The sequence below is a fragment of the Oceaniglobus roseus genome (assembly GCF_002869745.1).
Classification (GTDB): Bacteria; Pseudomonadota; Alphaproteobacteria; order Rhodobacterales; family Rhodobacteraceae; genus Oceaniglobus; species Oceaniglobus roseus.
Genome location: NZ_PNOS01000001.1, coordinates 1 through 222,035 on the forward strand (window position 1 = coordinate 1; position 222,035 = coordinate 222,035).

Consider the following 222,035-nt stretch of genomic DNA (forward strand, 5'->3'; position numbering starts at 1 on the left):
GGTCACGTCCGTCAAGTTGGTGTAATTTCGCGGATGGCCTGAGTGCATGATCAGGCGGCTTCTGTTGTGATGCTGAGAATGGGGTCGATCTCTTCGGTGTCGATCTGGGCGAAGGCCTCGACCATCATGTAGCGGCTTGCGGTCTGCCATTCGTCGTTCTGTTCGAACAGCACCGCGCCGATCAGGCGCATGATGGAAGCCTCGTTCGGAAAGATGCCGACGACGTCTGCCCGGCGCTTCACCTCCTTGTTGAGGCGTTCGATCGGGTTGGTCGAATGCAGTTTCGTGCGATGCTGTCGGGGAAAGGACGTGTAAGCCAGCACGTCGTGTTCGCTTGCGTCCATCAGGTCGGCGAGCTTGGGCCAGCGTGGACGCAGCTGCTCGGAGACCTTGCGCCAGGTCTCGCCGGCATGGGCGCGGTCGGGCTGGTCGAAGACCTGCCGGATCGCGGCGGCGACGACGGTGTGCTGACCGCGGGAGACATGCGCGAGTGCGTGCCTCATCCAGTGAACGCGACATCTTTGCCGTTCGCAAGCTCACCCTCAAAGACCCGGGCAATGGCGGCCTTGAGACCGGTATGCGAATCGCTGATGACCAACCTGATACCGCCGAGGCCACGGGCCTTCAGCGAGCGCAGGAACTCGGTCCAGAAGGTCTCGGCCTCCGAAGGTCCGATCCCCAGACCGATGATCTCGCGCCGCCCCTCGGTGTTGGCGGCGACGGCGATTATGGCTGCGACCGGCACGATGCGCCCGCCCTGGCGGACCTTGAGATAGGTGGCATCCAGCCAGAGATAGGGCCACTCGCCGCTGAGCGGGCGGTTCAGGAACTCGCCGACGCGCTCGTCGATGGTGAGCCATGGGCCGCCATCGGTCCGAGGCCCCTGGCGAACGCAGAGCTTTGAAACCGTGCTCTTCGAAATGCCCGAGAGCCCCATCGCCTGGACCAGATCATCGACACGCCGGGTCGATACCCCGCCGATCCACGCCTCCTGAATGACCGCGACCAGCGCTTGCTCCGAGGTCTTGCGGGCCTCGAGGAAGCCGGGAAAGTAGCTGCCCTGCCGGAGCTTCGGCTGCTCTGCCCCCTGAAAACTGGACCGTTTGAGGCTGGAGTTTCCCGCTAAGCTTTCCTGGCTGGGAGAGGAGCGGAATCGCATGAAGGCATCGAAGTTCACGGAGGCGCAGAAGGCGTTCATCCTGAAGCAGGGCGAGGAAGGCACACCGGTCGCGGAGATCTGCCGCAAGGCGGGGATCAGCCAGGCGACTTACTTCAACTGGAAGAAGCGATACGGCGGGTTGCTGCCGGACGAGATGCGGCGGCTGAAGGCGCTCGAGGACGAGAACAGCCGGCTGAAGAAGATCGTCGCCGACCTGACGCTCGACCGGGAGATGTTGTGAGGCACGTCATCCGGCGAAAGCTCTGAGGCCTGGCCGTCTGCGAGAGATCGTGACCGGGATGTGCGTCGACTGGGGCGTGTCGATCCGGAAGGCTTGTGGGGCCATCTGCTTCGAGACGTCCAGCTACCACTACAAGTCCCGGCGGACGGACCAGGCTGCCGTCGCGAGGCGGATCAGGGAGATATGCGAGACGCGGGTGCGCTATGGTTATCGCCGCGTCCATGTCCTGCTGCGACGCGAGGGATGGGTGATCAACATGAAGAAGACCCGCAGGATTTACAATGAGTTGGGCCTTCAGCTGCGGAACAAGCACCCGAAGCGCAGGGTGAAGGCGAAGCTGCGAGAGGACCGCCAGGAAGCGATCGGGCCGAACGATGTATGGGCGATGGACTTCGTGCACGACCAGCTCGCCATGGGCAAGAAGCTCCGCATCCTGACCGTGATCGACACCCATTCCCGGCTCTGCCCGGCGGCCGATCCCCGCTTCGCCTACCGCGGCGAGGATGTCGTGCAGACGCTGGAAAGTGTCTGCGCCAGGGTCGGCTATCCGAAGACGATCAGGGTCGACAACGGCAGCGAGTTCATCTCCCGCGACCTCGATCTCTGGGCCTATGCCAACGACGTCACGCTGGACTTCTCACGGCCCGGGAAACCGACCGACAACGGCTTCATCGAGGCATTCAACTCGAAGCTCAGGGCGGAATGCCTGAACGCCCACTGGTTCATGAGCCTTGCCGACGCCCGCGAAAAGCTGGAGGATTGGCGCAGGCACTATAACGAGGACCGACCCCACAGCGCGATCGGATACAACGTCCCGATCGCCATGCATTATCCCGATGGCGTCACCAGCCCGTCATCGGAAAAGAGCCGGAAAAATCCAGCTTCCGGCGGTCGAAGGTTGGGGAGCAGTGCACATAAGCCGGCCGGCCATCGATGATGGCATCCTCGACGAGCTCCCACCCGTCAGCCCGCAGGTGACCATTGAACGCCCTGGCGAGCGCGTCCTGCTCCAAGTCGTTTTTGCGGACGATGGGATGAAGAACCTCGCAGATGAACGTCAGGAAGATATCCTGATCGGCAGCATAGAGACGGAAGCGCGGGTCACTGTAGACCCAGTCCTGTGGCCAGTCGAAGTTGTTGATGCAGTGCTGCCAGATGTCCTGCTCGGCGTTCTGGAACCGGCTGTCATGAGAAGGTAGGGAGGTCAGATCAAAGATGCGGCTGAGGAAAGCGATCTCATCCAAGGCACCGTGCCAGACAGTTTCCCTGGCACGCATTTCATCGAGGATGGCCGCGCGCGTCCGTTCGCTGATCTTCCCGTCCGGTAGGCGCCGACCCGGCGGCGGCGCACGCATCGGCGAGATCTCCGCGCTCACCCAGTATCCATTGTCCTTGCCCGTGACGATCTCGAGGTTCTTCGAGATGATCCCGGCGATCTCGTCCCGGCGGTCCTCGATCGATACGAAAACGCTGACCGGGACGCGAAGGAAGACAGTCCAGAGCTCGGTGCCACCGTTCCAGTTGTCGTAGCCAACTTCGTCGATCTCGATGTCCGCCTGGCTCACAGCACGGAGGGCATCGGGCTCGCCTTTCTGGCGAAGGAGCTCTGCCACAGTGGGCAGGCTGCCTTCGATCTCGCGTCTGATGCTCAGGTATCTCATAGGTTTCAGCCCTGCCCGCGCAGACCTTTAAGCAAATCGCGCAAACTTATGGGGATCGCGCACGATTACGCGCGCGCCTACATACCTTCAGAAGTCCAGGTTTTCCACGTTCAGCGCGTTGGAGCGGATGAAGTCGCGGCGGGGTTCGACGACGTCGCCCATCAGCTTGGTGAAGATGTCGTCGGCCTCGGCCACGTCCTCGACCCGGACCTGGAGCAGCGTGCGCGCCTCGGGGTCCAGCGTCGTTTCCCAGAGCTGGTCGGGGTTCATCTCTCCGAGGCCCTTGTAGCGCTGCAGGCTCAGGCCCTTCTCGCCTTCCTTAAGGATCGCGTCGAGCAGTTCGAGCGGTCCGTGGATCAGCATGTCGCGGTCCTTGCGCACCAGCTTGGCCGGGTCGCGGTAGACGTCGCGCAGGGCATCGGTATGGCTGCCGAGCCGCCGCGCCTCGCCCGAGCGCAGCACCTGGCCGTCGAGCGTCCTCACCTCCTCGACCCCGCGCAGGACGCGGGCCAGGCGGATGCCGTGGTCCTGGGTGATGCGGCCGCGCCAGCCCTTCTCGTACTCCGCGGCGATCAGGTCCAGCCGGTCGGCCACGCGGTCGGCGGTGCCTTGGAGGTCGGAATCCACCTGCCCCGGCACGAAGGCCCCGGCGATGGCCGACTGTTCGAGGATCCGCTGCGGGTAATGCGTCGGGAAGGCCGACAGGATGCGGCGCACCGTGCGCGCCTCCTCGACGATGCGGGCCAGGTCGGCGCCCACGATCTCTTCCCCTGTGCCAAGCCGCAGCATGGCGCCGTCGACACCCTGCTGGATCAGGTAGTCCTCCAGCGCGGCCTGGTCCTTCAGGTAGACCTCGGACTTGCCGCGGGCGACCTTGTAGAGCGGCGGCTGCGCGATGTAGAGGTACCCGCCCTCGATGATCTCTGGCATCTGGCGGAAGAAGAAGGTCAGCAGCAGCGTACGGATGTGGGCGCCGTCGACGTCGGCATCCGTCATGATGATGATCTTGTGATAGCGCAGCTTCGAGACGTCGAACTCGTCCCGGCCGATCCCGGTGCCGAGCGCGGTGATCAGCGTGCCGATCTCCTGGCTGCCCAGCATCCGGTCGAAGCGCGCCCGCTCGACGTTCAGGATCTTGCCCCTCAGCGGCAGGACCGCCTGGTTGAACCGGGCCCGTCCCTGTTTCGCCGACCCGCCGGCCGAGTCGCCCTCGACGAGGAAGATCTCGCGCTGGCCCGGATCCTTCACCTGGCAGTCGGCCAGCTTTCCGGGCAGCGAGGCGACGTCGAGCGCGGATTTCTTCCGCGTCATCTCGCGCGCCTTGCGGGCGGCCTCGCGGGCCAGGGCGGCCTCGATCACCTTGCCGATGATCTGCTTGGCCATGGCCGGGTTTTCCTCGAACCACTCGGCCAGCTTCTCGTTCACCAGACCCTCGACCGCCGGGCGCACTTCGGACGAGACCAGCTTGTCCTTGGTCTGGCTCGAGAACTTGGGGTCCGGCACCTTGACCGACAGCACGCAGGTCAGCCCCTCGCGGGCGTCGTCGCCGGTGAAGTTGACCTTCTCCTTCTTCGCCATCCCCGAGGAGCCCGCGTAAAGGTTCATCGTCCGCGTCAGCGCGCCGCGGAAGCCCGCAAGGTGCGTGCCGCCGTCCCGCTGGGGAATGTTGTTGGTGAAGGGGAGCACCATCTCGTTGTAGCTGTCGTTCCACCACATCGCGACCTCGACGGTGATCCCGTCCTTCTCGCCCATGATGTAGATCGGCTCCTCGATCATCGCGGTCTTCGAGCGGTCGAGGTACTTGACGAACTCGCGCACGCCGCCCTCGTAGAACATCTCGCTGCGCAGCGGCTCGGCCGGGCGCTCGTCCTCCAGGATGATGCGGACGCCGGAGTTGAGGAAGGCAAGCTCGCGCAGGCGGGCTTCCAGCGTCTTGAAGCTGTAGTCGAGGTTCGAGAAGGTGGTGGTGGAGGCGAGGAAGCGCACCTCGGTCCCCTTGCGGCCGTCGGCGGGGCCGACGACCTCCAGCGACTTCACCGTGTCGCCGCGTTCGAACCGGGCGTGATGCTCCTTGCCGTCGCGCCAGATGCGAAGCTCCAGCCAGTCCGAGAGCGCGTTCACGACCGAGACGCCGACGCCGTGCAGGCCGCCCGACACCTTGTAGGAGTTCTGGTCGAACTTCCCGCCCGCGTGCAGCTGGGTCATGATGACCTCGGCCGCCGAGACGCCTTCCTCCTCGTGGATGCCGACCGGGATGCCGCGGCCGTTGTCGCTGACCGAGACGGAGCTGTCGGCATGAATCCGGACCGTCACGGCGTCGGCATGGCCCGCCAGCGCCTCGTCGATGCCGTTGTCGACGACCTCGTAAACCATGTGGTGCAGGCCCGAGCCGTCGTCGGTGTCGCCGATGTACATCCCCGGACGTTTGCGCACGGCATCCAGGCCCTTGAGAACCTTGATGGAATCGGCGCCGTATTCTTCGGGGACGTGCGGTGTGTCGGACATGGATGCCTGCGCTTGTTGTTGTGCGCGACTTATAGGGGTTTCGCCACCCGATGTCACGCCGATGACCCAATATTTGGGGCCTCGGGCACCGCTTTTCACGGCATCTCGCGCGGAAAGGTTCAGGCTGTCACCGCGATCAGGATGCCGACGAGGATCAGCAGGACGCCCGCCGTCAGGTTGGTGCGCCGGAGGGCCTGCGGCGAGCTCAGCAGGCGGCGGGCGCGGTCGATGAACAGGGCGAAGCAGAGGTTGCCGAGCAGCGGCACGACGATGGAGATGGCGACCACCGCCGCGATGTCGGCGGCGGTGAAGCGGGTCAGGTCGAAGAAGCCCGGCAGCACGCCCATGTAGAACAGGATCGCCTTCGGATTGCCGAGGATCACGGCCACGCCGGCGGCGAAGCCTGCCCACATGCCGGGCCGGGTCAGGCGGCTGTCGCCCGCGATGCTGCGGTCGGCGTGGCGGATCAGCAGCACCCCCATGGCCACGAAGACCAGGACGGCGACCCACTTCAGCACCAGCATGAAGCCCGAGAAGACCGAGACCACCCAGGTGACGCCGAGGATCGCCAGGAGCGGCCAGAGCGCGTCGCCCACCACGACACCCAGGGCAAGCGGCCAGGCGGCGTGGAAGCCGCCCGAAAGCGCCCGGGCGGTCAGCGCCATCCAGACGGGGCCCGGCGTGAAGAACAGTACCACCAGCGCACCGGCGTAAAGGGCGAGATCGGCGGCGGAAACGGTCATGGCGCGGGCTCCGGGACTGGCCCGGCGCAGATTGACGCTGCGGCCCGTGGTGTCAATCCGGTGTCAGCCGTGCCGCGTCACCACGGATTCGCCGCCCCGCTCGGTGACCTCCAGCCGCTCGGCCCGGTCGCGCAGGTCGGTGAACAGGTCGGCCCCGGTGCCGGTCATCCAGGTCTGCGCCTTCAGCGCGCACAGCTCGTCGAACAGCGCCGCCCGCCGCCCCTCGTCGAGGTGCGCGGCGACCTCGTCCAGCAGCAGCACCGGCGCGGCGCCCGTGTCCTCGGCCAGCGCGCGCGCGTTGGCGAGGATCAGCGAGATCAGCAGCGCCTTCTGCTCGCCGGTCGAACACTGGGCCGCGGGCACCCCCTTGGCGGTAAAGACGGCGCCAAGGTCGGCGCGGTGCGGCCCACTCAGCGTGCGCCCCGCCGCCATGTCGCGCGCCCGCCCGCGTGCCAGCCGGTCAGCCAGGTCCTCGGACCTGTCCGCCGGGTCGTCCTCGGGCGAGAGGGCCGAAAGCGCGCTGATTGGGAAATCCGTCGGTGCCGCCTCCTGCGCCGCCATCACCCGCTGAAGCGCCGCCTGCCGCGCCGCGACGATCCGCGCGCCGCTGTCGGCCATCTGCGCCTCCAGAGCGCCATACCATGCTGGATCGCGCACCATGTCCTTCAGAAGCCGGTTCCGCTCGCGCATCGCCTTCTCGTAGGCCAGCACCGCCTCGCCATGGTCCGGATCGAAGCTCATGGTCATGCGGTCCCAGAACCGCCGCCGCCCGTCCGCGCCCTCGATCCAGAGCCGGTCCATGGAGGGCACCAGCCACAGCATCCGCACCACCCGCCCCAGCGCCACCTGCGGCATCGCCTTGCCGTCGATCCGCGTCTCGCGCGGACGGCCCGCCTCGGCCCGGGTGTCGATCTCGTGCAGCCCGCCCGGCCCCGTCACCGTGGCACCGATCCGCCAGCCCAGCGCCTCGGGCCGCCGCGACAGCTCGTCAGCCGAAGCGCGCCGCAGCCCGCGGCCCGGCGACAGGAGCGACACCGCCTCGATCAGGTTGGTCTTGCCCGCCCCGTTCGGCCCGTAGACGGCCACGGGTCGGCCGCCCAGCTCCAGCGACAGCCGCCGGTGCGAGCGGAAGTGCGACAGCTGCAACTGCGTCACCGCCAGGGTGGCCATTCACGCCCCTGGTTTCTTCTTTGCAGAAATACTCCCCGCGGAGCGTCCGCGGCCGGTCACACGCGCATCGGCATGACGACGTAGACGGCCGAGGGGTCGTTCCCCTCCTGCATCAGCGTCGGGTCGCCGGACGAGTTGAACATGAACACCGCGTTCTCGCGGTCCACCTGGTTGGCGATCTCCAGCAGGTAGCGGGCGTTGAAGCCGATCTCGAGCTTCTCGTCGTGATAGGCGACGACCAGCTCCTCTTCCGCGTTGCCGCTGTCCGGTGCGTTCACCGACAGCACCAGCCTGTCGTCGTCGAGCTGCATCTTCACGGCGCGCGAGCGTTCCGAGCTGACGGTCGCCACCCGGTCGACCGCCTTGGCGAAGTCGCCCGCGTCGACCTCCATCCGGCGCGTGTTGCCCTTGGGGATTACGCGGGAATAGTCGGGGAAGGTGCCGTCGATGACCTTCGAGGTCAGGGTGATCGTCGGCGTGGCGAAACGCACCTTGGTCTCGGACACCGACACGGCGATCTGCGCCTCGTCGTCGTCCAGCAGCTTGCGCAACTCGCCCACGGTCTTGCGCGGCACGATCACGCCCGGCATGCCTTCGGCGTTCACCGGCAGCGGCGCGTCGATCCGGGCCAGGCGGTGGCCGTCGGTCGCCACGCAGCGCAGGGTCATTTCGCCCCCCTCCTCGGCGACGTGCATGTAGACGCCGTTGAGGTAATACCGCGTCTCCTCGGTCGAGATCGCGAATTTCGACTTGTCGAACAGTCGCCGCAGCACCGGCGCGGGGCAGGAGAAGTTCGAGGTGTATTCCGACGAGGCCATGACCGGGAAATCCTCGCGCGGCAGCGTGGCGAGCGAGAAGTTGGACCGCCCCGCCTCGACCACCAGCCGCCCCGAGGCGCCGTCGTCGGACAGCGACACCAGCGCGCCGTCGGGCAGCTTGCGCACGATCTCGTGCAGGGTCACGGCACTGACGGTGGTGGCCCCGGCGCGTTCGACCTTGCAGGGGGCCTTGTCGACCACCTCGATGTCCAGGTCGGTGGCGCGGAAGCTGACGGTATCGCCCTCGGCCTCCATCAGCACGTTGGCGAGGATCGGGATGGTGTTGCGGCGCTCGACCACCGACTGGGCCTGCGCCACCGCCTTGAGCAGCACACCGCGTTCGATGCTGAGCTTCATGTCACACTCCATCAGGGGCCGGGGCGGAAAACCTATCCGCTTTCCGACAGGGCGCAAGAATTTTGTGGGACTGTCCGGATGTTTCGCAGGCCCGTCAAGGGCCTGCGCCGGTTCGTTTCCGGGTGTGGCCCGTTCTCACTGCTCGTCGAAGGACCGGCGCAGCAGTTCCAGATCCTCGGCGATCTGCGGGTCGCTGTCCTTCAGCGCCTCGATCCGCTTGATCCCGTGCATGATCGTGGTGTGGTCGCGCCCACCGAAGCGGCGCCCGATCTCGGGGAGGGAGCGCTGCGTCAGCTGCTTGCAGAGGTACATCGCCACCTGCCGCGGCCGCGCGAAGGTGCGCAGGCGCTTCGGGCCGACGAGGTCGGACAGGCGGATGTTGTAGTGGTCCGACACCTTGCGCTGGATCTCTTCCACCGTGGTCTTGCGGTCGCTCTGGCGCAGGATGTCGGTCAGGCATTCCTGCGTCAGCGCCAGGTCGATCTCGCGGCCGACCAGGCTGGCGAAGGCGAAGAGCCGGGTCAGCGCCCCCTCCAGCACCCGCACGTTGGTGGTGATGCGGTGGGCCAGGAACTCGAGCACGCCGCTGACCAGGACCACGCCCGAGAACTGCGCGTGGTACTGTTCGACCTTCTGCTGCAGGATCCCGAGCCGCAGCTCGTAGCTGGTCGGGTGCAGGTCGACGACGAGGCCGGACTGGAGGCGGCTGACGATGCGCCGCTCCAGCCCCTCGATCTCGCCCGGGGCACGGTCGGCCGAGATGATGATCTGCTTCCGCTGGTCCACCAGCGCGTTGAAGGTGTGGAAGAACTCCTCCTGGGTGCTGTCCTTGCCGGCGATGAACTGCACGTCGTCCACCATCAGCACGTCGACCGAGCGGAAGATCTGCTTGAAGTCCATCATCTGCCGGTCCCGGAGCGCCTGGATGAAGCGGTACATGAACTGCTCGGCCGAGAGATACAGGACGCGCACGTTCGGATCGCGGCGCTGGAGCTCCCAGGCGATGGCCTGCATCAGGTGCGTCTTGCCCAGGCCGACGCCCCCGTAGAGGAACAGCGGGTTGAAGGTGACCGGGCCGCCTTCGGCCACCCGGCGCGCGGCGGCATGGGCCAGCTCGTTCGGCTTGCCGACGACGAAGGTGTCGAAGGTGAACCGGCTGTCGAGCGCGGCGCCGCCCAGATCGGGCTCGACCCGCTCGGCGCGTTCCGCCCGGTCGGGAAGCGGCACGACCGTCGCACCGGACGGGCCGTCCGTCGGACGGGGCCGGGCGGCGGGGCGTTCTCCGGGCTTGCCGGTCACGCGGAACTCCAGCCGCTCCGCCTGGATGCCCGAGACGCCGATCTGGCGCAGGATCTGTTCGCCGAAGTTGCGGTCGACCCATGTGCCCAGGAAGGCGGAAGGCACGTTGAAACGGACGACCTTGTCGTCCAGCGCGTCGAACTCAAGCGGTTCGATCCAGTTGACGTAGTTGTTCTGTCCGACCGACTTGCGAAGTTCTTGCCGGATGATCCCCCAGGATTCGTTCGTCATTTTTCGCCTTACTCAATTAAGCGCCTGTCCCTAAGCCAGTAACCGCCTGGCTCGCTTGCCCGGCCCCCGGAGCAGGCAGTGTGCCCCGGACGCTGACGCTTCAATCGCTTGGCTGCCTCCACGCACGCCCGGAGCGGAACGCCACAAGGACGACCGAACCCGACGCGCTTCCCGTGGAAGCACGGCTTTGTTCCTGACCCGGCCCCCGGATCGCAGCAGAGGCTGCACCCACAGGCCGGACCCCGCAATCCTGCGGTTATTTTACCTTGGACATGCCCGGCTTACGCGTCCGGGTCAGACCGACCAGCATGTGATCGGCTCGAATTTCCGAGCAGCCTGATCTTCCCCAAGATCTTGGCAGTGGCGGCTGTCGGTCAGATTCGGTGCGTTCGGATCGCCGCGGATTTCCCGCAACCGACCCTGCCCACCGGACCTGGATTCAATCATGTCCCCCCAAGCGACGTGAATCGCATCGTCAACGTAGCAAGGGGTTTCGCGGCTGCGCAACTGAACTATCGCCTTGACTCAACCATTGCCGAGTCGAATCTGGCGGCCGTGTCGCGGCGGCCATTTTGCGCGCATTTCCGCGCATCGGGCAGCAAAAAAGCGCGCCCGGAAAGGGCACGCTCAGAATCCGTTTGGCATGTGGTCCGGCCGTGGCCGACCGGCTCAGCCCAGCGCTTTGACGCGGCTCGACAGGCGCGACATCTTCCGGGCGACGGTGTTCTTGTGCAGCACGCCCTTGGTGACGCCGCGCATCAGCTCGGGCTGGGCAGTCTGGAGCGCGGCCTTCGCGGCGGCGGAATCGCCCGAGGCGATCGCCTCTTCGACCTTGCGCAGGAAGGTGCGGATGCGCGACCGGCGCGCCTTGTTCACGGCGAAGCGGCGTTCGTTCTGGCGGGCGCGTTTCTTGGACTGGGGCGTGTTAGCCATCGGATCTCTCTCTCGTCGGTATTCTCAAAAACAGCGGTAACGCGCGGAGAGCTCCGACCCCGGGTTCATTACCGGGCGATTCCGGCCAGGGCGGGCCTCACACGCATTTCGACGCGCCCTATAGCGCGGGCCGCCGGCGATGTATAGCGGGAATCGCCGGTTCCCGTCTCAGCGGTCGCGGAACTGCGGCTGGCGCTTCTCCAGGAAGGCGGCCATCCCCTCCTTCTGGTCCTCGGTGGCGAACATCGCGTTGAACAGGCGGCGTTCGTGCAGGATGCCCTCGCGCAGCGTGGTCTCGTAGCTGCGGTTGACGGCCTCCTTCGCGGCCATCACCGCCAGCAGCGACTTCTCGGCGATCTTCTCGGCGCTCGCCATCGCCTCGTCCATCAGCTTCTTCGCGGGCACGACACGGCTGACGAGGCCCGAGCGCTCGGCCTCCTCGGCGTCCATGAAGCGGCCGGTCAGGTGCATCTCCATCGCCTTCGACTTGCCGACGAGCCGGGTCAGGCGCTGGGTGCCGCCGATTCCGGCGATCACGCCGAGGTTGATCTCGGGCTGGCCGAACTTCGCGGTATCGGCCGCGATGATGAAGTCGCAGAGCATCGCCAGCTCGCATCCCCCGCCCAGCGCATAGCCCGCGACCGCGGCGATGATGGGCTTGCGGCACTCCTCGATCGCCCGGGTCTGGGCGACGAACATCTCGCCCGCGTAGACGTCGGTGAAGCTCTTCTCGGACATCTCCTTGATGTCCGCCCCCGCCGCAAAGGCCTTTTCCGAGCCGGTCAGCACAAGGCAACGCACCTTGTCGTTCGCATCCGCCTCGCGCACCGCGTCGGCGAGTTCTTCCAGCAGGGCGGAGTTGAGGGCGTTCAGGGCATCCGGGCGGTTCAGCCTGATCAGGGCGATGTGGTCAGCAATCTCGACGACGATCGTCTTGTAGGCCATGGGCTGTCGGCTTTCGCTGTGGGCACTGGACCCGAAGCCTTATCAGGGATCGCGGGTGTTTCAAGCTATCTTTGGCAGACCGGACAATGGAAGGTCGACCGCCCCGATTGCACGATCCGCGCCACGGTGCCCGGGCAGTCCGGCGTGACACAGGGCTGCCCCTCGCGGTCGTAGACCCGGAAGCGGTGCTGGAAATATCCAAGTTCTCCATTGCTTTGCCGGTGATCGCGCAGGGAAGAGCCGCCCGCCTCGATCGCCTCCTCCAGCACCGCGCGGATCACCGGGACCAGGCTCGCGATGCGCCGGGGCGACAGATTCGCCGCCTTGCGCCGCGGCGATATTCCTGCCCGGTGCAGCGTTTCGCACACATATATGTTGCCGAGGCCCGCCACCAGCCGCTGGTCCAGCAGCGCCGCCTTGACCGGCGTGCGCCGCGCCTTCAGCGCCTGCGTCAGGTAGGACTCGTTGAAGGCGTTGCCGAAGGGTTCGGGACCGATGCGCGACAGCAGCCAGTGGTCCTCGGCCCTCTCCGTCGCCACAAGGTCCATGGCTCCGAACCGGCGGGGATCGTTGAAGGTGACGCGGGCGCCGCCCTCCATCTCCAGCACGACGTGGTCGTGCTTCTCGGGCGCCGGATGGTCGTGGTGGAACTGCCCCAGCGGATCGCCCGAGACCAGCATCCGCCCCGACATGCCGAGATGCACGATCAGCGTCTCGCCGCTGTCGAGATCGGCCATCAGGTACTTCGACCGCCGACCAAGCCGCAGCACGCGCCGCCCCGTCAGCCGCGCCGCCATGTCCGGCGGGAAGGGCCAGCGCAGGTCGGCGCGGTTCACCCGGGCCAGCGCGATCCGCCCGCCCTCCAGCACCGGCGCCAGCCCGCGACGAACCGTCTCGACTTCGGGCAATTCCGGCACGCTTCTCCCCCCTGCAATTGTAACACCCCGTGAGCGCCCTATAAGAGGGGGGAGTTTCAGAGGATCGCAAGCCCCGATGAGTGAGAACGACGACGCCCCCCGCACGACCCACTTCGGGTTCCAGGACATCCCCGAGGGCGAGAAGGCGGGCCGTGTCCACGGCATCTTCACCAATGTCGCCAGCAAGTACGACATCATGAACGACCTCATGTCGGGCGGCGTGCACCGGCTGTGGAAGGACGCGATGATGGACTGGCTGGCGCCACGGCCGGGCCAGCGCCTGCTGGACGTGGCGGGGGGCACCGGCGACGTCGCCTTCCGCTTCCTGAACCGCGCGCCCTCGGCCACCGCCGTGGTGTGCGACATGACCGAATCGATGCTCGAGGCGGGGCGCAAGCGGGCCGAGGCCGAGCAGATGGCGGGCAGCCTCGAATGGGTCGTGGGCGATGCCATGGCCCTGCCCTTCCCCGACGCCTCCTTCGACGTCTACACGATCTCCTTCGGGATCCGGAACGTCACCCGCCCCGAAGTCGCCCTGTCCGAGGCCTTCCGCGTGCTGAAGACCGGCGGGCGGCTGATGGTGCTGGAGTTCTCGCAGCTGCCGAACCCGGCGATGCAGTGGGCCTACGATCGCTATTCCTTCAACGTCATCCCCGCCATGGGGCAGGTCGTGGCCGGGGACCGCGCAAGCTACCAGTACCTCGTCGAATCGATCCGCAAGTTCCCCGACCAGGAGACCTTCGCCGCCATGATCCGCACGGCCGGTTTCGGGCAGGTGAAGTACCGCAACCTGACCATGGGGGTCGCCGCGCTGCATTCGGGGTGGAAGCTCTGACGTGAGGGGCCCCCACAACATCCTGCGGCTGATCCGCACCGGCGCCACGCTGGAGCGGACCGGCGCGATGAACCTCGTGCTCGAGGCGTTCGACGCGCCGCCCTCGCTGCGCTTCGCCGCGCGGTTCCTGGCCGTGCCGTTCCGCTGGCTCGGCTACAAGGGCGATCCGTCGCAGCCGCCCGCGACCCGCGCGCTCACCGCGCTCGGGCCCGCCTACATCAAGTTCGGACAGGTGCTGTCGACCCGCCCCGACGTGGTGGGCGAAGAGCTGGCGGCGCAGCTGCGCGTGCTCCAGGACAAGCTGCCGCCCTTCTCCGTCGCCGAGGCGCGCGAGACGATCGAGCACGAGCTGGAGATCGAGGTCGACACGCTGTTCTCCTCCTTCTCCGAACCCGTCGCCGCGGCCTCCATCGCCCAGGTGCACCACGCGCGGCTGCGCGACAGCGGCCAGGAGGTCGCCGTCAAGGTGCTGCGGCCCGGGATCGAGAAGGCGTTCCAGAAGGACGTCGACGCCTTCTACCTCGCCGCCCGGATGGTCGAGATCCTGGCCCCCGCCACACGCCGCCTGCGTCCCACCGACGTCATCACCCACTTCGAGGGCGTGGTGAAGGGCGAGCTGGACCTGAGGATGGAAACCTCCTCCTCGGCCGAGTTCGCCGCGAACACCGCGAAGGACGAGGGCTTCCGCGTCCCGAAGGTGGAATGGTTCCTCTCGGCCCGCCGGGTTATGACCTCGGAATGGGCCACCGGACTCGGCGCCGGCGACATCGCCGCGATCGAGGCTGCGGGCCACGACCGCAAGGCCCTCGGCGAACGGGTGCTGCGCCTGTTCCTGAACCACGCCCTGCGCGACGGGTTCTTCCACGCCGACATGCACCAGGGAAACCTGAAGATCGCGCCGAACGGCGACATCATCGCGCTCGACTTCGGGATCATGGGGCGGCTCGACGAATACACCCGCCGGGTCTATGCGGAGATCCTGTTCGGCTTCATCCGCAAGGATTACCGCCGCGTCGCCGAGGTGCATTTCGAGGCGGGATACGTCCCCCGCGACAAGGACATCGACGAATTCGCCCGCGCGCTGCGTGCCGTGGGCGAGCCGATCTTCGGCATGGACGCCACCCGCATCTCGATGGCGCGCCTGCTGACATACCTCTTCGAGGTGACGGAACGCTTCGGGATGGAGACGCGGACCGAGCTGATCCTGCTGCAACGCACCATGGTGGTGGTCGAGGGCGTGTCCCGCTCGCTCTATCCGCAGATCAACATCTGGCAGGTCGCCCAGCCCATCGTCGAGGACTACATCAAGACCAACATCGGCCCGAAGGCGCTGCTGCGCGACCTGACGCGCACGGTGCAGGTGCTGGGCCGTTTCGGCCCGCAGCTGCCGCACCTGGCGGAAGAGATCCTGATGCGCCGGAACGAGCCGCAGGTGATCGAGCGACGCCGCAGCCGCTGGGAATCGGTGGCGCTGGTCGCCACGGGCGCGGCGGCGGTGCTGGCCGGTCTATGGATCGGCGATCTGCTTCAGGTGTTCTAGCTCCGCGTCCAGCGCCGCGGCATAGTCGGCCTCGCCCCGCGCCAGACGCCAGGCACAATGCGCCGCCATGCGCCAGGTCAGCAGCGGTTCGAGCAGCGCGAAGCGCGCCGCCAGCGCCTCGCCCCCGAGACGGTGAAGGAACTGCCGACGTTCCGCCGCGTCCAGCGGCCGCCCCCGGCCCAGACGCTGCATCGCCGGAGACAGGAAGATCGCCGCGTCGTGCACCGGGTCGCCGATGGCCGGGCATTGCCAGTCGATCAGCACCGGGGCTCCGCCGCCGGGCGGGCACAGGATGTTGCCCGGCACTGGATCGCCATGGAGGAAGACGTCCGCCGCGTGCTCCGCGGCGCGGGGACGAGGACACAGGGCTGCAAGCCTCTCGCGCAGCCCGGGCGGCAATTGCGCGACCACGCGGGCGGCATCCTTCAGGATCTCGTCGGGCGCGGCGCGCACCCGACGCACCCGGGGCGGCGGCTTGCATCGGTGGACCCGCGCCAGGCTCTGCGCCACGCCCGCCACGTCGGTCTTCCAGGTGGCGCCGGGCTGGAACCGGTAGACCAGGCAGGCGACGTCACCTTCGCACAGGCTGCCCAGCGGCTCGGGCGCCAGGCCCGTGCCCGCAAGATGGACCAGCGCCGCCGCCTCGGCTGCGGGGTCGTTCGGGAACAGCGGCGTGTCGGTCCCGGCGCTGCCGATCTTGCACACCAGCGGGCCGCCATCGCCGCGCGGATCCAGCCGCCAGACCCGGTTCGTCCGCCCGCCCGAAAGCACCGTCCACTGCGCGTCGTCCGGAATCAGGCCATCCTGCTCCAGCCTGCGCCGCAGGTCCAATGGCGGCGGGGCCGCCTGGTCGACCGGGCGCTCCCGTTCCGGATCTCTCTGCACGTCATCGTCCCCCGCATCCGTCGCGGCCAAGGCTTGGGGAAGTCGGGCCGCCGACGCAAGGGGCGCAGGCAGGCGACGCGTCCTGTGCGGGACACGCAGCCGTGGCGGTCGGATTCCGACGCCCCCGCGTCTGCCGGAAGCGGGCCGTCGGCAGGGCGGTCCCGCCCGGTGGCACCGCGCGCTCAGACACCTGCGGAGGCGTCTCGGTCGCGCACGCCCGAAATGTCGCCCGACCGCCGCTCCACCCCGCCGTCGAAGACCAGCAGCAGGTCCCGCCCGTCGCGACGGACCTCGCGCACGGGGGCATAGGCCTCGACCGGCGCAGTCGAGACGAGCGAGTCGCCCTCGAAACTCTCGAGCGAGAAGATGTAGAGGCCCCGCGGCAGGGGCACGCCGTTGTCGTCCAGTCCGGGCCAGGCGGCTGTCCCCTCTTCCGGATCGACGGCGCCCCGGTAGACCTCGCTGCCGAACCGGTCGTAGGCCACCAACTCGTGGCGCTCTCCTGCCAGCGGCACGGGCAGGGCAAGGTCGATCGGCGAACCGGACAGCTCGGCCGGCATGTCGGCCCGCACCTCCAGACCGATCCATTGCACCATGTCGGTCAGGCTGCCCTGCCCGCTCTGCTGGCGGATCTGTTCGAGAAGATCGTTGGTGCGGACCTGCTGCTCGACCCCCGCGAAGGTCGCGAGCTGGACGGCGAAATCCTCGGGATTGGTCGGGTTCAGCGGGTCCTGGTTCCTGATCTGGGTCGTCAGCATCTTCAGAAACGTGTCGAAATCTGACGAGAGAGCGCCCGATGACGCGGTCGGGAACCCGGCAGAGACGGATGTGGCGGCGTTCGTTGGCTGGATGTCCATGGTCGCTCCTCAGAGGCGGATGTCGAGGCGGGCCGAAGTGGCCGCGGGGCGGCCTGGCGGCACGGCGGCGGGGGCGACCGCCGCATCGCTGGACCCGGAAGGCGCGTTTTCGCCCGGCCGGGCAAAGCCGCCCGCAGCGCCGTCGCCACTGGGTCCGAACCGGAAATCAAGGGTTCCGAAGCCGAGATCGCGCAGATCGGCGGCCAGCATGTCGACATGGCGGCGCAACAGCGCGAGCGTGTCGTCCCTGTCGGCCGCGAAGGTCAGTGTCATCGCGCCGTCCTGCGGATGCAGCGTCATGCGCAGCCGACCGAGTTCGTCGGGCGCCAGCGAAATCTCGATCGGCCCGTCCTTCAGACCGGGGCTGGCGAGGACGATCTGGTGCAGCACGGCTGCGGGTGTGCCCCGGAACGGTACGGCAGCCGTCTGCGGTGCAAGGGTGGCGGCACGAGGTTCAGCCTGTCCGGTCCCGGCCGGCGTCTCCAACCCGCCTGCCTCTTCCGGCTCCGCCACGTCGCCCGTGACGCCTGCGCGCGCTTGCGCAAGACCGGGCAGCGGTCCCGCCTCGGTCGCGGGTTTGCGCGTCGTCGATCCCGTGAACGGTGAGGCCGGTCCGGACGTCGAAACTTTCCGCGGCGCCGCCAACCCGAGACGGGTCGGATCCGGCGTCGCAGGGGATGGGTCGTCACGGCGCGCCGGATCCCCGGAGGATCGGAGAGACGTCGGCGGCACCGGCCGTTCCGCCATCGCGTTCCGGGTGTCCGGCCCCGCAGCGGAGAGCGTCCTGTCCACGTCGCGCGTCGCCCCGTCCCGACCGTCCCTCGTCGATTGCTCTACGGGACGAGCCGGGAAGATATCGGGGGCGGACCCGGGCGATCCGGCAGGGAGCGCGACCGGGTGCTGTGCCGTGGCCTGCGGCCCCAGGATCCTCTTCGCCCCGGTCGCATCCGGCAACGGCGAGGATGCAGCGGGTGCCGGGCGCGGAGTCGTGGTCACCCTCGGCCCGGGTTCCGGCCTGACCGCTCCGGCAGCGCCGGTCTGCCAGGCCGGCTTTGGATCCCTGCGCCCGGCATGGAGCGCTGGGTCGGGCGCCGGTGTCATGCGCAGCGGCGGCACCTCCGCCGCTCTTGACCGGTCGTCCGCGGTTGTCCCTGCCGCTTGCGGTGCGGCCGGCTTCGGCGCGATCTCCGTAGTCACGGCCGGACCTCGCCCGGCCGGTCCGGACGGGTCAGGCGACAAGGTCACGGACCGGGCATCAGGCGGACGGGTCGGGGACGTCGCCGGGACGGCCCGCCCCGGATCCGTTCGCGTCGCGTCGGCCGCGTCCGACGCATGTCCGCCGGACCGCGCCATCGGGCGTTCGGCCGATGCGTCCCCCTGTTCCCTGGGGTGTCCCGCAACCTGTGCGCCCGACCCGGCCACCGACGCGATCACACGGGCCTCAGCGGAAGCGGCGGACGCTCCCATCTGGCCCGGCACCGACCGGTCTGCGGCGCGCGTCGGATCGGCGGAGGGCGGGTCTTGCGACAGGGCCGCACGACCCTTTGCAGCTTCTGCACCACCCTCTGTCACCGCGACATGGCTGCGAACCACGGCCGCTGTCTCGGAAACCGCCCGGGGACGCCCCGTGACGCTTTCCGCATCGCCCCGCGGACCATCCGCCAGCAGCCCGTCCGCCCGATCCATCGCGGTCCGCATCGGCCGGTGCGTCGAGGCGACGACGTCGGGCATCGTCCGCGCCGCGCCCGCAGCCCCACGTTTCGGCCGCGATTCGGCGCCCGCCTGGCCCTCAGGGCCCACTTCAGACGCCGCCAGCGGCGTAAAGGGCCTTGATGATGGAAGGGCGTGCGGGACGTCATTCGGCGCTGTTCCGCCCCGGTCTCCGCCGGAGTGCACCAGAGTTCTGGCGACATCCGAAAGGGTCACCCGAGGCTGTTCCCGCATGGCCGGAGGCGAGGCGGGAATGCCGCCGGTCGCACCCCGCGCAAGGGACGGAGATCCGTGGCGCAACCAGGCCGAACCGACAGGATCTGCAGTGTCCGGCGTCGAAGCTGCGCCTTCCGAGGACGGGGAACGGTACGCAACCGGCACGGCGGCCTCGACAGGCCCCGCCCGCGAAGGCAGGCTCGAATCGGGTGGCGGAACGCCCGGAACGAAAGGGGCGGCGCCCGGCGCAGGAGGCAGGGAGAATCGCGAAGCCGACATCTCGCCCCCTGGTGATGGATCCACTCCTGCGATGGCGGGAATGGCCGTTCCGTCCCCGGGCAAAGGCGGCTCCGGCCGGTCCCGCATATCGGTTTCCGGCTCCGGTCCCGAAGGGCCTTCGCCCCCGCCAACCCCGTTCGCCGGACCTCCGTGATGCTCGTCCCCGGCGTGATCGGGGCCGGACCGCCGGCGGGCGGCGACCGCCGTGTCGCGCAGGGCGGATTCCGGCGTGCGCTCATAGCGATAAAGGAAGCGCGCAGCGCGTTCCGGCCGGGCGGCGGCTTCCCCCTGACTCGCCGGTATCGGCCTGGAAAGCGATGCCCGGGGCATGTCCGCAGAAACGAGACGGTCCATTCTGGTGCCTTACCTGATGGTTTCCACACCGTCATGACAGCCTTTGGTTACTCGATCTTTACCGCTCGGGCGTTTTCTTGGGTCAGCCAAGGAGGAGATTCCATGCCGCCCGTCATGTCCGTTCTGCACCCGGCACCCCCCGATCCCGCGCTGCGCGACCGCGCCCTGCACCGCGCCGCACAGCAGGTCGAGGTCGATTTTCTCACCGAGATGCTGAAGGCGGCAGGAGTCGCCGCGCCACGCAATCTTTTCGGTGGCGGTGCCGGGGAAGAGCAGTTTGCCTCGTTCCTGCGTCGCGCCCAGGCAGAGCGGATGGTCAGTGCCGGCGGGATCGGTCTGGCCGAACATCTCTTCAATGCCCTGAAGGTCCGCGACGATGGCCGCTGACCGCGCCGCGCGCCGGCTTGAATCGCTGCTCGAGGAAGAGCGGGCGGCCCTGGTCGCGGGTGCGCTCGACCGGCTTGAGGGGATCGCCCGGCGCAAGCCCGCGCTGCTGGATGCCGTCGGCAAGGCGCCGCCGGACAAGGCCCGGCTGGACCGACTCCTGACGCTCGGACGGCGCAACGAACACTTGCTGGTTGCGGCACGGCAGGGGCTTTCCGCGGTGCGGGACAGGCTGGAACAGGTGGCCCGCGGCAGCGCGACGAGGATCTATTCGGCCGACGGGGCGCGCCAGGATCTCGGGTGTCCGGTCGGCACCCTGCACCGACGCGCCTGAGCCGGTGGCATTTGAAGGAGTATCCGGGATCGGATTATCGAGTTGTTAGAGGTTCCGCGCGATTGTCTCCTTAGTCACCAGCAGGGTGATCGCGCAGATCCGGCCAGGTCCGCAACTGCGGTGTCCACGTCAGAATGACTCACTCCATGTCCGCGCCCGTAGAGGGGGGAGGGCATGACCACGGGTGCAAAAGCACCGGCTTGTCAAAGGAACAACAATGTCCAGTATTCTGACCAACACCGGCGCGATGGTCGCGCTGCAGAGCCTCAAGTCCATCAACTCGGGCCTGGAGAAGACGCAGTCCGAAATCTCGACCGGCAAGTCCATCGCGAATGCGAAGGACAACTCGGCCATCTGGTCGATCTCCAAGGTCATGGAGTCCGACGTCCGCGGCTTCAAGGGCATCTCCGACAGCCTCGCGCTCGGCGAATCGACGGTGGCCGTGGCGCGCAACGCCTCGGAAACCGTGACCGAGCTGCTGACGCAGATGAAGGAGAAGATCGTCGCGGCCCAGGAAGACAACGTCGATCGCACGAAGATCAACGACGACGTCACCCAGCTGCGCAACCAGATCAACTCGGTCGTCTCGGCGGCGCAGTTCAACGGCCTGAACCTGGTGGATGGCAGCGTCGCCAACTCGACCATCCTGGCCTCGCTCGACCGCGACTCCACAGGCGCCGTGACCGCGTCGCAGATCACCGTGACTGCGCAGGACCTGTCCTCGGGCGGCTATGTCGCCAACGACATCTTCTCGGGCAGCTCCAGCGGCAGCTCGGCGGCGGGCGACACCGTGGCCTTCCCGCTGGATGCCGGCGGCGGCAACGAGCAGATCGAGATCGCCGAGAACGGGGCGGCCTTCGCCGCGGGCGACCGCGTGTCGCTGCGGATCGGCGAAGAGGAGGTGTCCTACACCATCACCGCCGACGACGCGGCATCGACCACCACCGCCGACATCGTTGCGGTGGCCCTGAAGGCGAAGATCGACGAGCTCGGCATTGCCGGTCTGACCGTCGACTACGACAGCGGCACCCCCGGTACGCTGGACTTCACCAACGCCGGCACCACGGACATCGCCATCAGCGGGCAGTTCCAGAATGCCGGTTCGGGGGGTCTGGGCGGCCTGGCCACCATCGACGTGACGACCCAGGCCAATGCCACGGCCGCCCTCGGCACGATCGAGACCCTGATCGACACGGCGATCAGCGCCTCGGCGGCCTTCGGTTCGGTCCAGGGCCGGATCGAGACCCAGTCGAACTTCATCTCCAGCCTGACGGACTCGCTCAAGGCCGGGATCGGATCGCTGGTCGACGCCGACATGGAGGAGGCCTCGGCCCGGCTCCAGGCGCTCCAGGTGCAGCAACAGCTGGGTGTTCAGGCCCTGTCGATCGCCAACCAGGCGCCGCAGTCGATCCTGTCTCTGTTCCGCTGAGGTCGAGGGGCAAGGCCGTCGTCCTGACGGCCTTGCCCGCCAGCCAATGGGCCCCTGAACACGCTCTCGCGATGAAGGAAAAGACGTGAACGCTCTTCAACTCGCCAAAACGGCCTACTCGCCTGTCGCGGCGCCGCTTCGCACCGCCCAATGTACCGAGTACGAGGCTTTCGTGAAGGTCACGACGGCGCTCAGGTCCGCAAGGAACCCCGCCGAAATGGCGCGCGCGGTCTACGAGAACCGAAGGCTCTGGGGCCTCCTCGCGGCGGATGTCGCGGGCGACGGCAACCGCCTTCCCGGCGCCCTGCGCGCCCGCATCTTCTACCTGTCCGAATTCACCTCGCATCACAGCCGCAAGGTTCTTGCCGGCGATGCGACCGCGGATGTCCTGGTGGACATCAACAGCGCGGTGATGGCAGGACTACGCCAGCAGAGGTCCGCGGGATGAGCGGACTGGTCCTGAAACTCGCCCCGAACGAGCGGGTGCTGATAAACGGCGCCGTGATCGAGAACGGCAGCCGCCGGGGGCGGCTCAACATCGTCACCCCGGGCGCCAACATCCTGCGGCTGCGCGACGCGCTGCATCCCGACGAGATCAACACGCCGGTGCGCCGCGTCTGCTACATCGCGCAGCTCGTCCTGTCCGGAGAAGCCGATCCCGACGACGCCAATCCGCAACTGCTGAACGGGATCGCCCAGCTGTCGCAGGTCCTGCGCGACCGGGACAGCCAGGACTGGCTTTCCCGGGCCAGGGATGCCGTGCAGCAGAACCAGCACTATTACGTGCTGAAGCACCTCCGCATGCTTCTTCCTTTCGAGGAGGCCCTTTTCGCCATCGGCGCCAGGTGAAGACCGCGGCGGCGACGGCGACGGAGCAGGGTCTTCTCCGCCATCGGCGCGAGCGCCCGGGACGGCGGAGAACGGGGTTTACCGAGACAGTCCGTGCTTCGGGCCCCTGCGGATACGTGGAACGGCGCGAAGCCGCCGGGGTGCGAAACCGCGCGCGGACCCGAGCCAGGATGCAGGGATTGCCCTGTCCAAGTTCGAAACCCAGCCTGACGCTTGACGCAGGGCCGGGTTTCGAACGCGGCGACAGGAGCGCCCCGCGGTTCACCCGGCCGGAACGCCCACTGCCAAGGCGCCGCTACGCGTCGCGAAGCGGCGACTGGGAGCCGAGGAAGTTTCCGACGATCCGCAGGACCGGCACGTTGTCGCAGAGCACCTTGAAGGTGACCAGGAACGGCACCGCCATGAGCGCTCCGGGTACGCCCCAGAGCCAACCCCAGAGCACGACCGCCAGGAACACCGAGACGGTGTTGAGCTCCAGGCTGCGGCCCAGCAGCGTCGGCGTGACGAACTGCCCCTCGATCGACGTCAGCATGAGGTAGGAGAAGGGCGCCAGCAGCGCGTAGCCGGGGCTGTCGAAGGTCAAAAGCGCCACTCCGGCCACGAGGATTACGCCCACGACGGCGCCGACGAAGGGCAGGAAGTTCAGAAGGAAGGCCAGCAGACCCCAGATCAGCCAGTTCGGCATCCCGACCAGCCACATCGCGAAGCCGATGCAGACCCCGAGCCCCGCGTTGATGACGGTGATGCTGAGCAGATAGCGGGAGATCCGCCGCTCCACGTCCTTCACGACCATGAGCGCGGTCTTCTTGTCCTCGAACCGGGAGAAGGACTGCACCAGCTTCTCGTGAAACAGGGTTCCCGACGCCAGCAGGAAGGTCGCGAGCACCAGCGCCACCAGCAGGCTGGTCAACATGGTCATCGCACCGCTCGCCGCCATCGACAGGAATCCGGGCCGGTCGACGGCGACTTCCCGCACCGCTTCGTCCTTCCCGGGCGTCGCCATTTCCTCGACGTTCTTGGAGGCGTCCTTGATCTTCTCGACCGAATCGTTCAGCCCGGCGAGCTTGTACTGCAGTTCCTGTCCCATCGCGGGCAGGTCCTCGAGCCATTCGGAGATTGGTCCGCTGGCGAAATAGGCCGCGACGAAGCCGGTGGTCCCGAGGGTCAGCATGACCAGGACGGCCGTTGCCGGCGCCGGGATGCCGATGCGGCCCAGCCCGCGCACGACCGGGCTGAAGGTCAGCGCCAGCATCACGCCGAGGAAGACCGGGAACATCAGTTCGCGGGCGAAGTATATGACGGTGAAGGCGACGAAGACGAGAAGCCAGGACAGGGCGAGACGGATCTTTCTCAGTTCTTCGGTTTCGGGAGTGCTCGGTTCTGTGGGGGAGCTCACGACGCGGGGGTCTCCGGAGGCTGTGCAGGGTCGCACGACACGCAACGCGCGGCCCCCTCCAGGGTTCCGCCGCGCCGCGAACAAGGCCGCGAACAAGACGGGCCTTGCACCTTCGGCCCCGCAGACGTATATGCGGTGCCATAGCGGCGCGTCGGGGTCCAAACCCGAAGGCACCACCGGAGTTTGGTGACGGGCCGCGCGCCCGTTTTTTTGTGCCTGCACGCCAGGCGCGTCACCCAGACCGAAGGCTGATCGCATGTCCGACATGATTGCAAAGGCCAGCATCGACCGCCGCCTTGCGGAGGTCATCACCCCCGTTATCGAGGATCTCGGGTTCGAGCTTGTGCGCGTCCGCTACATGGGCGGCAAGACACCCACTGTGCAGATCATGGCCGACCGCCCCGGCGGCGGGATCGAGGTGGACGACTGCGCGCGCATCTCGACCGCGGTCTCGGCCCACCTCGACGTCGAGGATCCGATCGAGGATGCCTATACCCTCGAGGTGTCGAGCCCCGGCATCGACCGGCCGCTGACCCGGCTGAAGGATTTCGACGACTGGCAGGGCTACGAGGCCAAGCTCGAGACCTCGGAAATGATCGACGGCCGCCGCCGCTTCAAGGGCATCCTTGCCGGGATCGACGGCAGCGAGGTGCTGATCGAGATCGAGGAAGGCACGATCGGTCTCCAGTTCGACTGGCTTTCGGACGCCAAGCTGGTGCTGACCGAGGATCTGATCCGCGACGTCCTGCGCAGCCGCAAGGACGCTGGCCAGATCGACGAATCGCAGTTCGACGCGGTGGAAACCGTGCTGGACGATGAAGACGAAGACGATGACACGGCCGCCAAGGCCCCAAGGGAGAACTGAGCGATGGCGATTACCTCTGCCAACCAGCTTGAGCTTTTGCAGACCGCCGAGGCGGTGGCCCGCGAGAAGATGATCGACCCCGCCCTGGTGGTCGAGGCGATGGAAGAGTCGCTCGCCCGGGCCGCCAAGTCGCGCTACGGCAGCGAGATGGACATCCGCGTGTCGATCGACCGCAGGACCGGCCGCGCCACCTTCACCCGGGTGCGCACCGTGGTCGGCGAGGACATGCTCGAGAACTACCAGGCCGAAGTGACGCCGAAGCAGGCGGCCGACCTGATCAAGGGCGCGGCCCCCGCGCTGGTCGTGCTGTCGGGCATCGCCGAGATCCCGTCGGAAGAACCGGGCGGCAAGCCCGAGACCCGCAAGATCCGCCGCTTCGGCCTGCGCAAGCCCACCGATGCCGACCGCAAGCTGATGGAGGGCGTGGACCAGACCACCCCGCCCCAGGACGGCGACGAGATCTTCGACGAGGTGCCGCCGGTCGAAATGGGCCGGATCGCCGCCCAGTCGGCCAAGCAGGTGATCCTGCAGAAGGTCCGCGAGGCCGAGCGCGACCGCCAGTACGAAGAGTTCAAGGACCGCGCGGGCACGATCATCAACGGTGTCGTCAAGCGCGAGGAATACGGCAACGTCATCGTCGACATCGGCCGGGGCGAAGGCATCCTGCGACGCAACGACAAGATCGGCCGCGAAAGCTATCGCCCGAACGACCGCGTGCGCTGCTACATCAAGGACGTGCGCCGCGAGGTGCGCGGGCCGCAGATCTTCCTCAGCCGCACCGACCCGCAGTTCATGGCCGAACTGTTCAAGATGGAAGTGCCCGAGATCTACGACGGCATCATCGAGATCAAGGCCGTGGCCCGCGATCCCGGCTCCCGCGCGAAGATCGCCGTCATCTCCTATGACAGCAGCATCGACCCCGTCGGCGCGTGCGTCGGCATGAGGGGCTCCCGCGTGCAGGCGGTGGTGAACGAGCTTCAGGGCGAGAAGATCGACATCATCCCGTGGAACGAGGACATCCCGACCTTCCTCGTCAACGCGCTGCAGCCCGCCGAGGTCTCCAAGGTCGTGCTGGACGAGGAAGCCGAGCGGATCGAGGTCGTGGTCCCGGACGAGCAGCTGTCGCTGGCCATCGGGCGGCGCGGCCAGAACGTGCGCCTGGCCTCGCAGCTGACCGGCCTCGATATCGACATCATGACCGAAGAGCAGGAAAGCCAGCGCCGCCAGGCCGAGTTCGAGGAGCGCACGAAGCTCTTCATGGACACGCTGGACCTGGACGAGTTCTTCGCGCAGCTCCTCGTCTCGGAAGGCTTCACGAACCTCGAAGAGGTCGCCTATGTCGATGCCGACGAGCTTCTGGTGATCGACGGGGTCGATGACGACACCGCGGCGGAACTCCAGGCGCGGGCGAAGGATTACCTCGATGCGCAGAACAAGAAGGCGCTCGACCATGCCCGCGAGCTGGGGGTCGAGGACAGCCTGGTTGACTTCGAGGGCCTGACACCCCAGATGATCGAGGCACTGGCCATGGACGGCGTGAAGACGCTGGAAGATTTCGCGACATGTGCCGACTGGGAACTGGCCGGTGGCTGGACCACGGTCGATGGCCAGCGTGTCAAGGACGACGGCGTTCTCGAGAGGTTCGACGTCAGCCTGGAAGAAGCCCAGACGCTTGTCATGACGGCGCGTATCCAGCTGGGTTGGGTCGACCCTGCCGAGCTCGAGGCGGACGCCCCGGACGAAGACGAAGAAGCGGAGGCCTGAGCCAGGCATGTCCCGCGGAGGCCGAGAACCGGATTACACCGACCCCGAGCGCAAGTGCATTGCGACCGGGGAGGTCCACCCCAAGCGGGGGCTGATCCGCTTCATTGTGGGCCCCGACGACATGGTATATCCTGACTTGGCAGAAAAGCTGCCGGGTCGGGGTATCTGGGTCAGCGCCGAGCGTTCGGCGCTGGAGACCGCGGTCCGGAAGAACCTGTTCTCGCGCGGCGCGAAGCGCCAGGTGAGTGTGCCGCCCGATCTGATCGCGCTTGTCGACGCCGCGCTCCTGCGCCGGGTGACCGACAGGCTGGCCATGGCCCGCAAGGCGGGGCAGGCGATCGCCGGGTATGAAAAGGTGAAAGACTGGCTGTCGCAGGACAAGGCGGCCATCCTCGTCCAGGCCTCCGACGGGTCCGAACGGGGCAAATCCAAGCTTCGGCCCCCCGGCGGAAGGGGGTCGTTTTTCGAGATTCTGACCGCGCCAGAATTGGGTTTGGCATTCGGTCGGGAACATGTGATACATGCGGCGCTCGCCGCAGGGGGACTCGCTGATCGCTTCAGGGAGGACGCCGTGCGGCTTTCAGGCGTTCGCGATGATGTCGGTGGAAACGCCACCGGAAAGGTAAAGAAGACCACATGAGCGACAATGACGGCAAGAAAACTCTCGGCCTGCGGGGCCCCGGCTCCCGATCCGGACAGGTGAAGCAGAGCTTCAGCCATGGCCGGACCAAGAGTGTTGTGGTCGAGACCAAGCGCAAGCGCGTCGTGGTGCCGAAGCCTGCCGCGGGCAAGGCCGCGTCCTCCTCTTCCGGTGCGGCGGCTGGGGGTGATCCCTCGAAGCGTCCCGCCGGGATCTCGGACGCCGAACTCGAACGCCGGATGAAGGCACTGGCAGCGGCCCGTGCGCGGGAAGCCGAAGAGGCCGCCCAGCGTGAGGCCGAGGAGAAGGCGCGCGCCGAAGAGCGCGAGCGTCGCCGGGCCGAGATCGAGGCGAAGGAAGCCGAAGAGCGCGAGCGCGAGGAAAAGGCTCGTGCCAAGGCCGAGGAAGACGAACGCCGCCTGCGCGAAGAGGCCGAGGCGAAAGCCCGCGCCAACGCGCCCAAGGCCGCACCCGCCGCTGCGCCGACCCCGGCCGACCTGGAATCCGCAACCGCCGACGGCGGCCGCGGCAAGGGCGCCGTCACCGCGCGCAAGGCGGACGACCGCGACCAGGACCGCAGCAGCAAGCCCGGCAAGGGCCGCGACGACTCGCGCCGCTCGGGCAAGCTGACGCTGAACCAGGCGCTGACCGGCGGCGAAGGCGGGCGGCAGCGCTCGATGGCCGCGATGAAGCGCAAGCAGGAGCGGGCCCGCCAGAAGGCCATGGGCCAGAACGTCGAGCGCGAGAAGGTCGTGCGCGACGTGCAGCTGCCCGAGGCGATCACGGTCCAGGAACTGGCGAACCGGATGGCAGAACGTGTGGCGGACGTGGTCAAGATGCTGATGCGCGAAGGCGTGATGGCGACCCAGAACCAGACGATCGACGCAGACACCGCCGAACTCGTGATCGAGGAATTCGGCCACAAGGTGGTGCGCGTTTCGGACGCCGACGTCGAGCAGGTCATCGACCAGGTCGAGGACGCGCCGGAAGATCTGCAGCCGCGTGCGCCGATCATCACCGTCATGGGCCACGTCGACCACGGCAAGACCTCGCTTCTGGACGCTATCCGGAAGTCCAAGGTCGTCGCGGGCGAGGCCGGCGGGATCACGCAGCACATCGGCGCCTACCAGGTGACGACGGACAATGGCCAGCTTCTGACCTTCCTCGACACCCCGGGCCACGCCGCCTTCACCTCCATGCGCTCCCGCGGGGCGCAGGTGACGGACATCGTGATCCTCGTGGTCGCCGCCGACGACGCGGTGATGCCGCAGACGGTGGAAGCCATCAACCACGCAAAGGCCGCGAAGGTGCCGATGATCGTGGCGATCAACAAGATCGACCGCCCGGCCGCGAACCCGACCAAGGTGCGCACCGACCTGCTCCAGCACGAAGTCGTGGTGGAAGCCATGTCGGGCGATGTTCTGGACGTGGAAGTGTCCGCCGTGACCGGCCAGGGCCTCGACAACCTGCTGGAAAGCATCGCGCTCCAGGCCGAGATCCTGGACCTGAAGGCGAACCCGAACCGGGCCGCCCAGGGTGCCGTGATTGAGGCCCAGCTTGATGTCGGCCGCGGCCCCGTGGCGACGGTTCTGGTTCAGAACGGCACGCTGAAAAAGGGCGACATCTTCGTCGTGGGCGAGCAGTGGGGCAAGGTCCGCGCTCTGGTCAACGACAAGGGCGAGCGTGTGGACGAGGCCGGGCCGTCGGTTCCGGTCGAGGTTCTGGGCCTGAACGGCACGCCGGAAGCGGGCGACACGCTGAACGTGGTCGAGACCGAGGCACAGGCGCGCGAGATTGCGGAGTACCGCGAAAACGCCGCCAAGGAGAAGCGCGCCGCCGCCGGTGCCGCCACCACGCTCGAGCAGATGATGGCGAAGGCGAAGGCCGACGAGGACGTGGCGGAGCTGCCGATCCTCGTGAAGGCCGACGTTCAGGGCTCGGCCGAGGCCATCGTCCAGGCGATGGAGAAGATCGGGAACGAGGAAGTCCGCGTGCGCGTGCTGCACTACGGTGTGGGCGCGATCACCGAGACCGACGTCGGCCTGGCCGAGGCCAGCAAGGCGCCGATCATGGGCTTCAACGTCCGTGCCAACGCCTCGGCCCGCAACACGGCGAACCAGAAGGGTGTCGAGATCCGGTACTACTCGGTGATCTACGACTTGGTGGACGACGTGAAGGCGGCCGCATCCGGCCTGCTCTCGGCCGAGGTGCGCGAGAACTTCATCGGCTACGCCGAGATCAAGGAGGTCTTCAAGGTCTCCAACGTCGGCAAGGTCGCGGGCTGCCTGGTGACCGAGGGCGTCGCCCGCCGGTCCGCCGGGGTGCGCCTGCTGCGCGACAACGTGGTGATCCACGAAGGCACGCTGAAGACCCTTAAGCGCTTCAAGGACGAAGTGACCGAGGTTCAGTCCGGACAGGAATGCGGCATGGCGTTCGAGAACTACGACGACATCCGGCCGAAGGACGTGATCGAGATCTTCACCCGCGAGGAAGTCGAGCGGAACCTCGCCTGAGCGCGAACCGCCCACCGGCCGCCGAAAAGCAAAAGGACAGCCCGCGGGCTGTCCTTTTTTTGTCGCCTGGCGATCCGCTCAGTGCGTCAAGGGCGCGCGTACCGGCTTCCCGGCATAAAGAAGCTCCCCCACCTTCACGACGATGCGTCCATCGTCCAGCGATTTGACCAGCGTCCCCTGAACGGAAACGCAGCTTCCAATTGTGATCGTTTGCACCATTCGGTCCGCTCCCCAAGACAAGTGAGGTCGAGAATACCCCAAATCGGTTAACAGACTATGCTAATCATTGGCGTTACAGCACGAAAACCGCTTAATTTCTGTGCAAACGGAGCGGGACCGGCGACAATCCAAGAGACGTTAGAACGAGAGCCGCCCGATTCACAGCAGATCGCGAATCATCGGGATCAAGGGCTTGTCGGCCGGCGGCATGGGATAATCCCGCAACGCCGCGACGCTCACCCACTTCAGCACCTGGTTCTCGCGCGGGCGCGGCGTGCCCTTCCACTTCCGGCAGACGAAAAGCGGCATCAGAAGGTGAAAGTCGTCGTAACTGTGCGAGGCGAAGGTCAGCGGGGCGAGGCAGCTCTGCCAGGTGTCGATGCCCAGCTCCTCCTGAAGCTCGCGGATCAGCGCCGCCTCCGGCGTCTCTCCGGCCTCGACCTTGCCGCCGGGAAACTCCCAGAGCCCGGCCATCGACTTGCCCTCGGGCCGCTGCGCCAGCAGCACCCGCCCGTCGGGATCGACGAGCAGGACGGCAGACACGAGAACGGTCTTCACGAGCGGTAGTCGGCGTTGATCGTGATGTACTGGTGGGTCAGGTCGCAGGTCCAGACGGTCGCCGCGCCGGTGCCAAGCCCCAGGTCGACGCCGATCTCCAGCTCCTGCCGCTTCATGTAATCGGCGCCCACGGCCTCGGAATAGGACGGTGCGACCCAGCCCTTCTCGGCCACCAGGCTGTCACCGAACCAGATCGACAGCAGGTCGCGATCGGCCTTCGCGCCGGACTTGCCCACGGCCATGACGATGCGGCCCCAGTTCGGATCCTCTCCCGCCAGAGCGGTCTTGACGAGGGGCGAGTTGGCGATGGCCATGGCGACCTTGCGCGCATCCTGGGCGGTGTCGGCGCCCGTGACCTTGACCGCGACGAACTTCGTCGCCCCTTCGCCATCCTTCACCACCTGGTGGGCGAGGTCCAGCATCACGCCGTGCAGCGCCGCCTCGAAGGCCTTGGCCTCCTTCGTGTTCAGCCGGGACACCGGCGCATTGCCCGCCTTCCCCGTCGCCGCGACAAGCAGGGAGTCGGAGGTCGAGGTGTCGCTGTCCACGGTGATGCAGTTGAACGTGCTCTCGTTCGCCCGGCTGACCATCTTCTGCAGCGTGTCCTGCGAAATGGCGGCATCGGTGAAGATGTAGACCAGCATCGTCGCCATGTCGGGCGCGATCATGCCCGACCCCTTGGCGATCCCCGCGATCTTCACGGGTGTGCCGCCCAGGTCGACCGTGGCCATGGCGCCCTTCGGAAAGGTGTCCGTCGTCATGATCGCCGCGGCGGCGTCGGAGATTGCATCGGGCGACAGGGTGTCGCGCAGTTCCTCCAGCTTGGCGAGGACACGGTCGAATTTCAGCGGCTCGCCGATCACCCCGGTGGAGGAGGAAAAGACGCGTGCCGCGGGAATGCCCATCATCTCGGCCACGCCACCCGTGACCTTCGCCACGGCATCGCGGCCGTTCGAGCCGGTGAAGGCGTTGGAATTGCCGGAGTTGACGATGATCGCCGCCCCTTCCGTCGCGTCGCCGCCCAGCTTTTCCTGGCAGTCGAGCACGGGGGCCGCGCGGGTCGAGGAGCGGGTGAAGACCCCGGCAACCGCGGTGCCCGGCGCCAGTTCGGCCAGCATCACGTCGCGGCGGCCCTGGTAGCGGACCCCGGCGGCAACGGCGGCGAAGCGCACGCCGTCGATCACCGGCAGCGCCGGGAATCCGGCGGGCGGGGCCAGCGGCGACACCGGGTTCGCCGCCTTGACCTTGGCCGGGGCGGCAGCCGCCACGGCCTTCTTCGAGGATTTCGCGGTCTTGGCCTTGGTGTTCGACCCGGACTTCGCCTTTTCGGCGGATTTGCCCTTGGTCTTCTTCTTGTCGTCCTTGGCCATTCCCGCTCCGTCCGAGGTTACTTGTCCAGCAGCGACTCGTCCCGCATCATCGCGGGATCCACCGTGCCCGGCTCGGCCTGGGTGATCGTGGCCTCGCTGGTGATCTTCTCGACCATGGCGGTGATCTTGTTCTGGCGCACGGTGTCTGTCAATTCGTCGCGCACCTCGTCCAGGGTCGGCGCCTCCTTCTGGCGGGTCTCCTGCAGCTTCAGGACGTGCCAGCCGAACTGGGTCTGCACCGGGCCGGAAATCTCGCCCGGTTTCAGGGTCTTCACGGCGTCCTCGAATTCCTTGACCATCATGCCCTCGCTGAACCAGCCAAGGTCGCCGCCGTTCGGGCCGGTCGGGCCCGTCGACTTCTCCTTCGCCAGCTCGGCGAAGTCCTTGCCGCCTTCCAGCGCCGTCACCAGCTCCTTCGCCTCGTCCTCGGTCTTCACCAGGATATGGCTCGCGTGCCACTCGGTCTCGGGGGCGGCGTCGGCATAGGCGGCCTTGTAGGCCTCCTGCAGCTCCTCGTCCGTCACCGGCTCGTCGGCGGCCTGCTGGATCATCTCGCCGGCCAGCAGCGCGCGCCGCTCGTTCTCCAGCGTCAGCGTCGCCCGCTTGTCAGGCTCGCCCGCCGCCTGCTCGAGCGCGGTCTGCTGGATCAGCTGCTGGAGGATCCCGTCGTACAGCACCTGGTCGGGCAGCTGCTTGTACTGCTCGGGCAGGCGGTTCTGAAGCGCGATCATGTGGCCCAGCGTGATGTCCGTGCCGTTCACCGTGGCGACGACCGTATCGGCGTCCTGCGCGGCGAGAGGGGCGGCCAGACCGGCCAGGATGGTTCCCGCAAGGGCGAGTGTGCGAAGATTCGACATCGTTCAGTCCTTCCTGTCGGGTGCAAAGGGGCCCGACGTTGACACCAATCATGGTCCCCCTTACATCGCATCGTGGCCATGAGGGGCGCGTTTCGCAGCCGTGTCTACGGCGCGCTGTCCGGATGGGCAAGCAATCCCCTCACACGAAGCCGTCAGGAGTGAACATGCTGGGTATTGGAACCATCGCGAAAAAGGTCTTCGGCACGCCGAACGACCGCAAGGTCAAGGCCACCCGCCCCCTGGTCGAGCAGATCAACGCGCTGGAGCCGGAGTTCCAGAAACTCACCGACACCCAGATCAAGGAACGGACCGAGGCGCTGGCGCAGCGGGCCATGGGCGGCGAAAGCCTGGACGCGCTGCTGCCCGAAGCCTTCGCCAACTGCCGCGAGGCCGCGAAGCGGGCGCTTGGTCTGCGCGCCTTCGACGTGCAGCTGATGGGCGGCATCTTCCTGCACCAGGGCAACATCGCCGAGATGAAGACAGGCGAGGGCAAGACGCTCGTCGCCACCTTCCCCGCCTACCTGAACGCGCTGACGGGCAAGGGCGTGCATATCGTCACCGTCAACGACTACCTCGTGCGCCGCGATGCCGAGTGGATGGGCAAGGTCTTCGGCATGCTGGGCCTGACCACCGGCGCGGTCTATCCGCAGCAGCCCGAGGACGAGAAGCGCGCGGCCTACAAGGCCGACGTGACCTACGCGACAAACAACGAACTGGGCTTCGACTACCTGCGCGACAACATGAAGTCCGAGCTTTCGGACATGTACCAGCGCGCCCACAACTACGCGATCGTCGACGAGGTGGACTCGATCCTGATCGACGAGGCGCGGACGCCCCTCATCATCTCCGGCCCCTCGCAGGACCGCAGCGAGATGTACATGACCATCGACCGGGTGATCCCGCTGCTGAACGACAGCCACTTCAAGCTGGACGAGAAGACGCGCAACGTCACCTACACCGAGGACGGCAACGAGTTCCTCGAGAACCACCTTGCGGGCGCGGGCATCCTGCCCGAGGGGCAGACGCTCTACGATCCCGAAAGCACCACCATCGTCCACCACGTGAACCAGGGCCTTCGGGCGCACAAGCTGTTCCAGAAGGACAAGGACTATATCGTCCGGAACGGCGAGGTCGTGCTGATCGACGAGTTCACCGGCCGGATGATGGCCGGTCGCCGCCTGTCCGACGGCCTGCACCAGGCCATCGAGGCCAAGGAAGGCGTCAAGATCCAGCCCGAGAACGTGACGCTGGCCTCCGTCACCTTCCAGAACTACTTCCGCCTCTACGACAAGCTCTCGGGCATGACCGGCACGGCCACGACCGAGGCCGAGGAATTCCAGGAGATCTACGGCCTGGGCGTGGTCGAGGTGCCGACCAACCGCCCGATCGCCCGGATCGACGAGCATGACGCGGTCTATCGGACGGCGCGCGAGAAATACGCGGCCATCGTCGAGAACATCAAGGAAGCCAAGGCGAAGGGCCAGCCGGTCCTTGTCGGCACCACCTCGATCGAGAAGTCCGAGTTCCTGTCGAACCTCCTCCAGAAGGAAGGGATCGAGCACAACGTCCTGAACGCCCGCCAGCACGAGCAGGAAGCCCAGATCGTCGCCGACGCGGGCAAGTTCGGCGCCGTCACCATCGCCACCAACATGGCCGGGCGCGGCACCGACATCCAGCTGGGCGGCAACGTCGACATGAAGGTGATGCAGGCCCTCGAGGCCGATCCCGAGGCGCATCCCGACGAGGTGCGCCAGCGGATCGAGGCCGAGGTCGCGGACGAGAAGGCGCGCGTCAAGGAGGTGGGCGGCCTCTACGTCCTCGCCACCGAGCGTCACGAATCCCGCCGGATCGACAACCAGCTGCGCGGCCGGTCCGGCCGCCAGGGCGACCCCGGCAAGTCCTCGTTCTACCTCTCGCTCGAAGACGACCTGATGCGCATCTTCGGCTCCGAGCGGCTGGACAACGTGCTGGGCAAGCTCGGCATGAAGGACGGCGAGGCGATCGTGCACCCCTGGGTGAACAAGTCGCTGGAGAAGGCGCAGGCGAAGGTCGAGGGGCGCAACTTCGACATCCGCAAGCAGCTGCTGAAATACGACGACGTGATGAACGACCAGCGCAAGGTCATCTTCGGCCAGCGCCGCGAGATCATGGAGGCGCAGGACCTGGCCGAGATCGCCGAGGACATGCGCCACCAGGTGATCGACGACCTGGTCGACATCTACATCCCCGCGAAAAGCTATGCCGACCAGTGGGACGGCGAAGGGCTGTACGTCGCCTGTGTCGAGAAGCTGGGGATCGACGTGCCGGTGATGGCTTGGTGCGACGAGGACGGGGTGGACGACACCGTGATCCGCGAGCGGCTGATGAAGGCCAGCGACGAGATGATGGCGTCGAAGGCGGCCCAGTTCGGCCCCGAGAACATGCGCCAGATCGAGAAGCAGGTGCTGCTGCAGGCCATCGACCAGAAATGGCGCGAGCACCTGCTGACGCTGGAGCACCTGCGCTCGGTCGTCGGCTTCCGCGGCTATGCCCAGCGCGATCCGCTGAACGAGTACAAGACCGAAGCCTTCCAGCTGTTCGAAAGCATGCTCGACACGCTTCGCCAGGACGTGACCACGCGCCTCGCCCAGATCCGCCCGATGAGCGAGGAAGAGCAGCGCGCGATGCTCCAGCAGATGATGGCGCAGCGGCAGGCCGCACAGGCGAAGGTCGAGGCCGAGCAGGAGGCGCCGGCCGAGAACCCCGCCACCGGCTTCGTCGAGGAGGATCCCTCGACCTGGGGCAACCCCGGCCGCAACGATCCCTGCCCCTGCGGATCGGGCAAGAAGTTCAAGCACTGCCACGGCGAACTGGTCTGACACCGCCCAGACAAGACCGCGCGATCGCCGAAACAATGCCCTGAAACCGGCCCCATTGTCACCGATCCTGCCCTCCGACCGAAGGGCAGGAGACCGGGCACATGGCAGGGCTGATACGGCGGACGCTTCTGAAAGGGCTGTGCCTCGCGGCATTCGGTCTGATCCTGTCCGACTTCGGCAGCGACCTGATGCAGACCCGCGCCGCGGCCGATCTCGGCCCTGCGCCCACCTCGTCGCAAAGCCTCCTGCGGCCCGGTCCAGCGGGGCCCGTCCTGACCACGGGCGATCTGGCCGCCCCCCTGCGCACCGCCTCGCCACGCCCGAAGCCGCGGCTCGAAACGACCGCCTGCGCCGCAATCCTCACCGCCAGTCCCACGGCGGCGGCGCTGGTCCGTCTTGCGCTGCACGCTCCCTGCGCCCCCGACATGCCGGCAACGCTGCACCACGAAGGCCTGAGCTTCGATCTTCGGACCGACGCCGAGGGCCGCTGGTCGGCCGAGGTGCCCGCCCTGACCCCGGAAGCCGTGTTCGACGTCGCCCTGGCCGGGCGGACCCTGCGCGCCGCGGCCAGCGTGCCCGATGCGGTGGATTATGCCCGCGTGATCCTGCTGGCCGACGACTCGGCACCGCTTCATATCCACGCCCTCGAACTCGGGGCCGGGCGCGACAGCGCCGGTCACGTCTGGGCGGGGACGCCGGGCGCGCCGATGCGCGCGGTGCGCGGCCGCGGCGGCTTCCTGGTGCGGCTCGGAGACGGGGCGGGCGGGCGCAGCGCCGAGGTCTATACCTTCCCGGCCTTCGACACGCTGCGCCGTGGCGCCGTCCGTCTCAGCGTCGAGGCGGAGGTCGATCGGCGGTTCTGCGGACGGCAGGTGTCCGGGACGATCCTCCAGCCTGCGGCCGACGGCGTGCTCTCGGCCATGGCGCTTGCCGTCGACCTGCCGTCCTGCGCGTCGGGCGAACGTACATTGGTGTTGAAAAACCTGCTCCGAGACCTGAAGATCGCCGCAAACTGAAGACCGAGGTTGCAGGCAGCCCATGCAGATCCCCCGCGCGGCGGCCCTCGCCGCGCTATTCCTGTCCCTGGCGCCCGTCGCCGCCGGGGCCGAAGATGTCACCCTCACCGCCCGGGATGGATCGCTTGAACTCTCGGGCAACCTCCTGAGCTTCGACGGCGAGTTCTACCGGGTCGAGACCAAGTACGGCGTGCTGACCCTCGACGGCTCGGGGGTACTGTGCGAGGGGCCGGGATGCCCCGACCTGACCGACTATGTCGCCGAGGTCACGCTTTCTGGCGCGCCCTCCATGGGCGACGTGCTGCTCCCGGTGCTGCTGGAATCCTTCGCCGCGCGCAACGGCTTCACCGTCGCCCGGATCGCCCAGTCCGACATGCGCTTCCGCTACGAGCTGAGCGAGCGGGACGGCGGCCGCCTGGCCGGGCGCTTCACCTTCGACCTCACCAGTTCGTCCGAGGGCTTCGCCGACCTGATCGCGGGCGAGGCCGACATCGCCCTGTCGCTGCGCGAGGTGACGCCGCAGGAGGCCGCCCTTGGCCGCGAGGCGGGACTGGGCGACCTGAACGCCGCCGGACGCTCGCGCATCGCCGCGCTGGACGCGCTGGTGCCGCTGGTCTCGGCCTCCAGCACCCTCACCCGGATCCCCCTCGGCGATCTTGCCGCCGTCTTCCGCGGCGAAATCACCGACTGGAGCGCCTTCGGCGGCCCGGCCGAACCGATCGAGCTGCACCTGCGCAGCGAGAGCTCGGGACTGACCCAGGCCTTCGCCCAGCGCGTGACCCCGGCCGGCGCGCTGGCCCCGGACATCACCTTCCACGACAGCGACGCCGAACTGGCGGACGCGGTCGCCGACAGCCCCTTCGCCCTGGGAGTCGGCAGCTTTTCCGAGATCGGCAACGCCGTACCGCTGCCGATCAGCGGCCCCTGCGGGATCGAATCCGCCGCCACGATCACCGACATCAAGACCGAGGACTATCCGCTGACCGCGCCGCTGTTCCTCTACCTTCCCGGCTATCGCCTGCCGCGGCTGGTGCGCGAGTTCCTGACCTACATCGGCTCTCCGGCGGCCCAGCCGGTGATCCGCCGCGCCGGTTTCGTCGACCAGTTCCCGGGCGCGATCCCGTTCCAGCAACAGGGCGCGCGCTTCGCCAACGCGATCCTGAACGCCGGTGGCGAGGTCGGGCTGGCGGAACTGCAGAAGATGGTGCGGCGGCTGGACGGACACAGCCGCCTGACCGTCACCTTCCGCTTCGAGGGCGGGTCGAGCACGCTGGACGCCCAGTCCCGCTCGAACGTGGCGCTCCTGGCCGAGGCGCTGGAGCGCGGGGTGTTCGACGACCGCACCCTCCTGTTCGCCGGTTTCAGCGACGGGCAGGGTGACGCCACGGTGAACCGCCGCCTTGCGCTGAGCCGCGCCGACACGGTGCGCGATGCCGTGCGCATCGCCGCGCGCACCGTCGATCCGTCACGCATCACGCTCCAGACCGAAGCCTTCGGGGAAGCGTTGCCGATGGCCTGCGACGAGGTCGCCTGGGGCCGCGAGGTGAACCGACGGGTCGAGGTCTGGCTGAAGCAGGAGCGGTGACGGGCGCGGCCCGACCGACCCCCCTTTCGGCCCCGTCTCAGCCCCCGGCCGCGCCGTCCTGCCCACCGCCGACCAGCCGCTGCAACTCCGGGTGGGGGAAGGTACGGGGGGCCGTGACGGCATAGAAGCTTTCGACGATGTCCAGCGGGAAGGGCGCGCTGGCCAGCAGGCCCTGGGCCAGCTCGTCGGCCAGAACCACGGCGGGGGTGATCGCCCGGCCCACGTCGTCGCGCGCCAGAAGGCGCACCATGGCCATGTCGTCCACCACCGCCGCGATGCGCGGCGTCACCCCCAGCCGCGCCGTCAGGCTGTCGAACCCCGTGCGGATCGAGCTTTCCGCCGGCAGGATCATCGGCTCGGACGTCAGCAGATCGGACAGGCTGTCATGGGCAAGGCGCCGCGCGGTGCCGTGGATCGCCACCGGCTGCTCGGCCAGCCGGTGAGCGACGAGGCCCGGAAAGGCGTCGCGCGGCGGCGGTTCGGTCAGCAGGACCACGTCCAGCATCAGCGCCTCGAGCGCCCTCAGCAGCGACCTGCTGTTGCCCGAGGTCAGCACCAGCCCCGCCCCCGGATCCCGAAGCACCGGGCGCAGGAAGCGCAGCTGGAAGTTCCGCGACAGCGTCGACAGCGCCCCGACCCGCAGCGGGGCCGAACTGCGCCCGCCCCCCGCCAAGGTCGCCATCAGGTCGTCTCCCACGTCGAAGATCCGGTCGGCATGGTCCAGCGCGATGCGCCCCGCCTCGGTCAGGGTCAGGGTACGGCCGCTGCGGTCGAACAGCGCGTGGCCCAGGCGGTCCTCCAGCTGTCGGATCTGCGTCGAAAGGGCCGACTGCGACAGGTTCAGCTTCTGCGCCGCGCGAGTCAGGTTGCCCTCGTGGGCGACCTCCTGGAAGTACCGCAGATGGTGAAAGTTCAGCCGCATGACGTTCTATTAATCAGAACGTTTCGCTTCAAACAATGTATTTTTCGCCACTCCCCTCCCCATCTATGTAACGGCGCGTCCCTGTCCCGGAGATCCGCGATGAGCCTGCTTCTGTTCCTGGCCCCCCTTGCCCTCGCCGCCGCCGCCGTCCTGATGGCCCTGCGCCCGCCGCCGCGCGGCGACCGCAGCCTGTGGCTGCCCGAGAGCGCGGCGCTGATGGCGCTGACGGTCGGCATCGTGGCCGCCCTGGCGCTGGCGCTGGACGGTCCCGCGACCAGCCCGCTGATCGGGGTCGCCACGGCGGGCCTGTCGGCGCGGATCGACATCGTCAGCGTGGCGATGATCCTGACCGTCGGCTTCGTCGGCTGGGTCGTGCTGCGCTTCTCCCGCGTGGCGCTGGACGGCGAGGCGCGGCAGCCCGCCTTCATGGGCTGGATGTCGGCCACCATCGCCTGCGTCCTGCTGCTGGTGATCGCCGGGAACCTGCTGCAACTGGCATTCGGCTGGATCGCCACCGGCTGGGCGCTGCAACGGCTGCTGCTCTTCTATCCCGAGCGGCCCCGCGCGCAGCGGGCGGCGCGCAAGAAAGCGATCTGCGGCTTCGCGGCCAGCGCCGCCCTGGTCGCCGCCGCGGCGCTGCTGGCCGCGGGCTTCGGCACGCTCGACATCGCCGAGATCAACGCCGCCGCCCGGGCGGGCGAGGGGGGCGGACCGCTCTGGCTTGCCGCGCTGCTGCTGGCGGTGTCCGCCATCTTCAAGTCGGCCCTGATCCCGACCCACGGGTGGCTGACCGAAGTGATGGAAGCGCCCACCCCGGTCTCGGCCCTGCTGCACGCTGGGGTCGTCAACGGCGGCGGCTTCCTGCTGATCCGCTTCGCCGACGTGCTGCTGACCGCCCCGGGCGTGCTGGCGGTGCTGGCCCTCGTCGGCGGGTTCAGCGCCCTGCTCGCCGCCTCGATCGCGCTGACCCAGCCCGCGGTGAAGACGGCGCTGGCCTGGTCGACCTGCGCGCAGATGGGCTTCATGGTGCTGCAATGCGGGCTGGCCCTGTTCCCGCTCGCGCTGCTGCACATCGTCGCCCATTCCTTCTACAAGGCCCACGCCTTCCTCGTCTCCGGCAACGCGGTGCGCGAGGTGTCGTCGATCCGCCGCCCCGGTCCCGCGGCGGTGCCCGACCTGGCCGCCGTTGCGCGGGCCTTCGGGCTGGCGCTCGGGCTCTACCTCGCCATCGGGCTGGTGTTCGGGCTGGCGACGAAATCGCCCCAGGCCATCGGCCTTGGCGCGATCCTGATCTTCGGCGTCGTCTACCTGGTCGCCCAGGGCCTTGCCGACCGCGCCCCGCGGGCGCTGGCCCTGCGCACCGCGGCGCTGTCCGCCGTGGCGACGGCCGCCTACTTCGCGCTCCAGCACGCGGCAGTCGCCATGTCCGCCGCGACCCTTCCCGCGCCGCCGCCGCCCGACGGGCTGATCTGGGCGACCATCGTGCTGGCCGTCGTGACCTTCGGCATCGCGGCCCTGGCGCAGACCACCTTCCCGCTCTGGGCGGGCCACCCGGCGGCCACCGGGATCCGCGTCCACCTGATGAACGGCCTCTACATCGACACGATCTTCGCCCGGCTTGCCGGCCGCTGGACCCCGCAGAAGGAAGAACTGAGATGAACATGCCCAGAACCTGGTCTGGCCCCGCGCTCGAGACCTTCGCCGCCGCCGGGGCCGCCATCGGCCAGATTCCCCCGGCCTTCCCGCTGGAGGCGACGGCCGCCGTCAACCCCTGGCTGGGACAGACCGGCGAGTCGCGGCTGGCCGCCGCGGCCCGGCTGCGGCGGGTCGGCGGCGGGCGGGTGTTCCTGCCGCGCGCCGAGGCGGCCGCGATGCTCGACTCCGGTCTGCTCACCGACGCCGACCTTGCTGCCGGGGCCGCCGCGCACGGGCTGAGCCCCGAGGATCTGCGCCGCGCGGCCCGGACCGAGCCCGCGCCGGCAGCCCCCCTGCCCAGCATCGCCGACCTCGCCGCCGCGGACAGCGGTATCGACTGGCCGGGCCTGATCGAGGACCGGATCGGTCTCTGGGCGGCGGCGCATTTCGACCGGGGGCAGGCCTTCTGGCCGGCGCCCGAGCAGACCGCCTGGCCCTCGTGGCGCGCCTTCGCCAGCCGCGACCTCACGCCAGGGATCGCCGGTCTGCCGGGCTTCGCCGCGCGGCTGGCCGATGCCCCCGCCGCGTCGCGGCCCGCCCTCGCCGCCTATTGCGAGACGCTGGACCTGTCGGCCGAGGCCGCACCGGCGTACTTCCACCGCCTGCTCGTCACCCTGTCGGGCTGGGCGCAGTATGCCCGCCACCTCGGCTTCATCGCCGAGCGGGACGGGACCGAGGACACGACCGCCTTCGACCTGCTGACGGTGCGCCTGTCCTGGGAGGTGGCGCTGCTCGAGGCGGGGGGGGCGGCGCGGCGCGCGGCCTGGGCGCAGGCGCAGGCCGCTTTCGCCGAGCCCGCCGCGCCCGATGCCGACCTGATCCTCGACGCCGCGCTGCAACAGGCCGTGGACGCTGCGGCCGAACGGCAGCTGGCCGGCACCCTGTCCGAGCCCGCGGCGGAGGCTGGCGCCGGGGCCCCGCCGCTTCAGGCCGCCTTCTGCATCGACACCCGGTCCGAAGTGCTGCGCCGGGCGATCGAGGCGGCGGACGGCGGCGTGCAGACCATCGGCTTCGCGGGCTTCTTCGGTCTGCCGGTGCGCCACCACGGCTTTGCCTCGGACATCGAGGAGGCACGGGCGCCGGTGCTGCTGACGCCCTCCGTCGACACCCGCAGCGGCGGCGACGCGACCGAGGACACCGCCGCCCGGATCCGGCTGCGCACGGTTCGCGCCTGGGGCCGGTTCAAGCGCGCCGCCGTCTCAGGCTTCGCCTATGTCGAGGCGGCGGGGCCGCTCTATGTCTGGAAGCTGTTGCGCGACAGCTTCACCCACGGCGCCGGTCCGAAGGCCGAAGCCGCGCCGCAGCTGGACCTTCCGCTCGACGCCCGGATCGCCACGGCGGGCGCCATCCTTGGCGCGATGTCCCTGACCGAGGGCTTCGCCCGCTTGGTGCTGGTCTGCGGCCACGGTGCGACGGTGACGAACGCGCCCCACGCGAGCGCCCTGCAATGCGGCGCCTGCGGCGGCCACGCGGGCGACGTCAACGCCCGCCTCCTGGCCGGGCTGCTGAACGAGGCGCCCGTGCGCGAAGGGCTGCGGGCGAAGGGCATCCCGATCCCTGCCGAAACCGTCTTCGTCGCCGGGCTTCACGACACGGTGTCCGACGAGGTGCGGCTGTTCGCCGACGGGCTGCCCGCAAGCCACGCCGAAGACCTCGCCCGGCTGCGCCGCGCCCTGGCCGCCGCAGGTCCGGTCGCGCGGACCGAGCGGGCGGCCACCCTGCCCCGCGGCACGGCGGAAGGCCTGGCCGCGCGGGGTCGCACCTGGTCCGAAGTCCGGCCCGAATGGGGTCTGGCCGGGTGCCGGGCCTTCATCGCCGCCCCCCGCAACCGCACCCGCGGGCGCAATCTGGGCGGGCGGGTGTTCCTGCACGACTACAGCTGGCGGCGCGACGACGAGGACGCTGGAACGCTGGAACAGATCCTCGCCGCGCCGGTCGTCGTCGCCAGCTGGATCGCGCTCCAGTACCATGGATCCAGCGTCGCGCCCGAGGCGTTCGGCGCGGGCAACAAGCTGCTGCACAACGTCGTCGGCGGCATCGGCGTGCTGGAAGGCAACGGTGGCGGCCTGCGCACCGGCCTGCCCTGGCAATCGGTCCACGACGGCAGCGCGCTGCGCCACCTCCCCGCCCGGCTGATCGTCGCCGTGGACGCGCCGGAGCCGATGATCGCGAAGGTCCTCGCCCGGCGGCCCGACGTGGCGGCGCTGTTCGACAACGGCTGGCTGACGCTCTGTGCGCTGGACAAGGCGGGCGGGCTGGGGCGGCGGTGGGACCGGGGGCGCTGGCGCGCCCGCGACGCCGCAGCCTCGCCGCTGCCCGACGCCGCATGACCCTGCGCCCGTAACCGCACCGGTGCCCGCGCCGGGGCGCACAAAAAGGCGGCAGTCCCGGAAAACGGGGCTGTCGCGGCCGGATTGCACGACAATGCATTGACCGGGAGCCCCCTCCCGCGGCAGAGAAGGGGAAAGCGGCATCGGCCGCATGGCATTCGCGCCCCGTTTCCGCATCGCCCCGGCGATCGCGGTGCGGGGCGTTTTTCGTTGAGGGAGACCCGCCGCGTGAGAACGCCCGTCGATATCGGCCTGCTCTATTCCCAGGGTGGCAGCTATGGCCAGATGTCGCGCGCCTGCCGCGACGGGGCGCTGGCCGCCATCGCCGACGTCAACGCCGATCCCGGGTCTCGCCTGACCCTGACCCCGGTCGAGGCCGATCCGAAGGGCAACCTCGATCTTTACGAACCGCTCTGCGCCCGGATCCTCGCCGAAAGCGCCGCCCGCCATGTCGTCGGCTGCATCACCTCCTCCTCGCGGAAGGAGGTGATCCCGGCGCTGGAACGCGGCCGCGGCGTGCTGTGGTACGCCTGCCCGCACGAGGGGTTCGAGACCTCGGATCGCGTCGTCTATACCCATGCCTGCCCGAACCAGCACCTGCTGCCGCTGCTGCACTGGGCGGTGCCGCGCTTCGGGCGGCGCGCCTTCCTGACCGGCTCGAACTACATCTGGGGCTGGGAGATGAACCGCGTCGCCCGCGAGACGCTGACCGCGCAGGGCGGCGCCGTGCTGGGCGAGCGTTATCTCGCGGTGGGCGACACCGGCATCGCCCGGCTGGTGGCCGAGATCGCGGCGCTGCGCCCCGACTTCGTGCTGAACAACCTGATCGGCGACAGCTCCCATGCCTTCCTCGCCGCCATGGCCGAACTGCGGCAGGCCGATCCCGCCTTCGCCGGGGACGCCTGCCCGGTGCTGTCCTGCAACCTCACCGAATGCGAACTGCCGGTCCTGGGCCGGGCCGCCGAGGGGCTGATCGCGGTCGGGCCCCATTTCGCGGGCGAACGGGGCTGGCGCGCCGCGACCGATTCCGGCGCCGATTCCTCGTACGAGGCCGCGGCCTATGGCGCGGTCCGGATGCTGGCCCGCCTGATCGAGGAGACGGGGCCCGACGCCGACCTCGCCACCCTGCTGGCCAGCCCCGCCGCCCGCGACTTCGGGCTGGACGCCGAGACCCACCACATGCGCCTGCCGGTGCTGATCGCCCGCGTCACGAACGGACGGTTCGAGGTGATCGAGCGCGCGGGGCAGGTGGTGGCCGATCCCTACCTGACCCGGCGCGAACGCTGGCCCGCCGCGCCGCGTCCGGCGCTGAGGGCGGTGCCATGATCCGCCGCCTGCCGACGCCCGAACTCGGCGGCGCAACCGCGCTGATCCTGCACCGGCCCCACGCGACGGTGCAGGCGCTCACCCGCCAGCTCTCCGCCATCGGCCTGCGCCCCGCCCACGACTGGCCCGAGCCGGGAGCGGCCGCGCTGGCCGCCGACTTCGTCTTCTTCGATGCCGACCTCTGCCACGACGCGATGTTTCCCTGGCCCGCGGGACGCGCGCCGATGCCGCTGATCGCGCTGATCGGGTCAGAGGCGCCGGGGCGGATCGAATGGGCGCTGTCCGCCGGGGCCGATGCGCAGATGCTGAAGCCCGTGGGCGACGGCGGCGTCTATTCCGCCCTGCTGATCGCCCGCCAGTCCTTCGAGACGCGCCGCCGCCTGGCCGACGAGATCGCGGGACTGAAGGCGCGGCTGGCCGAGCGGCAGACGGTCGTGAAGGCCGTCCTGCTCCTGGCCGCGCGGGGCAAGACCGAGGCCGAGGCCTATGACCAGCTCCGCGCCTTGGCCATGGCCTGGCAGGTGACGATCGAGGAAGCCGCCCGCCGCATCGCCGAGCCCCCGGAAGCCCCGGAAGAGGGAGGCGCAGATGTCCGCCGCCGCTGATCCCGCCGCGCCCCGGCCCCGCTCGGCCCTCCGGCGCCTAGCGCGGCGCAAGCTGGCCGTCCTGGGTCTTGTGCTGATCGTCCTCACGGTGCTCGGCGCGATCTTCGCGCCCTGGCTCACCCCCTATGACCCGAACGAGCAGATGTTCGACGGCCTCACCATCACCGGCGCCCCCATGCCGCCGGGCGGGCAGTTTCCGCTGGGCACCGACCTTCTGGGCCGCGACCTGCTGACGCGAATCCTCTACGGCGCGCGCACGTCCCTCATCATCGGCATCGTCGCCAACGGCATCGCGCTGGTCATCGGCACCGTGGTGGGCGTCACCGCGGGCTATGTCCGCGGACTGACGGGCGCCGTGCTGATGCGGTTCACCGACCTGATGATGGCCTTCCCGGCGCTGCTGCTCGCCATCTGCCTTGCCGCGATCTTCTCGCCCTCGCTCTGGATCGTCGCCATGGTCATCGCCATCGTGAACTGGGTGCAGACGGCGCGGGTGCTCTATACCGAGACGACGTCGCTGGCGGAACGCGAGTTCATCGCGGCCGAAAGGACCCTCGGCGCCGGGCACATGCGGATCCTGCTGCGCCACATCCTGCCCCACCTCGTGCCGATGATCATCGTCTGGGGCACGCTCGGGATCTCGACCACCGTGCTGCTGGAGGCGACGCTGAGCTTCCTCGGCATCGGCGTGCAGCCCCCGACGGCAAGCTGGGGCAACATCATCTTCGAGAACCAGACCTATTTCCAGGCCGCCCCCTGGCTGGTCTTCTTCCCCGGCATGGCGATCCTGATCCTCGCCCTGTCCTTCAACCTCCTCGGCGACGCCCTGCGCGACGTGCTGGACCCGACACAGCGGGGACGCGACTGATGGCCGCCTACCTTGTCCGCCGCCTGCTGGTATCGCTCCTGATCCTCCTCGGCGTGTCCTTCATCACCTTCGTCCTGCTCTACGCCCTTCCGGCGGACCCGGTGCGCCAGATCGCGGGCCGCTCGGCCACCGCCCAGACGGTCGAGAACATCCGCGCCCAGCTTGGCCTCGACCAGCCGCTGATGGTCCAGTACTGGCGCTATCTCACCGGCCTCGTGCAGGGCGACCTCGGGCGCAGCTACCTGCAGCGCTCCGAGGTGTCCGAGCTGATCGCCGCCCGCCTCCCCGCCACCCTTCTGCTCATGGCAGGCGCCATCGGCTGCGAGCTGATCCTCGGCCTGACCATGGGCATCGTCGCGGCACTGAAGCGCGGCAGCGCCACCGACAACACCCTGATGATCGCCAGCTTCGTCGGCGTCTCGGCCCCGCAGTTCGTCGTCGGCCTGCTGCTGCTCTACGTCTTCGCGGTGCAGCTCAAGTGGTTCCCCATCGGCGGCTACGGCACCCTTGCCCACCTCGTCCTGCCCTCGGTGACACTCGGGATCATGGGCTCGGGGTGGTATTCGCGCATGATGCGCTCGTCCATGGTGGACGTGCTGCGCGCCGACTACATCCGCACCGCCCGCGCCAAGGGACTGACCCGTGCCCGCGTCATCCTGCGCCATGCCCTGCCGAACGCGATCCTGCCGATCATCGCCATGATCGGCATCGACATCGGCATCTTCATGGGCGGGATCGTGGTGGTGGAATCCGTCTTCGGCTGGCCCGGCATCGGCCAGCTGGCCTGGCAGGCGATCCAGCGCGTCGACATCCCGATTATCATGGGCGTCACGCTTGTCTCGGCCTGCGCCATCGTGCTCGGCAATCTCTTGGCCGATCTCGTCACCCCGTTCATCGACCCGCGCATCCGACTGCGCTGAACCCATAAACCAACAGGAGGAAGACAATGAGGAAACTGCTTGCCACCACCGCGCTTCTGGCCGCCATGGCCGGGGCGCCCGCGCTTGCCCAGGACTACACGCCCGATCCGAACGCCAAGGAAGGCGGGTCGATCACCATCACCTACAAGGACGACGTGGCCACCCTGGACCCCGCCATCGGCTACGACTGGCAGAACTGGTCGATGATCAAGTCGATCTTCGACGGCCTGATGGACTATGTCCCCGGCACCACCGACCTGCGCCCGGGCCTTGCCGAAAGCTACGAGATTTCGGACGACGGCATGACCTACACGTTCAAGCTGCGTCCCGGCGTCAAATTCCACAACGGCCGCGAGATGACGGCCGAGGACGTGAAATACTCGCTGAACCGCGTCACCAACCCGACGACGCAAAGCCCCGGCGCGGGCTTCTTCGGCGCGATCGAGGGCTATGACGCCATGGCCGACGGTTCGGCCACCGAACTGTCGGGCGTCTCGACCCCCGGCGAAAGCACGGTCGTCATCAAGCTTTCCCGCCCCGACGCGACCTTCCTGCACGTCATGGCGCTGAACTTCGCCTCGGTCGTGCCGCAGGAGGCCGTCGAGGCGGCCGGGGCCGACTTCGGCAAGCAGCCCGTGGGCACCGGCGCCTTCAAGCTGGCCGAGTGGACCATCGGCCAGCGGCTGGTGTTCGAGAAGAACGCCGACTACTGGCGCGAGGGCATCCCCTATCTCGACCAGATCACCTTCGAGGTCGGGCAGGAGCCCATCGTCGCCCTCCTCCGCCTCCAGAACGGCGAGGTCGACGTGCCGGGCGACGGCATCCCGCCCGCGAAGTTCGTCGAGGTGATGAACGACCCCGAGCAGGCGGCGCGCGTCGTCGAGGGCGGGCAGCTGCACACCGGCTATATCACCATGAACGTCACCATGCCGCCCTTCGACGACGTGAAGGTGAGGAAGGCGGTGAACATGGCGATCAACAAGGAGCGGATCATCCAGATCATCAACGGCCGTGCCGTGCCCGCCACCCAGCCGCTGCCGCCGTCGATGCCGGGCTATACGGAGGGCTACGAAGGCTACAAGTACGACGTCGAGGGCGCCAAGGCGCTGCTGGCCGAGGCCGGGCATCCCGACGGGTTCGAGACCGAGCTCTTCGTGATGAACACCGACCCGAACCCGCGGATCGCGCAGGCGATCCAGCAGGACCTGTCGCAGATCGGCATCAAGGCCTCGATCCAGTCCCTCGCCCAAGCCAACGTCATCGCGGCCGGAGGCGAGAAGGACCAGGCGCCGATGATCTGGTCGGGCGGCATGGCCTGGATCGCCGACTTCCCGGATGCCTCGAACTTCTACGGCCCGATCCTGGGCTGTGCGGGCGCGGTGCAGGGCGGCTGGAACTGGTCGTGGTACTGCAACGAGGAGCTGGACAAGGAGGCGGCCGAGGCCGACTCCATGGCCGACCCGGCACAGAAGGACGCGCGGCTGGCGAAGTGGTCCGACGTCTACATGAAGATCATGGAGGACGCGCCCTGGGTGCCGGTGTTCAACGAGCAGCGCTATACCATGAAGTCGGCCCGCATGGGCGGTGACGACGCGCTCTACGTCGATCCGGTGTCGATTCCGGTCAACTACGACTACGTCTACGTGACCGAGTAAGACCATGTGCAAGGCCTGCGACTACACCATCCACGGCGCGCAGCACCATTTCGGCTGGGACAATTCCATTGCCCCGGTCGAAAGGGTGGCGCCCGGATCCACGATCCTGTTCCACTGCAAGGATTCCTCGGCGGGCCAGCTTGGCCCGTCGTCCACCGTCGCCGACGTCTCGGCGCTGGACTTCGGCAAGATCAACCCGGTCTCGGGGCCGATCTTCGTCGAAGGGGCCGAGCCCGGCGATGCGCTGAAGGTCACCATCGAAAGCTTCGCCCCCCGCCGCGAGAACGGCAAGGGCTGGGGCTGGACGGCGAACATCCCGGGGTTCGGCCTGCTGGCCGACCAGTTCACCGACCCGGCGTTGCAGGTCTGGACCTATGACGCCGACACCCTCGCCCCCGCGCTTTACTGGGACGAGGGCGCGGTGCCGCTGAAGCCGTTCTGCGGCACCATCGGCAACGCGCTGGCCGAGCCGGGGCTGCACTCCATCGTCCCGCCGCGCCGGGTGGGCGGCAACATGGACATCCGCGACCTCGCCGCAGGGACCGAGCTGTACCTGCCGGTGGAAGTCGCGGGCGCGCTGTTCAGCGTCGGCGACACCCACGCGGCGCAAGGGGATGGCGAGGTCTGCGGCACCGCCATCGAAAGCCCGATGGACGCGGTGCTGACGCTCGACCTCGTGAAGGGTGCGAACCTGAAGATGCCGCGCTTCACCACGCCGGGACCGGTGACGCGCCACCTCGACTCCAAGGGCTACGAGGTGACGACGGGCATCGGGCCGGACCTGATGAGCGCGGCGAAGGACGCGGTCTCGGGCATGATCGACCTCCTCTGCGCCACCCGGCAGATGGCGGCGGTCGACGCCTACATGCTGGTCTCGACCTGCGGCGATCTCAGGATTTCCGAGATCGTCGACATGCCGAACTGGGTCGTCAGCTTCTACTTCCCGCGCTGCGTCTTCGAATGAGCGGCGATGCGAAAACCTCCGGGGCGCCCGTCGCCCCGGACACCGTCCTCTCGGTCGAGGGGCTGTCGGTCTCGGTCCGCACCGAGGCCGGGCCGAAGGTGCTGGTCGACAGTCTCTCCTTCACCCTGAACCGGGGCGAGACGCTGGCCATCGCGGGCGAATCAGGGTCGGGCAAGTCCCTGACCTCCCTCGCCGTGATGGGCCTGCTGCCGCCCCCGGCGGTCCACGTCTCGGCAGGGCGGATCCTGCTGAAGGGCACCGACCTGCTGTCCCTGCCCGAGGGAAAGATGCGGGCCATCCGCGGCGACCGCATCGCGATGATCTTCCAGGAGCCCATGACCTCGCTGAACCCGGTGCTGACCGTCGGGAAACAGCTGACCGAGGCCATCGAGGCCCACGAGACCCTGCCCCGCGGACAGGCCCGCGCCCGCGCGCTGGAGGCGCTGAAGGCCGTGCGCATGTCGCAGCCCGAACGGCGGCTGAAGCAATATCCCCACGAACTATCCGGCGGAATGCGCCAGCGGGTGATGATCGCCATGGCCGTCGCGCTGCGCCCCGACATCCTGATCGCCGACGAGCCGACGACGGCCCTCGACGTCACCGTGCAGCGCGAGGTGCTGGAGCTGCTCCGCGACCTGCAGCGCGACCTCGGCACCGCCATCATCCTCATCACCCACGACATGGGCGTGGTGGCCGAGATGGCCGACCGCGTGGTGGTGATGCAGGCCGGTCGCATGGTCGAGCAGGGGCCGGTGCGGCAACTGTTCGCCGCCCCGAAGCAGCCCTATACGCGCGCCCTCCTCGACGCCGTGCCGCGGATGGGCAACGGCGGCGCGCCTGTGAAGGCGCCGACGACCGAGCCGCTGGTACGGGTCCGCGACCTGAAGGTCCGCTTCGACATCCGGGGCGGCGTGCTGAACACCGTGCAGGCCCATGTCCATGCCGTCGCCGGGGTCAGCTTCGACATCCGGCCGGGCGAGACCTTCTCGCTCGTCGGCGAATCCGGCTGCGGCAAGTCCACCATCGCCAAGGCCATGGTCGGCCTCGTCCCCTTCACCGGCACGATCGAGGTGGCGGGCCGCGCCGTCGCGTCGGACCAGCGGCGCAGCGGCGCGGCCTTCCGGGACGTGCAGATGATCTTCCAGGATCCCATGGCCTCGCTCGACCCGAGGATGCGGGTGGGCGACCTCGTGGCCGAACCGCTGGTGATCCACGGCATCGGCTCTCCGGTCGAGCGGCGCGCGAAGACCGCCGAACTGTTCGAACGCGTCGGCCTGGAGCGCGACCAGATCGACCGCTACCCGCACGAGTTCTCGGGCGGCCAGCGCCAGCGCATCTGCATCGCCCGCGCGCTGGCGCTGCAACCGAAGCTCATCATCGCCGACGAATCCGTCTCGGCACTCGACGTCTCGGTGCAGGCCCGCGTGCTGGCCCTGCTGGAGGCGCTGAAGACCGAGTTCGGCATCGCCTACCTGTTCATCAGCCACGACATGGCGGTGGTCGAGAACATTTCCGACCGCGTCGCCGTCATGCACCTCGGCCAGATCGTCGAAACCGGCACCCGCGCGCAGATCTTCGGCGCGCCGAAGCACCCTTATACGAAGACCCTGATCGAGGCCGTGCCGGTGCCCGACCCCACGCACCAGCGCAAACCCTCGCAGCGTCCCGCGGGCGAGGTGCCGAGCCCGGTGCTGCCCCGCGGCGTCCTGCCCCAGCGGATCCTGCTGAAGGACACGGGCGACGGCCACCTCGCCGCGGTCTGACGCTCAGGGCTTTCCGCCGGGCCTTTTCCGGGTCATCCCGAAGGCGGGGTCGTAGCCGATCATCGAGCCCGCCATGAACACCACGAAGGACAGCGCGACCCAGAGCAGGGACATGCCGTTGAACGACTGGTAGAGCGCGAAGCGGATCAGCTCGACCGCATGGGTGAACGGATTGACCGCGCAGATATCGCGCAGAAGCTCCGAGCTTTCGGCCATCTTCCACAGCGGATAGAGCGCGGTGGACAGGAAGAACATCGGGAAGATGACGAAGTTCATCACCCCGGCGAAGTTCTCGAGCTGCTTGATCGTCGACGAGATCAGGAGCCCCAGCGCCCCCAGCATCAGCCCCGAGATGACGAGCGCGGGCAGCGCATAGAGATAGCCGAGCGGCGGCATGACGATCCCGAAGGCCGCGGCGATGGCGAGGAAGACGTAGACCTGCAGGATCGACACCGCGACCCCGGCCAGGAGCTTGCAGAACAGAAGCCACCACCGCGGCAGGCGCGAGGTAAGCAAAAGCCGCATCGACCCCATTTCCTGATCGTAGACCAGCGAAAGCGAGGACTGCATCCCGTTGAACAGCTGGATCATGCCGCAGAGGCCGGGGACGATGTAGACCTCGTAGGTGATGTAGGTGGCATAGGGCGGGATGATCGACAGGCCGAGGGCGGCGCGGAAGCCCGCGGCGAAGACGATCAGCCAGACCAGCGGGCGCACCAGCGCGGCAAGGAAGCGGCTGCGCTGGTTGATGAAGCGCAGGGATTCCCGCTTGGTGATGGCCCAGAGGGCGACGAGGTACGGTGTCACAGGGCCACCCTTTCCTCGGGCGCCTTGCCGGTCATGGCGATGAAGGCGTCGATCAGGCTCTTCTCGCCCGATATCGCAGCGGCGTCGTCATGGGCCAGAACGTGGCCCTGGTGCAGCACCACCACGTCGTCCCGCGGCCGGATCTCGTCCACCAGATGGGTTGCCCACAGCACCGAAAGCCCGCCGTCCGCCAGATCGTGAACATGCGCCGTGATCGACTGCCGCGACGCGGTGTCGAGGCCCACGGTCGGCTCGTCCAGCAGCAGCACCTCGGGATCGTGGATCAGGGCGCGGGCGATCTCCATCCGCCGCCGGTGGCCGCCGTTCAGCGCCCGCGCCTTTTCCCCCGCCCTCTCGCGCATCGCCAGCCGGTCGAGCGCGGCGTCGATGTTCCTCTGCGCCGCCGCGCCCGAAAGACCCTGCAGCGCAGCGAAATAGCGCAGGTTCTGCAGCACGGTCATGTCCAGATCCAGCGTCTGCTGCTGGAACACCACGCCGATCTTGCCAAGCGCCGCCCGCGGCTCCCGCGCCAGGTCGTGCCCGGCCACGGTGATCCTCCCCTCCCGCGTGACCAGCAGCCGCGTCAGGAGCGAGAAGAGGGTCGATTTCCCCGCCCCGTTCGGCCCCAGCAGCGCGCAGAACCGGCCCCGCTCCAGCGCGAAGGACACGTCGTCCAGCGCCACCTTGGGGCCGTAGCGATAGGTCACGTGGGAGACGTCGAGCGTGCTCATTGGATGGTGATGGTCACGCCCTGGTCGGGTCCCGTCGTGCCGGGCTGGCGCAACTCGTAGGTGCCGGGCTTGATGGCGATGAACTCGATCTCCATGGTGCCCGCCTTGTCGAATTCGACACTGTCGATGCCCAGCGGCCGGATCTCCAGCCCGTTGATGACGATCTCGTTGATCCAGATCGCGCGGAAGAAGCCCGCGCCGGACAGCCCCAGTTCGGCGGTGCCGTCGGCCTCGATCTCGATCTCGTAGGCCATGCCGGATTTCAGCGTCAGCGGCCCCTCGGCCACCGGCTTGCCCGAGGACAGGGTCAGCGGCGGCAGCTCTTCCTTGTTCGAGGCGGACAGCAGGCCGGCGAAGCCCAAGTCGTGGGCCTGCACGGGCAGGGCGAAGGCGAGGGCAGCGAGGGTCAGGGGCAGGCGCATCGGTGGTCCTTTCGGTCAGGGTTGCAGTGTGGCAGGCCGTCCGCCAAGCACAAGGTGCCGCGTCGCCAGGCGCGCGGCCTCGGGTTCGGCATGGGTGACGAAGATCGTGGCGGGACGGGTTTCAGCGATCAGCGCCTCGGCCAGTCCCAGCATCTCGTCCGCCATCGCGGCGTCGAGCGAGACGAAGGGCTCGTCCATGATCAGAAGCTCGGGCTTGCCCGCGAAGGCCCGCGCGAGCGAGAGGCGCCGCTGCTGGCCGAGCGAGAGTTGCGTCGGGAACTGCGTTTCCTTGCCCCGAAGCCCCACCTTGCCAAGCGTCGCCAGCGCCTCGTCCCGGGGCAGGCGCGGATGCACCAGCAGGATGTTGTCGAGCACACTGCGCCAGAGCAGGAGCGTCGGTTCCTGAAAGACGATCGCCATGGCCTCGGGGGCCTCGACATGACCCTCGAAATCGGTGTCGATCCCCGCGATCAGCCGCAACAGGGTCGATTTGCCGATCCCCGAGGGGCCAAGCAGCGCCACCGTCTCGCCCCGCGCGACGTCGAAGCGGACATCGCGCAGCACCGGCACGCCGTCATAATCCTTGGCGCGGACATCGACCCGGATCACGCCAGCCTCCAGCGCCGCACCCGCCGCTCCCAGGGCTGCAGGAACAGCCATTCGACCGCCAGCATCACCGCGATGAAGGACAGCGCGTAGACCAGCACGTGGGCCACGTCGAACAGCTGGAAATAGAGGTGGATCTGGAAGCCGATCCCGTTCGAGCGTCCCAGGAACTCGACCACCAGCACGATCTTCCAGATCACCGCGATGCCCGAGCGCGCCGCGCCGGTGGTATAGGGGGCAAGCTGGGGCAGGATGACGTGGCGCAGGTAGGTGCGGCGCGGCATCCGGAACACCTGCGCCATGGCGCGCAGCCCCGGGTCGAGCGCGCGGGCGCCCTCGCGGATGATGGTGGTGACGTTCGGGATCTTGTTCAGCGTCACCGCGGCGATGGCGGCCGTCTCGTTCAGGCCGATCCAGAGATAGCAGAGCACGATCAGCACCAGCGCGGGCAGGTTCAGGAACACCACCAGCCACGGGTCGAGCCAGCGGTCGAGCGCCGGGAACAGCCCCATGGCAAGGCCCAGCGCCATGCCGATGGACATGGCCAGCGCGAAGGCCCAGGCAACCCGCACCAGCGTGTGCAGCAAGTGATAGGGCAGCGCGCCCGAGCGGATCTCGGCCGCGAACGGGGTGAGCAGCGCGAAGGGGCCGGGCAGCACCTGCGGATCGTCCGTCAGCCGCGCGGCGACCATCCAGAGCAGGAGCAGGCCAAGCAGGGACAGCGCCCTTACCATCGCCGGCGTGTCCCCGCATGGCCGCTCATTCGACCCCGGCGAACAGGCCCGACGGCAGGCGCGTCGCGTCGCCGACCAGAGCCGCACCGCCGAGCTTCGCCATCAGTTGCAGGAAGGCGTCGGCCGAGGCCTCGTCCACCGGCTGGCGCTTGGGGATCCCGGCGCGGAAATCGGCGCGCAACTGCTCGAACTCGGCCTCGGATCCGGCGTTCATCTGGCCGCGGATCGCCTCCCACGCGCCGTCCTCCATCAAAAGCGCCTTGGCGTCGCGGGAAGCCTCGTAAAGCGCCTGGTCGATTCCCGGATGGGCCGCGATGAACTCCTCCTTCATCACGTAGCCCAGCAGCGGCACCTCGGGGTCGAGGCCCAGCGCCTTCGTCGCCGTCTCGACCGAGATCAGCTCGCGCATCCCCTGCGCCTTCATCTTGGCGAGGAAGTGCCAGAAGTTGATCGCCCCGTCCGTCTGGCCCGAAAGCGCGGTCTTGAACACCAGCGGCGGCGCGCCGAACACCTGCTCGGTCGCCGCTTCCAGGTCCATGCCGTATTCCTGCTCGGCAAAGGCGCGGAGGATCAGCCAGCTCTTGTCCAGCGGACCGCCCGCGATGCCGATCTTGCCGCCGTCCAGATCCTCGAGCGTCCGGGCCGGGCTGTCCCCGGGCACCACCAGCCCGCCGACCGCCTTGGAGTAGGGAATGAAGACGAAATCCTCGCCCGCCGCCCGCTGCCGCGCCACCCAGATCCAGTCGGCCACGAACATGTCCGCCGTGCCGCCCTCGACCGCCACGCGGGTCGCGCCGTTGTCGGCATAGGGCTGAAGCTCCAGCCGGAAGCCGTGCTTCTCGTCCAGCCCCTCGCGGCGGATCGTGTCGAGCTCCCAGTTGACGGTGCCGATCTGCAGGGTCGCCGCGCGGATCACCGGCAGCTCGGCCCGGGCCGGTCCCGCCAGCGCGAACACCGCCAGAACCAGCGCCTGAAACAGGCTCTTCATCGCATCCTCCCCTTCCGTTCGCAGTCCCCGGCGCCCTCCCGCGCCGGGGGACAGACCATCACTCGGGCGTGATGGCGACGCCCCAGGGCTGCATCCCGACCTGAACCGACTTGATCGCCTTCTGTGCCTCGACGTCGATCACCGTCACGTCGTTCGAGTTGCCGTTGGTCGTGACCAGGTACTTGTGGTCGGGCGTGAAATCCATCTGCCAGACCCGCTGGCCGACGAGGATGTAGTCCACCACCTCGTCCGTCTCGGCGTCGATCACGGCGACGCGGTTGGCCGGGCCGAGGGCGACGAACAGCCACTTGTTGTCCGGCGTCACCCGGACCCCCACGGGCTGGAGCCACTCGGGCTGCACGCCCGCCACCTCGAAGCCGATCTTGTCCAGAAGCTTCGGCCCGCCCTCGGCGTTCGGGTCGATCACGCTGACCGTGCCGCCGATCTCGGAGCTGACGTAGAGCTTCGAGCCGTCCATCGTGTAGATCGCCGAGCGCGGGCGCTGGTCGACCAGCACGTTGCCGGTGATCTTGTAGGTCTCGGTGTCGATGAAATGCGCCATGTTCGTCGTCTCGGACGTGTTGATGACGTATTTCGCATCGGGGCTGATCGCCATGCCCTCTGGCTCCACGCCCACCGGCACCTCGGCGACGACGGTGCGGCTTTCGGTGTCGACCACCGTCACCAGGTTGTCGTCCTCGTTCGCCACGTACAGCAGCTTGCCCGAGGGATGCTTGGTGAACTGTTCGGGGTCGGGGCCGGAGGGCAGGGAATAGAGCTCTTCGTAAGTCTCGGTGTCGAACACCTTGATCTGGTCGTCGTCCGAGGCGCAGACGTACAGCAGCTTGCCGTCCGGGCTGACGCCGACGCCGCGGGGGCGGTTGCCCGCGTCGAACTCGTCGATCACCTCCCAGGTCCCGCTGTCGATCACGGTCACGGTGTTGCCCCGCTCGTTGGTCACGAAGACCTTGGCGGCCAGGGCGGGGTGCGCGGCCAGAAGGGCGGCGGCGAGAATGCTGTACTTCATGGGGGCTCCCGTTGTCACTGGAAGGCTTCGCAGGCGCTTTCGGGCTGATCCAGCCCGAGCGTGTCGAGGGTGTTGCGCTGGTGCAGGTATCCGTCCTGCGGCGAGACGCTGATGGTCAGCTTGCTGTCGGTCAGGATCACGGGCTGGCGAAGCTGTCCGTTCCAGGACCGGAAGTTCACCGGCCGTCCCTTGAACGCCGCCAGCTCGAAGGCGTCGGACAGCATGTAGTCGCGCAGCGTCGGCACCTCGGCGGCACCGGTGCGGATCGCCGCCTCGCCGATCACGCGGATGGCGAGCCAGACGTCGTAATCCTCCTCGTGGATCAGCCGCCCGGTCAGTTCTTCGAAGCGGCGCTGGAACTGGGTGGCGCCCCAGGCCTCGTGATCGGGGTGGAAGGTCACGGGGCGTAGCCCGCCCGAGCCCATGACCGGCCGCGGCTCCCAGGTGTTGAAGGGCAGGTACAGCCCGAACACGTCCGAGGCGTCGGCGGCGATGACCACGTCATGCTCCTTCGCGCCCTGCGTGAACACCGGGATCTGCCGCTGCACAAGGACATGACCCGTGTCGGTGCGCCGCGATCCGCCCGTGTCCTCGTAGACGCGGGTTTCGACGATCTTCGCGCCGAACTTGGTCGCCGCCTTGCGGTAGGCATCGGCCAGCGCGGTATCGGCCGGGTTCGAGCCTTCGATCAGGAACAGCCGCGACCACTTCTTCCACATCGCGAACTGGATCACCGCGTCGGCCATCATGTTCTGGCTGGGCGAGATGTGTAGGACATTGGCGCGGCACTGGTCGTCCCTCAGCGACGTATCCCGCGCCTCGGCGTTCAGGATCAGGACGTCCGGCCCCGCCTTGTCGGCGATCGCCAGAAGATCGGGCGCGCGGGCCATGACGACGATCAGGCGGATGCCTTCGGACAGGATGGTGTCCAGCGCCTCCATCATCGTCTCCGGCGTCGCGGTGACGTTGGAAGTGGCGAAGGTGATGCCAAGGAAGCTGCCCGTGGTCTGGTTGTCCTCGTCGCCGAGAGCGGCACCGGCGAAGCCCAGGTCTTCGGGCCGGACGTCGGAGCGGGCGATGGGCAGGACGGTGGGATAGTCGACGCGCAGCACCGCCGCGCGCACGTCGAGCGCGCGGGCCGCGCCCGACCACCACGCAGCCAGACACAATGCCAGCACCAGCCGCAGCAACATGCGCATCAGAAAGCCTCCCTCTCCTGCACCCTGACCCGCGGCCTGGTGGGACTGAACCGATACTTATGGCTCATTGCGGGGGGGCATCCGACGACTAGCATGTTTTCGACGCCCCGGCGTGTCACACCTGCGTTGGCACCGGCCCCTGGCCCGCCACGCCGGTTCCGCCGCGGCATCGCGTAAGTTCCAAGCGTGAGGTTCCCGATGCGACCGACCCGGCTTCTAGCCATCCTCTTCGCCCTGCTGGTGCCGGGGCTTGCCCTTGCCCACGGGCCGACCCGCCAGAAGGTGACGCTGGAGGCCGAAGTCGCCGCCCCGGCGTCCGAGGTCTGGGCGGTGATCGGCAATTTCCAAGACATGAGCTGGCACCCCGCCGTCGCCGCGAGCGAGGGCGAAGGCGGCAATGCCATCGACGCGACGCGGGTGCTGCACCTCGGCGCGCCGGACGGGCCGACGATCTCGGAAATCCTCTACAAGTACGACGCCGACAAGATGAGCTATTCCTACCGCATCACCGACGTCGCGGTGGAGGTTCTGCCGGTCACCAACTATTCCTCGCACCTGACGGTCAAGCCGGTGGACGACACCCATTCCATCGTCGAATGGCGCGGCGCCTTCTACCGCGGCTATCCGAACAACGATCCGCCCCCGGAGCTGAACGACGAGGCGGCCATCGCCGCGGTCACCGGGGTCTACAAGGCCGGGCTTGACGCATTGGTGGCGCGATTTGCCAGCAATTGAACGCTTTCTCTCCCTGGCGTTCATACCTGCCCTTGCCGCCACGCCCGTGGCGGCAGGGGATTTTGCCTTCGTCACCAACCAGAACAGCAGCGACCTCAGCATCCTCGACCTCGACGCGCGCACCGAGGTGAAGCGCATCGAGGTGCCCGGGAAACCCGCGGGCATCTCGGTGGACGAGGCGCACGGCTGGTTCTTCACCGTCAGCCCCGACAGCAAGACGGTGCGCCGCTTCGACATCGCCACCGCGACCGAGCAGTCGGAGACCACGCTGGACGGCGGGCCAATCGGCGTTGCCGTGGACGGCGCGGGCGGGCGGATCTTCGTCTCCGACTGGTACAACGCCCGGATCTGGGTGCTGGACGCCGAGACGCTGGAACAGCGCGGCACGCTGGAAACCGGCAGCGCACCGGCGGGCATGGCGGTGGCGGCGGACGGCAGCTGGCTCGCCTCCGCCGACCGGGACGCCAACCGCGTGTCGGTGTTCGACCTGACCACGCTGGAGCTGCGCCACGCGATCACCGTGGGCGAACGCCCCTTCGGCATCTCGGCGGGGCCCGACGGGATGATCTATGCCGCCAATGTCGGCTCGAACTCGGTCACGGTCGCCGATCCCGCCACCGGGCAGGTCACGGGCACCGTGGAGGTGGGCGAACGCCCCTACGGCATCGCCTTCGCGCAGGGTGCGGGGTTCGTGACCAACCAGTACGGCGACACGGTCAGCGTCTTCGGGCTGGACGACCTGGCGGTCGAGGCCACGCTCGACGTCGGCGAATACCCCGAGGGTATTGACGTGACGGAAGACGGCCGCACCATTGTGGTGGCGAACTGGTTCTCGAACTCGGTCAGCCTGATCGACGCGGCCAGCCGGACCGTCACGGGAGAGATCGGAACGGGTGACGGACCGCGCGCCTTCGGCCATTTCATCGCACGGGATCACGGGGAGGGAAGACCATGACACGGATCACTCTGCTGGCGGGCGCCGCGCTGGTCGCCCTGGCACCGCAGGCCATGGCAGGCGAGGCCTGGGACGACGTCCGGCAGGCGCTGTTCGGCGACGACTACATGACCCCCGCCGCCGACCTGATCGCCATCGACGCGCCCTATCGCACCGACAGCGACGCGCGCACCCAGATTGCCGCCACGGTCAGCGCGCCGCCTGGTCGCCAGCTGGAAAGCGTGATGGTGATCCTCGACGAGAACCCGATGCCCGTCTCGGCCGTGTTCACCATGCGCCGCCCGCTCGAGCGGTTCTTCTTCGACGTCACCATGCGGATCAACGGCCCGACGCCGCTCCACATCGTCGCCCGCACGACCGAGGGGCAGATGCTGGTGGCCGAAGCCTTCGTGAAGACCTCGGGCCAGGGCGCCTGCTCGGCCCCTCCGGGCACCGACCCGAAGGAGGCGCTGGCCGATCTCGGCCAGATGACGCTGGACATCACCGATTTCGCCGAACCGGTGAGCCTGGCCTCGAAGCTGAACCCCTCGGCCCCGCACGACAAGAAGCTCGACCTCGGGATCCGGCATCCCAGCCACTCGGGCCTCCAGATGGACCAGATCTCGCTCCTCTTCATCCCGACCCGCTACGTCGATTCGCTGGACATCGACCTCGACGGGCAGGATTTCGTGGATGTCACCGGCAGCATCTCGCTCAGCGAGAACCCGCACCTGACGCTTGGCGTGCCGGGCGACACCCACGAGGTGGACGTGGAGCTGACCGACACCGGCGGCGCGGTGACCCATGCGCACAAGGCGGTGACGGGGTTCTAGAACCCCGGCTCGGGCTCCAGTTCGACGGTGGGATATTCCTCGAAGGTCCAGCCGTCGGTGCCTTCGGGGTACCAGAAGACGTGGGTGTATCCGTATTCCAGCGCGCGGCGGGCGGCGTTCCAGGACATCCAGCATTCGTTCAGGCAGAAGAACAGCACCGGCGCGTCGATGTCGCCGCCGGTGGCCTTCTCCAGCCCCGCACGGAAATAGGCGGCCGTCACGTCCGCCAGCCGCCCGTAGCCCACGTTCGGCAGCCAGATCGCCCCGGGGATCGAGTTGCGCGGCTTCTCGCGCCAGATCGTCCCCTCGGGCAGGCCCTTCGGCTTCGGCGCCCGGGGCAGCACGTCGACGAAGGCCACGCGATCGGTCTTCCAGAGCGCATAGGCCGCGTCGGAGTCCACCACCGTGCCCCCGGTGATCGAGACCGGAACCGGGCCGCGGTATTCGTCCTGTCGGTAGTCGTCGGGTTCGATCAGCGATTGCGCCAGGGCCGCCCCCGGCACCAGAAGTGCCAGAAGCAGCGCCCGGATCAATTCGTGCCCTCGAGCGGGGCGGTGCCCATGTCGTTGATCAGCGGCACCCCGGCGTCGGCCAGGATCGCGTTGATCTCGTCCTGATTGCGGCGGATCAGGGAGTTCAGCTTGCGCTGCCACACCTTCTCGCCCGGGCGCACGCCCATGGTGATGCGGAAGAACAGCCGTGGCGGAAGCTCCTCCTTCAGGAGCGGCGTGACCTGGAGGCCGGGGTGATCGGACTTGACCAGCGGCCCGGCGATCGGACCCCAGACGATCGCGGCGTCGATGTCGCCCTTGTCGAGATCGCCCAGCATGTCCAGCACCGGGGATTCGTACCGCCGGTCGACCACCAGATTGTACGCCTTGGCCTTCACCAGCAGCCGGTTGCGCGCCAGGTGCGTGGCGGGCGGAGAGCCCGCGACGATGCCGATGCGCGCGTCCGCCAGCGCCGGGTCGGACAGGGTATCGACCGCGGACAGGGGGCCGTCCTTCTTCACCACCAGGACGAAGGCCGAGGTCAGGTAATGGTTGGTGTTCAGCACCATCTCGTCGCCCTGGGCGAAACCGATCACCAGGTCGCACTTGTTGGCGCGCAGGGTCTGGCGGATGAAGCCGGTGGCCATCGGATACCATTCGTACTGGAGCGGCAACTCCAGCTTCTCGGCGATCAGCTCGGCCAGCTTGTTCTCGTAGCCTTCGCCGGCGGTGTTGGACATCGGCAGGTTCGCCGGATCCTCGCAGACCCGGAGCGCCGATTTCGAGACCAGATCCGAGGTCTGGGCCCCCGCCATGGGGGCCAGCAGACACAGGATCAGGCCAAGGATCGTCCTAGCCGAGGCAGGCATTTTCGTCTTCCCGGATCTGTTCGGTCTTCGGATCCTTCTTCGCGGGCCGTCCCCGCGGGATCGCATCCGTGCCGCGCGCCTTCAGGTAGACGTAGATGTCGTCGATGAAGCACATCACGTTGGCGTTGTCGCCGAAGGCGGGCATCACCTGGTTCTGCGCGTTGTTCACCTCCTGCTTGCCGCCCGCGACGATGCTGACGAAAGTGCCGTAATCGAGGTTCACCGCGGAATTCTTCAGGGCCGGGGCATAGGACGAGCCTTCGCCGTCCGGGCCGTGGCAGACGTGGCATTCCGAGTGGTAGCGGCGGTAGCCGTTGTAGACCGGGTAATCCACCGTCCCGTCCTCGGTCACGCGGAAGGTCGGGATGTCGTCGACGGTGAACCAGCGGCCGCCTTCTTCATGGTCGGCCTTGATGTTCTCGGCATCCTGGGCCAGGGCCAGCCCGGCGCTGGCGATCAGGGCCGCTGCGGCGATGCCTGCAATCTTACTCATGTTCTTCCCTACTCAGTGTTTTCATGGGCCACCGTGATGGCAGGACCGGCACAAGCGCGCCTGTGCCGGTCCCTGGTGTCGGGCCCCTCCGCGGGGGCCCGAAGCCGATCACTCGGGCAGAGCGAACACCGTCATCTGGCCGCCGAGCGCGGTATAGTCGCTGAGCGCGGCATAGCCGCCCACGGCGCCCAGACCGTCGTTCGGGTTGGTCAGACCGGCCGCAAGGCCGATGCCCGCCCAGCCGCCGATGCCCGACAGGACCGCGACGTACTGCTTGCCGTCACGCTCGTAGGTCATGACGTTGCCGATGATGCCCGAGGGGGTCTTGAACTTGTAGAGTTCGTCGCCCGTCTGCGCATCGACCGCCTTCAGGTAGCCTTCCAGCGTGCCGTAGAACACGACGCCGCCGGCCGTTGCGAGGGCGCCCGACCACACCGAGAACTGCTCGGGGATCGACCACTTGATCTCGCCCTTCACGTTGTCCCAGGCGATGAAGTTGCCCATGCCGCCGTGGCTGTTCGGCGCCGGGTACATCGCGAGGGTCGCGCCGACATAGGGCTGACCGGCGGTGTAGGACACGCGGAACGGCTCGTAGTCCATGCAGACGTGGTTGGTCGGGACATAGAACAGCTCGGTATCCGGCGAATAGGCCGCCGGCTGCTGGTCCTTGGACCCGAGCGCCGCCGGGCAGATGCCGGTCGAGTTCACGTCCTCGCCGTTCTGCTCGGTCGAGTACTGCGCCACCACCTGGGGACGGCCGTACTGGTCGCTCTCCTTGTCCATGACGACCTCGGTCGCCCAGTTGACGGCCGGATCGTATTTCTCGGCCACCAGCAGTTCGCCCGTCTCGCGGTCCAGCGTATAGCCGAAACCGTTGCGGTCGAAGTGGGTCAGGAGCTTGCGGGACTGCCCGTCGATCTCCTGTTCGGTCAGGATCATCTCGTTGATCCCGTCATAGTCCCACTCGTCGTGCGGGGTCATCTGGTAGACCCACTTGGCCATCCCGGTGTCCGCGTCGCGGGCCATGATGGTCATCGACCAGCGGTTGTCGCCCGGACGCTGCGCGGGGTTCCAGGTCGAGGGGTTGCCGGTCCCGTAGTAGATCAGGTTCAGATCGGGATCGTAGGAATACCAGCCCCAGGTGGTGCCGCCACCGATCTTCCACTGGTCGCCTTCCCAGGTGTTGGTGCCCGAATCCGCGCCAACCGGCTTGCCGAGGTGCGTGGTCTTCTCGGGATCCATCAGGATGTCGGAGTCGGGGCCCATGGAATAGGCGCGCCAGGCCTGGCTGCCGTCGGACATGTTGTAGGCCGTGACCGACCCGCGCACGCCGAACTCGCCGCCGGAGATGCCGACGATGACCTTGTCCTTCACCGGCAGCACGGTCGCCGTGTTGGTCTCGCCGATCGCCGGATCGCCGTTCTTCACGCTCCACTCGACGGCACCCGTGTCGGCGTTCAGCGCGACCAGCGTGGTGTCGGCCTGGTGGAGGAAGATCTTGCCGTCGGCATAGGCGACGCCGCGGTTGACGGTGTCGCAGCACATCACCGGGATGACGTCCGGATCCTGCTTCGGCTCGTACTTCCACTTGATCTTGCCCTCGTTGGCCAGATCGAGCGCGTAGACGATGTTCGGGAACGGCGTGTGGACGTACATCGTGTCGCCGACGACGAGGGGCGAGCCTTCGTGGCCGCGCAGCACGCCGGTCGAGAAGGTCCAGGCGACCTGGAGATCCTTGACGTTGTCCTTGTTGATCTTGTCCAGCTTGGAATAACGCTGGTTCTTGTAGTCGCCGGTCTGGATCACCCACTGGCTGGGATCGTCCATCTTCGACATCAGGTCGTCGTTCGCGGATGCGAGGCCGGTCGTCGCCAGCAGCATCGCGGTTGTGAGTGTAAGTGTCTTTCTCATCTTTACCTCCCTAAAGGTCTGATTTCGACAACTTGCCCGGAACCGGGCCTTACTTGGTCTTCGAATTTCCGTCCGCGGCCTCCTCCACCGGCGTCCGGAACACTGATTACGGTCGGGCCCTCCTATTCCGTGAACGTCGCGAGATAGGCGATGACGTCTGCACGCTCGCCATCCTTCTTGAGCCCCGGGAAGGCCATCTTGGTGCCGGGGACATAGTCCTTCGGGTTCGTCAGGAAGGCGTCGAGCGTCCCGGCATCCCAGACCAGTCCGCCCTCGCCCTTCTCCTGCATCGCCGGCGAATACTTGAAGTCCTCGACCGATGCCGCGGCGCGTCCCACCACGCCGTTCAACTCGGGGCCGACCTTGTTCTTCGCCCCCTCGCCGACGGCATGGCAGGCCATGCACTTGCGGAACACACGCTCGCCTTTCGCAGCGTCTCCCGATCCTCCGTGGGCTTCGGCAAGGGCCATCGTGCCGACCATTGTCAGTCCAAGGGCAAGGGTCAGGGCATAGTGCATGGGCGTCCTTTCGGTGTGTTGCAATGGCAGTCTTCAGTATTCGACGACGGCGCGGATCGACTTGCCCTCGTGCATCAGTTCGAAGCCGTGGTTGATGTCCTCCAGCTTCAGCTTGTGGGTGATCATCGGGTCGATCTCGATCTTCCCGTCCATGTACCAGTCGACGATCTTCGGCACGTCCGTCCGCCCCGAGGCGCCGCCGAAGGCGGTGCCGCGCCAGGACCGGCCGGTGACCAGCTGGAACGGCCGGGTGGAAATCTCGGCCCCCGCGGGCGCCACGCCGATGATGATGCTCTCGCCCCAGCCCTTGTGCGCGCATTCCAGAGCCTGCCGCATCACCTTCACGTTGCCGGTGGCATCGAAGGTGTAGTCGGCGCCGCCCTTGGTCAGCTGCACGAGGTGCTGCACGATGTCGCCGTCGACCTTCGAGGGGTTCACGAAGTCGGTCATCCCGAAGTGGCGGCCCATCTTCTCCTTGTCGTCGTTCAGGTCGACGCCGACGATCTGGTCCGCGCCCGCCAGCCGCAGGCCCTGGATCACGTTCAGGCCGATGCCGCCCAGGCCGAACACCACGGCGCGGCTGCCGATCTCGACCTTCGCGGTGTTGATCACCGCGCCGATGCCGGTGGTCACGCCGCAGCCGATGTAGCAGATCTTGTCGAAGGGCGCATCCTTCCTGACTTTCGCCAGCGCGATCTCGGGCACCACGGTGTGGTTCGCGAAGGTCGAGCAGCCCATGTAGTGATGGATCGGCGTGCCATCGAGCATCGAGAACCGCGTCGTGCCGTCCGGCAGAAGCCCCTGGCCCTGGGTCGAGCGAATCGCCTGGCACAAGTTCGTCTTGGGATTGAGGCAGTATTCGCACTGGCGGCATTCGGGGGTATAGAGCGGGATGACGTGGTCGCCCACCTCAAGGCTGGTCACGCCCTCGCCCACCTCGATCACGACGCCGGCGCCCTCGTGGCCCAGGATCGCCGGGAAAATGCCTTCGGGATCATCGCCGGACCGGGTGAACTCGTCGGTGTGGCAAAGGCCGGTGGCCTTGATCTCGACCAGAACCTCGCCCTTGCGGGGCCCTTCGAGGTTCACTTCCATCACTTCCAGAGGTTTTCCTGCTGCAACTGCAACTGCGGCGCGTGTGCGCATTGCACGTCCTTCCCGTATTTTGTCGTGGCCCTTGCGGCTGTTGAAGAAAAGGCTAGTGGCACGGGACCAAACCCGACAACTAAGACCTTGGTGTATGTCCACCGAGATGGACACGACGGGACACCCCCGTAAAGTGCCTTGTGTCATGCTCTGGGAGGAGAATTGATGCCGCGCCCGATGCAGTACGCCGCTGTCCTGCTGGCCCTGTCCCTTGCCGGACCGCTTCAGGCCGCCGACTATTCGGACCCCGAATGGCCCTGTCTCCAGCGCCGGGTGGACTCGCTTTCCCTCGGCGTGATGTGGCCGCGTCCGGTGCCCGAGCGCGACCTCGACCCCGCGCTTGCAGCGGCGGCCGGGGATCTGGTGGGGCGACTGGAGCTGCGCCGCATCCCGGTGGAGGAGACGCCGCAGCTGATCGCGGATTTCGTCGCGGCCCATCCCGACCTGACCGGCGACGACATGAGCCTGGTCTTCGCGGATCTGTTCACCCGGATGAACCGCGACCGCTCGAAGCTCATCAAGGGGATCACCCGCTACTCCCTGAGCCAGGCGAAGCTGGCGGAACGCATCGACGAGACCCGCGTCGCCATGGACGCGGCGATGGCCAAGGTCGGCAAGACCGACGCCGATTTCGACGCCATCGACAAGATGGAAGAGCAGATCGCCTGGGACGAACGCATCTACCAGGACCGCAAGCAGTCCCTGACCTACGTCTGCGAGACGCCGGTGCTGATCGAAAAGCGCCTGTTCGCCATCGCCCGCGAGATGGACGCGGCCATTCCGCCGGAATAGGGTCTATTCCCACTCGAGCTCGGTATAGGCGACGGTGGCGTTGCGGGCGTTGAACAGCTCGAACAGCTCCCAGCGGCCGGCCTCTTCCTGCCCCACGCTGCGGATCGCCTCGCCCAGCGTGTCGCCCCGCGCGATGGCCTCGCGCGTGTCCTTCGCCAGCACCGAGAGGTAGCGGTCGAGGTCCGTCGCGCCGCCGGGCCAGTCCAGCACCGGCCCGCCGTGTCCCGGCACGACCCGTTCGAACGGCTCGCCCTCCAGCTTTTCCATCACGCCCTGCCAGCCGCGCAGCGATCCGTCGAGCGCCGGGGTGTGTTCGTGAAACAGGAGGTCGCCCGCGATCAGCGTCCCGGTCTTCCGGTCGACCACCGTCAGGTCCGTCCCGGTATGGGCCGGGGGCCAGGGGCGCAGATCCAGGACCCGGCCGCCGAGGTCCAGCGTCATCAGCGCCTCCACCGCGATGTCGGGGGGCAGGATGGTGGTGCCGAGGAAGGCGGGCAGGCCGATCCGCTCGCCGAAGTTGGTCAGGTAGGTTTCCGCCCGGTCCGCGAGAGCGCGCGCCAGCCCGGCGTGACCGATAACCTCGGCCCCGGCATCGGCGAAGACCGAGGCACCGAGGACATGGTCGGGGTGCATGTGGGTCAGGATGACATGGCGCACCGGCAGGTCCGTCCTTGCCCGGATCGCGCGGAAGATCGCCTCGCCCACCTGCCGCGCGCCGCCGGTGTCGATCACCGCCACCGCTTCCTCCCCGATCACGAAGACGGCGTTCGACACGTCGCCACCGTTCGCCGCATCGGCGTCCGCGATGATCCCGCGATGGGCGAAGACGCCGTCGGCCACCTCCTCGAACGCCGCAACCTCGCCCTGGTCCCGGCACTCCGGTGTGCCGCCCGACAGACCGTCCGGCACCGCGGGTGACGGCGGGCTGGCGGCGAGCAGTGCGGCGCAGGCCTCTGCCGAAGCCGCCTCGTATCCGGGCAGCAGCACTCGGCGGCAGGCTGCGGGATCGGCCAGCAGGCACAGGGCGAACACGGCTTCGAACATCATTCCTTCCCGGACGGCACGGGGAAAGCATACCGCGCCGTCACGTTCCCGCGATGCATCCCAAAGGATCCGTACCGCCCGGGGCGCGGATGTGGTATGGGAAACCGGCACTGTTTGGGAGGACAGGATGAAACTGCTCGTCTCTGCGGCCCTCGCCGCGCTCGTGGCCCAGGCGGCCCTGGCCCAGGACAATCCCCTCACCGACCAGGGCAGCTGGGCCGACCTGAAGGACTCCATCGTGGGCGATGCGGCACTTCAGGACGGCAGCGCGCTGTTCAGCGTCGACGCGCCCTATCGCGCCAACGACGCCGCGACGGTGCCGATCGAGATCGTGCAGACCGACGACGCCCCGATGATCGACAGTGCCATGGTGGTGATCGACGAGAACCCGGCGCCCGTGGCTGCCGAGCTGACGTTCGGCCCCGCCATGCACCCCTTGAAGTTCGACCTGCGCGTGCGGGTCAACCAGTATTCGAACGTCCGCGTGATCGCAGAGACGGACCAGGGCAGCTTCATGAACGGCCGCTTCGTGAAGGCTTCGGGCGGCTGCTCGGCCCCTGCGTCCCGCGACCCGGAGCTGGCGCTGGCCTCCATGGGCGAGATGAAGCTCAGGAGCTTCGGCGAGACGCAGCCGCAGATGTCGACCCCCCGGCGCGAGGCGGCGATCATGATCCGCCACCCGAACTATTCCGGGCTCCAGCGGGACCAGGTGACGCAGCTCTTCATCGGCGCGCATTTCATCGACCACCTCGAGGTCTACCAGGGCGACGAGATGCTGTTCACCCTCGACGGCGGCATCTCGATCAGCGAGAACCCGGTGTTCCGCTTCACCTACACCGACAACGGCTCGCCCGACCTGCGCGTCCATGCCGAGGATACCGAGGGCAACGTGTTCGACCACACGCTGCCCAAGGACGCGGCAAGCTGACCGTCACTCGAAACAGATGATCTCGGCCTCGGCCTGCGCCCGGCGCAGGTCGGCGACGAACTTCTTCGCGGGCGCGGCGGTCTGGAAGATCGACATCCGCTCGCCCCCGACAAGGCGAAGCGACAGCACGGTTTCCGCCTCGACATAGGCGTCGTAGGGCAGGATCGACGCGATCCGGTCGATCGAGCAGGAGCACTTCAGCAGCACGTCCCGCCCCTGCCCGTTCGCCGCCATGCAGCCGAAGACGTAATCGGCCCGCGCCTCGGTCGGGTAATCGTTCAGCCGCTCGGCCACCGACTGCGCCAGCGCGGGCAGCGGCAGCAGGCAGAGCGCGAAGGCCAGGCCCCTCATTTCCCGTCCTCCCCCGGCACCAGCTCCAGGTCATAGGAATAGGCCGCGCCGCCCTTGCCGTCCGGCGCTTCGGCGGCCAGCGAGGCGTACCAGCCCGGCACGTCCTCGGACATGGTGAAGGTCAGCGCCAGGTCGCCGTAGGCACCCATCTTCTCGCGGTTCTTGTCGTTCTCGAACGGGCGCAGCACGATCCGCTTCGCCGCCACTTCCTTGCCGTCGTAGGGCACGGTCACGTCGGTGATCGGCACCGGCTGGACCAGCGCCTCCTTGATGCGGTTGCGGATGTAGAAGGGACTGCCGCCCGCCTCCTTCGCCACGTCACGCAGCACGGTCTCCACGAAATACATGATGACCGGGTTGCCGACCGTGGCCGGGAAGGCGCCGACGTTCGCGTGCTTGCCGTCCTTCAGGAAGGTCAGCCGCGCCATCTGCTCGGGCTCGAAGGTCAGGCGGATCTCGCCGGTGTTGCGGTCGGCATACTCGGCATCCTCGGGGATCGCGATGTCGCGGTCATAGGTCAGCACCTCGGTCTCGGGGATGCCGTCGAGCGTCCCGGTCTTGAAGATCAGGTCATAGGTCTCGACCGCCCAGAGCGGCGAAGCCGTGGCCATGAGCGCGGCCAGAACGGCCGGAAACGTCTTGCGGATCATCGCATCCTCCCTTTTGCGGTCGAGCCTATCGCCGCGACCGGCAGCGTCAGCGCCGACTTTGGTATCGCACCCTCACTCCGCCGCCCGGGCGCGGCGCGTCTTCCAGTCGATCAGCGGGCGCAGCCGCGCCAGATTCACCGGCTTCATCAGGACCGAGAAGTTGTGCCGCACCCGCGCCTCCTTCAGCGTGTCCTCGTGGTTGGCGGTGATCATGATCGCCGGAATGTCGATCCCCGTCCGCTCCCGCAGAGCCAGGATCGCGTCGATCCCCGTCTCGCCGTTGTCGAGCTGGTAGTCGGCCAGGATGATGTCGGGGGCCATGTCGATGTCGTCGAACAGCGCCAGCGCCTCGGCGGTCGAGGCGCAGGCCAGCACGCTCGCCCCCCAGCCCTCCAGCCGCTGGGTCATCGCGAACAGCACGCCGGGATCGTTTTCCACCAGCAGGACGATCAGGTCGAAATCCGTCTCGGCCGCCTCCGCCGCCTGCGCCTCGGGCCCCGCCTCGGACGGCGCGACGACCGGCAGCTCGATCGAGAACACGGACCCCACCCCGGGCTTGGAACGCACGCGCACCGGGTGGCCGAGATGCGCGCAGGCCCGCTGCACGATGGACAGCCCCAGCCCCATCCCGAATCCCGCCTTGGCCGAGGCGTTGACCCGCGTGAACTCCTGGAAGATCCGCGCCTGGTTGGCTTTCGAGATTCCGATGCCGGTGTCCCAGACCTCCAGCACCACGCGGTCGCCCCGGCGGCGGCAGCCGACCAGGATGCGCCCCGTCTCGGTGTACTGGATCGCGTTGTTGACGAGGTTCTGGACCGAGCGCACGAGGTAGCGCCGGTCACTCTTCACCCAGACCTTCGAGGGCACGACAGTCAGCCGCAACCCCTTCTCGGAGGCGAGCGGCCCCAGATCCTCGGCCACCGTCTGCAGCACGCCGTCCAGCGCGAAATCCGACGGCACCAGCTTGATGTCCGTCGATTCCAGCCGCGAGATGTCGAGAAGCGCGTGCAGGAGCGACTCCATCGAGTGGAACGAGCTGTCCAGCCGGGCTACCAGTCGCGCCATGTCTGTGTCCTGCGCCATCTCGCTCAGCGACGAGATCAGCAGCTTGGCCGCGTTCATCGGTTGCAGCAGATCATGGCTCGCCGCGGCGAAGAAGCGGGTCTTCGACGACATCGCCGCCTCGACCTCGGCCTTGGCGACGCGCAGGTCCTCCTCGACCCGCGCCTGCTGCTCGTGCTGGCGCAGAAGGGCCGAGTTCACCTCGGTCAGCTCCTGCGTCCGCAGCCGTACCCGGTTTTCCAGCTGCTCGGTCGTCTGCGACTCCACCGTGGCATCCATGACGTTGACGATGCAGCCGCCGTCGGGCAGCGGCCGGATGTCGATGTCCAGCACCGGCCCGTCGATGTGCCTTTCCCGCAACCGCAGGTTTCCCGCCCGGCGCAGGAACCGCATCAGCCCGTCGAAGCTCTCGTGCGGGAAGGCGCCGATCAGCACCCTCTCGTTCAGATGCTCGATGATCTGCCCGAAGGATGTGCCGACCTGGGTCAGCGTGAACGGCAGGCTCAGCAGGTTCTGGAACCGCGTGTTGCGGATCAGCAGCGTGCCGTCCTGCGAGAAGGTGCAGACGCCCTGCGGCATGTTGTCGAAGGCCGCCTTCAGGAAATGCTCCTGCGCGTCGATCAGGCGGTTCTTCTCCAGCCGGTTCGAGCGCACGATCGAGGTGATCTCGGTCTGGAGCACCACCGTGTTGTTGCTTCTGGTGCGCCGGTAGGAGATCACGAACCAGCGGTCGTTCCTCAGCGCGAAGACGAAGGGCGGCGGCGCGCTGCCCCCGGGACTCAGCAGCGCGCTGCTGAGCTTCTGCCGGTCGCCCTCGTTCTGGGGCACGATGTCGGGGCTGGCCGCGACGGCGCGGAAGTACTCGGCAAGGCTCAGCCCCGGCTGGATCAGCGGACCGACCCCGGGCACCAGCGACTTGAAGAAGTCGTTGAACACGCGAAGCTTCCCGGCCGTGAACAGGGCAAAACCGCCGTCCATCGACTCCAGCGCGTCGGTCAGGCTCTGCTGGCTCTGCGCCCGCTCGACCTCGGAGGTCTCCAGCCGGTAGGACGCGCGGCCCAGCGTCGTCAGCGCCCGCTCGAGATCGCGGGTCTTCTCCGAAACCTTGCCCTGCAGCGTGACCGCCGACTGGAACAGGGAATAGGCCGATCCGCCCAGTTCGTGGCGATGGTTGGCGCGCTCCATGAGCGCCTTGATGATCTTGGCCTGCTTCTCGACCTGCACGGTCAGGGGTTCGGAGGGGTCGATCATGCGAAAGCATCGCCCGGAGGCGGAAAGAAGGCGATGCCGACGAAGGTGTGGTTCATGTGCAGTCCGCCGTGCTGCTCGCCGTAGGTGTTGAAGCCGATCACCCGGCGGTCGCGCAGGATGCGTGAGGCCTCGCCCGCGCATCCGTTCTGCTCGATCTCGAGCCGCCGGAGCACGCAGTCGAAGCCCAGCACGATCTCGGGCGGCAGCCCGTACTGCCCCGTCACCGAAAGCTCGGCGTTCATGGTCTCGAGGATCTCCTTCCCCCGCCCCAGCGTCAGGATCAACCCGTTCTCGATCGCGGACAGGAAGGCCAGCCCGCCGCCCTCGGTCACCTGCTGGATCGCGCGGACGTGGTAGGAATCGAAGTTGCGCACCAGAAGCGGGTTCTCGGCGAAGACCCGCGGCGACAGGTCCTCCGGCGCCACGCCGATCAGCCGCGCGTATTCGGACGCCGCGGGCGAGCCGTTGATCTCGTGCACCAGCCGGTCCTCGGGGCTGGCATCGGTGACGACGATCTGCTGTTCGGTCGGCATGAAATGGTCGAACTTCAGGCCCCGGAACTCCAGGTCCGTCTCGACGATCAGCAACAGCGCCGCGTTCTGGTGACACCCGCCGCCGTGCAGGACATGGGTGACGTCAAAGGACAGCCCGTGTCCCGCCGAGCCGCCGAACAGCGGCACGCCGTCCAGCCCGGCCTCGAGCGCGGCGATCAGGATGTCCTCCTGCTTCGACAGCCCGTCGGCGAAGACCAGCCCGAACCGCCGCCAGCCGTGCGTGGCCTTGAAGCCCTCTGACAGGTTGCGCGCGCGAAGCGCGGTCGCCTCGATCGACACCGGCTTCAGCGGGTCGAGCAGCATCGAGGCATAGCGGAAGTGCCGCCGCGGGAAGGCCGCGACGACGAGGGCGGTGTCGGAATATCCCTCCGGCGTGATCTGCCCCGCGCTGGTGCAGCCGAAGGCGGGAACCCCCGGCGCCACGGCGGCAAGCGCACGCGCGACTTCGCCGCAGATCAGCCGTTCGGGCACGAAGACCAGCAGGAAGCCGGTCGCCGACAGGTCGATGCCCGCCAGCGCCGCAGCCACGGCAACCCGCGCCGAGGGATCGGCCGAAACGCCGACGCGCACCGTCCGGGACACCCCCATGTCTGGCGGGGAAACCAGGTTCATTCGGCGCTCACCCCGTCAGGGCGCGCGGCTCGGCCTCGGGCATCCGGATGTTGCGCTCCAGGCTGGCGCTGTTCACCAGGACCGCCGCCTGGGTCCGGTTCCGCACCCCGAGCCGCCGCAGCAGCGCGGTGATGTGGGCCTTCACCGTGGCCTCGGCCAGCGACAATTCGTAGGCGATCAGCTTGTTCGGCATCCCGGCGCAGATCAGCCCCATGATGCGGGCCTGCTGCGGCGTCAGCTCGCCGATGCGCCGCGCGATCTCGTCGGCGTCCACCCCGTCCTTCGGCGCCGCACGCTTCTGCGGACAGTATCCCGCCGGCAGGAACTTGTCGCCGTTCTGCACCCGTTGCAGCGCCGTTGCGATCACGCTGCGCGAGGCGTCCTTGGGGATGAACCCGGCCGCCCCGGCCTCCATCAGCGTCTGGATCGTGGAGTCGCAGACATCGGCCGAGATCACCAGGAACGGCACGTCCGAAAGCCTTTCCTTCAGGTTGTAGAACCCGGTCAGCCCCACGACGTCGGGCAGCTTCAGGTCCAGCAGCACCAGATCGGGCTGAAGCCCCGCGTCGAGCGCCGCCATGGCCTCGCGCAGCGACAGCACCGAGCGCACGGCCGACGTGTGAAACAGCGCGCTCAGGGTCGACGACAGCGCGTCGCAATAGAGCGGATGGTCGTCGATGACCAGGATCGACCTGATCTTGAGCGGCCCGTCCCTTTTCGGCATGTCCAGCATTTTTGTTCCTCCCTGAAAGGAGGTTAGCAAACCGCCCGCGCGCTAGGCAAGCGCGCTGGACGGCACGGGCGGGGTGCCGCCAAAGACGGCGGTCCCGGTCTCTCATGGCCGCAGCGCAGCGACGAAGCGGCGGCGGAAAACCCCCAGATCCGGAGCCTCCGGGGCCTTGCCGAACAGGCTTCGGTCGAGTTCATGCAGCACCGCAGCACGACCTGCGTTCGCGGGTGCCGCACGGTCGAGCTGCCGCGCCAGCGCCCGGACCGCCGCCGCATCACCCCGACGCGCGGCCCTTAACAGGCGGACGCGCAACCGATATTGCCGCAACTTCTCAATCGCAGGTTGCGCGCTTGCCTGGTGCGACCAGAGCGCCATGGCTACCCCCGCCAGCAGCGCGAGCGCCGCGATGGCCAGCAGACCGCGCGCCTGCAGCGCGACATAGGCGTGCGAACGGTCCTGCACCGCGGCGGGCGGCGGCGTCCCCTCCTCGAAGGCCACCCTTTGGGGCGAGATCACGACCTCGTGCTGCTGCCGGTCGCGGGTGTCGAAATAGCCGACGCGAATCGGCTCGAGAATCGCCGAGCGCGCGTTGGTCGGGGTGATCGTCCAGCGCCAGAACGCGATGGCTTCGGGGCCGTAGGGCGTGAGGTTGACCAGCCGCTTCTCGGGGTGGGCGAAGACCAGCCCCGAGGGCGATGTCAGCTCGGGCATCGGCGGCAGCATGTCGGGGCTGGCCCCGAGCGCCGCCACCCGGATCACCCGCAACACCCCCTCGCCGGGCTTCAGCTGGTCGGGCGGATTGGACCAGCTGTCGGAAATCTCCAGGTTCCTCACCGGGAACCACCAGCCCTTCACCGCCGGAGGCTCGGCCACCTCGAAGGTCACGGGGGCCGAATGGATGCTGTACTCGAACCAGCGGTTCGCCTCGTCCAGCAGCGTCAGCCTGTGCTCGAACGCTCCGATCTCGAGCTTGCCGGCCCGGTCGGGGAAGACCGCGATGCGGCGGCGCATGTTCTTCACCGGGCGGCCGTCGATCATGCTCTCGTACCAGTGATCCTCGCCGAGCTGCATCCAGTTCATGCCGTCGAGCTTGGGCTGGATCAGCTTCTCGCGGGTGATGTGGCGCTTGTAGACGCCGTGGATCGTCACCAGCACCATCTCGCCCACGAAGGGGGTCTGGGCCATCTCCTCGACCTGCACCTCCAGCGTCAGGTCGGCCGGGTCGACCGCCAGTGTCTGCGCCGTCGCGCCGGTGGCCAGCAAAAGGAGGCAAAGCATCAGGCGGATCACCACGGCTCCTCCTCCTGCGCCTGCCCGGTGCCGGAATCGCGGCGGCGGCGGTATTCCTCGAGGATGCGCGCCCGCAGGAAGACGCCCGGCACATCCTCCAGCGTCGCCAGCCAGCGGGGGTTCGCCGCGATGAAGCTGTCGTCGAAGACCCGCCGCACGCCCAGCTGTTCGCCGCTTTGCAGGGACGGCAGGGCGATCGTCGCGCCCTTGTTCGTCACCTCGTCGCCCGACCCCGAGGCGCGGCCCGACCCCCGGCCGACCTCGGCCGCCTCCACCGGGCCGTCGGTCTTCTCCTTGAAATACGACACCGACGCCGCGTCGATCGCCCGCGCGCCATAGAAGGCGGCCACCAGGTCGAAGTTCGCCCGCGCCTCCACGTCCGGCCCAAGAGCCATGGCAAGGTCGTAGGCCTCCAGCGCCGCGGCGTAATTGGCGGCCAGCACCTCGGCCGTGCCGAGGTCGTAGGCCGCTTCCGGACCCGCCGCGCGGAATGCCTCGGCCGACTCTGCGAACCGCCCGGCGTCGAACAGCGCCACGCCGCGCCACGCGGGATCCTCCAGCAGCGGCACAGCCAGCCCCGGCAGGTTCAGCGCCAGCGCCGCCCGGCCCAGCGGCGCGGTGCCGCCCAGGACCGCCGACAGCGCAAGGCAGAGGGCGCCGAGGGCAAGGGCGAGCCAGCGCATCACGCCGCCTCCCGCCGGAACAGGAGCGCCGCCGGGATCAGCGCCAGCAAGAGCAGGATCCGGCCGTAACCCCGCAGGAACAGCAGCTTCAGATCCTGCCGCTCGAGCCGCGGATCGTCCTGGCGGCCGAAGTCCGCCATGATCCGCGCGGTGTCGTCGACGCCATAGACGGCGCCCTGCCCCGCCTCCGCCAGCCGCGCCAGCGCCTGCGGGTCCACGGGCGCGCCATGGGGCGCGGTTTCGGCCCCGACGACCGACAGCCGCGCGCCGCGGCCCGCGATCCGCCCGGCCGCCGCCATCGCCTCGGGCCCCAGCCCCGCGCCGTCGGTGAACAGGATCACGTCGCCCGCCAGGATCCCGGCCCGCTCCAGCAGGTCCGCCGCCTGGTCCAGCGCTAGGGCGGGGCGGTTGCCGCGGTCGGGGATCGTCTCATCGTCGAGAAGCGAGATCGTCTGACCCATCTGCACCCGGTCCGTGGTCAGCGGCGAGGCGAGGTAGCTGTCGCCGGAATAGACGATCAGCGCCGCGGGCTTGGTGCCGAGCACGCTCAGCGCCGCGCGGGCCATGGTAACGGTCTTCGGCCAGGTCGCGTCGCGGGTCATCGAGGCCGACAGGTCCATCACGAAAACCACGCCGTCGAGGTTGCGGAAGGTCTGCGCGTCCCTCCGGGGCAGCGCGGGCCCGGTCAGCGCCAGCGCCACCAGCGCCGCCATGGCGAAGGGCGGCCAGCCGCCCAGCCGCGCGCCCGAGAGGTCCACCCGCCCCATGCCGCGCATCGCCGCCATCAGGTGCGGGTCGATCCGCGCCTGCCAGTCCCCCAGCCCCCCGGTACGGAGAAGCCGCACGACCGCCAGCGCCACCACCACCGGCACGGCCAGGAGCCACCAGGGCCGCAGCAGCACGATCTCCGCCAGCCCGCTCATCCCCGCCGCCACCCGAGCCAGAGGCCCAGCAGCCCGGCAAGCAGCGCGGGCCAGATCCAGAGTTCCCGGTAGGTCTCGGCCGCCAGACCGGCGCGCGCGGTCGGCTCCAGCCGGTCGAGGTCAGCCGCCACCGCCTCCAGGTCGTCCAGGGTCTTCCCCCGGAACATCTTCCCGCCGCTGATGTCCGCCACGGCCTGAAGCGTCGCGGCGTCGACCACGCCGCGCTCCTCCGGCGCCTCGGCCAGGGTCTTCGGCGCCATGGCGATGGTGTGGACCCTGACCCCCATCTCGCGCGCCAGCCGCGCCACGTCGCGCGGTATGGCGGAGCCCGCGTTGTTGGTGCCGTCCGACAGCAGGATCACCACCTTGGTCTGTGCGTCCGAAGCCTCCAGCCGCTTCAGCGCGAGGCCGAGCGCATCGGAGATGTTCGTCGCCCGCCCCGAGATGCCGATGACGAGGTCGCGGATCGTGTCGGCCACGGCGCCGGTGTCGAATGTCGGCGCGGCGGCGGCATAGGCTTCGGAGCCGAAGACGATCAGCCCCAGCCGGTCCCCCGCCCGGTCCCGTGCAAACCGCTCGCCCACCCGCTTCAGCGCGTCGAAGCGGGTGATCGGCTTTCCGTCGAGGCTGAAGTCGTCCCTGACCATCGACCCCGAGAGGTCGAACGCGAGGATCAGGTCGCGTCCCGTCATCGGCAGCGCCACGTTCGGCGCCAGCTGCCGCGGCCCGGCCAGGGCGATTACCAGCAGCACCCAGACAAGTCCGGGCAGCGCCATGCTGCGCCAGGGCATGCCCTTCACGCCCTCGGCCCCGGCCAGGATGTGACGCCCCACGCCCTCGGGCACGATCAGCACGGCGCGCGACCGGGCGGCTGCGGGGGCGGCGAGATAGATCAGCACCGGGATAGCCAGCAGCAGGAAGGCGGCGGGATCGGCGAACTCAGGCATCCGCACGCCTTTGCGTCAGGACCGCTTCCAGCTCGGCGCTGTCGGGGAAGCGGCCGGGCAGATAGAGGCGCGCCCGCAGCCGTTCGGCCTCCGTCGGCGCGGTGTCGCGCAGAAGGTGCAGCATCGCCACCGCGCGCTCCTCTTCCGGCAGGCCCCGCGCCGCCGCGATCCGCGCGGCAAGCAGGCTTCGCGCATCCCGCCGCGCCCGCCGCCGGGCGAAAAGCGGCAGCAGCAGTCCAAGCACACCGGCCAGCAGCAGTCCCAGCCCGAGCGCCACCAGCACGTCGGCCAGCCGCCCGCCCGCCGCGGCATCCGGCAGGCGGATGCCGTGGAGCGAGGCAAGCATCTCGTCCCGCGTCATGGCCATGGGGCGGCCTGCCGCAGCGCCTCGGCCACGGGTTCGCCCGCGTCGATCCGCGCGACATCGTATCCGGCGAGAGAGGCCGCCGGGTCCGCAGCCGCCGTCCGGCCGCGGAACAGCGCCCGGAACCGCCCGCCGCCGGGGGCGGACAGCGGATAGTACCCGGCCGGCAGATCCTCGAGCGCGCCGTCCCCGATCAGCAGGAACTGCGGCGTTCGGTGCTGCGACAGCTCGCCGAGCGCCGTGTCGAACCCCGGCCCCCGCGCATCCAGCGCCGAGGCGATGATCACCGAGGCGCCGCGCGGCACGATCCGCCCGAGGTCCTCCAGCGCGCGGTCGAGCGGCGGATCGTCCTGCACCTGACCGCGCCCCGCGGCGGACAGCGCCGCGGCATGGGCGCGGACCATGCCGCCGATCACCGCCAGCATCCCCCGTGTCCGCGACTGGGTGCGCACGATCACCCGGCTTTCGCCGGTCAGCGCCATCAGGCCGACGCGCCCGCCCGCATCCACCGCCTGCCAGCCGAGCCAGGCCAGCGCCTCGGCCGCCGCGACCGAGCGCAGGGCCCTCTTCATCCCCCAGAGCATCGAGGGCCGGAAATCGGCGACAAGGAAGCTGACCCGGTCCCGCTCCTCGTGGAAGGTGCGCACGTGCAGCACGCCGGTCCGGGCCGTCGCGCCGCGGTCGAGGTGGCGCAGGTCGTCGCCGTGCACATAGGCGCGGTTGTCGGCGATCACCTGCCCCTGCCCGCGCTTCCTGAGTGCGAAACCGCCCGGCAGCGAACTGGGCCGGACCGGGCCGCGCCGCTGTTCCGCCACCGCCCCGCGCAGCGCGATCAGCTCGGCCGCGCCGAGGGTCACACCTGTCCCGGAGAGGCCGACTCCGCTCACAACGGCTCCGTCCTTTCCAGGATCTCGGCGACCAGCGCGCGGGGCGTGCGGCCCTCGGCCGTGGCCGACCAGGTCAGGATCATCCGGTGCGACAGGGCATCCGCCGCCATCGCCTCCACGTCCTCGGGCAGGGCATGGTCTCGGCCCAGCAGCCAGGCCCGCGCCCGAGCCGCTGCCGCCAGCGCCAGCGTGCCCCGCGGGGAAACGGCATGGGCGACCTCGGCGGCCACCGGCGCCTCCCGCGTCGCCACCACCAGCCGCACGATGTAGTCGCGCAGGGCGGGCGACAGGTGAACCTGCCGCACGGCGCCCCGCGCCTCGCGCACCGACTGGAGGCTGACCTCGGGCGGCGTGCCCGCACCGTCCCGCTGCTCGCCCTCCACGAGGTCGAGGATCCGCCGCTCGGTCGTCAGGTCCGGCAGGCCCAGCTGGATGTGCAGCAGGAACCGGTCCATCTGCGCCTCGGGGAGGGGGAACGTCCCCTCGTGCTCGATCGAGTTCTGCGTGGCGACGACCAGGAACGGATCGGGCAGCGCGTGGGTCGTGCCGCCGCTCGTCACCTGCTGCTCGGCCATCGCCTCCAGCAGGGCCGACTGCAACTTCGGGGGCGCGCGGTTGATCTCGTCCACCAGCACGAGGTTGTGGAACACGGGTCCCGGCGCGAAGGCGAACCGGCCGGTTTCGGGATTGAACACGTCGGTGCCTGTCAGGTCGCTTGGCAGCAGGTCGGGCGTGCACTGCACCCGCGCGAAATCGCCGTGGAGCGCCGAGGCGAGGAGCTTGGCCGCCCGCGTCTTCGCCAGCCCCGGCGCGCCCTCGACCAGGAGATGCCCGCCGGTCAGAAGCCCGATCAGCAGATGTTCGATCAGCGCCTCGCTGCCGATCAGCCCCTGCCCCAGCCAATCGCGCAGGGCCGCGATCCGCTCGTATGCCGCTTGTGACTTGGCGTCCAGCACGTCGCCCTCCCGCTTTCTCGGGACCATACTGGAAGGCTTGCGGTCGACTGGCCATACAGCCCAAGGTCGGGGTCGGGGCGCTCAGTCCGGCAGGTCGGTGCAGCCGTCGTCAAGCAGCAGCGCGAACGCCGGGTCCTGCATCGTCTCGCGCGTGCTGGCGGCGATCCGGTCGAAATTGGCGTCGATGAAGGTCAGCAGCTGCTCCGAGTTGGTCGAGTCCAGCCGGGAGGCCGCCAGCGCGTGCAGCATGAACACGTCGAAACCGCAGAGCCCGGCGGGATTGCTGCCGAGAAGTCCGCGCATGAAGGCTTCGGAAGTCCAGGGCCGGTAGCGCAGGTTCACCGGCACCTCCTGGAGCTTCGACAGGAACGGCACGTCGCGGTCGAACTTCAGGATATCCGCGCCGAAGGAGACGACCTGGTACATCTCCTCGATCAGGATCGAGGTGTAGAACCGGGTCTGGAGCGGCGTCGGCTCGCCCGGCGCCTGGCTGATCATCAGGTGCGCCGTCGCGCCGTTGCGCCCGAAGAATCCGTTCGCCTCGGCCGGGGAAGCGACGGGCATGTGCCATCGCGGCGGAAAGCGGATGTCGAACTCGCGGTCCAGCACCTTCAGGTCGCCGTTGAACGCCGAGGAGGGCGGCGTTCCGGAATAGACGCGGATGTACATCCGCTGGTGCGGCGGGCAGGACTCGATCCCGTCGCCCGCGAAGGTCACGGGGGCGGTGCGGCCGTAGATGCGGCGGAGGAGGCCGGTGTAGGCGGTGACGACGCTGCGGGTCAGCGGCGTCGGTGTCTCGCCGAACAGGCAGATGTCGCCCAGCGCCACCTCGCGGCTGTCGAGCTTCGGCTCGACCGTGCCGGGCCGCCGCATACGCGCGGTGTCGAGGTCATAGACCCAGCCGGTCTGCGCCAGTTTCAGGAAATCCGCGCGGCTCGGACCCGCGAGGGCGGGAAGTGCGACGAGGCAGAAGAACGCCGCCAGCATCGTTCCGACTGTCCGCACCCGACACCCCTTCACACTTCGGACACCCGACCGCGGCACCGCCTCAGGCCGGCTGCCCGCGATAGATCAGCTCGGCCGCGTCGTTGCCCGAGAACGCCTCGGCCCGCTTCTGCAGCTCACCGTGGAGCGGCGACTTGATGCACACCGGATCGGTCGCCGCCGGATCGCCCGCCAGCGCCATCGCCTGGCAGCGGCAGCCGCCGAAATCCTTCGTCTTGCGCTCGCAGGACCGACAGGGCTCCTGCATCCACTCGTAGCCGCGGTAGGCGTTGAAGGCCGATCCGTTGTACCAGATGTCCGCCAGCCCCCTGTCGCGCACGTTGTCGAAGGAAAGGCTCGGGATCGTCTGCGCGGCATGGCAGGGCAGCACCTCCCCGTCCGGCGCCACGTTCAGCCCCGACGACCCCCAGCCGCCCATGCAGCGTTTCGGATAGTCCGAGTGATAGTCGGCCGGCACATAGTCCAGCACCAGCCGCCCCTTCAGCGCCGCCCGCGCCTCGGCGACGATGCGGCTCGCCTCCTGCGCCTGTTCCTTCGTCGGCATCAGCGCGTCGCGGTTCTGCATCGCCCAGCCGTGGAACTGGACGATGGCGACCTCGATCCGCCGCGCCTCCATCTCCAGCGCCATCTCGATGGCGCGGGGCAGCTGGTGCAGGTTCCGCCGGTGGACGACAGCGTTCAGCGTCAGGGGGATGCCGCTGGCCTTGATCCACTCGGCCACCATCATCTTGCGTTTGAAGCCGCCCTTGTAGCCGCCGATGTTGTCCGCCATCTCGGCGTCCGTGCCCTGCAGCGACAGCTGGATGTGGTCCAGCCCCGCCTCGTCCAGCTCGGCCATCCGCCGCTCCGAAAGCCCGATGCCCGAGGTGATGAGGTTGGTGTAAAGCCCCGCCTCCCGCGCGGCCTTCACCAGCTCCACCAGATCCCGGCGCGAGGCAGGCTCGCCCCCGGAGAGGTGCAGTTGAAGCACGCCAAGCTCTGCGGCCTCGTGGAACACACGGATCCAGTCCTCGGTCGACAGCTCGCGCTCCTTCCGTGCCAGCTCCACCGGGTTCGAGCAGTAGGGGCAGGACAGCGGACAGCGGTGGGTCAGCTCGGCCAGCATGGCAATCGGCGCAGGGATCCCCCGCGCCCGCCCCTCGGCGTGCAGATCGGTGACTGTGCTTCCGTCCATCATGCGACCTCCAGTATCCGGCGGTTCATCAGCCCCTCAATGAACTCCCCCGCGTCCTTGGCAATCTGCTCTTCCGGCGCGTTGTACTTCGCGGCCAGCCCCGCGGTGATCGCCCCGAAGCTGCGACTCCCGTCGATCTCGGACAGGATCGCGTGGCCGATCGGGTCGAGCCTTATGGCCCGCTCCGGCGCCAGCAGCACCCAGCTTCCGCGCACGCGGTCCTCGTGCAGCCGCACGCCGCGGGGAATGACGGGGATGTCCTCCGGGCTCATGACGCCTTCGCCTGCGGCGTTTCCGTAAGATGCGTGCCCGGCTGCCAGGCCCCCGGCGGAATCCGCGCGGGCGCGACATAGGCCGAGTGCAGCGCGTCGAGCTGCGACCAAAGCACGTCGGTCTTAAACATCAGCGCCCTCGCCGCCGCGTCCTGCTTCTCGGCCGTGTCGGCGTGGTCCAGCACCCATTGCAGACCGAAGGCGACGTCCTTCGGCGCCTCCTTCAGGCGGTTCCTGAAGTACGACAGGCTCGAATCGTCCGCGAAGGCATAGTTGGCCAGCAGCCCCTCGATCCGCTGCGCGTGGATGGCGGGCGCGAACAGCTCGGTCAGCGAGGCCGCGACGGCCTCCAGCAGCGTCTCGTCCCGCACGAAGCGCACATAGGCATCGACGGCGAACTTCGTCGCCGCCAGCACGCCATCGGTGCTGGCCACATAGTCACGGTCGAGCCCCACCGCGTCGGCGAGGCGCAGCCAGCGCTGGATGCCGCCCTCGTTGTCGGCGGTGCCGTCGTGATCCTCGATCCGGCTCCGCCATGCCTTGCGCAGCGCCGGATCGGTGACGCGCGACATGAAGGCCGCGTCCTTCATCGGAATCCGCGACTGGTAGTAGTACCGGTTGATGACCCAGGCGCGCACCTGGTCCGGCGTGCAGCCGCCGGAGTGCAGAAGGTGATGGAACGGGTGCTTGTCGTGGTACCGCTCGGCGCCGATCTGGCGCAGGCGGGCTTCGAACTCGGACTTGGTTGCGGTCATGGCGTCAACTCCATTCCATCGGCGGCGATGATCCAGCCCCGTGCCTCGGCCTCGGCCCGCTCGGCCGAATCCGGGCGCAGGACGGGGTTTGTGTTGTTCATGTGGACGAAGACCTTCCGTCCCACGGTAATCCCCTCGAACGCGGCCATCGAGCCGTCGTCGCCGGACATCGACATGTGCCCCATGCGCTTGCCCGTCTTCTGGCTCAGCCCCGCGCGGACCATCTCGTCATCCTGCCACAGGGTGCCGTCGAAGAACACCATGTCGGCCCCCTGAAGCCGACGCGCCAGGTTCAGCTTCATCACGGCGCAGCCGGGGATGTAGAAGACATTCTTGGAGCCGTCCGTCAGGTGCACGCCCACGGTCTGTTCGCCCTCCAGCTCGGTCTCGACCGTTTCGCCTTCGAGGTAGAGCGGCACCTTGCCGGGCACGGCGAACAGCGTCGCGGTGAGACGGGGCAGCAGTTCGACCGGCGCATCAAGGGCCACGGTGCGGCGGATCACCAGGTCGGGGCGAAGGGCGGTGAAGATCGGGTTGGCCTCGATCACGCCGTGGATCTCGCGCGTGGCGAACAGCGTGAAGGGTTGTTGTTCACGCAGGGTCAGAAGACCGGCGACGTGGTCTATGTCGCCGTTGGTCAGCAGCACCGCCTTCAGCGGGCTTTCCCGCAGCCCCGTCGGGTGCATGGACGGGATCCAGGCCATCTGGTCGCGGATGTCGGGAGAAGCGTTCAGGACCGCCCAGTCCGTTCCGTTGACGCTGAACGCCACCGAGGATTGGGACTGCGACGGGATCTCGCCCGCGCGGGCCAGGTTGCAGTTGAGGCAACCGCAGTTCCACTGCGGCAGGCCGCCCCCGGCAGCGGCCCCGAGGATGCACGCGCGCAGGCTCATCGCAATGTCCCGCGCGCGTCCGGATCAGAACAGGTCGTCGCCGTCGCGCTCTTCGCCTTCCGGTCCGTACATGTTGATTTCCATGCCGCACTCGATTTCGCGCAGAACGGGTTTGCTCCAGGCCATTGGTCATTCCTCCACAAGGGTTTCCGTACCGTGAATGTGGGCATCCGACCCCTCCGCGTCAAAACTTATGTTCTAAGAGATACTTAAGTATCACCCGCCCGCGGCGCCGGGAACGGCGGGCCCAGGACGAAGCCGCGGTTGCGTATGGTCCTGATTTCCAACCGCGACTCCTCGAGCGCGGCCAGTTTCCGGCGCAGGTATCCGATGTAGACGTCGACCACGTTCTCCGACGACGAGCCCTCCTTCGCCCAGAGCGAATCGAAGATCTCGCCCCGCGACAGGATCTCGCCCGCCCGGTCGTGCAGCATCTCGAACAGCTCGAACTCCCGCTCCGTCAGCTCCACCGCCTGCCCGCCGCGGCAGCGGAGACGGCGCGATGTCGGATCGACGCTCAGCGCGGGCACCGCCGCCCGCCGCTCCTGCACCTTCAGCCGCGCCACCAGTTCGTCGAAGGAGAAGGGCTTGACGATATAGTCGTCCGCCCCGGCCTCCAGCCCCGCCGCGCGGTCCTCGACCTCCGCCAGGGCGGAGAGCATCAGAAGCGGCTTGGCGACGCCCGAGGCGCGCAGCGAACGCACCAGCGCGATGCCGCTGTCCGCACCGATCATCACGTCGATGATCGCGGCGGTCACCGCGGGATCGGCGATCTGGTCCGGCACCCCTGCCACCGCCCGGGCGCAGCGGGTGTCATAGCCGTGCATCCGCAGCCCCCGCGACAGGGCATCGGTGATCTCAGGGTCGTCGTCGACGATCAGGATGGTCGGCATGGTCATGGGCCAGACGCTAGCCTTCCGCCAGGGGCAGAGAAACCGTGACCAAAGTGCCGGTCGCCTCCCCGAGCCGCAGCGCCGCGGGCACCGGACTGTCGAGCGCGATCGAACCGCCCTGCTGGCCCACCACCCAGGATGCCAGCGCCAGCCCGATCCCGAACCCCTCGCGCCGGGTGTCGCCCGGTCCCTGCCCGAACCGCTCCATCCCCCGGGCGCGGTCGGCGGGGGCGATGCCGGGGCCGTTGTCCACCACCCGCACCCGGCCCGCATCGCCCGTGCGGTCGCACAGCACCGCGATCCGCCCGCCGTCGCGCGCATGGCGCAACCCGTTCTCGACCAGTCCGGCGATCACCTGCCGGGTCCAGTTCGGATCGCCCGTCACCGGCACCTCGCCCGCCGTCTCGACCTCCAGCGTCACCCCCGCGCTCGCCGCGGGCGCGCGCATGTCCTCCACCGCCTCGCGCACCGCGGTGCCGAGGTCGAAGCGCAGCGACTGGAGGCTCAGCGTTCCGCTGTCCGACCGCGCCACGCGCAGCAGGTCGTCGATCCGCCGGTTCAGACGCCGCGCCCGCGCCTCGATCACGCCGAAGGGGCCGTCCGGCGCCGCGCCGCCCTTCAGCGCCAGCTCCGTCTCCATCAGGATCACCGTCAGCGGTGTCCTGAGCTCGTGGCTCACGTCCGCGAAGAACCGCCGCCGGTCCTCGTCCGTCTTGGCCAGTGCCGCGTTGGCGCTGCGCAGGGCCTCGGTCTGTTCGGCAATGGTCTGGTTCAGCCGCGCCCATTCCGTCTCGACCTCGGCCTGCCGGGCCGCCAGAGCGCCGGCCATCCGGTTCGTCTCGCGGAACAGGCGGCCGATCTCGTCAAGCCCGGTCTCGGGGAGGGCGACGGCGAAGTCCGCCCGCCCGATGCGCCGCGCCGCCTCCTGCAGCCGGGCGAGGCGGTCCATCTGCGGCCGCACCAGCAGCAGGTGGAACCCGGCGGCCATCAGCAGCGCCAGCGCCCCCACCGCGTAGGCCACCCGCGTCAGCCACTCCCGAAGGTCCGCGATCCCGGCAATGGTCTGCTCCCGCGCGCGCCGTTCCTCGGTGATGACGCCGTTCAGCAGCGGATCGAACCCCAGCGAGAAGGCATTGAGCCGCCCCAGGAGCGCATCCGGATCGGCCGCGTTCTGCCCGGCGCCGAACTGGTTGGCCATGTCGCGGAACAGCGCCTCCATCCGCGCGATGGCGATGCTGCGCGAGGCCCGGCGCGAGCGTTCGTCGAACCCGGCGTCCTCGGCCTCAACCGTGCGGTCCAGGTCATCGCGGATCAGGGCGAAGGTGTCGCGGATGTCGCCCGCCAGCCCCTCCAGCCGGGCGGCGCCGTATTCCGAGGTCGCCCGGTCGCGGTCCTGTCCGGCCTCGTAGACGACGGCGAGGAAGGTGCTGACCTGGCTCGCCAGCCGCCCGTACCGTTGAATCCGCTGCTCGCTCGCCAGCGCCGAATCGACCCGCTGGGCCATCTGGGCCATGCCGAAGATCGCCAGCCAGACGGCCAGCGCGGCCACCAGCCCGATCGCGCCCGCCCCGAGACCGAGGCGGGCGCGCAGAGACAGGCCGGTAAGGGTGGGCGACATGGCGGGGTCCAGGCGTCGGGGCGGACCTCAGGATGTGCCGCCCGCGCACGCCTTGTCCAGCCTGCCCGTGAAGCGCCGCCGTCAGCCCATGCCGTAGATCGGGAACCGGTCGCAGAGCGCGATCGCCCGCTGGCGCACCTTCGCCTCGACCGCGCCGTTGCCCTCCTCGCCGTTCTTCGCAAGGCCATCGACCACCTCGACGATCATCTCGGCCACTTCCGCGAACTCCGGCTCGCTGAAGCCCCGCGTCGTGCCCGCGGGCGTGCCGAGGCGAATGCCGCTGGTGATCGTCGGCTTCTCGTCGTCGAAGGGGATGCCGTTCTTGTTGCAGGTGATGTGCGCGCGCCCCAGCGCCTTCTCGGTCGCGTTGCCCTTCACCCCCTTGGGGCGCAGGTCCACCAGCAGAAGATGGCTGTCCGTGCCCCGCGTCACGACGTCGAGCCCGCCTTCCATCAGCCGCGCGCTCAGCACCTTGGCGTTGGCGATGACCTGCGCGATGTAATCCTTGAACTCCGGCCGCAGCGCCTCGCCGAAGGCCACCGCCTTCGCAGCGATCACATGCATCAGCGGCCCGCCCTGGATGCCCGGGAAGATGGCCGAGTTGACCTTCTTCGCGATGGCCTCGTCGTTGGTCAGGATCATGCCGCCGCGCGGGCCCCGCAGCGTCTTGTGCGTCGTCGTCGTGGCGACATGGGCGTGCGGGAACGGCGAGGGATAGGCCCCCGCGGCGATCAGCCCGGCGTAATGCGCCATGTCGACCAGCAGATAGGCCCCCACGCTGTCCGCGATCTCGCGGAACCGCCTGAAGTCGATGACCCGCGGAATGGCCGAGCCGCCGGCGATGATCATCTGCGGCTTGTGCTCGGCCGCAAGCGCGGCGATCTGGTCATAGTCGATGTCCAGCGTGTCGCGCCGCACGCCATACTGCACGGCGTTGAACCATTTGCCCGACTGGTTCGGCTTCGCACCGTGGGTCAGATGGCCGCCGGCGTCGAGGCTCATGCCCAGGATCGTGTCGCCCGGCTTCAGCAGGGCCGTGAACACCCCCTGGTTGGCCTGCGAGCCGGAATTCGGCTGGACGTTCGCGAATTGGCAGCCGAACAGCTGGCAGGCGCGGTCGATGGCGACCTCCTCGGCGATGTCCACGAACTCGCAGCCGCCATAGTAGCGGCGGCCGGGATAGCCCTCGGCATACTTATTGGTCATAACCGATCCCTGCGCCTGCATCACGGCGCGGGAAACGATGTTCTCGGAGGCGATCAGCTCGATCTCCTTGCGCTGCCGGTTCAGCTCGTGCTGGATCGCGCCGAAGATCGCGGGGTCGGTGTCGGACAGGGCGCGGGTGAAGAACCCGTTGTCACGGTGCGGCTTGTTCATGTCTTGCTCCTGAAAGTCGGGTCAGATCAGGCGGTCGCGCGGCGACCGGCCCTCGAAGAAGTCGGTGAGGTTGTCGAGCACGCGAAAGCCCATGGCCTCGCGCGTTTCCCGCGTCGCGCTGCCGAGATGGGGCAGCATCACGAGGTTGTCGCACTCGGCGAGGTCGGGATGGATCCGCGGCTCCTCGGCATAGACGTCCAGCGCGGCGCCGCCGATGGTCTCGAACCACAGGGCCTGCGCCAGCGCCTGCTCGTCCACCACGTTGCCCCGGGCGGTGTTGATGAGGAAGGCATCCTTCTTCATCAGGCCCAGCCGCTCGGCATTCATCAGCTTCCGCGTCTCCTTGCCCCCCGGACAGTGCAGAGAGACGAAATCGCAAAGCGGCAGCATCGCCTCCAGGCTCTCGGCCTGGGTCGCACCGTAGCGCGCGAGCACCTCGGGATCGACGGTGGAACGGTTATATACAATAACCTTCATTCCGAACCCGTGATGCGCCCGCCGGGCCATCTCGCGGCCGATCCGGCCGAAGCCGACAAGCCCGATCACCTTGCCCGAGACCTTGGTGCCCATCAGGTGCGTCGGCCGCCAGCCCGTCCACTGGCCGTACTTCATCTCGCGCTCGCCTTCCGTGGTGCGGCGGGCGGCCATCATCAGCAGCGTCATCGCCAGGTCCGCCGTGCACTCCGACAGCACGTCGGGGGTGTTCGTCACGGTGATCCCGCGCGATTTCGCCGTCTCGAGGTCGATATGCTCGTGCCCCGCGCCGTAGTTCGCGATGATCCGCGCCCGCGCCTGCGGCACGTCCAGCGTCGCCGCCGACAGGTCGTCGGTGACGGTGGGCAGGAAGGCATCGAACCGGCCCAGCGCCTCGCGCAGCTCCTGGCGCGGCAGGGGCGTGTCGCTGCGGTTCAGCGTCACCTCGAAGTGCTCGGCCAGACGCGCCTCGACGGCATCCGGCCAGCGGCGGGTGAGGAAGATGGAGGGTTTGACCATGTCTCTGTCTCCTATTGCATGACCGAGGCGATGGTTTCGCCGATGTGGGCCGGGCTTTGCGCCACGGTCACGCCGGCGGCGCTCAGGATCTCGACCTTCTCGCTCGCGCTTTCCCCGAAGGCCGAGATGATGGCCCCCGCATGCCCCATGGTCCGCCCCTTCGGCGCGGTCAGACCAGCGACATAGGCGACCACGGGCTTTCTCACATGATCGCGGATGTACTCCGCCGCCTCGGCCTCCTGCGGGCCGCCGATCTCGCCGATCATGGCGATGACGTGGGTCTCGTCGTCGGCCTCGAACCGCTCGAGGATGTCCTTGAAGGACGACCCGTTGATCGGATCGCCGCCGATCCCGACCGAGGTCGATACGCCGATCCCCAGCTCCTTCAGCTGCGACGCGGCCTCGTAGCCCAGCGTACCGGACCGCCCCACGATCCCGACGTTGCCCTGGATGTAGATGTGGCCCGGCATGATCCCCAGCATCGCCTTGCCGGGGCTGATGGTGCCGGCGCAGTTCGGCCCGGTCAGCACCATCCGCCGCTCCTTGGGATAGCGCCACATGTACCGCTTCACGCGGATCATGTCCTGCGCGGGAATCCCGTCGGTGATGCAGACGCAGTACCGGATCCCGGCATCCGCCGCCTCCATGATGCTGTCCGCCGCGAAGGGGGGCGGAACGAAGACCAGTGACGCCTCTGCGCCGGTCTCGGCCACGGCTTCCTCGACGGTGTCGAAGACGGGCACGCCCTCCACCGTCTCGCCGCCCTTTCCGGGCACCACGCCGCCGACGACGTTTGTGCCGTAGGCCAGCATGTCCTTGGTGTGGAACCGGGCCATCTTGCCGGTGATCCCCTGCACGATGACAGGGGTGCTGCGGTCGATCAGGATGCTCATACGACGGCCCTCACGCGGGTGGCTTGCGCCAGATCGTTCTTCCACGCGCCCACGGCACGCTCGGCGGCTTCGCTTAAGGTAGAGGCGCGGATGATCGGCAGCCCGCTCTGGGCCAGGATCTTCTGTCCCGCCTCCACGTTGGTGCCCGCAAGGCGCACCACCACGGGAATGTCCACCTGCACCTCGCGCAGGGCGTGGACCACGCCCTCGGCCACCCAGTCGCAGCGGTTGATGCCCGCGAAGATGTTGACGAGGATCGCCTGCACGTTCTTGTCCGACAGCACGAGGCGGAACGCCTTCGCCACCCGCTCGGGCGTCGCGCCCCCGCCGATGTCGAGGAAGTTCGCAGGCTCGCCCCCCGCCATCTTGATCGTGTCCATCGTCGCCATGGCGAGCCCCGCGCCGTTGACGATGCAGCCGATGTTGCCGTCGAGGCCCACGTAGTTCAGCCCCCGGTCGGCGGCCCGGCTTTCGCGCGGGTCCTCCTGCGACTTGTCCCGCAGCTCGGAAATCTGCGGATGGCGGAACATGGCGTTGTCGTCGAAGGTCATCTTCGCATCCAGCGCCAGAATCCGGTTGTCCCCGGTCACCACCAGCGGGTTGATCTCGACCATGGTCGCGTCGAGTTCGGTGAAGGCGCGGTAGCAGCCCTGGAGCGTCCGCACCATGTGCTGAACCAGGCCGGGCTCCATCCCCAGCTTGAAGGCGATCTGGCGGCACTGGAAATCGCGCAGGCCCACGGCAGGCTCGACCGAGGTGCGGACGATCGACTCGGGCTTCGTCGCGGAAATCTCCTCGATCTCCATGCCGCCCTCGCCCGAGGCGACGATCATCACCCGCTGGCTGGTGCGGTCCAGCACGAAGCCGATGTAGATCTCCCGCGCGATGTTCACCGCCGTCTCGACATAGACGCGGTAGATCCCCTTGCCCTCGGGCCCGGTCTGGTGCGTCACCAGCTTCTGGCCGAACATGCCCTCGGCCGCCGCGTGGATCTCGCTGTCGGAGGAGCAGAGCTTCACGCCCCCCGCCTTGCCGCGGCCCCCGGCATGGACCTGCGCCTTGACGATCCACTTCTCGCCGCCCAGTTCGCGGGCGCGGTAGGCGGCCTGTTCCGGGCTGTAGGCCAGCGCGCCGTCCGGCACCGCCACCCCGAACCCGGCCAGGACCTCCTTGGCCTGGTATTCATGGATATCCATTGCTCTCTCCTCCCAGAGAAGGGCGACCTATTCGGCCGCCATGGCCCTTCCGCCATAGTGACGGTCCAGAACCTGGTCGACCTTGGCCTGGTCGAAGTCGGCACCCATCTCGCGCAGGGCCGCGCCGAAGCGCTGGACGATATCCGAGATTGCGGCGGCGCTCAGCAGGTTCAGGATGCCGATGCGGACCTGCACCGGCTCCGAAAGCGTCGGCCAGATGCCGAAGTCCTGCGCGCGGCACGATTCCACCAGCTCCTTCTCGCGGCCTTTCAGCGCGCCCGGCAGGTTCAGCACGACGAGCGAGGGCATGTTCGACGTCACCTCGCAGCCCATGGCCGTGACCGCCTCCTTCAGCGCCGCCTCGTGGAAGACGTAATCCTTCGCCCGCTGCGCCACGGTGTGCTGCAGGGTGATCCGAAGGGCCTCGTGGAAGGCGGCGACGGCATAGGCGCTGTGGGTGCGGTGATAGGTGCCCTTCTCGACGTCCTTGCCGTCGATGATGCCCCAGTGCCGCGCCTCGAGGATCGGATGGTGGTCGAAGGTCCGGCAGCCACGCGTCTTAAGTACGTCGATGTAGCGGTCGGTGAAGGACACCGGCGCATAGGTCAGCGGCAGGCAGCAGATGCCCTTCTGCGGGCACGACGCCCAGGCGGCCACGCCCGGGTAATCGTCGATCCGGAAGTCGCCGACGCCCAGCGACGACACCGCGTCGACCAGCCCCATCACGCCGTGCTTCCCGCAGGCGTCCGAGAAGCCGCGGATGTCGTTCACCCGGCCAGAACCGGTCTCGTAATGCGCCATGGCGGCCCACATCGGCTTGTGCTCGGCCAGCGCCTTTTCGACGATCTCGCCGGTCACCGACTGTCCGTGCGGCACGTTAACGATGGTGACGCTGGCGGGCTTCGGGTCCATCGGGTTCGCCGCCAGCTCCTCGGCCGTGGCGGCCTTCATCCGCACGGTCAGCCCGTCGATGCCCGAGAAGGTGCCGTTCACGAACATCACCACCTTGTCGCCCGGCATCACCGCCGAGAACATGGTGTCGAGCCCGCTCCACCCCGTGCCCGCAACCCCGAAGGTATGGACGTTCTTCGTCCCCATCACGTCGCGCAGCATCCGCTTGCACTCCTGCATCCCGCGCAGGACGGCGGGGTGCATGTGGTCGGCGATGCCCGCGGCGGCGAAGCGCGCAAGCACCCGGGAGTCGGTATTGCCGGGGCCGGGGCCCGCTGCGATGGTTTCGGGAATTTCGAGCTGCGCGAAAACGGTGGCTTCGGTCATGTCATCTCCTCCTCAGGCCCGGAGCGGATTCGGTCGATCCGCAGGGTATGAAGGAAAGGTGACAGCCCCCGACCTTTGGCGGAATAGGAGGAGGCACTGCTTTCGGGTAGCTATATGGGTAGGGAAAAACCCACCCGTTCGGGTAAGTGTCCCAGCGTATACCGTCACCACACCCATACACATGGGTAGTTTATCGGGAATACATGTCTTGAATCAAAGACCTGGCGAAAAACGCAAGCCGATCGACATCATGCTGGCCGACGCCAATCCGCTCGTCCTTTCGGCCATGTCGGGGATCATCGACCAGGATCCGCGCTTTTCCCTCGTCGCCACCTCCGCCACGGCCGAGGGCTTTCTCGGGACCGTCATGCGGGTGCCGGTGCAGATCGGAATCATCGACTGGAACCTGCCCGTCCTCGGCGGTGCGCGGCTGATCGAGGTGCTGCGCGAACAGGCCAACGCCCCCCGGATCGTCGTCTATGCCGAGGATACGGGCGACCTGCCCCGCCGCGTCATGACCGCGGGCGCCGCCGCCTTCTCGCCCCGCTCGACCCAGGCCGAGGCGCTGCTGGAAACCTGCGTCGAGGTCGCGGCCGGCAAGATGGTCTTCCCCTTCCTCGACGTGCGCGAGCTGCAGAACGACCCGATCCACCAGCTCTCGCGCAAGGAGCGGGTGATGCTGGAGGCGCTGTCGAAGGGCCTGACCAACCGCGAGCTGTCGCGCGACCTGGAAATCTCCACCAACACGGTGAAGTTCCACCTGTCGAACCTCTACGACAAGCTTGGCGTCAAGAACCGCGCGCAGGCGATCGCCTTCTACTACTCCAGCCGCCTGCCGAAGGAGCGGCAGGGCGGCTGAGCGTCACGAGTGCCTCCCGATCTCAGCGATCGGCGATCTGGCGAGCCTTCTGCACCAGAACCTCGGCCTGCCGGATCGAGGCATAGTCGATCAGCCGACCGTCCAGCGACACTGCGCCCTTGCCCTCCGCCTCGGCCACCTTCATCGCTTCCAGGATCCGCTTGGCCTTGGTGATCTCGGCCTCAGACGGGCTCATCACCTCGTTGGCCAGCGCGATCTGCGAGGGATGGATCGCCCACTTCCCCTCGCATCCCAGCACCGCCGCGCGGTAGGCCGCCGCGCGATAGCCGTCGGGATCGCTGAAGTCGCCGAAGGGTCCGTCGATGGGGCGCAGCCCGTTCGCCCGCGCCGCGACGACCATCCGCGCCAGCGCATAGTGCCACATGTCGCCCCAGTGGGTCTGCCGCGCGCCGCCCTCGTCGGCATCGGTCAGCACGGAATAATGCGGGTTCACCCCGCCGATCACCGTGGTCCGCGCCCGGGTCGACGCGGCATAGTCGGCCACACCGAAATGCAGGCTCTCGTTCCGCTTCGACGCCGCCGCGATCTCGGACACGTTCTGCATCCCCAGTGCCGTCTCGATGATGTGCTCGAACCCGATCCGCTTCCTGAAGCCCTTCGCGTCCTCGATCTGCGTCACCAGCATGTCGACGGCATAGACATCCGCCGCCGTGCCGACCTTCGGCACCATGATCAGGTCCAGTCGCTCGCCCGCCTGCTCCACGATGTCCACCACGTCGCGGTACATGTAATGGGTGTCGAGCCCGTTGATGCGAATCGACATCGACTTCTTGCCCCAGTCGATCTCGTTCAGCGCCTTGATGATGTTCTTGCGCGCCTGCGGCTTGTCATCGGGCGCCACCGCGTCCTCGAGGTCCAGGAACACCACGTCGACGTCGGATTGCGCCGCCTTTTCAAACATCTGCGGCTGGCTTCCCGGCACCGCCAGTTCCGAGCGGTTCAGTCGGGCGGGGGCTTGTTCGACGGCGTGGAACGACATGGGAGGTCCTTTCGCGGGTGAAACATTCTTGCGCCAGAAGGCATCACCGGGAAAGGAAGCGTCAAGGCACCCGTTGGTCTATCCTCAGCCGAACGCGTTCGGCCGCTCCCCCGCCACGCCCAGCGCCGCCTCCAGCCGCGCGCCGACGCCGAGCAGCAGATCCTCCCGGAACAGCCCCGACCAGAGCGAGATGCCCGAGGGCACGCGGTGCAGCGGCCCGCCCTCCCCCGGCGGCAGCCCCGGACCCGAAGGCGGGCGGCTTGCCCGCATCTCGAACCCGGCGCGCAGGTGCAGGCAGGGGTGACCGGTGAAGTTCGACGCCACCAGCATCGGCCCCGCCGTGGCCGGACCGATCAGCACGTCGACCTCGCGGAACAGCGCGTCCAGCGCCTCCATCGTCAGATACCTGAGCTTGTCGAGCTGCACGTGGTCCACCGCCGACAGGAAGCGGGCGCGGCGGAAGGTGTTCGGCCAGGCCTCGTTCGTCTGCACCGCCAGCATGTCGTCGCGGCCGCTGAACGTCAGCTCCTCGAAGTTCGCCGCCGCCTCCGCCATCAGGGCATGGCGCAGGGAGGCATAGGGCAGGTCGGGCAGCGTCGCCTCCGTCACGGCCATGCCCAGCCCCCGCGCCACCTCCAGCGCGTGCCGATCCACAGCGCTCGCCCCGTCGAACGTCCCCGAAAGCACCCCCAGCCGCAGCCCCGCAAGATCCCGGTCCGCCGGAACGTGCAGCGGCGCGGCGATGCAGGACCTGTCCCGTCCGTCCGGCCCGTGGATCGCCGCCAGCACCAGCCCGGTGTCGTCGACACCCCGGCAGATCGGCCCCGCCTTGTCGAGCGTCGCGCACAGCACCATGCCCCCCGTCCGCGGCACCCGCCCGAAGGTGGGGCGCAGCCCGGTCGTGCCGCACCGCTGCGAGGGCGAGACGATGGAGCCCAGCGTCTCGGTCCCGATGGAGAAGCCGCACAGCCCCGCCGCGGTGGCCGAGGCCGACCCGGCGCTCGACCCGCTCGACCCCTCGTCGGGGTTCCACGGGTTGTTCGTCCGCCCCCCGTACCACACGTCGTTGCGCGCGAGCGCCCCGAGCGAGGTCTTGCCCAGCAGCACCGCCCCCGCCGCCCGCAGCCGCGTGACGATCTCGGCATCCCGCTCCGGCATCCGGTCACGATAGGGCTCGGCCCCCCAGCCGGTAACGATGCCCTTGGTGTCGAACAGGTCCTTCAGCCCATAGGGAATCCCCAGCAGCGGCCCCGGCACGTCCCCGTTCGCCCGCCGCGCATCCGCCGTCGCGGCTTCCGCCAGCGCAAGCTCTTCGGTCACGGCGGCGAAGCAGCGAAGCACCGGGTTGAACCGGGCGATCCGGCCGAGATAGAGCCGTGTCAGCGCCACGCTGGTGATCGACCCGTCGGCGAGCCACCCCGCCAGCCGCACCAGCGGTGCGAAGGCGATGTCGGCCTCGTCGGCAGGCAGCGGCCCCGGATCGGGCGGCACGAGGTCCACCCGGTCGGGCACGTCCGGCATGACGAAGTCCGGCAGGCGCGGATCGAAGACGCAGGCCATGGGCACGCCGTTGCCGATCTGCGCCGCACGAAGCGCCCGGGTCAGCGCCAGCTGCTCGTCCATCAGGGCGGCGATCTGGTGCCGCTCGCCCTCGCCATAGCGCACCCCCATCACCGTTTCCGCGCCCTGAAGCGCGGTGTGGTCCAGGCATTCGTCCATGGCTCAGCCCCTAACCCGCGTCTCGATGAAGCGCATCATCGCGCCGAAGACCTTCTCGCGGTTCGGTAAGCGGGCAAAACCGTGGCCCTCGTGGTCGATCCGCACCAGCTCCACGTCGTGGCCAAGGCCGCGCAGGGCGGCGAAGACCAGCTCGCTTTCCGCGGGCGACACGCGCGGATCGTCGCCGCCGTGGGCGATGAACAGCGGCGCCCGCACCTCGGCGATCTTCCGCAGCGGCGAGAAGCCGACCAGCATCTCGCGTCCCTCCGCCGTGTCGGGGTCGCCGTATTCCACCGCGCGCAGCTTGCGCCGCCAGGGCCCGGTCGCGGCCATCAGCATGTTGAAGTCGGCGATGCCGTAGAACTCGACGGCGCAGGCCCAGTCCCGCGGATACTCGGTGATCGACGACAGCACCATGAACCCGCCATAGCTCTGCCCCGAGACCACCATCCGCCCCGCGTCCACGTCCCGGCGGCCCGCGATAGCGTCGCGTACCGCCTTCAGATCGCGCACCGAATCCATCCGCTTCTCCAGGTCGTCCGCCGCCTGCCAGGCCCGGCCGTACCCCGTCGAGCCGCGCACGTTCGGCGCGACCACCAGCCAGCCGCGCCGGACCAGGTACTGCACGTCGGACCGCCAGTGCGCCGCATATTGCGATTCCGGGCCGCCGTGGACGACGAAGAACACCGGATAGCCGGCCTCGGGCGCCGGATCGCGGGGGGTGAAGATCCAGGCGGGCACCTCGGCGCCGTCGAAGCTGGGGAAGGACGCGAGCGTCGGTTCGACCGTATCGGCGTCCTTCAGCACCGGGGCGCCCGCCGCCAGCACCTCCACCGCGCCCGTCCCGATCGCGACCCTCACGATCTGCGAGGGGCCGCGGAACCCCGTGACGGCGAGGATCAGCGACTCCTGGTCCGGCGCGAAGAGCAGCGTCGTCACCCGGCCCGGAAACGGCATCGCCACCTCGGTCGCCTCGCCCGTGGCGCGTTCGAGCACCGCGAGGCGCGAGTATCCCTTGTCGTTCCAGGCATAGGCGATGCGCCCCTGGTCCTTCGTCAGCGCCATCGCCTCGACATCGCCCTCGGGCCGGGCCAGCCGGCTCAGCCCGCCCGCAAGGTCCAGCCGCTGGAGACAGTGGAAGTCGTGTCCACGATCGGTGACCAGCAGCAGCGCCGCGCCCTTCTCGATCCAGCGGGCCGCGTTGAAATGCGCTTTGGCCCCGCCCGCCAGCAGCACCTTCTCCTCGCCGTCGAGCGGCAGCAGGTGCAGCGCGGCGTCGTACATGCCGTCGCGGTCGTCCTCGATCAGCAGGGCCGTGCCGTCCGGTGTGAAGGCACGGGGCGTGCGGCACCCCGGCCCCTCCAGAACGACACTGTCCTGCCCCGAGTCGAGGTCGCGGACATGGATCTGCGTGTGCTCGGGATGCCCCGCGTTGCTGGCATAGGCGATGCGCCTGCCGGCGGGATCGAAGCAGCCCCAGGTGTGCACCACGCCGGGCGCCGCCGTCAGGGCCTCGTGCGCCGTCGCGCCGTCGCGCAGGAGGTTCAGCTGGTGATGCTCGTCCCCGCCGCAATCGGTGGTGAACAGGATGTCCCGGCTGCCGGGGCGGAATGCGATGCTGCCCACCTTCTCGGTCAGCGCCGTCCGCTGCACCGGCGCCCCGTCCGGCAGGTCCCGCGACCAGAGCTGGTCGAACCCCGTCTCGTCCGAGATCCAGGCCAGCATTTCGCCGTCCTCGGACAGCGCGGGCGAATGGTGGGCCCGCGGCGCGAGGTAGGTCCCGATCGGCAGCGCCCCCGGTCCGTCGGCCAGCCGGTCCGACGCCGCGCGCAGCGCCGTGGACAGGTCCGGCGCCTCCAGCGTGGCGACGTGGTTCGACAGTTCGACCAGCGTGAACCGCGCCTCGGGCCAGGCGCGGTGCAGGTCCCACGCGCTCTGCATCGGCGTCACCACGTCGTAGCGGCCCTGCACGATCTCGCAGGGCAGGTGGCGGATGCCGTCGATGTTGTCGAGAAGGTGGTTCTCGGGCTGGAAGAAGCCGTTGATGCAGTAGTGCGTGAACATCCGCGAGATTTCCAGCGCCGCCCGCGGCGTCGTCAGCGCCTTCACGTGGGCCGCGCTGTAAAGCAGCGTCTGCGTGCGCGAGGAGAAGCCGCGCAGCTGCACGGCCGCCGCCATCTGCACCTCGGGATCCGGGTCAACCAGCCGCCGGTGGTAGGCGGCCAGCAGGTCGTCCCGCTCGTCCGGGCCGACATGGGCCGCGAACGGCTCGAACGCATCAGGAAAGAGCTGGCCGATGCCGTGGAACCAGAACCGCACCTCGTGGGGACGGCCCAGGAACACCCCGTGCAACCGCAGGGCGCGGCAGCGGTCGGGATGGGCGATGGCATAGGCCAGCGTCAGGTAGCTGCCCCAGGAGCCGCCCGCGACCATCCAGGTGTCGATCCCCAGGTGTTCGCGCACCCGCTCGATGTCCGCGATCAGCGCATCCGTCGTGTTGCCGCCCAGTTCCGCCGAAGGCTCGGACTTGCCGCAGCCGCGCTGGTCGAACAGCACGATCCGGTAACGGGCGGGATCGAAGGTGCGCCGTTGCGCCGGTTTCGTGCCTGCGCCGGGGCCGCCATGCAGGAACACCACAGGGATGCCGTCCGGGTTGCCGGATTCCTCGACATGGAGGACATGGGGCGCCTCCACCTCGAGGCGGTGCGTGGCATAGGGGTCGATCGGTGGATAAAGCGCCTCATTAAGCATCGTCTGTCCTGTCCCATGGGCGCACGGGGCGGCATCCGGAACCGCTCTCCGAAGGCGCGCGAAATTTCTGCTGGCAATTCGCCCGGATTCGTTCAAGCATGATCGTCATACAATCTGCCGGATGCAAGGCAGGGACTCAGGAAACGCCCGATTGCCCGTCCTCCGGCGGGCCCGGGGTTCAGACAGGGAAACTCAAGATGAAAATTTCAGCAAGGACCGGACTGGCCGCCGCCGCCATCGTCGCCGCGACCGGCGCCTGGGCCGAAACACCGCCCGACACCATGGTGATGGCACGCAACATCGACGCCATCTCGACCTTCGATCCGGCCCAGATCGGCGAGGTGGTGACGAACGAGATCATCCAGAACACCTGCGACAGCCTGGTGTCCACCGATCCCGCGGACGAGGCGGGCGTGGTCCCGGCGCTGGCGAAAAGCTGGAAGGTCTCCGACGACGGCCTGAAGATCACCTTCGACCTGGTGCAGGGCGCGACCTTCCCCTCGGGCAACCCGGTGACGGCCGCGGACGTGGCCTGGTCGATGCAGCGTGTCCTGAAGCTCGGTTTCGGCAACGCCGCGACGCTGACCGAATACGGCTTCTCCGCCGACGGCGCGGAAGAGCAGTTCGTCGCCGTCGACGACCACACCTTCGAGATGAACCTGTCCCGCCCCTATCCCTCGGGACTGATCCTGCAGGCCATCGCGTCGAACCGGGTCGCCAACGTGCTGGACAAGGCGCTTCTGGAAGGCGAGGCGGTCGAGAACGACTATGGCAACAAGTACCTGACCACCCACACCGCCTGCGTCGGTCCCTACCAGCTTCGCCAGTGGAACGCGGGCGAGGTGGTGATCCTGGAAGCGAACGAGGGCTATTACGGCGACGCGCCGAAGATCAAGCGCTGGATCATCCGCCATGTGGCCGAGGCGCAGGCCCAGCGCCTGCTGCTGGAACAGGGCGACATCGACGTGGCGCGCGACCTCGGCGCCGAGGACCTGCGCGACCTGTCCGAGAACCCGGACATCAAGGTGGAATCGACCCCGCTGCACCAGCTCTACTACATGGGCTTCAACAGCGCCGAGCCCGAGTTCGAGGACGACCGCGTGCGCCTCGCCTTCAAGTATCTCGTGGACTACGACGGCCTTGCCGACACGGTGATGAAGTACCTCGGCGTGCCCCGCGCCAGCGTCGTGCCCATCGGAGCCTTCGGCGCCCTGAACGAGGAGGAGGGCCAGCCCTTCAAGCTGGACCTCGACAAGGCGAAGGAGCTGATCACCGAGGCGGGCTATCCCGACGGCTTCACCGCCCGCCTGTTCGTCGGCACGCTTCCCTATGTCGCCCCCATCGCGCAGCATGTGCAGGAGAACGCGGCGAAGATCGGCATCACGCTCAACATCGAGCAGATGGCGAACGCACAGCTGTTCTCGGCCTTCCGCGGCCGTGACTTCGACACCATCATGCTCTCGTGGCAGACCTCGGTGCCGCACGCCCACGGGATGCTGTCGCGCCACGCGGTGAACCCCGACAACTCGGCCGACTCCGGCCTGTCGATGTACCCGACCTGGCGTGCCTCCTGGTTCTCCGAGGACTTCAACAGGCGCGTCGACGAGGCGCTGTTCGAGAAGGACGAGGCGAAGCAGATCGAGATGTACCACCAGATCCAGAAGGACCACATGGAGCACGGGCCCTTCGCCTACATGTTCCAGCTTCTCGACACCGCGGCGATGCGCCAGAACGTCACGAACTGGCCCTGGAACGCCTTCCGCGTCTACTACGCCGACGTCGAGAAGGGCTGATCCGTGGCCGTGACGGACACCGCCGCACCGGACCGCGAGACCGACAGCGACACCGCCGCCCGGTGGGTGTCGCTGGCCGGGGTAGTGTTCCGCACGGTGCTGTCCGTCGCCGTCACGATCCTCGGCCTGCTGGCGCTGACCTTCTTCATCGGCCGCCTGCTGCCCCTCGACCCGGTGCTGGCGATCCTCGGGGACGACGCCAGCCAGGAGGCCTATGACCGGATGTATGTCAGCCTGGGGCTGGACCAGCCGCTGTGGCGGCAGTTCCTGACCTACATCGTCAATTCCCTGACCTTCGACTTCGGCACCTCCCTGACCAGCGGCAGGCCCGTGACCGAGGACATCCTGCGCGTCTTCCCGGCAACGCTGGAGCTGGCGACGGTCGCCATGATCCTCGGCACCGGCCTCGGCATCCCGCTGGGGGTGACGGCCGCGGCGAACCGCGACACCTGGATCGACCAGACCGTGCGGGTGGTGTCGCTGATCGGCTATTCCGCCCCGATCTTCTGGCTGGGCCTCCTCGGCCTCACCGTCTTCTACGCCGGGCTCGGCTGGGTCGGCGCGCCGGGGCGGATCGACATCGTGTATCAGTACGACCTTCAGCCGGTGACGGGGCTCTACCTCGTCGATTCCCTGCTCGCGGGACGGTGGGACATCTTCCAGGACGTGTTCTCGCGCATCGTCCTGCCCGCCTCGATCCTCGCCTACGGCGCAATGGCCTATATCGCGCGGATGACCCGCAGCTTCATGCTGGAGCAGTTCGGGCAGGAATACATCACCGCCGCCCGCGCCAAGGGCGCGACCCGGCGTCAGGTGATCTGGAGCCATGCCTTCCCCAACATCGCCGTTCAGCTCGTCACGGTCGTCGCCCTGTCCTACGCCTTCCTGCTGGAAGGGGCGGTGCTGACGGAAACCGTCTTCGCCTGGCCGGGCTTCGGACGCTACCTCACCACCGCGCTGCTCCGGGCCGACATGAACGCGGTCCTTGGCTGCACCCTGATCGTCGGGCTGATCTTCATCGCCCTGAACCTTGCCTCCGACATCTTCTACCGCGTCTTCGACCCGAGGACGCGATGACCGACCTGCCCGGTTCCCCGCCCCAGTCCACGCTCCGAGGCTGGCTGGAAGCGCCAGGCGCCACCTCCCCGGGGCAGGCCCGGGCGCAGGCCGCCTGGCGCAGCTGGCAGCGGCTTGTGGCCAACAAGGCGGCGCTGGCGGGGCTGATCGTGCTGCTGGCGCTGATCTTCCTCGCCGTCTTCGGCCCCGCGCTGACGCCCTACGACCCGATGGCGCAGAACCTGTCCGAACGCCTGCTGCCGCCCTCTGGCGCCCATCCCTTCGGCACCGATGACCTTGGCCGCGACATCATGACCCGCATCCTCTACGGCGCCCGCATCACCCTGATGATGGCCGCGCTGGTCGCCGTCATCGCGGGACCCATCGGCCTGATCGTGGGCGCGACCGCGGGTTATCTCGGCGGCTGGACCGACATCGTGGCCATGCGCGTCGTCGACATCTTCCTGTCCTTCCCCTCGCTGATCCTCGCCCTCGCCTTCGTCGCGGCCCTCGGTCCGGGGATCGAGAACGCCGTCATCGCCATCGCCCTCTCGGCCTGGCCCCCCATCGCCCGCCTCGCGCGGGCCGAGGCGCTGACGGTGAGGAAATCCGACTACATCGCCGCCGCCCGCATCCAGGGAGCGAGCCGGTTCCGGCTGATCCTGCGCCACGTCATGCCCGTGTGCCTGCCCTCGGTGGTCATCCGCATCACGCTGAACATGGCCGGGATCATCCTGACCGCCGCCGGCCTCGGCTTCCTCGGCCTCGGCGCCCAGCCGCCGAGCCCGGAATGGGGCGCCATGCTCGCCTCGGGCCGGCAGTTCATGCTCACCTCCTGGTGGCTCGCCGCCATTCCCGGTGCCGCGATCATGGTGGTCTCGCTGGCCTTCAACCTGCTCGGCGACGGGCTGCGCGACGTGCTGGATCCCCGCGATGACTGACACCCTCCTCGAAATCGAGAACCTCCGCGTCGCATACCCCTCGGCCCACGGCTATACCGATGCGCTGCGCGGCATCTCCTTCTCCGTGGGCCGCGAGCGGCTCGGCATCGTCGGCGAATCCGGCTCGGGCAAGTCCACCGCCGGACGCGCCGCGATGCGCCTGCTGCCCCCGAAGGCCCGGGTCAGCGCCGACAGGCTGCAACTGCAGGAGATCGACCTCCTCGCCGCCTCCGAAAGGCAGATGCGCGAGATCCGCGGCGGCCGCCTTGCCATGGTGTTGCAGGACCCCCGCTATGCCCTGAACCCGATGAAGACGGTGATGGCGCAGATCACCGAATCCTGCCGCCTCCACACGAAATGCTCCCGCGCCGAGGCCCGCGATCAGGCTCTGGACATGCTCGAAGCCGTCCACATCCGCGATCCCCGCCGCGTCGCGCGCCTGTACCCGCACGAGCTTTCGGGCGGAATGGGCCAGCGGGTGATGATCGCCATGATGCTGATCGCCAAGCCGCAACTCGTCATCGCCGACGAGCCGACCTCGGCGCTGGATGTGACCGTGCGGGGCCAGATCCTCGATATCCTGAACGAGCGGGTCGAGGCCGAAGGCGCGGGCCTGATCCTGATCTCGCACGACCTGCCGCTGGTCGCCGACTTCTGCGACCGTGTCCTCGTCATGTACGGTGGTCAGATCATGGAGGAACTCGCCGCCCGCGACCTCTCCGCCGCCAGACACCCCTATACCGTGGCCCTGAACGAAAGCCTCCCCCCGCTCGACCGCAAGGTGGCGGAGCTGACCGTGCCCGAGCACGATCCGAAATGGCTGGAGCAGCGCCGATGACCCCCGCCGTCGAGATCCGCGACCTCACCATCACCTTCGGACAGGGCCGCGCCCGCGTGAAGGCGGTGGACAGCGCCAGCTTCCGCGCCGCCCCGGGCGAGGCCTTCGGTATCATCGGCGAATCCGGCTCGGGCAAGTCCACGATCCTGCGGGCCATCACGGGCCTCAACGACGACTACACCGGCGACGTCCTGATCGACGGCCAGCAGGCGCAGAAGCCCCGCACCAAGGCCTTCTTCAAGACCGTGCAGATGGTCTTCCAGGACCCCTACGGCTCGCTCCACCCCCGCCGGATGATCCGCGCCACGCTGGCCGAACCGCTGGAGATCCACCGCTTCGACAGGAAGGACGACCGCATCGCGCAGGTGCTGAACGACGTCGGCCTCGCCCCGGAATTCGCCTACCGCTACCCCCACCAGCTGTCCGGCGGGCAGCGCCAGCGCGTCGCCGTCGCCCGCGCACTGCTGCTGGAACCGCGCATCCTGCTGCTGGACGAACCCACCTCGGCCCTCGACGTCTCGGTGCAGGCCGGCGTCCTGAACCTGCTCGACAGGCTCCGCCGCGACCGGGGGCTGACCTACGTCATGGTCTCCCACGATCTGCGCGTGATCGCCCACATGTGCAGCCGCGTGGCGGTGATGACGCAAGGCAGGATCGTCGAGGAGCTGAGCGCCGACGCCCTGCGCGACCAGCGTGCCGAAACCGAGTACACGCAACAACTGATCCGGGCGAGCCGGGGCACCGCCCACGCCTGACCCATCCCTGAAGGAGCCGACCCCATGCAGAGCAACGAAAACCCGATCTGGCCCCAGGTCGACGCCAAGCGCGAGGCCTTCGTCGCCCTCGCCGACCGCGTCTTCGACATGCCCGAGATCGCCTATACCGAGGTCCGCTCCTGTGCCGAACACACCGCGATGCTGAAGGCCGAGGGCTTCCGCATCACCGAGAACGCCGCCGGCATCCCCACCGCCGTCGTCGGCGAGGCAGGGAATGGCGGCCCGGTCATCGCGATCCTCGGCGAATACGACGCGCTGCCGGGCCTGTCGCAGCAGCCGGGACTGGCAGAGCCGAAGATGATCTCCGACACCGGCTTCGGCCACGGCTGCGGCCACAACCTGCTCGGCTCCGCCGCCATGCTCGCCGCCACCGCCATCAAGGACTGGATCGAGGCGGAGGGGATCAAGGCCACCATCCGCTATTACGGCTGCCCGGCCGAGGAAGGCGGCGCAGCCAAGACATACATGGTGCGCGAGGGGCTGTTCGAGGACGTCGACCTTGCCATCACCTGGCACCCGGCCAGCTTCAACGGCGTGGACGACGCGCATTCGCTGGCCAACACCCGCATCGACTTCACCTTCACCGGCAAGGCCGCCCATGCCGCCGGTGCGCCTGAACTGGGCCGCTCCGCGCTCGACGCGGTGGAACTCATGAACATCGGCGTCAACTACATGCGCGAGCACATGCCTGACGACGCCCGAGTCCATTACGCCTATCTCGACGCCGGCGGCATCGCGCCGAACGTGGTGCAGGCCAAGGCCACCGTGCGCCAGCTGATCCGCGCCCGTGACCTCGCCGGGCTGTCGGACCTCGTGGAGCGGGTAAGGAAGATCGCCGACGGCGCCGCCCTGATGACCGGCACGAAGGTCGAGTCCAGGGTCTTCTCCGCCGTCTCGAACCTGATCGGCAACCGCCCCCTCGAAGAGGCCATGCAGGCGGAATTCGACGCGCTCGGCCCCGTGCCCTTCGACGAGGCCGACAAGATCTTCGCCGAACAGATCCGCAAGACCCTGACGAAAGAGGACATCGCCGACACCTTCCGCCGCCTCGACATGAAGCCCGACTACGACATGCCGCTCTGCACCTTCGTCGCCCCGCTCGACCGGCGCTTCGTCGGCGGCATGGGTTCGACCGACGTGGGCGATGTCAGCTGGGCCGTGCCCACCGTGCAGGCCCGCGTCGCGACCTGCGCCATGGGCACGCCGTTCCACACCTGGCAGCTGACCGCGCAGGGAAAGGAGCCGTTCGCCCACAAGGGCATGGTCCACGCCGCGAAGGTGATGGCCGCCACCGCCCGCGCCGCGATCCTGAACGACGTGTTGCGCGCCAACGCCAGGAAGGCCCACGCCGAGCACCTGGCGGAATTTCCCTATGCCTGCCCGATCCCTGCCGATACAAGGCCGCCGGTCGCGGCAGAGTAGGCCGGGCCGCAGGGAGGTGAATCCAGCGTGTCAGAGCAGAGCGAAAGCGAAGAGGGTGGCCCGTTCCGGCTGGTGCGCGAGAAGGTGCTGCACGAAGTGCGCCGCGCCATCGCGCTTGGCACGCTGGAACCCGGCGCGCGCCTGACCGAACGCGCCTTGTGCGAAACCTATGGCATCTCGCGCACCGCGGCGCGCGAGGTGATCCGCCAGCTCGACGCCGAGAAGCTGGGCGAGGTGGTGCCGCACCAGGGTCTGCGCATCGCCCGGCTGACCCCGAAGGCGGTGCGCGAGATCTACGAGATCCGGGCCGAGATGGAGGTGCTGATCACCCGCGCCTTCATCGCGCTGGCCACGGAAGAGGAGGTCGCCGTTCTGAAGGGCCTGGTCGATGCCCTGAACGACGCGACGGCGCGCGGCGACATCGAGGCGCTGGTCGCCCATTCCAGCCGCTACGTGAGCCACATGTACGAAACCGCGGACATGCAGATCGCGGGCGAGCTGATGCAGCACCTGAACGCCCGCATCACGCTGGTCCGGGTGCTGGCCATGCGCGAGCCGGGCCAGATCAGTGCCGGGATCGGACAGCTGGAACGGATCCGCGCCCGCATCGCCGCCCGCGATCCCGACGGGGCCGAGGCCGAGATCCGCAAGTACATGCGCACCGCCCTGGCCTCGGCCCTGCACCAGCTGGGCGGCGACCCGGCCTGAGCGGCCAGGCAGGTTGCGGGGATGCATCCCCGTGCGAACCATACATGACCCTGGATACCAAACGCCCCGGCCAATCAGGCCGGGGCGTTCCGAGGTACCGGCCGGGCGGCCGATGAAGCCGCCCGGGTCGGGATGTCAGATCAGCTGAACCACCACCGCTCGGCCAGGCGCGAGCCGTCGAGCTGGAAGTTGTTGCCGATGTTCTCGCCATGGGCCAGCGCGGTCGAGGCCGCGTCGACATAGTTGGCGTACATCGGGATGACGGTGCTGCCGCGGGTCGACAGGATCTCCTGCATCTCGTGGTAGATCGCGCGGCGCTTGTCCGAATCCAGCTCCTTCCGGCCCGCGTAGAGCAGTTCCTGGAAGCGCGGATCGTCCCAGTGGCTTTCGTTCCATGGCACCCCGGCCTCGTAGGCGGTCGAGAACATCCAGTCCTCCGTCGCCCGGCCCGAGTAGTACGAGGCGCACCAGGGCTGCTTAAGCCAGACGTTCGACCAGTAGCCGTCCGCCGGCTCCTGCACCACGTTGATGTTGATGCCCGCGCCCTTGGCCGTCGCCTGGAACAGCTGCGCGGTGTCGACCGCGCCGTTGAACGCCGCGTCCGAGACGTGCAGATCGACGTTCAGCGAGTCCATGCCCGCCTGCTTCAGGTGGTACTTGGCCTTGTCGAGGTCGAGCTCGATCTGCGGCAGGTCCTTGGCATAGTACTGGTTCGCCGGACCGATCGGATGGTCGTTGCCGACGGCACCGTGGCCCTGCAGCACCTTGTTCACCAGTTCCTGACGGTCGACGGCATGCTTGAGCGCCAGCCGCACGTCGAGGTTGTCGAACGGCGCCACGTCGGACAGCATCGGCAGCGTGTAGTGCTGGTTGCCCGTCACCTCGAAGATCATCGTCTTCGGGTTCGCCTTCAGCAGCGGCTCGGTCTTGAAGTCGATCCGGTTCACCACGTCCACCTGTCCGGTCAGCAGTGCGCTCATCCGGGCGGAGGTGTCGTTGACGGCGATGATCTCGAGCTCGTCGAACCAGCCGGCGCGGCCGTCCTTGTAGTGGCTGTCGACCCGCTTGCCCACGAAGCGCACGCCGGGATCGAGGTTCACGTTCATGTAGAGGCCGGTGCCGATGCCCTTGGCGATCGCCTCCTCGATCTGGCCCGCCGGGTACATCAGGATGTGGTAGTCGGACAGCAGGAACGGGAAGTCGGCGTTGCCGTCCTTCAGCACCATCTGCACCTGGTGATCCCCGAGCTTCTTCATCTCGGCGATGTTGGCGACGATCGGCTGGGCGGCGGATTTTGCGCCCTCGGCCACGTGCATGTTCAGCGATTCGATCACGTCATCGGCGCCGAAGGCCTTGCCGTTGTGGAAGGTCACGCCTTGGCGCAGGTTGAACGTCCAAGTCTTGGCGTCCGGCGTCGCTTCCCAGCTTTCCGCCAGTTCGCCCACCAGCTCGCCCGTGGCCGAAACCTCGGTCAGGCAGTCGAAGACCGCGCCCTGGGCGCAGTTGATCATGAAGGCGTCCGAGTGGGTGCGCCCGTCCCAGCTGTCCGAGGTGTTGGCGCCGTTGATTGCCATGCGGAGCTTCCCGCCCCGCTTGGCCTGGGCCATCAGCGGGAAGCCGGTGGCGGCGAGCACGCCGGCAGCGGCACCCGACCGGAGCAATCCGCGTCTTGAAATCCGTGTCATCTTGATCTCCCTGTCTTTTCTGTTCGTTGTCTCGGTCTTGTTGATTGCGCGCCCGGGCGGGCAGGCCCGGCGGCTTACATCTTGTCCACCGCCGCGTCGCCGATGTTGTCGGCCCCCCGTTCGGCCAGCAGGTTCGACAGCCAGTCGGGATCCATCTCGGGCACCGAACTCAGCAGCAGGTCGGTGTAGGGATGGTGCGGCGGCGCGAACATCTCGGCCTTGGCCCCCTGCTCCACCACGCGGCCGTCCTTCATCACCACCACCTCGTCCGCGATGGCGCGCACCGTGGCAAGGTCGTGGGTGATGAACATGTAGGACAGGCCAAGGTCGTCTTGAAGCCGGGCCAGCAGTTTCAGGATGCCTTCGGCGACAAGTTGATCGAGCGCGCTCGTCACCTCGTCGCAGATGATGAACTTCGGATCCGCCGCCAGCGCGCGGGCGATGCCGACGCGCTGCTTCTGGCCGCCCGACAGCTCGGAGGGCAGGCGGTGATAGAACTTCTTCGGCTCCAGCTCGATCTCGCGCAGCAGCTCCTCGACCCGCGCCCGCTTCTTCGCGCCCCTGAGCCCGCCGTAGAACTGGACCGGGCGCCCGATGATCTCGCCGATGGACTTCTTCGGGTTCAGCGCCGTGTCGGCCATCTGGTAGATCATCTGGATCTGGCGCAGCTGGTCCTTCGTCCGCTTGCGGTAGTCGGCGGGAAGCTCCTGCCCGTCGAAGGCGATGGTGCCCTGGCGCGGCGGCAGCAGGCCGGTGATGCAGCGCGCGGTCGTCGACTTGCCGCTGCCCGATTCGCCGACGACGGCCACGGTGCGGCCCGCATGGATGTCGAAGCTGACATTGTGCAGGACCGTGACCTTGCCGTAGGCGGCGGTCACGTTGCGGATGCTGACGACGGGTGTCGCCTTGGGATCGGCGGGCGGCTTTTCCGGACGCACGAAGCTGCGCACCGCCCAGAGTGATCTGGTGTAGTCCTCGGTCGGGGCGGACAGCATGGTGCGGGTGTCGGCCTCTTCCACCTCGTCGCCCTTCAGCAGCACCTTGATGCGGTCCGCCATCTGCGCGACCACGGCAAGGTCGTGGGTGATGTAGATGGCGGCGGTGTCGAACTCCTCGACGATGTTGCGGATCGCGGCCAGCACCTCGATCTGGGTCGTCACGTCCAGCGCGGTGGTCGGTTCGTCGAAGATGATGAGGTCGGGGCGGCAGGACATGGCCATGGCCGTCATCGCCCGCTGAAGCTGCCCGCCGGACACCTGGTGGGGATAGCGGAAGCCGATCTCGTCGGGGTTCGGCAGGCGCAGCTTGGCATAGAGCTTCATCGCGTCGGCTTCGGAGTCCGACTTGCTCATCACGTCGTGGGTGACGGGGCCTTCGGTGTGCTGGTCGATGATCTTGTGCGCGGGGTTGAAGCTGGCCGCGGCGGACTGGGCGACATAGGCGATGCGCTTGCCGAGAAGGCCGCGCTTGGTGTCGGCGGAGGCATCGACCAGCTCGATCCCGTCGAAGTTCACCGAGCCGTCCGAGATGCGGCAGCCGTCGCGGGTGAAGCCCATGGCGGCGAGGCCCACGGTCGACTTGCCCGCGCCGGATTCGCCGATCAGGCCCAGCACCTCGCCCCTGTGCAGGTCGAGGTCGATGCCGTTGACGATCGGCATCCAGGTCTCGTCGCTGCGGCCCTCGATCTTCAGGCCGCGGATGGTGAGAAGCTTGGGTTTGGCGGAGGTGGTCATTGAGAAGACCTCTGGACATCGGCGCCACGGCGGAGGTGCGCGGCCCGGCGTTTACGCCGGGCATCCCCCGACCGCCCCCACGGGCGGGGGATACTCCCCCGCCCGCGGCCGGGGGATGCCCTCATTTCAGAGCGGGACGCTTGTTCAGAGCGGAGTGCAGAGGTCATTCCTTCAGCCCCGACGACTTGTGCAGCATCCAGTCCACGACGAAGTTCACCGCCACCGTCAGCAGCGCGATGGCCCCCGCCGCCATCAGCGGCAACGCGGCGGTCAGCGGCGAGAAGGCGGCGAAGTTGATGAACTGCGACAGGTCGCGCACCATGGTCCCCCAGTCGGCGAGCGGCGGCTGGATCCCGACGCCGAGGAAGGAGAGCGAGGCGATGGTCAGGAACACGAAGCAGAAGCGCAGCCCGAACTCGGCCAGCAGCGGCGCGGTGGCGTTCGGCAGGATCTCCTTGAAGATCAGGTAGCCGAGCCCCTCTCCCCGCAGCTTCGCCGCCTCGATGTAGTCCATGACGACGATGTTCGACCCCACCGCGCGGGCCAGGCGATAGACCCGGGTGGAATCGATCACCGCGATGATGATGACCATGTAGACGGTCAGGAGCTCCTTGTGCGACCCCGCCCAGGCGGACGCAATGGTCATCAGCAGCAGCGCGAAGATAAGCGACGGAATCGCCATCAGCACGTCGACGATCCGGCTGAGCAGGTTGTCGAGCCAGCCGCCCAGAGTGGCGGCGAGAAACCCCATGGAGCCGCCCAGCAGGAAGGCCAGCAGGGTGGTGGCGAAGGCGATGCCCACCGTGTTCTGCGCGCCGTAGATCAGGCGGGACAGCAGATCGCGCCCGATCTGGTCGGTGCCGAGCGGGAAGGCCGGATCGCCCCCGACCGCCGGATCGCCGCCGGGCAGGACGTTCACCGTACCGAAGACCTCGGCCTGGCCATGGGGCGCGATGAGGCCCGCGAAGATGGCGAGGATGGCGTAGATCAGGATCGTGAGGATCCCGAAGCTCGCCGTCAGCGGCATGGCGCGGAACAGCTTGCGGGTGCTGTCGGGCCCGACGTGGCGACCGAGCAGGCGGAACAGGAATGCGGCGACGGCGGCAATGATGAAGCCCTGCACCGCCCAGCGGAAGAACACCGCGGTCTCCACGAGGAAATAGGTGTAGATCCCGGCCACCACCGCAACCAGCGCGACGGCATAGCCGAAGGCGGTGGACAGGTCCATGTCGCGGAAGGTGGCGTTGCCCGTGGTCCGCCCCGCCGCCCGGAACACCCAGCCGAGCGCGACAAGTGCGACGATGCCGCCGATGATCCAGAGCAGGGTCATTTCGGATGCCTCAGCCGCGGGTTGCTGACGATGGACAGGATGTCGGCCAGGAGGTTCAGCAGGATGTAGGCGGCCGCAAAGATCAGGCAGCAGGCCTGCACCATCGGGATGTCGCGGATCTTCACCGAATCGACGAAAAGCTGGCCGATGCCCGGATAGACGAACACCACCTCGACCACGACGACCCCGGTGATGAGATAGGCGAGGTTCAGGGCGATCACGTTGATGATCGGCGCCAGCGCGTTCGGCAGCGCGTGGCGCACGATGACGCGCATCGGCGACAGGCCCTTCAGCCGCGCCATCTCGATGTAGGGAGACGCGAGGAGGTTGATGATCGCCGCCCGGGTCATCCGCATCATGTGCGCGGTGACGACGAGGGTCAGCGTCAACGCCGGCAGCAGCGTCTTCTCCAGCCGCTCGCCGAAGCCCATCCCGGCATAGATGTTGCTGAGCGACGGCAGCCAGGGGTTCAGCACCGCGAGGAACAGGATCAGGATGTAGGCGAGGAAGAACTCGGGGGACGAGATCGAGGTGAGCGTGGTGATGTTGGCCAGCTTGTCGAAGACCGAGTTGCGATAGAGCGCGGCGAGGATGCCGAGGGTCAGCGACAGCGGCACGGCGATGGCGGCGGTCACGCCGGCGAGGAACATGGTGTTGGCGAAGCGTGGCGCGATCTGGCTGGTGACGGAGGCAAGCTCGCTGACCGTGCCGGAGCCGACGAAATTGGCGAAGTTGGCCTGGGCGAAGCTGGTGCCGAGGTCGCCCTGCAGCGCGTCGCCCAGCCATTCGAGATACCGCTGCACCGGCGGCTGGTCGAGCCCGAGGTCGCGGCGAATCGCGTTCACCGCTTCTTCGGTCGCCCCCTGCCCCAGGATCGCCTGGGCGAAGTCGCCGGGCAGCAGGTTCACGGCCGTGAAGATGACGATGGAGACCACGAACAGGGTCAAGAGGCCCAGAGCCAGACGTTGCAGGACGATGCGCGTCACGCTCCCCAAACCGGTCTCCCTTCCTTGTTATTGACTGGCAGGTTAATGATAGCGGTACCACCCTGTAAACCGTCCAGACGCTTGCCCTCGCAAGATTTTCCCCGGAACGCGCCTAACTGCCTCTCAGATGATCCATCGTCTGCACCAGCGCACGGCTGATCCCCGGCTCGGACAGCGCATGGCCCGCCCGCGGCACCATGACCATTTGCGAGCCCGGCCAGGCCCGGTGCAGCGTCCAGGCGGCGGCGGGCGGGCAGATCATGTCGTAGCGGCCCTGCACGATGGTGCCGGGCACATCCCTCAGCCGGCCGATGTTCTGCAGGATCTGGCCGTCGCGTTCGAGAAATCCCGCGTTGATGAAATAGTGGTTCTCGAGCCGGGCGAAGGCGCGGGCGTATTCCGCCGGGCTTTCGCCGCCGGGGCCGTCGTTCTCGATGCTGGCCAGGGTGTTTTCCCAGCTGGCCCAGGCGCGGGCGTGGCGCGTCTCCTGCATGATGTCGCCCGAGAACAGCCGCCGGTGATAGGCCTCGACCAGGTTCCCCTGTTCGTCTTCGGGAATCATGTCGGTGAACCGCTTCCAGACCTCGGGCCAGAACTTGCCCGCGCCGCCGCCATAGAACCAGTCGAGCTCGGCGGCGGTCATCAGGAAGACTCCGCGCAGCACCAGGTGGCGCACGCGATCGGGATGCGTCTCGCCGTAGATCAGGGCCAGCGTCGCGCCCCAGCTGCCGCCGAAGACGATCCACTGCTCTACGCCCAGGCTCTGCCGGATCCGCTCGATATCCGCGACGAGGTGCCAGGTGGTGTTCGCCTCGACGCTGGCATGGGGGCGGGAACGGCCGCAGCCGCGCTGGTCGAACAGCACGATGCGATAGACGGAAGGGTCGAAATAGCGGCGCATGGAGGGCGAACATCCACCGCCGGGCCCGCCGTGCAGCACGATCACCGGGATGCCGTCGGGCCTGCCGCACTGCTCGACATAGATCCGGTGGCCGTCGCCCACGTCGAGCATCCGCTGGTCGAACGGATCGATGGGGGGATACAGATAGTGGGCTGCGCCCTTTTGACCTGAAATCTTGTTCATGCCCGATCTATATTAGATGAAAAGGCATCCTGCTACGCCGATCCACTGAACTCCAAGGATATTCTGCCATGACCGCTCCCGCCCCGACCGCATCGGCGACCTCGACCATCGACACCGCCGAGGTCGCCAAGTTCGAGGCGATGGCGGCCGAGTGGTGGGATCCCGAGGGCAAGTTCAAGCCGCTGCACATGCTCAATCCCTGCCGGCTGGACTACATCACCCGGCAGATCGCGGCGGAGTTCGACCGCGACCTTGCGGCGCCCCGCCCGTTCGAGGGGCTCCGGATCCTCGACATCGGCTGCGGCGGCGGGCTCCTGTCCGAACCCATGGCGCGGCTCGGGGCAGACGTGGTCGGCGCCGACGCGGCCGCGCGCAACATCCCCGTGGCCGAGGTGCACGCGCGCCAGTCCGGCCTGACCATCGACTATCGCCACACCACGGCCGAGGCGCTGGCCCAGGCGGGCGAGCAATTCGATGCGGTACTGAACATGGAGGTGGTCGAACACGTCGCCGATCCCTTGGCCTACCTGACGGCCTGCCGCGAATTGTTGAATCCGGGCGGCGTCATGGTCTGCTCGACCTTGAACCGCAACCCGAAGAGCTTCGTGCAGGCCATCGTCGGCGCGGAATGGGTGATGCGCTGGCTGCCGAAAGGCACCCACGACTGGCGCAAGTTCATCACCCCGGACGAGCTGTTCGACCTGCTGCACAAGGCCGGGCTGGAGCCGGTCGACCGCACCGGCTTCGTCTTCAACCCGGTCCGCTGGGATTGGAGCCTCTCGGACCGCGACCTCAGCTGCAACTACGTCACGACGAGCCTGAAGCCGCGGTGATCCAGGCCGCACTTTGCGAGAAAGATCCCGCAAGTCTCACTTTACGTTCTGAAGACCACCCGTGCACACGACTCCGCAGATACGCTCCCGTCCTTCTCATCTTTGCTTCTTAAATATCCCCGCCGGAGGCATCAAATCGCCGCGCAGCGGCTCCCGCGCCCTACACCTGGTCCAGCCGCCCGCGCACCTCGCGCAACAGGGGGAGCGCGGCGCGGACCTGATCGCGGCCCATGCCCTCGATCATCTCCTGAAGCACCGGCAGCAGCGCCGACAGCGCGTGATCGCGGGCGGCGCGGCCGGCGGGGCTGATGCTGACGATCTTGCGACGCGCGTCGTCCCAGTCGGGGCGGATGTGGACGAGTCCGGAGCGGTCGAGCTTGGCGAGCGTGTTGGTCATCGCGCCGCGGGTCACGTTGAAGGTCTCGGCGAGTTGCGCCGGGCTGCGGTCGCGGGAGGTGTGGGCGAGGTGGTTCAGGACCGAGAAATGGCTCAGCTCCATGCCCTTCGGGAGGGCGCGGGACAGGCGGCCGCGGGCCAGCTGTCCGGCCATGAAGATTTCCGAGAACAGGGCGATGGCCAGCGGATCGCCCGCCGCCTCGCCCGTCCGGTCGCTGCGCTGCTCCGCCTCAGGCGGCAAGCAGGGGGTCGAGCTTGCCTGCCCGCTCCAGCGCGTAGAGGTCGTCGCAGCCGCCGACGTGCTTTCCGTCGATGAAGATCTGCGGCACCGTGTGGCGGCCGTTGGCGCGGGCCTTCATCTTCTGGCGCTGGTTGGCATCGCGCGAAACGTCGATCTCGGCGAAGCCCGCGCCCTTCTCGGTCAGAAGCCGCTTGGCGGCATGGCAGAACCCGCAGAGCGGCGTGGTGTAGATTTCGATGGTCGCCATGGCGGCACACTCCGGTCAGTGGGGGATGCCGTGAATCTAGGGTGTCTTGACCACCCGCGCCAGTGCAAGGACGCGCACCTCCTGCGCGCCGGCGGCAAGACAGGCCTCGGCGCAGGCGGCGAGGGTGGCGCCGGTGGTCATCACGTCGTCCACCAGCAGCACCGGGCGGCCCTTCAGCAGCGCGCCATGGCGGGGATGCGGGCGGATCGCGCGGGCGAGATTGGCGAATCGCGCCTCGAGCGACAGGCCGTCCTGCACGGGCGTGCGGCGGGGCCGCTGCAGGGCGCGGGGGCTGGCCTGCAGGCCGGTGACGCGGGCCAGAGCGAGGGACAGGACCGCGGCCTGGTTGTAGCGGCGTTTCAGCAGGCGCAGCCAGTGCGAGGGCACCGGCACGATCAGCTGGCCCGGCCGCAGCAGCGGTGCGGCGGCGCGGGCCATCCAGGCGGCGGCGGGCGGCGCGATGTCCAGACGGTCGCCGTGCTTCAGCGCCAGCACGAGGCGGCGTGCGCCGTCGCGGTAGTCCAGCGCGGCGCGGCCCTGCACCCAGGGGCGGGCGATGGTCATGCAGTCGTCGCAGTGTTCGGCGCGCCCCGTCTCCTCCCCCATCAGGGGCGTGCCGCAGAGGTCGCAGACAAGACCCGAGAGGAAGGGCGTGTCGCGCCAGCAGGCACCGCAGAGGCCATGCTCCTGCTCGACCAGCGTGTCGCAGAGGACGCACTGGTGCGGATAGATCAGGGTCATCGCGGATTGCATTGCCGACACTGCTGCCTACCTTCCCTCCATGGCTCCCGAAACTCCTCCGCTTCTGACCGACCGCGCCGCGCTGGCGCGGCAACGCGCCCGCGCCGACCTTGCCGCCGCATCCTTCCTGCACGACGAGGCCGCGGCGCAGGTTCAGGAGAGACTGGAAGAGGTTAACAGAACGTTTACCGCACCGGCGATCGTGACCGGGCATCCCGCGCTCTGGGCGCCGCTTCTGCCCGGCGCCAAGGTGGTTGCGGACGAGGCCGTGCTGGATCTGGCTCCGGGCGCGCACGACCTGGTGGTGCACGCCATGGCACTGCACTGGGCCGACGACCCGGTGGGCCAGCTGGTGCAGGCGCGCCGGGCGCTGAGGCCCGACGGGCTGTTCCTGGCGGTCTTCCCCGCGGGCCAGACCCTGCACGAGCTGCGCGCGGTGCTGGCCGCGGCCGAGGCGGAGGTCAGCGGCGGGCTGTCGCCGCGGGTGGTGCCGACGGGGGACATCCGCGACCTCGGCGGGCTGTTGCAGCGGGCGGGCTTCGCGCTGCCGGTGGCGGACGTGGCGCCGCTGGCCGTGACCTATGCCGATGCGCTGGCCCTGATGCGCGACCTGCGCGCCATGGGCGAGACCAACGCCATGGCGGCACGGCGGCGCAACTTCACCCGCCGGGCCCTCGTGGCGCGGGCGTCAACCCTTTATGCCGAGGCGTTTCCGGCCGACGGCGGGCGGATCCGCGCGACCTTCGAGCTGGTGTTCCTCACCGGCTGGGCGCCCGACGAAAGCCAGCAGAAGCCGCTGCGCCCCGGTTCGGCCAGGGCGCGGCTGGCCGAGGCGCTGGGGGTGCCGGAGCGGCCCGTGGCACCGCGCCGCGATTGACGGCAGGACAAAAGCGTTTATTTCCCTCCCATCACGCAATTCAAGAAATCGGGATGACGACCCATGCTGGATGCCAAATCCCCGGACGGCACGCCCATGTTCACGGCCGAAAAGGCGGTTTGCCCCGTTCACGCTCCGAAGGATCACCCGAAGATCCCGCCGGCCAAGGTCGGCATCCTGCTGGCCAACCTCGGCACGCCCGACGGTTACGACTACTGGTCGATGCGCCGGTATCTGAACGAGTTCCTGTCGGACCGCCGCGTCATCGACTACTCGCCCTGGATCTGGCAGCCGCTGTTGCAGCTTGTGATCCTGACCAAGCGGCCGTTCTCGTCCGGCGCGAACTACAAGTCGATCTGGAATCACGAGCTGAACGAAAGCCCGCTGGCCACGATCACGAAAAGCCAGACGGCGAAGATCGCCGAGACGATGAAGGCGCGTTATGGCGACGACGTGGTGGTCGACTACTGCATGCGCTACGGCAATCCCTCGACCAGGGCGAAGGTGCGGGCGCTGATCGAGGCGGGGTGCCAGAAGATCCTGTTCTTCCCGCTCTACCCGCAATACGCCGGCGCCACCTCGGCCACGGCCTGCGACCAGTTCTTCCGGGTGCTGACCGAGGAGAAGTGGCAGCCGCCGGTCCGCACCGTCCCCGCCTATTTCGACGATCCGGTCTATATCGACGCGCTGGCGCAGTCGGTCGAGCGGGCCTATGCCGGGCTCGACCACGAACCCGATCTTCTGATCACCTCCTACCACGGCGTGCCGCAGCGCTATCTGATGGAGGGCGACCCGTACCACTGCCAGTGCCAGAAGACGACGCGGCTCCTGAAGGAGCGGCTGGGCTGGGCGGACGACAGGATCATGACCACTTTCCAGTCGCGCTTCGGTCCCGAGGAGTGGTTGCAGCCCTATACCGTGGAAGAGGTGAAGCGGCAGGCGGAGGCCGGGAAAAAGAAGATCGCGGTGATCGCGCCCGCCTTCTCGGCCGACTGCATCGAGACCCTCGAGGAGATCAACGAGGAGATTCGCGAGAGCTTCGAGGAAGGCGGCGGCGAGCGGTTCACCTACATCCCCTGCCTGAACGACGACGACGCCCATATCGCGGCGCTGAGCCGGGTGATCGAGCGGAACCTGAAGGGCTGGCTGGACTGAGGTGCCGTCCGGCGGCGCAGGCGCCGTCGCCGGAAAAGGCCTTGGACCGGGACGACACACCGCACGCGGCGGGGCCTGCAAAAGGTGAAGGCGGCAGGATCGCTCCCGCCGCCTTCCGTGTCAGCTGAACTGCAATGCAGTGATCAGTCGGCGGCGATGGCCGCAACGACGACCGCCAGGATCAGCAGCGGAATGATGATCCCGCCGGACGAACCGGGGGTCTCTTCCACGATGACCGCCGGCTCCATGATGGGCTCGGCCAGGCCGCCGGCGATGGCGCCGGTGGCAGCGACCGACAGAGCGGCTGCGAGTGCGAGTTTCTTCATAGTAATCCTCCAGTATCGCCTACCGCCGGGGGTTATTGAGGACGGCAATAGGCACCCAAGACTGTACCTCGTGCTTTCGTTTAAGCAGCAAAGGGGCGGCGATGCAAACGCCAGATTGGCGCCTAATGCCCCGTTGCCGCGCGATTTCGTCAAATAAGCAACACTTGGGTGCCGACGCTGGTGAGCGAGAACAGCTCGGCGATGTGCTGGTTGTAGAGACCGATGCAGCCGTTGGAGGAACGGCGGCCGATCTTGCGTGTGTCGTGGGTCCCGTGGATTCGATAATAGGTCCAGCTGAGATAGAGAGCGTGGGTGCCCAGCGGGTTGTCCGGGCCGGGGCCGACGACATCGGGCCACTCGGGATTGCGCTCCTTCATCGAGGGGGTCGGCCGCCAGGTCGGGCCGACGACCTTCTGCACAACTTCGGTGCGGCCGCGCCGGGTCAGGTCCTCGGTCAGCGGCACCGAGGTCGGGTACAGGCGATAGACCGATTCGTCGGCGCTCCAGAAGTGCAGCGCGCGGGAATCGATGTCGACCAGGACCGCGCCGTTGTTCAGGTTCGAGAAATAGGGCCGCCACTCCAGGGTGCGGAAGCTGGAGGAATTGCGGCGGATGGTGCTGCCTGCCTCGGGCAGGTATTCGGTCGTGTCGTCCTGCTGGGCGAAGGCCGGGGCGGCGACCAGGCCCGCGGCCGATGCGGCGGCGGTACCGAGGAAGCGGCGACGGTCGAAGGGACGGCTGGTGCGGTCGGACATTGGCAAACCTCGTTCTCTGGACTGCACGATTTTCGTCCGGTTTACGCTTGCGGCACCGGGGAGGCAATTCAATCAGGCGTTAACACGCCGGCGTGACCCCGTGAGGATTTGAACCGGCGGGCGATTGCCTATAAGGCAGCGACGCAAAAGTACCTTGAGGTGGTTTCCGTGATGACCCGTCGTTCCGCCATTCTCCTGTCCACCGCGATGTTCCTGGCGGCCTGCGCCACCGCCGCGCCGCCGGTCCGCCTCGGCAGCGACGGCAAGCCGCTGGCGCAGGTCTATCGGATCTCTGCCGCGGACACCGCCGCGATCCAGTTCCGCACGCTCGACGGGGTGAACGCTTTGCGCCAGGCGGCGGGGGCGCCGCCCCTGCAGCTGAACGCCCAGCTGAACGCCGCCGCCGCGACCCATTCCCGCGACATGCACGTGCAGAACCGCCCTTGGCACTTCGGCTCGGACGGCTCCTCTCCGATCGACCGGGTAAGGCGGGTGGGCTACACCGGGCGGCTTCTGGGCGAGAACATCTCGGAGACCTTCGAGACCGAGCTGGAGACGCTGGCGGCCTGGGCGGCCGACAAGAAGACCCGCGCGGTGATGGTCGACCCGGAAGCGCGACAAATGGGATTCGCCTGGTTCCAGGAACCGTCGGGCAAGATCTGGTGGACGCTGGTGACGGGCACCTGATCCTTTCGGATCAGGGCGTTATCACGATCCGCGTGCCGGTTCGGATCATCGAGTAGATTTCCTCGATCTCATCGTCCGAGACCGAGATGCAGCCCCAGGTCCAGTCCGGCCTGCGGTTCTTCATGTTGGCATAGAGCGGGCCCTGCCCGTGGATGAAGATGTCGCCCCCCGGCTTCTTGCCCTGGGAGAGCGCATAGGCGACATCCGCCTCGTTCGGATAGGAAATGCCCAGCGACAGGTGATACTTGCTGTCGGGATTGCGCCGGTCGATGAAATACACGCCCTCGGGCGTCTTGCCGTCGCCTTCGAATTCCTTGTGCCCCACCGGCGCGAAGCCAAGGTCGAAGCGGTAGGTCTTCAGCACCTTGTCGTTGTGCAGGAGGCGCATGATGCGCTGCCCCTTGTCCACGTGGACCATCGTCACTTCCGGCCCGCGGTAGGTGCGGAACTTGGAACTGCCGCAGCCGCTGAGAATGGCGAGAATCGCCAATGCGGCGAAGACTTTGAAGAATCGCATGGTGGTGTCCGCTGCCCCGGTATTTTTTTCGTGTTTATAGCGAAAACAGGGCCGACCCGGAACCGCAATTCACGAGGACGCGATCACGGTTCCGCGTCCCTGTGGCGACTCTGCTCCAGCCTCCGCTCGATGGCGGCGAGGCGGGCAAGCACCTCGTCGCGGTAGGTGCCTGTGACGGCGTCCGATTCGGAATTGTGGGCGTCCTGCATCGAGTTGACGATCAGGCCGACCAGCAGGTTGACCACCGCGAAGGTCGTGACGACGATGAACGGCACGAAGAACGCCCAGGCATAGGGATAGACCTCCATCACCGGCCGGACGATGCCCATGGACCAGGATTCGAGCGTCATGATCTGGAACAGCGAATAGGCCGAGCGCCCGAGATCGCCGAACCATTCGGGGAAGGACTGGGCGAAGAGCGTCGTCGCCATGACCGCGCCGATGTAGAAGATCAGCGCCATCAGCACGAAGACCGAGGCCATGCCGGGCAGCGCGGTGATGAACCCCTCGACCACCCGGCGCAGCGACGGCGCGACCGAGAGCACGCGGAACAGCCGCAGGATGCGCAGGGCACGCAGCACGCTGAGGGTCTGCGCACCGGGGACGAGCGAGACGCCGACGATCACCGAATCGAACAGGTTCCAGCCGTTGCGGAAGAACCGCGCCCCTTGCGCGAAGAGCTTCAGCGCCAGTTCGATCACGAAGATCACGAGACAGAGCGAATCGAGTACCGGGATCAGCGGTCCGGTCCGGTCCATCACCACGTCCGAAGTCTCGAGCCCCAGCAGGGCGGCGTTCAGCAGGATCACGGCGAGGATCGTGTTGGTGAAGGCGGGGCCTTCGATCCAGCGGGCAAGCCGTTGGCGCAGGGTCATGTCGTCTCCATCGTTACCGCTGCGGCATATGGGCAAGCCGGAAGGCGGCCACAAGCTCCACGTGGGGCGACCAGCGGAACTGGTCGACGACGGTGACGGGGCCGAGGGTGTACCCGGCCGCCAGCAGGATCCGCGCATCGCGGGCGAAGGTCACGGGATTGCAGGAGACGGCGGCGATGGTGGGGACAGCGGCGCGGGCCAGCTCCTGCACCTGCGCCTCGGCCCCGGCGCGGGGCGGGTCGATCACGGCGGCGGCGAAGCGGGACAGCTCGTCGGGCAGGAGGGGACGGCGGAACAGGTCGCGCGGCTCGGTCGTGACGGATTTCAGGCCGGTGGCGGTGCGCCAGCCGCGATCCAGCGCGTCCAGCATGGCTCGGTCGCCCTCGACGGCATGGACCTCGGCCGATTCGGCGAGGGGCAGTGCGAAGGTGCCGGAGCCCGCGAAGAGGTCGATCACGGTCTTCGCCGGGCCGACCATCCGGCGCACGGCGTCGGTCAGAGCCGCCTGCCCCTCCGCCGTCGCCTGCAGGAAGGCGCCGGGCGGCGGGGCGACGCGGGCGACGCCGAAGCCTTGCACCGGCGGACGGGCCCCGGCGATCAGCTCGCCCTCCCAGCTCAGGCGGGCCAGGTCGTGCTGTCCCGCGATCTGCGCCAGTTCCATCCGCATCTGGGCGTCCAGCGGCTTGCCCCCGGTGACGGCGACGTCCAGCCCGGTGTCCGAGCGGGTGAGCGTCAGCGCCATCTCGCCCTTGCGCGAGGCCCCGGCGAGGGTCAGCGCATGGCAGGCGGGAAGCCCAGCCAGCAGGTCGGGGTGCAGCAGCGTGCAGCCCGGAATCTCGGTGATCGTGCCCGAGGCGCGGCCGTGGAAGCCGACGAGCGTGCCCTTCTTCGTCCGCCGACCCGACAGCGTGGCGCGGCGGCGGCTGTTCCGGGTCGAGGTCAGCGGCGCGCCGACCTCCGCCTCGATTCCTTGCGCGGCCAGTGCCGTCTGCACCACCTCGCGCTTCCATCCTGCCACGAAGGCGTCGGAGGCGTGTTGCAGCGCGCAGCCGCCGCAGGCGCCGTAATGGCGGCAGGGCGGCGCGACCCGCTCGGGCGAGGGCGTGAGGATCCGGGGCGCGGCGATGCGCCCTTTGGCCACCTCGCCCTCGATCACCTCGCCCGGCAGGGTGCGGGCGGCGTAGACGGGGCCCGGCGCGATGCCGTCGCCAAGGTGGCCGAGACGTTCGATGGTATGGGTCATGGCGGCGGATTAGGGCCTGTCGCAGCCGGGAGCAATGGGGCGCGCGCCTACTCCGCCGCGTCCTGGAAGCTGACGAAGCCGCCGGACTGGCGGTGCCAGTAGCGGGCGTAGATCCCGTTCTTCGCCAGAAGGTCGTCGTGGGTGCCCTCCTCGACGATGCGGCCCTGTTCCAGCACGACGATGCGGTCCATCCGCGCGATGGTCGAGAGCCGATGCGCGATTGCGAGCACGGTCTTGCCCTCCATCACCCGCTCCAGCGCGGTCTGGATCGCCGCCTCGACCTCGGAATCGAGCGCCGAGGTCGCCTCGTCCAGCACGAGGATCGGGGCGTTCTTCAGGATCGCGCGGGCCAGCGCGATGCGCTGCCGCTGCCCGCCCGAGAGCTTCACGCCGCGCTCGCCCAGATGGGCGTCGTACCCGGTGCGCCCCTTGAAGTCCTGAAGCTGCAGGATGAACTCGTGCGCCTCGGCACGCTTCGCGGCCTCGATCACTTCGGCGTCGGTGGCGTCGGGATTGCCGTAGCGGATGTTGTCGCGGGCCGAGCGGTTGAACATCGCGGTTTCCTGCGTGACCATGCCGATCCGGCGGCGCAGGCTTTCCTGCGTGACGTGGCGCACGTCCTGCCCGGCGATGCTGACGGCCCCCTTCTCGACGTCGTAGAGCCGGAGCATCAGCGCGACCAGCGTGGACTTGCCCGCCCCCGAGGCACCGACGATCCCGATCTTCTCGCCCTTGGCGATGGTCAGGTCGATGTCCTCGATCCCGCCGATGTCGCGCCCGTAGGAGAAGCTGACATGGTCGAACCGGATCGGCCCGTCGCCCTGCAGTTCGGCCGCGTCCTCGGGGTCGGTCAGGGTGTGGGGCGGGGTCAGGGTGTTCATCCCGTCCTCCACCTCGCCCACGCTGGCGTAGATCGACATCAGCGTGAAGCTGACCCAGCCGGTCATCTGCGCGATGCGGATCGCGATGGCCCCCGCCGCCGCGATGTCCCCCGCCGTGGCGGTGCCGAGCGACCAGAGGTACAGCGTGCCGCCCACCAGCAGCACCGGCAGGATCCCCGCCAGCGTCATCAGCGAGATGCGGAAGCCCGAGGCCATGACGCCGAAGTGGATCACCTTGTCGCGGAAACTGCTGATCGCGTTGATCGCCGCGCGGTCCTCGTGATCGGCATGGGCGAACAGCTTCACCGTCTTGATGTTGGTGATCGTGTCCACGACCTGCCCTGAGACCATGGCGCGGCTCGCCGCCCGTGCCATGGAGCGGGTGCGGATCCGCGGCATGAACCAGCGGATCATCCAGATGTAGACGGCGACCCAGAGCACCAGCGCCAGCGCCACCCAGCCGTTGATCGAGGTCAGCAGAAGCGCCGAGCCAACCAGCGAGGCGAGCGCGAAGAAGACGACGTTGATGACTTCGGTCGCCACGTCGGTGACGGCCCGGCTGGTCTGCATCTGCTTCTGCGCGATGCGGCCCGCGAAGTCGTCGTCGAAGAAGGTGACGGCCTGCCCCAGCGTCCAGCGGTGCAGGCGGGTCAGCACCAGCGGATTGACGTTCGGCCCGACGATGATCGCGTTGGAGGCGGCGGAGAGGCCGAACAGAACCGGCCGCGCGACCATGAAGAAGGCGGCGACGCCGATCAGCATCCAGACGTTGTCGGAGAAGAAGGTGGCGGCCCCGGTCGCCAGCGCGGCGTCGATGACATGGCCGAGCAGGATCGCGGTGACGACCTCGGCCGTACCGGCGGCGGCCGAGAGCAGCCCCGCGATCCAGAGCCATTTCCACGACCCTTCGAGGTTCCAGCGAAAGAACGCCATCAGGCTTTGCGGCGGCGGGCCGGGGGCCGGGCGGAAGGCGTCGATCAGGTCTGCGAAACGCTGCATTGCGGCACTCACTCTGCGGTGTCTGTCGTCGGGATCCCGCCGGGTGGGCGCGTCCGGACCGCGGCCTTGCGCGGTCCTCTTGTCGTACGATCTAAGCGCGGTTTTCCGTCCGGCAACAGGCTGGATCTATTCCGCCGCCTCGGTGCCGATGAAGCCGCCCGACTGGCGCGCCCAGAAGCCCGCGTAAAGGCCGTTCTTCGCCAGCAGCATCTCGTGGCTGCCCTGTTCGGCGATGCGGCCGTCGTCGATGACGATGATCCGGTCCATGTGGGCGATGGTGGACAGGCGGTGCGCGATGGCGATCACCGTCTTGCCCTCCATCATGTCGTAAAGCGTATCCTGGATCGCCGCCTCGACTTCCGAGTCGAGCGCCGAGGTCGCCTCGTCCAGCACGAGGATCGGGGCGTCCTTCAGGATCACCCGGGCCAGCGCCACCCGCTGCCGCTGCCCGCCCGACAGCTTCACGCCCCGTTCGCCCACCTGCGCGTCGAAGCCGCGGCGTCCCTCGGGATCCTCGAGGTCGAGGATGAAGTCGTGGGCGTGGGCCTTTTCGGTCGCGGCCAGCATCTGCGCCTCGGTGGCGCCGGGGTTGCCGTAGAGGATGTTCTCGCGCACCGAGCGGTGGAGAAGCGAGCTGTCCTGCTGGACCATGCCGATCACGCGGCGCAGGGAATCCTGGCTGACCTTCGTGATGTCCTGCCCGTCGATCAGGATCTGCCCGCCGTCGGGATCGTAGAAGCGCAGCAGCAGCTTCACCAGCGTCGACTTGCCGGCGCCCGACCGCCCGACGATGCCGAGCTTCTCGCCCGACCGGATCGTGAGGTTCAGGTTCTCCAGCCCACCGGCCTCGCGGCCGTAATGGTGGGTCAGGCCCTTCAGCTCGATCCGGCCCTCGGTCAGCGTCAGGGGCTTCGCGCCGGGGCTGTCGGTGAGGGTGACGGGCTGGGCGATTGTCTGCATCCCTTCGGCGACGATGCCGAGGTTGCGGAAGAAGGTGGTCAGCGCCCACATGATCCAGCCGGTCATGGCGTTGAGCCGCAGCGCCAGCGCCGTGGCGGCGGCGACGACCCCGACCGAGGCGGTTCCGGCGGCCCAGAGCCACATTGCCCAGCCGACGACGCCGATGATGAGCAGCCCGTTCAGCGCGACGAGCGAGGCGTCCATCACGGTGAAGATGCGCATCTCGCGGCTGAAGGTCTGCCGCGCGTGTTCGATCGAGTCGCGGGCATAGCTCACCTCGGTATCGTTCTGGGCGAAGAGCTTGACCGAGTGAATGTTGGTGTAGCTGTCCACCACCCGCCCCGTCACCGCGCTGCGCGCGTCCGAGGCGGCCTGGCTGGCGGGGCCGACGCGCAGGATCGTCCAGCGCATCAGGACGGCGTAGAGGCAGAACCAGATGACCAGCGGCAGCACCAGACGCGGATCGGCGTCGGTCAGCAGCACCGCGGCGCCGACGAGGTAGGCCAGCGCGAAGGTGATGGCGTCGAAGGCCTGGAACACCACCTCGCCCGCCGCGGGGGGCGCCTGCATCACGCGGTTGGCGATGCGGCCCGCGAAGTCGTTCTCGAACCAGCCGACCGACTGGCGCAGGACGTGGCGGTGCGCCCGCCAGCGATAGACAGTGGTGTAGTTCGGCAGGATCGCGTTGTTCAAAAGCGAGATGTTCAGGAATTGCAGCGCGGGGCGGATCAGCAGGATGAACAGGGCGACGAGGATGAACTCGGTGCCGTGGGAGGTCCATACCTCGGCCGGGCTTCCGGTCAGAAGGTCGACGACGCGGCCCATGTAGGCGATCAGCCCGATCTCGACCGTGGCGACGACGACGGACGTGACGGCGGTCACGGCGAAGAGGCGGCGGAAGGGCTGCGAATACGACCGGATGAACGGCCAGAGCCGGGTCGGCGGGGCGTCGGTTTCCTCATACGGCGTATAAGGATCGACCAGGTTTTCGAAGAAGCGGAACATCGGAGGGCGCCTTCCTGAGAGCCGGATATATGCCGGGTGTGGCAGGTTGGCAAACCTTGGTGTCAGTTCAGCAACTCGTCGCGACCCAGGCGGAAACCGGAGGCGATCCAGCGGGCCTCGAGGGTGCGGAGGCGGTCGCCGAGCGCCTTGCCCTGGTAGGCGGGCATCAGATCCTGTGCCTTGACCGGAAAGGTGGCGGCGGCGCCGGTGGCGATGTCGGTGTCGAGTCCTTCCGGCAGCGGTTGCTCCAGAAGGGCCGCACGCAGGAGGGCCGCGTCGCGCGCGGTGTCCGCGCCATGGCGCCACGCCATTTCCGCCGCGCTAGTCACGTTCCCGGCGAGGTCGCACAGCAGCGCCAGCCGCGTCGTCTGCTGGCGGGAGAGGCGCAGGCGCTCGGGTGCGTCGCCGCCACCCAGCGCCGCGAGACGGCGGATCGGGTCGGGCGCGGTGCCCGCTTCGAGGTGGACGAGGGGGGCGAGCGGCTTCGGGTCGGCGCCGGGCAGGACGTGGGAGAGGATGCCGGCCTGCGCCATGGCGGCGACGGCCGGCGCCGGGTCGGGCGCGGCAAGGAGCTTCAGCATCTCGGCGCCGATCCTTTCCCGCGACAGGGCGTCGATGCCGTCCGCCGCGGCGGCGCAGGCGGCAAGACCCTCGGGGTCCAGCCCTTCGGACGGTTCGGCGAACCAGGCGTGGAAGCGGAAGAAGCGCAGGATCCTCAGGTGATCCTCGGCGATGCGCTGCGCGGGTTCGCCGATGAAGCGGACGCGGCGCGCCCGAAGATCGGGCAGGCCGTCCAGCGGATCGTGCAGCGTTCCTTCGCGGGTGGCATAGAGCGCGTTCATGGTGAAATCGCGGCGCGACGCATCCTCCGCCATGGCATCGGTGAAGGCGACGACGGCGTGGCGGCCATCGGTTTCGACATCGCGGCGGAACGTCGTGACCTCGTGGGGCACGCCCCCGGCGATGACGGTGACGGTGCCATGGTCGATGCCCGTCGGGATCACCTTCAGCCCCGCGGCCTCGCAGATTTCGGTGGTCCGCTCGGGGCGGGCGGCGGTGGCGATGTCGAGATCGCCGATGGGCCGTCCCATCAGCGCGTCGCGGACGCAGCCGCCGACCAGATAGGCGGGATGGCCCGCCTCCTCCAGCGCGCGCAGCACGCCCTGCGTGCCCGGATGCTTCAGCCAAGGGCCGGAGAGGCGGGTCATCCGGCCATGCGGGCAGCGAGGCCGCGCAGGATCCGCGCCGTCGCGCCCCAGATGTAGTAGGGACCGTAGGGCACGGTGTAATAGTGCCGTCTGGTGCCGCGCCAGTGGCGGGATTGCACCATGTAGTTTGCCGGGTCCGTGACATGGGCGAGGGGCACGCGGAACACCTCGGCCACCTCGCCGGGTTCGGCGACGGCCGTGAACTCGGCGCGGATCAGGGCGATGACGGGGGTGATGGTGAAGCCCGTGACCGTCTCGTGCGGCGGCAGGGTGCCCAGCACCTCGACGTTGGCGGGGTCGAGCCCGATTTCTTCCTGCGCCTCCCGCAGCGCGGCGGCGGTGGCGTCGGGGTCGATCGGTTCGACCTTGCCGCCCGGAAAGGCGATCTGGCCGGGGTGGTGCTTCAGCACAGAGGACCGCTTGGTCAGCACCAGCTGCGGCCCTGCATCCCCGTCGAGGATCCCGGCCAGAACCCCCGCGCCGCGCAGCTTGCGCCCCTCGGGCAGGACGGTGGCCGGGTTCAGGTCGAAGTCGGAAGAGGCGCCGGAGTCACGCTCCAGCGCCGCCATCAGCCTTGCGCGCAGGTCACTCGGCGCCATCGCCAGCGGCCTCGCCCTCCGGGCCGGTTTCGGCCTCGAAGCCCAGGGTCTTCGGGTCGAACTCGTAATGCGCGCCGCAGAACTGGCAATCCGCGGTCACGACGCCGTCGTCGGTGGTCATCGTGCCGATGTCCCGGGCCGAGTAGATCGACAGGCTGTCGCGCACCTTCTGTTCCGAGCAGTTGCAGCCGAACTTCACCGACTGGGCGTCGAAGACGCGCGGCCCCTCCTCGTGGAACAGCCGCACCAGAAGCTCGGTCGGCTGGACCGAGGGGCCGATCAGCTCCAGCTCGTCCACGGTGTCGAGCAGCGTGTTGGCGCGCAGCCAGTTCTCGGCCTCGTCGGCGTCCAGGATGTCCTGCGCTTCCAGCAGCCCCTCCTCGCCCGAGCCGCCGCCGGTGGCGAAGGGAGAGGCCTTGGGCATGTGCTGCAGCATCACGCCGCCCGCGCGCCAGCTTTCCGCCTGGCCGGGCGCCGAGTTGCGCCCGAAGCTGAGGGCGAAGCGGGTGGGCAGCTGCTCGGACTGCGCGAAATAGGTCTGCGCGCATTCCGACAGCGATCCGCCCGCGATGGGCGTGATCCCCTGGTAGGGGACGTTGCCCGCGCCCTGGTCGAGGAGCAGCGCAAAATAGCCCTTGCCGATCAGGTCGAACGGCGCCCGGCCGGGATCGAGCCGTTCGGCATCGTAGCTGGCATAGGCGCGCACGCGGGCCGGCGCCCCGTCGTCGCCGGGAGCGTAGTAATCGGTTGCGATCAGGCGCACGGGCCCGTCGCCGCGGACCTGCAGCGAGAGCTTCCAGCGCAGCTTGATCGTCTGGCCGATCAGCGCGGTCAGCAGCGCCATCTCGGCCACCAGCGCCTCGACCTGGGGCGGATAATCGTGCTGCTCCAGAACCTGGTCGAGCACGCCGTCAAGGCGCGCGACCCGTCCCCGGATGTCGCTGCGGTCAAGCTGGAAGGGCAGGACGGTATCGTCCCAGGCGATCGTCGATCCAATGGTCATGGGGTTTCCTTACGCGCTTCGCGTTGGCATACCGCGACTATATAGGGACGGCAACGTAACGTCCAACCACCGGGCAACCACCGGACGCGGAGCGGGAGACAGCCATGATCAGACGGTATGGCGATGTGCCGGAGCGTGGCCGCCGCTATGGCCTGCGCCCCGGCGTTTACGCGATCCTTCCGCTGGGCCGCTCGGTGCTGCTGACTTTCCAGGCTGCGCCCGAGCCCGAGTTCCAGCTGCCCGGTGGCGGGATCGACCCGGGAGAATCGCCGCTGGCCGCCCTGCACCGCGAGGTGTTCGAGGAAACCGGCTGGCGCATCGCGGCGCCGCGGCGGATCGGCGCCTTCCGCCGCTTCGCCTACATGCCGGAATACGACCGCTTCGCCGAGAAGCTGTGCCACATCTACGTCGCCCGCCCCGTCCGTCCCCACGGGCCGCCAGGCGAGCCGGGGCACAGCGCCGTCTGGATGGACCTCGGCACGGCCGACGCGCATCTCGGCAACCCCGGCGACGCGGAGTTCCTGCGACACTACCGACGGGGCGGCTGAGGCGGTCCGCGGTATTCCAGCAGGATGCCCGACACGTCGTCGGCCATCTCCTCGCAGGTGGTGAAGGCCGCAAGGTCCCAGAGCAGCGCCTGGAAGAAGGCCTCGCCGCCGAGATCGGCACTGGCCTTCAGGAACCCGGTCAGCCCGTCCTCCCCCAGCATCTGCCCGGTCTCGTCGGCGCATTCGGTGATCCCGTCCGAGGCCAGCAGCAGCCGGTCGCCCGGGGCCAGCCGGACCGTGCACACCTCGAACGGCGCATCGGGGACCAACCCGATGGGCAGCCCGCCCTGGCCGACGAGTTCGACCTCGCCCGTCGCGCGCTGGACCATCGGATAGGGATGGCCGGCCTGCAGCAGGTCGACCCGGCCGGTGGCCAGATCGGCATGGGCCAGCACCATCGTGAAGTAGTGTTCGGTGTCGAGGTCCGACAGCATCATCTCGTTCAGCTCGCCCGCCACCTCCACCAGGTCGCGGGCGACGAAGCTGTCGGGGCCGGTGCGGCGCAGGGCGATGTTCTGGTCGCGGGCGCTGCCCGAGAGATAGCCGGCAAGCCGCGCCGTCAGCAGCGCCGAGGCGATGCCGTGGCCCGAGACATCGAGGGCGAACAGGCCGATCCGCGCGCCGTCGATCCGGAAATGGCCCACCAGGTCGCCGCCGACATGACCGCAGGAGCGCAGCAGGAACGACGCGGTGGCGGTGCCGAAGTCCGCGTGCCGGTCGCGCAGGAGCGAATGCTGGAGCTTGCGCGCCTCGTTCAGGTCGCGGTCGACCGCGGCATAGAGCGCCTTGATCTCGGCATAGGCGCGGGTGATCGTCCGGTTCTTCTCGGACAACTCGCGTTCGTTCTTCATGATCCGGGCGGCGGCGGCGATGCGGGCGCGCAGTTCCTCGCCGCTGACGGGCTTGGTCACGAAATCGTCGGCGCCGCTTTCCAGCCCCTTCGCCACCTCGTCCTTCTCGGACTTCGAGGTGAGGAGGATGAAATAGACATAGCGGTCCTGCCGCCGGGCGCGGAAGGCGCGGCAGAAGTCGAGGCCGGACATGCCGGGCATCATCCAGTCGCAGATGATCAGGTCGAAGGCGTGGACATCGCAGAGCGCCAGCGCAGCCTCGCCCGACGGGGCCTCCGACACGTCGAATCCCCAGCGGCGCAGCATCGCGGTGAGGATGCGGCGCTGCAGGGTGCTGTCGTCCACGACCAGGACACGTTCGATCGCGTCCGCCGCCGCGCCGGGCGTCGGCGCGGAACCGGCGGCATCGACAAGGTCGTGAATGCTCTCGATATCCATGGCGCTGTCATCGCGCAGCGCCGCTAAGATAGTGTGAATGACGGCCGATCTTTTCGTCGCCGCTTAACCGCTTCTTAGGCCGCGCCGCCTATGGCTGCGCCACGGGACAAAGAGGCGCGGCATGATCGAATGGGCGAGGATTGCGCAACTGCGGGACGACGTCGGTCAGCATGATTTCGACGAGGTCGTGACCCTGTTCCTTGCCGAGGTGGACGAGGCGGTGGGCAGGCTCGACGGCGGCGCCCCGCCCGAGGCCATCGCGGCCCAGCTGCATTACCTGAAGGGCAGCGCGCTGAACCTCGGCTTCCGCCATTTCGCCGACCTCTGCCAGCAGGGCGAAGCCGCATCGCGCGAGGGTCGCTTCGACCCGGCGCTCCTGACGCAGCTGCGCGACGTCTACGGGGAATCGCGGCGCCGGTTCCTTGCCGATCTCGCCGCACGGGTCTGACCGCTTCAGATCAGGAACTCCGCCAAGGTCTGGTTCGACGTGATGTCCTGGTAGACGAAGTCGGCCGCGTCGAGCTTGGCCAGAAGGGTGGTGAAGTTCGCCGCGGAACTCGTCTCGATCCCGATCAGGACCGATCCGAAGTTGCGGGCGGACTTCTTCAGGTACTCGAAGCGCGAGATGTCGTCGTCGGGGCCCAGCATTTCCAGGAAATCGCGCAGCGCCCCGGGACGCTGCGGCAGGCGGAGGATGAAATACTTCTTCACCCCCGAGAACCGTTGCGCGCGTTCCTTCACCTCGGGCAGGCGTTCGAAATCGAAGTTGCCGCCGGAGGTGACGCAGACCACGCGCCTGCCGCGGATCCGCTCGGCCAGGTCGTCCAGCACGTTGATCGACAGCGCCCCGGCCGGCTCCAGCACGATCCCCTCGACGTTCAGCATCTCGAGGATGGTGATGCAGATGCGATCCTCGGGCGCCGTCAGCACGTCTTCGGGCGGAACGCCCGACAGGACGGAGAAGGTGCGCTGTCCGATCCGCGCGACCGCGGCGCCATCGACGAAGGAATCGACCTTCGGCAGCGTGACGGGTTCACCCGCGGCCAGCGCCGCGGTCAGGCTGGCCCCGCCCGCGGGCTCGACATAGACCAGCGCGGTCCCGGGCGACATCAGGCGGAAATACCGCGTCATTCCCGAGGACAGGCCGCCGCCGCCCACCGGCATGATGACGAGGTCGGGCGGCGCGTCGAGGTCGGCCAGGATCTCGACCGCGACGCTCGACTGTCCCTCGATCACGTGCTCGTCGTCGAAGGGCGACAGGAAGTGCCCGCCCGCCTCGGCGCAGAAGGCCTGGGCCGAGGCGAGCGTGTCGTCGAAATAGTCGCCGACCAGCCGGATCTCGATGTTGTCGCCGCCGAAGGTGCGGGTCTTGCCGATCTTCTGCTGCGGCGTGGTCACCGGCATGAAGATCACGCCCTTCACGTCGAAATGGCGGCAGACGAAGGCCACCCCCTGCGCGTGGTTGCCCGCACTGGCGCAGACGAACAGGTCCTGGTCCGGGTTCTCGGCCCGGACCTTGCGCATCGCGTTGAAGGCGCCGCGGATCTTGTAGGAGCGGACCGGCGACAGGTCCTCGCGCTTCAGCCAGATGTCGGCGTCGTAGCGGGCCGACAGGAAGTCGTTGCGCTGGAGCGGCGTGGCCGGGAACAGGCCGCGCATCCGGGCGGTGGTGGCAAGGGCGGTGTCTGCGAAATCGTCCATCTTCCCGATGTCGCCCATGCAGGGCCCGCACGCAAGCGGCGTGCTTGCCCTTGGGGTCAATTCCCGCTACGCCCGCGGCGTTTGACTTCGCACGGAGATGACGATGGACGCCCCGAAGAAAGTGGTTCTGGCCTATTCCGGAGGTCTCGACACCTCGATCATCCTGAAATGGCTCCAGACGGAGTACGGCTGCGAGGTGGTGACCTTCACTGCCGATCTCGGCCAGGGCGAGGAGCTGGAGCCCGCGAGGAAGAAGGCCGAGCAGATGGGGGCGAAGTCCATCTACATCGAGGACCTGCGCGAGGAGTTCGTGCGCGACTTCGTCTTCCCGATGTTTCGGGCCAATGCGCTCTACGAGGGCGAGTATCTGCTCGGCACCTCCATCGCGCGGCCGCTGATCTCGAAGCGGCTGGTCGAGATCGCCGAGGCCGAGGGCGCCGATGCGGTGGCCCACGGGGCGACCGGCAAGGGCAACGACCAGGTGCGGTTCGAACTCGCCGCCTATGCGCTGAACCCCGACATCAGGGTGATCGCGCCGTGGCGGGAGTGGACGCTGCAGAGCCGGACGAAATTGCTGGACTTCGCCGAGAAGAACCAGATCCCGATCGCCAAGGACAAGCGCGGCGAGGCGCCGTTCTCGGTCGACGCGAACCTGTTGCACACCTCCTCCGAAGGCAAGGTGCTGGAGAACCCCGCCGAGGAAGCGCCGGAATACGTCCTCCAGCGCATCACCCGGCCCGAGGACGCGCCGGACGCGCCCGAGATGGTAGAGATCACCTTCGAGAAGGGCGATGCCGTGGCCATCGACGGCGAGGCGATGAGCCCGGCAACGATCCTGACGAAGCTGAACGAGCTTGGCGCGAAGCACGGCGTCGGCATCCTCGACCTGGTGGAGAACCGGTTCGTGGGCATGAAGTCGCGCGGCGTCTACGAGACGCCGGGCGGCACCATCCTGCTGGCGGCGCACCGGGGGATCGAGCAGATCACGCTCGACTCCGGGTCGGGGCACCTCAAGGATTCGATCATGCCGCGCTATGCCGAGCTGATCTACAACGGCTTCTGGTTCAGCCCCGAGCGCGAGATGCTGCAGGCCCTGATCGACAAGAGCCAAGAACATGTCAGCGGCACGGTTCGCGTGAAGCTTTACAAGGGTTCGGCACGGGTGGTGGCGCGGTGGTCGGACCGCTCGCTCTATTCCGAGGCCCACGTGACCTTCGAGGACGACGCCGGCGCCTACGACCAGAAGGACGCGGCCGGGTTCATTCGGCTCAACGCGCTGCGTCTCAAGCTGATCTCGAACCGGAACCGCCGCGCCGGGGGGAAGTAACCCCGGCGGCGGAAGACCCGGATCGTCAGGGGGGCTGCGATCCGGGCCAGGGCAGACCGGAATGGCCCGCCGATGGTCGGGAGGATCGCTTGGCGGTCTCCCCCCGACCCGCAAGCGTTACGGCTTGCGCTCGGGCCGCCCCTTCGTGTCCTGCGTCGAAAGCTGCCCGATACATCTGCATTCACGAAAAGGCCGCGGCAGAGTTTCGGACGGCTTCAGATTTTCAGGGCAAGAGCGCGCAATTTTTCGTAGCCCCCCATGCCCGACCGGGCGAGCGTCCGATAATGCTCGGGCAGGTCCGGCAGTGGCCCCTCCGGCCCTGCGAACCCGGTCGAGCGGTGGATCGCGCCGTACCAGTGCGCTGCCCAGACCCCGTCCGCCGGATGCCCTCCCGCGGGCCAGTGCAGCATCGCAGGATCCCATGGCAGGCCGAGCGCGGCGCACAGCGCCTTCAGCGCCGGGGCGGGATCGGCGCGGATCGTCTCGCTGTCGATGACGAGCGGAGTCGCGCCCATCCCGGCCAGCCGGTCGAACAGGGCCTCCTGCTGGGGAAAGCCCAGGTCCTCGGGCGTCGGGTTCTCGGCCTTCTGCGCATAGCTCGCCACGACCCGCGCCGGATGGCGCAGGAGGAAGACGTGGCGCATCTCCCTGGCCCAGCCGTAATCGAAACCGTCGGGCATCTGGTGCGGCATGTGCTTCTGGTAGAAGTGCGGCTTTCCGCCCGGGATCGGGCCGGTCAGCATCGCGATGACCTTGGCCGAATCGGTGTCCTGCGAGGCGATCACCTCGTCCCGCATCGGGTGCCGGATGCCGGTGCGGGCGAGGTAGGCGGCATAGAACGGCTCGTCCACAACCGCGAAATCGGGTCGGGCGCCGAAGGCGTACATCATCGCCGTCGAGAGGTTCCGGGGCCCCGACCACATCGCGATCCGCATGACGTCTCTCCTTCGAAACCGGCAGCCTGCCGGGCTGAAACACCTGTCACCCTTGTGTGACCTCACCCGTCGTTGTGTTGCCACATGCAGGCCGGAGCAACATCATTCCGCCACAGCATGGGAGAGAAAGATGTTAGCGACCTACCAGAGATTGAAACCGCTGATCCTCGGCTGCGCCATCCTCGTGGCCCTGGCCCTGAACTGCGTCCGGGCCGAGGCCGCCCCGCGCGAGACGCTGGTGGTGGCCGGCGGCTGCTTCTGGTGCGTCGAGGCGGACTTCGAGAAGGTGAATGGCGTGATCTCGGCCGAGTCGGGGTTCACCGGCGGCAGCGTCGCCAACCCGACCTACAAGCAGGTCAGCCAAGGCGGCACCGGTCACTACGAGGCGGTGAAGATCACCTACGACGCGGCCCAGGTGGACTTCCGGCAACTCGTCGACCTGTTCCTGCGCTCGGTCGATCCGACCGATGCGGGCGGCCAGTTCTGCGACCGCGGCGACAGCTATCGTACCGCGATCTTCGTGGAGAACGCCAGCGAGCGGCAGACGGCGGAGGCTGCGATCGCGCAGGCGCAGAAGGAGCTGGGCCGGAAGATCGTGACGCCGGTGCTGGACGAGGCGCCCTTCTATCCCGCGGAAGAGTACCATCAGGATTACTACAAGAAGGGCGACCTGATCCTGACGCGCTTCGGGCCGCAGACCAAGAAATCCGCCTACAAGAAATACCGCGACGCCTGCGGGCGCGACCAGCGTGTGAAGGAGCTGTGGGGCTCGGCGGCACCCTTCGCCTCCTGATTTCGGCTTTCGTCCCCCTGCCCCGCTGGATAAGCTGCCCCCGGTTCGTCCCGGGGGCTTCATGAACACTGCCAGTGCGGCCGTCACACCGATGATGGCGCAGTATCTCGACATCAAGGCCGAGTACCCGAATGCCCTGCTGTTCTACCGCATGGGCGATTTCTACGAGATGTTCTTCGACGATGCCGTGGCCGCGGCCGAGGCGCTGGACATCGCCCTCACCAAGCGCGGCAAGCATCTGGAACAGGACATCCCGATGTGCGGCGTGCCCGTCCATTCCGCCGAGAACTATCTTCTGTCGCTGATCCGCAAGGGCTTCCGCGTTGCCGTCTGCGAGCAGATGGAGGACCCCGCGGAGGCGAAGAAGCGCGGCTCGAAATCCGTGGTCAAGCGCGAGGTGGTGCGGCTGGTCACGCCCGGCACCCTGACCGAGGACAGCCTGCTGGAGGCGCGGCGGCACAACTTCCTGGCCGCCTGGGCAGACATCCGCGGCGAGGGTGCGCTGGCCTGGTCCGACATTTCCACCGGCGCGTTCCGGGTGATGCCCTGCCCGCCCGTGCGCCTGGGTCCAGAACTGGCGCGTCTGGCCCCGCGCGAGGTGATCGTGGCCGACGCGCAGGAGCTGGAGCTGGCCGAGATCGTGAGGGACGCAGGCGCGGCGCTGACGCCGTTGGGGAGGGGCAGTTTCGACAGCACAGGTGGGGCGAAACGGCTCTGCGGGATTTTCGGGGTCGGCTCGCTCGACGCCTTCGGCAGTTTCGGGCGGGCCGAGATCTCTGCCATGGCGGCGCTGGCCGATTACCTCGACATCACCCAGAAGGGCAAACTGCCTCTCCTGCGCCCGCCGGTGCGGGAGGCGGCGGACGGCGTGCTCCAGATCGACGCGGCGACCCGGCGCAACTTGGAACTGACCCGCGCGCTGTCGGGGGGGCGCGAGGGATCGCTTCTGGCCGCCATCGACCGGACGCTCACCGCCGGGGGCGCGCGGCTGCTGGAACGGCGGCTGAGCAGCCCGTCGCGGCGACTGGAGGTGATCGAGGGACGGCTCGAGACGGTGGCGTTTCTCGTGGAACAGGCGGACCTTGCGGAAACGCTGCGAAGCGAGCTGCGGCGGGTGCCGGACATGGACCGCGCCCTGTCCCGCCTGGCGCTGGACCGGGGCGGGCCGCGGGATCTGGCCGCGCTCCGGGCCGGGCTGGAGCGGGCGCTGGTGATCGGAGCGCACACCGCGGGGGCCGACCTGCCGCCGATGCTGCAGGAGGCGGTGGATGCGCTAGGCGGCCATGACGAGCTCATCGCCCTGCTGGACCGGGCCCTGATCGCCGAGCCGCCGCTGCTGGTTCGCGACGGCGGGTTCATCGCCGAAGACTTCGACGCCGAACTGGACGAGGCGCGGACGCTCAGGGACGAGGGGCGCGGGGTGATCGCGCGGATGCAGGCGGAGTACGTCGCAGAGACCGGGATCAACGCGCTGAAGATCAAGCACAACAACGTGCTGGGCTATTTCATCGAGACGACGGCGACCCATGCCGACCGGATGCTGTCCCCGCCGTTGAACGACACCTTCATCCACCGCCAGACCACGGCCAACGCGGTGCGCTTCACCACCGTGCCGCTGAGCGAAATGGAGACGAAGATCCTGAACGCGGGCGCCCGGGCGCTGGAGATCGAGAAATGTCTCTTTTCCAGCCTGCGGCAGGCCATTCTGGACCGGTCCGATGCGATCGGCGCCACCGCCGCCGCGCTGGCGCAGATCGACGTCATGACGGCGCTGGCCGACCTCGCGCGGGGCGAGGACTGGTGCCGCCCCCGGGTCGAGGACAGCCGCGCCTTCGAGATCACGGGCGGGCGGCACCCGGTGGTCGAACTGGCGCTGAGGAAGCAGGGCAAGGGATCGTTCATTGCCAACGACTGCGCCCTGTCAGGCGCGGACGATCCGGCGGCGCTGTGGCTGCTGACCGGTCCGAACATGGCCGGCAAGTCCACCTTCCTGCGCCAGAACGCGCTGATCGCGCTCCTGGCGCAGATGGGCAGCTTCGTGCCCGCGACCGAGGCGCGGATCGGGCTGGTGTCGCAGATCTTCAGCCGCGTCGGCGCGGCGGACGACCTGGCGCGGGGGCGGTCGACCTTCATGGTCGAGATGGTCGAGACGGCGGCGATCCTGAACCAGGCCAACGACCGCGCGCTGGTGATCCTCGACGAGATCGGGCGCGGCACGGCAACCTATGACGGCCTGTCGATCGCATGGGCCACGATGGAGCACCTGCACGACGTGAACCGCTGCCGCGCGCTGTTCGCGACCCACTATCACGAGATGACACAGCTGGCCGAGAAGCTGGACCATGCCCAGAACGCCACCGTCGCGGTCAAGGAATGGAACGGCGAGGTGGTGTTCCTGCACGAGGTCAGGAAGGGCTCGGCCGACCGGTCCTACGGCGTGCAGGTCGCGCGTCTGGCGGGCCTGCCCGACACGGTGGTGACGCGGGCGCGTATCGTGCTGGAGGCTCTGGAAAAGGGGGAGCGCGAAGGCGGCGGCAAGAAGGCGGCGCTGATCGACGATCTGCCGCTCTTCGCCGCGGTGCCCCCTGCCCCGCCGCCCGCACCGGTGAAACCCTCGCCGGTGGTGGAACGGCTGAAGGATGTGCACCCGGACGAACTGGCCCCGATGGACGCCCTGAAGCTCATCTACGAGCTGAAGGCGATGACCTGAAACTCAGGACTTCGGCGTGGAGCTGACGCCGACCTGCGCCGCGCGCAGCAGGCGGTCGTGCAGCATGAAACCGTTGGCCATCACCTGGATGATGTCGCCCGCCTTGGTGCCGGGCACAGGCGCCTCGAACATGGCCTGGTGCAGCTTCGGATCGAACTTCTCGCCGATTTCGGGCGTAATCGCCTCGATCCCGTGCTTCGAGAAGACGGAGATCAGTTCGCGCATCGTCAGCTCGATCCCCTCGATCAGCGAGGCGTTGGCGGCCCGCTGTTCCTCGGTGATCGCTTCCAGCGCGCGCTTGAGGTTGTCGAAAACCGGCAGCATGTCGCGCGACAGCTTCGAGCCGCCGTAGTTCTCGGCTTCCTTGCGGTCACGCTCGGACCGCTTGCGGGCATTCTCGGCATCGGCCAGGGCCCGCATGAAGCGGTCACGGTATTGGTCGCGCTCGGCCCTGAGCGCCTCGATCTCGGCGGTCAGGTCCTCGGGCTCGCCCTCGGCCAGTTCGTCAAGCGACAGCTCGGGCTCGGGCTTCTTCGCGGGGTCCGCGTTGTCACCGGCCAGCAGCTCTTCGATTGCGCTTTCGATGTCTTCGTCAGCTTTCGCCATGTCTTATCCCAGTCAGCCTTGATCGGTCAGCAGCTTGCCGACCATTTGCGCCGTGTAGTCCACGATCGGGACGATCCGCCCGTAATTCAGGCGGGTCGGACCGATCACGCCCACGGCTCCGATGATCTTTCGGTCAGCGTTCATATATGGAGAAACCACCAGAGAGGAACCCGAAAGTGAGAAAAGCTTGTTCTCCGAGCCGATAAAAATGCGCACGCCTTCGCCTTCGTCGGTGAGTTCCAGAAACTCGGCAATGTCGCGCTTCCGCTCGAGATCGTCGAACAGGATGCGGATGCGCTCCAGGTCCTCCGCCTCGGTCGTGCCGCCCAGAAGGTTGGCGCGGCCCCGCACGATCAGCCGCTCGTAACGCTCGCCCTCGTTCTCCCAGATCGCCAGCCCGCTTTCGACCAGGTCCGCCGCCAGCACGTCAAGCTCGCGCCGCCGTGCCGCGATCTCCTTCGCGATGCTGGCGCGCAGGGCCGACAGCGTCTTGCCCTCGGCCAGTGCGTTCAGGAAATTCGCCGCCTCGCGCATGGAGGACGGCGTCTGGCCCGCGGGCGGCATGAAGATCCGGTTCTCGACATGGCCGTCGGCGAAGACGATCACCACAAGGGCACGGTCGGCGGCAAGGCTGACGAACTCCAGGTGCTTGATCGGCGCCTCGTGCTTCGGCGCAAGCACCACGCTGGCCCCGTGGGTCGCGCCGGACAGCGCGGCACCGACGCGGTCGAACAGGCTGCCGCCCTCGTTGCCCTTGCGCCCCAGGGTCGAGTCGATCCGGGTGCGGTCGTCCTCGGTCAGGTCGGAGATCTCCAGCAGCCCGTCGACGAACATCCGAAGTCCCTGCTGCGTCGGGATGCGGCCCGCCGAGACGTGGGGGCTGTTCAGCAGGCCGAGGTATTCGAGATCCTGCATCACGTTGCGGATCGTCGCGGCGCTCACCTTCTCGGACATCGTCCGCGTCAGGGTGCGCGAGCCCACCGGTTCGCCGGATTCCAGATAGCCTTCGACCACGCGCCGGAACACCTCGCGGGACCGGTCGTTCATCTGCTCCAGGATTTTCGCACCCTCGGACATCGCGTCGCGCCTCCGGATCTTGCGGTACTTGAGCTTGCCTCTCGGCGCCCGTCAATCGGGGTTGCACGGGCCGGGCCGGGGTGAGTATCACCACCGCGAACAGCAAAGGAAAGCCCATGCGCCCGTCTGGCCGTAAATTGGATGAAATGCGCCCCGTTTCAATAGAAACCGGCATCACGAAGCATGCCGAGGGGTCCTGCCTCATCAAGTGCGGCGACACCCATGTGCTGTGCACCGCCTCGCTGGAGGAACGGGTTCCGCCGTTCCTGAAGAACACCGGTCTGGGCTGGGTGACGGCGGAATACGGAATGCTGCCGCGCGCCACGCACACCCGGATGCGGCGCGAGGCGAAGAACGGCCAGTCGGGCCGCACGCAGGAGATCCAGCGGCTGATCGGCCGCGCCCTGCGCGCGGGCGTCGACCGCGTGGCCCTGGGCGAGCGGCAGATTTCCATCGACTGCGACGTGATCCAGGCCGATGGCGGCACCCGCTGCGCGTCGATCACCGGCGGCTGGGTCGCGCTGCGACTGGCGGTCAACAAGCTGATGAAGGCGGGCGATATCGTCACCGACCCGATGATCGACCACGTCGCCGCCGTGTCCTGCGGGCTTTACGCCGGACAGCCGGTGCTGGACCTCGACTATCCCGAGGACAGCGAGGCCGGGGTCGACGGTAACTTCGTGCTGACCGGCGCGGGGCGGCTGATCGAGGTGCAGATGTCGGCCGAGGGCGCCACCTTCTCGCGCGAGGAGATGGACGAGCTGCTGGGGCTGGCCGAGAAGGGGATGCAGGATCTGGTCGCTGCGCAGAAGGCCGCGGTGGCATGACCCGCCGCTTCCCCGGCGGTCAGCTGCTGGTCGCCACCCACAACCGCGGCAAGCTGGAAGAGATCGCCGACCTCCTTTCCGAGTTCGACGTCGAGGTGTTGTCCGCCGCGGACAAGGGCCTGCCCGAACCCGTGGAGGACGGCACGACCTTCGTCGAGAACGCGCGGATCAAGGCCCATGCCGCCGCGAAGGCCATGGGGATGATCGCGCTTTCCGACGACTCGGGGATCGAGATCGACGCGCTGGACGGCGCCCCCGGCGTCTATACCGCGGACTGGGCGGAAACGCCCAACGGACGCGATTTCGTGATGGCGATGACCAAGACGCACAAGCGGCTGGAAGCCATCAACGCCCCCTTCCCGCGCACCGCCCGTTTCTGCTGCACCCTCGTCATGGCCTGGCCGGACGGGCATGACGAGGTGTTTCTCGGCGTGATGCCCGGCCAGGTCGTCTGGCCGATGCGCGGCGAACAGGGCCACGGCTACGACCCCATCTTCCAGCCAGATGGTTATAATATAACATTCGGCGAGATGGACCGCTGGGAAAAGAACCGCATCAGCCACCGGGCCGACGCCTTCCGGAAACTCGTGGCGGGCTGCTTTGCCTGAAGACTGGCAAGCCGGAGGTTTCGGGCTGTATATCCACTGGCCCTTCTGCCAGTCGAAGTGCCCCTATTGTGATTTCAACAGCCATGTCGCCGCCCGGGTCGACCAGGCCGCCTGGGGCGAGGCGCTGGTGTCGGAACTTCGCCGATACGCCGCGCTGCTGCCGGGGCGCACGCTGAACTCGATCTTCTTCGGCGGCGGCACGCCCAGCCTCATGGACCCCCAGGTCGTGGCCGCGCTGATCGATGCCGCCCGCGCGGGCTGGCCGACGGCGAACACCCTGGAAGTGACGCTGGAAGCCAACCCGACATCCGTCGAGGCCGGGCGCTTCCGCGGTTATCGCGAGGCCGGGGTCAACCGCATCTCCATGGGGATCCAGGCCCTGAACGACCGCGACCTGAAGGCGCTGGGGCGTCTCCACAGCGTCGAGGAAGCGCTGCGCGCCCACGACGTTGCCCGCGGAATCTTCGACCGCGTCAGCTTCGACCTGATCTATGCCCGGCAAGGGCAGAGCATGGAAGACTGGCGGGCCGAGCTGACCCGGGCGCTTGACCTGTCGCCGGACCACCTTTCGCTGTACCAGCTGACGATCGAACCCGGCACGGCCTTTGGCGACCGCCATGCGCGCGGGCTGCTGAAGGGCCTCCCGGACGAGGATCTGGGCGCCGACCTTTACGACGTGACCCAGGAGCTTTGCGCCGCCGCGGGCCTTCCGGCATACGAGGTTTCCAACCACGCCCGGCCCGGGGCCGAGTCCCTGCACAACCTCGTCTACTGGCACTACGGCGATTACGTCGGCATCGGCCCGGGGGCTCACGGCCGGATCACGCTGGACGGGCAGCGATGGGCCACCAGCACCGAACGGCAGCCCGGCAATTGGCTGCACGGCACCCGCGCCGGAACGCCCGCCGAAACCCGCGAGCCGCTGTTGCCTGCGGATCAGGCCGTCGAATACCTGATGATGGGCTTGCGACTGGCCGAGGGCGTCTCGATCAGCCGATTCCATCGGCTGGGGGAAACGCCCCTCGATCCGGTCGTGCTGGAACGCCTGACCGCAGACGGACTTATCGCGATCGAGGGCGATACGCTCAGCACTACGCCGAAGGGCCGCCCCCTGTTGAACGCGATCCTTCGCGAGCTTCTGACGGCCTGACCGCCCTGCCCTCCCCCAGACCTACCGGTTCGAGGAAAGAAGCCGACAGACCTCGTCCAACTCCTCGAGCGTGGCGTAGGCTATCGTCACCTTGCCCGACTCCTGCCCCGGTGCGTGGTCGATCCGAACGGTCAGGCCGACGGTCGCGCTCAGATCCAGCTCCAACGCGCGAGTGTCGGCATCCTTCTCCTGCTTCGGCGGCGTCGGGGTTCGCGGCGCGTGATCGGGCTTCGGTGACTTCGCCAGCGCCTCGGTCTGGCGGACGGACAGGCCCTTTGCCACCACGGTCTTCGCTAGGGCCGAGGGATCTTCGGTTGCAACCAGTGCCCTGGCGTGCCCCGAACTGATCGTGCCCTCGCGCAGAAGCAGCAGCACATCCTCCGGCAGGTTCAGCAGCCGCAGCAGGTTCGCGATGTGGCTGCGACTTTTCCCAAGCGCTTCGGCCAGCTTCTCCTGTGTATGACCGAACCGATCCATGAGTTGCCGGTATCCGGCCGCCTCCTCCACGGGGTTCAGATCGGACCGCTGGATGTTCTCGATGATCGCAACTTCAAGGACTTCGGTATCGTCCAGATCGCGCACCACCGCGGGCACTTCGTGCACCTGCGCCAGTTGTGCGGCACGCCAGCGACGTTCCCCGGCTACGATCTGGTAGAAATCCGTATCGGACGGGTCGCGGCGCAGGATCAGCGGCTGGATCACGCCCTTCTCGCGGATCGAAGCCGCGAGTTCCTGTAACCGCTCCTGCGCAAAATGCCGCCGCGGCTGGTCGGGATTGGGCCGGATCCTTTCGACCGGCACCATCTGGTCCACGCGACGCGGCCCAGAGTCTCCCCTGTCCTGCCGGTCGTCGACCCCGACGTCCGCCATCAGCGCCGAAAGCCCGCGCCCCAATCCCCTGCGTTCCTGCTTCTTGTCGTTCATGTCCGGTCCTGATTATGCGGTGACGGGAGCGTAATGCGACACCAGCTCGTCTGCCAGCGCGCGATAGGCCAGGCTGCCCTTGGAGGTCGAATCATAGGCGAGAACCGGCTGGGCGAAAGAGGGTGCCTCACTGACCCGCACATTCCGCGGGATGACCGTGCGGAAAACCAGGTCACCCAAGGTCTCGCGCGCATCGTTCTCGACCTGCTGGGCGAGCCGATTGCGTCCATCGAACATGGTCAGGACAACACCCTCGATGCGCAGCGACGGATTGGCCGATTGCCGGACTTCCCGGATCGTCAACATCAGCTGTGACAAGCCTTCGAGCGCGAAGAACTCGCTTTGCAGGGGAACGAGCACGGAGTGCGCCGCGACCATGGCGTTCACGGTCAACAGGCTGAGCGAGGGTGGACAATCGATCAGGATGAAATCCAGCGTGTACCGATCAATGGCAGGTTGCCGAAGCGCATCGAAAAGGAGAAAACTCCGCTTCTCGTTCGACACCATCTCGATATCGGCCGAGCTGAGATCCGTGGTCGCCGGCGTGATCCAGAGGCCCTCGAACGCAGTCGGGTGGATCACATCCTCCAAAGGCGCATCGTCGAGCAACAGGTCGTAGGTCGTCAGACGGCGATTGGACGATTCTATGCCCAACCCGGTAGAGGCATTGCCCTGCGGATCGAGGTCCACGATCAGGACATTGTACCCATCCTCGGCCAGCGCCGCGCCCAGATTGATGGCGGTCGTGGTCTTCCCCACGCCCCCCTTCTGGTTCACGACGGCGACGATGCGGGGCCCCTTGGGACGGGTGGGATCAGACACGGCGAAGGTTCCTGAGTACGAGGATTCGTGCGACGGCGTCAGTTTCGCTGTCATGGACATCGCAATCGAAGCTCCAGGTGGTGGCTCCCGCGATTTCCTCGCTGTGCCGGCCCCCTTTGGGGAAGATATACGTCGTTCCCCCATGGCCATGCGGCGACGCCAGGGACAGAAGATGATCAAGCGGCGCAAGCGCCCGTGCGCTGATGACGTCCGCTTCCTGAGACGGGAGGTCCTCGATACGCTCGGTCAGGATCTCGACAGCGGTTTCAGTTTGGCGCGCGACACTGCGCAGGAATTCACATTTTCTCCGATCGCTTTCCACAAGCGTGAACTTCGGCGGATTTTCCCAATCCGCGGACGCCAGGGCGAGCACCAGCCCGGGGAAACCAGCGCCCGTCCCCAGATCCAGCCATGTGCGTGCACCTTGCGGAGCATACTTCCTTAACTGTAGGGAGTCCGCGATGTGGCGGGGGCCCAGGTTTGCGAGGGTTGTCCGAGAAACCAGGTTGATACGGCCGTTCCAGCGCACCAGAAGATCTGCATACAGAGCGAGGCGATCCAATGTTTCACGTGAAACATTCGGATACTCCGCCTTTTGCCGTCCATCCACGACGTTCATCAAACCGCCCGCTGTCTGTTTGCACCCTGGCGAAGCCGCGCCAAGATCAAGGTCATCGCCGCCGGCGTCATTCCATCGACCCTCCCCGCCTGCGCCAAGGTCTCCGGCCGCGCTTGGTTGAGTTTCAGACGAAGTTCGGTCGATAGACCTTCCAGGGAACGGAAATCGAAGTCCGATGGGATCGCCAGCTTCTCATCGCGGCGGATTGCCTCGATATCCCGGCTCTGCCGTTCGATGTAATGCGAATACATCGCGTCGATGGAGAGTTGCTTGAGGATCTCGGGTTCGATGTCTTGGAGTTCGGGATCGAGCGCCAAAACCTCGGCGACACCGACATCTGGAAGACTGAGAAGCTCAAAGCTTGAACGCCGCGACCCGTCCCCAAGCATCGACAGCCCCAGAGAGGCGAGATCCTTTCCCGTCCACGTCTTGGCATCAAGCCGTCGCTTGGCGCCGGCAAGCTTTTCGGCCTTGCTCTGGAAGATCGCGTTGCGCTCTTCGCTGACGCACCCCAGCTCGATCGCGAAAGGTGTCAAACGCTGGTCGGCATTATCGGCGCGCAATGACAGTCGAAACTCCGCCCTGGAGGTGAACATGCGATACGGCTCAGTGACTCCACGCGTGGTCAGATCGTCGATCATCACGCCGATATAACTGTCGGAGCGCTGAAAGACGAACGGATCGCGCCCTTTGGAGAGCAAGGCAGCGTTCAGACCGGCGACCAGACCTTGCGCGGCAGCTTCCTCGTAACCGGTTGTTCCGTTGATCTGACCGGCGAGGAATACCGAGGGAAGAGCGCGCAGGCTCAAGGTCCGGTCCAGCGCGCGGGGATCGACATAATCATATTCGATGGCATAGCCCGGCTGGAGGATTTCGGCCTGCTCCAGGCCCGTGATGGAGCGGACATATCTTTCCTGCACGTCCACCGGAAGCGAGGTCGAGATCCCATTGGGATAGATCGTGTGATCCTGAAGACCTTCCGGCTCCAGGAAGATCTGGTGTGACTCCTTGTCGGCAAAGCGCACCACCTTGTCCTCGATCGAGGGACAATAGCGCGGTCCGACGCCTTCGATGTGGCCGCCGTACATGGCGGATCGACCAAGGTTTTCCCGGATGATCTCGTGGGTTCGCGTATTTGTGTGCGTGATCCCGCAGGCGACCTGCCGTTGCTGGACGTCCCGGGAGAGGAACGAAAATAGCGAAGGATCTGGATCCGCATCCTGCCGCTCGAGAACCGACCAATTGATCGTCCTTCCATCCAAGCGCGGTGGCGTCCCGGTTTTGAGGCGCCCGAGTGGCAAGGACAAATCCCGGAAGCGCTCGGCCAGTCGATTGGACGGCGCCTCGCCCATTCGTCCCCCTTCGCGACGCTCGTCTCCGATGTGGATGACGCCCCGCAGGAATGTCCCGGTTGTCACGACGACAGCCCAGGCGGAGACTTCGGATCCGTCGGCAAGGGTCAAGATGCATCTGGCCCCTTCGGACACGGAGCGAAGGTCTGTCACCTCCCCTTCGATGACGGAAAGATTTGGCTGGGCCTGAAGGTAGGACTGGATCGCGGCACGATACAGGGCGCGGTCGGCTTGCGCGCGGGGGCCCTGGACGGCCGGGCCCTTGCGACGGTTCAGGAGACGGAACTGGATCCCCGCCACGTCGGCAGCGCGCCCCATGATTCCATCCATGGCGTCGATCTCGCGAACCAGATGACCTTTCCCCAAACCGCCGATCGCAGGATTGCAGGACATCACGCCGATGGCCGCGGTCTTCAGCGTCACGAGCGCGGTCTGTGCGCCCATGCGGGCGGCAGCGGTTGCCGCTTCGGCACCAGCGTGTCCGCCGCCAATCACGATCACGTCGAAGCTCAAATGTTTCACGTGAAACACTCCTTACTTCCCGAGACAGAAACTCGAGAAAATGACATCGAGCAGCGACTCGACGCCGATACGACCGGTCAGACTTTCCAAGGCCCGGACCACCGCGCGAAGATCTTCCGCAGCGAACTCGACGGACCCTGCCCCACTCAATACCTGAGCTCGCGCCGATTCTAAAGAGGTCAAACCCTCTTCAAGCGCGACACGATGCCGATGGCGCACCGCGGAGCCGACGCCCAATGCCCGACGCGAAAGCACCTCGGTCACGTGGGACACCAGGTGATCGACGCCCATTCCGGTCTTTCCCGATATCGCTCTTGCGGCGCCACCGGCGAGATCGCCCTTTCCGAGAAGCGCGATATCATCGGCACGCATTTCCAACGCAGCAATCTGCGCCTCGTTCTCCACAAGGAAAACCCGCAGGTCGGCGCGATCCGCCCGGCGTCGCCCCCGCTCGACCCCCTCGGCCTCCACCGCATCCGTGGTCTCTCGCAGTCCGGCGGTATCCAGCAGCGTGACCGGAAGTCCGGCAAGGTCCATCCGCACCTCGATCACGTCCCGCGTCGTCCCCGCCGTTTCCGAGGTGATGGCCGCGTCCCGCCCGGCCAAGGCGTTCAGAAGCGTCGACTTGCCGATGTTCGGCGGACCGACGATGGCCACCTCGAACCCGTCACGAATCCGCTCGGCGATCCGGCTGCCCGCATGTTCCGAGCGGATGTCCGTGGTCACACGGTCGAGAAGCTCCAGAACTTCGGGCGTCACATCCGTGGGAACGTCCTCGTCCGCGAAATCTATCGTCGCTTCCAGAAGGGCAGCGGCGCGGGTGAGATCGGCCCGCCAGCGTTCCACCTTTTCACCCAAGGCACCAGACAGAACACGTTGCGCCTGCCGGCGTTGTGCATCCGTTTCCGCTCCGACGAGATCGGCCAAGCCTTCGACCTGCGTCAGATCCAGACGTTCGTTGTCCAGCGCGCGGCGGGTGAATTCACCCGGTTCCGCCATCCGAAGACCGGAAAGCCCAGACAGCTCGCGCAGCACGGCGTCGACCACCGCCACGCTCCCGTGCAGCTGCAGTTCCGCCGAGGCCTCGCCGGTGAAACTCTGCCCGTCCGGAAAGACGAGGATCAGGCCACGGTCCAGAACTTCGCCATCGTGGGACCTGATATCGCGCAACGCGGCGCGGCGCGGTTGTGGCAAATCGCCGGTCAGACGGCGAATCGCATCGTGGGCGTCAGGGCCGGACAGCCGGACGATGGCGACGCCCGCCTTGCCCCGTGCCGTGGCCAGGGCGAAGATCGTGTCCCGCGACATGACGTGTCACCACCAGACCTGTCAGGTGTTCATCGAATCGAAGAAGTCCGCGTTCGACTTCGTCTGCTTCAGCTTCGACAGCAGGAACTCGATCGCGTCCGTGGTCCCCATCGGGTTGAGGATCCGGCGCAGGACATAGGTCTTCTGCAGGTCGGACTTGTCAACCAGCAGCTCTTCCTTGCGCGTGCCGGACTTGAGGATGTCCATCGCCGGATACACCCTCTTGTCCGCCACCTTGCGGTCCAGCACTATCTCGGAGTTGCCGGTGCCCTTGAACTCTTCGAAGATCACCTCGTCCATGCGCGACCCGGTGTCGATCAGGGCGGTGGCGATGATGGTGAGCGATCCGCCCTCCTCGATGTTCCGCGCGGCGCCGAAGAACCGCTTGGGACGCTGCAGCGCGTTGGCGTCCACGCCGCCGGTCAGCACCTTGCCCGAGGACGGAACGACGGTGTTGAAGGCGCGACCCAGGCGCGTGATCGAGTCGAGCAGGATCACCACGTCGCGCTTGTGTTCCACCAGCCGCTTCGCCTTTTCGATCACCATTTCCGAAACGGCAACGTGACGCGTCGCGGGCTCGTCGAAGGTCGAGGATACCACCTCGCCCTTCACCGAACGCTGCATGTCGGTCACTTCCTCCGGCCGCTCGTCGATCAGCAGCACGATCAGGTAGACCTCGGGGTGGTTCTTCTCGATCGAGTGGGCGATGTTCTGCAGCAGCACCGTCTTGCCGGTCCGCGGCGGCGCCACGATCAGCGACCGCTGGCCCTTCCCGATGGGCGCAACCAAGTCGATGATCCGGGCCGAGCGGTCCTTGACCGTCGGATCCTCCAGCTCCATCCGGAACCGCTCGTCCGGGTAGAGCGGGGTCAGGTTGTCGAAGGCGACCTTGTGGCGGGCCTTTTCGGGGCTTTCGAAGTTGATCGACTCCACGTCGATCAGGCCGAAGTAACGCTCGTTCTCGTCGGGCGCGCGGATCACGCCCTCGACCGTGTCGCCGGTGCGCAGGGCGTACTGACGGATCATGTCAGGAGAAACGTAGATGTCGTCGGGACCGGGCAGGTAGTTGGCTTCCGGCGAGCGCAGGAAGCCGAAACCGTCCTGCAGCACCTCCAGCACGCCGTCGCCGCCGATGATCCAGTCCTCGTCCGCGCGTTCCTTCAGGATCGAGAACATCATCTCGCCCTTGCGCATGGTCGAGGCGTTCTCGATCTCCAGCTGCTCGGCCATGGCCAGCAGGTCCTTTGGGCTTTGGACCTTGAGGTCGGCCAGATTCAGACGGTCTTGGGTCATGGAAAGGGATCCCCGGCGTCGACCCGGATCGGGCGCGGCATTATGTTGAGATGGAGAAGCGATCGGACGATCGCGGCGTAGATAGGCGATGCACCGGCCCGAGTCAACGCCGCTCAGAACGGGCGGGCGATCACCGAGAATACGATCAGGATCATCAGCACCGTCGGAACCTCGTTCATCTTGCGGAAGTGCACGCCAGGGTGCGTGTTCTTCCCCTCGGCGATCAGGCGCCTCTGGCGGGCGCACCACATGTGGAACCAGGTCATGGCGACGACCGAGGCGGCCTTCACCCAGGGCCAGCCTGCAGACCAGTCGATCAGCCCGGGGATCGCCACCATCACCAGCCCGAACAGCCAGGTCGCGATCATCGCCGGGGTCATGATGACGCGCAGCAGCTTGCGCTCCATCATCTGGAACAGCCCGTCGGTCGGCGTATCGGGCGCGACCTGTTCGACGTGGTGCACGAAGAGCCGCGGCAGATAGAACAGCCCCGCCATCCAGGAGATGACCGAGACGATGTGCAGGGACTTGACCCAGGGATAGGCCGAAACGAGCAGGTCTTGCATGGATCCTCGCCGAAGGGTCGCCCCTCCTCTTAGATAATAAAGTAAAAGAGAAAAAGATGATGTTGACTGTTGGGCGGTGGACAAGGGGGATCAAATCTTTTCCACGGGATCCGTCCACACTCGAACCGATCTGTGCGCGACTCGGGCCGTCGTCGGTACGAACTTTCGGAAAAACGGAATTAACTCAATTCAACCAGTAACTTGATGAAAATCCTGCGGTCTTGCGATCTGTGGATAACTCCGTGTAGAAGTCTGGATATCCGGGTTCTGCACAGATATGCACAGGCCTTCATCCACCGTGGACAATTCCGCGCGGAAGTCTGACAAGACTCCCCGGACGCGCCCGCCCGCTCCCGGTTGGCGGAGTCGTCCGCGCTTCGCCCGCAGCTTGCCCCCGGCTTATCCACACGTTGGTTCGCACCTTGCCTGACCTGATCCTCGCCTCCGGCTCCGCCATCCGCGCCGAACTCCTGCGCAAGGCGGCCGTGCCGTTCCGCGTCGAACCGGCCCGGATCGACGAGGACGGCCTGCGCATGGCGCTCGAGGCCGAGGCGGCGGCGCCCCGCGATGTCGCGGATGCCCTGGCCGAGTACAAGGCGCGCCGCGTCTCGGCGAACAACCCCGACGCGCTGGTCCTCGGCTGCGACCAGGTGCTCGAACATCGGGGCCGGATCCTGGCAAAGCCCGAAACCCCGGACGAAGCGCGCACGCAGATCGCGGCCCTGTCCGGCGACCGGCATACCCTGTTGTCGGCCGCGGTCCTCTACGAGGGCGGAGAGCCGCAGTGGCGGCATGTCGGCACAGTCCGGCTGCGGATGCGGGACCTCGGCGCGGATTACATCGACGATTACGTCGCGCGAAACTGGGACAGCATCCGTCACAGCGTGGGCAGCTACAAGCTTGAGGAAGAGGGCGTGCGCCTGTTCACCTCGGTCGAGGGCGATTACTTCAACGTGCTGGGTCTGCCCCTGCTCGAACTCTTGTCCTACCTGATCGCGAGGGGCATCCTGCCGACATGAACGAAGCACCGAAAATCCCGCTGGCCGGCGTCATCGGCTCCCCGATCTCGCACAGCCGGTCTCCTGCCCTGCACCGCCACTGGCTGCGCACCCTTGGCCTGCCGGGCTACTACATCCCCATGGACGTGGCGCAGAAGGACCTGTCGCAGGTGATCCGCGCGCTGCCGAAGATGGGCTTCGTCGGCTGCAACATCACCATTCCCCACAAGGAAAACGTGATCGAGCTGGCCGACCTCGTCACCGATCGCGCGGCGCTGATCGGTGCGGCCAACACGCTGATCTTCCGGGCCGACGGCAAGATCCACGCCGACAACACCGACGGTTACGGCTTCATCCAGAGCCTGCGGCACGCCGCCCCCGACTGGGCTCCGCAGGACGGCCCGGCGGCGGTGTTCGGCGCGGGTGGCGCGGCGCGCGCCGTCATCACCTCGCTGATCGACGCGGGTGTGCCCGAGATCCGGCTGACCAACCGCACCCGCGCCCGCAGCGAAGCCCTGCGGGCCGAGTTCGGGGCCAAGATCGTGGTCTACGACTGGGTCAAGGCGGGCAACACCCTGGACGATGCGCGCACGGTGGTGAACGCCAGCTCGCTCGGGATGGTCGGCAAGCCCGATTTCCGGGTGCCGCTGGACGGCCTGACACCCGGCGCCGTCGTCACCGACCTGGTCTATACCCCGCTGGAAACGACCTTCCTCAAGCGGGCGCGCGAATTCGGCTGCGTCACGGTGGACGGTCTTGGCATGCTGATCCATCAGGCTGCGCCGGCCTTCGAGCGCTGGTTCGGGATGCGCCCCGAGATCGACGAGCGGACCCGCGCGGTGGTCCTCGGCCAGTGAACCGGCCGCTGCTGATCGGCCTGACCGGCTCCATCGGCATGGGGAAATCCGCGACGTCGGCGATCTTCCGCGATCTCGGCGTCCCGGTCTGGGACGCGGACGCGGCCGTGCACCGTCTTTACGCTCCGGGCGGCGCGGCGGTCGAGCCGCTGCGCGCGCTCTTTCCCGAAGCCGTGGGCGAAGATGGCGTCAGCCGCGCGGCCCTGAAGGCGCGGATCGCACGCGATCCCGCCGCCCTGCCCCGGATCGAGGCGGTGGTTCATCCCCTCGTGGCGAAGGACCGGCGAGACTTCATCGCCGCCACGGCCGCGGACATCGTCGTGCTCGACATCCCGCTCCTGTTCGAAACCGGGGGCGAGCGCGAGGTGGACGTGACGGTGGTCGTCTCGGCGGACGCGGACGAGCAGCGGCGCAGGGTCATGCAGCGGCCCGGCATGACGGACGAGATGTTCCGGATGATCCTTGCAAAACAGATGCCGGACGCCGAAAAGCGGGCCCGAGCGGATCATGTCATCGAAACCCGCACCCCCGAACAGGCCCGCGCCGCGGTCGCCGATCTGCTCGACCGCCTCAGACAGGAGCTTCGCCATGCGTGAGATCGTCCTCGACACCGAGACCACGGGGTTCGAACCCGAGGCGGGCGATCGCATCGTCGAGATCGGCGCGGTCGAGCTGCTGAACCACATGCCGACGGGCCGCACCTTTCACGAATACATCAACCCCGAACGCTCGATGCCGCAGGAGGCGTTCGAGGTGCACGGACTGGGCGACGACTTCCTGCGCGACAAGCCCGTGTTTCGCGCCATCGGCCAGAAGTTCCTGGATTTCGTCGGCGACGCCAAGCTGGTGATCCACAACGCCGCCTTCGACATGAAATTCCTGAACGCCGAGCTGGGCTGGCTCGGGCTGCCGAAACTGCCGTGGGATCAGGCGATCGACACGCTGGCCATCGCGCGCAAGCGGTTTCCGGGCGCGCCCGCGTCGCTTGACGCCCTGTGCCGCCGCTTCGGGATCGACAACTCCTCGCGCACGCTGCACGGCGCGCTTCTGGACTCCGAGATCCTGGCGGAGGTCTATCTGGAGCTGATCGGCGGGCGCCAGCCCGGCCTCGTCCTGACCACCGGCGGCGGTGCGTCGCGGGGTGACGCCGGCGCCGAGGCGGCCTGGCGTCCCCGCCCCCGCCCCGTTCCGCTGCCTTCGCGCCTGACGGCGGAAGAGGCGCGCGCCCATGCCGAGTTCATCGCGAAGATGGGGGACGGGGCGCTCTGGCACCGGATGACCTGACGGGCATTCGGCGGCCCCGCTGTGCGGGGCCGCTCGGGCGGCTCAGTTCGGCTTGGCGTCCGCGGCCTGCGCGGCGGCAGCGCGCTGCTGCAGGCTCTGGCGGTACAGCGCCAGGAAGTCGATGTTGTCGAGGTTCAGCGGCGGGAAGCCGCCGTCGTGGGTCACGTCGCTGACGATCCGGCGCACGAACGGGAACAGCATGCGCGGGCATTCGATCAGAAGGAACGGATGCAGCTGCTCGTCCGGGACGTTGTCGATCTGGAAGACGCCGCCATACTCGAGCTCGAGCACGAAGAGCGTGGCGTCGTTGTCCTTGTTCTTCGAGGTGATGTTGAATTTGCCCGTCACCTCGAACTGGTTCTCGGCGCGCTTCTTCGCATCCAGCGCGACCTGGACCTGGACGTCCGGGCTCACGTTGCCGCCGCTGCCGTTACGCACCGCGATGTTCTCGAAGGACAGGTCCTTGACGAACTGCCCGAGGATCCTGAGCTGCGGTGGCGAGGGGGGCGTGTTCTGCCCGGCGGGCTGGGGAGCGTCGGTTTCGGCCATGTGAAAGATCCCTGTCGTTGAAAGTTGCGCAAGGTCTAGCAGGTCGGCCAACCCGCCTCAATGCCGGGTCCAGCCCGAAGCGCCGTGCGTCGGCTTTTTCGAAGGGTCGACCTCGTAGAATTCGCCGTCGATCACGTCGCCGCCGCGCTGCGGCTCGGCCGGACCGCTCCGCGGATCGCCGAACCCCGGCCCCGCCGCGAAGCTCTGCACCTTGACCCGGCTCTTCAGGAAGTCGAAGGCCGCGCGGCGCACCGCCGGGATCAGCAGCGCGAAGCCCAGCGCATCGGTGAAGAAGCCCGGCGTCAGCAGCAGGACGCCCGCGGCCAGGATCATTGCGCCATCGGCCAGCGGCTGCGACGGATCGCGCCCGCTGCGGAACGAGGTGCGCAGCCGGTTCATCGTCTCCGCCCCCTGCGCGCGGACCATCGTCGTGCCGATCAGCGCCGTCACCACCACGACCAGCAGCGTCGGCCAGAGCCCGATCAGGCCGCCCACCTGGATGAAAAGCGCGATCTCGATCAGCGGGACCGCGACGAACAGCAGAAACAGCCACATGATATCCTCCTGGTCCGGGGGCGATAGTGGACTTGCGCCACCCCCGACCTTACATAGGAACCGATGAGACAGGAAACCAACCCCGACACCGCGCAAAAGAGGTTCAGATGAGTACAGCCGTGATCCAGCTTCTGGTTCTCGCCGGGATCGCCGTGTTTCTTATCCTGCGCCTGCGAAGCGTTCTCGGCACCCGTGACGGCTTCGAGAAACCGCCGGTTCAGGGGCCTGCCCCGAAGGCCGCCAAGGCCGGCCGTCCCGAGTTCGAGGTGATCGAGGGCGGGCCGGATCGCGACATCACCGATCACGTGCCCGACGGCTCGCCCAGTGCGAAGGCGCTGGCGGGGATGAAGCTGGCCGAACCGGGGTTCAACGTCGGCGAATTCCTGCACGGTGCCCGCGGCGCCTACGAGATGATCTTGATGGCTTTCGAGAACGGCGACCTGTCCTCGGTCCGTTCGTTCCTGGACCCCGAGGTCGCCGAGGCCTTCGAAGAGGTGATCGAGCAGCGCCGCGCCCAGGGCCTGAAGGTCGAATCCCACTTCGTCGGGGTGCGCGAGGTGGCCCTGGTGGTGGCGGAATATGCCCGCGACACCCAGCAGGGCGAGATCACCATCCGGTTCACCGGCGAACTGACCTCGGCCGTCTACAATGCGCAGGGCGACCTTGTCGAAGGCAGCGCGACCGAGATCCGGCGGCAGCGCGACGTCTGGACCTTCGCGCGCCGCATGGGCGCCGAGGATCCGAACTGGCAGCTGGCCGCCACGGGCGAATGATCCTGCTGCGCGCCGCCGCCTGCGCCGCACTCCTCGCGGCCACGGCCGTCGTCGCGCAGGCGCGGGAGGTCAGCTATCGGGTGATGGAGTTCGCCGATCTCGACGGCTGGCCCGACGACGATCACGAGGCCGCGTTGCAGACCTTCCTCAACACCTGCGGCGACCTCAGGGATGGCGAATGGGCCGCGCTCTGCGCCCTCGCCCGCACCCAGAAGAACGCCCGCACCTTCTTCGAGCTCTTCTTCCGCCCCGTGCTGGTGGAGGATGGCGATCCGATGCTGTTCACGGGCTACTACGAACCGGAACTGCGCGGCTCGCGTCACCAGGGCGGCAAGTACCAGTATCCGATCTACCGTCTTCCGCCCGAGGTGCAGTCGGGCCAGACCTGGTATTCGCGCGCCGAGATCGAGGAGAACGAGGTGCTGGCGGGGAAGGGGCTGGAGATTGCCTGGATCGACGATCCGGTCGACGTCTTCTTCCTTCAGATCCAGGGGTCGGGGCGGATCAGGCTCGACGATGGCGGCAAGATCCGGGTCGGCTATGCCGGGAAGAACGGGCACGACTACCGTTCGATCGGACGCGAACTGGTCCGCCGCGGGGTGTACGAGGCGCACCAGGTCTCGGCCGACGTGATCCGCAACTGGGTCAAACGCAACCCTGTCGAGGGCCCGGAACTCCTGCGCCACAACCCGTCCTACGTCTTCTTCCGCGAGGTGAACGAGGTGCCGGCCGACCGCGGTCCGCTCGGCGCGATGAACCGCTCGATCACCAGGCTGCGCTCGATCGCCGTCGATCCCTCGATCACGCCCCTCGGCGCCCCCGTCTGGATCGAGAAGGGCGGCCGGGATCCGATGCACCGGCTGATGATCGCCCAGGACACCGGCTCGGCCATCAAGGGGGCGCAGCGGGCCGACATCTTCTATGGCACCGGCAAGGCGGCCGGGCGGGCGGCGGGCAGGGTGCGGGATCCGGGCCGCATGTACGTCCTGCTGCCGATCCAGAAGGCCTTCGCCCTCGCGCCGGGGTTCTGAGCCATGGCGCGCCGCAGGGGTCCCCGCCGGCTGAGCGCCGAGGAAGAGGCGTTGTGGAACAAGGTCGTCGGCCGGACCGCGCCGATCCCGCGCTCCGATGTCGCACCCCCGTTTCAAACCGCCCCTGCGCCGAAGGATCCCGCGCCGCTCCCCCGGTTCGAGATCGGCGACCGCGCCCGCGACAGCCGCCCCGCCTACGACCTCGTCCCGCCGATTTCGCGCCAGCTCGCCTCGGCGCCGGTGGCGATGGATCACAAGGCCTTCACCCGGATGAAGCGCGGCAAGTTGCCGGTGGAGGGGCGGATCGACCTGCACGGCATGACGCTGGACGAGGCGCATCCGCGGGTGATCGCCTTCGTCATGGCCTCGCACAACGCGGGCAAGCGGCTGGTCCTGGTGATTACCGGCAAGGGCCGCCGCGGCCCGGATTTCGGGGCGATCCCGGTGCGCCACGGCATCCTGAAGCACCAGGTGCCGATGTGGCTGCGCTCGGGCGTGCTGGCGCCGCTGGTGCTGCAGGTCTCGGAAGCGCACCAGAGCCACGGCGGCTCAGGCGCGTACTACGTCTACCTCCGGCGCGCGCGGTAGGGCGGGCCGGGCACGGCCGATGCCGACGACGGTCAGGAGCGCGGCCGCGGCGAAGTAGAGCGCGATCGCCGGCATCTGCTCGGGGAAGCTCAGGCCGAGGTCGATCAGCCCGCCGGTGATGCCCGGCCCGATGGCCGACCCGAAGACCATGACCGCAGCGGCCAGCGCCTTGATCGCGCCGATGTGGCGGGTGCCGTAGAACTCGGCCCAGAAGGCGGCGGGGACGGTGGCCTGCATCCCGGTGCCGAGCCCGAACAGCATCATTGCCGCCGCCGCGCCCCAGAGCGTTTCGGCCTGCCACATCACGAAGAAGGCCAGCCCGTAGGGGACAAGGTAGACCTGGATCAGCCGGGCCGAGCCGAAGCGGTCGATCAGCGCCCCGGCGGTGAAGGTGCAGGCGATGGACACCGCCGTGAACAGCGGCAGCAGTGCCACGAAATCGGCCAGCGCCCAGCCCTTCACCTCGGTCATGTGGACCTGGTGGAAGAACAGCGCGGTGCCCCAGGCGGGTGGGCCGAGCAGGAGGGGGATCATCAGCCAGAACAGCCAGTGGTGCAGCATGTCGCGGCGGGTCCAGTGGCGATGCTCCATGCCGAAGCTGGCCGTCGTCTCGGCGACGGACTGCGGCGTGCGCTCGGCCTTCAGCAGGCGATAGATCACGGGGATCGTCAGCAGGACCAGCCCCGCGGCCACGATCCAGAGCGTCCGCCAGCCCATGACCCCGAGCAGCGCGACGAAGATCACCGGCAGGACGGCCTGACCGATGGCGAAACCCATGGAGGAGATCGAAAGCGCCCGTCCGCGGGTGGCCTTGAACCAGCGGGCCATGGCGACGAGGCTCAGCTGGCTCATCATGCCCTGGCCGGTCAGGCGAAGGGCGAAGATCGTCAGCGCCAGAAGGACGACGCCGTGCACGCTCGCCATGGCGAGGCAGGAGAGGGCGAGCAGGACCGCGACGCCCACCGTCAGGTGACGCACCCGGAAGCGGTCGGTCAGCACCCCGGCCCAGACCATGGCCAGCGCCGAGGCGGTCGTCGCGATGGTGTAGATCAGGCCCCAGGTGCCGTTCGAGATGCCGTAATCGGCCATGATCCCGCCCGCGAAGAGGGCGATGAAGAAGGTCTGCCCGTAGCTCGACGTGAAGGAGAGCAGGACGCCGGCGGTGAGGAACGGCGCGTTGTCGCGGAGGAAGCGGAAGAATCCCATGCGCAAGGTCTCTGCCCATTCGCGTGGAAAGGGAAGGGCAGGGCTGGGAAAAGATCAGCGCATGATCGATGCGGGCAGGATGGGGGATATCACCCATCCTGCCCCAGGGATCACAGGACGTAACGGCTCATGTCGACCGAGCGGGAGAGTTCGCCGAGGTTCTTCTCGACGAAGTCGCCGTCGACGACGATCTCCTCGCCGCCGCGGTCCGGGGCGGTGAAGGAAAGCTCCTCGAACACCCGCTCCATGATCGTGTAGAGGCGGCGGGCGCCGATGTTCTCGACGCTCTCGTTGACCTGGAAGGCGATCTTCGCAAGCGCGTGGATGCCTTCCTCGGTGAAGCGGACCTGCACCTTCTCCGTCTCCATCAGCGCCGTGTACTGAAGCGTCAGGGCGTTGTCGGTCTCGGTCAGGATGCGCACGAAATCGTCCTCGGTCAGCGCCCGCAGCTCCACCCGGATCGGCAGGCGGCCCTGGAGTTCGGGCAAGAGGTCCGAGGGCTTGGCGATGTGGAAGGCGCCCGAGGCGATGAACAGGATGTGGTCGGTCTTTACCGGCCCGTATTTCGTGGCCACCGTCGTGCCCTCGATCAGCGGCAGTAGGTCGCGCTGCACGCCTTCGCGCGACACGTCGCCGCCGCGCACGTCCTGCCGGGCGCAGACCTTGTCGATCTCGTCGAGGAAGACGATCCCGTTCTCCTGCACCGCCTCCAGCGCCGCCTTGTTCACCGTCTCGTCGTCCAGCAGCTTGTCGGCTTCCTCGCCCAGCAGCACGTCGTAGCTTTGCGCCACGGTCATCTTCTTGCGGACGGTCCGGCCCTTGAACGCCTTCCCGAACAGGTCGCCGATGTTCATCATCCCGCCCATCTGGCCCGGCGGCATGCCGGGGATCTCCATCCCGCCGAGGGGGTTCGAGGTGTCGGCGATCTCGAGTTCGATCATCGTGTCGTCGAGTTCGCCCGCGCGCAGCTTCTTGCGGAACATCTCGCGCGTCTGTTCGCGCGCGCCTTCGCCGGCGATCGCTTCCAGCACGCGGTTCTCGGCATTCTCCTGCGCGCGCGACCGCACATCCTCGCGCATCAGCTCGCGGGTCATGGTGATCGAGGATTCCATCAGGTCGCGCACGATCTGCTCCACGTCACGGCCGACATAGCCGACCTCGGTGAACTTCGTCGCCTCGACCTTGAGGAACGGCGCGCGGGCGAGCTTCGCCAGGCGGCGGCTGATCTCGGTCTTGCCGACGCCGGTGGGGCCGATCATCAGGATGTTCTTCGGATAGACCTCGTCGCGCAGGTCGGCGTCCAGCTGCTTGCGCCGCCAGCGGTTCCGGAGGGCAACGGCGACGGCGCGCTTGGCGTCCTTCTGGCCGATGATGAAGCGGTCGAGTTCGCTCACGATCTCGCGGGGGGTCAGGTCGGTCATGGTGTCAGTCCTTGATGTGCCGCAGGATCAGGCTGTCGCCGGTGCGGCCTTGCAGTTCGGGAATGGGGCGGAAGCCCGCCCGCGCATAGGCCCGGACGGCGCGGAGGTTGGCCGGGTCCGGGTCGATGATGATGTTCGTGAAGCCTTCGGCGCGCAGCCTTTCGGTGAAGCGTGACAGCACGCGCGTGCCGGTCCCGCGGCCCAGGCTCTCGCCGTCGGCCAGCGACAGGTCGACGCCCACCGCGTCGTCGGGAAGCTCGGTCATCCAGGGGGCTTGCGACAGCCATGGTTCGACCCGGTTGTCGGCGATCCGCCACATCTGGATGTAGCCCGCATCGGCCCCGTCGAGCGTGAAGATCCACGGCGAGGTCGTGTCGCGGCCTTCGATCATGTCGCGGATATAGCCCAGCTCGGTCTCCGGATCGCCCCACCACGCCCGCCAGTGCGGCCGCGCCAGCCAGTCCGCCAGCATGGGCAGATCGGCTTCGGTGACGGGGCGGAAGCCGATGTCGGGCGCTCCGGCGGTGTCAGCCACCGATCGTCTCCACCGTCAGGTTGCCGTTGGTGTAGACGCAGATGTCGGCGGCGATGGCCATGGCGCGGCGCGCGATGTCCTCGGCATCCATTTCGCTGTCCATAAGCGCCCGCGCCGCCGCCAGCGCATAGTTGCCGCCGGACCCGATGGCGGTCACGTCATGCTCGGGCTCCAGCACGTCGCCCGCGCCGGTGATGACGTAAAGGTCCTTGCCGTCGGTGACGATCAGCATCGCCTCCAGCTTCTGGAGGTACTTGTCGGTGCGCCAGTCCTTGGCCAGTTCCACCGCCGCCCGCATCAGCTGCCCCGGCGTCGCCTCGAGCTTCGCCTCCAGCCTCTCGAGCAGGGCGAAGGCGTCGGCGGTGGAGCCGGCGAAGCCCGCCACCACCTCGTGCCCGCCGGGTTTCAGGCGGCGCACCTTGCGCGCCGTGCCCTTGATCACCGTCTGGCCCAGGCTGACCTGGCCGTCGCCCGCGATCACCACCTTGCCGCCCTTGCGGACACCGATGATCGTGGTGCCGTGCCAGCCGGGGAAGTCCTGCTTCGTCATGTTCTTTCTCCGTCTCTTCCCGCCCGATATGGCGGCGGGGAAACGGATTGCCAAGCGTTCGCCATGGCGAAGCGCGATCCGGCACGGTATTCGGAGGCCATGGAGCCTGCCCGTATCCTTCGCCTCTACTACGACGACGAACTGCTGGCGCGCGCCGGGGCGGGGCAGCACAACTATACCAACCGCCTGCGCACGGCCTTCGGATCGCGCGGTGTCGAGGTGAAGCTTTGCCGCAATTCCGATGCCGCGCGGCTCCTGTCGGCGGGGCTTCCCGGCTATTCCCTGTTCCACATGGACGACCCGTTCCATCCCCGCGCGCTGACGACGCGGCTGGCCTATTTCTATCCGTTCTGGCGGATCGAGGCCTCGGCCAAGCGGTGGGAGTGGGGAGTCGCGCGGTCGGCGTTCCGGCCGGATGCCATGGACCGCGATCTGGCCGAACGGTTCGTCCGGCGGCAGCGTCGCGTGCGGCTTCCGGGGCGGCCGACGCGGGAGGGATACGTCTATGTGCCCCTGCAGGGGCGGCTGACGGAGCACCGGAGTTTCCAGACGATGTCGCCGCTCGACATGCTGGGCGAGACGCTGGCGCACAGCGGGCGGCGGGTGGTGGCGGGGCTGCATCCGAAGGAGGTCTATTCGGAGGCGGAACTCGAGGCGCTGCACGCGCTGGTCGCCGCCAATCCGCGGCTGGAGCTGAGCGCGGCCCCGGCCGGGACGCTGGTGCTGGGCTGCGACTACGTGGTGACGCAGAATTCCTCGGTCGCGCTGCTGGGATACATCGCCGGAAAGGCGGCGGTCCTGTTCGGCCAGATCGACTTCCACCACATCGCGCTGAACGTCGGTGCGCTGGGGGTGGCCGAGGCCTTTGCCCGCGCGCCGGAGCATCGCCCCGACTTCGACGCCTATCTCTACTGGTTCCTGAAGGCGACGGCGATCAACGCCGGGGCGGAGGAGGCCGAGCGGCAGATCCTCGACGCCGTGCGGCGGCACGGCTGGGTGTTCTGAGGGTGAACCGCTGGGTCGACCGGGGCGTTGAATGCATGTGTGCCGGGAGTTGTGTCCATGGTGAAGTCGTTCCTTACGGTGCTGGTGGCGGGGATCTGTCTGGCGGAGCCTGCTTGTGCGCAATCGCTGCCGAAAGATCTGGTCGGATCGTGGGATGTCTCGCCCGAGGATTGCGCGCGCCCGGGCACCTCGGTCACGCAGGTCAACATCTCGCCGAACCGTATCATCACCTTCGGCGGTGACGCTCTGGTGCGGGAGGTCGAGCGGACCGGAGACGTCACCTTCGCAGCCGGGGATTTCCGCCAGACGGAAGGCGTGCCGGAGACGGCACCGCGGACGCGAGAGTATTTCCGGTTGACCCAGAGGGACGGCCCCGACCACATACACTTCGTCTGGAAGAGCGTGCGGTCAGTGGACCTGGTGCGATGCGGCTCTGATCGGGCGGAATCGACGTCACCGGAAGAAGCGGCGGCAGGGCCCGACAGGCCGGTCTATGACGGTCCGCTGCCAATTCCGCTGGGGCTTTGGGTGATCGCCGGGGAGTCCTGCGACGCTCCTGCCGACACGGACTGGCGTGTCTATGACGGCATGGGTCTGCGTGGCGCGTCGAGTCGGCGTTGCGAGATCGACGGGACCGAACAGCAGGGCGAAAGCATCGTCTTCTCGCAGCTCTGCGAGGCGAGTTACGACGGCTCGGTCGAGGCGATGCGCGCCAGGATCACCGTCACGGCACCGCGCCGGTTCGCGCTGGTCGAGGGCGGCGAGAGTGAGGCGCAGGCGTTCAACTGGTGCCGCACGGCGATGCATCCGTAGAGGGAGGCGGATGTCGGTTTAGCCCGGTGCTGCGGCGGACCAGTCGAGAAGGGCGTCGAGGGCGGGGCAGAGGGATTGGCCCCAGTCGGTGAGGCTGTACTCGACCCGCGGCGGCACCTCGGGATAGACGGTGCGGCGGACGATGCCGTCCTCCTCCATCTGGCGAAGCTGCTGGATCAGCATCTTCTGCGAGATGCCCGGGATCGCCCGTTCGAGTTCCGAGAATCGCAGGACATTTCCGCCGAAGAGGTGGAACAGGATCACCAGCTTCCACCGCCCCTCGATCATCGCCAGCGCCTTCTCGACCCCGTCAGCCGCGGTTTCGCGGGTGTAGAGATGGCGGGTCGGGGCCGGATCGTCCATTTCTTACCTCCGGGTAAGTACCTGACTTTTTTGTATGTTCTTGCGATCGGGACGGCAAGTGCGCAGATCTCCGTCACATGAAACAAGATGGAGACTGAACCGATGGAACAGACCCTTCCCCTGCCCGTCGTGCGATATCTGGCCGCGGTCCGGCCCGGCCAGATCGCCGAGTGCTTCACCGAGGATGCCGTCGTCGTGGACGAACGGAAGACCCGCCGGGGCCGTGCCGAAATCCGGCAATGGCGCGAGGAGGCGGCGAAGATCGATTACCGCCAGGACATCCTGTCGGTCGGTCACGACGGCGAACGGGCGCTGGTGCGCTGTCGGCTGACGGGCGATTTCCCGGGGAGCCCGGTCGAGCTCGACTATCGGCTCGAGCTTGCCGGAGACCATGTCGCCCGCTTGGAGATCGCGTGATGGCCCTCGATCTGGGACTGCACGGCGCGCGGGTCCTCGTCACCGGCGGCACACGGGGTACGGGGGCGGCGACCGTCGCCTTTCTGGCCGGGCAGGGCGCGCGCGTGCTGGCCACGGCAAGGTCCCGGTCCGGGGATCTGCCGCCGGGGGTGGAGTTCGTGACCGCCGACGTGACCACCGGCGCGGGCTGCAAGACGGTGACGGAGGCTGTCCGTGACAGGTTGGGCGGGCTCGACGTGCTGGTGCATGTGCTCGACGGCTCGCATGCGCCGGGAGGCGGCTTTGCCGCACTGACGGATGCCGACTGGGAACAGGAGATCGCGCTGAACCTGGTGGCGGCGGTGCGGCTCGACCGCGGTCTGGTGCCGGGCATGGTCGCGCAGGGTTCGGGGGTGGTGGTGCATGTCACCTCAATCCAGCGGCAGATGCCCCTGCCGGACTCGACCACCGCCTATGCCGCGGCGAAGGCGGCGCTGTCGACCTATTCCAAGGGCCTGTCGAAAGAAGTGGGTCCGAAGGGCGTGCGTGTGGTCCGGGTATCGCCCGGCTGGATCGAGACCGATGCGGCCATCGCCCTGACGGATCGGCTGGCGGCCGGGGCGGGCACGGATCGGGCGGGCGGCAAGGCGATCGTCATGCAGGGTCTTGGGGGAATTCCCCTTGGCCGCCCGGCGCGCCCCGCCGAGGTGGCCGCCCTGATCGGCTTCCTGTGTTCGCCCCAAGCCGGTGCCATCACGGGAAGCGAGCATGTCATCGACGGGGGAACAGTGCCTGTCGCCTGACGGCGCGCCTTGCAACGAAGAAGGGCGCCCCGTGCCGGGCGCCCTTCGTTTTCTGGGTATCCGAAAAGGATATCAGATTTCGCTGTCGATCCAGTTCTGCAGCGCGGCCTTGGGGGCGGCGCCGACCTTGTTGGACACCACGGTGCCGTCCTTGAACATGAAGAGCGCCGGAATGCCGCGAACGCCCATCTGGGCGGGGGAGTTCGGGTTCTCGTCCACGTTGACCTTCACGATCTTGACCTTGCCCTCGTACTGGTCGCTCAGCTCTTCCAGGGCCGGGCCGATCTGCTTGCAGGGGCCGCACCACTCGGCCCAGAAGTCGACGATCACGGGGATGTCGGACTGTTTCACTTCGGCGTCGAAGGTATCGTCGGTGACGGCTACGGTGGCCATGGGAGATCTCCTTGGCGTTTGAATGTCAGACCGGGAACGTAGGCACCCCCCGGCGGCGCGTCAAGATGATGTGGCGCGGGCGAAGGCGGTGCGCACGATGTCGTCGGGCAGCGGCATGAATGTGGCAGTGGCCGTCCAGAGGACCGCCGTTTCGATCCGTTTGCCGGGGAAAATCGCCTGCAATCCCGCGGCATAGCTGCCCAGTTGCGCCAGGATCCCCTCGGGCACAGCGGCGGGCGCGGGGGGGACGGTGGCGTTCGACTTGAAATCGACGGCGAGGACGCGGTCGTCGAGGACCAGCAGCCGGTCGATGGTGCCCTGAAGCTGTGCCGTCTGACCGGGCATCAGGGCGGCGATGTCGACTTCGGCGAGCGCCTCGGGGGCGAAGAGGAAGGCGAGGTCGGGAGATTTCAGCACCCGCGCCGCCTCGGGCAGAAGGCCCGCCGCCTCGATGTCGCCGATGAGGGTGGCGGCAAGCGCGGGCCAGTCTGCCTCGGGGTGGTTCGGCAGCACCTCGAGCAGGAGATGCAGGCGCGTGCCGCGGGTCTTCGCCTCGTCTTCCGTCAGGCCGAAGCCTTCGCCGGGCAGCGCCTTGGCCCCGCCGAGGCCGGAGGGTGTGAGGACCTTCGGCGGCAAGGGCGGCGCAGCGACATGGCTGGCGATCCAGCCGGGGAGGGGGGACGGATCGGTGGCTCTCCGGCGCGGATCGGTCAGGTCGCCCGCCATCCAGTCGCCGTGCTGGAGCCGCAGACCTTCGCCGGTGGGACAGGTCAGGGGGGTCGTCGGCAGCGTGGCGAAGGCATCGGCGATCTGGCTGTACCAAGTGTCCTTCGGATCCTTCCCCGCGCCGCAGACGATCAGCCAGGTCTCGGCCCGGGTCATCGCGACGTAGAGCAGCCGGCCCCGTTCGCGCGCGTCGGCGTCGGTCAGCGCGGCCTTGGCGGCCTCGACCAGCGGCGGCGCCTCGTCGGCCGCCGTGCGCCACAGGATGCCGGTCTCGGGACTGGGGAACAGCTGCTGGCGGATATCGGATTTCTTGCGCAGGGTATCGGGCAGGATGACCACGGGCGCCTCCAGACCCTTGGCACCATGCACCGACATGACGCGGATCCGGTCGCCCGCGGATTCGGCCTGGCGCTTCACCTCGACATCCCCCGCCTCGAGCCAGGCGAGAAAGCCGGTGAGGCTCGGCACCTCCATCCGCTCGAAGGCCAGCGCCTGGTTCAGCAGCTCGTCGATGCCGTCCTGCGCCTCGGTCCCGAGCCGTGCCAGCAGCCGTGCCCGTCCGTCGTGGCGCAGCAGGATCCGTTCGAGAAGGTCGTAGGGGCGGAGGTAATCGACCTGGTCCCGCAGGTCGGTGAGGGTCGCGGCGATGCCGGGGTGGGGGCCGTGGCGCAGGCGGTCCCAGAGGGTCGCGTCGCCGCGGCCCTGGGAAAGGTCGTAGAGCTGCGCCTCCGTCACACCGAAGAGGGGAGAGCGCAGCGCGCAGGCGAGGGAAAGGTCGTCCATCGGCAGGGCTAGGAAGGCGAGGAGGGCGCGCAGGTCCTTCACCGCCATCTCGGCGCCGAGTTGCAGCCGGTCGGCGCCCGCGATCCTCAGCCCCTGCTGCTTGCAGGCGCGGATCAGCTCGTTGAACAGGCGGTTGCGGCGCTGCACGAGGATCAGGATATCGCCTTCGTGCAGCGGGCGGCGGGTGCCTTTTTCCGCCGGAATCGTCTCTTTCCTTTCGATCATCGCGCGGATCTCGGCGGCGATCCGGCGGGCCAGTTCCACGTCGGCGGCGCCGGGGCTGACGCGATCGACGGGATCGTACCAGGGGGCGTCGTCGGGCGTGTCCTCTTCCGGCAGGACAGGCCAGAGATCGACGCGGCCGGGCAGGGTCTGGTGGAACGCGATGTGGCTCGCGGCAAGGTCCAGCGGGGCCTCGGCGGTGCCGCCGAAGACGGCATCGACGGCGGCGAGGATCGCCGCGGAGGAGCGGAAGGAGTGCCGGAGTTCCAGCCGTTGCAGCGGCGCGGTGTCGGCCATGCGGGCGTCGAAATGGGCGAACATGCGCAGGAAGGACTGCGGATCGGCGCCCTGGAAGGAGTAGATCGACTGCTTCAGGTCGCCGACGACGAAGAGCGAGCGTTCGGCGGCGCCCCTTCGGCCGTCGCCCGCGGCGAATTCCTGGGCGAGAAGTTCGACCACCTGCCACTGCGCCGGGCTGGTGTCCTGCGCCTCGTCGACGAGGATGTGGTCGACGCCGCCATCGAGGCGGAACAGCACCCATTGCGCCACGGCGGAATCGGTCATCAGCGCGCGGGCCTTGAGGATCAGATCCTCAAAATCGAGCCAGCCGCGGGCCAGCTTGCGCGCCTCGTAGAGCGGCAGGAAGGCGGTGGCGAAGGCGTGAAGCGCGACGCTGCGGCGGGCGGCGGCCAGGCCGGTGCGCCGGGGGCGCGTGTGCTCGACCCGCAGCATGAGCGCTTCGAGGTGGGGCAGGAGATGGGCGATGGCCTGCTGCGTCGCCTTGGTCGGGAACTTGCCGGTCTTTGCTGAAAACGGCGACGCCGCCGAGGCACCGGTGAGCAATACGTCTTCGAGCAGGGCCAGGTCGGCGAGGGTGGGCGGATCGGCCTTGAACAGGGACAGCTTTTCCGCCGCCTTCGCGTCGGTCTTGGAGCCCGCGGCGAGGGCCGGGAGAAGCTTGGCGACGAGGTCCCTTTCCGTGCCGAGGAAGACCTGCGCGAGGATGTCGGCTTCGGTCGTCGCCGGATCCAGACCGAAGGCCGCGAAAAGCGCGGCTCCGCTGCGGGGCGGAAAGAAGCGGTCGCGGTGGCGGGCGATCTCGGCCGTGAGATCGGAGAAATCCTCGCCCGTGTAATGGCGCGCCAGGGCGTCGACGGTGTCGGGGGCGAGGGTGTCGGCCATCTCCTCGACGATCTCGGCCATCAGGAGCCGTGCCGCCCTCTCGTCCATCTCGGTGAACTGGGGCGACACGCCCGCTTCGAGGGGGAAGCGGCGCAGGAGGGAGGCGCAGAAGGAGTGGATGGTCTGGATCTTCAGCCCGCCCGGCGTCTCGATCGCGCGGGCGAACAGGGTGCGGGCAAGGGCGAGGCGCGGCGCGGTGATCGCGCCCGCGACGCCCAGCTGGCCAAGCGCGTCGCGCAGGTCGGCGTCGGGCAGCATCGCCCACTGGCCAAGACGCTTGAACAGGCGGTTCTGCATCTCCGATGCCGCGGCCTTGGTGTAGGTCAGGCAGAGGATGTTCTGCGGCGATGTGCCTTCCAGCAGCAGCCGCGCCACCCGGTCGGTCAGCACCCGCGTCTTGCCCGAGCCGGCATTGGCCGACAGCCAGGTGGACCGGCCCGGCGCGGCGGCGTCGATCTGGGCGCGGGTGGCGTCGTCGGGCGCGAAGTGGTTCATCCGACATCCTCGGGGCTGGGCGCGTCGCTGTCGTCCCATTCGCCGTGGCGGGCGAGATGGTCGTAATCGCCGTCGTTCCACGTCTTGTGCATGGCGCGTCGGCTTGGATAGCCCTTGCTGCGGACGGCGAAGCTGTCGATCAGGCGACGAAGTTCCAGCACCGTGCGGTCGGGATCCAGCGGCGTCTCGGCTTCGTGATCGCGCAGGGGCAGGGGCGTGAACACGGGCTTCGCGCCCAGCCCGATATGGGCCACGGCGGCGACGGGGGCGGCGGGGACACCGGGAAAGGCGCCGGCTTCGGCCATGGCGGCTTCGAGAAGCAGCTGCTTGTCGAAATGCTCCATCTCCTTGGCCGAAGGCGGCGTGCCGGTCTTGTAGTCGTAGATCAGGAGGCGGCCGTCCTGCCGACGGGCGATGCGGTCGGCCTTGCCTGTCAGGGTCACGGGCGTTCCGGGCACGGCGAAGTCGCCGCGCCGTTCGATCAGCAGCGGATCCGCCTCGGCACGGCGCTGGATCTCGGTCTCGAGGAACCAGTCGACGACACGCGCCAGCTTGGCCGCCCAGATCCGCCGCGCCGTGGGCCACGGCACCTCTTCGGCCAGGGTTTCGGCGGCGATCTGCTGGAGCTGCGCCTTGGCGCCGGGCGCCGCCGGGTCGGGGCAGGCCTTGATGAACCGCTCGAATATGGTGTGCAGCACCTCGCCACGCAGAGGCGCGTCAGGCTCCTGGCGGAGCGGATCGAGCGGCCGGAGCTTCAGGATGTCGCGGGCATAGATCGCATAGGGGTCGCGGATCAGCGTCTTGATGCGGGTGACGGAGAACTGCGTCGGCCGCGCCCCGACCGGCGGGCGAGGGGCCGGGCGGCGTTCGGGCGGCACGGGGTCGAAGGCGGCGTCCAGGGTGCGGGCCATTTCCAGCCACCGGGCCCCGCGGGCGCGCATCGCGGCCAGCGCCTCGGGCCCCTGTGTGCCGGGCAGGCCGTTCATCAGGTTGGTGAGCCGGTTCAGCCAGCGCGAGACGACGGTTTCCGCCTCGGCGTCGCGGGTGGCGCGGGTCAGCACCACCTCGGGCGCGGCGGCCGCCTGCTGGAAGTCGTGGGCGGAGAGGCCGACCTGCCGTTCGGGCAGAAGCAGCCCGGCCTGCTGGCGCAGGGCGCGGTTCAGCCAGGGATCGGGCGCGGGCAGCTGCGGCCAGGTGCCGTCGTTGAGACCGGCGAGGATCACCAGGTCGGCGCCCTGCACCCGTGCCTCGAGCGTGCCCCAGATCGTCACGCCGGGATGCGCGGTCTGGGTGTCGCGCACCTCGTCCGCGGCAAGCAGCGCGTCGAGAAGCGCGCGGAACTCGATCACCGTCATCTCGCCCGCGTGAAGCGCCTCGGCCTCGAGCTGGTCGAGGACGTTCAGTGCCTTTTCGCCCGCCTCGCCGGTCCAGAGCCTGCCCGGGGCCGTGCCTGTACCGTCGGACAGGGCGTTGGCGGCGGAGCGCAGCGCGTCGAGGTGGGTTCCAAGCGGCGCGCGCGGCGCTTCGGCGAGCGGGGCGAGGCTGCGGGCGATCCATCCCGCCCATGCGATGCGCTCGGCTCCGCGGTCCTTCGCCCAGTCCATCAGCGCCGGACCGGTGAGAAAGGGCGGACCCTTCCGGCGTAGCCAGAGTTCGAGGGCGCGGGTGTTCGCCAGGTGATCGCCGCGCTGGCCGGGCGCGGAATTGCAGAGCGGATGCTTCAGCAGCGTCAACAGCGGCTCGGCGGTCAGGCGTTCGCCCATCAGTCCGGTCAGGTGACGCAGGAAGCGGCCCGGCGCGGTCAGGCCCAAGGGGTGTCCGGCACTATCGTCGGGGACCAGCCGCCAGCGGTCGAGCGCGGCGGTCACCTGACGGGTCAGCATCCGGTCGGGCGTGATGAGGGCGGCGCGCTGGCCGTCCTCCACCGCCTGGCGGAGACGCAGCGCGATGGCGAGCGCTTCGAGCCTGGGCGAGTCGGCCTCGATCAGGGACATGCCGTCGGTCGCGGCGGGAAGCGGGCCGAGCGCGGGGCCCTCGCTGCGCCACTGGTCGGTGACGGGCGCGGGACGCAGCGCGAGCGAGAGCAGGCGGTTGCGGTCGCGGCGGGGGTCGGCCTCCGTCCAGCGCTGCACGTCGGCGGGGGCGAGGCCGAGGTCGGCCATGCGCCGGGCGAAGCGGTACTGCGGGTGATCCTCGGACAAAAGCGGATCGTCGAGCCGGTCCCAGATCGCCGCGGGCTGTTCGAAGTCGAAGCCGGGCAGCACCACGGCGCCCTGCGGCAGGCAGGCGACACCCTGCATGAGCAGCGCGGTGGTGCCCCGCGATCCGGTGGACCCCGCAAGGATCACCGGGCTGTCGAGCGGATCGCTCTGCCAGCGCTCGACCAGCGCCTCGGCCGCGGCGCGCAGGCGGCGGGCCGAGGTGGTTTCGCCGGTGCGGCTCAGGAAACCCTCGACGATGGCTATGAAGCGCAGGCTGCGCGCCCAGTGGCCGGACTGGTCGGCGACGTCGAGACCGGCCAGCGTGCCGGGGGCGACGCCTTCGAACACCATCTCGTCGAACAGCGCGGCGAGGCTGCCCGCGAGGTCGAAGGTCGCGGCGCGCGGGGCGAGCGCGGGATCGCTGTCGATCAGCCGCGCGATCAGGGCGCTGAGTTCAAGCCGGCGGCGCAGGTCCGGCACCACCGGCGCGGTGGGCTGCGGGGCGAGCACGGCGATGTCGGTGATCAGGCGGATCTTCGGCAGCAGCAGGCTGCCCTTCGCCTGGAACAGCCGGGTCACGCGGCGGGCCATCCGGGCCGTGTTGACGAACAGCTGGACCCGCGCCAGCGTCGTCGGATCCGCGGTGGCGTGGCGGGAAAGGATGCCTTCCACCAGTTCGGCCGGGAAGTCGGCGCCGGGGGGCAGCCCGAAGAGGCGGGGCGTGGCGGCTTCAGCCATCGCGGGACAGCATGGCTTCGGCCAGCGCGATGCCCGCGGGATGGCCCACGTCGCACCAGCCGCCCGCATGGGTCAGACCGAAAAGGCGGCGCTCGGCAGCCACGAGATCCCACAGGCGGTTGAGGGAGAAGACCTGGTCGGGGATCTCGGCAAGCCGTTCGGTCTTCAGGATCTGCGCGCCGCAATAGACATGATCGCCCCCGCGCGACAGGTGACCGTCTTTCGACAGGGTGAAGTCCCCGCCGCCGGTGCGGCCCTCGGCGCGGGCGGCGGGAATGGTCATCAGCAGGGCATCCATGCGGGCGGGATCCCATGCCTCGGCCAGGGCGGCAAGGGGGTTCGGCCCGGTCCAGACCGCATCGGGGTTCAGGGTGGCCAGCGGATCGGGGCCGACCAGCGGCAGCACCGCGCGCAGACCGCCCCCGGTGTCGAGGATGCGGTCGTCCTCCCAGGACAGAAGAACGCCGGTGCCGTCGAGGTGATCGGCCAGTTTCGCGCCGAGATAGTGAAGGTTCGCCACCTGCCGCGTGAAGCCCGCGGCGGTGCAGAGGTCGCGGGCATGGTCGATCAGCGGGCGGCCCGCGACCGCGATCAGCGGTTTCGGCAGGCTGTCGGTAAGCGGCGCCATGCGGGTACCGAAGCCGGCGCAGAACAGCATCACGGTATCGGGACGGTGGCGCATCTTCGCTCCAGTGCGGCAAGGTGGTCGGGCGTCGGCTCGGGCAGATCGGCCAGCACCGCGCGGCGCAGGTCGGACAGGGCCGGGTGGTCGAGGTCTGCCAGCATGTTGCGCCAGACGCGGGGGATCATCGGCAGATAGCGTGTCTTGCCCGCGGCGAGGCAGAGGCGGGCGAAGACGCCGAGGATGCGCAGGTTGCGCTGGGCCCCGAGCACGGCGAGCGCGGTGCGGAAGCCCGGCTCCGCCCGGCCCGAGCGGGCGAGGTAATGGGCGACAGTGGCCTCGCGCACCGCGGGCGCGACATCGCGGCGGGCGTCTCCGAGGAGCGAGGCGAGATCGTAGGCGGGATGACCCGCCATCGCGTCCTGGAAGTCGAGCAGGCCGACGCGCGCGAGGCCGTTCCGTTCCGTCCGCCAGACCAGGTTCTCGGCGTGGTAGTCGCGCAGGATCATCACCGACTGGTCGTCGGCGTGCTCGGCCAAGGCGCGGTTCAGCAGGTCGGTCGCACGGGTGGCGCTGCCGGGCAGGACGCCGGTCGCGCCTTCTGCATACCAGGCCCAGGCAAGCGCGGCGAAGTCGGGCGTCAGGGGCTGGGCGAAGCGCGGCAGGCCGTCGGGGGCGGGATGGCGGTGGAGGGCCAGCAGCACCTCGGCGGCGGCGCGGTAGAGACCCGCCTCGCGGTCCGGGTCCGTTTCCACCAGCCGGGCGAAGACGGCGTCGCCGAAATCCTCGATCAGCAGGAACCCCCGCGCGGCGTCCTCGGCCATTATCTCGGGCGCGGCGAGGCCGATGGCGTTCAGATGCCGGGCGATGCGGACGAAGGGGCGCACGTCCTCGCCCCGCTCGGGGGGCGCGTCCATCAGGATCTCGGTATGGCCGGTGACCGGGTCGCGCAGCCGGTCGTACCGGCGGTTCGAGGCATCCCCGGCCAGCAGGCGCCGCTCCCAGCCGCCGCGGCCATGGGCGGCGAGGAACGCGGCAAGGGCGTCAGCGCGCAACGGCATCGGCGGGGTCCGCGGCCTTCTGAAACCGGGCAAGTCGGGACGGATCGCCGCTGACGGTCAGCACGCGACCCTGCTCTCCGCTGACCGCGAAGGTCAGCGTCAGGGCCTGCGGCGGTGCGAGCGGCCCCAGGCGGTCGGGCCATTCGACCAGGCAGAGGGCACTGCGGAACGCCTCGTCCAGCCCCAGCTCCAGCACCTCGTCCGGGTGCGAGAGGCGGTAGAGATCCGCGTGCCAGACCTCGAGTCCCGGGGTTTCGTAGGTCTGGACAAGGGTGAAGGTGGGCGAGGGCACGTCCTCGGCCCGGTCGCCTTGGAGATGCTGGATCAGGCTGCGGGCGAAATGGGTCTTTCCTGCGCCGATCTCGCCCTCCAGCAGCAGCACGTCGCCGGCATGCAGCGCCGGGGCCAGGCTGCGGGCGAGGGTGGCGGTGGCGTCGGGGCTGGGCAGGCTCAGGCGAAGGGCGGCGGGCATGGGCGCAGTCTTAACAGCCCGACCCCGTGCCGCAAGACGGATCGTCGCCGCGCCGGACGCCGATCGGCGCGCGGGACGGGCGCCTTCCGGACCCCGCGTCCGAAGCGCGACGCCTGCTCAACTGCCGATCTGGCGGCGGGACTCGCCGGGATCTTCGTCCGTCGTGGCTTCGCGCAGACCGGCGCTCCCGGCCTTTTCCAGCGCGAAGGTCACCAGCGTCGCGCCACCGGCCACCTGTTCGCAGCGGCAGTGCAGGCTGCGTCCGTCGCGCAGCCGCGCCGTGGCGTCGAAGGGGTGGCGGTGGTCGGAGTCGCCCACGAAGGCCATGATGTGTTCCCAGAGCGGGCTTGGTGCCGTCGCCGCGGCCCAGCATTTCACCGCCGCCGCGATGTCGAGACTGTCGAGCCCCTCGCGGCTGTTGAGCCCCCACAGCGCGTCGTAGGCGCGATTGCCGAGCGTCATCACCCCGTTCGCCGAGAAGACGGCGACGGCATCGGGGTTGGTGTCGATGACGGCGTGGCTGACCTCCAGTTCCGTGCGCAACCGGCGCGCATTGCCCATCTCGTCGCTGATGTCCTCGAACAGCAGCGCGAGGGCCCCGCCGATCTGGGGCCGCCCGGTGATCCGCAGCGTGCGTCCGAAGGGCAGGTGCCATGTTTCCTGGAGGGTGCCGTCGGCGGCGGATCCCTCAAGCGCGCCGATGCGCTCCAGCCACGAGGCATAGCTGCGCGGTTCGGGCATCGTCTGGCGGTCGCGCAGCAGATCGAAGAAGGCCGACATCGTCGGCCGCGCCGCCAGCAGGTGTGCCGGGATCCGGGTCAGATCGCACAGCGCCGGATTGAACAGTTCCAGCCGCCTGTCGCGTATGAAGACGGCAAGGCCGATGGGCAGGTCCGCAAAGGTCTTCGACAGGCTCTGGACCACGTTGCGCAGCGATGTCTCGGCCTCGGCCATCGCGCTGGCGTCGGTGGCCGCGACCAGCAGGCCGTCTTCGACCGGCGCGACATGGACGAGGTACCACAGCGCCTCGCCCTCCTTCCCGGTCTCCAGACGGATCCTCCGGGGAAGCTGCCCGCCCTCCGCGCCTTCGGGGATGCCGAAGAGATGCGGGACCGGCCAGGTGTCCTGGGACCAGTCCGGAAGATGGGTCTCGCAGGCATCGAGGTAGGCGCGGTTGACCCAGGTGATGGCGCCCTGCGGATTCTGCCGCCAGATCAGGACCGGCACCCGCTCGGCCGTCGTGCGCAGCATCGCCAGTTCGGCCCGGATGGCGAGCAGGGTCGCGCGGTCGATCTGCGTCATGCCGACAGGATCGTCCACGCCGCAGAGGGTGATCCGCAGCCGGTCCCCGCTGCGCGTGAGCGTCGCGATCTCCGTGGCGTCCCGGGACAGCAGGTTCCTTTCTCCGAAAGCCTCGATGCTGTCGAGCGTCTCGGCCAGACCGGGAAAGCGCGACGCCAGAAAGGCGCAGAGCGCGTCGCGATTCTCCACTGGACGATCCGCGAAGGCGAGCATCGCCCGGGCCGAGGTCGACATGTCGACGATCTGCGCGCGATCGAGAAGGAAGGTGGTGCCGTCTTCCTTCCGCTCCCGTGGCGGCCGGTCGCGTGCCGGTCCGGGCGGCCCCAGCCATGCTGTGACCCAGAGCACGGACACGGCAACGATGGCAGCGGCGGCGACGGCCAGAAGGCCCGTCGCCAGTTGGTGTGCAAGCATGAGTCTTCCAGTGCGTTCCCCGGAAGGAGGTTGGGCCGAAAACCGTTAACGCCACGTTAATGATTATCGGGCCGCGCGCGTCCGCCCTCGCGCTCAGTCCACGATCTGGCGGTTGCGGCCCAAGACGGGACGTCGGCCCGGTCGGTCGCCCGAGATGTCGCTCCGGCTCCACAGCGTCTCGACGATGGCGCCGCAGCGCATCCGCCGCGATTCGTCCGCCGCCACGGCGTCGTGCCCGTTGGCGAAGCTCAGCTCGGCGCCCGAGCGTTCGAGAAGCGTCTTGGCGATGAACAGGCCCAGGCCCATCCCCTCGTAGCCCGGGCGGCTGCCGGGGGCGAGGCCGGGGTCGCTGCGCCCGCGCAGGAACGGATCGCCGAGGCGCGGCAGAAGGTTCGGCGGATAGCCCGGCCCGTCGTCGGCGATGCGCACCATGATCTGTTCGCCGCTCCAGCGGATGTCGATCCAGACCGTGCTGGCGGCGAAGTCGACGGCGTTCTGCACGAGGTTGCGCAGGCCGTGGATGATCTCGGGACGGCGCTGGATCTCGGGCTGCTTCGCCGCGGCGCCGGGCCGCGGCGCGATGTCGTAGACCAGCGTCTTGCCACGGTGGCCGTGTGGCTCGGCCGCCTCCTGCACCACCGAGGCGACGGGCGCGGTGCGCAGGTGCAGGTCGTCCTTCCCTGCCCGTCCCATCGAGCGCAGGATGTCGCGGCAGCGGTCGGCCTGCTCGCGGATCAGCTCGGCATCGGCCTTCAGGGCGCTGTCCGACAACTCGTCGATCAGCTCGGTCGAGACCAGCTTGATCGTGGCGAGCGGCGTGCCCAGTTCGTGCGCCGCGGCGGCGACCACACCGCCGAGGTCGGTCAGCTTCTGCTCGCGCGACAGCGCCAGCTGGGTCGCCACCAGCGCGTCGGCCATGGCGTTGACCTCGGAGGTGACGCGGCGGGCATAGGCGGCCAGGAAGACGATGCCGATCAGGATCGCGGCCCAGAAGCCGAAGACGAAGTCGGGCGGCATCTTCATCACGAAGCCGTCGGTGGTGGCGAGCGGAATGTGCCAGCGGGCGACGAGGGTCATCACCACCATGGCGACGGCGCTGATCAGGACGGTCGAGCGCAGGTGCAGCGCGGTGGCCGAGATCGTGACGGGCGCGAGGATCAGCAGCGCGAAGGGGTTGTGCAGCCCGCCGGTGAGGAACAGCAGCACGGTCAGCTGGGTGATGTCGAAGAGGAGAAGCGCGACCATCTCGCGCTCGGACAGGCGGCGGTTCTCGGGAAAGACGAAGAGCGGCACGATGTTCGATATCACGGCGGCGCCAACGGCCAGGGCGCACCAGCCGAGGTCGAGGTCCAGGTCGAACGCGTACTGCCCGACGAGGATCGCGGCCATCTGCCCGGCGACCGCGATGGAGCGCAGGTAGACCAGCGTGCGCAGGCGGACCCAGTTCGACCGGTGGGGCTGCGCGAAGGCCGGGTGGGCCTCGTCCATGAGGGACTCCCGTGATTGTGTCGCCATCCGCCCTTGTATGTAGCGCGCCGAGAGGGGATCAATGCGGCATCGTCACGAAGGAGGCCCGCCGATGCTGAAGATCTATGCCGTTGCCGCGGTCGCGGTGCTGGCCGCGATGCTGGGGGGGCTCGGCGCCTATATCTATGCGGGGCGCGACGGCGACGTGTTCGCCGACTGCCGCGAAAGCTCGGTGGCCGGGGGGACGGCCTCGATCGGGGGGCCGTTCACGCTGGTCTCGGAGACGGGCGAGACGGTCACGGACAAGGACGTGATCACCCGGCCGTCGCTGATCTATTTCGGCTACACCTTCTGCCCCGATGTGTGCCCGCTGGACGCCGCGCGGAATGCCGAGGCGGTGGACCTGCTGGCCGAGCGCGGCTTTGACGTGCAGCCGGTCTTCATCACCATCGACCCGGCCCGCGACACGCCCGAGGTGCTGACCGAGTTCACCGATTACCTGCACCCGCAGATGCTGGGCCTCACCGGTTCGCCCGAGCAGGTCAAGGCGGCCAGCCAGGCCTACAAGACCTACTATGCCAAGCGCGAAGGCGACGATCCCGACTACTACCTGATGGATCACTCGGTGTTCACCTACCTCGTGCTGCCCGACCGCGGCTTCGTCGAGTTCTTCCGCGGGGCGCCCAGTGCCGCGGGCGACGGGGTGACGGCCGAGCAGGTCGCCGACCGGACCGCCTGTTTCCTGGAGGCGGCTGCGTAAGGCCATGAATTGACGGGCCGCGTTTCGCGACTATTTATCGGGCATGCTGGATACAACATACCGAGGAACCGCCGCGATGGAAGCCGTGTCCGAGACCGCGCTGGGTGAGGACCGCACGCTTCTTCTGGTGGATGACGACGACTCCTTCCTGAAGCGCCTCGCGCGGGCCATGGAGAAGCGCGGCTTCGAGGTCGAGACGGCCGAATCGGTCGCCGCCGGCCGTGCCATCGCCACCGCCCGGCCCCCCGCCTTCGCCGTGATCGACCTGCGGCTGGAGGACGGCAACGGACTGGACGTGGTCGAGGCGATCCGGGAGAAGCGACCGGACAGCCGGATCGTGATCCTGACGGGATACGGCGCCATCGCGACGGCGGTGGCCGCGGTGAAGATCGGCGCGACGGATTACCTGTCGAAGCCCGCCGACGCCAACGACATCACTGCCGCCCTGCTGGCCAACGGCGACAGCCTGCCGCCGCCGCCCGAGAACCCGATGTCCGCCGACCGCGTGCGCTGGGAGCACATCCAGCGCGTCTACGAACAGTGCGAGCGCAACGTGAGCGAAACCGCACGGCGTCTGAACATGCACCGCCGGACGCTGCAGCGGATCCTGGCGAAGCGGTCGCCGCGGTAGGGGCTGAGCGAACCGGAAATCTATCTGGGCGCTGCGTTGCAGCGCCCTTCTTGTTTCCTCGTCTGGCCCCATGATTGTTTGTGATGAGCGGAGAACTCTTGCCCGGCGGCAACGCCGGGCAGCCCCCGACCGGCCCCACGGGCGGGGGCTTCTCCCCGCCCGCGGTCGGGGGCTGCCCTTTGCTCGGAGCGCAACATCTGGGACCTTTGCGTCTGAAAGGCTCCAGAGATCGTCCCTAAACCTGCGCCTTCAGCCACTTCACGAAGGTCCGGATCTGCGGCGAGACGCGGTCGGGGCGGGTGAGGATGTGATAGGCGATGTGGCTGTCCTCCTCTTCCAGCAGGATCTCCAGCCGGCCCGCAGCCACGTCGCGCTCGGCGATCACGGCGGGCAGGATCGACAGCCCGTGCCCCGCCAGCACCGCCTGATAGACCAACACGTTGCTGTCGAAGACCGTCACCCGGGCGCGGCCAAGGTCGAGGCCGTTCGCCGCCGCCCAGACCTGTTCCTCCTGCCGCCCCGCCTCCAGCACCCAATGCCGGTCCTGGAGGTCGGACAGCGCCCCCGACCAGTCGGGGCCGACCAGCCCCGGCGCGGCGACCACGGCGTGACCCGCCGGGACCAGCATCTCCGAGGTCACGCCCGGCCAGCCGCCGCGACCGTAGCGGATGGCGAGGTCGAAACCGTCGCGGCGCAGGTCCACCAGCGCCATGTTCGGCGCGATCTCAAGCGGGATCTCCGGGTGCGATGCCCAGAAGCCGCCGATCCGCGGCATCAGCCAGTTGCCCGCGAAGGACGGCGTCAGGGCCACCCGCAAGGGGCGTTGACGGTCGAGTTCGGCCAAGTCGCGCACGGCGGTGGCGATCTGGCCGAAGGACTGGGTGAGGGTCTGCGCCAGCTCGCGGCCTTCCACTGTCACCGCCATGCCCTGCCCCTCGCGCGTCATCAGGGGGCGGCCGAAATGGTCTTCCAGCGTCCGGATGTGCTGGGCGATCGCGGCGTGGGTGACGTTCAGCTCCCGCGCCGCGGCCGAATAGCTGCCGTTGCGCGCGGCAGCCTCGAAGGCGCGGAGCGCGGCAAGCGAGGGGATGGCGGACCAGTCCATGGGCAGACCTGAAAGCTGGGCTTACATCCGAAGAGCTTTCCTGAGTCGCAGGCAAAGCGCAAGGTTCCTATCTGTCGATCATCACGCAATCCATGGAGACACCCATGCTTACAGTCCTGGCCGACATGCTGATGGCCGCGAGCTATCGCAATTCCACCACCCGCCGCCCCGACGGGCCCTATCGCAGCAGCGATCACTGGGCGGGCCGGTTCAACCATCGTCCCGACGCGACCACGCCGCCCTACCGGTTCAACCGGTTCCGCGACCTGTGGTGACTTCCATCGCGTCCAGCAAGCTCCGGTGACGGGCGGTGAACTCCGCCCGCACCTCGACCGGGGGCCTCAGCACGATGTCCAGCCCCTCGATCAGCGCCGCGTCGGGACGGCCGAAGAAGCGGGAGCTCTCCGCCTCGGAAAATCCCGCGATCCGCGTCGCCTCGAGCCAGGCCGAGACCTTGTCCGCCTGCTTGATCCGCGCCTTCACCTGCTTCGGCAGCACCGCCGGGAGTCCGAAGCGCAGGTGGATCGCCGCGCTCAGCCGGTCGTCGAGCGCGCCGTATTCCGGCCCCACCGCGGCCTTCACCGGCGAGATCATGTCGCCGATGACGTATTCCGGCGCATCGTGCAGCAATGCCGCCATGCGCCAGCGGACGGGCGCGGCCGGGTTCATCCGACCGTAAATCTCTTCCACCAGCAGCGAGTGTTCGGCCACCGAATAGGCGAAGTCGCCCCGGGTCTGGCCGTTCCAGCGGGCGACGAAGGCCAGGCCGTGGGCGATGTCCTCGACCTCGATATCCACCGGTGTCGGATCCAGCAGGTCCAGCCTGCGGCCCGAGAGCATCCGTTGCCAGGCGCGGGGCGGTTTCATCGGTTCATCCCTTTTCAACGCTGCGGCGTCATGCCGGGGCAGGCGGATTGCCGCAACGCTGCCATGGTGGTAAGTGGCCCGCAACCGCAGAGACATTCAGGAGCCGGGCATATGGCCAAGGATTACATCGTCAAGGACATCGCGCTGGCCGGGTACGGCCGCAAGGAGCTGGACATCGCCGAGACCGAGATGCCGGGCCTGATGGCCTGCCGCGAGGAGTTCGGGGAGAGCAAGCCGCTGAAGGGCGCGCGCATCGTCGGCTCGCTGCACATGACGATCCAGACCGCCGTCCTGATCGAGACGCTGGTGAAGCTCGGCGCCGACGTGCGCTGGGCGTCCTGCAACATCTTCTCGACCCAGGACCACGCCGCGGCGGCGATCGCCGAGGCGGGGATCCCGGTTTTCGCCGTCAAGGGCCAGACGCTGGAGCAGCACTGGGATTACCTCGACCGCTCGTTCCAGTTCCCCGAGGGGGCGAACATGATCCTGGACGACGGCGGCGACGCGACGCTCTACGTCCTGCTCGGCGCGCGGGCCGAGGCGGGGGAAGAGATCATTCCGGTTCCGGCCTCGGAAGAGGAAGAGGTGATCAAGGCCCAGATCAGGAAGCGGATGGCCGAGACGCCGGGCTGGTTCACGAAGACCCGCGACGCGATCAAGGGCGTGTCGGAAGAGACGACGACGGGCGTGCATCGCCTTTATGACCTGATGAAGAAAGGCCAGCTGCCCTTCCCGGCGATCAACGTCAACGACTCGGTCACGAAGTCGAAGTTCGACAACAAGTACGGCTGCAGGGAATCGCTGGTCGACGGCATCCGGCGCGCCACCGACACGATGATGGCGGGCAAGGTCGCCGTCGTCTGCGGCTATGGCGACGTCGGCAAGGGCTCGGCCGCGTCGCTGCGCGGCGCCGGGGCGCGGGTGAAGGTGACGGAGGTCGATCCGATCTGCGCGCTGCAGGCGGCGATGGACGGCTACGAGGTGGTGCTGCTGGAGGACGTGCTGGACAGCGCCGACATCTTCATCACCACCACCGGCAACCGCGACGTGATCCGCATCGAGCACATGCGCGAGATGAAGGACATGGCCATCGTCGGCAACATCGGCCACTTCGACAACGAGATCCAGGTCGCCGCGCTGAAGAACCACAAGTGGACCAACATCAAGGACCAGGTGGACATGATCGAGATGCCCTCGGGCAACCGGCTGATCCTGCTGTCCGAGGGGCGCCTGCTGAACCTCGGCAACGCCACCGGGCATCCCTCGTTCGTGATGTCGGCGTCCTTCACCAACCAGGTGCTGGCGCAGATCGAGCTCTGGACCAAGGGCGACCAGTACGACAACCAGGTCTACATCCTGCCCAAGCACCTCGACGAGAAGGTGGCGCGGCTGCACCTGGGGCGGATCGGGGTGAAGCTGACCCAGCTGAACGCCGAGCAGGCGGCCTATATCGGCGTCGCGCCGGAGGGGCCGTTCAAGCCGGAGCATTACCGGTACTGATTTTCGGCCTGAGCTCCTGTTTCCACGGGGGAGTTTCGCGCAGCCGCTGAGATGGCTCGCCCGGCGGCAACGCCGGGCAGCCCCGTCACGCCGGAGGCGTGCCCTCGGCACGACGCGGCGGCTTCTCCCCCGCCCGTCGCCGTTGGCCGCCCTCGGTTCCAAGCGGACGGGATGCCAGGATCAGGCGTCGCGCGGCACCAGCTTCCACGCTGTCTCCCGCGCGTCCACCTTGCCCCGCAGCCCACCGCCGAGGTCGACCCGCTCCAGCACATCGATCGTGTAGTCCGCGCCGTAATGATCCCGCGCCATCGCCTCGGTGACCGAGAAAGGCGGGCCGTCCATGGCGCTCTGGTCGTATTCGAAGGTCACCAGAAGCTGCGGCGCGGTTCCGGTCAGGGCCATCAGGTGGGCGGCATAGCGGTCGCGCATCCCCGTCGGCAGCGCCACAAGCGCGGCCCGGTCGAAGATCGCATCGACGGGGCCCAAAGTTTCGGCATCCAGATCGAAGATGTCGCCGACGAAGACATCGACCCCCGGCGCCGCGAACCGCATCCCGCCGTGGGTGCCGGTGATCTCGGGCACCAGCTTCATCTCGTCGAACAGCTGCCGCACGGCGGTCTCGCTCAGCTCGGCCCCCGCCACCGGATGGCCCTGCGCCATCAGCCAGGGAATGTCGCGGGTCTTGCCGCAGAGGGGCAGGAAGATGCGGGCGCCGGGGGCAAGCCCGAGGTCGGCAAGATGCGCGGTCAGCATCCGGTTCGCGCGCCCCTCGTGAAAGCCGATCCGGTTCTCGGCCCAGCGTTCGTGCCAGAAGGCGTGTTCCATCCTGTCCCCTCCCGAAGCCGCTCGATCCATCCGATCAGACCCGGTTTCACCGCCGCGCGCCATGGGAAATCGCGCAAAACCGCGGGGTGCAGGACCTTCGCCATTGTCACGACCGCCCAACCGGGGGTTCAATGCGCATACAATCGCCAGCGCCGGACCCCACCGGCGGGCGGGGAACAGGGAGACGACGATGGGAAAGCGCGACGAGCTGATCGCACGCTATGCGGAAGACCTGAAGACGAAATGCGGCATGACGCCGGACATGGACCTGCTGACGAAAGTCACCATCGGCTGCGGTCCGGCGATCTATGATGCCGATGCCGCGACCATCGCGGCCACCCAGCCCGGAGAGCTGGAGACGGTGAAGAACAACTTCCTCATCCGCAAGCTGGCCCTGCCCGACAGCCCCGACCTGATGGAGGCGATCCACAAGGTGATCGAGATCTACGGCACCTCCGAGCGCAACAAGTACCGCGCCGTCGTCTACTACATGCTGACCAAGCATTTCGGCAAGGAATCCGTCTACGCCTGATGCCGTGACCCCGGCCCCGCCGGCCCTAGCTTGAAAGCGTAAAGGGCAGGAGAGGGCGCATGGGCAGGATCCGCGAATGGATCGCCGGGGATCAGCTGATGCCCTGGGCGAAGGTCGGCATCACGCTGCTGGCCGTGGCGCTGCCGCCGGTGGTGGCGGTGCTGCTGTTCGGGCGCGTCGGCGCCGTCGCCTTCGTCGCCGCCATGCCCGCGCATCTGGCGGCAAAGGACAACGGCACCAAGGTGGCCCTGCTGGTGACGCTGGTCATGGGCATGGCGGGACTGCTCAGCCTCGGGCGGCCGGACATGGCGATCCTCGTCGCCGTCTGCCTGGGGCTGATGGTCGGCCGCTGCGGCACCTGGGGACTGGCACGGCCCTGCATCCAGGCGCTGCTGACCTGGACGATCTTCACCAGCCCGATCATCGCCGGATCCGAACTGCCGCTTGTCTTCGGGATCTTCGTCGCGGGCATGCTCTGGGCGCTGGCGGTCACATGGTGGTTCGGCCAGACCTTCACCACGGGCGACGAGCCGCCGGAAAACGCGCCGCACGCGGTGGCCTTCGGTCTGGTGATGGCGGTGGGGCTCGGCATCTCGGTCTGGGCCGGCGGGCGGTTCTTCGGCAGCCACGGCTTCTGGCTGCCGCTGACCTTCGTCGTGCTGTGCCTGCCGCCCCATGGCGAGCTGTTCCGCCGCACGCTGAAGCGGTTCGCGGGCACCTTCATCGGCACCGGACTCGCTCTGGCGCTCGCCTGGGTCAGCCAGGCGATGTGGGTCGAGGTGCTGGCCGGGGCGCTCTGCCTGCCGCTGGCGTTCCGCTACATGCCGAAGAGCTATACCCTGTTCACCGCGCTTCTGACGGTATCGGTGCTGGAGATCCTCGCCCAGGTCTCGGACGTCGACCAGCTGGCGGGAGAGCGGCTCTGGACCATGGTCGCGGCGGCGCTGCTGACGGTGGGGCTGGGCGCGCTGGCCTGGGTTGCGCTGCGCCTGTTCCGCCCCGAGGCGCTGAAGGCGCTGCTGGACGAGGGGTGAGCCCGTCAGAGCCCGCCGAGGCCGCGGATCACCTGCCACTCGGCGTCCGTGACCGGCTGCACCGAGAGGCGGGAGTTGTTGACCAGCACCATGTCCTTCAGCCGCGGCTCGTCCCTGCACATCTCCAGCGTGACCGGCGTCTTCAGCGGCTCGACCGCGCGGATGTCCACGCAGTCCCACTTGCCGCTGTCGTCGGTGCTGTCCGGATGCGCTGCGGCGCAGACCTCGACCACGCCGACCACGGCCTTCTCCGTCTGGGAATGGTAGAAGAAGCCGAGGTCGCCCACCGCCATCTCGCGCATGAAGTTGCGGGCCTGGTAGTTGCGCACGCCGTCCCATTGCTCGCCCGCCGCGCCCTTGGCGACCTGGTCCTCCCATGACCATGTGGAGGGTTCGGACTTGAACAGCCAGTAGCGCATCGTAAGTCTCCGGGAGTTTTGCCGCCAGCCTAGCCACGGGCGGCGGCGATGCAATCCCTCAGGCCTTCGCGCCGCGCTTGCCGCTGCCAAGCTGCGGCGCGGCGGCGGTGTCGAGCGGCCAGCGCGGGCGTGCGGCAAGGTCCATCCCGTCGGTCAGGCCGAGGCGGAGGCGTTCGATTCCCGCCCAGGCGATCATCGCGGCGTTGTCGGTGCACAGGCGCAGCGGCGGGGCGAGGAAGCGGGTGCCCGTCCCGGCGCAGAGCGCCTGCAGCCCCTCGCGGATCGCCCCGTTCGCCGCGACTCCGCCCGCCACGGCGAAGACGGGGTCGGCCGGGGCGAGGTCGAGGTAGGCGGCAATTGCACGGCGGGACTTTTCCACCAGCACGTCGCGCACCGCCTGCTGGAACCCGGCGCAGAGGTCGGCGCGGCGCTGTTCTGGCAGGCCACCGTGCAGCGTCACCACCGCGTCGCGCTCGCGCAGCAGCGCCGTCTTGAGGCCGGAGAAGGACATGTCCATGCCGGGGCGGTCCAGCAGCGGGCGGGGGAAGTTCACCGCAGAGGGATCGGCGGACTGCGCCGCCGCCTCGACAGCAGGGCCGCCGGGTTGCGACAGGCCCAGCAGGCGGGCGGTCTTGTCGAAAGCCTCGCCCGGCGCGTCGTCGATGGTGCCGCCGAGACGGGTGAAGTCGGTGGCGCAGCGGACGAGCAGGAACTGGCAGTGCCCGCCCGAGACCAGCAGCATCAGGTAGGGGAAGGCGACCATGTCGGTCAGCCGCGGCGTCAGCGCATGGCCAGCCAGGTGGTTCACGCCGACGAGCGGCAGACCGGCCCCGAGCGCCAGCCCCTTCGCGCACATCACGCCCGAGAGCACGCCGCCGATCAGGCCGGGCCCGGCCGTGACCGCGACCGCGTCGCAGTCCCGCAGGGCCAGGCCGGCCTCGGCCAGGGCCTGCTCGACGCAGTGGTCCATCTTCTCGGCATGGGCACGGGCGGCGATCTCGGGCACGACGCCGCCGAAGGCCGCGTGCAGCTCGGCCTGGCCCGCGACGACCGAGGACAGGATCTCGGGCGCCTGCCCCTCGACATGGCGCACGACGGCCGCGGCGGTGTCGTCGCAGCTGCTTTCGAGGCCAAGGAGGATTGTCATGGGATATGCCGCGCGGGTGGGGTCGGTTGCGTGCCTTCGGGCGGGCAGGTAGCATCGCCGGGCGGCCCCGACAATCCTTGCCCCGCCACTTCGCCAGGACATCCCATGGCCCAAGGCGCCACGCTTCTCCTGACCCGGCCCGCCGCGAAGTCCGAGCGGTTCCTGGCGCTCTGCCGCGCGCGGGGCTTTGTCGGAGGGGCCGTCATCTCCCCGGTGCTCGACATCGTGCCGCGCGATCCCGGGGTCGATCTGGCCGGTTTCGCGACGCTGCTCTTCACCTCGGCCAGTGCGGCCGATGCGGTGGCGGGGCGGCCCGATCTTGGCGGGCAGCGCGCCTTTGCGGTGGGCGATGCGACGGCCGCGGCGGTGCGCCGGCTGGGGCTCGACTGTGCCTCGGCGGCGGGAAGCGCGGCCGAGCTGGTGCGCCTCGTCGCCGACGAATCGCCGCCCGGGCCGCTGCTGCACCTTCGCGGCGTCCATGCCGCCGGGGACGTGGCCGGAGAGCTTGCGGCGCGGGGGCTGCGGGTGGCCGAAGCCGTCGTCTATGACCAGCAGCCCGTGCCTTTGACCCCGGCCGCGCTTGCCCTGCTTCACGATGCCGCGCCGGTTCTGCTGCCGCTGTTCTCGCCCCGCTCGGCGCGACTGGTCCGCGCCGCGGCCGCCGAGGCGCGCGCACCGCTCGACGTCGCCGCGATCAGCGTCGCGGTGGCCGAGGCCTGGGGCGGCCCCCCCGATGCACGGGTCGCCGCCCGGCCGGACGCCGACTCGCTCGCGAATCTGGTGGTGGCCCGGGCATTTGGCTGAATGGCCTTGTTGGCAAGGGATCGAATAGCTACGCTCTGCGTTGGTGGTGAAATGACATCGCCCCCGGGGGATCAGCGAAAGGTGCGTTGAGCGTGGCAAGATCAAGCAAGCCGAAGAAAACCCAAGGCAAGCCGGAAACGCTGTCCGGTGGCGCCGACACCCCGACGACCGACACGCCCGAGTCCGCAGCCGACCACTCCGTCGCCGATGCGGCGCTTGAAGGCACCGCCTCCGGGAGGAACGACCGCGACACCCTTGCGTCGGACGATCCGAAGCCGGCCGAGGATCAGGCCAGCACGCTGTCCGGCGGCGGGGCCGAGGACAGCGCGGCGCTGATCGCCGAAGAGCCGGGGTCACAGACATCCACGGGCAACCTGCCGGGCGAGGCCGCCGATGCGCCCGCCCCGGGCAGTTCCTACGACAGCACCCTGGTGAGCGACACCGCCGACGGCATCAGCGCCTCAACCGGAACCGTGGGGCCCGAAACGACCGACACTCTGCCTTCCGAAGGATCCGATCACACCCTGTCCGACACGTCTGCGGACACCGTTCACGGGTCCTCGGACGATATCCTGTCCGGCGATCAGGACACGCCCCGCGCCGATGACGCGGCGTCCTCCGCCACGCCCCCCGCCTCTCCGGTGCTCGAGCCGGTGCCGGTGGAACAGCCCCGCGTCGCCCGTGGACCGGGCTTCGTGACGCTTCTGCTCGGCGGCGTGCTGGCCGGTGCCATCGGATACGCCTTCGCGACCTACGGCGTGCTGCGGCCGCAGTCGCAGGCCGGAACACAGCGGCTGCAGGAGATCGCCGCGCGCCTCGATGACCAGTCCGCGCGGCTCGACACCCTCGCGGAACAGGCGACCGGCGCCACGGATGCCGCCGCCTCTGCCGCGACGCAATCCGACCTGACGGCGCTGCAGGAGGATGTGACCACGCTACAGACCTCGCTGAAGGACGTGCAGGAGAACGTGGCCGCCCTGGGTGCGCCGGGCGACAGCCCCGCCTCCGAGCTGCCGGATCTCTCCGGCCTGCCCGACCAGGTGAACGGCTTGGGCGAGCAGGTGAATGCGCTGAACCAGCAGGTCTCGGGCGTCTCGAGCCGTCTGGACGAGATTGCCACCACCTTGGACGGAAAGGCCCCGGCCGAGGCGTTGAGCGATCTGGAGTCGCGGCTCGCCGCGCTGCAGGACGAGCTGGACAGCCAGAAGGCCGCCGTTGCCGACGCGAAGACCGCTGCCGAGACCGAGACGAACCGGATCGCCACGCAGGCGGCGCTGGCCAAGATCGGCGCGGCGCTGCAGAACGGCGAACCCTATGTCGAGGCCACCTCCGAACTGCAGAGCGCGGGCGGCATCACCGTGCCCGAAGGGCTGAGCGCCAGCGCCGACACGGGCGTGGCGACGCTGGCCTCGCTCCAGGAAAGCTTCCCGCCGGCCGCGCGCCGGGCCCTCACCGCCTCGATCCGCGAAACGTCGGGCGGCGGCGCGCTCGACCGCTTCGGCGCCTTTCTGAAGGCCCAGACCGGGGCGCGGTCGCTGGATGCCAAGGAAGGCGACGATCCCGACGCGATCCTGTCGCGGGCCGAGGCGGCGACCAAGCAGGGCGACCTGCAGACCGCGCTGGACGAGATCGGCAGCCTGCCCGATTCGGGACAGCGGGAAATGGCGGACTGGACGGCCCGGGCGCAGGCGCGCCTTGCCGCCACCTCTGCCCTGGCCGACCTGACGGCCACACAGAACAGCAACTGAGGACGCTTCCATGCTCTGGTCCCTAATCAAAATCGTCCTCTTCATCGCCATCGTAGCCGGGCTTACCCTTCTGGCGGCGGACCTGATGCAGACCGACGGCGGCGTCGTCGTGTCGATCGCCAATGTCGAGTTCACGCTTGGCCCGCTCCAGCTGGTGATCGCGGCGGTGCTGCTGATCCTCGCGGTCTGGATCGTGCTGAAGATCCTCGGGATCCTCGTGGCGCTGGTGCGCTTCCTGAACGGCGACGAAACCGCGCTGTCGCGCTATTTCGACCGCAACCGCGAGCGCAAGGGTTACGAGGCGCTGGCGGACGGAATGCTGGCGCTGGCCTCGGGCGAGGGCAAGGAGGCGATGTCGAAGGCGAACAAGGCCGAACGCTACCTGAACCGGCCCGAACTGACGAACCTGATCGCGGCCCAGGCCGCCGAGTTGCAGGGCGACAAGCGCAAGGCCGAGGACGTCTACAAGAAGCTGCTGGCCCATGACCGCACCCGCTTCGTGGGCGTGCGCGGCCTGATGAAGCAGAAGATCGCCGAGGGCGATACCGACACCGCCCTGAAGCTGGCCGAGAAGGCCTTCGCGCTGAAGCCCCGCCATGCCGAGACGCAGGACATCCTGCTGCAGCTCCAGGCCGGTCATGCCGACTGGGCCGGGGCGCGCAAGACGCTGGGCGCCAAGCTGAAGACCGGCACCCTGCCGCGCGACGTCCACAAGCGGCGCGACGCGGTGCTGGCGCTGTCCGAGGCGAAGGGCATCCTCGACACCGGCAACACGATCGAGGCGAAGGAAGCGGCGATCGAGGCCAACCGCCTGTCGCCCGACCTGATCCCGGCCGCGGTGCTGGCCGCGCGGTACTATATCCAGAACAACCAGGAGAAATACGCAACCCGCGTGATCCGCAAGGCCTGGGAAGTGCAGCCGCACCCCGACCTCGCCGCCGCCTTCGCCGAGATCCGGCCCGACGAATCGCCGCGCGAGCGGATCAAGCGGTTCACCGCGCTGACCCGGATCAAGCCCGACCACCCGGAAACGCGGATGCTGCTGGCCGAGCTGAACATCGCGGACGAGGATTTCCCGGCCGCCCGGCGCGCCCTCGGCGACCTGGCGACGTCCGATCCCACGGCGCGCTCGGTCACGATCATGGCCGCCATCGAGCGTGGCGAGGGTGCCGACGACGCCATCGTGCGCGGCTGGCTGACCCGCGCGCTGTCGGTGTCGCGCGGCCCGCAGTGGGTCTGCGACAACTGCCACACGATCCACAGCGCCTGGATGCCGGTCTGCGACACCTGCGGCGCCTTCGACACCCTGTCCTGGACCGTGCCGAAGACCGGCGAGGTCTCGATGCCCACGAGCACGGGGATGCTGCCGCTGATCGTCGGCAAGATCGAGCCGCCGAAGCCTTCCGAACCCGCGCAGACCGTCCCGGCCGAGCCTGTCGACGCCGAGATCGTCACGCCCGATCCGGTGCCGAGCCCGGTTCCGGAGGAGACGCCCGAACCGGTGCGCGAGACCGAGACCCGCGCGCCTGAGGAGGCCCGGCCGATCCCCGAGGACAGCCAGGCGCCGCGGCCGTGAACCGTCGGGCGTCGTGAAGCGGCGCCCGATCCCGTACAGCGCGGAACGGGCCTGAACGGGGGTTGACGCTGATTTCACGCCGCTCTAGGACGGCGCGGTGGCCGCTGTAGCTCAGCTGGTAGAGCACGTCATTCGTAATGATGGGGTCGGGGGTTCGAGTCCCTTCAGCGGCACCACTGAGTTTCCCGAGCCTGAAGCAATCGCGCAGCGCGTCAGGCGCGACGTGTGCAGGATGGGTTATGTCACCCATCCTGCTGCATGACCCTGACAGGGCGATCCCGGCCGGGGATTGTCTGTCCTGCCTCCTTTCCCCTATGGTCCGCCGACCGGAGGTTGGCTCGGCAAACGGCAGGCGACAGGAATGGCACGCAACATCTTCACTTTGACCAATGCGATCCTGATCGGTGCGGTGCTTCTGGTCGCTTCCTGCGGGGGCAGGCGCGAACGGCACGGCCGGGACGCGGCGGAGTGCATGCAGCGGGCGATCTACTTCGAATCGAACCGGTCCAGCCGCGACGGCATGATCGCGGTCGGCAGCGTGGTGATGAACCGCGTCGCCTCCGACGATTTCCCCGACACGGTCTGCGGCGTCGTCAGCCAGCGCGGGCAGTTCGCCGCCGGGCTGATGACGCGCGAGATGGGGGGGCGCGGCTTTCCCCTGGTGCGCGAGGCCGCGGCGGCGGTGCTGGCGGGCGAGCGCCATCCGCTGATCGGCAACGCGCGCTTCTTCCACGCGGCCAGTTACCGGGCCCATTACAACAACATTCATTACGTCGTGACCGCGGGCGGCAATGCCTTCTACGAAAAGCGTCCTCCGGCGCTGGTCACGCAGCGCGTGCCGCTGCCGCCCGTGGAGGGTCTCACGCCCTGACGAAGCCGGGGTCGGCTCAGCCGCGACGCGACGCCGGCTCGGGCAGGCAGGCCTTCAGCGCGGCGAAGCTGTCGGCGACCGATCCGTTCTCGCGCTGCGCCACGAAGGCGTCGAGCCTGGGCCAGGCCTGGATTGCCGCGTCGATCCCCGGATCCGATCCCGCGGCGTAAAGCCCGGACTGGATCATCAGCTCGGCCCGCTGGTAGGTGCCGAGATGACGCCGCGCCTCGCCGATCATGGCGTTCTCCGCTTCCGAGGCCGCGCCCGGCAGGGAGCGGGAGACGGACCGCAGCACGTCCACCGCCGGAAACCGCCCCCGCTCGGCGATCGCGCGGTCCAGCACGACATGGCCGTCCAGCACGCCGCGCAGGATGTCGGCCACCGGCTCCTCCATGTCGGACCCGGCGACGAGGACGGTGAAGATCGCGGTGATGTCGCCCGTCGCCCCCGGCCCCTCGGCCACACCGGGCCCCGCCCGTTCGCACAGCGCCGTGATCATCGCGGTGGTCGAGGGCGGATAGCCGCCCAGCCCGCCGGTTTCGCCATTCGCCAGGGCGATCTCGCGGTGCGCATCGGCGAAGCGCGTGACCGAATCGGCCAGCAGCAGCACGTGCCTTCCCTGGTCGCGGAAGTGTTCGGCCACCGCCATGGCGGCCGGTGCGCAACGGCGGCGCAGCGCGGCGGAGCGGTCCGAGGTCGCGGCGACGATCACCGTCCGCTTCATGCCCTCCGGCCCCAGCACCCGCTCGACGAACTCCCGCACCTCGCGCCCGCGCTCGCCGATCATGCCGATGACCACGACATCCGCCGTCAGCCGCTGCGCCAGCAGGGCCAGCACCGTGGACTTGCCCACGCCAGAGCCCGCGAACAGCCCCAGCCGCTGCCCCCGCACGATCGGCAGCAGCGTGTTGAACACGGCCAGACCGGTGTTCAGCCGGGCGCCGAGCCCGCGCCGCTGCGTCGGGTTCGGCGGGCTGGCCTGGAGACGCCGCGCCCTCAGCCCCGGCAGCAGGGGCCGGTCCTCCAGAGGCTGCCCGTAGGGGTCGATCACCCGGCCGATCCAGCTGTCGTCGGGGGCCAGCGTCGCGGGCCCCAGCAGCGCCACCCGGTCGCCGAGGGCGAGGCCGTCGAGCGGGGCGTCGGGCAGGACGGTCAGGCTGTCCCTGCCGAGGCCCAGGACCTCGCCCCGCGTTACAGAGGCGCCGGAGCCGATGCGCACGAGGTCGCCCATGGCGGCGAGGCCCGACAACCCCTCGACCGTGACGCGACCGGCGCCGATGGCCGAGACGCGGCCGACCGGGCGGCTGACCGACAGCCCGGCGACGACCCCCGCCACGTTCTTGAATCCGATACCGCCCATGTTGCGTCCTCCCGCTGTGCTGCGAACGGTTTGTAAAGGAATGGCGGTTAAGCCTTCGTTGCGCCTGATCGAGGGAGAAACCCCGATGTTCGACAACATCGCCATTCTGAAGACCGCAGGGGCCCTGGCCGGGCATGCCAGCCAGCGCCAGGCCCTGACCGCCCGCAACGTCGCCAATGCCGACACGCCGGGCTATCGTGCCATGGACCTTCCGGATTTCGCCGAAACCTATCGCGCCGCTTCCGGTGGCCTGGCCATGCGGCGGACCCGGCCCGCGCACTTGGGCAGCTTCCTGGGCGCCGACGGCACGCCCCGGCCCGTCGAATCGGGGGCCGAGGCCGCGCCGAACGGCAACACCGTCTCGCTCGAGAAGGAGATGATCCGCGCCGTGTCGCTGCGCCATGAACACGATCTGGCCCTGTCCGTGTTCTCGAAGGCGCGCGACATCCTGCGCCTGAGCCTCGGCAAGTCGCGGTAGGAGGGCAGGGGATGACCGACCTGATCCGCACCCTCGGGCTTTCGGCCAGCGGCATGACGGCCCAGGCGCAACGCCTGCGCCACCTGTCCGAGAACATCGCCAACGCCGACACGCCCGGCTATCGCCGCAAGACCGTCAGCTTCGACACCGTGCAACGCGGCGAGGCGGCCGGACAGGTCGAGGTCGGCAAGGTCCGCCTGGACCGAAGCGACCTGACCCGGATTCACGACCCGGGCAATCCGCTGGCCGACGCGCAGGGCAATTACGAAGGCTCGAACGTCGACCTGGTGATCGAGATCGCGGACGCCCGCGAGGCGCAGCGCAGCTACGAGGCGAACCTGAAGATGTTCGACCAGGCCCGCCAGATGACCCAGAGCCTGCTTGACCTGCTGCGGCGATGACCGCGGCTCCCTGATGCCGGAAGGAGATCCAGAATGGATATCAACAGTCTGAAAGCGGCCCAGAGCTATGCCGCGAACCGCCCCCTCACCGCGGCCGAGCCGGGTGTCGGGGGGAATGCCTTCACCGCCCTCGCGAAGGACTTCCTCGCGACCGTCCAGCGGGGCGAGGACACGGCGGCCGCCGCCATGACCGGCGGTGCCGATGCCCACTCCCTGGTGCAGGCGCTGGCCCAGACCGAACTGGCCGTCGAAACCGCCGTGACGGTGCGCGACAAGGTGGTCGAGGCCTACCAGGAACTCCTGCGGATGCCGGTCTGAGCCATGGGCCCCGAGCAATTCTTCGACACGCTGCGCCAGGGCCTGTGGGTGTCGGTCGTGATGTCGACGCCGATCCTGCTGGTGGCCCTTGTGGCCGGGGTCGGCGTTGGGCTGTTCCAGGCGCTGACCTCGATCCAGGAAATGACGCTGACCTTCGTGCCGAAGGTCGCCGCCATCCTGATCGTCTTCTGGGCGACGATGACCTTCATGACGGAAACCCTGGTGACGTTCTTCGACACCCAGATCGTCCCGCAGATCGCCGGAGGCTGAGATGGACAACGCGTTCTACACCACCCTCACCCGCCAGTCGGGCCTGATGCGCGAAATGCAGACGGTGGCCAACAACATCGCCAACATGGCGACGGGCGGCTTCCGCAAGGAAGGCGTGATCTTCTCGGAATACATCGAGAGGCTGGGGCGCGACGATCCCTCGCTGTCGATGTCCGCCGCCCGCGGCCGCTTCACCGACCAGAGCCAGGGGGTGCTGACCCAGACCGGCAGCACCTTCGACTTCGCGATCGAGGGACCGGGCTTCTTCCTGGTCCAGACGCCGAACGGCCAGGCCCTGACCCGCACCGGTAACTTCACCGTCTCGGCCACGGGCGAGCTGGTGAACCAGGACGGCTACCGTCTGCTCGACGGCGGCGGCGCCCCGGTCTTCGTGCCGCCGGACTCCGCCGAGGTCAGCCTGTCCTCCGACGGCACGCTCAGCGCCGCGGGCCAGCCGCTGGCCCAGATCGGCCTCTGGGACGTCTCCGATCCGGCGGATCTGACCCACCGCGACGGCGTGCTGTTCGACATCTCAGCGCCGCCCGCGCCGGTGGCCGACGGGGTGATCCTGCAGGGCTTCCTCGAAGGCTCCAACGTCGATCCGATCGGAGAGATGTCGCGGATGATCGCGGTGCAGCGGGCCTACGAGCTGGGCCAGAGCTTTCTCGACACCGAAGACCAGCGGATCCGCAACGTGCTGACCACCCTCGGCCGCTGACCCCGCCAGACACAAGGACCAGACCATGCGTGCCCTCCAGATCGCCGCCACCGGGATGAGCGCCCAGCAGATGCGGGTCGAGGTGATATCGAACAACCTCGCCAACATGAACACCACCGGCTACAACGCCCGCCGGGCCGAGTTCGCCGACCTGCACTACCAGCAGCTGACCCGCGCCGGGTCGATCAACGCCGCCGACGGCACCCAGATCCCGACCGGGGTGCAGCTGGGGCTGGGCGTGCGCCCCGCCTCGATCAGCATGAACGTCCAGCAGGGGGCGCTGACCCAGACGGGGGGCGATCTCGACTTCGCGATCGAGGGCAACGGCTTCTTCGAGGTGACGTTGCCCTCGGGCGCCTCCGCCTATACCCGCGACGGCGGGCTGAAGCGGTCGGGCGACGGGCTGATCGTGACCTCCGACGGCCATGGCGTGGTGCCCGACATCACCATCCCGGCCGATGCCCGCGCCATCTCGGTCAACGCCGCGGGCGAGGTCTATGCCTATTTCAACGACCAGACCCAGCCGCAGCTGCTGGGCCAGTTCTCCCTCGCCGGGTTCACAAACGTGAAGGGGCTGGAGGCGATCGGGTCGAACCTGTTCCTGGAAACCCCGGCCTCCGGGCCCGCCCTGGTGGGAACGCCGGGCACCGACGGGCTGGGCACCCTGCGGCAGGGCTATCTCGAGAACTCCTCGGTCGACGCGGTGCGCGAGATCACCCAGCTGATCGAGGCTCAGCGCGGCTACGAGCTGAACGCCAAGGTCATCACCGCCGCCGACCAGATGCTTGGCGCGACGACGCAGATCCGATGATCCGCGCCGCGCTTCTGTTCGCCCTCTGCACGACCCCTGCCGCGGCAGATACCCTGGCGGCGGCCCGCGTCGTGCGGGCCCAGTCGATCATCGTGCCCGAGGATCTGACATGGCTTTCCCAGGACGTCCCCGGCGCCCTTGCCGATCCGGCCGAGGTCGTGGGCAAGGAAGCGCGCGTCATGCTCTATGCCGGGCGCCCGATCCGCCCCGGCGACGTCGGCCCCCCGGCGCTGGTCGAGCGCAACCAGATCGTCAAGGTGCTGTTCCGCAACGGCCCCATCAGCATCGCCATCGAGGGCCGCGCCCTGGGCCGCGCCGCCATCGGCGAGGAGATCCGCGTGATGAACCTCGACTCCCGCACCACCGTCAGCGGCACGGTTGCCGCCGACGGCTCTGTCATCGTGTCCCACGCCCTGCCCTGAGGAGAGCCCCATGCGCCGCACGGTCCTGATCCTGTCCTGCTGCCTGGCCGCCGCCTGCGGGCGCCTCGGCCAGATCGGCAAGGTTCCCGAGTTCAGCTCGCCCGAGACGGGGTACGAGCTCAGCGCCATGGCCAATCCCGGCCTGCCCACGGTGATCGAGCGGCGGACCGAGCTTGACGCCGCCTCGCTCTGGCGCGGCGGGCGGAAATCGCTGCTGGGCGACCGGCGGGCCGAGTCCCGCGGCGACATCCTGACCGTGGTGATCGAGATCGACGACCGGGCCGAGATCAGCAATTCGACACAGCGGTCGCGCAGCGGTGCCGAGAGCCTGGGCATGCCCTCGCTGTTCGGAATCCCGCAGCGCATCGACCGCAAGCTGCCCGAAGGCGCGTCCCTTGCCGACGCGGTGTCCACCAGCTCCACCTCGACCAGCGCCGGGGACGGTTCGGTGCGGCGCAACGAGAAGCTGACGCTGCGGGTGGCGGCGACCGTGGTGAACGAGCTGCCGAACGGCGTGCTGCAGATTCAGGGATCGCAGGAGGTGCGGGTGAACTTCGAGATCCGCGAACTGATCGTCACCGGCTATGTCCGGCCCGAGGACATCTCGCGCCAGAACGAGATCACCTATGACAAGATCGCGGCGGCCCGCATCTCCTATGGCGGGCGGGGGCAGATCACCGACGTGCAGCAGCCGCGCTATGGCCAGCAGATCGCCGACGCGATCCTGCCGTTCTGAGGGAGGCCGCGATGCTGAGGAAACTGCTGCCGCTGCTGCTGGCGCTGGTCGGGCTCGGGGCCGGCGTGGTCGCCGGGATTGCCCTGCGTCCCGCGCCCTCCGAGACACCCGAAGCCGGTGCGGAGCTGGCCGCGGGCGCGCCCTGCGGCGATGTCGCGCCCCACGGCGCCGTGGCCGAGGACGCGCCGCCGGAGGAACCGACCGAATTCGCCAAGCTGTCGAACCAGTTCGTATTCCCCTTGGTCGAGGATGGCGCGGTCTCGGCCCTGGTGGCCCTGTCCCTGACGCTGGAGGTGACGCCGGGCCAGACCAACACCGTCTTCGACCGTGAACCGAAGCTCAGGGACGGGTTCCTGCGGGTGATGCTGGATCATGCGAACGCGGGCGGCTTTCGCGGCGCCTTCACCTCGAACGACTCGATGGAGCGGCTCAGGAAGGCCCTGCTGGAAAAGGGGCGCGAGGATCTGGGCGATGTGCTGGTCGATGTCCTGATCCTCGACATCAACCGTCAGGAGGTCTGAGAAGACCCGCAAGCGGCCCTCCGTGATGCCCGCCACGCCCCGGACGCTTGCAGGCCGAGCGGGCGCAAGGTCGAGGGGGAGAGACGCCTCAACGCCTGGAACCGTCCGGGAGGTGCGGCCGCGATTGCGCCTCCCGGCGGGCGTCCCCGATCGGCCGTTCGTGCGCAGCCTGTCGTTCATCCGCCGGTCGGCACGGGCCTACCGGCGGTCCTTGTCCAGCCGTTCCGCCAGAAGACGCAGGGCTTCCGCCCGTCCGAAGGACCGGCGCGCGGCGCCGAGATAGGCTTCCCGCGCGGCGGCCAGGCCTGCCTGCCGACGCTGCAATCCGCGCAGCATCTCCGCGCTCGACGCCTGCCAGGTCACATCCGCCCCCGATAGCCGCGAAGGATCCAGCGCCAGGTCGGCCTCACGGGCGCGGGTGCTGGCGCGAATCGCGTCGATGCCCGTCTGCAGGGCCGCCATGCGGGAGGCGATGCGGCTCAGATCCTGCAGATCCGCGTCGCGCTTCATCTCGGCAAGGGCCCTGAGGCGGGCAAGATCCCGGGGTTTCACCATCTGCGGGCCTTCCGCCGCATCTCCTCGGCGAAGCGGATCGCCACGGCCACGGCAGCGTAGTGGTCGGGCCGGATCTCCTCGCCGAGGCGGAGGGTGGCGTGCAGCAGCCGCGCGGTCGCCGGATCGCTGTGCAGCGGGATCCCGTGCTCGGCCGCCCGTTCCCGGATCCGCGCCGCGATCTCGTCCACCCCCTTGGCCACGCAGACCGGCGCTCGGCCCGCGGCGCGTGTCCATTCCAGCGCCACGGCATAGTGGGTCGGGTTGACGATCACCACGCTGGCCTTCTGCACGTCGGCCAGCATCGAGTTCATCGCGATGTCGTACCCCTTCTGGCGCCGCTGCTGCTTCATCTGCGGATCGCCCTCGCTCTGTTTCGCCTCATCGCGCAGATCCTTGTGGGACATGCGGTTCCTGCGCATGTGCTCGGCCCGCTGCCACAGGAAGTCGACCGCGCCAAGCGCCGTTGCGACGGCCAGCACCAGCATCAGGAAGCTGACCGAGAGGTGCAGCATCTTCAGGGTGATCTGCCCCGGCGTCAGCGCGATGCTGTTCAGGATCGACGGCATCCGCGCCCAGAGGAAACTGCCGAGGATCGCCGAGTAGATGACGAGCTTGACGAAGCTCTTGGCGAACTCGAACAGCCCGCCGCGCCCGAACTTGTTCCGGGCATTGCCGAGCAGCGAGATCCGGCTGAACTTCGGTGCGATCTTCGAGGGCGTGACCGTGAACGCCTGCTGGGCGAAGACGCACAGGAGGACGGCCGCGGTCGGCAGAAGCAGGAACGGGGCGAGGTCGACCGCGATCTCGGCCATCAAGGCGCCGGACAGGGCCGGCCCGCTGCCGGTGAAGATCTGGTCCGACAGCTGGACCGGGCGGATCAGGAGGCCCGAGAGGCTCTTGCCGAAGGCCGAGAGCGTTCCGGCGCCAAGGGCCGCGGCGGCCATCAGGAAGCCGGCATAGCCCGCCGCCGTGAAAAGGTCGGTCGAGCGCGGGATCTCGCCCTTCTTGCGCGCATCCTCGAGCTTCTTCTGCGAGGGTTCGTGCTGCTTGTCCTCGTCGCTGTCGTCGCTCATGGCGCCCCGGCGAAGGGGACGGCGAGGAAACGGTCCAGCGCGTCGGACCACTCCGACAGGATCAGCGGCAGGGCGATGGCAAGGATGGCAAGCCCGGCCGCGGTGATCGCCGGGGCGCCGACGAAGGCGACCATCAGCTGCGGCATGGCGCGGTTGATGACCCCGAGCGCGAGGTTGTAGACCAGCGAGGCGATGATGAACGGCGCGGCAAGGCTGAAGGCCAGGGAAAAGACCTGTGCGACATGATCGACGGCCCAGGTCAGCAGATCCTCGGCCGGCGGCGGCTGGCCGGGCGGCAGGACGTCGTAGGACAGCAGGAACAGCATCACCAGCTTGACGTGCAACCCCAGCATCGCGGCAAGCGCCAGGCCGCCGATCACCATGATGTGGCCGATGGCGGGCATCGGATCCGCCGCCTGTCCGCCGAAGATCTGCGCGAGCGAGGTCGCCTGTGCCGCCATCGACCCGGCGATCATCAGGCCCAGGACGAACAGCCGCAGCATCGCGCCCAGGGCCAGGCCGATCACGGTCTCCGACAGCAGCAGCCGGTCCCACCGTGGCGCGCGCGCCAGGTCGGGCATCTGCGACACCACGGCCGGGGCGACGATCGCGGTCAGCCCCAGGGCCAGCACCAGCCGCACGCGCATCGGCACGACCCGTTCGCCGAACACCGGCAGCAGCGCCGCGGCGGCACCGACGCGCAGGAACACGACGAAGCCGAGCGTGAGGAACGCCTGGACCTCGGCCAGGACCTGCGCCGCCCCGGTCATGCCGCCACGACGCCGACCAGGGCGGGGCGGGAGCCGGTCCCGATCTCCTCGAAGGACAGCACCGGCGTCGCGATTCCCTTGGCCGCCATCACCATGTGGAGGAACCGGCGGCGGCGGGACGAGGTGACGAGGGCGGGCGCGATGCCGGATTCGCCGACCTTGCTGACGGTCTCGGCGATGGCGCCGGCGAGGCGGTTGAAGTCCTCCGGCGGGAGGGCGACATCGGGCGCGCCGGCCTCGGACTCGATCTGGTATGCGGCGAAGGTTTCCTCCCATTCGGGGGCGAGTTGCAGCAGGGGCAGGGTGCCGTCGGGGCGGCGGAGTTTGGCCACCAGCTGGAAGCTCAGCCGCTGGCGCACCAGTTCGCAGATCGCCTCGGGCGTGGAGCGGCTGCCCCGGGCCTCGGCTATGGTTTCCAGGATCAGCGGCAGGTTGCGGATCGAGACACGTTCGGCCAGCAGCAGGCGCAGCACTGCCAGCAGCAGGTCGACCGGCACCTTGTCCGGCACCAGTTCGTCCAGGAGGCGTCGGTTCGCCGCCGCGCGGTTCGGATCCGACAGGTTGGTGAATTCGTCCAGCAGGCGGCGCAGTGCCTTCAGCGTCAGCAGCCGCGGCAGGTTCTGCTTCATCACCTCCAGCAGATGTGTCGCCAGGACCTCGGCGGGGGTGACCGTGGTGATTCCGTCCAGCGCCGCCGCGTCCTGGGCATCGGACGGAATCCAGCGGGCGGGCGCGCCGTAGACCGGCTCGCGCACATCCTCTCCGGCGGGCAGTTCCGTCGCCTCGCCCGTGAGCGCCAGCACCTGGTTCGGGAACACCCGGTCGCGCACCTGCTCGACCCCCTGGATGCGCAGGACGTAGGTGCCCCGGGGCAGCGAGGCGTCGTCGGTCAGCCGGATCTCGGGCAGGATCACGCCGTAGACGCCGGCGACGTGGCGCCGCATGTTGCCGATCCGCGCGTCGAGACCCGTCGCAGGGTCCAGCACCATCGGCACGAGGTCCGCGGCGAATTCGAGGTGGATGTCGTCGAGATCCAGGATGTCGCCCATCGCCATCTCGACCGGCGCGCCCGGATCCTCCTTCGGGCGTTCCGGCGTGGCGCGGGCCGCGGCCGCCCTGCGGCGCACCTGCCAGGACAGGGCGCCAAGGGCCAGGCCGCAGACCATGAACGGAAGGAACGGCAGGCCCGGCACCAGCGCGAACAGGATCATCAGCAGCGCCACGGTGCCGAGCGCGGAGGGGAAGCGGCCGAGCTGGCTGAAGATCGCGGTGTCGGTCGATCCGGTCTCCCCGCCCCGTGCCAGCAGCAGCGCCGAGGCGATGGAAATGATCACGGCGGGAATCTGCGTCACCAGACCGTCGCCGACCGTCAGGATCGCGTAGGTCTCGAACGCGCGGCCCAGCGGCATGCCGTGGACCGCGACGCCGATGAGAAGGCCCATGACGAGGTTCAGCAAGGTGATCAGCAGGCCGGCGACCGCATCGCCCTTGACGAATTTCGACGCGCCGTCGAGGGAGCCGAAAAAGGTGGTTTCCTGCTGTTCCCTTTCGCGCCGCCGCTTCGCTTCGGCATGGTCGATGGCGCCGGCCGACATGTCACTGTCGATGGCCAGCTGCTTGCCCGGCATCCCGTCCAGCGCGAATCGGGCGCCGACCTCCGCCATGCGCGCGGCGCCCTTGGTGATGACGACGAAGTTCACGATCATCAGAACGCCGAAGACGACAAGGCCGAGAAACAGGTTGCCGCCCATGACGAACATGGCGAACCCCTCGATCACGTCGCCGGCCGCGCCGGTGCCGGTGTGGCCCTGGCCGATGATCAGCTTCGTCGACGAGACGTTCAGCGACAGGCGCAGCATCAGCGAGGCGAGGAGGATCGTCGGGAAGGCCGAGAATTCCAGCGGGCGTTCGATGAACAGGGTCAGCGTGAACATCAGGATCGCGAGCGCGAAGGACACCGAGAGTCCCGCATCGAGCACCCAGGCGGGCATCGGCAGGATCATCATCACGATGACGCCCATGAGCGCCAGCGCGAGAAGGATGGTCGGCTGGAACAGGGTGCGGATGCTGAAGGTCATGGGCCGTCACCGGACGCCATGATGCAGCAGGGGCGACCCTTGGGAAGAGCGGCCCGCAACGAGATCCCGAGGCGGTGCATCCAGCGCTCCGTCTCGGTAACCCGCCGGATCTGCGGTGTGTTTCCTTCCCGCCGACCCTGCCGAGCGACGTCGGCAGTGCATGCCACGCGCCCGCCTGCATTGCCGCCCGGAACATGGACGGAAGGCTTGCGAACGCATCCGACTGCGAGGTGCGCGGGCGCGGGACGCCGATTTGAAAAAGATGTCATGATCTGCCTTGCGTTCTGCAAGCTGCCGTCGTGCCAGCCTTGTCCGGTGGGCCTTAAGAAAGCGTTGGCGCGGGAATGCCCCATCATCCCCCGGTCTGCAGCAGGTTCTGCAGGGCGCGCCGCCGCTCGCGGCTTGCGCCCAGCAGATCGCGGTTGCGCGCGAGAAGACCGGTTGGAGCCTCGGGTATCGCGACAGTAGTTTCCGCCGGGGGTGACGGGAGATCGGGGACCGCATCCGGTCGTGCGGCTGCCTTCTTTAGCAGCGCCTGGGCTTCCTGATCCTCCAGGCCGGCCAGATAGCTTTCGGCGATCCGTGGCCGATCCTCCATCAGGGCGATCCGCGCCAGAAGGATCCTTTCTCGTGGTTTCGGGATTGCCAGGTTTACGCCGAGGGCCTTGCGCGCCTGCTCCGGCAGACGGAGCGCGACCAATCGGTCCGCCACCGCGAGCCGGGCCGCCGATCCGAGCGGTGCTTCGCCAAGGGCCGGCAAAGCCAGTTCGAGAAACGTCGCGTCGTCCGACCGCTTGGCCAGCGCGGCGAACGTGCGATCGCGCAGTTGCTCCGCAGTCTCCGGCGGAAGCGCTTCGCGGCTCTGCCCGTCGCGCAGATCCGCGAGTGCCTCGGCATAGCGCTGCTCGTGAACCAGCGCCTCGACGATCCTGGCCGTCAGGGCCTGCCCGGCGGGGTCCGCTTCCAGTTCGAAGGCCAGGGCGCGGGCGCTGTCCAGCAGGTCGTCGCCGACCGATCCGTTGGATTCGATCCGCGAGGCGATCAGGTCCGCAAGCGCGCCTGCCGCTTCCACGGTGCGTGAGGCGGCGATTTCGGCCAGGATCGGCTCTGCCGACCGATGGTCGCCGACATCCAGCCGAAGCTGGGCTTCGAGCATGGCGGCTTCCGGCGTGGGTCCGGAACCGCCCCGTTCCACGGCATTGCGCGCGGCAAGGGCTGCGTCGCGGTCGCCTGCGTCGAGGAACTTCCGTGCAATTCTCGGTCCGAGGTGGCGGCGCAGGTGCGGCGGCCAGGCCGAGAGCGTCCGCAGGATCGCCTCGGTGTTCATGCGCGTATCTGGGGTCACGGCATCCTGCGCCAGAAGCCCCCAGAGCGCGCCGGGCGAATTGCAGTCGATCTGCCGGGCGATGACGCTCCGCTCCGGAACGGTATCGCCATCCATGATCCGGCCCATGTCCTCGAGGATATCGCGATCGGGAATGTCGGCGGGGCCTTCCCGGATGGCGGATCGGGCCTCGGCACCGAAAGTGCGATACAGCATGTCGCGGGCTAAGTTGCGATAGGCTGCGGCATCCGGCCGGTCGCGCGCGTCGAACAGGGCCGCATAGGCCGCCCCGACGCTTCGCGACAGCTGCTCCGGTTCGTACCAGCTGCCGACGTCGAACAATTCGTCGTCCAGGCAGAGATGCGGCGGCGTCCCGTCCAAGGACCCGGTCCGGGCCCGGCGGTCCCGGTCCACCTGGGTCTCGATCCGCATATGTGCTCCGGGCAGCGGAGCAGGTTCGGGCGGCGGTGGTGTTGCTTCGGCCTCGGCGGCCGGTTGCGTGGACCTCAGCAGCTGGTCGAGCCGCCCGGTGTCCATCTTCACCATGCCTTGCGTCATCCCGTGCGCAATCTGCGCAATCAGTTCCTCGCGTAACGCGGTGACCCGCTCCACCGCCGCCTGGTCGGGCCCCTCCGCCGAATCCCTCGGCGGCCCGCCCAGGGCTGCAAGGTCCAGCGATGCCGCGGGGGGTGGCAGAACGACCGGCAGACGGAGCGACGCCATGTCGCGTGAGAGGGCTGGCGTGATCTCCCCGGGATCGAGCACGATGTTGTAGGGGTCGTCCGGTGCGGGCGCTCCATCTCGCACGTCGATCACGAGTCCCTGGTTCGGAAGTTCAATCACCGACAGGTTGCAGACGCAGCCCAGCGTTATCCCCAGCCTGCCGTCGCCCAGGTCCTCGAGCCGTTGCAGGCGATCGGCATAGATCCGGCGGTAGATGTCCGACAGGTCGTAGGCGCCGGTCCCCGGCGCCCGCAGCTCGTACCGGTCCCCTGCGCGCCCCAGACGCCAGTCCGGCCTGCGGGGAAAGTCCACCACGATGCGGGTGAAGCCATCATGCTCGGCCGTGCGGACCGGAACCCCCTGGGCGCGGGCGGCGGATGCCAGAAGCAGGAGGGCCAGAGCGGCGCCGACCAGCGATGGAGGGATGCCGTACCGGGTCATGCCGCCTTCGCACCTTTCAGTGATTCCTCGAGCTCGCTGAACCCGGGGCGCATGTGATGCGGGGTGTTCTGGCGGCCGACCTCGATGCAGATGCTGGGCGAGTGGTTGTGGAGGTTGGCGACCAGCACCTCGCGGATCAGCTGGTGGAAATGGGCGTCCTCCTCGATCACCGTCTTCACCCGCGCGGCGAAGGGGCCAACCAGACCGTAGGCCAGGAAGACGCCCAGGAAGGTTCCCACGAGCGCCCCGCCGATCATCTTGCCAAGAACCTCGGGCGGCTGGTCGATCGAGCCCATGGTCTTGATGACGCCGAGAACGGCCGCCACGATGCCGAGCGCGGGAAGACCGTCGGCGACGCTCTGCAGAGCGTGGCTGGAGTGCATGGCGTGATGCAGGTTGGCCTCCATCCGTTTCTCCAGCACCTCCTCCACCTGGTGGGGATCGTCATAGTTCATCGAGGCCGAGCGGAGCGTGTCGCAGATCAGTTCGACCGCTTCGTGATCCTTCTGGATCTTCGGATAGCGACCGAAGATCTCGCTGCTGTCGGGGCCTTCGATATGTTCTTCCAGGCCGACCGGGTTCTGCTTGGCGAGCCGGATCAGCTCGTACAGCAGGCACAGAAGGTCCCGATAATCCTGCGGTTTCCAGTGCGGGCCCTTGAAGACCTTGCCGATGTCCCGGGCGGTCCGTTTCACCGAGGGTCCGTCGTTGGACAGCAGGAACGCGCCCACCGCGGCGCCGCCGATCATCGCAAGTTCGAACGGCAGGGACTTCAGGATGATGCCCATCTTTCCCCCGGCGGCGATGTAGCCGCCGAAGACCATCACGAAAATGACGGCGATTCCGATCATTCCGAACATGGGGCAGGTGTCTCCTTCTGAAAGGTCGGTGCGATCCGGCGCAAGGACAGTGTCCGGTCATTCCTTGGGGGCGTTGGCATTGCGCCCGGCGAGCACAACGCTGATCGAATAGGCGGCCTCCGCCGACAGTCCCCCGATCACCTTGGCGGCGGCGTCGGGACGCATCCGGCCAAGAAAGCCCGCGGCGAAATCCGGGGCCATCGTCTCGAACAGGGCGGCGGCCTCCTTGGGCTTCATATTCTCGTAGACCGCGGTCAGCCGGGCGATGTCCTCTTCCGACGCGGTGTCGGCCCGTGCCAGGGTCTGTTCCAGCTGGTCCTCCGCCGCCTTAAGTTCGGCGAGTTGCGCCGTGAGTTCCTTTTCGGCGCCGGCCAGGGCGGCCGAACGTTCGGCGATGTAGGCTTCCCGCTCTTCCACGCGTTTCTCTCGCTCGGCGAGCGCGTCCAGAACGGCGGCGACGTCCGGATCGGGGGCGCAGGCGCCCGTGTCGGCGTTCGCGTCCGAGGCAGGGCCGAGCGCCTGGACCTCGCGGGCGATGGCCTGTCCGGTTCCCCCGGCGAGGCGCAGCGCACCGGACAGGGCCAGGATCAGGGCAAGGAACGAAAGCGGCCCCAGAAGGCGCCTGCGTCCGGGATGTTTTCCGCGGGTCATTGCGCCTCCTCCAGCGTCGCGCTGCGGTGGCTGGCGAAGAAGGACCGGACGGGCGGCGCGGCGGTCGTGTGCGTCACGTTCCGCGGCTCCGGCTCTGTCCTGGCCGTGGGGCGCCGGAAGGGCACCGGCGCGTCCGCCGCGGCAACCTCCGGCGCAGGGTCGGGATCACGTTCGCAGACGGGGGGCGGCGCGGCATCGGCGATGTCGTGCAGCGCCGCGACGTTGAGTTCGAGCCGTCGCGCGACATCCTCTGCCCGCTGCGTCAGTTCCTCGAGCGAGCGGCCCGAAGCACCCGCCTCCGCCTGGGCGGCCTTCAGCGTCCGTGTCATGTCGTCGACCTGTGCGGACAGCACGGCAATGGCCCCGCCGACACCCTTTTCCAGGTCGGTGAAGCGGTTCAGACGGCGGGACAGGACGACGCAGTAGAATGCGGCCCCCAGAGCGCCGGCGATCATCAGGATGTCGGAGATCAGGGTCATGCCGGGTCCTCAGTTGAACACGAATTCCATGATCAGCAGGTCGCGCACGCGACCCTCGCCGACCACGACCTGGATCCGGCGCAGCATCTGAGCCCGCAGCCGCATCAGGCCGGCCGGATCCTCGAGTTCGACCGGTTCGACCGCCCGAAGGTAACTGTTCAGCACGTCGATCACCCGCGGGAGAAGCTTCGTCACCTCCTCGAGCCGGGGCTGGTCGACCTCGAGTTGCCCGAGGAACCGCAGCGCGTGGCTGCCCGATCCGAGGGAGACGAGAATTGGGTCGAGCGGGATGAACGCGATGTTCGGCATCACGGGCGCCTCGGGCGGCGGTGCCGGTTCGGCACCGGAGTCGTGTCCGCCGAGAATCATGCCGCTATGCACGGCGTAGAATCCGCCGCCGCCAAGGATCAGGGCCAGGACCCCGCCGATCAACAGCCCCTTGCGCCCGGATTTCTGCGGGGCGTGCGAGGTATCCAGTTCAGCTTCTGCTTGTGCCATCCGGGTGTTCCATCAGAGGTCCGATGACCCCTGATAGCCCCATTCAGACTAACCGAATGTTAAGCCGCGCCGGTCCATACGAACGGAGAGAGGGCAGAAGCCCGCACCGTCAGGAGGGTGATCTTGGAACAGCTGGCATCGCGATGGACCGACCTTTCCGCCCAGCGCAAGGTCATCGCCGTTCTTGCTGCCGTGGCGATCCTGGTGGCGGGCGCGGGTCTGTTCCGGCTTTCCACCACCCCCTCCATGACCCTTCTTTACGCGGGCCTCGAGAACGAGGCGGCAGGCGAGATCGTGCAGGCGCTGGAGGCGCAGGGCGTTGCCTACGAGATCCGCGGCGCGTCGATCTTCGTCGACAGCACCCGGCGCGACGAGCTGCGTCTCACCCTGGCCTCCGAGGGTCTGCCGCGCAATTCCTCGCAAGGCTACGAGCTGCTCGATTCCCTGTCGGGCTTCGGCACCACCTCGCAGATGTTCGATGCCGCCTACTGGCGGGCGAAGGAGGGCGAGCTGGCGCGCACCATCGTCGCCAGTCCCGACATCCAGAACGCCCGGGTCCACATCGCCAATCCCGGAACCAAGCCGTTCCAGCGCGACGTGCCGCCGACCGCTTCGGTGACCGTGACGACGACCGGCGGCGCGCTCTCTCCCGCCCATGCCCGCGCCCTGCGCTTCCTGGTCGCCTCCGCCGTGGCCGGGCTGGCGCCGAAGGATGTGTCGGTGATCGATTCGCGGACCGGCGTCGTCCTGCCCTCGGAGGCCGAGGGCGATGTGCCGGGCCGCGGCCAGGACCGTGCCTCCGAGATCAAGCGCAATGTCGAACGTCTGCTCGAGGCGCGCGTCGGCTATGGCAAGGCGGTGGTCGAGGTGAACGTCGAAACGGTGACCGAGCGCGAACAGATCACCGAGCGGCGCTATGATCCCGAGGGCAAGGTCGCCGTCAGCCAGGAGACCGAGGAGACGACCTCGGCCTCCAGCGACAAGGACGGAGGCGACGTCACCGTGGCCAGCAACGTGCCCGACGGCGCCGGAGCCGCGCGTGGCGGCAGCTCCCAGAGCGAGAACGCGGTCACGCGCGAGCGGGTGAACTACGAGGTGTCGGAGGTCCAGCGCGACGTGCTGCGCCAGCCCGGCGCGATCCGGCGGATGTCCGTCGCCGTGCTGATCGACGGGCTGACGGTCATCAACGGCGATGGCACGACGACGTGGCAGCCCCGGCCCGATGCGGAGGTCGAGGCGCTGCGCGAACTGGTTGCGGCAGCCAGCGGGTTCGACGAGGCGCGCGGCGACAGCCTGACCGTCAAGACCATGCAGTTCGAGCCGGTGGGCAACGAAGGCTCTCCCCCCGCACCCGGCCTCTTCGGCCCGATCGACATCGATGCCATGCGCCTTGCACAACTCGGCGTGCTGGCCGCGGTGATCCTGCTGCTCGGGCTGTTCGTCGTCCGCCCGATCCTCGCCCCCCGCCGCGAGGCACAGCCGATGGCGCTGGCCGGACCGGAGCCCGAACCCGGGGAACCGGCCTTCAGCCCCTTCCTCAGCGGCGAGATCTCGGACGGTCCGTTCATGCCGCAGCCGATGCAGCCGCTGTTCGGGGAGGCCGAGACGCCCGCGGGCCCGGAAGAGCCGGTGGACCGCCTGCGGCGCCTGATCGAGGAGCGCAAGGAGGAATCGATCGAGATCCTGAAGGCCTGGATGGAAGACAGTGAGGAGCCCGCCTGATGCCAAACCCCCTGCGCCTCGACGACTTCGGCGCGCCGCCGGGCGACGTGCGGTCGCCGTCGCACATTCCGGATCTCGACGCGGCACCTGCCGCTTCGCCGCCGACGGATGGATCCCTCGTGGCGTTCGACAAGGGCTATGCCGCCGGCTGGGACGATGCCACGGCCGCGGCGAAGGTCGACCTCCAGCAGCAGGAGGCGGCCCTGCTGAGGCATCTCGAAGACCTCGGCTTCACCTATCACGAGGCGCGGGCGCACGTCATGTCGGCGCTCACGCCGCTGCTGCGGGCGCTGCTCGAGAAGCTGCTGCCGGACCTTCTGCACCAGACGCTCGTGCCGCGGCTGCTGGCGGAATGCGAGACGCTGGTCGACGACCTGGCGGACGCGCCGGTCCAGCTGATGGTGGCTCCGGACGGTGCCGCGGAATTGCGCAGGATCATCGGAGGGATCACCGCGCTGCCGCTGCACCTGGTCGAGGAGCCGAGCGTGGCGGCGGGCCGGATGTACCTGCGCCTTGGCGCCGCTGAGCGCGAGATCGACCTGGCCGGCGCCCGCGCCGCCATTGCCGAAGCGCTGTCGGCGCTGGACGACCTGAACCGGGAGACGCTGCGCCATGGATGACCGCGATCACGCTGCCGACGCCGCTGCGGGCGAGGACACGACGGCACATCCCTTCTCGCGCGTGCCGGTGGAGATCACGATTTCCGTCGGCAAGACCCGCCCGATGCTGCGCGACTTGCTGCGCCTCGGCCCCGATGCGATCCTGCCGCTCGACTCGCGGGTGCAGGATCCGGTCGAGCTCTATATCGGCGACCGCCTGATCGCGCGGGGCGAATTGCAGGAGCTCGACGGAGACCGGACCGGGCAGCTCGCGGTGCGCCTGACCGAGATCGCCGATCTGAAGAACGGGCTCTGATCTTGCGCCTGCGGACCCTCGGCCTTGCCGCGCTCCTCTTCTGCCTCGCGCTGCAGCCCGCCCTCGCGCAGCAGGTGACTCTGGACCTCGGGGAAGGGGCGTCGCTGACGGCGCGCTCGGTCCAGCTGCTCGTGCTGATCACGGTGCTGAGCCTGGTGCCGGGGCTCGCCATCATGATCACCTGCTTCCCGTTCATCGTGACGGTGCTGTCGATCCTGCGGCAGGGCATCGGGCTTCAGCAGTCCCCGCCGAACATGCTGATCGTGACGCTGGCGCTGTTCCTCACCTATTTCGTGATGGAACCGGTCTTTCTCGCCGCATGGCGCGACGGGATCGTGCCGCTGACCGATGGCGCGATCCCCATCGACCAGGCCGTGCCGCTGGTCCTGGCCCCGTTCCGCAGCTTCATGGCGGGCCGCATCGACCCCGGCACCTTCGAGGCGCTGACGACCCTGCGCCCCGACACCGCCGACGTCACGCTCTCGCCCGACTCGCCGCTTTCGCTGCTGGTCCCGTCCTTTCTGCTGTCGGAGATCGAGCGGGCGTTCCAGGTCGGCTTCCTGATCTTCCTGCCCTTCCTCATCATCGACCTCGTGGTTGCCGCGATCCTGATGTCGATGGGGATGATGATGGTGCCTCCGGCCATCGTGTCCCTGCCGTTCAAGCTGGCCTTCTTCGCCGTGGCCGACGGATGGACCCTGGTTTCGGGCGCCCTGGTGCGCAGCTATTTCTGAGGCAGGTCCGACCCGGCCCGGAAGCCCGGCATGCCGGACACTGCGATCGGATCCTGCCGGTGCCGGCGCGGGTCTTCATTCCGCTGGCCTTGCACAGCCCGTGGATCGGGTCCAAACCAAAGCCACGGGGACTGTGCCCCGCCGCGCCCGGAGCTTGCCCCCGATGTCCCAGTTTCGACCGTTTCGCCTGCTGCGCCTTGCGTTCCTGTCAGCCCTCCTTGCCATACCGCTTCCCGTCGGAGCCGAAACCTTCCGCGCGATGCTCGGCGGGCGCACCCTCGGCACGATCAGCTTCGACGCGGCGGGAAGCGGCGCCGGACGGACGGCGCGATTGCTCACCAACCTGAACAACACGCCGCTTGGCGTCGGCGACGGCACCTTCGAGGCGCTGTCGGAATCCGTCTCGGCCAACGGTCGGAGGCTGCGCCAGTACACCGGCACCAGCCGCTCGGCCCGGAAATCCCGCGACATCGCCGTTCTTCTGGACGGCGGCCGGGTCATCCAGACCACCGTCAGCCCCGCCGACGAGCAGACGCCGCTGTCGGACGCCGCCAAGGTGCCGGCGGGTGTCATCGACCTTGCCCAGGGGTTCGGCCGGATCGTCGACAGCCAGGGCTGCCCGCAGGGCTTCCGCATGTACGACGGGCGCCGGGTCATCCAGGTCTCTCCCGGCAGCGCGGAAACGAAGGACGATCTTCTGACGTGCAGCATGTCCTACAACGTCGTCGCCGGGCCGGGCCACCTGTCGCCGTTCCGCTTCACCAACCTGTCGCTCGACCTCACCTACGATGCGCGACCCGGCCGGACGGGCCTGCTGCGCGCGGTGATCCGCACCGGTCTTTTCGCGCTCACCCTCCAGCGCTGATCCGCCGCCCGATTGCGCAGCCCCCGCCCGGTCCCCTATCAAGGATCGATGCCACACGGCCCAAGGACGCCCCCCGTGCCCGACCGCAAGCCCGCCCTTCACCTGTTCCGGAACCCGACCTTCCGCACGCTCTGGGTGGCGGCACTGGCGTCCAACTTCGGCGGCCTGGTGCAATCGGTCGGCGCCGCCTGGATGATGACGACTCTGACCGACTCCCAGCACATGGTGGCGCTGGTGCAGGGCTCGGTCACGCTGCCGATCATGATCTTCTCGCTTCTTGCGGGGGTCTTCGCCGACAACTACGACCGCCGCCGGGTGATGCTGATCGCCCAGGGCTTCATGCTGGCGGTGTCCATCCTGCTGTCCTTCATGGCCTGGGAGGGCTGGCTTACCCCCTGGCTGCTACTGTCCTTCACCTTCCTGATCGGCTGCGGCACGGCGCTGCACAACCCGTCATGGCAGGCCACCATGGGCGACATCGTCCCGCGCGACGACCTGCCGTCGGCCGTGGCGCTGAACTCCATGGGGTTCAACCTGATGCGCTGCGTCGGTCCGGCCATCGGCGGCGCCATCGTCGCGCTTCTGGGGGCCGCGGCGGCCTTCGCGGTGAACGCCACCAGCTACATCGCGATCATCTGGGCACTGCTGATCTGGCGCCCGAAACCGCAGCCCCGCAGCCTGCCGCGCGAACCCTTCACCAGCGCCTTCATGGCCGGCCTGCGCTATGTCGCCATGTCGCCGAACCTGATCCGCGTGATCTTCCGCGGCTTCCTCTTCGGTCTGTCCGCAGTCGCGATCCTGGCCCTGCTGCCGGTGGTGGTGCGCGACCTGCTGGAGGGCCGCGCGCTGGTCTACGGCATCATGCTCGGCGGTTTCGGAGTCGGAGCGGTCGGCGGCGCCTTCATCACCTCGACCCTGCGCGCGAAGTTCGAGAACGAAACGGTGGCCCGGGGCGCCTTCGTGGCCTTCGCCGCCTCGGCCGCGGTACAGGGCCTGTCCACCCACTACATCCCCTCGGCCATCGCCCTGCTTGTCGCGGGGGCGGGGTGGGTCGTGGCGCTGTCGATGTTCAACGTCACGGTGCAGCTGTCGACCCCGCGCTGGGTGGTGGGCCGCGCGCTTGCCCTGTACCAGACGGGAGTCTTCGGCGGCATGGCGGCGGGCAGCTGGATCTGGGGGGCGGTCTCCGACGGTTTCGGTGTCGGCGCGGCCTTGCTCGGCACCGCGGTGGTTCTGGTCCTCGGTGCGCTCGTCGGGCTGAAAATGCCCCTGCCGGGCTTCGGGATGCTGAACCTCGACCCGCTGAACCAGTTCAAGGAACCGCCGCTGCGCCTGGATCTGACGCAGCGCAGCGGGCCGATCAACATCATGGTCGAATACATCATCCGCCAGGGCGACGTGCCCGAGTTCCTGTCGGTCATGGCGCTGCGCCGCCGGATCCGCATCCGCGACGGTGCCCAGCACTGGACGCTGATGCGCGACCTTGAACATCCCGACCGCTGGTCGGAAAGCTATCATGTCCCGACCTGGGTCGAATACATCCGTCACAACCAGCGCCGCACCCAGGCCGATCTTGACGCCTACCAGCGCCTTCTCGCCCTGCACCAGGGCCCCGCCGCGCCCCGTGTGACCCGGATGATCGAACGCCAGACGGTGCCCCGGGTCGACGATACCCCGCTGAAGCCCGAACCCGAGCTGCCCGACCCGGGCCAGCAGACCGCCTGATCCCACCGCCGCGCAACGGCCGTGGCCCTCATCCCCGACGGCTGGCGTTCTCCTCGATCCGCAGGAGCGCGGCGGACAGCGCCATCCGCGCTTCGGCCGACAGGCCCGCCAGCATCCGCGCGTCGTGGGCCTCCAAGGCGCGGGCAGCCCGGGCGCACAGGCGTTGCCCCGGCTCCGTCGCGATGAGCTGGCTCGCGCGCCGGTCGCAGGTGTCCCGTTCCCGCGCAACGAGGCCCCGCCGCACGAGTTCATCCACGACCGGTACCATGTTCGGCGGTTCGATGGCGAGTGCCCGCGCCAGGTCGGTCTGCCGCAGACCCGGGGAGTCCACGATGACGGCAAGGGCGGCGAAGGTCAGCCTCCTCAGGCCGAGCGGGGCCAGAGTTGCCGCCGCATCGGCCTGGACCAGGTGAAGCGTCCGCTGCATCTGGTATCCGACCAGTCCCCGCAAACGCGCATCCGGCGCCACGCCCTCGTCTGCCATCAGAAATCGCTGGCGTGCACTGGCTGACAGTCGGCCGGGCGGTGAGGATCTCTTGCCCCTGAGCGCCGCAGCGCGCCAGACAGCCTTGGGGTTCTGTTCGAAGTGCCTTTGATACGCATCGGCGCGCTCCGCCTCGATCCTGTCCGGTCAAGGATTATCGAGAATAACCATCTTTGCAATTCCGCATCCGACGGAGGCGTCCTTTCGGACCACGGAGACGCGAAGACGACTGTGGCCCCCGTGAACGCGGTGACGTCGCCGCGCCGTCGTCACGCGCGGGACGGCCCTTCGCGAAAGCGGTCGCATCCCTGTCTCCTGCCGTCGCCTTGCCGCACGCTCGCCACATTCCGCGTGCGAGCAATTCGTCGTGCTGGGGCGGACGTCCGTCACGCGAAAGATGTCCAGCCGGAACGGCGAACGCTTCCGTAATCCGCTGCGCGGCGGGCCCTGCGCTAGCGGACGATGAACTCGGCGTGCAGGGCACCGGCGGCCTTGATGCTCTTCAGGATGTCGATCATGTCGCGCGGCGCGACGCCAAGCGCGTTGAGCCCCTGGACGACTTCGGACAGGGACGTGCCCGCCGGCACTTCTGCGAGCGCGATGCCGGGATCCTTCTGGATCCCCGCATTGGTCCGCGGCACCACGATCGTCTCGCCCGGGGCAAACGGATTTGGCTGCACGACCAGCGGCGACTCCTCGATCCTGAGGGTCAGGTTGCCCTGGCTGACGGCGACGCGGCTGATGCGCACGTCCTCGCCCATGACGATCGTGCCCGAACTCTGGTCCACGACCACCCGTGCCTTGCGCTGCGGTTCGACCGTGATGTTCTCGATCCTGCCCATGGCATGGGCCGGAGAGCGCAGCCGGGTCGAGGCGATATCGACGAGAACCGTGCCGGCGTCCAGCATCGTGGCCACGCGGCCACTGAGATCGCGGTTGATCGCCTGCTCGATCCGACCTGCAGTCGTGAAGTCCGGGGTTCGCAGGGCCAGCCTGATCGAACTCAACTGCGTGAAATCGAAATCGATCTCCCGCTCGACACGGGCGCCGGACGGGATGATTCCGGCGGTCGGCACGCCCTGGGTCACCGAGGCGGCGTCGCCCTTGGCGATAACCCCCCCCGCCAGGACAGTACCCTGCGAAACAGCATAGATCACGCCATCGGCGGCGGTCAGAGGGGTCATTACCAGCGTGCCTCCCATGAGGCTCGACGCGTCGCCTATGGCAGAAACGGTGACGTCAATCTGGCTGCCGGTTCGGGCGAAGGGGGGCAGGGTGGCGGTGACCAGCACCGCGGCGACATTCTTCGGCCGAAACTGCTCGCCCGTTACGTTGACGCCGAGCCGCTCCAGGATGTTCGCCATCATCTCTTCGGTGAACGGGGCGTTGCGCATACCGTCACCAGTGCCGTTCAGTCCAACCACCAGCCCGTAGCCAACCAGGTCGTTGCCGCGAACCCCGTCGAATTCGACCAGATCCTTGATCCTGACCTCGGCGGCCGCGGTGGGCAATGTCCAGAGGGCAATCAGGAAGAGCGAGACCAGCCGGATCATCGCAGGTATCCGGAAAGCGTCAGCTGCGACAACCGCGCGGTGACCGAAAAAAAGGTTTCAAGCTGCGTCTGCACCGCCTGAAGATTCGTGGCGGTATCGTAGGGGTCTGCGGCCACGAGTGTGGACAAAGCTATCCGGGCCGAGGCGCCTTCGCTGGCGTTGCGTGTCCTGGCGGCGTCGATCCGTTCTTCCAGCACGCCGACATCGCCGCGGAGCGCGGTGATGCGGTTGCTTGCGCCAAGGAGATCCTCGGCAATTGCGCCGATAAGAGCGGAGGCTTCCACCGGTCGCCCGTCAAGCACCCCGCGGTCGAGCAGGGCGGCCTTTGCCGTCGCCGCCAATGCTGCCCGGATCTCCGTCGCACGGGCATCCATCCCGAAGCTCACGGCTTCGCCGGGCCTCATCCGGAACGGGGCCAGTGGAACGGTCGCACCGCGATATCCCGTCGTGTCGAAAGCGCCACCCGGGGCGAACCAGGCGTCCACGGTGTCGGAAATCTCCTGCACCGTCGCAACGGGCGGCAGCGCCGCGGCGAGGGCGTCGAGCATCTCCCGGGCCGGGGCGAGAGGCGGGCTGGCCGTTTCGGCGCCGCCGAAGAGGCTGCGCCCGGCGACCGAGGTGTTCAGCGCACCTACCACGGCCTCGAACCGGCTGGCGGCGTTCGCGGCGAAATTCGCAATCTGCAGCTCGTCCGTGGTGTTGTCCATCGCAAGCGCTGCGCCGGCGAGTGCATCGAGGTGTCCGCCGACCTGTTCCAGGGCCGTCTGTGCGGTCTCGGCGAACAGCGATGCCTCGTCGTTTGCCGTGCCATAGGCGGCAAGGTTGCTTAAACTGCGTTCGAGAACGCTGACCGGGGCCACGTCTCCGGCCAGGGCCGAGCGCAGGTCGGACTTCCGGCCGCTGCTCAACTCCTGCGCCAGGGTGTTCAGGTCCGACCGGATGCGCGCGTTGGTCAGCCGGTTGGAGAAACTCATCGCGAGGTCGCCAATGGATGTCATCATGGCTCAGATCTCCATCAATCGCCGAAGCATGTCGTCCACGGCCTGAATCACCTTCGCATTCGCTGCATAGGATTGTTCGACCAGCAAGAGTTTCTGCATCTCCTGGTCGCTATCGACGCCGCCTGCCAGCTCGCGCTCCCGCAGGGTTGCCGCGCGGGTTTCGGCGAAAGTCTGTTGCTGCTGTGCCCGGAACTCCCGGCTGCCGACCATCGAGAGCAGTTCCGAGAACAGGCCGGCGGCGCTCCGGTCACTGCCGCCGAAGGGCGAGGGACGCGGGATCTCGAGCGCGTCGGAGAGCGCCTGCAGCGTTGCCGCGTTGCCCGGTGGACCCTCGGCCGACGCGTAGAGCCCGTCGCGCAGGCGCCAGACTTCACCGTTGGCCGGATCGACGGCCGCGTTCAGGGAAAGCCGCTGGGCCAACCCGGGAGCGGCCGGCGGGACAAGGACCGCCCCCGCGTCGGTGAGGAGGCCGGGATCGCCAGAACCAAGCGTCGGGTCCACGGCCGGATCCTGGAACCGTTCGATCAGGTCTGCCGCCAGGGCGTCGAGCTGCGACTGTGCCTCCGGGCCGAGGTCGTCCCGGATCCCGAAGGCGGCGGCGAGGCTGCCGCCGCCCATCCGCCCACTTGCCGACATGTCCACGGGGCGTCCGCTCACGGTGAGACCGGACAGGTGTCCGCCGCCGAGGGTCATCCCGGCCGTGATGGCGTTGGACGCGGTAAATCCGATCTCTGCGGCGCGTCCGTCCAGCAGGATCTGCCCGCCCGTCGTCACCAGGGCCACGGCGCCCCTCGCGCGCGGCAGTTCGCGCAAGGGAACCATGGCGGAAATGCTGTCGATCAGCACCTGGCGTTGATCCATCAGCGCGTTCGCCTCGGTCGAGTTGGACTGGACACGGGTGATGCTGGTGTTGAGCCTGGCGATTTCGGCCAGGGCGTCGTTCAGCTGTCCCACCTGTGTCGCGATGCTTCGGTCCGCCGCCAGTCGCTGGTCCTGCACGCCCTGGCCGGCCGCGTTCAGGGCGCTGGCGAGGTCCGCCGCGCCTTCCGCGGCCGACTGCAGGCGCGCGACGGAATCCGGGCGACTCGCCGCCTCGATCAGGCGGCCTTCAAACGTGGCCAGGCGGCCGGGAAGCGACGAGGGGCTGTCCGCGGCGCCGATCAGGTTCTGAAGGCGCGACAGGAAGCCCGCGGGCGTTCGCGCCGCCCCGGCGTCGGCGTCGGCGATGCGACGGTCGGCCAGGACCGCGGCGTTCACGATCCGCGTGACGCCCAAGACCCGGACACCGCCCAGACGGTCGCTGCCAAGCACGACCTCCCGCCGTCCGTAACCTTCGGTGAGGGCGTTGGCGACATTGGACGACACCGCCTGAGCCGAGCGGCTGACCGCGCCCAGTCCGCTGAGGGCGTTGTAAAGGGCATTGGACATGCTCATGACGGTTATCCTTCAGATGGTGGCGCTTCTTGCGATGCGGGCGCTATCGCTTGAGGTTGGTCGTTTCCTGCAGCATCTCGTCGACGGTCTGGACGACCTTGGCGTTGGAGGAATAGGCGCGCTGGGTCTGGATCAGGTTGGTCAGCTCAACCGCGACATCGGTCGTCGACGCCTCGAGCGAGTAGCCGAGCGTCGTGCCGGTGGGGCCGTCACCCGCGTCCCAGAGGAACATCGGACCGCTGTCCGCCGAGAGCTTGTAGGTCTGGTCGTCGCGCGCGGTCAGCCCGTCGGGGTTGGGCACGTCCACCAGCGGCACCTGGTAGATCGGACGGTTGAACCCGGTGTCATAGATCGCCTGCACTACGCCGTCGGGATCGATCTCGACTCCGATCAGGTTGCCGACCGGGGATCCGTTCTTGTCCAGGTTCGTCGGGGCGAAGCTGGCGGCCAGCTGGGTGGTCCCGCCGCTGTCGCCCAGTCTGCCGATCGTCATGTCGATGGTGCCGCCGCCGACGGCCAGGGGCACGCTGCCGGTGGCGGGATCGTACGCCCCGCCGGAAACGGCCGTCACGCTGGCCAGGGTGCCGCCGTCGGCCGCCGTGTCGTTGAAGGTCAGGGTGTATTCGCCGATGATGGCGCCGCCCGAGGCGGAATCGGTGATCGTCATCGTCCAGGTGTTCGAGGATCCGGTGGCGGGGACCGTGGGCGTGTAGGTAATGCTGAGGGATTCCGGCTGCCCGAGGTTGCCGAAATACTCCACCGACAGGTCCACCGGATCGCCGCTGGACCCGGCAGCCGTGTCGGCCGCGGGAAGGTTCACCCTCAGGGAGATCTGGGTCGTCGGGTTGGCGACGAACTGGTTGGTGCCGATGTTGACCGGCTCCAGCGCGGCGCTGGTGTCGCGGGTGACATTGGGCAGCGTCCCGTCCGGATCGAGCGGCCAGCCCATCAGCGCCTGGCCCGAGGCGGTAGTCAGGATGCCCGCGGAATCGGGGCGGAAGGAGGCGGTGGTCATCAGCGACAGCGGCAGCACCCCGGCCCGGCCAACCGCGACACGGTCCGTCACCGGGAGGAAGCCCCGACCCTGCACGCTGATGTCGGTGGGGTTGCTGCTGCCCACGGTCTGGCCGCGCTGGCTGATCAGACGGTGGGTTTCGGCACGGACGCCGCCGGCGGTATAGCGCTGGCGACTTTCGCCCGAACTCACGACCATCGAGTTGAAATCGGTCTCCAGCCGCCGGTAGCCGATGGTCGACGAGTTCGCGATGTTGTCCGAGATGCTGGCCAGCCGCTGGGCGTTGGCGTTCAGCCCGGACACGCTGGCGTACAGCGAGGAGGAGATGGTCATTCAGTCACCTTTCTGATGCGGATCGACATTATCCCCTCACTACAGGACCGCACTTAACAGGCTGCTAACGGCTAAGATTGCCCCTACTTGCCGCGGCCGGATCCCGCCGCTGCGGCCTCCGCCGGGTCACTTGCCGTCGCGCAGCAGGACCAGCTCGATGCGGTTGTTGCGGACCGACAGCGGGTTGCCCGCCACCAGCTCGCGGTCGGCCAGGCCGGTGACGCGGTGCAGGCGGGCGGGATCCAGCGCGGTGCGGTCGACCAGGCGGCGCACCGCCGTGGCGCGGTCGGTCGACAGGTCCCAGACCGGGTTCACCCGCCGCACGACGGGTTCCGAGCGGACGTGGCCGTTGATCGCGATGCGGTTGTCGGCCAGCGCGAAGACGCCTGCCACGACGCCGACCAGATCCTGCAGGAGCGGCAGCGGCCGGGACGAATTGTCGTCGAACAGCTGCTGTCCCGGCAGGTCGAACAGCTCGACCACCAGCCCGACATCGGTCACGCGGGTGACGATGTGGCGGGCCAGATCCTCGCTCACCATGCTCTCGCCGGAGCGCGCGCTCAGCTTGTTGGCCAGGTCCTCAAGCTTGCGGTTGCCCATGTCGCCCTCGGCCTCGCCGGCGCGGTCGCGGTCGACGCCGGACATGCCGCGGGCCTTGTCCTCCTCGTCGTGGTGGCGGGCCGAGGCGCCGGTGCCGTTCTTGGCCAGGCTCTCCTCCGAGAACACCGAGTCGCCGCCGAAGGAATCGTCGCCCCCGCCCGAGACGCGGGCCATCGACACCGTCGGCGCGAAATAGTCGGCGATGCCCTTCCTCTGCGTCTCGGTCGTCGCGTTCAGCAGCCACATCAGCAGGAAGAACGCCATCATCGCGGTCACGAAATCCGCATAGGCCACCTTCCACGCGCCGCCGTGATGGCCGCCGCCGCCGACCACCTTCTTGCGCTTGATGATGATCGGCGCGTTTGCACCCGCTGTCGCCATGTCTCACCCCTTTTCCCACCGTGGGCGGGTATAGGGTGGAGGGGTGAAAGGCCGATTAACCCTTAAAAAACAGGGCTCTTGCCGTCTTCCAGACACATTTCGGCTGCCTTTTCGGCGATCATGATCACGGGTGCGTTGGTGTTGCCGCTGGTGATCGTCGGCATCACCGAGGCATCGGCGACCCTCAGCCCCGCGATGCCCCGGAGGCGCAGCCGCGCGTCGAGCGGGGAGTCCTGTCCCGCACCCATGGCGACGGTACCGACGGGGTGGAAGATGGTCGTGCCGATCTCGCCCGCCGCCTTCACCAGCGCCGCCTCGTCGTCGGAAGGGTTGGCGGGGCGGAACTCTTCGGGGGCGTACCGGGCCAGCGGCGCAGCAGCCATGATCCGCCGGGTCAGCCGGATCGCCCGCGCGGCGACCGCCCGGTCGCGGGCGGCGGACAGGTAGTTCGGCGCGATCACCGGGGCTGCGGCGGGATCGGGTGACGCGATCCTCACCGTGCCGCGGCTGTCGGGGCGCAGGTGGCAGACGCTGGCGGTCAGGGCGTCGAAATCGTGCAGCCCGCCGCCGAAGGCCTCGAGGCTCAGGGGCTGGACGTGGTACTCGAGGTCCGCCGTCGCCACGTCCTCGCCCGACCGCGCGAAGGCGCCGAGCTGCGAGGGCGCCATCGACATCGGGCCGGTGCGCTTCAGCGCATATTCCAGCGCGATCATCGCCTTGCCGTAAAGGCTGGCCGACATGGTGTTCAGCGTCTTCGCACCGCGGACCCGGTAGGCGCAGCGCAGTTGCAGGTGATCCTGAAGGTTGGCGCCGATCCCGGGCACGTCCCGCAGCACCGGGATCCCCATCTCCTGCAACAGCGCCCCGGGCCCGATCCCCGACAGCTGGAGGATCTGCGGCGTGCCGATGGCGCCCGCCGCCAGGATCACCTCGCCCGCCGTCGCCGTCTCCAGCCGGTCGCCCCGCCGGAACAGCACCCCGGTGGCGCGGCCGTGCTGGACGATCACCCGCTCGGTCCTCGCGCCGGTCAGCACCCGGAGGTTCCGGCGGTAGGCGACGGGTTTCAGGAAGGCCTTCGCGGTGTTCCAGCGGAAGCCCGACCGCTGGTTGACGCGGAAATACCCCACGCCCTCGTTGTCGCCGGTGTTGAAATCCGTGACCTTCGGGATACCGACATGCGTGGCCGCCTCCTGCCAGGCGTCGAGGATGTCCCAGCGGAGCCGCTGGTTCTCCACCCGCCACTCGCCGCCCGCGCCGTGGAACTCCGACGGCCCGTCGACGTAGTCCTCGCTCCGCCTGAACAGCGGCAGCACGTCGTCCCAGCCCCAGCCGGTCAGTCCCCGCTGCCGCCAGCCGTCGTAATCCGCCGCCTGCCCCCGGAGGTAGAGCATCCCGTTGATCGAAGAACAGCCGCCGAGCTCCTTGCCGCGCGGATAGAGCAGCGACCGCCCGCCGAGCCCCGGCTCGGCCGCGGTCTTCATCATCCAGTCGGTCTTCGGATTGCCGATGCAGTAGAGATAGCCGACCGGGATGTGGATCCACGGATAGGTGTCGCGCTGCCCCGCCTCGAGCAGCAGCACCTTGCGGCCCCCGGCGCTGAGGCGGTTGGCGAGGACGCAGCCGGCGCTGCCCGCGCCGACGATGATGTGGTCGTAGTCCAAAGGCCTGTTCCTGGGCGGAGAGACCCCGGGGCGCTGCCCCGGACCCCGGAGTAATTAGGGCAAAGAAGAAACAGGGAGGGGTGAGGCTGCCCCCTGCGCGGTCACTTGATGACGATCTCCGGCCCCATCATCTCGGTCGGCAGCCAGGTCGAGAGCCAGGGGACGTAGGTCACGAGGATCAGGAACACGAAGAGCACGGCGAGGAAGGGCAGGGCGGCGCGCACCACGGCCATCATCGGCATCCCCGCGACGCCGGAGGTGACGAACAGGTTCAGGCCCACCGGCGGGGTGATCATCCCGATCTCCATGTTCACCACCATGATGATCCCGAGGTGGATCGGGTCGATCCCGAGCTGGATCGCGATCGGGAAGACCAGCGGCGCGACGATGACGAGGAGGCCCGAAGGCTCCATGAACTGGCCGCCGATCAGCAGGATCACGTTGACCACGATCAGGAAGCCGATGGGACCGAGGCCCGAGGACAACATCGCGTTGGCGATGGCCTGGGGGATCTGCTCGTCGGTCAGGACGTGCTTCAGGATCAGCGCGTTGGCGATGACGAACATCAGCATCACCGTGAGCTTCCCCGCTTCCAGCAGCGTCCTCATCGTGTCGCGGTGGAAGAAGCCCGTGACGACGGCATAGGGCGCGCGGTAGAGCGGCAGCGGCCGCTTGCCCTCGCCGACATAGAGCGGGCCCATGTCGCGGTAGATGAAGGTCGCCACGAAGAAGGCATAGACCGACGCCACTGCGGCGGCTTCGGTCGGCGTGAAGATCGCGCCGGTGACGCCGGGAATGCCGTAGATGCCGACCATGATGATGACGATCAGCAGAAGCCCCCAGAGCGCGTCGCGGAATGAGTCGAACACCTCGCCCCAGCCCAGCCATTCGCCCTTGGGCATCTTCTTGACGATGGCCATGATGTAGATCGTGACCATCAGCATCACGCCCGCGAGGATCCCCGGGATCACGCCGGCAAGGAACATCCGCCCCACCGAGACATCCGTGGCCGAGGCGTATACGACCATGACGATCGAGGGCGGGATCAGGATGCCGAGGGTGCCGGCGTTGCAGATCACGCCCGCCGCGAATTCCTTGGTATAGCCCACCTGCCGCATCGCCACGATGACGATCGAGCCGATGGCGACCACGGTGGCGGGGGACGAGCCCGAGAGCGCCGCGAACATCATGCAGGCCAGCACCCCCGCGATGGCGAGGCCGCCGGGCAGGTGGCCGACGCAGGCGATGGCGAAGCGGATGATCCGCTTCGCGACGCCCCCCGTCGACATGAAGGACGAGGCGAGGATGAAGAACGGGATGGCGAGCAGCGTGTAGTGCCCCGCCATCGCCTGGTAGAGCGACTGCGCCACCGAGGCGAGCGAGGTGTTGGAGAACATCAGCAGGAAGGCGATGGAGCTGAGGCCGAGGGAGACCGCGATCGGCACGCCGATCAGCAGGAACCCGACGATCATCACGAAGAGGAGGACGACTTCCATGGCTCAGGCGTCCCTCATCCGGGTGGCGGCATCGTCCACCGCGTCTTCGGCCTCGTGGCTGACGATCATGCTGTCCTCGTGGCCCTTCCAGATGCGGATGCAGGCCTGCAGCACCCGGAACAGCATCAGCAGGGCCGAGAGCGGCAGCACGACGTAGGGCACCAGCACCGGCATCTTGGAATAGCTGTCGACCACCGTCTCGCCGCCCTCGGTGTAGGAGTTGAAGGTCTTCTCGAGCCAGTCCTTCAGCCCGTCGAAGGGGATCGGGATGTCGCCCGTCTCGGTGAAGCCGAAGCGGCGCGCGTCCCAGTCGAAGCCGGTGGGGAACCAGCGCCCGGTGGTCTTCGGCAGGTCGGCGAAGGGCGCCCAGTAATCCCAGGCCCCCTTGAGGAACAGCACGGCGTAGAGCAGGCAGAGCAGACCCGCGACCAGCGCCACCGCGCGGCGCGGACCGGGCGCGAGCAGGTTCGTCACCGCGTCGACGCCGAGGTGCATCCGGATCTTGAAGCCGTAGGAGACTCCGAGCAGCACCAGCCAGGCGAACATCACCAGCGTGACCTCGAGGCTCCAGATGATCGAAGAGTTGAACCCGTAGCGCAGCACCACGTTGACGAAGGTGAGGACGGTCATCAGCCCCATGAGGACCGCCATCAGCGTCTCTTCGAGGGTGTCGATCACCCCCGGTTCACGCGGGTATCTGCTGTGATCCATCTTCGTCCCGATCCCCCGGAAAACTTGAAACGGCCGCCCGGCCCTGCCGCAGGCGGCTGAAGGCGCCGCGCCCCCGGACGTCCCTCCGGGGGCGCGGCGCGCAGGTTACATCGTCTCGTTGATCTTCTGCGCCGCGTCGATGTTCTCCTGGCCCACCTCGTCGGCGAACTGGTCCCACACCGGCTTCATCGCATCGACCCACTGGGCGCGCTGCTCGGGCGTCAGCTCGCGGATGGTGGACCCGGCGTCGAGGATCAGCTGCCGCGCTTGGGCGTCGACCTTGCCGACCTCGGCGTTGCGCTCCTTCGTGACCTCGTCGAGGATGGTCAGGAACTGCTCCTTCACGTCCGGCTCGAGGCTGTCGAGGAAGTCGACCGAGGTCACGACCATGTAGTCGATGATGCCGTGGTTGGTCTCGGTGATGCCGTCCTGCACCTCGAAGAACTTCTGGCCGTAGATGTTCGACCAGGTGTTCTCCTGCCCGTCGACGACGCCGGTCTGCAGCGCGCCGTAGACCTCGGCGAAGGCCATCGGCTGCGGCGAGGCACCCAGGGCCTCCATCTGCGCAACCAGCACGTCCGACGGCTGGACGCGGAACTTCAGCCCCTTCGCGTCCCCGGGCACCAGCAGCGGCTTGTTCGCCGAGAATTGCTTCATCCCGTTGTGCCAGTAGGCCAGGCCCTGGAGGCCGCGGCGCTGCATCTTGTCCAGCATCGCCTGTCCGGTCTCGGACGCCTGGAAGGCATCGACCGCCTCGATGTTCTTGAACATGAAGGGCAGGTCGAACAGGCGATAGGCCTTGGTGATCGACTCGAACAGCGACAGCGAGGGCGCCGCAAGCTGCACGTCGCCGCGCAGCATCGCCTCGATCACCTGCTCGTCGGTGTAGAGCGTGGAGTTCGGATAGACCTCCATGCACATCTTGCCGTCCAT

General features: G+C 68.4%; 214 protein-coding genes, 1 tRNA gene and 2 pseudogenes (1 of these 217 running past the window's edge). 86 read left to right on the forward strand and 131 right to left on the reverse strand.

The features are described from left to right. Positions 1–50: 50 nt before the first annotated feature. Positions 51–1,075: pseudogene (locus tag A7B20_RS00005) on the reverse strand (IS256 family transposase); the annotation flags it as partial. Positions 1,076–1,157: 82 nt separating this feature from the next. Between A7B20_RS00005 and A7B20_RS00010 the strand changes: the two are divergent. After that, a pseudogene (locus A7B20_RS00010) lies at positions 1,158–2,253 on the forward strand (IS3 family transposase); the annotation flags it as partial. Here A7B20_RS00010 and A7B20_RS00015 read toward each other — a convergent pair. From A7B20_RS00015 to mutM, 9 genes are all read right to left on the reverse strand, one after another. After that, the gene (locus A7B20_RS00015) at positions 2,243–3,061 is read right to left on the reverse strand and encodes an AbiJ-related protein (RefSeq protein ID WP_102106494.1); all 819 of its coding nucleotides are present in this window, start codon (positions 3,059–3,061) and stop codon (positions 2,243–2,245) included. The pseudogene A7B20_RS00010 and the gene A7B20_RS00015 sit on opposite strands and share 11 nt — an antisense overlap. An 87-nt stretch (positions 3,062–3,148) precedes the next feature. After that, positions 3,149–5,566 (reverse strand): DNA topoisomerase (ATP-hydrolyzing) subunit B, encoded by a 2,418-nt coding sequence (gyrB, locus tag A7B20_RS00020; protein ID WP_102106495.1) that lies wholly within the window; start codon positions 5,564–5,566, stop codon positions 3,149–3,151. Positions 5,567–5,685: 119 nt separating this feature from the next. After that, positions 5,686–6,309 carry a LysE family translocator gene (locus tag A7B20_RS00025; RefSeq protein ID WP_102106496.1) on the reverse strand — a complete coding sequence of 208 codons (624 nt, stop codon included), beginning with the start codon at positions 6,307–6,309 and terminating at the stop codon, positions 5,686–5,688. Positions 6,310–6,372: 63 nt separating this feature from the next. Next, entirely contained in the window at positions 6,373–7,479 is a 1,107-nt protein-coding gene (recF, locus tag A7B20_RS00030; RefSeq protein ID WP_102106497.1) for a DNA replication/repair protein RecF, read from the reverse strand. A gap of 56 nt (positions 7,480–7,535) precedes the next feature. After that, positions 7,536–8,654, reverse strand: coding sequence for a DNA polymerase III subunit beta (gene dnaN, locus A7B20_RS00035; protein WP_102106498.1), 1,119 nt, complete (start codon positions 8,652–8,654; stop codon positions 7,536–7,538). Positions 8,655–8,789: 135 nt separating this feature from the next. Beyond that, positions 8,790–10,184 (reverse strand): chromosomal replication initiator protein DnaA, encoded by a 1,395-nt coding sequence (dnaA, locus tag A7B20_RS00040; RefSeq protein WP_102106499.1) that lies wholly within the window; start codon positions 10,182–10,184, stop codon positions 8,790–8,792. 669 nt (positions 10,185–10,853) lie between these two features. Further along, a complete protein-coding gene (gene rpsT / locus A7B20_RS00045) occupies positions 10,854–11,117 on the reverse strand; it encodes a 30S ribosomal protein S20 (RefSeq protein ID WP_102106500.1) in 264 nt (87 codons plus the stop codon). A gap of 168 nt (positions 11,118–11,285) precedes the next feature. Beyond that, the gene (locus tag A7B20_RS00050; RefSeq protein ID WP_102106501.1) at positions 11,286–12,062 is read right to left on the reverse strand and encodes an enoyl-CoA hydratase; all 777 of its coding nucleotides are present in this window, start codon (positions 12,060–12,062) and stop codon (positions 11,286–11,288) included. A 65-nt stretch (positions 12,063–12,127) separates the two neighbouring features. Then, positions 12,128–12,979, reverse strand: a complete 852-nt coding sequence (gene mutM, locus A7B20_RS00055; RefSeq protein ID WP_102106502.1) for a bifunctional DNA-formamidopyrimidine glycosylase/DNA-(apurinic or apyrimidinic site) lyase — start codon at positions 12,977–12,979, stop codon at positions 12,128–12,130. Positions 12,980–13,055: 76 nt separating this feature from the next. Here mutM and ubiE point away from each other — a divergent pair, with 76 nt between their 5' ends. Beyond that, positions 13,056–13,814, forward strand: a complete 759-nt coding sequence (gene ubiE / locus A7B20_RS00060) for a bifunctional demethylmenaquinone methyltransferase/2-methoxy-6-polyprenyl-1,4-benzoquinol methylase UbiE (RefSeq protein WP_102106503.1) — start codon at positions 13,056–13,058, stop codon at positions 13,812–13,814. Position 13,815: 1 nt separating this feature from the next. Continuing rightward, on the forward strand, positions 13,816–15,354 hold the full coding sequence (ubiB, locus tag A7B20_RS00065) for a 2-polyprenylphenol 6-hydroxylase (protein ID WP_102106504.1): 1,539 nt from the start codon (positions 13,816–13,818) through the stop codon (positions 15,352–15,354). Here the strand turns inward: ubiB and A7B20_RS00070 are convergent. The 3 genes from A7B20_RS00070 to fliK form a co-directional block, all read right to left on the reverse strand. After that, positions 15,322–16,239 carry a phosphotransferase family protein gene (locus tag A7B20_RS00070; RefSeq protein WP_157937565.1) on the reverse strand — a complete coding sequence of 306 codons (918 nt, stop codon included), beginning with the start codon at positions 16,237–16,239 and terminating at the stop codon, positions 15,322–15,324. The two genes, ubiB and A7B20_RS00070, sit on opposite strands and share 33 nt — an antisense overlap. 182 nt (positions 16,240–16,421) lie before the next feature. After that, positions 16,422–17,096 (reverse strand): flagellar hook capping FlgD N-terminal domain-containing protein, encoded by a 675-nt coding sequence (locus A7B20_RS00075; RefSeq protein ID WP_102106506.1) that lies wholly within the window; start codon positions 17,094–17,096, stop codon positions 16,422–16,424. Between the two features lie 9 nt (positions 17,097–17,105). After that, positions 17,106–17,486: a flagellar hook-length control protein FliK gene (gene fliK, locus A7B20_RS21145; RefSeq protein ID WP_157937566.1), complete on the reverse strand. Its 381-nt coding sequence runs from the start codon at positions 17,484–17,486 to the stop codon at positions 17,106–17,108. 2,271 nt (positions 17,487–19,757) lie between these two features. On the opposite strand from fliK, the gene A7B20_RS00085 reads away from it, so the two are divergent. From A7B20_RS00085 to flbT, 5 genes are all read left to right on the forward strand, one after another. Beyond that, positions 19,758–20,042 carry a rod-binding protein gene (locus A7B20_RS00085; RefSeq protein ID WP_425437114.1) on the forward strand — a complete coding sequence of 95 codons (285 nt, stop codon included), beginning with the start codon at positions 19,758–19,760 and terminating at the stop codon, positions 20,040–20,042. Next, positions 20,032–20,373 (forward strand): hypothetical protein, encoded by a 342-nt coding sequence (locus A7B20_RS00090; protein ID WP_102106508.1) that lies wholly within the window; start codon positions 20,032–20,034, stop codon positions 20,371–20,373. The genes A7B20_RS00085 and A7B20_RS00090 overlap by 11 nt, the downstream gene beginning before the upstream one ends. Positions 20,374–20,590: 217 nt before the next feature. Next, positions 20,591–21,802 (forward strand): flagellin, encoded by a 1,212-nt coding sequence (locus A7B20_RS00095; RefSeq protein WP_102106509.1) that lies wholly within the window; start codon positions 20,591–20,593, stop codon positions 21,800–21,802. 85 nt (positions 21,803–21,887) lie between these two features. After that, a complete protein-coding gene (gene flaF, locus A7B20_RS00100) occupies positions 21,888–22,250 on the forward strand; it encodes a flagellar biosynthesis regulator FlaF (RefSeq protein WP_102106510.1) in 363 nt (120 codons plus the stop codon). Beyond that, a complete protein-coding gene (gene flbT / locus A7B20_RS00105) occupies positions 22,247–22,651 on the forward strand; it encodes a flagellar biosynthesis repressor FlbT (RefSeq protein ID WP_102106511.1) in 405 nt (134 codons plus the stop codon). Before flaF ends, flbT begins: the two co-directional genes overlap by 4 nt. Positions 22,652–22,946: 295 nt before the next feature. Here the strand turns inward: flbT and A7B20_RS00110 are convergent, their stop codons facing one another. Further along, a complete protein-coding gene (locus A7B20_RS00110; RefSeq protein WP_245866423.1) occupies positions 22,947–24,047 on the reverse strand; it encodes an AI-2E family transporter in 1,101 nt (366 codons plus the stop codon). A 256-nt stretch (positions 24,048–24,303) separates the two neighbouring features. Between A7B20_RS00110 and rimP the strand changes: the two genes are divergently transcribed. The 4 genes from rimP to infB are packed head-to-tail and all read left to right on the forward strand — an operon-like array spanning position 24,304 to position 29,829. Next, on the forward strand, positions 24,304–24,912 hold the full coding sequence (gene rimP / locus A7B20_RS00115) for a ribosome maturation factor RimP (protein WP_102106513.1): 609 nt from the start codon (positions 24,304–24,306) through the stop codon (positions 24,910–24,912). 3 nt (positions 24,913–24,915) lie between these two features. Next, positions 24,916–26,676, forward strand: coding sequence for a transcription termination factor NusA (gene nusA, locus A7B20_RS00120; protein WP_102106514.1), 1,761 nt, complete (start codon positions 24,916–24,918; stop codon positions 26,674–26,676). A 7-nt stretch (positions 26,677–26,683) separates the two neighbouring features. Then, positions 26,684–27,316: an RNA-binding protein gene (locus A7B20_RS00125; RefSeq protein WP_102106515.1), complete on the forward strand. Its 633-nt coding sequence runs from the start codon at positions 26,684–26,686 to the stop codon at positions 27,314–27,316. Beyond that, on the forward strand, positions 27,313–29,829 hold the full coding sequence (gene infB, locus A7B20_RS00130) for a translation initiation factor IF-2 (protein WP_102106516.1): 2,517 nt from the start codon (positions 27,313–27,315) through the stop codon (positions 29,827–29,829). Before A7B20_RS00125 ends, infB begins: the two co-directional genes overlap by 4 nt. A gap of 378 nt (positions 29,830–30,207) precedes the next feature. On the opposite strand, the gene mutT is transcribed toward infB, so the two are convergent. From mutT to A7B20_RS00145, 3 genes are read right to left on the reverse strand one after another with little or no spacing between them, the layout of a single operon-like run. Then, the gene (gene mutT, locus A7B20_RS00135) at positions 30,208–30,606 is read right to left on the reverse strand and encodes an 8-oxo-dGTP diphosphatase MutT (RefSeq protein WP_102106517.1); all 399 of its coding nucleotides are present in this window, start codon (positions 30,604–30,606) and stop codon (positions 30,208–30,210) included. Further along, positions 30,603–31,976 carry a bifunctional glutamate N-acetyltransferase/amino-acid acetyltransferase ArgJ gene (argJ, locus tag A7B20_RS00140; protein ID WP_102106518.1) on the reverse strand — a complete coding sequence of 458 codons (1,374 nt, stop codon included), beginning with the start codon at positions 31,974–31,976 and terminating at the stop codon, positions 30,603–30,605. Before argJ ends, mutT begins: the two co-directional genes overlap by 4 nt. A 17-nt stretch (positions 31,977–31,993) precedes the next feature. Further along, positions 31,994–32,833 carry a peptidylprolyl isomerase gene (locus A7B20_RS00145; RefSeq protein ID WP_102106519.1) on the reverse strand — a complete coding sequence of 280 codons (840 nt, stop codon included), beginning with the start codon at positions 32,831–32,833 and terminating at the stop codon, positions 31,994–31,996. A gap of 164 nt (positions 32,834–32,997) precedes the next feature. Between A7B20_RS00145 and secA the strand changes: the two genes are divergently transcribed. The 3 genes from secA to A7B20_RS00160 all read left to right on the forward strand — a co-directional run bounded on the left by secA (position 32,998) and on the right by A7B20_RS00160 (position 38,292). Beyond that, positions 32,998–35,691, forward strand: a complete 2,694-nt coding sequence (secA, locus tag A7B20_RS00150) for a preprotein translocase subunit SecA (RefSeq protein WP_102106520.1) — start codon at positions 32,998–33,000, stop codon at positions 35,689–35,691. Between the two features lie 101 nt (positions 35,692–35,792). Continuing rightward, positions 35,793–36,707 carry a hypothetical protein gene (locus A7B20_RS00155; RefSeq protein ID WP_102106521.1) on the forward strand — a complete coding sequence of 305 codons (915 nt, stop codon included), beginning with the start codon at positions 35,793–35,795 and terminating at the stop codon, positions 36,705–36,707. 22 nt (positions 36,708–36,729) lie between these two features. Continuing rightward, a complete protein-coding gene (locus A7B20_RS00160; RefSeq protein WP_102106522.1) occupies positions 36,730–38,292 on the forward strand; it encodes a phosphate ABC transporter substrate-binding/OmpA family protein in 1,563 nt (520 codons plus the stop codon). A 37-nt stretch (positions 38,293–38,329) separates the two neighbouring features. On the opposite strand, the gene A7B20_RS00165 is transcribed toward A7B20_RS00160, so the two are convergent. After that, complete coding sequence (locus A7B20_RS00165; protein ID WP_102106523.1) at positions 38,330–39,214, reverse strand: LysR family transcriptional regulator; 885 nt, start codon at positions 39,212–39,214, stop codon at positions 38,330–38,332. Positions 39,215–39,313: 99 nt separating this feature from the next. Here A7B20_RS00165 and A7B20_RS00170 point away from each other — a divergent pair, with 99 nt between their 5' ends. The 9 genes from A7B20_RS00170 (at position 39,314) to A7B20_RS00210 (ending at position 51,340) form a co-directional block, all read left to right on the forward strand. Continuing rightward, on the forward strand, positions 39,314–40,873 hold the full coding sequence (locus tag A7B20_RS00170; RefSeq protein WP_102106524.1) for a proton-conducting transporter transmembrane domain-containing protein: 1,560 nt from the start codon (positions 39,314–39,316) through the stop codon (positions 40,871–40,873). Continuing rightward, the gene (locus A7B20_RS00175) at positions 40,870–43,239 is read left to right on the forward strand and encodes a YbcC family protein (protein WP_102106525.1); all 2,370 of its coding nucleotides are present in this window, start codon (positions 40,870–40,872) and stop codon (positions 43,237–43,239) included. The genes A7B20_RS00170 and A7B20_RS00175 overlap by 4 nt, the downstream gene beginning before the upstream one ends. A gap of 228 nt (positions 43,240–43,467) precedes the next feature. Further along, positions 43,468–44,565 (forward strand): transporter substrate-binding protein, encoded by a 1,098-nt coding sequence (locus tag A7B20_RS00180; RefSeq protein ID WP_102106526.1) that lies wholly within the window; start codon positions 43,468–43,470, stop codon positions 44,563–44,565. Then, positions 44,562–45,170 (forward strand): ANTAR domain-containing response regulator, encoded by a 609-nt coding sequence (locus A7B20_RS00185; RefSeq protein WP_102106527.1) that lies wholly within the window; start codon positions 44,562–44,564, stop codon positions 45,168–45,170. The genes A7B20_RS00180 and A7B20_RS00185 overlap by 4 nt, the downstream gene beginning before the upstream one ends. Beyond that, positions 45,154–46,038: an ABC transporter permease gene (locus A7B20_RS00190; protein ID WP_102106528.1), complete on the forward strand. Its 885-nt coding sequence runs from the start codon at positions 45,154–45,156 to the stop codon at positions 46,036–46,038. The genes A7B20_RS00185 and A7B20_RS00190 overlap by 17 nt, the downstream gene beginning before the upstream one ends. Further along, on the forward strand, positions 46,038–46,958 hold the full coding sequence (locus A7B20_RS00195) for an ABC transporter permease (protein ID WP_102106529.1): 921 nt from the start codon (positions 46,038–46,040) through the stop codon (positions 46,956–46,958). The genes A7B20_RS00190 and A7B20_RS00195 overlap by 1 nt, the downstream gene beginning before the upstream one ends. Positions 46,959–46,984: 26 nt before the next feature. Next, positions 46,985–48,613 (forward strand): ABC transporter substrate-binding protein, encoded by a 1,629-nt coding sequence (locus A7B20_RS00200; RefSeq protein ID WP_102106530.1) that lies wholly within the window; start codon positions 46,985–46,987, stop codon positions 48,611–48,613. A 4-nt stretch (positions 48,614–48,617) separates the two neighbouring features. Beyond that, complete coding sequence (locus tag A7B20_RS00205; protein WP_102106531.1) at positions 48,618–49,577, forward strand: acetamidase/formamidase family protein; 960 nt, start codon at positions 48,618–48,620, stop codon at positions 49,575–49,577. Beyond that, entirely contained in the window at positions 49,574–51,340 is a 1,767-nt protein-coding gene (locus A7B20_RS00210) for an ABC transporter ATP-binding protein (RefSeq protein WP_102106532.1), read from the forward strand. The genes A7B20_RS00205 and A7B20_RS00210 overlap by 4 nt, the downstream gene beginning before the upstream one ends. A gap of 3 nt (positions 51,341–51,343) precedes the next feature. Here the strand turns inward: A7B20_RS00210 and A7B20_RS00215 are convergent, their stop codons facing one another. Genes A7B20_RS00215 through A7B20_RS00250 form a run of 8 tightly spaced genes read right to left on the reverse strand, consistent with a single transcriptional unit; the run spans position 51,344 to position 57,854 of the window. Beyond that, on the reverse strand, positions 51,344–52,147 hold the full coding sequence (locus A7B20_RS00215) for an ABC transporter permease (RefSeq protein ID WP_102106533.1): 804 nt from the start codon (positions 52,145–52,147) through the stop codon (positions 51,344–51,346). Further along, complete coding sequence (locus A7B20_RS00220) at positions 52,144–52,878, reverse strand: ABC transporter ATP-binding protein (protein ID WP_102106534.1); 735 nt, start codon at positions 52,876–52,878, stop codon at positions 52,144–52,146. The genes A7B20_RS00215 and A7B20_RS00220 overlap by 4 nt, the downstream gene beginning before the upstream one ends. Then, positions 52,875–53,300, reverse strand: a complete 426-nt coding sequence (locus A7B20_RS00225) for a cupredoxin domain-containing protein (protein WP_102106535.1) — start codon at positions 53,298–53,300, stop codon at positions 52,875–52,877. The genes A7B20_RS00220 and A7B20_RS00225 overlap by 4 nt, the downstream gene beginning before the upstream one ends. Positions 53,301–53,315: 15 nt before the next feature. After that, complete coding sequence (locus A7B20_RS00230) at positions 53,316–53,909, reverse strand: ABC transporter ATP-binding protein (protein ID WP_102106536.1); 594 nt, start codon at positions 53,907–53,909, stop codon at positions 53,316–53,318. Then, positions 53,906–54,640, reverse strand: coding sequence for an ABC transporter permease (locus A7B20_RS00235; protein WP_102106537.1), 735 nt, complete (start codon positions 54,638–54,640; stop codon positions 53,906–53,908). The genes A7B20_RS00230 and A7B20_RS00235 overlap by 4 nt, the downstream gene beginning before the upstream one ends. Positions 54,641–54,665: 25 nt before the next feature. Further along, complete coding sequence (locus A7B20_RS00240; RefSeq protein ID WP_102106538.1) at positions 54,666–55,628, reverse strand: ABC transporter substrate-binding protein; 963 nt, start codon at positions 55,626–55,628, stop codon at positions 54,666–54,668. A 58-nt stretch (positions 55,629–55,686) separates the two neighbouring features. Continuing rightward, a complete protein-coding gene (locus A7B20_RS00245) occupies positions 55,687–56,655 on the reverse strand; it encodes a PQQ-dependent catabolism-associated beta-propeller protein (RefSeq protein ID WP_102106539.1) in 969 nt (322 codons plus the stop codon). Positions 56,656–56,669: 14 nt separating this feature from the next. Then, complete coding sequence (locus tag A7B20_RS00250) at positions 56,670–57,854, reverse strand: ABC transporter substrate-binding protein (protein ID WP_102106540.1); 1,185 nt, start codon at positions 57,852–57,854, stop codon at positions 56,670–56,672. Between the two features lie 198 nt (positions 57,855–58,052). Here A7B20_RS00250 and A7B20_RS00255 point away from each other — a divergent pair, with 198 nt between their 5' ends. The 3 genes from A7B20_RS00255 to A7B20_RS00265 are packed head-to-tail and all read left to right on the forward strand — an operon-like array spanning position 58,053 to position 60,356. Next, entirely contained in the window at positions 58,053–58,589 is a 537-nt protein-coding gene (locus A7B20_RS00255) for an SRPBCC family protein (RefSeq protein ID WP_102106541.1), read from the forward strand. 46 nt (positions 58,590–58,635) lie between these two features. Further along, on the forward strand, positions 58,636–59,544 hold the full coding sequence (locus tag A7B20_RS00260) for a YncE family protein (protein WP_245866426.1): 909 nt from the start codon (positions 58,636–58,638) through the stop codon (positions 59,542–59,544). Further along, on the forward strand, positions 59,541–60,356 hold the full coding sequence (locus A7B20_RS00265; RefSeq protein ID WP_102106542.1) for a quinoprotein dehydrogenase-associated SoxYZ-like carrier: 816 nt from the start codon (positions 59,541–59,543) through the stop codon (positions 60,354–60,356). Before A7B20_RS00260 ends, A7B20_RS00265 begins: the two co-directional genes overlap by 4 nt. On the opposite strand, the gene A7B20_RS00270 is transcribed toward A7B20_RS00265, so the two are convergent. The 6 genes from A7B20_RS00270 to A7B20_RS00295 all read right to left on the reverse strand — a co-directional run bounded on the left by A7B20_RS00270 (position 60,353) and on the right by A7B20_RS00295 (position 65,784). After that, the gene (locus A7B20_RS00270; protein WP_102106543.1) at positions 60,353–60,889 is read right to left on the reverse strand and encodes a PQQ-dependent catabolism-associated CXXCW motif protein; all 537 of its coding nucleotides are present in this window, start codon (positions 60,887–60,889) and stop codon (positions 60,353–60,355) included. The two genes, A7B20_RS00265 and A7B20_RS00270, sit on opposite strands and share 4 nt — an antisense overlap. Further along, the gene (locus A7B20_RS00275) at positions 60,886–61,716 is read right to left on the reverse strand and encodes a substrate-binding domain-containing protein (protein ID WP_102106544.1); all 831 of its coding nucleotides are present in this window, start codon (positions 61,714–61,716) and stop codon (positions 60,886–60,888) included. Before A7B20_RS00275 ends, A7B20_RS00270 begins: the two co-directional genes overlap by 4 nt. Beyond that, a complete protein-coding gene (locus A7B20_RS00280) occupies positions 61,700–62,209 on the reverse strand; it encodes a c-type cytochrome, methanol metabolism-related (RefSeq protein ID WP_102106545.1) in 510 nt (169 codons plus the stop codon). Before A7B20_RS00280 ends, A7B20_RS00275 begins: the two co-directional genes overlap by 17 nt. 108 nt (positions 62,210–62,317) lie before the next feature. Then, positions 62,318–64,090, reverse strand: a complete 1,773-nt coding sequence (gene xoxF5 / locus A7B20_RS00285) for a lanthanide-dependent methanol dehydrogenase XoxF5 (RefSeq protein ID WP_425437117.1) — start codon at positions 64,088–64,090, stop codon at positions 62,318–62,320. Positions 64,091–64,242: 152 nt separating this feature from the next. Next, positions 64,243–64,638 carry a c-type cytochrome gene (locus A7B20_RS00290; protein WP_102106547.1) on the reverse strand — a complete coding sequence of 132 codons (396 nt, stop codon included), beginning with the start codon at positions 64,636–64,638 and terminating at the stop codon, positions 64,243–64,245. Between the two features lie 33 nt (positions 64,639–64,671). Then, on the reverse strand, positions 64,672–65,784 hold the full coding sequence (locus A7B20_RS00295) for an S-(hydroxymethyl)glutathione dehydrogenase/class III alcohol dehydrogenase (RefSeq protein ID WP_102106548.1): 1,113 nt from the start codon (positions 65,782–65,784) through the stop codon (positions 64,672–64,674). 165 nt (positions 65,785–65,949) lie between these two features. Here A7B20_RS00295 and A7B20_RS00300 point away from each other — a divergent pair, with 165 nt between their 5' ends. Continuing rightward, complete coding sequence (locus tag A7B20_RS00300; protein WP_245866428.1) at positions 65,950–66,576, forward strand: hypothetical protein; 627 nt, start codon at positions 65,950–65,952, stop codon at positions 66,574–66,576. A gap of 3 nt (positions 66,577–66,579) precedes the next feature. Here A7B20_RS00300 and A7B20_RS00305 read toward each other — a convergent pair whose 3' ends face one another. Continuing rightward, complete coding sequence (locus A7B20_RS00305) at positions 66,580–67,620, reverse strand: quinoprotein relay system zinc metallohydrolase 2 (protein WP_102106833.1); 1,041 nt, start codon at positions 67,618–67,620, stop codon at positions 66,580–66,582. A gap of 127 nt (positions 67,621–67,747) precedes the next feature. Between A7B20_RS00305 and A7B20_RS00310 the strand changes: the two genes are divergently transcribed. After that, positions 67,748–68,548: a quinoprotein dehydrogenase-associated SoxYZ-like carrier gene (locus tag A7B20_RS00310; RefSeq protein ID WP_102106549.1), complete on the forward strand. Its 801-nt coding sequence runs from the start codon at positions 67,748–67,750 to the stop codon at positions 68,546–68,548. Positions 68,549–68,551: 3 nt separating this feature from the next. Here the strand turns inward: A7B20_RS00310 and A7B20_RS00315 are convergent, their stop codons facing one another. The 25 genes from A7B20_RS00315 to A7B20_RS00435 all read right to left on the reverse strand — a co-directional run bounded on the left by A7B20_RS00315 (position 68,552) and on the right by A7B20_RS00435 (position 92,155). After that, a complete protein-coding gene (locus tag A7B20_RS00315; RefSeq protein WP_102106550.1) occupies positions 68,552–68,899 on the reverse strand; it encodes a hypothetical protein in 348 nt (115 codons plus the stop codon). Next, a complete protein-coding gene (locus A7B20_RS00320) occupies positions 68,896–69,549 on the reverse strand; it encodes a hypothetical protein (protein WP_102106551.1) in 654 nt (217 codons plus the stop codon). The genes A7B20_RS00315 and A7B20_RS00320 overlap by 4 nt, the downstream gene beginning before the upstream one ends. 72 nt (positions 69,550–69,621) lie before the next feature. Beyond that, on the reverse strand, positions 69,622–71,862 hold the full coding sequence (locus A7B20_RS00325) for a hybrid sensor histidine kinase/response regulator (RefSeq protein ID WP_102106552.1): 2,241 nt from the start codon (positions 71,860–71,862) through the stop codon (positions 69,622–69,624). Further along, positions 71,859–73,028 (reverse strand): FIST N-terminal domain-containing protein, encoded by a 1,170-nt coding sequence (locus tag A7B20_RS00330; protein ID WP_245866430.1) that lies wholly within the window; start codon positions 73,026–73,028, stop codon positions 71,859–71,861. Before A7B20_RS00330 ends, A7B20_RS00325 begins: the two co-directional genes overlap by 4 nt. Positions 73,029–73,035: 7 nt before the next feature. Further along, complete coding sequence (locus A7B20_RS00335; RefSeq protein WP_216641151.1) at positions 73,036–73,761, reverse strand: response regulator; 726 nt, start codon at positions 73,759–73,761, stop codon at positions 73,036–73,038. Positions 73,762–73,863: 102 nt separating this feature from the next. Next, on the reverse strand, positions 73,864–75,048 hold the full coding sequence (locus tag A7B20_RS00340) for a BatD family protein (RefSeq protein WP_157937567.1): 1,185 nt from the start codon (positions 75,046–75,048) through the stop codon (positions 73,864–73,866). Further along, on the reverse strand, positions 75,045–75,731 hold the full coding sequence (locus A7B20_RS00345) for a hypothetical protein (RefSeq protein WP_102106555.1): 687 nt from the start codon (positions 75,729–75,731) through the stop codon (positions 75,045–75,047). The genes A7B20_RS00340 and A7B20_RS00345 overlap by 4 nt, the downstream gene beginning before the upstream one ends. After that, complete coding sequence (locus A7B20_RS00350; RefSeq protein ID WP_102106835.1) at positions 75,731–76,654, reverse strand: vWA domain-containing protein; 924 nt, start codon at positions 76,652–76,654, stop codon at positions 75,731–75,733. Before A7B20_RS00350 ends, A7B20_RS00345 begins: the two co-directional genes overlap by 1 nt. Then, positions 76,651–77,601 carry a VWA domain-containing protein gene (locus A7B20_RS00355; RefSeq protein WP_102106556.1) on the reverse strand — a complete coding sequence of 317 codons (951 nt, stop codon included), beginning with the start codon at positions 77,599–77,601 and terminating at the stop codon, positions 76,651–76,653. The genes A7B20_RS00350 and A7B20_RS00355 overlap by 4 nt, the downstream gene beginning before the upstream one ends. Continuing rightward, positions 77,594–77,968 (reverse strand): hypothetical protein, encoded by a 375-nt coding sequence (locus A7B20_RS00360; protein ID WP_102106557.1) that lies wholly within the window; start codon positions 77,966–77,968, stop codon positions 77,594–77,596. Before A7B20_RS00360 ends, A7B20_RS00355 begins: the two co-directional genes overlap by 8 nt. Then, entirely contained in the window at positions 77,959–78,852 is an 894-nt protein-coding gene (locus tag A7B20_RS00365; RefSeq protein WP_102106558.1) for a DUF58 domain-containing protein, read from the reverse strand. The genes A7B20_RS00360 and A7B20_RS00365 overlap by 10 nt, the downstream gene beginning before the upstream one ends. Then, positions 78,849–79,805 (reverse strand): AAA family ATPase, encoded by a 957-nt coding sequence (locus A7B20_RS00370; protein ID WP_245866459.1) that lies wholly within the window; start codon positions 79,803–79,805, stop codon positions 78,849–78,851. Before A7B20_RS00370 ends, A7B20_RS00365 begins: the two co-directional genes overlap by 4 nt. Positions 79,806–79,889: 84 nt before the next feature. After that, a complete protein-coding gene (locus tag A7B20_RS00375; protein ID WP_157937568.1) occupies positions 79,890–80,813 on the reverse strand; it encodes a hypothetical protein in 924 nt (307 codons plus the stop codon). 43 nt (positions 80,814–80,856) lie between these two features. Next, positions 80,857–81,987, reverse strand: coding sequence for a pyrroloquinoline quinone biosynthesis protein PqqE (gene pqqE, locus A7B20_RS00380; RefSeq protein WP_102106561.1), 1,131 nt, complete (start codon positions 81,985–81,987; stop codon positions 80,857–80,859). Beyond that, complete coding sequence (gene pqqD / locus A7B20_RS00385; protein ID WP_102106562.1) at positions 81,987–82,259, reverse strand: pyrroloquinoline quinone biosynthesis peptide chaperone PqqD; 273 nt, start codon at positions 82,257–82,259, stop codon at positions 81,987–81,989. Before pqqD ends, pqqE begins: the two co-directional genes overlap by 1 nt. Further along, complete coding sequence (gene pqqC, locus A7B20_RS00390; RefSeq protein ID WP_102106563.1) at positions 82,256–83,014, reverse strand: pyrroloquinoline-quinone synthase PqqC; 759 nt, start codon at positions 83,012–83,014, stop codon at positions 82,256–82,258. Before pqqC ends, pqqD begins: the two co-directional genes overlap by 4 nt. After that, complete coding sequence (gene pqqB, locus A7B20_RS00395) at positions 83,011–83,907, reverse strand: pyrroloquinoline quinone biosynthesis protein PqqB (protein WP_102106564.1); 897 nt, start codon at positions 83,905–83,907, stop codon at positions 83,011–83,013. Before pqqB ends, pqqC begins: the two co-directional genes overlap by 4 nt. Before the next feature lie 24 nt (positions 83,908–83,931). Then, a complete protein-coding gene (gene pqqA, locus A7B20_RS00400) occupies positions 83,932–84,033 on the reverse strand; it encodes a pyrroloquinoline quinone precursor peptide PqqA (protein WP_102106565.1) in 102 nt (33 codons plus the stop codon). An 83-nt stretch (positions 84,034–84,116) separates the two neighbouring features. Then, positions 84,117–84,806: a response regulator transcription factor gene (locus A7B20_RS00405; RefSeq protein ID WP_102106566.1), complete on the reverse strand. Its 690-nt coding sequence runs from the start codon at positions 84,804–84,806 to the stop codon at positions 84,117–84,119. A gap of 10 nt (positions 84,807–84,816) precedes the next feature. After that, positions 84,817–86,418, reverse strand: a complete 1,602-nt coding sequence (locus tag A7B20_RS00410) for a sensor histidine kinase (RefSeq protein WP_102106567.1) — start codon at positions 86,416–86,418, stop codon at positions 84,817–84,819. 81 nt (positions 86,419–86,499) lie between these two features. Continuing rightward, complete coding sequence (gene glyA / locus A7B20_RS00415) at positions 86,500–87,795, reverse strand: serine hydroxymethyltransferase (RefSeq protein WP_102106568.1); 1,296 nt, start codon at positions 87,793–87,795, stop codon at positions 86,500–86,502. A gap of 21 nt (positions 87,796–87,816) precedes the next feature. Next, positions 87,817–88,788: a 2-hydroxyacid dehydrogenase gene (locus A7B20_RS00420; protein ID WP_102106569.1), complete on the reverse strand. Its 972-nt coding sequence runs from the start codon at positions 88,786–88,788 to the stop codon at positions 87,817–87,819. Between the two features lie 11 nt (positions 88,789–88,799). Next, complete coding sequence (sucD, locus tag A7B20_RS00425) at positions 88,800–89,681, reverse strand: succinate--CoA ligase subunit alpha (RefSeq protein WP_102106570.1); 882 nt, start codon at positions 89,679–89,681, stop codon at positions 88,800–88,802. Further along, the gene (locus A7B20_RS00430) at positions 89,678–90,877 is read right to left on the reverse strand and encodes a malate--CoA ligase subunit beta (protein WP_102106571.1); all 1,200 of its coding nucleotides are present in this window, start codon (positions 90,875–90,877) and stop codon (positions 89,678–89,680) included. Before A7B20_RS00430 ends, sucD begins: the two co-directional genes overlap by 4 nt. Positions 90,878–90,904: 27 nt before the next feature. Further along, a complete protein-coding gene (locus tag A7B20_RS00435; RefSeq protein WP_102106572.1) occupies positions 90,905–92,155 on the reverse strand; it encodes a pyridoxal-phosphate-dependent aminotransferase family protein in 1,251 nt (416 codons plus the stop codon). A 250-nt stretch (positions 92,156–92,405) separates the two neighbouring features. On the opposite strand from A7B20_RS00435, the gene A7B20_RS00440 reads away from it, so the two are divergent. Further along, a complete protein-coding gene (locus tag A7B20_RS00440) occupies positions 92,406–93,014 on the forward strand; it encodes a response regulator transcription factor (RefSeq protein ID WP_102106573.1) in 609 nt (202 codons plus the stop codon). A 22-nt stretch (positions 93,015–93,036) separates the two neighbouring features. On the opposite strand, the gene A7B20_RS00445 is transcribed toward A7B20_RS00440, so the two are convergent. The 3 genes from A7B20_RS00445 to pip (A7B20_RS00455) all read right to left on the reverse strand — a co-directional run bounded on the left by A7B20_RS00445 (position 93,037) and on the right by pip (A7B20_RS00455) (position 98,484). After that, entirely contained in the window at positions 93,037–94,014 is a 978-nt protein-coding gene (locus A7B20_RS00445; protein ID WP_102106574.1) for an HpcH/HpaI aldolase/citrate lyase family protein, read from the reverse strand. Positions 94,015–94,098: 84 nt separating this feature from the next. Next, a complete protein-coding gene (locus A7B20_RS00450) occupies positions 94,099–95,733 on the reverse strand; it encodes an amidase (protein WP_102106575.1) in 1,635 nt (544 codons plus the stop codon). 3 nt (positions 95,734–95,736) lie between these two features. After that, positions 95,737–98,484 (reverse strand): prolyl aminopeptidase, encoded by a 2,748-nt coding sequence (pip, locus tag A7B20_RS00455; protein ID WP_102106576.1) that lies wholly within the window; start codon positions 98,482–98,484, stop codon positions 95,737–95,739. Between the two features lie 197 nt (positions 98,485–98,681). Between pip (A7B20_RS00455) and A7B20_RS00460 the strand changes: the two genes are divergently transcribed. The 7 genes from A7B20_RS00460 to A7B20_RS00490 are packed head-to-tail and all read left to right on the forward strand — an operon-like array spanning position 98,682 to position 106,018. Then, complete coding sequence (locus tag A7B20_RS00460) at positions 98,682–100,277, forward strand: ABC transporter substrate-binding protein (RefSeq protein ID WP_102106577.1); 1,596 nt, start codon at positions 98,682–98,684, stop codon at positions 100,275–100,277. Positions 100,278–100,280: 3 nt separating this feature from the next. Next, positions 100,281–101,354 carry an ABC transporter permease gene (locus A7B20_RS00465; RefSeq protein ID WP_425437115.1) on the forward strand — a complete coding sequence of 358 codons (1,074 nt, stop codon included), beginning with the start codon at positions 100,281–100,283 and terminating at the stop codon, positions 101,352–101,354. Continuing rightward, complete coding sequence (gene nikC, locus A7B20_RS00470) at positions 101,351–102,274, forward strand: nickel transporter permease (RefSeq protein WP_102106578.1); 924 nt, start codon at positions 101,351–101,353, stop codon at positions 102,272–102,274. The genes A7B20_RS00465 and nikC overlap by 4 nt, the downstream gene beginning before the upstream one ends. Beyond that, positions 102,267–103,112 carry an ABC transporter ATP-binding protein gene (locus A7B20_RS00475; protein WP_102106579.1) on the forward strand — a complete coding sequence of 282 codons (846 nt, stop codon included), beginning with the start codon at positions 102,267–102,269 and terminating at the stop codon, positions 103,110–103,112. Before nikC ends, A7B20_RS00475 begins: the two co-directional genes overlap by 8 nt. Continuing rightward, complete coding sequence (locus tag A7B20_RS00480) at positions 103,109–103,867, forward strand: ABC transporter ATP-binding protein (RefSeq protein ID WP_216641152.1); 759 nt, start codon at positions 103,109–103,111, stop codon at positions 103,865–103,867. The genes A7B20_RS00475 and A7B20_RS00480 overlap by 4 nt, the downstream gene beginning before the upstream one ends. Before the next feature lie 24 nt (positions 103,868–103,891). Further along, positions 103,892–105,310, forward strand: a complete 1,419-nt coding sequence (locus A7B20_RS00485; protein WP_102106581.1) for a M20 family metallopeptidase — start codon at positions 103,892–103,894, stop codon at positions 105,308–105,310. Positions 105,311–105,337: 27 nt separating this feature from the next. Next, positions 105,338–106,018 carry a GntR family transcriptional regulator gene (locus A7B20_RS00490; protein ID WP_102106582.1) on the forward strand — a complete coding sequence of 227 codons (681 nt, stop codon included), beginning with the start codon at positions 105,338–105,340 and terminating at the stop codon, positions 106,016–106,018. A 140-nt stretch (positions 106,019–106,158) separates the two neighbouring features. Here A7B20_RS00490 and A7B20_RS00495 read toward each other — a convergent pair whose 3' ends face one another. The 5 genes from A7B20_RS00495 to pip (A7B20_RS00515) form a co-directional block, all read right to left on the reverse strand. Then, the gene (locus tag A7B20_RS00495; protein WP_102106583.1) at positions 106,159–107,703 is read right to left on the reverse strand and encodes an ABC transporter substrate-binding protein; all 1,545 of its coding nucleotides are present in this window, start codon (positions 107,701–107,703) and stop codon (positions 106,159–106,161) included. 74 nt (positions 107,704–107,777) lie between these two features. Then, positions 107,778–109,436, reverse strand: coding sequence for an ABC transporter ATP-binding protein (locus A7B20_RS00500; protein WP_102106584.1), 1,659 nt, complete (start codon positions 109,434–109,436; stop codon positions 107,778–107,780). Positions 109,437–109,599: 163 nt separating this feature from the next. Further along, on the reverse strand, positions 109,600–110,766 hold the full coding sequence (locus A7B20_RS00505; protein ID WP_102106585.1) for an ABC transporter permease: 1,167 nt from the start codon (positions 110,764–110,766) through the stop codon (positions 109,600–109,602). Further along, positions 110,763–111,761: an ABC transporter permease gene (locus tag A7B20_RS00510; protein WP_102106586.1), complete on the reverse strand. Its 999-nt coding sequence runs from the start codon at positions 111,759–111,761 to the stop codon at positions 110,763–110,765. Before A7B20_RS00510 ends, A7B20_RS00505 begins: the two co-directional genes overlap by 4 nt. Before the next feature lie 103 nt (positions 111,762–111,864). After that, on the reverse strand, positions 111,865–112,836 hold the full coding sequence (gene pip / locus A7B20_RS00515) for a prolyl aminopeptidase (protein ID WP_102106587.1): 972 nt from the start codon (positions 112,834–112,836) through the stop codon (positions 111,865–111,867). A 68-nt stretch (positions 112,837–112,904) separates the two neighbouring features. Between pip (A7B20_RS00515) and ubiG the strand changes: the two genes are divergently transcribed. Then, complete coding sequence (ubiG, locus tag A7B20_RS00520) at positions 112,905–113,669, forward strand: bifunctional 2-polyprenyl-6-hydroxyphenol methylase/3-demethylubiquinol 3-O-methyltransferase UbiG (protein WP_102106588.1); 765 nt, start codon at positions 112,905–112,907, stop codon at positions 113,667–113,669. 160 nt (positions 113,670–113,829) lie between these two features. Here the strand turns inward: ubiG and A7B20_RS00525 are convergent, their stop codons facing one another. The 3 genes from A7B20_RS00525 to A7B20_RS00535 all read right to left on the reverse strand — a co-directional run bounded on the left by A7B20_RS00525 (position 113,830) and on the right by A7B20_RS00535 (position 115,306). After that, positions 113,830–114,219 carry a MarR family winged helix-turn-helix transcriptional regulator gene (locus A7B20_RS00525; protein WP_102106837.1) on the reverse strand — a complete coding sequence of 130 codons (390 nt, stop codon included), beginning with the start codon at positions 114,217–114,219 and terminating at the stop codon, positions 113,830–113,832. 76 nt (positions 114,220–114,295) lie between these two features. Further along, the gene (gene grxC, locus A7B20_RS00530; RefSeq protein ID WP_102106589.1) at positions 114,296–114,553 is read right to left on the reverse strand and encodes a glutaredoxin 3; all 258 of its coding nucleotides are present in this window, start codon (positions 114,551–114,553) and stop codon (positions 114,296–114,298) included. A 36-nt stretch (positions 114,554–114,589) separates the two neighbouring features. Next, complete coding sequence (locus A7B20_RS00535; protein WP_102106590.1) at positions 114,590–115,306, reverse strand: double zinc ribbon domain-containing protein; 717 nt, start codon at positions 115,304–115,306, stop codon at positions 114,590–114,592. Positions 115,307–115,334: 28 nt separating this feature from the next. Here A7B20_RS00535 and A7B20_RS00540 point away from each other — a divergent pair, with 28 nt between their 5' ends. Further along, positions 115,335–116,171, forward strand: a complete 837-nt coding sequence (locus tag A7B20_RS00540; protein WP_102106591.1) for a methyltransferase domain-containing protein — start codon at positions 115,335–115,337, stop codon at positions 116,169–116,171. Positions 116,172–116,234: 63 nt separating this feature from the next. Continuing rightward, positions 116,235–117,326, forward strand: coding sequence for a ferrochelatase (gene hemH / locus A7B20_RS00545; RefSeq protein WP_425437116.1), 1,092 nt, complete (start codon positions 116,235–116,237; stop codon positions 117,324–117,326). A 143-nt stretch (positions 117,327–117,469) separates the two neighbouring features. On the opposite strand, the gene A7B20_RS00550 is transcribed toward hemH, so the two are convergent. Both A7B20_RS00550 and A7B20_RS00555 read right to left on the reverse strand, forming a co-directional pair. Further along, positions 117,470–117,652 carry a hypothetical protein gene (locus A7B20_RS00550; protein ID WP_102106592.1) on the reverse strand — a complete coding sequence of 61 codons (183 nt, stop codon included), beginning with the start codon at positions 117,650–117,652 and terminating at the stop codon, positions 117,470–117,472. 149 nt (positions 117,653–117,801) lie between these two features. Next, on the reverse strand, positions 117,802–118,407 hold the full coding sequence (locus A7B20_RS00555) for a L,D-transpeptidase (RefSeq protein ID WP_102106593.1): 606 nt from the start codon (positions 118,405–118,407) through the stop codon (positions 117,802–117,804). Positions 118,408–118,578: 171 nt separating this feature from the next. Between A7B20_RS00555 and dalA the strand changes: the two genes are divergently transcribed. Further along, positions 118,579–119,094, forward strand: coding sequence for a divisome-associated lipoprotein DalA (gene dalA, locus A7B20_RS00560; RefSeq protein WP_102106594.1), 516 nt, complete (start codon positions 118,579–118,581; stop codon positions 119,092–119,094). A gap of 10 nt (positions 119,095–119,104) precedes the next feature. Here the strand turns inward: dalA and A7B20_RS00565 are convergent, their stop codons facing one another. The 8 genes from A7B20_RS00565 to hslO form a co-directional block, all read right to left on the reverse strand. Next, on the reverse strand, positions 119,105–119,611 hold the full coding sequence (locus A7B20_RS00565) for a L,D-transpeptidase family protein (RefSeq protein ID WP_102106595.1): 507 nt from the start codon (positions 119,609–119,611) through the stop codon (positions 119,105–119,107). 83 nt (positions 119,612–119,694) lie between these two features. Further along, the gene (locus A7B20_RS00570) at positions 119,695–120,486 is read right to left on the reverse strand and encodes an ion transporter (protein WP_102106596.1); all 792 of its coding nucleotides are present in this window, start codon (positions 120,484–120,486) and stop codon (positions 119,695–119,697) included. A 13-nt stretch (positions 120,487–120,499) separates the two neighbouring features. Continuing rightward, positions 120,500–121,729: a class I SAM-dependent RNA methyltransferase gene (locus A7B20_RS00575; RefSeq protein ID WP_102106597.1), complete on the reverse strand. Its 1,230-nt coding sequence runs from the start codon at positions 121,727–121,729 to the stop codon at positions 120,500–120,502. A gap of 47 nt (positions 121,730–121,776) precedes the next feature. Further along, positions 121,777–123,609 (reverse strand): ABC transporter ATP-binding protein, encoded by a 1,833-nt coding sequence (locus A7B20_RS00580; RefSeq protein ID WP_102106598.1) that lies wholly within the window; start codon positions 123,607–123,609, stop codon positions 121,777–121,779. A gap of 126 nt (positions 123,610–123,735) precedes the next feature. Continuing rightward, the gene (locus tag A7B20_RS00585; protein ID WP_102106599.1) at positions 123,736–125,574 is read right to left on the reverse strand and encodes an ABC transporter ATP-binding protein; all 1,839 of its coding nucleotides are present in this window, start codon (positions 125,572–125,574) and stop codon (positions 123,736–123,738) included. A 62-nt stretch (positions 125,575–125,636) separates the two neighbouring features. Next, positions 125,637–126,782 carry a CCA tRNA nucleotidyltransferase gene (locus A7B20_RS00590; RefSeq protein ID WP_102106600.1) on the reverse strand — a complete coding sequence of 382 codons (1,146 nt, stop codon included), beginning with the start codon at positions 126,780–126,782 and terminating at the stop codon, positions 125,637–125,639. Further along, complete coding sequence (locus A7B20_RS00595; RefSeq protein WP_245866434.1) at positions 126,779–127,381, reverse strand: CoA pyrophosphatase; 603 nt, start codon at positions 127,379–127,381, stop codon at positions 126,779–126,781. The genes A7B20_RS00590 and A7B20_RS00595 overlap by 4 nt, the downstream gene beginning before the upstream one ends. Further along, a complete protein-coding gene (gene hslO / locus A7B20_RS00600) occupies positions 127,368–128,384 on the reverse strand; it encodes an Hsp33 family molecular chaperone HslO (protein WP_102106601.1) in 1,017 nt (338 codons plus the stop codon). The genes A7B20_RS00595 and hslO overlap by 14 nt, the downstream gene beginning before the upstream one ends. 104 nt (positions 128,385–128,488) lie before the next feature. On the opposite strand from hslO, the gene A7B20_RS00605 reads away from it, so the two are divergent. After that, on the forward strand, positions 128,489–128,932 hold the full coding sequence (locus A7B20_RS00605) for an NUDIX domain-containing protein (RefSeq protein ID WP_102106602.1): 444 nt from the start codon (positions 128,489–128,491) through the stop codon (positions 128,930–128,932). Here A7B20_RS00605 and A7B20_RS00610 read toward each other — a convergent pair. Further along, positions 128,914–130,221 carry a PP2C family protein-serine/threonine phosphatase gene (locus tag A7B20_RS00610; RefSeq protein WP_102106603.1) on the reverse strand — a complete coding sequence of 436 codons (1,308 nt, stop codon included), beginning with the start codon at positions 130,219–130,221 and terminating at the stop codon, positions 128,914–128,916. The genes A7B20_RS00605 and A7B20_RS00610 overlap by 19 nt on opposite strands. 121 nt (positions 130,222–130,342) lie before the next feature. Between A7B20_RS00610 and A7B20_RS00615 the strand changes: the two genes are divergently transcribed. Then, positions 130,343–130,669, forward strand: coding sequence for an Hpt domain-containing protein (locus A7B20_RS00615; RefSeq protein WP_102106604.1), 327 nt, complete (start codon positions 130,343–130,345; stop codon positions 130,667–130,669). Positions 130,670–130,674: 5 nt separating this feature from the next. Here A7B20_RS00615 and ilvA read toward each other — a convergent pair whose 3' ends face one another. Next, the gene (ilvA, locus tag A7B20_RS00620; protein WP_102106840.1) at positions 130,675–131,922 is read right to left on the reverse strand and encodes a threonine ammonia-lyase IlvA; all 1,248 of its coding nucleotides are present in this window, start codon (positions 131,920–131,922) and stop codon (positions 130,675–130,677) included. A gap of 103 nt (positions 131,923–132,025) precedes the next feature. Between ilvA and A7B20_RS00625 the strand changes: the two genes are divergently transcribed. Beyond that, positions 132,026–133,249 (forward strand): argininosuccinate synthase, encoded by a 1,224-nt coding sequence (locus A7B20_RS00625; RefSeq protein ID WP_102106605.1) that lies wholly within the window; start codon positions 132,026–132,028, stop codon positions 133,247–133,249. Between the two features lie 215 nt (positions 133,250–133,464). Here the strand turns inward: A7B20_RS00625 and A7B20_RS00630 are convergent, their stop codons facing one another. Further along, positions 133,465–134,184, reverse strand: coding sequence for a sulfotransferase-like domain-containing protein (locus A7B20_RS00630; RefSeq protein WP_102106606.1), 720 nt, complete (start codon positions 134,182–134,184; stop codon positions 133,465–133,467). 130 nt (positions 134,185–134,314) lie between these two features. Between A7B20_RS00630 and msrA the strand changes: the two genes are divergently transcribed. Beyond that, positions 134,315–134,977 carry a peptide-methionine (S)-S-oxide reductase MsrA gene (gene msrA / locus A7B20_RS00635; RefSeq protein ID WP_102106607.1) on the forward strand — a complete coding sequence of 221 codons (663 nt, stop codon included), beginning with the start codon at positions 134,315–134,317 and terminating at the stop codon, positions 134,975–134,977. 61 nt (positions 134,978–135,038) lie between these two features. Continuing rightward, positions 135,039–137,687, forward strand: a complete 2,649-nt coding sequence (gene mutS / locus A7B20_RS00640; RefSeq protein ID WP_245866437.1) for a DNA mismatch repair protein MutS — start codon at positions 135,039–135,041, stop codon at positions 137,685–137,687. A 3-nt stretch (positions 137,688–137,690) separates the two neighbouring features. Here mutS and A7B20_RS00645 read toward each other — a convergent pair whose 3' ends face one another. Beyond that, positions 137,691–138,293 (reverse strand): nucleotide exchange factor GrpE, encoded by a 603-nt coding sequence (locus A7B20_RS00645; protein WP_102106609.1) that lies wholly within the window; start codon positions 138,291–138,293, stop codon positions 137,691–137,693. Positions 138,294–138,305: 12 nt separating this feature from the next. Further along, positions 138,306–139,370 (reverse strand): heat-inducible transcriptional repressor HrcA, encoded by a 1,065-nt coding sequence (gene hrcA / locus A7B20_RS00650; RefSeq protein WP_102106610.1) that lies wholly within the window; start codon positions 139,368–139,370, stop codon positions 138,306–138,308. Between the two features lie 116 nt (positions 139,371–139,486). Between hrcA and rph the strand changes: the two genes are divergently transcribed. The 3 genes from rph to hemW are packed head-to-tail and all read left to right on the forward strand — an operon-like array spanning position 139,487 to position 141,955. Beyond that, on the forward strand, positions 139,487–140,197 hold the full coding sequence (rph, locus tag A7B20_RS00655; protein ID WP_102106611.1) for a ribonuclease PH: 711 nt from the start codon (positions 139,487–139,489) through the stop codon (positions 140,195–140,197). Next, positions 140,194–140,805, forward strand: coding sequence for an RdgB/HAM1 family non-canonical purine NTP pyrophosphatase (gene rdgB / locus A7B20_RS00660; RefSeq protein WP_102106612.1), 612 nt, complete (start codon positions 140,194–140,196; stop codon positions 140,803–140,805). Before rph ends, rdgB begins: the two co-directional genes overlap by 4 nt. Then, a complete protein-coding gene (gene hemW / locus A7B20_RS00665; RefSeq protein ID WP_102106613.1) occupies positions 140,798–141,955 on the forward strand; it encodes a radical SAM family heme chaperone HemW in 1,158 nt (385 codons plus the stop codon). The genes rdgB and hemW overlap by 8 nt, the downstream gene beginning before the upstream one ends. A gap of 21 nt (positions 141,956–141,976) precedes the next feature. Here the strand turns inward: hemW and A7B20_RS00670 are convergent, their stop codons facing one another. The 7 genes from A7B20_RS00670 to hemJ form a co-directional block, all read right to left on the reverse strand. Further along, positions 141,977–142,879: a ParB/RepB/Spo0J family partition protein gene (locus tag A7B20_RS00670; RefSeq protein WP_102106614.1), complete on the reverse strand. Its 903-nt coding sequence runs from the start codon at positions 142,877–142,879 to the stop codon at positions 141,977–141,979. Between the two features lie 12 nt (positions 142,880–142,891). Then, on the reverse strand, positions 142,892–143,701 hold the full coding sequence (locus A7B20_RS00675) for a ParA family protein (protein WP_102106615.1): 810 nt from the start codon (positions 143,699–143,701) through the stop codon (positions 142,892–142,894). Continuing rightward, positions 143,694–144,320, reverse strand: a complete 627-nt coding sequence (gene rsmG / locus A7B20_RS00680) for a 16S rRNA (guanine(527)-N(7))-methyltransferase RsmG (RefSeq protein ID WP_102106616.1) — start codon at positions 144,318–144,320, stop codon at positions 143,694–143,696. The genes A7B20_RS00675 and rsmG overlap by 8 nt, the downstream gene beginning before the upstream one ends. Then, entirely contained in the window at positions 144,320–146,194 is a 1,875-nt protein-coding gene (gene mnmG / locus A7B20_RS00685) for a tRNA uridine-5-carboxymethylaminomethyl(34) synthesis enzyme MnmG (RefSeq protein ID WP_102106617.1), read from the reverse strand. The genes rsmG and mnmG overlap by 1 nt, the downstream gene beginning before the upstream one ends. 12 nt (positions 146,195–146,206) lie before the next feature. Continuing rightward, positions 146,207–147,502: a tRNA uridine-5-carboxymethylaminomethyl(34) synthesis GTPase MnmE gene (mnmE, locus tag A7B20_RS00690; RefSeq protein ID WP_102106618.1), complete on the reverse strand. Its 1,296-nt coding sequence runs from the start codon at positions 147,500–147,502 to the stop codon at positions 146,207–146,209. A 21-nt stretch (positions 147,503–147,523) separates the two neighbouring features. Next, positions 147,524–148,795: a transcription termination factor Rho gene (rho, locus tag A7B20_RS00695; protein ID WP_102106619.1), complete on the reverse strand. Its 1,272-nt coding sequence runs from the start codon at positions 148,793–148,795 to the stop codon at positions 147,524–147,526. A gap of 113 nt (positions 148,796–148,908) precedes the next feature. Continuing rightward, complete coding sequence (gene hemJ, locus A7B20_RS00700; RefSeq protein ID WP_102106620.1) at positions 148,909–149,361, reverse strand: protoporphyrinogen oxidase HemJ; 453 nt, start codon at positions 149,359–149,361, stop codon at positions 148,909–148,911. A gap of 422 nt (positions 149,362–149,783) precedes the next feature. On the opposite strand from hemJ, the gene A7B20_RS00705 reads away from it, so the two are divergent. The 4 genes from A7B20_RS00705 to dnaQ are packed head-to-tail and all read left to right on the forward strand — an operon-like array spanning position 149,784 to position 152,500. Further along, entirely contained in the window at positions 149,784–150,380 is a 597-nt protein-coding gene (locus A7B20_RS00705; RefSeq protein ID WP_102106621.1) for a Maf family protein, read from the forward strand. Further along, a complete protein-coding gene (locus A7B20_RS00710) occupies positions 150,377–151,216 on the forward strand; it encodes a shikimate dehydrogenase (protein WP_102106622.1) in 840 nt (279 codons plus the stop codon). The genes A7B20_RS00705 and A7B20_RS00710 overlap by 4 nt, the downstream gene beginning before the upstream one ends. Then, entirely contained in the window at positions 151,213–151,812 is a 600-nt protein-coding gene (gene coaE / locus A7B20_RS00715) for a dephospho-CoA kinase (RefSeq protein WP_102106623.1), read from the forward strand. The genes A7B20_RS00710 and coaE overlap by 4 nt, the downstream gene beginning before the upstream one ends. Beyond that, the gene (gene dnaQ, locus A7B20_RS00720; RefSeq protein ID WP_102106624.1) at positions 151,805–152,500 is read left to right on the forward strand and encodes a DNA polymerase III subunit epsilon; all 696 of its coding nucleotides are present in this window, start codon (positions 151,805–151,807) and stop codon (positions 152,498–152,500) included. The genes coaE and dnaQ overlap by 8 nt, the downstream gene beginning before the upstream one ends. A gap of 42 nt (positions 152,501–152,542) precedes the next feature. Here dnaQ and secB read toward each other — a convergent pair whose 3' ends face one another. Both secB and A7B20_RS00730 read right to left on the reverse strand, forming a co-directional pair. Beyond that, positions 152,543–153,049 (reverse strand): protein-export chaperone SecB, encoded by a 507-nt coding sequence (gene secB / locus A7B20_RS00725; protein ID WP_102106625.1) that lies wholly within the window; start codon positions 153,047–153,049, stop codon positions 152,543–152,545. A 57-nt stretch (positions 153,050–153,106) separates the two neighbouring features. Next, positions 153,107–153,604, reverse strand: a complete 498-nt coding sequence (locus A7B20_RS00730) for an FxsA family protein (protein ID WP_102106626.1) — start codon at positions 153,602–153,604, stop codon at positions 153,107–153,109. Positions 153,605–153,711: 107 nt separating this feature from the next. Between A7B20_RS00730 and A7B20_RS00735 the strand changes: the two genes are divergently transcribed. From A7B20_RS00735 to A7B20_RS00745, 3 genes are read left to right on the forward strand one after another with little or no spacing between them, the layout of a single operon-like run. Continuing rightward, complete coding sequence (locus A7B20_RS00735) at positions 153,712–154,377, forward strand: Tim44/TimA family putative adaptor protein (RefSeq protein ID WP_102106627.1); 666 nt, start codon at positions 153,712–153,714, stop codon at positions 154,375–154,377. After that, positions 154,374–155,408 (forward strand): murein transglycosylase A, encoded by a 1,035-nt coding sequence (gene mltA / locus A7B20_RS00740; protein WP_245866439.1) that lies wholly within the window; start codon positions 154,374–154,376, stop codon positions 155,406–155,408. Before A7B20_RS00735 ends, mltA begins: the two co-directional genes overlap by 4 nt. A 3-nt stretch (positions 155,409–155,411) precedes the next feature. Further along, on the forward strand, positions 155,412–155,996 hold the full coding sequence (locus A7B20_RS00745) for a Smr/MutS family protein (RefSeq protein ID WP_102106628.1): 585 nt from the start codon (positions 155,412–155,414) through the stop codon (positions 155,994–155,996). On the opposite strand, the gene A7B20_RS00750 is transcribed toward A7B20_RS00745, so the two are convergent. The 4 genes from A7B20_RS00750 to hslV form a co-directional block, all read right to left on the reverse strand. Next, a complete protein-coding gene (locus tag A7B20_RS00750; RefSeq protein WP_102106629.1) occupies positions 155,958–157,202 on the reverse strand; it encodes an MFS transporter in 1,245 nt (414 codons plus the stop codon). The two genes, A7B20_RS00745 and A7B20_RS00750, sit on opposite strands and share 39 nt — an antisense overlap. A gap of 110 nt (positions 157,203–157,312) precedes the next feature. After that, complete coding sequence (hslU, locus tag A7B20_RS00755) at positions 157,313–158,623, reverse strand: ATP-dependent protease ATPase subunit HslU (protein WP_102106630.1); 1,311 nt, start codon at positions 158,621–158,623, stop codon at positions 157,313–157,315. A gap of 4 nt (positions 158,624–158,627) precedes the next feature. Then, entirely contained in the window at positions 158,628–159,158 is a 531-nt protein-coding gene (locus tag A7B20_RS00760; RefSeq protein ID WP_216641153.1) for a GNAT family N-acetyltransferase, read from the reverse strand. Then, a complete protein-coding gene (gene hslV / locus A7B20_RS00765) occupies positions 159,151–159,708 on the reverse strand; it encodes an ATP-dependent protease subunit HslV (RefSeq protein ID WP_102106631.1) in 558 nt (185 codons plus the stop codon). The genes A7B20_RS00760 and hslV overlap by 8 nt, the downstream gene beginning before the upstream one ends. A 63-nt stretch (positions 159,709–159,771) precedes the next feature. Here hslV and A7B20_RS00770 point away from each other — a divergent pair, with 63 nt between their 5' ends. Both A7B20_RS00770 and A7B20_RS00775 read left to right on the forward strand, forming a co-directional pair. After that, complete coding sequence (locus A7B20_RS00770) at positions 159,772–160,713, forward strand: hypothetical protein (RefSeq protein WP_102106632.1); 942 nt, start codon at positions 159,772–159,774, stop codon at positions 160,711–160,713. A gap of 57 nt (positions 160,714–160,770) precedes the next feature. Further along, on the forward strand, positions 160,771–161,526 hold the full coding sequence (locus A7B20_RS00775; protein ID WP_102106633.1) for a hypothetical protein: 756 nt from the start codon (positions 160,771–160,773) through the stop codon (positions 161,524–161,526). Between the two features lie 18 nt (positions 161,527–161,544). Here A7B20_RS00775 and A7B20_RS00780 read toward each other — a convergent pair whose 3' ends face one another. Beyond that, complete coding sequence (locus tag A7B20_RS00780; RefSeq protein ID WP_102106634.1) at positions 161,545–161,889, reverse strand: winged helix-turn-helix transcriptional regulator; 345 nt, start codon at positions 161,887–161,889, stop codon at positions 161,545–161,547. A 102-nt stretch (positions 161,890–161,991) separates the two neighbouring features. On the opposite strand from A7B20_RS00780, the gene A7B20_RS00785 reads away from it, so the two are divergent. Then, the gene (locus A7B20_RS00785) at positions 161,992–162,306 is read left to right on the forward strand and encodes a nuclear transport factor 2 family protein (RefSeq protein ID WP_102106635.1); all 315 of its coding nucleotides are present in this window, start codon (positions 161,992–161,994) and stop codon (positions 162,304–162,306) included. Then, the gene (locus tag A7B20_RS00790) at positions 162,306–163,088 is read left to right on the forward strand and encodes an SDR family oxidoreductase (RefSeq protein WP_102106636.1); all 783 of its coding nucleotides are present in this window, start codon (positions 162,306–162,308) and stop codon (positions 163,086–163,088) included. The genes A7B20_RS00785 and A7B20_RS00790 overlap by 1 nt, the downstream gene beginning before the upstream one ends. A gap of 72 nt (positions 163,089–163,160) precedes the next feature. Here the strand turns inward: A7B20_RS00790 and trxA are convergent, their stop codons facing one another. The 8 genes from trxA to regB form a co-directional block, all read right to left on the reverse strand. Beyond that, positions 163,161–163,481, reverse strand: a complete 321-nt coding sequence (gene trxA, locus A7B20_RS00795) for a thioredoxin (protein ID WP_102106637.1) — start codon at positions 163,479–163,481, stop codon at positions 163,161–163,163. A gap of 60 nt (positions 163,482–163,541) precedes the next feature. Beyond that, positions 163,542–166,889, reverse strand: a complete 3,348-nt coding sequence (gene addA, locus A7B20_RS00800) for a double-strand break repair helicase AddA (RefSeq protein ID WP_245866441.1) — start codon at positions 166,887–166,889, stop codon at positions 163,542–163,544. Further along, positions 166,886–169,828 (reverse strand): double-strand break repair protein AddB, encoded by a 2,943-nt coding sequence (addB, locus tag A7B20_RS00805; protein WP_102106639.1) that lies wholly within the window; start codon positions 169,826–169,828, stop codon positions 166,886–166,888. The genes addA and addB overlap by 4 nt, the downstream gene beginning before the upstream one ends. Further along, entirely contained in the window at positions 169,821–170,510 is a 690-nt protein-coding gene (locus tag A7B20_RS00810; RefSeq protein ID WP_102106640.1) for a nucleotidyltransferase family protein, read from the reverse strand. The genes addB and A7B20_RS00810 overlap by 8 nt, the downstream gene beginning before the upstream one ends. Continuing rightward, on the reverse strand, positions 170,486–171,511 hold the full coding sequence (locus A7B20_RS00815; RefSeq protein WP_102106641.1) for an aminoglycoside phosphotransferase family protein: 1,026 nt from the start codon (positions 171,509–171,511) through the stop codon (positions 170,486–170,488). Before A7B20_RS00815 ends, A7B20_RS00810 begins: the two co-directional genes overlap by 25 nt. Beyond that, a complete protein-coding gene (gene tsaE / locus A7B20_RS00820; protein WP_102106642.1) occupies positions 171,495–171,983 on the reverse strand; it encodes a tRNA (adenosine(37)-N6)-threonylcarbamoyltransferase complex ATPase subunit type 1 TsaE in 489 nt (162 codons plus the stop codon). The genes A7B20_RS00815 and tsaE overlap by 17 nt, the downstream gene beginning before the upstream one ends. A 117-nt stretch (positions 171,984–172,100) precedes the next feature. Beyond that, entirely contained in the window at positions 172,101–173,699 is a 1,599-nt protein-coding gene (locus tag A7B20_RS00825) for a PAS-domain containing protein (RefSeq protein ID WP_102106643.1), read from the reverse strand. Between the two features lie 93 nt (positions 173,700–173,792). Next, the gene (regB, locus tag A7B20_RS00830) at positions 173,793–175,187 is read right to left on the reverse strand and encodes a sensor histidine kinase RegB (RefSeq protein WP_102106644.1); all 1,395 of its coding nucleotides are present in this window, start codon (positions 175,185–175,187) and stop codon (positions 173,793–173,795) included. A gap of 91 nt (positions 175,188–175,278) precedes the next feature. Between regB and A7B20_RS00835 the strand changes: the two genes are divergently transcribed. Further along, the gene (locus A7B20_RS00835; RefSeq protein ID WP_102106645.1) at positions 175,279–175,926 is read left to right on the forward strand and encodes an SCO family protein; all 648 of its coding nucleotides are present in this window, start codon (positions 175,279–175,281) and stop codon (positions 175,924–175,926) included. 76 nt (positions 175,927–176,002) lie between these two features. Beyond that, positions 176,003–176,557 carry an ActR/PrrA/RegA family redox response regulator transcription factor gene (locus A7B20_RS00840; protein WP_102106646.1) on the forward strand — a complete coding sequence of 185 codons (555 nt, stop codon included), beginning with the start codon at positions 176,003–176,005 and terminating at the stop codon, positions 176,555–176,557. A 235-nt stretch (positions 176,558–176,792) separates the two neighbouring features. On the opposite strand, the gene A7B20_RS00845 is transcribed toward A7B20_RS00840, so the two are convergent. After that, positions 176,793–177,662: a LysR family transcriptional regulator gene (locus A7B20_RS00845; RefSeq protein ID WP_102106647.1), complete on the reverse strand. Its 870-nt coding sequence runs from the start codon at positions 177,660–177,662 to the stop codon at positions 176,793–176,795. Between the two features lie 104 nt (positions 177,663–177,766). On the opposite strand from A7B20_RS00845, the gene A7B20_RS21150 reads away from it, so the two are divergent. After that, entirely contained in the window at positions 177,767–177,937 is a 171-nt protein-coding gene (locus A7B20_RS21150) for a hypothetical protein (RefSeq protein WP_157937569.1), read from the forward strand. Here A7B20_RS21150 and A7B20_RS00850 read toward each other — a convergent pair. Continuing rightward, on the reverse strand, positions 177,912–178,529 hold the full coding sequence (locus A7B20_RS00850) for an HD domain-containing protein (RefSeq protein ID WP_102106648.1): 618 nt from the start codon (positions 178,527–178,529) through the stop codon (positions 177,912–177,914). The genes A7B20_RS21150 and A7B20_RS00850 overlap by 26 nt on opposite strands. 111 nt (positions 178,530–178,640) lie before the next feature. Between A7B20_RS00850 and ahcY the strand changes: the two genes are divergently transcribed. After that, positions 178,641–180,029, forward strand: a complete 1,389-nt coding sequence (gene ahcY, locus A7B20_RS00855; RefSeq protein WP_102106649.1) for an adenosylhomocysteinase — start codon at positions 178,641–178,643, stop codon at positions 180,027–180,029. Between the two features lie 180 nt (positions 180,030–180,209). Here the strand turns inward: ahcY and tmpT are convergent, their stop codons facing one another. After that, positions 180,210–180,854 (reverse strand): thiopurine S-methyltransferase, encoded by a 645-nt coding sequence (tmpT, locus tag A7B20_RS00860; RefSeq protein ID WP_102106650.1) that lies wholly within the window; start codon positions 180,852–180,854, stop codon positions 180,210–180,212. A gap of 190 nt (positions 180,855–181,044) precedes the next feature. Here tmpT and A7B20_RS00865 point away from each other — a divergent pair, with 190 nt between their 5' ends. Both A7B20_RS00865 and A7B20_RS00870 read left to right on the forward strand, forming a co-directional pair. Beyond that, a complete protein-coding gene (locus tag A7B20_RS00865) occupies positions 181,045–181,386 on the forward strand; it encodes a DUF2853 family protein (protein ID WP_102106651.1) in 342 nt (113 codons plus the stop codon). A 59-nt stretch (positions 181,387–181,445) separates the two neighbouring features. Next, positions 181,446–182,420, forward strand: a complete 975-nt coding sequence (locus A7B20_RS00870) for an FUSC family protein (protein WP_102106652.1) — start codon at positions 181,446–181,448, stop codon at positions 182,418–182,420. Between the two features lie 5 nt (positions 182,421–182,425). On the opposite strand, the gene A7B20_RS00875 is transcribed toward A7B20_RS00870, so the two are convergent. Further along, positions 182,426–182,839, reverse strand: coding sequence for an EVE domain-containing protein (locus A7B20_RS00875; RefSeq protein ID WP_102106653.1), 414 nt, complete (start codon positions 182,837–182,839; stop codon positions 182,426–182,428). Between the two features lie 58 nt (positions 182,840–182,897). Further along, entirely contained in the window at positions 182,898–183,986 is a 1,089-nt protein-coding gene (tsaD, locus tag A7B20_RS00880; RefSeq protein WP_102106654.1) for a tRNA (adenosine(37)-N6)-threonylcarbamoyltransferase complex transferase subunit TsaD, read from the reverse strand. Between the two features lie 105 nt (positions 183,987–184,091). On the opposite strand from tsaD, the gene A7B20_RS00885 reads away from it, so the two are divergent. The 5 genes from A7B20_RS00885 to A7B20_RS00905 all read left to right on the forward strand — a co-directional run bounded on the left by A7B20_RS00885 (position 184,092) and on the right by A7B20_RS00905 (position 188,985). Next, entirely contained in the window at positions 184,092–184,790 is a 699-nt protein-coding gene (locus tag A7B20_RS00885) for a uroporphyrinogen-III synthase (RefSeq protein ID WP_102106655.1), read from the forward strand. A gap of 92 nt (positions 184,791–184,882) precedes the next feature. Next, positions 184,883–186,538, forward strand: a complete 1,656-nt coding sequence (locus tag A7B20_RS00890) for a COG4223 family protein (RefSeq protein WP_157937570.1) — start codon at positions 184,883–184,885, stop codon at positions 186,536–186,538. A gap of 10 nt (positions 186,539–186,548) precedes the next feature. Further along, positions 186,549–188,114, forward strand: coding sequence for a heme biosynthesis HemY N-terminal domain-containing protein (locus A7B20_RS00895; protein WP_102106657.1), 1,566 nt, complete (start codon positions 186,549–186,551; stop codon positions 188,112–188,114). Between the two features lie 100 nt (positions 188,115–188,214). Continuing rightward, positions 188,215–188,290: transfer RNA gene (locus tag A7B20_RS00900), tRNA-Thr, on the forward strand. 185 nt (positions 188,291–188,475) lie between these two features. After that, on the forward strand, positions 188,476–188,985 hold the full coding sequence (locus A7B20_RS00905; RefSeq protein ID WP_102106658.1) for a cell wall hydrolase: 510 nt from the start codon (positions 188,476–188,478) through the stop codon (positions 188,983–188,985). 16 nt (positions 188,986–189,001) lie between these two features. Here the strand turns inward: A7B20_RS00905 and A7B20_RS00910 are convergent, their stop codons facing one another. Further along, on the reverse strand, positions 189,002–190,345 hold the full coding sequence (locus A7B20_RS00910; protein ID WP_102106659.1) for a FliI/YscN family ATPase: 1,344 nt from the start codon (positions 190,343–190,345) through the stop codon (positions 189,002–189,004). An 85-nt stretch (positions 190,346–190,430) separates the two neighbouring features. Here A7B20_RS00910 and A7B20_RS00915 point away from each other — a divergent pair, with 85 nt between their 5' ends. Genes A7B20_RS00915 through A7B20_RS00955 form a run of 9 tightly spaced genes read left to right on the forward strand, consistent with a single transcriptional unit; the run spans position 190,431 to position 195,020 of the window. Next, a complete protein-coding gene (locus A7B20_RS00915; RefSeq protein WP_102106843.1) occupies positions 190,431–190,823 on the forward strand; it encodes a FlgB family protein in 393 nt (130 codons plus the stop codon). Positions 190,824–190,834: 11 nt separating this feature from the next. Further along, positions 190,835–191,224, forward strand: a complete 390-nt coding sequence (gene flgC / locus A7B20_RS00920; RefSeq protein WP_102106660.1) for a flagellar basal body rod protein FlgC — start codon at positions 190,835–190,837, stop codon at positions 191,222–191,224. A 33-nt stretch (positions 191,225–191,257) separates the two neighbouring features. Further along, complete coding sequence (gene fliE / locus A7B20_RS00925) at positions 191,258–191,542, forward strand: flagellar hook-basal body complex protein FliE (protein WP_102106661.1); 285 nt, start codon at positions 191,258–191,260, stop codon at positions 191,540–191,542. Positions 191,543–191,545: 3 nt separating this feature from the next. Next, positions 191,546–191,812, forward strand: coding sequence for a flagellar biosynthetic protein FliQ (locus A7B20_RS00930; RefSeq protein ID WP_102106662.1), 267 nt, complete (start codon positions 191,546–191,548; stop codon positions 191,810–191,812). A 1-nt stretch (position 191,813) separates the two neighbouring features. Beyond that, entirely contained in the window at positions 191,814–192,530 is a 717-nt protein-coding gene (locus tag A7B20_RS00935) for a flagellar hook-basal body complex protein (protein WP_102106663.1), read from the forward strand. Between the two features lie 25 nt (positions 192,531–192,555). Then, positions 192,556–193,341, forward strand: a complete 786-nt coding sequence (gene flgG, locus A7B20_RS00940) for a flagellar basal-body rod protein FlgG (RefSeq protein WP_102106664.1) — start codon at positions 192,556–192,558, stop codon at positions 193,339–193,341. Then, positions 193,338–193,763, forward strand: a complete 426-nt coding sequence (gene flgA, locus A7B20_RS00945) for a flagellar basal body P-ring formation chaperone FlgA (RefSeq protein WP_102106665.1) — start codon at positions 193,338–193,340, stop codon at positions 193,761–193,763. The genes flgG and flgA overlap by 4 nt, the downstream gene beginning before the upstream one ends. Positions 193,764–193,773: 10 nt before the next feature. After that, positions 193,774–194,499 (forward strand): flagellar basal body L-ring protein FlgH, encoded by a 726-nt coding sequence (gene flgH, locus A7B20_RS00950; RefSeq protein WP_102106666.1) that lies wholly within the window; start codon positions 193,774–193,776, stop codon positions 194,497–194,499. An 11-nt stretch (positions 194,500–194,510) separates the two neighbouring features. Continuing rightward, positions 194,511–195,020 (forward strand): flagellar basal body-associated FliL family protein, encoded by a 510-nt coding sequence (locus A7B20_RS00955; RefSeq protein WP_102106667.1) that lies wholly within the window; start codon positions 194,511–194,513, stop codon positions 195,018–195,020. A gap of 198 nt (positions 195,021–195,218) precedes the next feature. Here the strand turns inward: A7B20_RS00955 and A7B20_RS00960 are convergent, their stop codons facing one another. The 9 genes from A7B20_RS00960 to A7B20_RS01000 all read right to left on the reverse strand — a co-directional run bounded on the left by A7B20_RS00960 (position 195,219) and on the right by A7B20_RS01000 (position 204,472). Further along, on the reverse strand, positions 195,219–195,530 hold the full coding sequence (locus A7B20_RS00960) for a hypothetical protein (RefSeq protein ID WP_157937571.1): 312 nt from the start codon (positions 195,528–195,530) through the stop codon (positions 195,219–195,221). Positions 195,531–195,568: 38 nt separating this feature from the next. Then, positions 195,569–196,648: an EscU/YscU/HrcU family type III secretion system export apparatus switch protein gene (locus A7B20_RS00965; RefSeq protein WP_102106669.1), complete on the reverse strand. Its 1,080-nt coding sequence runs from the start codon at positions 196,646–196,648 to the stop codon at positions 195,569–195,571. Then, the gene (locus A7B20_RS00970; RefSeq protein ID WP_102106670.1) at positions 196,645–197,418 is read right to left on the reverse strand and encodes a flagellar biosynthetic protein FliR; all 774 of its coding nucleotides are present in this window, start codon (positions 197,416–197,418) and stop codon (positions 196,645–196,647) included. The genes A7B20_RS00965 and A7B20_RS00970 overlap by 4 nt, the downstream gene beginning before the upstream one ends. After that, the gene (gene flhA / locus A7B20_RS00975; RefSeq protein ID WP_102106671.1) at positions 197,415–199,496 is read right to left on the reverse strand and encodes a flagellar biosynthesis protein FlhA; all 2,082 of its coding nucleotides are present in this window, start codon (positions 199,494–199,496) and stop codon (positions 197,415–197,417) included. Before flhA ends, A7B20_RS00970 begins: the two co-directional genes overlap by 4 nt. A gap of 352 nt (positions 199,497–199,848) precedes the next feature. Beyond that, complete coding sequence (locus tag A7B20_RS00980) at positions 199,849–201,984, reverse strand: hypothetical protein (RefSeq protein WP_102106672.1); 2,136 nt, start codon at positions 201,982–201,984, stop codon at positions 199,849–199,851. Continuing rightward, positions 201,981–202,844 carry a flagellar motor stator protein MotA gene (gene motA / locus A7B20_RS00985; protein WP_102106673.1) on the reverse strand — a complete coding sequence of 288 codons (864 nt, stop codon included), beginning with the start codon at positions 202,842–202,844 and terminating at the stop codon, positions 201,981–201,983. Before motA ends, A7B20_RS00980 begins: the two co-directional genes overlap by 4 nt. Positions 202,845–202,901: 57 nt before the next feature. Beyond that, on the reverse strand, positions 202,902–203,495 hold the full coding sequence (locus A7B20_RS00990) for a MotE family protein (protein WP_102106674.1): 594 nt from the start codon (positions 203,493–203,495) through the stop codon (positions 202,902–202,904). After that, on the reverse strand, positions 203,492–203,974 hold the full coding sequence (locus A7B20_RS21520) for a hypothetical protein (RefSeq protein ID WP_245866443.1): 483 nt from the start codon (positions 203,972–203,974) through the stop codon (positions 203,492–203,494). Before A7B20_RS21520 ends, A7B20_RS00990 begins: the two co-directional genes overlap by 4 nt. A gap of 9 nt (positions 203,975–203,983) precedes the next feature. Beyond that, a complete protein-coding gene (locus A7B20_RS01000) occupies positions 203,984–204,472 on the reverse strand; it encodes a flagellar basal body-associated FliL family protein (protein WP_102106675.1) in 489 nt (162 codons plus the stop codon). A gap of 123 nt (positions 204,473–204,595) precedes the next feature. Here A7B20_RS01000 and fliF point away from each other — a divergent pair, with 123 nt between their 5' ends. The 6 genes from fliF to A7B20_RS01030 all read left to right on the forward strand — a co-directional run bounded on the left by fliF (position 204,596) and on the right by A7B20_RS01030 (position 210,433). Continuing rightward, on the forward strand, positions 204,596–206,194 hold the full coding sequence (gene fliF, locus A7B20_RS01005; protein ID WP_102106676.1) for a flagellar basal-body MS-ring/collar protein FliF: 1,599 nt from the start codon (positions 204,596–204,598) through the stop codon (positions 206,192–206,194). After that, the gene (locus A7B20_RS01010) at positions 206,194–206,814 is read left to right on the forward strand and encodes a flagellar biosynthesis protein (RefSeq protein ID WP_102106677.1); all 621 of its coding nucleotides are present in this window, start codon (positions 206,194–206,196) and stop codon (positions 206,812–206,814) included. The genes fliF and A7B20_RS01010 overlap by 1 nt, the downstream gene beginning before the upstream one ends. Further along, complete coding sequence (locus A7B20_RS01015; RefSeq protein ID WP_102106678.1) at positions 206,807–207,109, forward strand: FliM/FliN family flagellar motor switch protein; 303 nt, start codon at positions 206,807–206,809, stop codon at positions 207,107–207,109. Before A7B20_RS01010 ends, A7B20_RS01015 begins: the two co-directional genes overlap by 8 nt. Positions 207,110–207,111: 2 nt before the next feature. After that, a complete protein-coding gene (gene fliP / locus A7B20_RS01020; protein ID WP_102106679.1) occupies positions 207,112–207,843 on the forward strand; it encodes a flagellar type III secretion system pore protein FliP in 732 nt (243 codons plus the stop codon). A gap of 163 nt (positions 207,844–208,006) precedes the next feature. Next, a complete protein-coding gene (locus A7B20_RS01025) occupies positions 208,007–208,708 on the forward strand; it encodes a hypothetical protein (RefSeq protein WP_157937572.1) in 702 nt (233 codons plus the stop codon). A 75-nt stretch (positions 208,709–208,783) separates the two neighbouring features. Further along, positions 208,784–210,433, forward strand: a complete 1,650-nt coding sequence (locus A7B20_RS01030; RefSeq protein ID WP_216641154.1) for an MFS transporter — start codon at positions 208,784–208,786, stop codon at positions 210,431–210,433. A gap of 28 nt (positions 210,434–210,461) precedes the next feature. Here the strand turns inward: A7B20_RS01030 and A7B20_RS01035 are convergent, their stop codons facing one another. The 10 genes from A7B20_RS01035 to A7B20_RS01080 form a co-directional block, all read right to left on the reverse strand. Then, positions 210,462–210,860, reverse strand: a complete 399-nt coding sequence (locus A7B20_RS01035) for a MarR family winged helix-turn-helix transcriptional regulator (protein ID WP_245866445.1) — start codon at positions 210,858–210,860, stop codon at positions 210,462–210,464. A gap of 509 nt (positions 210,861–211,369) precedes the next feature. Then, entirely contained in the window at positions 211,370–212,470 is a 1,101-nt protein-coding gene (locus A7B20_RS01040; protein ID WP_102106683.1) for a flagellar basal body P-ring protein FlgI, read from the reverse strand. Then, positions 212,467–213,471 (reverse strand): flagellin, encoded by a 1,005-nt coding sequence (locus tag A7B20_RS01045; protein ID WP_102106684.1) that lies wholly within the window; start codon positions 213,469–213,471, stop codon positions 212,467–212,469. Before A7B20_RS01045 ends, A7B20_RS01040 begins: the two co-directional genes overlap by 4 nt. Positions 213,472–213,474: 3 nt before the next feature. Then, positions 213,475–214,905 (reverse strand): flagellar hook-associated protein FlgK, encoded by a 1,431-nt coding sequence (gene flgK / locus A7B20_RS01050; RefSeq protein WP_102106685.1) that lies wholly within the window; start codon positions 214,903–214,905, stop codon positions 213,475–213,477. Between the two features lie 43 nt (positions 214,906–214,948). Further along, positions 214,949–216,253 carry a flagellar hook protein FlgE gene (locus A7B20_RS01055; protein WP_102106686.1) on the reverse strand — a complete coding sequence of 435 codons (1,305 nt, stop codon included), beginning with the start codon at positions 216,251–216,253 and terminating at the stop codon, positions 214,949–214,951. Between the two features lie 126 nt (positions 216,254–216,379). Next, the gene (locus tag A7B20_RS01060; protein ID WP_102106687.1) at positions 216,380–217,234 is read right to left on the reverse strand and encodes an OmpA/MotB family protein; all 855 of its coding nucleotides are present in this window, start codon (positions 217,232–217,234) and stop codon (positions 216,380–216,382) included. A 62-nt stretch (positions 217,235–217,296) separates the two neighbouring features. Then, positions 217,297–218,895: a GMC family oxidoreductase gene (locus A7B20_RS01065; protein WP_102106688.1), complete on the reverse strand. Its 1,599-nt coding sequence runs from the start codon at positions 218,893–218,895 to the stop codon at positions 217,297–217,299. Between the two features lie 101 nt (positions 218,896–218,996). Next, positions 218,997–220,391, reverse strand: coding sequence for a TRAP transporter large permease (locus A7B20_RS01070; protein WP_102106689.1), 1,395 nt, complete (start codon positions 220,389–220,391; stop codon positions 218,997–218,999). Between the two features lie 3 nt (positions 220,392–220,394). After that, positions 220,395–221,102 carry a TRAP transporter small permease gene (locus tag A7B20_RS01075; protein ID WP_102106690.1) on the reverse strand — a complete coding sequence of 236 codons (708 nt, stop codon included), beginning with the start codon at positions 221,100–221,102 and terminating at the stop codon, positions 220,395–220,397. Positions 221,103–221,207: 105 nt separating this feature from the next. After that, positions 221,208–222,035 carry the 3' portion of a DctP family TRAP transporter solute-binding subunit gene (locus tag A7B20_RS01080; RefSeq protein ID WP_102106691.1) on the reverse strand. The gene runs 174 nt beyond the window's last position, so only the last 828 of its 1,002 coding nucleotides appear in the window; its start codon lies beyond the right edge, outside the window; its stop codon occupies positions 221,208–221,210.

Excerpts from the sequence above, each read along its gene's own strand:
- A7B20_RS00615 (WP_102106604.1), top strand. The coding sequence starts at position 130,343 with ATGATCGAATGGGCGAGGATTGCGCAACTGCGGGACGACGTCGGTCAG.
- A7B20_RS00505 (WP_102106585.1), bottom strand. The coding sequence starts at position 110,766 with ATGACCCTGCTCTGGATCATCGGCGGCATCGTCGCACTTGTCGCGCTC.
- A7B20_RS00670 (WP_102106614.1), bottom strand. The coding sequence starts at position 142,879 with ATGAACGACAAGAAGCAGGAACGCAGGGGATTGGGGCGCGGGCTTTCG.
- A7B20_RS00850 (WP_102106648.1), bottom strand. The coding sequence starts at position 178,529 with ATGAAACCGCCCCGCGCCTGGCAACGGATGCTCTCGGGCCGCAGGCTG.
- A7B20_RS00535 (WP_102106590.1), bottom strand. The coding sequence starts at position 115,306 with ATGCAATCCGCGATGACCCTGATCTATCCGCACCAGTGCGTCCTCTGC.
- A7B20_RS00585 (WP_102106599.1), bottom strand. The coding sequence starts at position 125,574 with ATGTTCCGCTTCTTCGAAAACCTGGTCGATCCTTATACGCCGTATGAG.
- A7B20_RS00410 (WP_102106567.1), bottom strand. The coding sequence starts at position 86,418 with ATGTCGCCCACCCTTACCGGCCTGTCTCTGCGCGCCCGCCTCGGTCTC.
- A7B20_RS00905 (WP_102106658.1), top strand. The coding sequence starts at position 188,476 with ATGGCACGCAACATCTTCACTTTGACCAATGCGATCCTGATCGGTGCG.
- pqqC (WP_102106563.1), bottom strand. The coding sequence starts at position 83,014 with ATGACCGCAACCAAGTCCGAGTTCGAAGCCCGCCTGCGCCAGATCGGC.
- A7B20_RS00250 (WP_102106540.1), bottom strand. The coding sequence starts at position 57,854 with ATGCGCATGTTGCTGCGGCTGGTGCTGGCATTGTGTCTGGCTGCGTGG.
- A7B20_RS00345 (WP_102106555.1), bottom strand. The coding sequence starts at position 75,731 with ATGCGCTGGCTCGCCCTTGCCCTCGGCGCCCTCTGCCTTGCGCTGTCG.
- A7B20_RS00810 (WP_102106640.1), bottom strand. The coding sequence starts at position 170,510 with ATGCGCCACCGTCCCGATACCGTGATGCTGTTCTGCGCCGGCTTCGGT.
- A7B20_RS00960 (WP_157937571.1), bottom strand. The coding sequence starts at position 195,530 with ATGAAGCGCGACGCGGATCTGCAGGATCTGAGCCGCATCGCCTCCCGC.
- flbT (WP_102106511.1), top strand. The coding sequence starts at position 22,247 with ATGAGCGGACTGGTCCTGAAACTCGCCCCGAACGAGCGGGTGCTGATA.
- A7B20_RS00460 (WP_102106577.1), top strand. The coding sequence starts at position 98,682 with ATGAAAATTTCAGCAAGGACCGGACTGGCCGCCGCCGCCATCGTCGCC.
- xoxF5 (WP_425437117.1), bottom strand. The coding sequence starts at position 64,090 with ATGCTGCTGGCGACGACCGGCCTCGCATCCGCGAACGACGACCTGATG.
- A7B20_RS00255 (WP_102106541.1), top strand. The coding sequence starts at position 58,053 with ATGCGACCGACCCGGCTTCTAGCCATCCTCTTCGCCCTGCTGGTGCCG.
- A7B20_RS00280 (WP_102106545.1), bottom strand. The coding sequence starts at position 62,209 with ATGAGTAAGATTGCAGGCATCGCCGCAGCGGCCCTGATCGCCAGCGCC.
- A7B20_RS00965 (WP_102106669.1), bottom strand. The coding sequence starts at position 196,648 with ATGAGCGACGACAGCGACGAGGACAAGCAGCACGAACCCTCGCAGAAG.
- rimP (WP_102106513.1), top strand. The coding sequence starts at position 24,304 with ATGTCCGACATGATTGCAAAGGCCAGCATCGACCGCCGCCTTGCGGAG.
- mltA (WP_245866439.1), top strand. The coding sequence starts at position 154,374 with ATGATCCTGCTGCGCGCCGCCGCCTGCGCCGCACTCCTCGCGGCCACG.
- mutS (WP_245866437.1), top strand. The coding sequence starts at position 135,039 with ATGAACACTGCCAGTGCGGCCGTCACACCGATGATGGCGCAGTATCTC.
- A7B20_RS00645 (WP_102106609.1), bottom strand. The coding sequence starts at position 138,293 with ATGGCGAAAGCTGACGAAGACATCGAAAGCGCAATCGAAGAGCTGCTG.
- A7B20_RS00580 (WP_102106598.1), bottom strand. The coding sequence starts at position 123,609 with ATGCAGCGTTTCGCAGACCTGATCGACGCCTTCCGCCCGGCCCCCGGC.
- addB (WP_102106639.1), bottom strand. The coding sequence starts at position 169,828 with ATGGCTGAAGCCGCCACGCCCCGCCTCTTCGGGCTGCCCCCCGGCGCC.
- A7B20_RS00750 (WP_102106629.1), bottom strand. The coding sequence starts at position 157,202 with ATGGGATTCTTCCGCTTCCTCCGCGACAACGCGCCGTTCCTCACCGCC.
- A7B20_RS21520 (WP_245866443.1), bottom strand. The coding sequence starts at position 203,974 with ATGACCCTGATCTCCGACATCCTGATGATCGCCGGCGCTCTGGGGGCC.
- A7B20_RS00710 (WP_102106622.1), top strand. The coding sequence starts at position 150,377 with ATGAACGAAGCACCGAAAATCCCGCTGGCCGGCGTCATCGGCTCCCCG.
- A7B20_RS00315 (WP_102106550.1), bottom strand. The coding sequence starts at position 68,899 with ATGAGGGGCCTGGCCTTCGCGCTCTGCCTGCTGCCGCTGCCCGCGCTG.
- sucD (WP_102106570.1), bottom strand. The coding sequence starts at position 89,681 with ATGAGCATCCTGATCGACCGCAGCACCCCTGTCATCGTGCAGGGGATC.
- A7B20_RS00320 (WP_102106551.1), bottom strand. The coding sequence starts at position 69,549 with ATGATCCGCAAGACGTTTCCGGCCGTTCTGGCCGCGCTCATGGCCACG.
- A7B20_RS00550 (WP_102106592.1), bottom strand. The coding sequence starts at position 117,652 with ATGAAGAAACTCGCACTCGCAGCCGCTCTGTCGGTCGCTGCCACCGGC.
- A7B20_RS00090 (WP_102106508.1), top strand. The coding sequence starts at position 20,032 with ATGGCCGCTGACCGCGCCGCGCGCCGGCTTGAATCGCTGCTCGAGGAA.
- nusA (WP_102106514.1), top strand. The coding sequence starts at position 24,916 with ATGGCGATTACCTCTGCCAACCAGCTTGAGCTTTTGCAGACCGCCGAG.
- A7B20_RS00865 (WP_102106651.1), top strand. The coding sequence starts at position 181,045 with ATGGGAAAGCGCGACGAGCTGATCGCACGCTATGCGGAAGACCTGAAG.
- A7B20_RS00630 (WP_102106606.1), bottom strand. The coding sequence starts at position 134,184 with ATGCGGATCGCGATGTGGTCGGGGCCCCGGAACCTCTCGACGGCGATG.
- A7B20_RS00735 (WP_102106627.1), top strand. The coding sequence starts at position 153,712 with ATGAGTACAGCCGTGATCCAGCTTCTGGTTCTCGCCGGGATCGCCGTG.
- A7B20_RS00605 (WP_102106602.1), top strand. The coding sequence starts at position 128,489 with ATGATCAGACGGTATGGCGATGTGCCGGAGCGTGGCCGCCGCTATGGC.
- hslU (WP_102106630.1), bottom strand. The coding sequence starts at position 158,623 with ATGACCGACCTGACCCCCCGCGAGATCGTGAGCGAACTCGACCGCTTC.
- addA (WP_245866441.1), bottom strand. The coding sequence starts at position 166,889 with ATGAACCACTTCGCGCCCGACGACGCCACCCGCGCCCAGATCGACGCC.
- ahcY (WP_102106649.1), top strand. The coding sequence starts at position 178,641 with ATGGCCAAGGATTACATCGTCAAGGACATCGCGCTGGCCGGGTACGGC.
- flhA (WP_102106671.1), bottom strand. The coding sequence starts at position 199,496 with ATGACCTTCAGCATCCGCACCCTGTTCCAGCCGACCATCCTTCTCGCG.
- A7B20_RS00555 (WP_102106593.1), bottom strand. The coding sequence starts at position 118,407 with ATGTCCGACCGCACCAGCCGTCCCTTCGACCGTCGCCGCTTCCTCGGT.
- hslV (WP_102106631.1), bottom strand. The coding sequence starts at position 159,708 with ATGACGAAGCAGGACTTCCCCGGCTGGCACGGCACCACGATCATCGGT.
- infB (WP_102106516.1), top strand. The coding sequence starts at position 27,313 with ATGAGCGACAATGACGGCAAGAAAACTCTCGGCCTGCGGGGCCCCGGC.
- A7B20_RS00435 (WP_102106572.1), bottom strand. The coding sequence starts at position 92,155 with ATGACCGAAGCCACCGTTTTCGCGCAGCTCGAAATTCCCGAAACCATC.
- motA (WP_102106673.1), bottom strand. The coding sequence starts at position 202,844 with ATGTTCGGAATGATCGGAATCGCCGTCATTTTCGTGATGGTCTTCGGC.
- A7B20_RS00540 (WP_102106591.1), top strand. The coding sequence starts at position 115,335 with ATGGCTCCCGAAACTCCTCCGCTTCTGACCGACCGCGCCGCGCTGGCG.
- A7B20_RS00420 (WP_102106569.1), bottom strand. The coding sequence starts at position 88,788 with ATGGTCAAACCCTCCATCTTCCTCACCCGCCGCTGGCCGGATGCCGTC.
- tmpT (WP_102106650.1), bottom strand. The coding sequence starts at position 180,854 with ATGGAACACGCCTTCTGGCACGAACGCTGGGCCGAGAACCGGATCGGC.
- A7B20_RS01055 (WP_102106686.1), bottom strand. The coding sequence starts at position 216,253 with ATGACCATCTCCTCCTCGCTGTACGCCAGCGTGTCCGGGCTGAACGCC.
- A7B20_RS00165 (WP_102106523.1), bottom strand. The coding sequence starts at position 39,214 with ATGCGGCTGAACTTTCACCATCTGCGGTACTTCCAGGAGGTCGCCCAC.
- A7B20_RS00350 (WP_102106835.1), bottom strand. The coding sequence starts at position 76,654 with ATGAGCGGGCTGGCGGAGATCGTGCTGCTGCGGCCCTGGTGGCTCCTG.
- regB (WP_102106644.1), bottom strand. The coding sequence starts at position 175,187 with ATGGACGAGGCCCACCCGGCCTTCGCGCAGCCCCACCGGTCGAACTGG.
- A7B20_RS00325 (WP_102106552.1), bottom strand. The coding sequence starts at position 71,862 with ATGATCGACCCCTCCGAACCCCTGACCGTGCAGGTCGAGAAGCAGGCC.
- A7B20_RS00095 (WP_102106509.1), top strand. The coding sequence starts at position 20,591 with ATGTCCAGTATTCTGACCAACACCGGCGCGATGGTCGCGCTGCAGAGC.
- tsaD (WP_102106654.1), bottom strand. The coding sequence starts at position 183,986 with ATGACAATCCTCCTTGGCCTCGAAAGCAGCTGCGACGACACCGCCGCG.
- flgA (WP_102106665.1), top strand. The coding sequence starts at position 193,338 with ATGATCCGCGCCGCGCTTCTGTTCGCCCTCTGCACGACCCCTGCCGCG.
- recF (WP_102106497.1), bottom strand. The coding sequence starts at position 7,479 with ATGGCCACCCTGGCGGTGACGCAGTTGCAGCTGTCGCACTTCCGCTCG.
- pqqA (WP_102106565.1), bottom strand. The coding sequence starts at position 84,033 with ATGGCCTGGAGCAAACCCGTTCTGCGCGAAATCGAGTGCGGCATGGAA.
- A7B20_RS00915 (WP_102106843.1), top strand. The coding sequence starts at position 190,431 with ATGTTCGACAACATCGCCATTCTGAAGACCGCAGGGGCCCTGGCCGGG.
- A7B20_RS00445 (WP_102106574.1), bottom strand. The coding sequence starts at position 94,014 with ATGTCGTTCCACGCCGTCGAACAAGCCCCCGCCCGACTGAACCGCTCG.
- mnmE (WP_102106618.1), bottom strand. The coding sequence starts at position 147,502 with ATGTCGCGGGACACGATCTTCGCCCTGGCCACGGCACGGGGCAAGGCG.
- pip (WP_102106587.1), bottom strand. The coding sequence starts at position 112,836 with ATGAACAAGATTTCAGGTCAAAAGGGCGCAGCCCACTATCTGTATCCC.
- A7B20_RS00875 (WP_102106653.1), bottom strand. The coding sequence starts at position 182,839 with ATGCGCTACTGGCTGTTCAAGTCCGAACCCTCCACATGGTCATGGGAG.
- A7B20_RS00190 (WP_102106528.1), top strand. The coding sequence starts at position 45,154 with ATGTCCGCCGCCGCTGATCCCGCCGCGCCCCGGCCCCGCTCGGCCCTC.
- A7B20_RS00225 (WP_102106535.1), bottom strand. The coding sequence starts at position 53,300 with ATGCGCCTGCCCCTGACCCTCGCTGCCCTCGCCTTCGCCCTGCCCGTG.
- msrA (WP_102106607.1), top strand. The coding sequence starts at position 134,315 with ATGTTAGCGACCTACCAGAGATTGAAACCGCTGATCCTCGGCTGCGCC.
- A7B20_RS00125 (WP_102106515.1), top strand. The coding sequence starts at position 26,684 with ATGTCCCGCGGAGGCCGAGAACCGGATTACACCGACCCCGAGCGCAAG.
- secB (WP_102106625.1), bottom strand. The coding sequence starts at position 153,049 with ATGGCCGAAACCGACGCTCCCCAGCCCGCCGGGCAGAACACGCCCCCC.
- hrcA (WP_102106610.1), bottom strand. The coding sequence starts at position 139,370 with ATGTCCGAGGGTGCGAAAATCCTGGAGCAGATGAACGACCGGTCCCGC.
- flgK (WP_102106685.1), bottom strand. The coding sequence starts at position 214,905 with ATGAGCATGTCCAATGCCCTTTACAACGCCCTCAGCGGACTGGGCGCG.
- A7B20_RS00170 (WP_102106524.1), top strand. The coding sequence starts at position 39,314 with ATGAGCCTGCTTCTGTTCCTGGCCCCCCTTGCCCTCGCCGCCGCCGCC.
- pqqE (WP_102106561.1), bottom strand. The coding sequence starts at position 81,987 with ATGGACGGAAGCACAGTCACCGATCTGCACGCCGAGGGGCGGGCGCGG.
- hemJ (WP_102106620.1), bottom strand. The coding sequence starts at position 149,361 with ATGCAAGACCTGCTCGTTTCGGCCTATCCCTGGGTCAAGTCCCTGCAC.
- A7B20_RS00980 (WP_102106672.1), bottom strand. The coding sequence starts at position 201,984 with ATGACCCGGTACGGCATCCCTCCATCGCTGGTCGGCGCCGCTCTGGCC.
- A7B20_RS00330 (WP_245866430.1), bottom strand. The coding sequence starts at position 73,028 with ATGAACCTGGTTTCCCCGCCAGACATGGGGGTGTCCCGGACGGTGCGC.
- A7B20_RS00310 (WP_102106549.1), top strand. The coding sequence starts at position 67,748 with ATGAAACTGCTCGTCTCTGCGGCCCTCGCCGCGCTCGTGGCCCAGGCG.
- A7B20_RS00085 (WP_425437114.1), top strand. The coding sequence starts at position 19,758 with ATGCCGCCCGTCATGTCCGTTCTGCACCCGGCACCCCCCGATCCCGCG.
- A7B20_RS00500 (WP_102106584.1), bottom strand. The coding sequence starts at position 109,436 with ATGACCACCTCCGCCAAACCCAAGCTTCTCACCATCCGCGGCCTGAAG.
- hslO (WP_102106601.1), bottom strand. The coding sequence starts at position 128,384 with ATGACCATTGGATCGACGATCGCCTGGGACGATACCGTCCTGCCCTTC.
- rph (WP_102106611.1), top strand. The coding sequence starts at position 139,487 with ATGCGCCCGTCTGGCCGTAAATTGGATGAAATGCGCCCCGTTTCAATA.
- A7B20_RS00200 (WP_102106530.1), top strand. The coding sequence starts at position 46,985 with ATGAGGAAACTGCTTGCCACCACCGCGCTTCTGGCCGCCATGGCCGGG.
- A7B20_RS01025 (WP_157937572.1), top strand. The coding sequence starts at position 208,007 with ATGTCCCAGTTTCGACCGTTTCGCCTGCTGCGCCTTGCGTTCCTGTCA.
- nikC (WP_102106578.1), top strand. The coding sequence starts at position 101,351 with ATGACCGACCTGCCCGGTTCCCCGCCCCAGTCCACGCTCCGAGGCTGG.
- A7B20_RS00335 (WP_216641151.1), bottom strand. The coding sequence starts at position 73,761 with ATGCTGGACATGCCGAAAAGGGACGGGCCGCTCAAGATCAGGTCGATC.
- A7B20_RS00780 (WP_102106634.1), bottom strand. The coding sequence starts at position 161,889 with ATGGACGATCCGGCCCCGACCCGCCATCTCTACACCCGCGAAACCGCG.
- gyrB (WP_102106495.1), bottom strand. The coding sequence starts at position 5,566 with ATGTCCGACACACCGCACGTCCCCGAAGAATACGGCGCCGATTCCATC.
- A7B20_RS01060 (WP_102106687.1), bottom strand. The coding sequence starts at position 217,234 with ATGGCGACAGCGGGTGCAAACGCGCCGATCATCATCAAGCGCAAGAAG.
- pqqB (WP_102106564.1), bottom strand. The coding sequence starts at position 83,907 with ATGAGCCTGCGCGCGTGCATCCTCGGGGCCGCTGCCGGGGGCGGCCTG.
- dnaN (WP_102106498.1), bottom strand. The coding sequence starts at position 8,654 with ATGAAGCTCAGCATCGAACGCGGTGTGCTGCTCAAGGCGGTGGCGCAG.
- secA (WP_102106520.1), top strand. The coding sequence starts at position 32,998 with ATGCTGGGTATTGGAACCATCGCGAAAAAGGTCTTCGGCACGCCGAAC.
- A7B20_RS00575 (WP_102106597.1), bottom strand. The coding sequence starts at position 121,729 with ATGACCCATACCATCGAACGTCTCGGCCACCTTGGCGACGGCATCGCG.
- A7B20_RS00475 (WP_102106579.1), top strand. The coding sequence starts at position 102,267 with ATGACTGACACCCTCCTCGAAATCGAGAACCTCCGCGTCGCATACCCC.
- A7B20_RS00220 (WP_102106534.1), bottom strand. The coding sequence starts at position 52,878 with ATGAGCACGCTCGACGTCTCCCACGTGACCTATCGCTACGGCCCCAAG.
- A7B20_RS00495 (WP_102106583.1), bottom strand. The coding sequence starts at position 107,703 with ATGACACGGATTTCAAGACGCGGATTGCTCCGGTCGGGTGCCGCTGCC.
- A7B20_RS00745 (WP_102106628.1), top strand. The coding sequence starts at position 155,412 with ATGGCGCGCCGCAGGGGTCCCCGCCGGCTGAGCGCCGAGGAAGAGGCG.
- A7B20_RS00525 (WP_102106837.1), bottom strand. The coding sequence starts at position 114,219 with ATGGCCGGACAGCTGGCCCGCGGCCGCCTGTCCCGCGCCCTCCCGAAG.
- A7B20_RS00155 (WP_102106521.1), top strand. The coding sequence starts at position 35,793 with ATGGCAGGGCTGATACGGCGGACGCTTCTGAAAGGGCTGTGCCTCGCG.
- A7B20_RS00825 (WP_102106643.1), bottom strand. The coding sequence starts at position 173,699 with ATGCTTGCACACCAACTGGCGACGGGCCTTCTGGCCGTCGCCGCCGCT.
- A7B20_RS00790 (WP_102106636.1), top strand. The coding sequence starts at position 162,306 with ATGGCCCTCGATCTGGGACTGCACGGCGCGCGGGTCCTCGTCACCGGC.
- A7B20_RS00930 (WP_102106662.1), top strand. The coding sequence starts at position 191,546 with ATGGGCCCCGAGCAATTCTTCGACACGCTGCGCCAGGGCCTGTGGGTG.
- A7B20_RS01070 (WP_102106689.1), bottom strand. The coding sequence starts at position 220,391 with ATGGAAGTCGTCCTCCTCTTCGTGATGATCGTCGGGTTCCTGCTGATC.
- A7B20_RS00205 (WP_102106531.1), top strand. The coding sequence starts at position 48,618 with ATGTGCAAGGCCTGCGACTACACCATCCACGGCGCGCAGCACCATTTC.
- A7B20_RS00235 (WP_102106537.1), bottom strand. The coding sequence starts at position 54,640 with ATGGTAAGGGCGCTGTCCCTGCTTGGCCTGCTCCTGCTCTGGATGGTC.
- ilvA (WP_102106840.1), bottom strand. The coding sequence starts at position 131,922 with ATGGACGATTTCGCAGACACCGCCCTTGCCACCACCGCCCGGATGCGC.
- A7B20_RS00185 (WP_102106527.1), top strand. The coding sequence starts at position 44,562 with ATGATCCGCCGCCTGCCGACGCCCGAACTCGGCGGCGCAACCGCGCTG.
- A7B20_RS01000 (WP_102106675.1), bottom strand. The coding sequence starts at position 204,472 with ATGGCACAAGCAGAAGCTGAACTGGATACCTCGCACGCCCCGCAGAAA.
- grxC (WP_102106589.1), bottom strand. The coding sequence starts at position 114,553 with ATGGCGACCATCGAAATCTACACCACGCCGCTCTGCGGGTTCTGCCAT.
- A7B20_RS00245 (WP_102106539.1), bottom strand. The coding sequence starts at position 56,655 with ATGAAGTACAGCATTCTCGCCGCCGCCCTTCTGGCCGCGCACCCCGCC.
- A7B20_RS00935 (WP_102106663.1), top strand. The coding sequence starts at position 191,814 with ATGGACAACGCGTTCTACACCACCCTCACCCGCCAGTCGGGCCTGATG.
- dnaA (WP_102106499.1), bottom strand. The coding sequence starts at position 10,184 with ATGACGAACGAATCCTGGGGGATCATCCGGCAAGAACTTCGCAAGTCG.
- A7B20_RS00195 (WP_102106529.1), top strand. The coding sequence starts at position 46,038 with ATGGCCGCCTACCTTGTCCGCCGCCTGCTGGTATCGCTCCTGATCCTC.
- dnaQ (WP_102106624.1), top strand. The coding sequence starts at position 151,805 with ATGCGTGAGATCGTCCTCGACACCGAGACCACGGGGTTCGAACCCGAG.
- A7B20_RS00970 (WP_102106670.1), bottom strand. The coding sequence starts at position 197,418 with ATGACCGGGGCGGCGCAGGTCCTGGCCGAGGTCCAGGCGTTCCTCACG.
- A7B20_RS01015 (WP_102106678.1), top strand. The coding sequence starts at position 206,807 with ATGGATGACCGCGATCACGCTGCCGACGCCGCTGCGGGCGAGGACACG.
- A7B20_RS00355 (WP_102106556.1), bottom strand. The coding sequence starts at position 77,601 with ATGCCTGAGTTCGCCGATCCCGCCGCCTTCCTGCTGCTGGCTATCCCG.
- A7B20_RS00775 (WP_102106633.1), top strand. The coding sequence starts at position 160,771 with ATGGTGAAGTCGTTCCTTACGGTGCTGGTGGCGGGGATCTGTCTGGCG.
- rdgB (WP_102106612.1), top strand. The coding sequence starts at position 140,194 with ATGACCCGCCGCTTCCCCGGCGGTCAGCTGCTGGTCGCCACCCACAAC.
- A7B20_RS00480 (WP_216641152.1), top strand. The coding sequence starts at position 103,109 with ATGACCCCCGCCGTCGAGATCCGCGACCTCACCATCACCTTCGGACAG.
- A7B20_RS00175 (WP_102106525.1), top strand. The coding sequence starts at position 40,870 with ATGAACATGCCCAGAACCTGGTCTGGCCCCGCGCTCGAGACCTTCGCC.
- flgG (WP_102106664.1), top strand. The coding sequence starts at position 192,556 with ATGCGTGCCCTCCAGATCGCCGCCACCGGGATGAGCGCCCAGCAGATG.
- A7B20_RS00845 (WP_102106647.1), bottom strand. The coding sequence starts at position 177,662 with ATGGACTGGTCCGCCATCCCCTCGCTTGCCGCGCTCCGCGCCTTCGAG.
- A7B20_RS00015 (WP_102106494.1), bottom strand. The coding sequence starts at position 3,061 with ATGAGATACCTGAGCATCAGACGCGAGATCGAAGGCAGCCTGCCCACT.
- A7B20_RS01040 (WP_102106683.1), bottom strand. The coding sequence starts at position 212,470 with ATGATCCGGCTGGTCTCGCTCTTCCTGATTGCCCTCTGGACATTGCCC.
- A7B20_RS00075 (WP_102106506.1), bottom strand. The coding sequence starts at position 17,096 with ATGGACATCCAGCCAACGAACGCCGCCACATCCGTCTCTGCCGGGTTC.
- A7B20_RS00305 (WP_102106833.1), bottom strand. The coding sequence starts at position 67,620 with ATGTTCGAAGCCGTGTTCGCCCTGTGCCTGCTGGCCGATCCCGCAGCC.
- A7B20_RS01045 (WP_102106684.1), bottom strand. The coding sequence starts at position 213,471 with ATGATGACATCCATTGGCGACCTCGCGATGAGTTTCTCCAACCGGCTG.
- A7B20_RS00440 (WP_102106573.1), top strand. The coding sequence starts at position 92,406 with ATGCTGGCCGACGCCAATCCGCTCGTCCTTTCGGCCATGTCGGGGATC.
- A7B20_RS00025 (WP_102106496.1), bottom strand. The coding sequence starts at position 6,309 with ATGACCGTTTCCGCCGCCGATCTCGCCCTTTACGCCGGTGCGCTGGTG.
- A7B20_RS00450 (WP_102106575.1), bottom strand. The coding sequence starts at position 95,733 with ATGGACGAATGCCTGGACCACACCGCGCTTCAGGGCGCGGAAACGGTG.
- A7B20_RS00610 (WP_102106603.1), bottom strand. The coding sequence starts at position 130,221 with ATGGATATCGAGAGCATTCACGACCTTGTCGATGCCGCCGGTTCCGCG.
- flgC (WP_102106660.1), top strand. The coding sequence starts at position 190,835 with ATGACCGACCTGATCCGCACCCTCGGGCTTTCGGCCAGCGGCATGACG.
- A7B20_RS01010 (WP_102106677.1), top strand. The coding sequence starts at position 206,194 with ATGCCAAACCCCCTGCGCCTCGACGACTTCGGCGCGCCGCCGGGCGAC.
- A7B20_RS00275 (WP_102106544.1), bottom strand. The coding sequence starts at position 61,716 with ATGCCTGCCTCGGCTAGGACGATCCTTGGCCTGATCCTGTGTCTGCTG.
- A7B20_RS00160 (WP_102106522.1), top strand. The coding sequence starts at position 36,730 with ATGCAGATCCCCCGCGCGGCGGCCCTCGCCGCGCTATTCCTGTCCCTG.
- A7B20_RS00405 (WP_102106566.1), bottom strand. The coding sequence starts at position 84,806 with ATGACCATGCCGACCATCCTGATCGTCGACGACGACCCTGAGATCACC.
- A7B20_RS00430 (WP_102106571.1), bottom strand. The coding sequence starts at position 90,877 with ATGGATATCCATGAATACCAGGCCAAGGAGGTCCTGGCCGGGTTCGGG.
- A7B20_RS00730 (WP_102106626.1), bottom strand. The coding sequence starts at position 153,604 with ATGTGGCTGTTTCTGCTGTTCGTCGCGGTCCCGCTGATCGAGATCGCG.
- A7B20_RS00570 (WP_102106596.1), bottom strand. The coding sequence starts at position 120,486 with ATGACCCTGCGCCAACGGCTTGCCCGCTGGATCGAAGGCCCCGCCTTC.
- A7B20_RS00595 (WP_245866434.1), bottom strand. The coding sequence starts at position 127,381 with ATGGCGCCGAGTGACCTGCGCGCAAGGCTGATGGCGGCGCTGGAGCGT.
- A7B20_RS00835 (WP_102106645.1), top strand. The coding sequence starts at position 175,279 with ATGCTGAAGATCTATGCCGTTGCCGCGGTCGCGGTGCTGGCCGCGATG.
- glyA (WP_102106568.1), bottom strand. The coding sequence starts at position 87,795 with ATGAACAAGCCGCACCGTGACAACGGGTTCTTCACCCGCGCCCTGTCC.
- A7B20_RS00870 (WP_102106652.1), top strand. The coding sequence starts at position 181,446 with ATGGGCAGGATCCGCGAATGGATCGCCGGGGATCAGCTGATGCCCTGG.
- A7B20_RS00785 (WP_102106635.1), top strand. The coding sequence starts at position 161,992 with ATGGAACAGACCCTTCCCCTGCCCGTCGTGCGATATCTGGCCGCGGTC.
- tsaE (WP_102106642.1), bottom strand. The coding sequence starts at position 171,983 with ATGCCCGCCGCCCTTCGCCTGAGCCTGCCCAGCCCCGACGCCACCGCC.
- trxA (WP_102106637.1), bottom strand. The coding sequence starts at position 163,481 with ATGGCCACCGTAGCCGTCACCGACGATACCTTCGACGCCGAAGTGAAA.
- ubiE (WP_102106503.1), top strand. The coding sequence starts at position 13,056 with ATGAGTGAGAACGACGACGCCCCCCGCACGACCCACTTCGGGTTCCAG.
- A7B20_RS00240 (WP_102106538.1), bottom strand. The coding sequence starts at position 55,628 with ATGAAGAGCCTGTTTCAGGCGCTGGTTCTGGCGGTGTTCGCGCTGGCG.
- A7B20_RS00295 (WP_102106548.1), bottom strand. The coding sequence starts at position 65,784 with ATGCGCACACGCGCCGCAGTTGCAGTTGCAGCAGGAAAACCTCTGGAA.
- pip (WP_102106576.1), bottom strand. The coding sequence starts at position 98,484 with ATGCTTAATGAGGCGCTTTATCCACCGATCGACCCCTATGCCACGCAC.
- pqqD (WP_102106562.1), bottom strand. The coding sequence starts at position 82,259 with ATGAGCCCGGAGGACATCCCCGTCATTCCCCGCGGCGTGCGGCTGCAC.
- argJ (WP_102106518.1), bottom strand. The coding sequence starts at position 31,976 with ATGGCCAAGGACGACAAGAAGAAGACCAAGGGCAAATCCGCCGAAAAG.
- rpsT (WP_102106500.1), bottom strand. The coding sequence starts at position 11,117 with ATGGCTAACACGCCCCAGTCCAAGAAACGCGCCCGCCAGAACGAACGC.
- fliE (WP_102106661.1), top strand. The coding sequence starts at position 191,258 with ATGGATATCAACAGTCTGAAAGCGGCCCAGAGCTATGCCGCGAACCGC.
- A7B20_RS01035 (WP_245866445.1), bottom strand. The coding sequence starts at position 210,860 with ATGCAGCGGACGCTTCACCTGGTCCAGGCCGATGCGGCGGCAACTCTG.
- A7B20_RS21150 (WP_157937569.1), top strand. The coding sequence starts at position 177,767 with ATGCTTACAGTCCTGGCCGACATGCTGATGGCCGCGAGCTATCGCAAT.
- rsmG (WP_102106616.1), bottom strand. The coding sequence starts at position 144,320 with ATGAACGTCGTGGATGGACGGCAAAAGGCGGAGTATCCGAATGTTTCA.
- A7B20_RS00050 (WP_102106501.1), bottom strand. The coding sequence starts at position 12,062 with ATGGCCTACAAGACGATCGTCGTCGAGATTGCTGACCACATCGCCCTG.
- rho (WP_102106619.1), bottom strand. The coding sequence starts at position 148,795 with ATGACCCAAGACCGTCTGAATCTGGCCGACCTCAAGGTCCAAAGCCCA.
- A7B20_RS00625 (WP_102106605.1), top strand. The coding sequence starts at position 132,026 with ATGGACGCCCCGAAGAAAGTGGTTCTGGCCTATTCCGGAGGTCTCGAC.
- A7B20_RS00210 (WP_102106532.1), top strand. The coding sequence starts at position 49,574 with ATGAGCGGCGATGCGAAAACCTCCGGGGCGCCCGTCGCCCCGGACACC.
- A7B20_RS00565 (WP_102106595.1), bottom strand. The coding sequence starts at position 119,611 with ATGCGATTCTTCAAAGTCTTCGCCGCATTGGCGATTCTCGCCATTCTC.
- flgH (WP_102106666.1), top strand. The coding sequence starts at position 193,774 with ATGCGCCGCACGGTCCTGATCCTGTCCTGCTGCCTGGCCGCCGCCTGC.
- A7B20_RS00265 (WP_102106542.1), top strand. The coding sequence starts at position 59,541 with ATGACACGGATCACTCTGCTGGCGGGCGCCGCGCTGGTCGCCCTGGCA.
- A7B20_RS00360 (WP_102106557.1), bottom strand. The coding sequence starts at position 77,968 with ATGGCCATGACGCGGGACGAGATGCTTGCCTCGCTCCACGGCATCCGC.
- A7B20_RS00885 (WP_102106655.1), top strand. The coding sequence starts at position 184,092 with ATGGCCCAAGGCGCCACGCTTCTCCTGACCCGGCCCGCCGCGAAGTCC.
- A7B20_RS00145 (WP_102106519.1), bottom strand. The coding sequence starts at position 32,833 with ATGTCGAATCTTCGCACACTCGCCCTTGCGGGAACCATCCTGGCCGGT.
- A7B20_RS00300 (WP_245866428.1), top strand. The coding sequence starts at position 65,950 with ATGCCGCGCCCGATGCAGTACGCCGCTGTCCTGCTGGCCCTGTCCCTT.
- hemH (WP_425437116.1), top strand. The coding sequence starts at position 116,235 with ATGCTGGATGCCAAATCCCCGGACGGCACGCCCATGTTCACGGCCGAA.
- A7B20_RS00590 (WP_102106600.1), bottom strand. The coding sequence starts at position 126,782 with ATGACCCGCCTCTCCGGCCCTTGGCTGAAGCATCCGGGCACGCAGGGC.
- ubiG (WP_102106588.1), top strand. The coding sequence starts at position 112,905 with ATGACCGCTCCCGCCCCGACCGCATCGGCGACCTCGACCATCGACACC.
- A7B20_RS00910 (WP_102106659.1), bottom strand. The coding sequence starts at position 190,345 with ATGGGCGGTATCGGATTCAAGAACGTGGCGGGGGTCGTCGCCGGGCTG.
- A7B20_RS00815 (WP_102106641.1), bottom strand. The coding sequence starts at position 171,511 with ATGCCGTTGCGCGCTGACGCCCTTGCCGCGTTCCTCGCCGCCCATGGC.
- A7B20_RS00895 (WP_102106657.1), top strand. The coding sequence starts at position 186,549 with ATGCTCTGGTCCCTAATCAAAATCGTCCTCTTCATCGCCATCGTAGCC.
- A7B20_RS00840 (WP_102106646.1), top strand. The coding sequence starts at position 176,003 with ATGGAAGCCGTGTCCGAGACCGCGCTGGGTGAGGACCGCACGCTTCTT.
- A7B20_RS01075 (WP_102106690.1), bottom strand. The coding sequence starts at position 221,102 with ATGGATCACAGCAGATACCCGCGTGAACCGGGGGTGATCGACACCCTC.
- A7B20_RS00955 (WP_102106667.1), top strand. The coding sequence starts at position 194,511 with ATGCTGAGGAAACTGCTGCCGCTGCTGCTGGCGCTGGTCGGGCTCGGG.
- A7B20_RS00290 (WP_102106547.1), bottom strand. The coding sequence starts at position 64,638 with ATGCACTATGCCCTGACCCTTGCCCTTGGACTGACAATGGTCGGCACG.
- A7B20_RS00485 (WP_102106581.1), top strand. The coding sequence starts at position 103,892 with ATGCAGAGCAACGAAAACCCGATCTGGCCCCAGGTCGACGCCAAGCGC.
- A7B20_RS00770 (WP_102106632.1), top strand. The coding sequence starts at position 159,772 with ATGGCGAAGCGCGATCCGGCACGGTATTCGGAGGCCATGGAGCCTGCC.
- dalA (WP_102106594.1), top strand. The coding sequence starts at position 118,579 with ATGACCCGTCGTTCCGCCATTCTCCTGTCCACCGCGATGTTCCTGGCG.
- A7B20_RS00990 (WP_102106674.1), bottom strand. The coding sequence starts at position 203,495 with ATGACCCGCGGAAAACATCCCGGACGCAGGCGCCTTCTGGGGCCGCTT.